At 51.9% G+C, this 230,686-nt stretch carries 187 protein-coding genes, 3 tRNA genes and 1 riboswitch (2 of these 191 only partly in view); of the genes, 145 read left to right on the top strand and 45 right to left on the bottom strand.

Features of this window, described 5'->3' with window-relative positions; translation table 11 throughout:
• Nucleotides 1-5,266, top strand: partial view of a pullulanase gene (locus MHI42_RS10330; RefSeq protein ID WP_342423702.1) — the 3' portion only. It extends 2,417 nt beyond the left edge of the window; the window shows 5,266 of its 7,683 coding nt (coding positions 2,418-7,683); its start codon lies off the left edge, out of view; it ends in the stop codon at nt 5,264-5,266.
• Between the two features lie 125 nt (nt 5,267-5,391).
• Here the strand turns inward: MHI42_RS10330 and MHI42_RS10325 are convergent, their stop codons facing one another.
• Nucleotides 5,392-7,140, bottom strand: coding sequence for an alpha-glycosidase (locus MHI42_RS10325; protein WP_342423701.1), 1,749 nt, complete (start codon nt 7,138-7,140; stop codon nt 5,392-5,394).
• A 737-nt stretch (nt 7,141-7,877) separates the two neighbouring features.
• Between MHI42_RS10325 and MHI42_RS10320 the strand changes: the two genes are divergently transcribed.
• The 7 genes from MHI42_RS10320 to MHI42_RS10290 all read left to right on the top strand — a co-directional run bounded on the left by MHI42_RS10320 (nt 7,878) and on the right by MHI42_RS10290 (nt 17,543).
• Complete coding sequence (locus MHI42_RS10320; RefSeq protein WP_171717990.1) at nt 7,878-9,212, top strand: maltose ABC transporter substrate-binding protein; 1,335 nt, start codon at nt 7,878-7,880, stop codon at nt 9,210-9,212.
• Between the two features lie 142 nt (nt 9,213-9,354).
• Entirely contained in the window at nt 9,355-10,668 is a 1,314-nt protein-coding gene (locus tag MHI42_RS10315) for a sugar ABC transporter permease (protein WP_171717989.1), read from the top strand.
• Complete coding sequence (locus MHI42_RS10310) at nt 10,665-11,513, top strand: sugar ABC transporter permease (protein WP_171717988.1); 849 nt, start codon at nt 10,665-10,667, stop codon at nt 11,511-11,513. The genes MHI42_RS10315 and MHI42_RS10310 overlap by 4 nt, the downstream gene beginning before the upstream one ends.
• Before the next feature lie 122 nt (nt 11,514-11,635).
• Nucleotides 11,636-13,690, top strand: coding sequence for a methyl-accepting chemotaxis protein (locus MHI42_RS10305; protein ID WP_342423700.1), 2,055 nt, complete (start codon nt 11,636-11,638; stop codon nt 13,688-13,690).
• Nucleotides 13,691-13,777: 87 nt separating this feature from the next.
• Nucleotides 13,778-14,440 (top strand): Type 1 glutamine amidotransferase-like domain-containing protein, encoded by a 663-nt coding sequence (locus tag MHI42_RS10300; protein ID WP_342423699.1) that lies wholly within the window; start codon nt 13,778-13,780, stop codon nt 14,438-14,440.
• A 567-nt stretch (nt 14,441-15,007) separates the two neighbouring features.
• Nucleotides 15,008-15,904 (top strand): AraC family transcriptional regulator, encoded by an 897-nt coding sequence (locus MHI42_RS10295; RefSeq protein ID WP_342424714.1) that lies wholly within the window; start codon nt 15,008-15,010, stop codon nt 15,902-15,904.
• 133 nt (nt 15,905-16,037) lie between these two features.
• Nucleotides 16,038-17,543 (top strand): alpha-glucosidase/alpha-galactosidase, encoded by a 1,506-nt coding sequence (locus MHI42_RS10290; RefSeq protein WP_342423698.1) that lies wholly within the window; start codon nt 16,038-16,040, stop codon nt 17,541-17,543.
• Nucleotides 17,544-18,068: 525 nt separating this feature from the next.
• Here MHI42_RS10290 and MHI42_RS10285 read toward each other — a convergent pair.
• Nucleotides 18,069-18,650 carry a DUF2812 domain-containing protein gene (locus MHI42_RS10285; RefSeq protein WP_342423697.1) on the bottom strand — a complete coding sequence of 194 codons (582 nt, stop codon included), beginning with the start codon at nt 18,648-18,650 and terminating at the stop codon, nt 18,069-18,071.
• On the bottom strand, nt 18,647-18,976 hold the full coding sequence (locus MHI42_RS10280) for a PadR family transcriptional regulator (protein WP_039307488.1): 330 nt from the start codon (nt 18,974-18,976) through the stop codon (nt 18,647-18,649). The genes MHI42_RS10285 and MHI42_RS10280 overlap by 4 nt, the downstream gene beginning before the upstream one ends.
• Before the next feature lie 100 nt (nt 18,977-19,076).
• Between MHI42_RS10280 and MHI42_RS10275 the strand changes: the two genes are divergently transcribed.
• The gene (locus MHI42_RS10275; RefSeq protein WP_342423696.1) at nt 19,077-19,250 is read left to right on the top strand and encodes a hypothetical protein; all 174 of its coding nucleotides are present in this window, start codon (nt 19,077-19,079) and stop codon (nt 19,248-19,250) included.
• Nucleotides 19,251-19,308: 58 nt separating this feature from the next.
• Here MHI42_RS10275 and yhbH read toward each other — a convergent pair whose 3' ends face one another.
• The 4 genes from yhbH to MHI42_RS10255 all read right to left on the bottom strand — a co-directional run bounded on the left by yhbH (nt 19,309) and on the right by MHI42_RS10255 (nt 29,695).
• Nucleotides 19,309-20,469 carry a sporulation protein YhbH gene (gene yhbH, locus MHI42_RS10270; protein WP_042135257.1) on the bottom strand — a complete coding sequence of 387 codons (1,161 nt, stop codon included), beginning with the start codon at nt 20,467-20,469 and terminating at the stop codon, nt 19,309-19,311.
• Nucleotides 20,470-20,579: 110 nt separating this feature from the next.
• On the bottom strand, nt 20,580-22,265 hold the full coding sequence (locus tag MHI42_RS10265) for a DUF11 domain-containing protein (RefSeq protein ID WP_342423695.1): 1,686 nt from the start codon (nt 22,263-22,265) through the stop codon (nt 20,580-20,582).
• Nucleotides 22,262-28,909, bottom strand: a complete 6,648-nt coding sequence (locus MHI42_RS10260) for a hypothetical protein (protein WP_342423694.1) — start codon at nt 28,907-28,909, stop codon at nt 22,262-22,264. Before MHI42_RS10260 ends, MHI42_RS10265 begins: the two co-directional genes overlap by 4 nt.
• 222 nt (nt 28,910-29,131) lie before the next feature.
• Complete coding sequence (locus tag MHI42_RS10255) at nt 29,132-29,695, bottom strand: hypothetical protein (protein ID WP_340988209.1); 564 nt, start codon at nt 29,693-29,695, stop codon at nt 29,132-29,134.
• A gap of 259 nt (nt 29,696-29,954) precedes the next feature.
• Here MHI42_RS10255 and MHI42_RS10250 point away from each other — a divergent pair, with 259 nt between their 5' ends.
• Together MHI42_RS10250 and MHI42_RS10245 are read left to right on the top strand one after the other, a co-directional pair.
• Nucleotides 29,955-30,866, top strand: coding sequence for a hypothetical protein (locus tag MHI42_RS10250; protein WP_342423693.1), 912 nt, complete (start codon nt 29,955-29,957; stop codon nt 30,864-30,866).
• Nucleotides 30,867-31,123: 257 nt separating this feature from the next.
• A complete protein-coding gene (locus MHI42_RS10245; RefSeq protein WP_342423692.1) occupies nt 31,124-33,781 on the top strand; it encodes a copper amine oxidase N-terminal domain-containing protein in 2,658 nt (885 codons plus the stop codon).
• Between the two features lie 100 nt (nt 33,782-33,881).
• Here MHI42_RS10245 and MHI42_RS10240 read toward each other — a convergent pair whose 3' ends face one another.
• Nucleotides 33,882-34,343, bottom strand: coding sequence for a hypothetical protein (locus tag MHI42_RS10240; protein WP_342423691.1), 462 nt, complete (start codon nt 34,341-34,343; stop codon nt 33,882-33,884).
• Nucleotides 34,344-34,507: 164 nt separating this feature from the next.
• Here MHI42_RS10240 and MHI42_RS10235 point away from each other — a divergent pair, with 164 nt between their 5' ends.
• Nucleotides 34,508-34,885, top strand: a complete 378-nt coding sequence (locus tag MHI42_RS10235) for a DUF423 domain-containing protein (RefSeq protein WP_039307497.1) — start codon at nt 34,508-34,510, stop codon at nt 34,883-34,885.
• A 51-nt stretch (nt 34,886-34,936) separates the two neighbouring features.
• On the opposite strand, the gene MHI42_RS10230 is transcribed toward MHI42_RS10235, so the two are convergent.
• Nucleotides 34,937-35,461, bottom strand: coding sequence for a hypothetical protein (locus MHI42_RS10230; protein WP_342423690.1), 525 nt, complete (start codon nt 35,459-35,461; stop codon nt 34,937-34,939).
• A 215-nt stretch (nt 35,462-35,676) separates the two neighbouring features.
• Here MHI42_RS10230 and MHI42_RS10225 point away from each other — a divergent pair, with 215 nt between their 5' ends.
• From MHI42_RS10225 to MHI42_RS10215, 3 genes are all read left to right on the top strand, one after another.
• A complete protein-coding gene (locus MHI42_RS10225) occupies nt 35,677-35,979 on the top strand; it encodes a DUF1805 domain-containing protein (protein ID WP_039307501.1) in 303 nt (100 codons plus the stop codon).
• Between the two features lie 296 nt (nt 35,980-36,275).
• Nucleotides 36,276-36,737, top strand: coding sequence for a Dps family protein (locus tag MHI42_RS10220; protein ID WP_039307503.1), 462 nt, complete (start codon nt 36,276-36,278; stop codon nt 36,735-36,737).
• 91 nt (nt 36,738-36,828) lie between these two features.
• Entirely contained in the window at nt 36,829-37,026 is a 198-nt protein-coding gene (locus MHI42_RS10215) for a hypothetical protein (protein WP_171717974.1), read from the top strand.
• Between the two features lie 235 nt (nt 37,027-37,261).
• Here MHI42_RS10215 and MHI42_RS10210 read toward each other — a convergent pair whose 3' ends face one another.
• On the bottom strand, nt 37,262-37,765 hold the full coding sequence (locus MHI42_RS10210) for a MarR family transcriptional regulator (protein WP_171717973.1): 504 nt from the start codon (nt 37,763-37,765) through the stop codon (nt 37,262-37,264).
• 210 nt (nt 37,766-37,975) lie between these two features.
• On the opposite strand from MHI42_RS10210, the gene MHI42_RS10205 reads away from it, so the two are divergent.
• The 9 genes from MHI42_RS10205 (at nt 37,976) to MHI42_RS10165 (ending at nt 49,435) form a co-directional block, all read left to right on the top strand.
• Entirely contained in the window at nt 37,976-39,016 is a 1,041-nt protein-coding gene (locus tag MHI42_RS10205) for a nitroreductase family protein (protein ID WP_342423689.1), read from the top strand.
• Nucleotides 39,017-39,244: 228 nt separating this feature from the next.
• On the top strand, nt 39,245-40,027 hold the full coding sequence (sufC, locus tag MHI42_RS10200; protein ID WP_171717972.1) for a Fe-S cluster assembly ATPase SufC: 783 nt from the start codon (nt 39,245-39,247) through the stop codon (nt 40,025-40,027).
• 25 nt (nt 40,028-40,052) lie between these two features.
• Nucleotides 40,053-41,354, top strand: a complete 1,302-nt coding sequence (gene sufD, locus MHI42_RS10195; protein ID WP_342423688.1) for a Fe-S cluster assembly protein SufD — start codon at nt 40,053-40,055, stop codon at nt 41,352-41,354.
• A complete protein-coding gene (locus MHI42_RS10190) occupies nt 41,351-42,577 on the top strand; it encodes a cysteine desulfurase (RefSeq protein WP_342423687.1) in 1,227 nt (408 codons plus the stop codon). The genes sufD and MHI42_RS10190 overlap by 4 nt, the downstream gene beginning before the upstream one ends.
• Complete coding sequence (sufU, locus tag MHI42_RS10185) at nt 42,564-43,001, top strand: Fe-S cluster assembly sulfur transfer protein SufU (RefSeq protein ID WP_042135279.1); 438 nt, start codon at nt 42,564-42,566, stop codon at nt 42,999-43,001. Before MHI42_RS10190 ends, sufU begins: the two co-directional genes overlap by 14 nt.
• Before the next feature lie 19 nt (nt 43,002-43,020).
• Entirely contained in the window at nt 43,021-44,418 is a 1,398-nt protein-coding gene (sufB, locus tag MHI42_RS10180; RefSeq protein ID WP_342423686.1) for a Fe-S cluster assembly protein SufB, read from the top strand.
• Nucleotides 44,419-44,595: 177 nt separating this feature from the next.
• Nucleotides 44,596-45,144, top strand: a complete 549-nt coding sequence (locus MHI42_RS10175) for a dihydrofolate reductase family protein (RefSeq protein WP_342423685.1) — start codon at nt 44,596-44,598, stop codon at nt 45,142-45,144.
• A gap of 656 nt (nt 45,145-45,800) precedes the next feature.
• A complete protein-coding gene (locus MHI42_RS10170) occupies nt 45,801-47,570 on the top strand; it encodes an ABC transporter ATP-binding protein (RefSeq protein WP_039300219.1) in 1,770 nt (589 codons plus the stop codon).
• On the top strand, nt 47,567-49,435 hold the full coding sequence (locus MHI42_RS10165) for an ABC transporter ATP-binding protein (protein ID WP_081969908.1): 1,869 nt from the start codon (nt 47,567-47,569) through the stop codon (nt 49,433-49,435). The genes MHI42_RS10170 and MHI42_RS10165 overlap by 4 nt, the downstream gene beginning before the upstream one ends.
• 73 nt (nt 49,436-49,508) lie before the next feature.
• Here MHI42_RS10165 and MHI42_RS10160 read toward each other — a convergent pair whose 3' ends face one another.
• Nucleotides 49,509-49,757: a hypothetical protein gene (locus MHI42_RS10160; protein ID WP_039300213.1), complete on the bottom strand. Its 249-nt coding sequence runs from the start codon at nt 49,755-49,757 to the stop codon at nt 49,509-49,511.
• Between the two features lie 236 nt (nt 49,758-49,993).
• Here MHI42_RS10160 and MHI42_RS10155 point away from each other — a divergent pair, with 236 nt between their 5' ends.
• The 3 genes from MHI42_RS10155 (at nt 49,994) to MHI42_RS10145 (ending at nt 54,439) form a co-directional block, all read left to right on the top strand.
• Nucleotides 49,994-50,842 carry a PRD domain-containing protein gene (locus MHI42_RS10155; protein WP_171717967.1) on the top strand — a complete coding sequence of 283 codons (849 nt, stop codon included), beginning with the start codon at nt 49,994-49,996 and terminating at the stop codon, nt 50,840-50,842.
• A 225-nt stretch (nt 50,843-51,067) separates the two neighbouring features.
• Nucleotides 51,068-52,930: a beta-glucoside-specific PTS transporter subunit IIABC gene (locus MHI42_RS10150; RefSeq protein WP_342423684.1), complete on the top strand. Its 1,863-nt coding sequence runs from the start codon at nt 51,068-51,070 to the stop codon at nt 52,928-52,930.
• Nucleotides 52,931-52,981: 51 nt separating this feature from the next.
• The gene (locus tag MHI42_RS10145) at nt 52,982-54,439 is read left to right on the top strand and encodes a 6-phospho-beta-glucosidase (RefSeq protein ID WP_342423683.1); all 1,458 of its coding nucleotides are present in this window, start codon (nt 52,982-52,984) and stop codon (nt 54,437-54,439) included.
• A gap of 83 nt (nt 54,440-54,522) precedes the next feature.
• Here the strand turns inward: MHI42_RS10145 and MHI42_RS10140 are convergent, their stop codons facing one another.
• Together MHI42_RS10140 and MHI42_RS10135 are read right to left on the bottom strand one after the other, a co-directional pair.
• Nucleotides 54,523-55,563 (bottom strand): HD-GYP domain-containing protein, encoded by a 1,041-nt coding sequence (locus MHI42_RS10140; RefSeq protein ID WP_039300202.1) that lies wholly within the window; start codon nt 55,561-55,563, stop codon nt 54,523-54,525.
• A 66-nt stretch (nt 55,564-55,629) separates the two neighbouring features.
• Nucleotides 55,630-56,355, bottom strand: a complete 726-nt coding sequence (locus tag MHI42_RS10135; RefSeq protein ID WP_342423682.1) for a molybdenum cofactor biosynthesis protein MoaE — start codon at nt 56,353-56,355, stop codon at nt 55,630-55,632.
• A 152-nt stretch (nt 56,356-56,507) separates the two neighbouring features.
• On the opposite strand from MHI42_RS10135, the gene MHI42_RS10130 reads away from it, so the two are divergent.
• The 9 genes from MHI42_RS10130 to MHI42_RS10090 all read left to right on the top strand — a co-directional run bounded on the left by MHI42_RS10130 (nt 56,508) and on the right by MHI42_RS10090 (nt 65,341).
• Nucleotides 56,508-57,947: a bifunctional UDP-sugar hydrolase/5'-nucleotidase gene (locus MHI42_RS10130; RefSeq protein WP_342423681.1), complete on the top strand. Its 1,440-nt coding sequence runs from the start codon at nt 56,508-56,510 to the stop codon at nt 57,945-57,947.
• 74 nt (nt 57,948-58,021) lie between these two features.
• Complete coding sequence (locus tag MHI42_RS10125; RefSeq protein ID WP_042211663.1) at nt 58,022-58,849, top strand: undecaprenyl-diphosphate phosphatase; 828 nt, start codon at nt 58,022-58,024, stop codon at nt 58,847-58,849.
• A 151-nt stretch (nt 58,850-59,000) separates the two neighbouring features.
• Nucleotides 59,001-60,104, top strand: coding sequence for an HD domain-containing phosphohydrolase (locus MHI42_RS10120; RefSeq protein ID WP_171717962.1), 1,104 nt, complete (start codon nt 59,001-59,003; stop codon nt 60,102-60,104).
• 208 nt (nt 60,105-60,312) lie between these two features.
• Nucleotides 60,313-61,455 carry a radical SAM/CxCxxxxC motif protein YfkAB gene (gene yfkAB, locus MHI42_RS10115; RefSeq protein ID WP_342423680.1) on the top strand — a complete coding sequence of 381 codons (1,143 nt, stop codon included), beginning with the start codon at nt 60,313-60,315 and terminating at the stop codon, nt 61,453-61,455.
• 12 nt (nt 61,456-61,467) lie between these two features.
• Nucleotides 61,468-62,832, top strand: a complete 1,365-nt coding sequence (locus tag MHI42_RS10110; protein WP_171717994.1) for a CNNM domain-containing protein — start codon at nt 61,468-61,470, stop codon at nt 62,830-62,832.
• Nucleotides 62,833-63,029: 197 nt separating this feature from the next.
• On the top strand, nt 63,030-63,245 hold the full coding sequence (locus MHI42_RS10105; RefSeq protein WP_042135306.1) for a spore coat associated protein CotJA: 216 nt from the start codon (nt 63,030-63,032) through the stop codon (nt 63,243-63,245).
• Between the two features lie 3 nt (nt 63,246-63,248).
• Nucleotides 63,249-63,515: a spore coat protein CotJB gene (locus MHI42_RS10100; RefSeq protein WP_042135308.1), complete on the top strand. Its 267-nt coding sequence runs from the start codon at nt 63,249-63,251 to the stop codon at nt 63,513-63,515.
• Nucleotides 63,516-63,561: 46 nt separating this feature from the next.
• Nucleotides 63,562-64,131 carry a manganese catalase family protein gene (locus MHI42_RS10095; protein ID WP_171717959.1) on the top strand — a complete coding sequence of 190 codons (570 nt, stop codon included), beginning with the start codon at nt 63,562-63,564 and terminating at the stop codon, nt 64,129-64,131.
• A gap of 379 nt (nt 64,132-64,510) precedes the next feature.
• Nucleotides 64,511-65,341 (top strand): protein kinase family protein, encoded by an 831-nt coding sequence (locus MHI42_RS10090; RefSeq protein WP_342423679.1) that lies wholly within the window; start codon nt 64,511-64,513, stop codon nt 65,339-65,341.
• A gap of 78 nt (nt 65,342-65,419) precedes the next feature.
• On the opposite strand, the gene MHI42_RS10085 is transcribed toward MHI42_RS10090, so the two are convergent.
• The 3 genes from MHI42_RS10085 to MHI42_RS10075 form a co-directional block, all read right to left on the bottom strand.
• A complete protein-coding gene (locus MHI42_RS10085) occupies nt 65,420-65,632 on the bottom strand; it encodes a hypothetical protein (protein ID WP_042211670.1) in 213 nt (70 codons plus the stop codon).
• A 164-nt stretch (nt 65,633-65,796) separates the two neighbouring features.
• Complete coding sequence (locus MHI42_RS10080; RefSeq protein WP_171717957.1) at nt 65,797-66,558, bottom strand: SDR family NAD(P)-dependent oxidoreductase; 762 nt, start codon at nt 66,556-66,558, stop codon at nt 65,797-65,799.
• Nucleotides 66,559-66,575: 17 nt separating this feature from the next.
• On the bottom strand, nt 66,576-66,941 hold the full coding sequence (locus MHI42_RS10075) for a MerR family transcriptional regulator (protein ID WP_171717956.1): 366 nt from the start codon (nt 66,939-66,941) through the stop codon (nt 66,576-66,578).
• 187 nt (nt 66,942-67,128) lie between these two features.
• Here MHI42_RS10075 and MHI42_RS10070 point away from each other — a divergent pair, with 187 nt between their 5' ends.
• Nucleotides 67,129-67,734 carry a DUF1349 domain-containing protein gene (locus MHI42_RS10070; protein WP_342423678.1) on the top strand — a complete coding sequence of 202 codons (606 nt, stop codon included), beginning with the start codon at nt 67,129-67,131 and terminating at the stop codon, nt 67,732-67,734.
• Nucleotides 67,735-67,771: 37 nt separating this feature from the next.
• Here MHI42_RS10070 and MHI42_RS10065 read toward each other — a convergent pair whose 3' ends face one another.
• A complete protein-coding gene (locus tag MHI42_RS10065; RefSeq protein WP_171715635.1) occupies nt 67,772-68,320 on the bottom strand; it encodes a hypothetical protein in 549 nt (182 codons plus the stop codon).
• 118 nt (nt 68,321-68,438) lie between these two features.
• Here MHI42_RS10065 and MHI42_RS10060 point away from each other — a divergent pair, with 118 nt between their 5' ends.
• The 4 genes from MHI42_RS10060 to MHI42_RS10045 all read left to right on the top strand — a co-directional run bounded on the left by MHI42_RS10060 (nt 68,439) and on the right by MHI42_RS10045 (nt 72,652).
• Complete coding sequence (locus tag MHI42_RS10060) at nt 68,439-69,038, top strand: TetR family transcriptional regulator C-terminal domain-containing protein (RefSeq protein ID WP_342423677.1); 600 nt, start codon at nt 68,439-68,441, stop codon at nt 69,036-69,038.
• Nucleotides 69,039-69,207: 169 nt separating this feature from the next.
• Nucleotides 69,208-69,483: an HPr family phosphocarrier protein gene (locus tag MHI42_RS10055; protein ID WP_039307843.1), complete on the top strand. Its 276-nt coding sequence runs from the start codon at nt 69,208-69,210 to the stop codon at nt 69,481-69,483.
• Nucleotides 69,476-71,188, top strand: coding sequence for a phosphoenolpyruvate--protein phosphotransferase (ptsP, locus tag MHI42_RS10050; protein ID WP_342423676.1), 1,713 nt, complete (start codon nt 69,476-69,478; stop codon nt 71,186-71,188). The genes MHI42_RS10055 and ptsP overlap by 8 nt, the downstream gene beginning before the upstream one ends.
• Nucleotides 71,189-71,524: 336 nt before the next feature.
• Nucleotides 71,525-72,652 carry a response regulator gene (locus MHI42_RS10045; protein ID WP_342423675.1) on the top strand — a complete coding sequence of 376 codons (1,128 nt, stop codon included), beginning with the start codon at nt 71,525-71,527 and terminating at the stop codon, nt 72,650-72,652.
• Between the two features lie 13 nt (nt 72,653-72,665).
• On the opposite strand, the gene MHI42_RS10040 is transcribed toward MHI42_RS10045, so the two are convergent.
• On the bottom strand, nt 72,666-73,010 hold the full coding sequence (locus MHI42_RS10040) for a helix-turn-helix domain-containing protein (protein WP_342423674.1): 345 nt from the start codon (nt 73,008-73,010) through the stop codon (nt 72,666-72,668).
• 169 nt (nt 73,011-73,179) lie between these two features.
• Here MHI42_RS10040 and MHI42_RS10035 point away from each other — a divergent pair, with 169 nt between their 5' ends.
• The 12 genes from MHI42_RS10035 to MHI42_RS09980 all read left to right on the top strand — a co-directional run bounded on the left by MHI42_RS10035 (nt 73,180) and on the right by MHI42_RS09980 (nt 90,049).
• Nucleotides 73,180-74,118, top strand: a complete 939-nt coding sequence (locus tag MHI42_RS10035; RefSeq protein ID WP_342423673.1) for an aldo/keto reductase family protein — start codon at nt 73,180-73,182, stop codon at nt 74,116-74,118.
• Nucleotides 74,119-74,147: 29 nt separating this feature from the next.
• Nucleotides 74,148-75,170 carry an SDR family oxidoreductase gene (locus MHI42_RS10030; RefSeq protein ID WP_042135331.1) on the top strand — a complete coding sequence of 341 codons (1,023 nt, stop codon included), beginning with the start codon at nt 74,148-74,150 and terminating at the stop codon, nt 75,168-75,170.
• Between the two features lie 177 nt (nt 75,171-75,347).
• On the top strand, nt 75,348-76,007 hold the full coding sequence (locus tag MHI42_RS10025) for a class I SAM-dependent methyltransferase (protein ID WP_039307858.1): 660 nt from the start codon (nt 75,348-75,350) through the stop codon (nt 76,005-76,007).
• A 100-nt stretch (nt 76,008-76,107) separates the two neighbouring features.
• Nucleotides 76,108-76,575, top strand: a complete 468-nt coding sequence (locus MHI42_RS10020; protein ID WP_342423672.1) for a YfbM family protein — start codon at nt 76,108-76,110, stop codon at nt 76,573-76,575.
• 34 nt (nt 76,576-76,609) lie between these two features.
• Nucleotides 76,610-77,638 (top strand): CapA family protein, encoded by a 1,029-nt coding sequence (locus MHI42_RS10015; RefSeq protein ID WP_342423671.1) that lies wholly within the window; start codon nt 76,610-76,612, stop codon nt 77,636-77,638.
• Nucleotides 77,639-77,823: 185 nt separating this feature from the next.
• Complete coding sequence (gene galA / locus MHI42_RS10010) at nt 77,824-80,202, top strand: beta-galactosidase GalA (protein WP_342423670.1); 2,379 nt, start codon at nt 77,824-77,826, stop codon at nt 80,200-80,202.
• A 307-nt stretch (nt 80,203-80,509) separates the two neighbouring features.
• Complete coding sequence (locus MHI42_RS10005; protein ID WP_342423669.1) at nt 80,510-82,231, top strand: sensor histidine kinase; 1,722 nt, start codon at nt 80,510-80,512, stop codon at nt 82,229-82,231.
• A 64-nt stretch (nt 82,232-82,295) separates the two neighbouring features.
• Nucleotides 82,296-83,855 carry a response regulator gene (locus MHI42_RS10000; protein WP_042135340.1) on the top strand — a complete coding sequence of 520 codons (1,560 nt, stop codon included), beginning with the start codon at nt 82,296-82,298 and terminating at the stop codon, nt 83,853-83,855.
• Between the two features lie 187 nt (nt 83,856-84,042).
• Nucleotides 84,043-84,969: an ABC transporter permease subunit gene (locus tag MHI42_RS09995; RefSeq protein ID WP_171715626.1), complete on the top strand. Its 927-nt coding sequence runs from the start codon at nt 84,043-84,045 to the stop codon at nt 84,967-84,969.
• A 19-nt stretch (nt 84,970-84,988) separates the two neighbouring features.
• Nucleotides 84,989-85,918 carry a carbohydrate ABC transporter permease gene (locus MHI42_RS09990; protein WP_171715625.1) on the top strand — a complete coding sequence of 310 codons (930 nt, stop codon included), beginning with the start codon at nt 84,989-84,991 and terminating at the stop codon, nt 85,916-85,918.
• A 64-nt stretch (nt 85,919-85,982) separates the two neighbouring features.
• Nucleotides 85,983-87,566 (top strand): ABC transporter substrate-binding protein, encoded by a 1,584-nt coding sequence (locus MHI42_RS09985; RefSeq protein WP_305954182.1) that lies wholly within the window; start codon nt 85,983-85,985, stop codon nt 87,564-87,566.
• Between the two features lie 119 nt (nt 87,567-87,685).
• Nucleotides 87,686-90,049 (top strand): beta-galactosidase, encoded by a 2,364-nt coding sequence (locus MHI42_RS09980; RefSeq protein ID WP_342423668.1) that lies wholly within the window; start codon nt 87,686-87,688, stop codon nt 90,047-90,049.
• 1,496 nt (nt 90,050-91,545) lie between these two features.
• Here MHI42_RS09980 and MHI42_RS09975 read toward each other — a convergent pair.
• Entirely contained in the window at nt 91,546-92,382 is an 837-nt protein-coding gene (locus tag MHI42_RS09975) for a carbohydrate ABC transporter permease (protein WP_042135350.1), read from the bottom strand.
• Entirely contained in the window at nt 92,382-93,272 is an 891-nt protein-coding gene (locus MHI42_RS09970) for a sugar ABC transporter permease (protein WP_042135351.1), read from the bottom strand. The genes MHI42_RS09975 and MHI42_RS09970 overlap by 1 nt, the downstream gene beginning before the upstream one ends.
• A gap of 215 nt (nt 93,273-93,487) precedes the next feature.
• Here MHI42_RS09970 and MHI42_RS09965 point away from each other — a divergent pair, with 215 nt between their 5' ends.
• From MHI42_RS09965 to MHI42_RS09945, 5 genes are all read left to right on the top strand, one after another.
• Nucleotides 93,488-95,353, top strand: coding sequence for a sensor histidine kinase (locus tag MHI42_RS09965; protein WP_171715623.1), 1,866 nt, complete (start codon nt 93,488-93,490; stop codon nt 95,351-95,353).
• On the top strand, nt 95,346-97,001 hold the full coding sequence (locus tag MHI42_RS09960) for a response regulator (RefSeq protein WP_342423667.1): 1,656 nt from the start codon (nt 95,346-95,348) through the stop codon (nt 96,999-97,001). Before MHI42_RS09965 ends, MHI42_RS09960 begins: the two co-directional genes overlap by 8 nt.
• Nucleotides 97,002-97,124: 123 nt before the next feature.
• Entirely contained in the window at nt 97,125-98,450 is a 1,326-nt protein-coding gene (locus tag MHI42_RS09955) for an extracellular solute-binding protein (protein WP_171715621.1), read from the top strand.
• Nucleotides 98,451-98,818: 368 nt separating this feature from the next.
• Nucleotides 98,819-100,915 carry an alpha-galactosidase gene (locus MHI42_RS09950; protein ID WP_342423666.1) on the top strand — a complete coding sequence of 699 codons (2,097 nt, stop codon included), beginning with the start codon at nt 98,819-98,821 and terminating at the stop codon, nt 100,913-100,915.
• A 914-nt stretch (nt 100,916-101,829) separates the two neighbouring features.
• Nucleotides 101,830-102,087: an AbrB/MazE/SpoVT family DNA-binding domain-containing protein gene (locus MHI42_RS09945; RefSeq protein WP_025708535.1), complete on the top strand. Its 258-nt coding sequence runs from the start codon at nt 101,830-101,832 to the stop codon at nt 102,085-102,087.
• Between the two features lie 181 nt (nt 102,088-102,268).
• On the opposite strand, the gene MHI42_RS09940 is transcribed toward MHI42_RS09945, so the two are convergent.
• Nucleotides 102,269-102,781: a PadR family transcriptional regulator gene (locus MHI42_RS09940; protein ID WP_047014152.1), complete on the bottom strand. Its 513-nt coding sequence runs from the start codon at nt 102,779-102,781 to the stop codon at nt 102,269-102,271.
• 106 nt (nt 102,782-102,887) lie between these two features.
• Nucleotides 102,888-104,039 carry an ABC transporter permease gene (locus tag MHI42_RS09935; RefSeq protein WP_342423665.1) on the bottom strand — a complete coding sequence of 384 codons (1,152 nt, stop codon included), beginning with the start codon at nt 104,037-104,039 and terminating at the stop codon, nt 102,888-102,890.
• 194 nt (nt 104,040-104,233) lie between these two features.
• Between MHI42_RS09935 and MHI42_RS09930 the strand changes: the two genes are divergently transcribed.
• From MHI42_RS09930 to MHI42_RS09815, 24 genes are all read left to right on the top strand, one after another.
• Nucleotides 104,234-104,962: an HAD family hydrolase gene (locus MHI42_RS09930; protein ID WP_342423664.1), complete on the top strand. Its 729-nt coding sequence runs from the start codon at nt 104,234-104,236 to the stop codon at nt 104,960-104,962.
• 272 nt (nt 104,963-105,234) lie between these two features.
• On the top strand, nt 105,235-105,975 hold the full coding sequence (locus MHI42_RS09925; RefSeq protein ID WP_171716567.1) for a response regulator: 741 nt from the start codon (nt 105,235-105,237) through the stop codon (nt 105,973-105,975).
• 36 nt (nt 105,976-106,011) lie between these two features.
• Nucleotides 106,012-107,364, top strand: a complete 1,353-nt coding sequence (locus tag MHI42_RS09920) for an FAD-dependent oxidoreductase (RefSeq protein WP_342423663.1) — start codon at nt 106,012-106,014, stop codon at nt 107,362-107,364.
• A 491-nt stretch (nt 107,365-107,855) separates the two neighbouring features.
• The gene (locus MHI42_RS09915; RefSeq protein WP_245648246.1) at nt 107,856-109,139 is read left to right on the top strand and encodes a citrate transporter; all 1,284 of its coding nucleotides are present in this window, start codon (nt 107,856-107,858) and stop codon (nt 109,137-109,139) included.
• 70 nt (nt 109,140-109,209) lie between these two features.
• Nucleotides 109,210-111,354 carry a hydantoinase/oxoprolinase family protein gene (locus MHI42_RS09910; protein WP_342423662.1) on the top strand — a complete coding sequence of 715 codons (2,145 nt, stop codon included), beginning with the start codon at nt 109,210-109,212 and terminating at the stop codon, nt 111,352-111,354.
• A 12-nt stretch (nt 111,355-111,366) separates the two neighbouring features.
• Nucleotides 111,367-112,038 (top strand): hypothetical protein, encoded by a 672-nt coding sequence (locus MHI42_RS09905; protein WP_342423661.1) that lies wholly within the window; start codon nt 111,367-111,369, stop codon nt 112,036-112,038.
• Nucleotides 112,039-112,216: 178 nt separating this feature from the next.
• Nucleotides 112,217-114,016, top strand: a complete 1,800-nt coding sequence (locus MHI42_RS09900) for a histidine kinase (RefSeq protein WP_342423660.1) — start codon at nt 112,217-112,219, stop codon at nt 114,014-114,016.
• Entirely contained in the window at nt 114,016-115,338 is a 1,323-nt protein-coding gene (locus MHI42_RS09895; protein WP_342423659.1) for a sugar ABC transporter substrate-binding protein, read from the top strand. The genes MHI42_RS09900 and MHI42_RS09895 overlap by 1 nt, the downstream gene beginning before the upstream one ends.
• 509 nt (nt 115,339-115,847) lie before the next feature.
• Nucleotides 115,848-117,836: a Na+/H+ antiporter gene (locus tag MHI42_RS09890; RefSeq protein WP_342423658.1), complete on the top strand. Its 1,989-nt coding sequence runs from the start codon at nt 115,848-115,850 to the stop codon at nt 117,834-117,836.
• A gap of 37 nt (nt 117,837-117,873) precedes the next feature.
• Entirely contained in the window at nt 117,874-118,302 is a 429-nt protein-coding gene (locus MHI42_RS09885) for a hypothetical protein (protein ID WP_342423657.1), read from the top strand.
• Between the two features lie 35 nt (nt 118,303-118,337).
• Nucleotides 118,338-118,916 (top strand): CueP family metal-binding protein, encoded by a 579-nt coding sequence (locus MHI42_RS09880; protein ID WP_342423656.1) that lies wholly within the window; start codon nt 118,338-118,340, stop codon nt 118,914-118,916.
• 657 nt (nt 118,917-119,573) lie between these two features.
• Complete coding sequence (locus MHI42_RS09875; RefSeq protein WP_342423655.1) at nt 119,574-121,376, top strand: sensor histidine kinase; 1,803 nt, start codon at nt 119,574-119,576, stop codon at nt 121,374-121,376.
• Nucleotides 121,369-123,012: a response regulator gene (locus MHI42_RS09870; RefSeq protein WP_342423654.1), complete on the top strand. Its 1,644-nt coding sequence runs from the start codon at nt 121,369-121,371 to the stop codon at nt 123,010-123,012. Before MHI42_RS09875 ends, MHI42_RS09870 begins: the two co-directional genes overlap by 8 nt.
• Nucleotides 123,013-123,224: 212 nt before the next feature.
• Nucleotides 123,225-124,139 carry an ABC transporter permease subunit gene (locus MHI42_RS09865; RefSeq protein WP_171716558.1) on the top strand — a complete coding sequence of 305 codons (915 nt, stop codon included), beginning with the start codon at nt 123,225-123,227 and terminating at the stop codon, nt 124,137-124,139.
• A 13-nt stretch (nt 124,140-124,152) separates the two neighbouring features.
• Nucleotides 124,153-125,031 carry a carbohydrate ABC transporter permease gene (locus tag MHI42_RS09860; RefSeq protein WP_039308538.1) on the top strand — a complete coding sequence of 293 codons (879 nt, stop codon included), beginning with the start codon at nt 124,153-124,155 and terminating at the stop codon, nt 125,029-125,031.
• A gap of 62 nt (nt 125,032-125,093) precedes the next feature.
• Nucleotides 125,094-126,815 (top strand): extracellular solute-binding protein, encoded by a 1,722-nt coding sequence (locus MHI42_RS09855; RefSeq protein ID WP_171716557.1) that lies wholly within the window; start codon nt 125,094-125,096, stop codon nt 126,813-126,815.
• A 161-nt stretch (nt 126,816-126,976) separates the two neighbouring features.
• Nucleotides 126,977-127,282 carry a hypothetical protein gene (locus tag MHI42_RS09850; protein WP_342423653.1) on the top strand — a complete coding sequence of 102 codons (306 nt, stop codon included), beginning with the start codon at nt 126,977-126,979 and terminating at the stop codon, nt 127,280-127,282.
• A gap of 6 nt (nt 127,283-127,288) precedes the next feature.
• Nucleotides 127,289-127,747 (top strand): hypothetical protein, encoded by a 459-nt coding sequence (locus MHI42_RS09845; RefSeq protein ID WP_171716555.1) that lies wholly within the window; start codon nt 127,289-127,291, stop codon nt 127,745-127,747.
• An 88-nt stretch (nt 127,748-127,835) separates the two neighbouring features.
• Nucleotides 127,836-128,282, top strand: a complete 447-nt coding sequence (locus MHI42_RS09840) for a hypothetical protein (protein ID WP_342423652.1) — start codon at nt 127,836-127,838, stop codon at nt 128,280-128,282.
• Between the two features lie 37 nt (nt 128,283-128,319).
• On the top strand, nt 128,320-128,751 hold the full coding sequence (locus tag MHI42_RS09835) for a hypothetical protein (protein ID WP_342423651.1): 432 nt from the start codon (nt 128,320-128,322) through the stop codon (nt 128,749-128,751).
• A gap of 137 nt (nt 128,752-128,888) precedes the next feature.
• A complete protein-coding gene (locus tag MHI42_RS09830; RefSeq protein WP_342423650.1) occupies nt 128,889-129,554 on the top strand; it encodes a hypothetical protein in 666 nt (221 codons plus the stop codon).
• Nucleotides 129,555-130,249: 695 nt separating this feature from the next.
• On the top strand, nt 130,250-132,202 hold the full coding sequence (locus MHI42_RS09825; protein ID WP_342423649.1) for a serine hydrolase: 1,953 nt from the start codon (nt 130,250-130,252) through the stop codon (nt 132,200-132,202).
• Between the two features lie 22 nt (nt 132,203-132,224).
• Complete coding sequence (locus MHI42_RS09820; RefSeq protein WP_171718661.1) at nt 132,225-132,902, top strand: response regulator; 678 nt, start codon at nt 132,225-132,227, stop codon at nt 132,900-132,902.
• Complete coding sequence (locus MHI42_RS09815; RefSeq protein ID WP_342423648.1) at nt 132,899-134,257, top strand: HAMP domain-containing sensor histidine kinase; 1,359 nt, start codon at nt 132,899-132,901, stop codon at nt 134,255-134,257. Before MHI42_RS09820 ends, MHI42_RS09815 begins: the two co-directional genes overlap by 4 nt.
• Here the strand turns inward: MHI42_RS09815 and MHI42_RS09810 are convergent.
• Both MHI42_RS09810 and MHI42_RS09805 read right to left on the bottom strand, forming a co-directional pair.
• Nucleotides 134,232-134,849 (bottom strand): TetR/AcrR family transcriptional regulator, encoded by a 618-nt coding sequence (locus MHI42_RS09810; RefSeq protein ID WP_342423647.1) that lies wholly within the window; start codon nt 134,847-134,849, stop codon nt 134,232-134,234. The genes MHI42_RS09815 and MHI42_RS09810 overlap by 26 nt on opposite strands.
• A 45-nt stretch (nt 134,850-134,894) precedes the next feature.
• Nucleotides 134,895-136,085: a pectin acetylesterase-family hydrolase gene (locus tag MHI42_RS09805; protein WP_342423646.1), complete on the bottom strand. Its 1,191-nt coding sequence runs from the start codon at nt 136,083-136,085 to the stop codon at nt 134,895-134,897.
• A gap of 196 nt (nt 136,086-136,281) precedes the next feature.
• Here MHI42_RS09805 and MHI42_RS09800 point away from each other — a divergent pair, with 196 nt between their 5' ends.
• Nucleotides 136,282-136,740 (top strand): helix-turn-helix domain-containing protein, encoded by a 459-nt coding sequence (locus MHI42_RS09800; protein ID WP_342423645.1) that lies wholly within the window; start codon nt 136,282-136,284, stop codon nt 136,738-136,740.
• Nucleotides 136,727-137,056: a hypothetical protein gene (locus tag MHI42_RS09795; RefSeq protein WP_342423644.1), complete on the top strand. Its 330-nt coding sequence runs from the start codon at nt 136,727-136,729 to the stop codon at nt 137,054-137,056. The genes MHI42_RS09800 and MHI42_RS09795 overlap by 14 nt, the downstream gene beginning before the upstream one ends.
• Before the next feature lie 177 nt (nt 137,057-137,233).
• On the opposite strand, the gene MHI42_RS09790 is transcribed toward MHI42_RS09795, so the two are convergent.
• Genes MHI42_RS09790 through MHI42_RS09765 form a run of 6 tightly spaced genes read right to left on the bottom strand, consistent with a single transcriptional unit; the run spans nt 137,234 to nt 143,935 of the window.
• Entirely contained in the window at nt 137,234-138,364 is a 1,131-nt protein-coding gene (locus MHI42_RS09790) for a YheC/YheD family protein (RefSeq protein WP_342423643.1), read from the bottom strand.
• On the bottom strand, nt 138,346-138,864 hold the full coding sequence (locus MHI42_RS09785; RefSeq protein ID WP_171718654.1) for an N-acetyltransferase: 519 nt from the start codon (nt 138,862-138,864) through the stop codon (nt 138,346-138,348). The genes MHI42_RS09790 and MHI42_RS09785 overlap by 19 nt, the downstream gene beginning before the upstream one ends.
• A gap of 25 nt (nt 138,865-138,889) precedes the next feature.
• Complete coding sequence (locus MHI42_RS09780; protein ID WP_342423642.1) at nt 138,890-140,005, bottom strand: YheC/YheD family protein; 1,116 nt, start codon at nt 140,003-140,005, stop codon at nt 138,890-138,892.
• Complete coding sequence (locus tag MHI42_RS09775; RefSeq protein ID WP_042135395.1) at nt 140,002-141,375, bottom strand: YheC/YheD family protein; 1,374 nt, start codon at nt 141,373-141,375, stop codon at nt 140,002-140,004. The genes MHI42_RS09780 and MHI42_RS09775 overlap by 4 nt, the downstream gene beginning before the upstream one ends.
• Nucleotides 141,376-142,560, bottom strand: coding sequence for a YheC/YheD family protein (locus MHI42_RS09770; protein WP_342423641.1), 1,185 nt, complete (start codon nt 142,558-142,560; stop codon nt 141,376-141,378).
• A 10-nt stretch (nt 142,561-142,570) separates the two neighbouring features.
• A complete protein-coding gene (locus MHI42_RS09765; protein WP_171718651.1) occupies nt 142,571-143,935 on the bottom strand; it encodes a YheC/YheD family protein in 1,365 nt (454 codons plus the stop codon).
• Nucleotides 143,936-144,278: 343 nt separating this feature from the next.
• On the opposite strand from MHI42_RS09765, the gene MHI42_RS09760 reads away from it, so the two are divergent.
• Entirely contained in the window at nt 144,279-144,623 is a 345-nt protein-coding gene (locus MHI42_RS09760) for a YlbF family regulator (RefSeq protein WP_042135401.1), read from the top strand.
• A 99-nt stretch (nt 144,624-144,722) separates the two neighbouring features.
• Here the strand turns inward: MHI42_RS09760 and MHI42_RS09755 are convergent, their stop codons facing one another.
• Nucleotides 144,723-145,298: a hypothetical protein gene (locus MHI42_RS09755; protein WP_171718650.1), complete on the bottom strand. Its 576-nt coding sequence runs from the start codon at nt 145,296-145,298 to the stop codon at nt 144,723-144,725.
• 194 nt (nt 145,299-145,492) lie between these two features.
• Between MHI42_RS09755 and MHI42_RS09750 the strand changes: the two genes are divergently transcribed.
• Together MHI42_RS09750 and MHI42_RS09745 are read left to right on the top strand one after the other, a co-directional pair.
• Entirely contained in the window at nt 145,493-145,777 is a 285-nt protein-coding gene (locus MHI42_RS09750; RefSeq protein WP_171718649.1) for a hypothetical protein, read from the top strand.
• Nucleotides 145,778-146,118: 341 nt separating this feature from the next.
• Nucleotides 146,119-147,453 (top strand): DRTGG domain-containing protein, encoded by a 1,335-nt coding sequence (locus MHI42_RS09745; RefSeq protein WP_042135406.1) that lies wholly within the window; start codon nt 146,119-146,121, stop codon nt 147,451-147,453.
• Nucleotides 147,454-148,513: 1,060 nt separating this feature from the next.
• Here MHI42_RS09745 and MHI42_RS09740 read toward each other — a convergent pair.
• The 3 genes from MHI42_RS09740 to MHI42_RS09730 all read right to left on the bottom strand — a co-directional run bounded on the left by MHI42_RS09740 (nt 148,514) and on the right by MHI42_RS09730 (nt 149,887).
• Nucleotides 148,514-148,822, bottom strand: a complete 309-nt coding sequence (locus MHI42_RS09740) for a YtpI family protein (RefSeq protein WP_342423640.1) — start codon at nt 148,820-148,822, stop codon at nt 148,514-148,516.
• Nucleotides 148,823-148,915: 93 nt separating this feature from the next.
• Nucleotides 148,916-149,419, bottom strand: coding sequence for a hypothetical protein (locus MHI42_RS09735; protein WP_171718647.1), 504 nt, complete (start codon nt 149,417-149,419; stop codon nt 148,916-148,918).
• A 147-nt stretch (nt 149,420-149,566) separates the two neighbouring features.
• On the bottom strand, nt 149,567-149,887 hold the full coding sequence (locus MHI42_RS09730) for a YtrH family sporulation protein (protein WP_039309559.1): 321 nt from the start codon (nt 149,885-149,887) through the stop codon (nt 149,567-149,569).
• Between the two features lie 146 nt (nt 149,888-150,033).
• Between MHI42_RS09730 and MHI42_RS09725 the strand changes: the two genes are divergently transcribed.
• The 6 genes from MHI42_RS09725 to pyk all read left to right on the top strand — a co-directional run bounded on the left by MHI42_RS09725 (nt 150,034) and on the right by pyk (nt 158,920).
• A complete protein-coding gene (locus MHI42_RS09725) occupies nt 150,034-153,792 on the top strand; it encodes a DNA polymerase III subunit alpha (protein WP_342423639.1) in 3,759 nt (1,252 codons plus the stop codon).
• Nucleotides 153,793-154,336: 544 nt separating this feature from the next.
• Nucleotides 154,337-154,837: a phosphatidylglycerophosphatase A gene (locus MHI42_RS09720; RefSeq protein ID WP_039307658.1), complete on the top strand. Its 501-nt coding sequence runs from the start codon at nt 154,337-154,339 to the stop codon at nt 154,835-154,837.
• A gap of 148 nt (nt 154,838-154,985) precedes the next feature.
• On the top strand, nt 154,986-155,174 hold the full coding sequence (locus tag MHI42_RS09715; RefSeq protein WP_036700684.1) for a hypothetical protein: 189 nt from the start codon (nt 154,986-154,988) through the stop codon (nt 155,172-155,174).
• Between the two features lie 84 nt (nt 155,175-155,258).
• Nucleotides 155,259-156,152: an acetyl-CoA carboxylase, carboxyltransferase subunit beta gene (accD, locus tag MHI42_RS09710; RefSeq protein WP_342423638.1), complete on the top strand. Its 894-nt coding sequence runs from the start codon at nt 155,259-155,261 to the stop codon at nt 156,150-156,152.
• Nucleotide 156,153: 1 nt separating this feature from the next.
• Nucleotides 156,154-157,155, top strand: coding sequence for an acetyl-CoA carboxylase carboxyltransferase subunit alpha (locus tag MHI42_RS09705; protein WP_171718645.1), 1,002 nt, complete (start codon nt 156,154-156,156; stop codon nt 157,153-157,155).
• 340 nt (nt 157,156-157,495) lie between these two features.
• Complete coding sequence (gene pyk, locus MHI42_RS09700; protein ID WP_039307670.1) at nt 157,496-158,920, top strand: pyruvate kinase; 1,425 nt, start codon at nt 157,496-157,498, stop codon at nt 158,918-158,920.
• Between the two features lie 168 nt (nt 158,921-159,088).
• Here pyk and MHI42_RS09695 read toward each other — a convergent pair whose 3' ends face one another.
• On the bottom strand, nt 159,089-159,832 hold the full coding sequence (locus MHI42_RS09695) for a G1 family glutamic endopeptidase (protein WP_052421761.1): 744 nt from the start codon (nt 159,830-159,832) through the stop codon (nt 159,089-159,091).
• Nucleotides 159,833-159,934: 102 nt separating this feature from the next.
• Between MHI42_RS09695 and MHI42_RS09690 the strand changes: the two genes are divergently transcribed.
• Genes MHI42_RS09690 through MHI42_RS09680 form a run of 3 tightly spaced genes read left to right on the top strand, consistent with a single transcriptional unit; the run spans nt 159,935 to nt 162,085 of the window.
• On the top strand, nt 159,935-161,116 hold the full coding sequence (locus MHI42_RS09690) for an MFS transporter (protein WP_042135415.1): 1,182 nt from the start codon (nt 159,935-159,937) through the stop codon (nt 161,114-161,116).
• 34 nt (nt 161,117-161,150) lie between these two features.
• A complete protein-coding gene (locus tag MHI42_RS09685) occupies nt 161,151-161,690 on the top strand; it encodes a thioesterase family protein (protein ID WP_171718644.1) in 540 nt (179 codons plus the stop codon).
• Nucleotides 161,687-162,085 (top strand): FxsA family protein, encoded by a 399-nt coding sequence (locus MHI42_RS09680; protein ID WP_036695825.1) that lies wholly within the window; start codon nt 161,687-161,689, stop codon nt 162,083-162,085. The genes MHI42_RS09685 and MHI42_RS09680 overlap by 4 nt, the downstream gene beginning before the upstream one ends.
• Nucleotides 162,086-162,425: 340 nt before the next feature.
• Here the strand turns inward: MHI42_RS09680 and ytvI are convergent, their stop codons facing one another.
• Nucleotides 162,426-163,541, bottom strand: coding sequence for a sporulation integral membrane protein YtvI (gene ytvI / locus MHI42_RS09675; RefSeq protein ID WP_342424713.1), 1,116 nt, complete (start codon nt 163,539-163,541; stop codon nt 162,426-162,428).
• Nucleotides 163,542-163,930: 389 nt separating this feature from the next.
• Here ytvI and MHI42_RS09670 point away from each other — a divergent pair, with 389 nt between their 5' ends.
• The 5 genes from MHI42_RS09670 to MHI42_RS09650 all read left to right on the top strand — a co-directional run bounded on the left by MHI42_RS09670 (nt 163,931) and on the right by MHI42_RS09650 (nt 170,783).
• Nucleotides 163,931-165,043, top strand: coding sequence for a citrate/2-methylcitrate synthase (locus MHI42_RS09670; protein ID WP_171718643.1), 1,113 nt, complete (start codon nt 163,931-163,933; stop codon nt 165,041-165,043).
• A 115-nt stretch (nt 165,044-165,158) separates the two neighbouring features.
• Complete coding sequence (gene icd, locus MHI42_RS09665) at nt 165,159-166,454, top strand: NADP-dependent isocitrate dehydrogenase (RefSeq protein ID WP_171718642.1); 1,296 nt, start codon at nt 165,159-165,161, stop codon at nt 166,452-166,454.
• Between the two features lie 165 nt (nt 166,455-166,619).
• Nucleotides 166,620-167,561 carry a malate dehydrogenase gene (gene mdh, locus MHI42_RS09660; protein WP_039307689.1) on the top strand — a complete coding sequence of 314 codons (942 nt, stop codon included), beginning with the start codon at nt 166,620-166,622 and terminating at the stop codon, nt 167,559-167,561.
• Between the two features lie 96 nt (nt 167,562-167,657).
• Complete coding sequence (locus MHI42_RS09655; protein ID WP_342423637.1) at nt 167,658-168,083, top strand: hypothetical protein; 426 nt, start codon at nt 167,658-167,660, stop codon at nt 168,081-168,083.
• A gap of 369 nt (nt 168,084-168,452) precedes the next feature.
• Nucleotides 168,453-170,783, top strand: a complete 2,331-nt coding sequence (locus tag MHI42_RS09650) for an S-layer homology domain-containing protein (protein ID WP_342423636.1) — start codon at nt 168,453-168,455, stop codon at nt 170,781-170,783.
• Between the two features lie 92 nt (nt 170,784-170,875).
• On the opposite strand, the gene MHI42_RS09645 is transcribed toward MHI42_RS09650, so the two are convergent.
• Together MHI42_RS09645 and MHI42_RS09640 are read right to left on the bottom strand one after the other, a co-directional pair.
• Nucleotides 170,876-171,085 carry an amidohydrolase family protein gene (locus tag MHI42_RS09645; protein ID WP_342423635.1) on the bottom strand — a complete coding sequence of 70 codons (210 nt, stop codon included), beginning with the start codon at nt 171,083-171,085 and terminating at the stop codon, nt 170,876-170,878.
• 3 nt (nt 171,086-171,088) lie between these two features.
• Nucleotides 171,089-171,517, bottom strand: a complete 429-nt coding sequence (locus MHI42_RS09640) for an NUDIX domain-containing protein (RefSeq protein ID WP_342423634.1) — start codon at nt 171,515-171,517, stop codon at nt 171,089-171,091.
• A gap of 207 nt (nt 171,518-171,724) precedes the next feature.
• Here MHI42_RS09640 and MHI42_RS09635 point away from each other — a divergent pair, with 207 nt between their 5' ends.
• The 5 genes from MHI42_RS09635 to thiH all read left to right on the top strand — a co-directional run bounded on the left by MHI42_RS09635 (nt 171,725) and on the right by thiH (nt 175,875).
• The gene (locus MHI42_RS09635; RefSeq protein WP_171718638.1) at nt 171,725-172,597 is read left to right on the top strand and encodes an SDR family oxidoreductase; all 873 of its coding nucleotides are present in this window, start codon (nt 171,725-171,727) and stop codon (nt 172,595-172,597) included.
• A 194-nt stretch (nt 172,598-172,791) separates the two neighbouring features.
• Nucleotides 172,792-172,894, top strand: a riboswitch (TPP riboswitch).
• Nucleotides 172,895-173,007: 113 nt separating this feature from the next.
• Nucleotides 173,008-173,670 (top strand): thiamine phosphate synthase, encoded by a 663-nt coding sequence (locus tag MHI42_RS09630; RefSeq protein WP_342423633.1) that lies wholly within the window; start codon nt 173,008-173,010, stop codon nt 173,668-173,670.
• On the top strand, nt 173,667-173,870 hold the full coding sequence (thiS, locus tag MHI42_RS09625) for a sulfur carrier protein ThiS (RefSeq protein WP_076242751.1): 204 nt from the start codon (nt 173,667-173,669) through the stop codon (nt 173,868-173,870). Before MHI42_RS09630 ends, thiS begins: the two co-directional genes overlap by 4 nt.
• A gap of 87 nt (nt 173,871-173,957) precedes the next feature.
• Nucleotides 173,958-174,722 (top strand): thiazole synthase, encoded by a 765-nt coding sequence (locus MHI42_RS09620; protein ID WP_171718692.1) that lies wholly within the window; start codon nt 173,958-173,960, stop codon nt 174,720-174,722.
• Between the two features lie 31 nt (nt 174,723-174,753).
• Complete coding sequence (thiH, locus tag MHI42_RS09615; RefSeq protein ID WP_342423632.1) at nt 174,754-175,875, top strand: 2-iminoacetate synthase ThiH; 1,122 nt, start codon at nt 174,754-174,756, stop codon at nt 175,873-175,875.
• A 98-nt stretch (nt 175,876-175,973) separates the two neighbouring features.
• Here the strand turns inward: thiH and yfbR are convergent, their stop codons facing one another.
• Nucleotides 175,974-176,600 (bottom strand): 5'-deoxynucleotidase, encoded by a 627-nt coding sequence (gene yfbR, locus MHI42_RS09610; RefSeq protein ID WP_076242753.1) that lies wholly within the window; start codon nt 176,598-176,600, stop codon nt 175,974-175,976.
• A gap of 104 nt (nt 176,601-176,704) precedes the next feature.
• On the opposite strand from yfbR, the gene MHI42_RS09605 reads away from it, so the two are divergent.
• The 13 genes from MHI42_RS09605 to MHI42_RS09545 all read left to right on the top strand — a co-directional run bounded on the left by MHI42_RS09605 (nt 176,705) and on the right by MHI42_RS09545 (nt 198,472).
• Complete coding sequence (locus tag MHI42_RS09605; RefSeq protein ID WP_342423631.1) at nt 176,705-178,408, top strand: fumarate hydratase; 1,704 nt, start codon at nt 176,705-176,707, stop codon at nt 178,406-178,408.
• A 399-nt stretch (nt 178,409-178,807) separates the two neighbouring features.
• Nucleotides 178,808-181,825, top strand: a complete 3,018-nt coding sequence (locus tag MHI42_RS09600) for a carbohydrate binding domain-containing protein (RefSeq protein ID WP_342423630.1) — start codon at nt 178,808-178,810, stop codon at nt 181,823-181,825.
• An 84-nt stretch (nt 181,826-181,909) separates the two neighbouring features.
• Nucleotides 181,910-185,722: a carbohydrate binding domain-containing protein gene (locus MHI42_RS09595; RefSeq protein ID WP_342424712.1), complete on the top strand. Its 3,813-nt coding sequence runs from the start codon at nt 181,910-181,912 to the stop codon at nt 185,720-185,722.
• 413 nt (nt 185,723-186,135) lie between these two features.
• Nucleotides 186,136-187,278: an IS4 family transposase gene (locus tag MHI42_RS09590; protein WP_342422441.1), complete on the top strand. Its 1,143-nt coding sequence runs from the start codon at nt 186,136-186,138 to the stop codon at nt 187,276-187,278.
• Nucleotides 187,279-188,198: 920 nt separating this feature from the next.
• Nucleotides 188,199-189,992 (top strand): ATP-binding protein, encoded by a 1,794-nt coding sequence (locus tag MHI42_RS09585; protein ID WP_171718632.1) that lies wholly within the window; start codon nt 188,199-188,201, stop codon nt 189,990-189,992.
• 196 nt (nt 189,993-190,188) lie between these two features.
• Nucleotides 190,189-190,917 carry a response regulator transcription factor gene (locus tag MHI42_RS09580; protein ID WP_039304977.1) on the top strand — a complete coding sequence of 243 codons (729 nt, stop codon included), beginning with the start codon at nt 190,189-190,191 and terminating at the stop codon, nt 190,915-190,917.
• A 139-nt stretch (nt 190,918-191,056) separates the two neighbouring features.
• Nucleotides 191,057-191,812 carry a phosphate ABC transporter ATP-binding protein PstB gene (pstB, locus tag MHI42_RS09575; protein ID WP_039304980.1) on the top strand — a complete coding sequence of 252 codons (756 nt, stop codon included), beginning with the start codon at nt 191,057-191,059 and terminating at the stop codon, nt 191,810-191,812.
• 123 nt (nt 191,813-191,935) lie between these two features.
• Nucleotides 191,936-192,595, top strand: a complete 660-nt coding sequence (gene phoU / locus MHI42_RS09570; protein WP_039304983.1) for a phosphate signaling complex protein PhoU — start codon at nt 191,936-191,938, stop codon at nt 192,593-192,595.
• A gap of 227 nt (nt 192,596-192,822) precedes the next feature.
• Nucleotides 192,823-195,495 carry a DNA polymerase I gene (polA, locus tag MHI42_RS09565; RefSeq protein WP_342423629.1) on the top strand — a complete coding sequence of 891 codons (2,673 nt, stop codon included), beginning with the start codon at nt 192,823-192,825 and terminating at the stop codon, nt 195,493-195,495.
• A gap of 51 nt (nt 195,496-195,546) precedes the next feature.
• On the top strand, nt 195,547-196,389 hold the full coding sequence (gene mutM / locus MHI42_RS09560) for a DNA-formamidopyrimidine glycosylase (RefSeq protein ID WP_342423628.1): 843 nt from the start codon (nt 195,547-195,549) through the stop codon (nt 196,387-196,389).
• 185 nt (nt 196,390-196,574) lie between these two features.
• On the top strand, nt 196,575-197,303 hold the full coding sequence (locus MHI42_RS09555) for a manganese efflux pump (protein ID WP_342423627.1): 729 nt from the start codon (nt 196,575-196,577) through the stop codon (nt 197,301-197,303).
• A gap of 9 nt (nt 197,304-197,312) precedes the next feature.
• Complete coding sequence (coaE, locus tag MHI42_RS09550; RefSeq protein ID WP_342423626.1) at nt 197,313-197,909, top strand: dephospho-CoA kinase; 597 nt, start codon at nt 197,313-197,315, stop codon at nt 197,907-197,909.
• The gene (locus tag MHI42_RS09545) at nt 197,909-198,472 is read left to right on the top strand and encodes a lytic transglycosylase domain-containing protein (protein ID WP_171718691.1); all 564 of its coding nucleotides are present in this window, start codon (nt 197,909-197,911) and stop codon (nt 198,470-198,472) included. The genes coaE and MHI42_RS09545 overlap by 1 nt, the downstream gene beginning before the upstream one ends.
• A gap of 99 nt (nt 198,473-198,571) precedes the next feature.
• On the opposite strand, the gene MHI42_RS09540 is transcribed toward MHI42_RS09545, so the two are convergent.
• The gene (locus MHI42_RS09540) at nt 198,572-198,790 is read right to left on the bottom strand and encodes an alpha/beta-type small acid-soluble spore protein (protein ID WP_039305013.1); all 219 of its coding nucleotides are present in this window, start codon (nt 198,788-198,790) and stop codon (nt 198,572-198,574) included.
• A gap of 164 nt (nt 198,791-198,954) precedes the next feature.
• Between MHI42_RS09540 and nrdR the strand changes: the two genes are divergently transcribed.
• The 6 genes from nrdR (at nt 198,955) to MHI42_RS09510 (ending at nt 201,662) form a co-directional block, all read left to right on the top strand.
• Complete coding sequence (nrdR, locus tag MHI42_RS09535; RefSeq protein ID WP_039305242.1) at nt 198,955-199,431, top strand: transcriptional regulator NrdR; 477 nt, start codon at nt 198,955-198,957, stop codon at nt 199,429-199,431.
• Nucleotides 199,432-199,677: 246 nt separating this feature from the next.
• Nucleotides 199,678-199,753: transfer RNA gene (locus tag MHI42_RS09530), tRNA-Ala, on the top strand.
• Nucleotides 199,754-199,759: 6 nt separating this feature from the next.
• Nucleotides 199,760-199,832 (top strand) — tRNA-Lys (locus tag MHI42_RS09525).
• A gap of 56 nt (nt 199,833-199,888) precedes the next feature.
• On the top strand, nt 199,889-200,437 hold the full coding sequence (locus tag MHI42_RS09520; RefSeq protein WP_342423625.1) for a GNAT family N-acetyltransferase: 549 nt from the start codon (nt 199,889-199,891) through the stop codon (nt 200,435-200,437).
• 167 nt (nt 200,438-200,604) lie between these two features.
• The gene (locus MHI42_RS09515) at nt 200,605-201,198 is read left to right on the top strand and encodes a TetR/AcrR family transcriptional regulator (RefSeq protein ID WP_342423624.1); all 594 of its coding nucleotides are present in this window, start codon (nt 200,605-200,607) and stop codon (nt 201,196-201,198) included.
• A 20-nt stretch (nt 201,199-201,218) separates the two neighbouring features.
• Complete coding sequence (locus MHI42_RS09510; protein WP_342423623.1) at nt 201,219-201,662, top strand: DoxX family protein; 444 nt, start codon at nt 201,219-201,221, stop codon at nt 201,660-201,662.
• Between the two features lie 127 nt (nt 201,663-201,789).
• Here the strand turns inward: MHI42_RS09510 and MHI42_RS09505 are convergent, their stop codons facing one another.
• A complete protein-coding gene (locus MHI42_RS09505) occupies nt 201,790-202,572 on the bottom strand; it encodes an SDR family oxidoreductase (RefSeq protein ID WP_342423622.1) in 783 nt (260 codons plus the stop codon).
• 273 nt (nt 202,573-202,845) lie between these two features.
• On the opposite strand from MHI42_RS09505, the gene MHI42_RS09500 reads away from it, so the two are divergent.
• Nucleotides 202,846-203,511, top strand: a complete 666-nt coding sequence (locus MHI42_RS09500; RefSeq protein WP_342423621.1) for a TetR/AcrR family transcriptional regulator — start codon at nt 202,846-202,848, stop codon at nt 203,509-203,511.
• A gap of 105 nt (nt 203,512-203,616) precedes the next feature.
• Here the strand turns inward: MHI42_RS09500 and MHI42_RS09495 are convergent, their stop codons facing one another.
• The 3 genes from MHI42_RS09495 to MHI42_RS09485 form a co-directional block, all read right to left on the bottom strand.
• Nucleotides 203,617-204,945 (bottom strand): TerD family protein, encoded by a 1,329-nt coding sequence (locus tag MHI42_RS09495; RefSeq protein WP_342423620.1) that lies wholly within the window; start codon nt 204,943-204,945, stop codon nt 203,617-203,619.
• Between the two features lie 52 nt (nt 204,946-204,997).
• Nucleotides 204,998-205,561 (bottom strand): hypothetical protein, encoded by a 564-nt coding sequence (locus tag MHI42_RS09490; RefSeq protein WP_042135460.1) that lies wholly within the window; start codon nt 205,559-205,561, stop codon nt 204,998-205,000.
• 657 nt (nt 205,562-206,218) lie between these two features.
• Nucleotides 206,219-206,302, bottom strand: a complete 84-nt coding sequence (locus tag MHI42_RS09485; protein WP_281365902.1) for a putative holin-like toxin — start codon at nt 206,300-206,302, stop codon at nt 206,219-206,221.
• A 404-nt stretch (nt 206,303-206,706) separates the two neighbouring features.
• Between MHI42_RS09485 and MHI42_RS09480 the strand changes: the two genes are divergently transcribed.
• The 14 genes from MHI42_RS09480 to MHI42_RS09415 all read left to right on the top strand — a co-directional run bounded on the left by MHI42_RS09480 (nt 206,707) and on the right by MHI42_RS09415 (nt 224,129).
• On the top strand, nt 206,707-207,744 hold the full coding sequence (locus MHI42_RS09480) for an ABC transporter substrate-binding protein (protein ID WP_342423619.1): 1,038 nt from the start codon (nt 206,707-206,709) through the stop codon (nt 207,742-207,744).
• A 44-nt stretch (nt 207,745-207,788) separates the two neighbouring features.
• A complete protein-coding gene (locus MHI42_RS09475) occupies nt 207,789-208,895 on the top strand; it encodes an ABC transporter ATP-binding protein (protein ID WP_342423618.1) in 1,107 nt (368 codons plus the stop codon).
• Nucleotides 208,892-210,547: an iron ABC transporter permease gene (locus MHI42_RS09470; RefSeq protein WP_342423617.1), complete on the top strand. Its 1,656-nt coding sequence runs from the start codon at nt 208,892-208,894 to the stop codon at nt 210,545-210,547. The genes MHI42_RS09475 and MHI42_RS09470 overlap by 4 nt, the downstream gene beginning before the upstream one ends.
• Nucleotides 210,548-210,673: 126 nt before the next feature.
• Nucleotides 210,674-212,395, top strand: coding sequence for a sensor histidine kinase (locus MHI42_RS09465; protein ID WP_342423616.1), 1,722 nt, complete (start codon nt 210,674-210,676; stop codon nt 212,393-212,395).
• Complete coding sequence (locus MHI42_RS09460) at nt 212,367-213,197, top strand: response regulator (protein WP_342423615.1); 831 nt, start codon at nt 212,367-212,369, stop codon at nt 213,195-213,197. Before MHI42_RS09465 ends, MHI42_RS09460 begins: the two co-directional genes overlap by 29 nt.
• 376 nt (nt 213,198-213,573) lie before the next feature.
• Entirely contained in the window at nt 213,574-219,168 is a 5,595-nt protein-coding gene (locus MHI42_RS09455) for an Ig-like domain-containing protein (RefSeq protein ID WP_342423614.1), read from the top strand.
• A gap of 265 nt (nt 219,169-219,433) precedes the next feature.
• Nucleotides 219,434-219,853, top strand: a complete 420-nt coding sequence (locus tag MHI42_RS09450) for a DUF1801 domain-containing protein (protein WP_342423613.1) — start codon at nt 219,434-219,436, stop codon at nt 219,851-219,853.
• Between the two features lie 298 nt (nt 219,854-220,151).
• Nucleotides 220,152-221,021 carry a serine hydrolase gene (locus MHI42_RS09445; protein ID WP_342423612.1) on the top strand — a complete coding sequence of 290 codons (870 nt, stop codon included), beginning with the start codon at nt 220,152-220,154 and terminating at the stop codon, nt 221,019-221,021.
• A 9-nt stretch (nt 221,022-221,030) separates the two neighbouring features.
• Entirely contained in the window at nt 221,031-221,231 is a 201-nt protein-coding gene (locus tag MHI42_RS09440; protein ID WP_342423611.1) for a hypothetical protein, read from the top strand.
• 26 nt (nt 221,232-221,257) lie between these two features.
• Nucleotides 221,258-221,587, top strand: coding sequence for an S-layer homology domain-containing protein (locus tag MHI42_RS09435; RefSeq protein ID WP_342423610.1), 330 nt, complete (start codon nt 221,258-221,260; stop codon nt 221,585-221,587).
• Nucleotides 221,588-221,677: 90 nt separating this feature from the next.
• The gene (locus MHI42_RS09430) at nt 221,678-221,854 is read left to right on the top strand and encodes a hypothetical protein (RefSeq protein ID WP_342423609.1); all 177 of its coding nucleotides are present in this window, start codon (nt 221,678-221,680) and stop codon (nt 221,852-221,854) included.
• Nucleotides 221,855-221,986: 132 nt separating this feature from the next.
• Nucleotides 221,987-222,460: a GNAT family N-acetyltransferase gene (locus tag MHI42_RS09425; protein ID WP_342423608.1), complete on the top strand. Its 474-nt coding sequence runs from the start codon at nt 221,987-221,989 to the stop codon at nt 222,458-222,460.
• Between the two features lie 62 nt (nt 222,461-222,522).
• The gene (locus MHI42_RS09420) at nt 222,523-223,830 is read left to right on the top strand and encodes an amino acid permease (protein WP_342423607.1); all 1,308 of its coding nucleotides are present in this window, start codon (nt 222,523-222,525) and stop codon (nt 223,828-223,830) included.
• A 226-nt stretch (nt 223,831-224,056) separates the two neighbouring features.
• A tRNA-Lys gene (locus MHI42_RS09415) sits at nt 224,057-224,129 on the top strand.
• 458 nt (nt 224,130-224,587) lie between these two features.
• On the opposite strand, the gene MHI42_RS09410 is transcribed toward MHI42_RS09415, so the two are convergent.
• Entirely contained in the window at nt 224,588-224,953 is a 366-nt protein-coding gene (locus MHI42_RS09410) for a VOC family protein (RefSeq protein WP_342423606.1), read from the bottom strand.
• A 136-nt stretch (nt 224,954-225,089) separates the two neighbouring features.
• Here MHI42_RS09410 and MHI42_RS09405 point away from each other — a divergent pair, with 136 nt between their 5' ends.
• From MHI42_RS09405 to MHI42_RS09385, 5 genes are all read left to right on the top strand, one after another.
• Nucleotides 225,090-226,643, top strand: a complete 1,554-nt coding sequence (locus MHI42_RS09405; protein WP_342423605.1) for a S41 family peptidase — start codon at nt 225,090-225,092, stop codon at nt 226,641-226,643.
• A gap of 40 nt (nt 226,644-226,683) precedes the next feature.
• Nucleotides 226,684-227,049 carry a DUF4180 domain-containing protein gene (locus MHI42_RS09400; protein WP_342423604.1) on the top strand — a complete coding sequence of 122 codons (366 nt, stop codon included), beginning with the start codon at nt 226,684-226,686 and terminating at the stop codon, nt 227,047-227,049.
• A gap of 185 nt (nt 227,050-227,234) precedes the next feature.
• Entirely contained in the window at nt 227,235-229,121 is a 1,887-nt protein-coding gene (locus tag MHI42_RS09395; RefSeq protein WP_342423603.1) for a YncE family protein, read from the top strand.
• Between the two features lie 15 nt (nt 229,122-229,136).
• Nucleotides 229,137-230,261: a glycosyltransferase family 2 protein gene (locus MHI42_RS09390; protein WP_342423602.1), complete on the top strand. Its 1,125-nt coding sequence runs from the start codon at nt 229,137-229,139 to the stop codon at nt 230,259-230,261.
• Nucleotides 230,262-230,314: 53 nt separating this feature from the next.
• On the top strand, nt 230,315-230,686 hold the 5' portion of the coding sequence (locus MHI42_RS09385) for an extracellular solute-binding protein (RefSeq protein WP_171718607.1). The gene runs 1,056 nt beyond the window's last position; only the first 372 of its 1,428 coding nucleotides appear in the window; its start codon is at nt 230,315-230,317; its stop codon lies beyond the right edge, outside the window.

Genomic DNA, 230,686 nt, shown 5'->3' with positions numbered 1-230,686 from the left:
TCCACACAGCTATTTCTCTCCGGACGGGGCGTATTCCCGCAATCCGGCAGATCCGGAAGAGCGGATCAAAGAGCTGAAAGGCTTGATCGATGCGGTACACGAAGCCGGGATGGGCGTAATTCTTGATGTTGTATACACCCATATGGCCAAAAAAGAATTCCTGAACGATATCGTGCCTAATTATTATGCCTTCCAGGACCCGGCGGGCAACTTCATCGGCGGCTTCGGCAACAATCTGGCAACCAGCCATAAGATGGCCGAGAAGCTGATGGTCGATTCCGTAAAATACTGGTTCCAGGAGTACAAAATCGACGGGATGCGGTGGGACATGATGGGCGATGCCACAGCAGATGCGGTACAGGCTGCTTATGACGCAGCGGCTGCCATTAATCCCAAGGCCCTGTTCATCGGGGAGGGCTGGATTACCTTCGGGGGCGAGGCTTCGGATCCATCCCTCAAAGGCAAGGCTGCTGATCAGAAATGGATGGATAAGACGGACAGTGTCGGCGTATTCTCAGATGAATTCCGTAATGAGCTGAAATCCGGATACGGCTCCGAAGGAGATCCGCGGTTCATTACGGGCGGAGCGCGCCCCTTGACGACGATCTTGAACAATATCAAAGCGCAGCCTTCCAATATTCCGGCAGATGATCCGGGAGATATCGTGCAATACATTGAAGCGCATGATAATCTGACGCTCCATGATGTCATTGCCCTGGCCCTTCATAAGAATCCGCAGAACGCGGCAAATGAGCTGGAGATCCAGAAGCGGATCAGGCTCGGGAATATGCTGCTGCTGACTTCGCAGGGTACCGCATTCCTGCAGGCGGGTCAGGAGTACGGGCGTACCAAGCAATGGTTGGCTGCGGGGATTCCCGAACAGAAATATACTGAAGTCCTCGATGCGGCTGATCAATCGGTCAGTTATTTCATCAACGATTCCTACGATTCGTCGGATGCGGTCAATGCTTTCGACTGGGCCGCAGCAACGGATGAAGTGAACTTTCCGGTGCAGAATGCGACCAGAGAATACACGGCCGGGCTGATTAAGCTCAGAAAGTCTACCAACGCTTTCCGGCTGGGCGACATCAGTCTCGTGAATTCCAATGTCAAGCTTATCGAATCGCCTGAAATGCAGAAGGATGATCTGGTGATCGGTTATACAAGCAAGGCAACGGATGGAACCGGGATCTATTATGTCTTCATGAACGGTGACAGCAAGACAAGAACACTTTCTTTGCCGGAGAATTTGAGTGATGGTACTGTGCTTGCCGACAATGACGAAGCCGGCACTGAAGCTATTTCTGCCGCGGACCAGAGCGGATTCAGCCTGACTGCGGATTCGATCACCCTCGACCCGCTCACATCTGTAATTATCCGCAAGGATGCAGCCGCAGCAGTAGTGTCTCTGCTGGAGACTGACCAGGCCAGCTATTCGCTGAAGGAAGGGGCCGCGCATCAGACTGTGGTCACGGCCAAATATGCGGATGGCACTTCAAGCAAAGTGACCGCCAAAGCGCTGTATGTATCCGATAAACCGGAAGTAGCCACAGTGACAAGCAAAGGACTGGTGAAAGGGATTAAGGCTGGAACAGCGATCCTTACCATTACCTATGGCGGCGTGTCCGCGAATGTGACCGTAGAAGTAACCAGCCCGCCGGTGGAAACCAAACGGTATGTGCAGTTCACTTACACCCGGGAAGACAGGAATTATAAGGATTGGAGTGTATGGCTGTGGTATACCGGGGCAACAGACGGTGAGGTGAAGCTCCCCGAGCCCGCAGGAGATTCAGCAAGCTCGACGGTTCTGATTGAAGTAGGCAAAGACGCAACCCAGGTAGGCTTTGTGCTCATTAAAGGCCTGGATTGGTCTGACAACAAACAGGATATAGCGGATGACCGCTATATTGTTCTGACTCCCGGTGAGGCCTTTACCAAAGTCCGTGTAACCAGTATGGTCAAAGAGCTTGAAATCACCCCGGGCATCAGCGGTCCGCTGATGCAGGATGAAGCCATAACCTTCCTGTACCGTGATGACGAGCTGTTCCGCGGCGGCGATGTGTCTGCGATAACAGACATTAAAGTGAAGGTGAACGGTAAAGAATATCCGATGGAGTATGATCCGGCCAAGGAATGGTTCAGCTATAGGCTGAGCGGTCTCGAGGAAGGCATTTATAAGTATACCTTCATCGTAACCAAGGACGGAGCGACCCGCGAGTTCACCGACCCGCACAACACGGTGGGCGGAGAATCTTCCCTGTACTATCACAAACCGGAGGTTAACATTACGGCAACGGTGAATCCGACGGCTGTAACCTCCAATGAGAATGCTGTAGTAACGGTGAAGGCTGTCTCCACAGAGGAAGTGTCCTATAAGGACGCCTATCTGGATCTTACCGCTCTGGGAGGACCAGCCAAGGTCAAATTCGATACAGAGCTTATGCAGCAGACCATAGCAGTGAAGGATAACGTGCCGGCGGGTATCAAAAGCATTCCAATTGTCCTTGTAGACCAGTATGGCAATCTGCACAGACAGTCTGCTGAAATCGAGGTGAAAGCCAGAACCTACAGCGGTTCCAAGCTTGATTTCGACTGGGATGAGGCGCGGATCTATTTCGCACTGACGGACCGCTTCAAGGACGGTGACCCTGACAACAATGAGAATGTGGACAAGGCACATCTTGAAGCCTATCATGGCGGCGATTTCAGGGGGATGATCGGCAAGCTTGATTATCTGCAGGAGCTGGGCATCAACACGCTCTGGATCACGCCGGTTGTAGACAATATTGATTTCAACCAGGGGTTAAGCTTTGGCGGCAAACAATATGCTTATCACGGGTATTGGGCCAAGGATTTCACTAAGCTTGATGAGCATCTTGGGGACATGGAGACCTTCAAGGAGCTGATCGAGAAGGCGCATGACAAGGGCATCAAGATTATGGTCGATGTAGTGCTTAATCATACAGGCTACGGGTTGAAGGAGGATGACGTCAATCCGCAGGTGGCTGCAGAGGACAAAGCGCGTTTTGCGGGAATGCTGCGTACGGACGGCGTTCAAGCCGATACGGATGTCATCAAAGGCGAGCTCAGCGGATTGCCGGACTTCAAGACGGAAGATCCTGCGGTACGCGAACAGATCATTGCTTGGCAGACAGGCTGGCTGGATAATGCCCGGACAGAGCGGGGAGATACAATCGACTATTTCCGCGTTGATACGGTCAAACATGTGGAGAGCACAACCTGGAAAGCATTTAAAAATGCGCTGACGGCTATAGATCCGGGCTTCAAAATGGTCGGCGAATACTTCGGCGGAACCGCCGATAATGACGGCGGCATGCTGCAGAGCGGGCAAATGGACGGTTTGCTTGATTTTAGCTTTAATGATCAGGCCAAGCTGTTCGCAGACGGCACCATTAATGCTGTGGATGCTTATCTGCAGGAGCGCGAAGCGAAGATCAGCAATACCGGGGTGATGGCACAATTCCTCAGCAGCCATGATGAGGATGGTTTCCTCTCAGACTACGTTGACGGGGACAAGGGTAAGCTCAAGATCGCTGCCGCGCTGCAGATCACGGCCAAGGGCCAGCCGGTGATTTACTATGGGGAAGAGCTGGGCCGCTCCGGTAAAAATGCCGGGGATATGGCAAGTGGCGAGTTCAGCGAAAACCGGGGCGATATGCCTTGGGATCAGCTTACTGCAGAGCAGGGACTTCATGATCATTATCAGAAGCTGCTGAACATTAGGGCGGAATATTCGCAGCTATATGCCAAAGGTATCCGCACCAAGCTTGCGGGCTCCGATGATCTGGGATATCTGGCCTTCAAGAAGCAATACGGGAACGATAACGTGGTTACGGTAATCAACACGAAGAAGGAAGGTCTGAGTGCAGAAATTCCCGTGCCTTTTGCGGCCTTGTCTTCTGTAAGAGATGAGTACAGCGGCAAGCTGTATACGGTATCGGCTGACCGGAAGATTACGATTGATCTGCCGGGCAGAGATGACGGAGGTACCGTGATTCTGGCGGCGGAGACAGTTGTAGTACCGCCAACACCGACACCAACGCCAACACCAACACCAGCGGCAGAATCCGAAACTAGTTCCGTTGTAAAGCCAACGGTAAAGTCAACACCAACGCCAGGGCCAACGGCAGTTCCGGCAGGTACACAGATCATAAGTGAGCCGGATCTTCGAAATGGCAAGGATGGCAGAGTAGAGCTCAGTCTGGAACAGGGCAAGACTTCGGTGCTGCTGCCGGTCCAGGCAGCTAAGCTGCTGGGGAATAACGGGCTGGTTATTCACTCGGAGGGGCTGTCCGTTACAATCCCGAATGCTGTGCTGGCTGATATTCAGGCCATGGTTACTGGTGCGGATGCGGACAGTTCACATATCCTGCTGGAGCTGACTCCGCTTAGCGAAGCTGCAGCGCAGGATGCAGTCAAGAGATTCAGTAAGGAGAACACGGCTGCTACTGCTGTATCCGGGGTATACGACCTTAAACTGCAGATTATCAAAAAAGACGGGACCAGCCTGCCTGTTACAACGTTCAAGCAGCCGGTTACTTTGACGCTTAAGCTTCAGGGCAACCCGGTTAAGGATTGGACAGGTGTGTTCTATCTGGGAGATAACGGTGAGCTGAAGTATATTGGGGGCGCAGCGCAAGCGGATGGTTCACTTACTGCGGCAGTTACACATTTCAGCAAGTATACAGCACTTCAGATAAATACAGTGTTCAAGGATGTGCCTGATACCCACTGGGCTTCTGCTGCCATTAAATCACTTGCAGCCAAACAGGTGGCAACAGGAGTATCGGCTGCTGAATTTGAACCTGCAAGAAACGTGACGCGTGCGGAGTTTACAGCATTGCTGATGCGTGCACTCGGACTGTCAGGGGAAGGGAGAGCGTTATTCGCTGATGTCCAGGCTGATGCCTGGTACGCTTCTTATGTAGCCGCTGCCGTCCAATCAGGCATTGTTAACGGACGCAGCAGCACTGCCTTTGCCCCGGATGCTACAATCAGCCGTGAGGAAATGGCGGTGATGATTATCCGTGCTCTGGAGTTCAAACAGGGCAAGGTTCTGGCATCCTCAACAGGCCAGGTCTTATTCGCGGATGCCTCCAGTATCAGTGAATGGGCACATGCTTATGTGAATGCCGCCGTAGAGCTTAAACTTGTGCAAGGCAGAGACCATCATCTCTTTGCGCCGCAAGGACAGTTAACCCGTGCAGAGAGTGCGCAGGTGATTTACAAGCTGCTCGGCAAATAGCACGCGCAACGAATCAGATCAGAACGTAAACAGGGTATTCCGCAAGCCATAACGGCTGCGGAATACCCTGTTTGCTTTGCCTGGAATATAACTCAATCCAATGAATGGAGCACCTGAGACGGAGGCTAGGCCATATTAGCCTGCAGTACTGCATAACCGTAAGCCGGAAGTTTGAGCGACAGCTTGCCGCGTTCCGCGCGGAGCGGTTCGCCGGTGAACAGGTTCTCCCAGGAGCGTTCCTGTACGTCTACCCGGAAGGTCTGTGCGGTCTCCTCAGTATTGATCAGCACGTGAATAAGATCATCGCCCAGGCTGCGTTCATAAGCCAGCTTGGTGCCGCCGGGCCCGGCCTCCAGGAACATGAAGCTTCCTGTGCGCAGTGCCGGATGGCTGCTGCGGATCTCGATCAGCTTGCGGTAATAATTGAACAGGCTGCGGTCCTGCATCGCCGGATTCCACTCCATGCACTTGCGGCAGCCCGGGTCGCCTTCACCATCCATGCCGATCTCATCCCCGTAATAAATGCAGGGAGTGCCCATGAAGGTGAACTGGAACAGCGCAGCCAGCTTCAGCTTATTCTTGTCCCCGTCCGCGAGCGTCAGTAAACGCGGGGTGTCGTGGCTGTCCAGCAGGTTGAAGGCAACCTCGCTGGCCTGCAGCGGGTAGCGCGACAGCTGTTTGCCGATGGAGTTGGCGAAGCCCTCCGCATCGAGCTTGCCATACACGAAGAAGTCGAGCACCGCATCCGTGAACGGGTAGTTCATCACTGCATCGAACTTGTCTCCCTCCAGCCATGGCGCGGATTCATGCCAGATCTCACCGAGAATATAAGCCTCGGGATTCGCACGCTTCACCACCTTGCGGAAGTCGCGCCAGAATTCATGATCGACCTCGTTGGCCACATCCAGGCGCCAGCCGTCGATGCCGACCTCCCGGATCCAATACTCAGCGACTTTCAGCAAATATTCCTTAACCTCAGGATTCTCCGTATTCAGCTTCGGCATCAGCGGCTCAAAGGCAAAAGCGTCATAATTCGGAATGTTATCCACTACCTGAAGCGGGAACTCGCGGACATGGAACCAGTCTTTATAAGCGGAGGCTTCACCTTTCTCCAGCACATCCACGAACGGGGCGAAGGTACGTCCGGCATGATTGAATACAGCGTCAAGCAGCACACGGATACCGCGTTCATGGCAGGCGTCGACCAGCCTTTTCAGCGTCTTCACATCCCCGAAATGCGGATCCACCTGCATGTAGTCTTCCGTATCATATTTATGGTTGGTGGTAGCTGTGAAGATTGGTGTGAAATAGATGCCCGTGATACCCAGCTCAGTAAGATGATCCAGATGGTCAATGACCCCCTGCAGATCACCGCCGAAGAAGTTGTCTGGCTTAGGTGTGCCGCCCCATGGCTGTACATTGTCCGGATTCAGACTGGAATCGCCGTTCGCGAAACGTTCAGGGAAGATCTGATAGAAGACAGCATCCTTCACCCACGCCGGAGGAATGAAGACGTCACCGCGGTTGATATAAGGGAATTCGAACAGCCGGTTTGGATTGGCGGGACGTTCGGTTTGGAAATCGCTTTCGGTCATCCAGATGCGCTCATGGCCTTTTTGCAGCAGGAAGCCGTACTTCAACCGGCGGTAAAGGGGGACGGACTCGCACTCCCAGTAATCGAACATCGCATCCGAAGTGAAAAGAGTCATAGGAATCAACTCCTTGGTGTTGTCCCAGGCGTACTTGTCTCCGGCCCAGGCGAATACGTCGGTTAAATCCCCTTTCTTGGCACGCAGACGCAGGTGGATCGTTTCATGATCGTAGGCATAAGACCAATTGAGGCGCGGACGATGATACACAGCTTCTAACAACATACTAATTCCTCCTAAGGTTTAGTGAACCAAACACCCCTGAATGACACCTGGCAAACCAGCGCTGGCTCCGGAAGCAAGCTTTTTACAAACACAGTCCTATATCTGGCAAGTGCATGATTAGCACAGTAGCTGTGCCACAATCGCACTAATCATTCAGATTCTGCGCATACCAAACAGGCACAACCGGCGCCGGGCAGCTTGTCCGAGGTTGTACCCAATTGAAGTAACATTGCCTTTGAATTATGTGAAGAACAGGGGCGTTCTTAATGTTTTGGATTATAGCATGGAATAAATTGAGGTTCAATACGTTTGTACAAACATTTGCACAAATACTGATGGGCAGGAAACCGATTTCCAAAGCTTGGAAAATGAGATTATATGGAAATTAAATTACAAAATTCGCTAAAATACAGCAAAAAATGCGGATTATAAATTTTATCAATAAGATATATAGAGATATTTGAAGAAATCCTGTGAAATTAGAAGGAAATAACAAATAATGTACAGGAAATCATTGAATTTGCTTAAATACACTCTGTGCAAACGTTTTAACAATCTTGCCTGCTGATGTATTATGAATTCAGGAATGAAGCGCTTTCTAAAACTTGGCGGAGCACATAAGGAAGGGTCAATCTGCAAAACTTGAATTTTTTTTGAGTCTTCTGAAATCGTTTGCGCAAAGTCGGAGGCATCATGTTCAAATCAAGTGATATACAAATCGGGAGGGGTTAAAAGCAATGAATTTGAAAAAACTCATGGTTCTCACCGCATCGTTCTCTATGGCAATGTCGATTACGGCGTGCGGCTCAAACAACAATAACGGGGGAAATGCAGCAGCAACCAATGCTCCTGCGAATAATGCAGCAGCAACAGACAACGCTGGCACGAACGGCGGGAATGCTCCGGCAACAGATGAGATTGTACCTGAAGACGGCGCATCACTGGTGATCTGGGAGAGTAAAGAGGAAAGAGCATTTGCTGAAGAGATCGCCAAGCAGTTCACCGCGCAGTACAACGTTCCCATCAAAATTGAAGAGGTAGCACCGCCCGATCAGGTCGGCAAGCTGACACAAGATGGCCCGTCAGGTCTGGCTGCAGACGTTGTCCTCATTCCTCACGATAATCTGGGTAAGGCTGCAAGCGCCAGCCTGCTGCTTCCAAACGATATTTTCGGTGAGCAGACCAAAGCTGAGAACACAGAAGCATCCATCGTAGGCTCGTCCTATGAGGGTGAACTGTACGGTTATCCGAGAGCGGCAGAAACCTATGCGCTGTTCTACAACAAATCGCTGGTCAAGGAAGCACCTAAATCCTTCGATGACGTGATTGCCTTCAGCAAAACGTTCACTGATAAAGCCAAGAACAGATACGGAATTATGTGGGAAGTCGGCAACATGTACTTCAACTATCCGTTCATCGCTACAACCGGCGGTTACCTGTTCGGCAAAGACGGCACGGACAAAGACGATATCGGTCTGAACAATGAAGGCGCGATCAAAGGTCTGAGTGAATTTGTAAAGCTGAAAGAAATATTGCCGATTAAGAGCGGCGACATTAACCCGGACATCAAGCGCAGCTTGTTCAACACTGGCGATGTGGCCATGGATATCACTGGACCTTGGGAGCTTGCCGGTTATAAAGAAGCTCTGGGTGACAACCTCGGAATTGCTCCGATTCCTACCATTGACGGCAAAACAGCGATTACGTTCTCCGGAATCAAAATTTTCGCAGTCAACGCCTACACACAGTATCCGAATGCTGCTAAATTGTATGCCCGCTTTGCTTCCGGCAAAGATGCGCAGCTGACGCTCAACAAACTGATCGGTTCCGTGCCTACGAATAACGAAGCACTGCAGGATGCACAAATCACTAGCGATCCGTATGTATCCGCTTTTGCTGAACAAGCCAAGAACTCCCAGCCGATGCCTTCGATTCCTGAAATGGGTAACGTATGGAGCCCCGTAAATGCAGCGCTCCCGGCAATCTGGGATAACAACACTGATCCTAAGGCAGCTATGGACAAAGCAGTAGAACAAATCAAGGATTTGAATAACGGGGCATCGGCCCAGTAAAATCAGCTCTCCGGCAGTGTATTCATCAGCTGCCCTTGAGGCAACAAACAACCATCAGCACACAGTGGAATCAAATCGCCCGCCGCATAGCTCGCGGCGGGCAGTTTCCTGAATTCCGCGCGGAGAGGAGAACGGAAGGGAAATGCAGCGATACAAAGCTAGAGCCGCAGTACTGTCGGCCATTTTTATGGGATTGGGACAAATATATAACCGCCAATTCATCAAAGGGCTTATTTTCATAGCTGTAGAAGCAGCCGCACTATTCTATTTCATTACCAATTTGGGCAGGGCCTTCTGGGGCATCACCACACTCGGGGAATCTCCAAGCCGCCTTGAGAAGGTTAAGGGCATCGCCAAGATGGTTCCCGGTGACCATTCCATCGTTATTCTGATTGAAAGCCTGATTACCCTGCTGTTCTTTGTGTTATTCCTGATTGTCTGGTACATGAATATTAGGGATGCCCATAAAATCGGAGCAGAACGCGAAACCGGTCGTCCCTCGAATACATTCAAGCAATCCGTACGCTATATTCTGGATTACAAATTTGCCCAGAGCTTTTTGCTGCTTCCGGGTATCGGTATTTTGTTCTTCACCATCATGCCGATTGTTTTTATGATCATGCTGGCCTTCACCAACTATGCCGCACCGGACCACATTCCGCCGGCCAGACTGGTAGACTGGGTAGGCTTTGAAACCTTCCGCAATCTGCTGGTGCTGAAATCCTGGAGCCATACCTTCTATGGAGTACTTACCTGGACTATTATCTGGGCGGTTCTATCGACTATTACTACTTATTTCGGCGGGATGCTCGTTGCCCTGCTGATCAACCAAAAAGGGGTCCGCTTCAAAGGCATGTGGAGAATGATTCTGATCATCCCCTATGCCGTGCCGCAGATGATCTCCCTCCTGCTGATGCGCAACCTGTTCAACGGACAGTTTGGACCGATCAACCAGTATCTCGGCTACTTCGGACTTGGCGGACTGCCATGGCTGACAGATCCGTTCTGGGCAAAGGTCACGGTCATTATTGTCAACATGTGGGTTGGTATTCCGGTATCCATGCTGCTGATTATGGGTGTGCTGACTACGATACCGCGCGATATGTATGAAGCAGCCGAAGTGGACGGGGCTACGAATTATCAGAAGTTCCGGATTGTTACGCTGCCTATGATTCTGTTCTCTACCGCGCCTACACTGATTATGCAGTTTGCCGGCAATATCAATAACTTTAATGCAATCTATCTGCTAACCGCAGGCAACCCGGTCAACGGTAACTATCAGTACGCCGGGTCAACCGACCTGCTCGTAACGTGGCTGTATAAGCTGACGCTGGATCAGAACAAGAATAATATGGCTTCCGCGATAGGGATCATTCTCTTCATCATTGTTGCCGGGTTCTCCCTGTACAATTACCGCCGGACCAAGTCATTCCAAGAGGAGGATATGATTCAATGATCACCTCACGCAAGCTTGCGAGCTTTATTCGTTTGGGCCTCAGCTACATCATTCTGGTTATCCTGGCGATTGCTGCGATCTATCCGGCACTCTGGATTCTTCTGGCATCCTTCCGTCCGGGCAAATCCCTGTACAGCAAAACGCTGATTCCCGACCATTTTACACTGGCTCATTACAAAGAGTTGTTCACTTCACCGGTCTATATGTTCGGAACCTGGTACGCAAATACGCTCAAGATTGCCGTGTTCTCCATGCTGATCGGCGTGGTGCTGACGCTTTTGACCAGTTACGCCTTATCCCGGTTCCGGTTCAAAAGCCGCAAGACGACCATGTCAACCCTGCTGATCCTCGGGATGTTCCCGGGCTTCATGAGTATGATTGCAATCTATCTGCTGCTGAAGGAGTTCAATCTGCTGGATACCCATCTGGCATTGATTATCGTGTACGCTGCCGGAGCACCGCTCGGAGGGACCTTGATTGCCAAAGGCTTCCTGGATACGATTCCGCGTTCGCTGGATGAAGCCGCGCGGATTGACGGGGCGAGCAACTTCGGGATTTTCACACGGATTATCCTGCCGCTGTCCCGCCCGATGATCACTTATATGGCACTGACCCAGTTTGTCGGCCCATGGGTGGACTTCATCTTCGCCAAGCTGATTCTGCGGACCAAGGAGAACTGGACCGTCGCGGTCGGAATGTGGGATATGGTCAATACGATGCAGAATTCCAACTTCACGCTGTTCGCAGCGGGTGCAGTATTGATCTCTGTACCGATTATGATCCTGTTCGGCTTCCTGCAGCGCCTGCTTGTGGATGGTCTGACCGCAGGGGCGAGCAAGGGGTAAGCCTTTAAGGAATAAGGATAATAAGAAATGCTGATGTCATTATGAATAACAGGTGCGGCCTTTATGCAGTCAACGAAGGGCTGCACCTGTATTTTTTACCGAACAAATAAGGAGAGAGCGTAATGAAACGGCAGCGGAAATTAAACTTCAGATCGGTTGGCGTCAAATTATTTGTGATTCTGTTCTGTACAATTGTGCTATTGTCCTCTGTGCTGGGCTTAACCTCCTATTATGCTGCTAAAAGAATCATTACCAACGAGGTAGCAGCGGCATCCTCACAGTCTATTGTGCAGGCGGCGGACAAGCTGGACTTCCTGTTTGCTGAATATGAAGCGCTTTCAAGGCAATTCGCCGTAGACTCTGCACTAAAATCAGATATGGAGACCATCCATAATCCCGGTGCCGGAACGGTAGCCAAGGTAGCAGCTGAAGACCGGATCCGCCGTAAGCTGGATTCCGTCCGGGGCTCCGATGATCGCCTGCTGGGCGTCCGGCTGGTCGCAAGAAGCATGGTGGATGCTGAATCCTACAAATCAACAGGCATCAGCGGCGTGCGCAGTGATGAAGGCGTTCTTGCCCGCATGAAGGAGATCGATAACGGCAAAGGCAACCCCGTCTGGTTCCCCGCACGGGCCAAAGGCTTCTTCGACGCTTACAGTGAGTCCTCCATGACAATGGGCCGTCTGCTGCGGAATATCCAGAACCCGGCAGCGGAGTATTATATGCTGATTGAGGTGAAGGGTAAAGCTCTGACCGATGTATTATCCAATCTGCATATCGGACTTGCCGGGGAGATCCGCATCCTTGACAGGGCTGGCAATATTGTGTACGGGGCGGATAACGGGCTGCTCGGACAGCCTTCTTACATACAGGCAGCGGATACCGGGGTTGAAGGGCAGAAGCAATCCTTCACTGCGGCTGATGAGCAGGGCAGCTCACAGCTTGTGGTCTATCAGCCGCTGGTGACAGCTGACTGGACACTGCTGGGTTATGCTCCGGTGAGTGATTTCACTAAATCGGCAGACCGGCTGCTCTATATTACACTGCTGGTTGTGCTGGCTGCGGCTGTGATTGCGCTGGTGATTGGTTATGTGCTGGTGCGGCTGATCGGCCGCCCGCTCGGCAAGCTGGCCCGGCTGATGGAGGAAGGCGAACAGGGGAATCTGCAGGTGCGGACGAACTTCAAGGGCCAGGATGAGATCGGGCGGCTGGGACACAGCTTCAACCGGATGATGGAGCAGATCTCCCGGCTGGCCGGCCAGAGCAGCAGTTCGGCGGCGGCGGTACTGGCCACGTCCGAGCAGTTGGTGCTTGCTTCGGGGGCGACCCGTACTCATGCCAGGGAAGTGGCTGCCGCAACCGGCGAGATCGCCGGCGGGGCAGCCAGCCTGGCGGCAGAAGCGGAGAGCAGCAACCGCAAGGTGGAGCTGATGGGAGACAAGACGGACGAAGTGGCGGAGACGAATGCAGTCATGGCTGATTCCGCAGGAAAGGTCATGGCGGTAAGCGGCCAGGGAGCGGAGCTGATGAAGAAGCTGGTGGATCAAAGTGAATCTGCCCTGAAGATGATGAATCTGATTCAGGAGAACTCGGGCATGCTGCGTGACAGCACGGTGCTGATCCGCAGCATTCTCTCCCCGATGATTGCCATGAACAAGCAGACGAATATTCTGGCTCTTAATGCTTCTATTGAAGCTGTACGTGCGGGGGCTGCGGGGAGGGGCTTTAATGTTATTGCCGATGAGATCAGGGGACTGGCTAACCAATCCAGCCAGTCCATTGCGTCTGTCTCCAGAATTACGGAGGAGATCAGCGGCCATATCGAGAACACGGTTAAGGTAGTGAGTGAAGCAGCACCGCTGTTCAGCGGGCAGATAACCTCGGTCCGGGAATCTTCGCTTATCTTTGAAAGTGTGCGGGCGGAGATGGAAGTGTTCAGCGGTTATCTAAGCCAGTCTTCGGCGGCGGTTAAGGAGCTGACCGGTTACCGTCAGCAGCTGGGGCAATCCATGGCGAGCGTAATCTCGGTCGTGCAGCAGACCAGTGCCTCAACGGAGGAGGTGGCTTCGATGTCTTCACAGCAGTTCATAGTGAGCGAGGAGCTGGTGGCTCTGTCAGGCAAGCTGGAGGTGCTAGCTGAGAATCTGAAGCAGTCGATGGTTTCTTTTCAGGGATGAGCCGGTGTGTAGTTGATAAAGTGAAGTGCTATTGCCAGAACTTACACTTGTCGTTATAGTTGTCTGTAAAAAACCGAAGGTGATGTCATGGATAAGCACTTATTTCTGAATGGCGGGGGTCCGCCGTTTACGCAGGATCTGGCAAGGAAGTATAAAGATATAGCGGGTGAAGGCGCAGGTCCGGTTGTTGTATTATTCGTGGAGCGTGGGGAGAGCTGGGAAGATTACGTGCCGGTCTATACGCGTCCGCTGGCTGATGCAGGGTTAACAGAGTTCCGTTATCTGCCGCTGCCCGCTACGCCTGCGGATGTTGTTGTTCAGAGCATAGAGACCTGCTCGGGCATTATCATCGGAGGCGGGGATACGGACCTGTATGCCGATTATATTGTAGATACCGCGATTGGCGGCGCTATTAAACGGAGGTATGAGTCTGGCGTTCCGGTTGCGGGGTTCTCGGCGGGAGCTTTAATCAGCCCTGAGCTGTGTATTATTTCCGCTAAGGATAATGAGAGCAGGTTGTTTGATCACCGCAAGGGCTTGAATCTAATCCCTGAGCTGCTGCTGTCCGTACATTTTACCCAGTGGGAGGATGAAGATCATTTAAGAACCGCCGTCCGTACGTTCGGTGATCTTCCGAATTACGGGATCGATGAAGAAACAGGGATCTACCTGTTGAACGGAGCGCTGGAAATGGTGGAGGGCGGCGGAGTGTATAGCGTGGTGAATGATATTTTGACTAAAATTCATTAATCATGGCGAACAAGAGCAGAGAAAGACACTTAGATAGGATTATTGAAAACAAGAGTAGAGAAAGACACTTAGATAGGATCATTGAAAACAAGAGTAGAGCGCTTCGTGCCTTTGCTTTTGTTTTTTCTGCGTTCTTCTCTCTGCTGCACATAATAAATAAGCGAAAATCCTGCACGAAATACAACATTCCCCTCATCAAATTGGCCTGAATGGAAAAATATTGTATTAAATACAATATTTCATCTAATCCAGTCGGATTAATGAACCAATTCTTGTATTTCATACAACAATACTCTGGAAAACCCCCGGCTACATGAACTAAAGTTGCAATACTTACAACATTTACGCGGATAGAGAGATTACTGGAAAATTTTGATTATCTGCGAGGATGGAGCTCTGAATCTGTGTGATCCTCACCTGAAATTCTAATTTACATTCAAGAAATGATTAACTTATAAATCTATGTTATTCCAGTATTGGACTTCGGTCAGCTTCTTGTCCTGGGGGAGCTCAAGGGATACACTTGTGCTATGAATACTGGCGAAGGAGGCATGCGGGATGCCGGAGTTGAACGGAAGTCTTTTTCAGCAGGCTTTGCTTGACGGGGATTACAGCCCGCGATTCCTGGCCTACTATTACAAGCAGTGGAGCAACTACACGATGGCCTACCATCAGCATAATTCCACCGAAATCATGTATCTGATCTCAGGCAGCTGTGTGGTCGAGGTACGGGATGAATCGGGCGGCCATACCCCCTTCCGGCTGAAGCGGGGAGAAATGATTCTGCTGGATGCAGGCGTTCCCCACAGGCTGATCGTCGAAGACGGGTCCTCCTGCCGGATGCTGAATGTGGAATTCGCATTCACAGAGTACGGCGGTGTAGCTCCCTCGGTAAGCAGGCTGGTCCGGGAGGAAGAGGCGCTGGCAGATTTGCTGCAGAGTCCCTTCAATAGTCTGGTGCTGTCAGACCAGGAAGAGGTGTTTCATGTACTAAAGGCATTGGTGCTGGAGCTGGATCAGCAGGGGAAGCGCGGAAACAGCATGGCGCATCTGCTCTTCTCGGAATTGCTGCTGCGTCTGTCCAGACTGCGGCGGGAATCGCTGCCGGCAAGTGGGCAGCCTTCACAGCTCTATGTACGGCGCGCGGTAGAGTTCCTGCACCAGAACTATGACCGGATTATTCAAGTCAAGGAAGTCGCGCTCACTGTGAATGTCCACCCGGGCTATCTGCAGCGGATCTTCAGGACACATACCGGCCAGACCTTAACCGATTACCTGAACAGGCTGCGTATGGAGAAGGCCCGGATGCTGCTTGGGCAGAGTGAGATTCCGGTCGCTGAGATCGCTGATTATGTGGGCATTAGCAGCAGGCAGTATTTTCATCTCCTGTTCAAAAAGTATACCGGCTGTACTCCGATCGAATACCGCAACTCGCTGGACCGCCATTCCTGGAGTGAGGAATAGATGGGTTTCTGCTCTAAAGGTGAGAATTGTTGACACTATGACGGCAAAGTGGTCATGATATTGGTTACGCTTCCCGCAGCCTCCTTGCTACAATGGACAGGAATCTACAATTCTTTGCCGGAGGATGATAACAATGTCTTTTAAAGTAACCTTTATCGGGGCGGGCAGTATCGGATTTACACGCGGGCTGCTGCGCGACCTGCTGACAGTACCGGAATTCCGTAATATTGAAGTCTCATTCATGGATATAAACAGCCATAATCTGCAGATGGTCACCGAGCTGTGCCAGCGGGATATTAAGGAGAACGGCCTGGATATCGTGATCGCTCCCACCACGGACCGGAGAGAAGCGCTGAAGGATGCCAGGTACGTATTTTGCACTATACGCATGGGCGGCCTTGAGGCGTTCGCCACCGATGTGGACATTCCGCTGAAATACGGCGTGGACCAATGCGTAGGTGATACGCTGTGTGCGGGAGGGATCATGTACGGACAGCGCGGCATTGCCGAGATGCTGGAGATCTGCCGGGATATCCGGGAGACGGCTGCGCCGGATGTGCTGCTTCTGAATTACTCGAATCCCATGGCCATGCTCACCTGGGCCTGCAATAAATATGGCGGTGTGCGGACCATCGGACTCTGCCATGGCGTACAGCACGGACATCATCAGATCGCCGAAGTCTACGGGCTGGAGAAGTCGCAGGTGGATATTATCTGCGCCGGAATCAATCACCAGACCTGGTATATCTCTGCGAAGCATGAGGGCAAGGATCTGACGGTCGGACTGCTGGAGGCCTTCGAGCAGCATCCGGAATTCAGCCGGACCGAGAAGGTGCGGATCGATATGCTCCGCCGCTTCGGCTACTATAGCACGGAGTCGAATGGACATCTGAGCGAATATGTTGCCTGGTACCGCAAACGCAGCGGCGAGATTATGGACTGGATCGATCTGGGCAGCTGGATCAACGGCGAGACAGGCGGATACCTGCGGGTCTGCACAGAAGGCCGCAACTGGTTCGAAACGGACTTCCCGAACTGGATGAAGGAACCGGCTCTGGAGTATACCCGGGAGAACCGCGGCGAGGAGCATGGCTCCTATATAATAGAAGGACTTGAGACGGGCCGCGTATACAGAGGTCATTTCAATATGGTGAATAACGGGGTCATCTCCAATTTGCCGGACGATGCCATTATTGAAGCTCCGGGGTATGTAGACCGCAACGGTATCTCGATGCCGCTGGTCGGCGACCTGCCGCTGGGCCCGGCGGCTGTCTGCAATGTAAGCATCTCCGTGCAGCGGCTGGCCGTGGAAGCAGCCGTGCATGGCGATGACAAGCTGCTGCGCCAGGCCTTCATGATGGACCCGCTGGTCGGTGCGGTCTGTAATCCGAAGGAGATCTGGCAGATGGTGGATGAGATGCTGGTTGCCGGGGAGCCTTGGCTGCCGCAGTACGGCGCGGCTATCGCTGAAGCGAAGGAACGTCTAGCTTCCGGTAATCTGATCCCGACGAATGCCGGCAACGAAGGCGCTGCCCGGCTGAAGGTGAAGACCGTGGATGAAATGATGCAGGACCGTGAGGCCGCGAACAAAAACGCCGGGGAGTCCGATAAGGGCAAGGATAGAGAGAAGGTGCACTAAATAAGTTACTTCAGCCGGAAGCAGCGCGTTTGCGTCCGGCTTTTTGTTGATGTTCGGGGACGTGAAGGTCACACAAATTAGATTGAAACCGGAAATGAAAAAATTGGCGGATGTGGCGGGAGTTGACGGATGTGGCGCAAGTGGGGGAGTTACTGGTGCAGATGGCGTAGTCGGAATGAAGCGGACTGAGAAGACGCTATTTTGGCCAAAAGCCTCATATTGCCGCTGATTCGGACTGAGATTCCGTTATCTTGTTCAAATGAGCCACAAATGAAGCCTGATCGGTCAATTAACGGAATCTCAGTCCGCTTGGCCCGCGAATCTGCCTAATCTGACGGAATAGCGGAATCTCAGTCCTTTTCACAAGCTGAATGTAGCCGGAGTGGGGTGAACTCGCTGTTGGAACACTCCGCCGACACCTGGATCGTCACCGCAGAACGCTTCATCAACACCCGGATCATCACCGCAGAACGCCTCGCCAACACCCGAATCGTCACCGCAGAACGCCCCACGGAGTCCCAAGGCTCACTCCCGGACTAGCTTGTCATTTTGCAGCTTGGTAATCTTGCGGCGGATAGGCAAACTTAATGAAATGAAGAACAGGGCCAGAACGATGAGCAGCAGGCCCATAATAAGGTTGATTCTGTTGAGGGCGGTGGGATTGTTCACAAACATCAGGGATATATTAAAGACGCCAATGATCAGCTCCACCACCGCGAGCGAAATCCATAACCGGTATATTCTCTGATAATGCTTGATTTTGGAATCGGTATCCGAATAGATGGTGAAGGCACCCTCCGCTGCTTTTTTTCGAAAGATTACCCAGCGCGGGTTAACATTTACAGTCTTGCCCGATGGCCGTTTACCGGCAGGCACACGCTCGGCCCCTGTCTCCTCCATGAACTGCAGGTATTCGGCAGACTTGGCTTTCTTCGGATCTTCCTCCAGCAGCTCCAGCCGGTAGATGTATTCCCCCGGGGCACTCTCTTCAAATACATAACGGGCCCAGGAGTATTCAACAAGCGCAAGACCTTTGGCAGACATGTCATTCAGCCACTGCTCTTCCTTCTCAAAATCCGCGAAATATTTGCGTACCACATGACTCATTCCGGTTCGCCTCCTATTAGCTTTCTTCCATTAGACAACAGCTCATCGAGCCTGGTCATTTCGCTCAGCAGTGCAGATCTGCCTGATTCCGTAATCCGGTATTCCTTCTTGCGGGAATCCTGACCGCCCGCCAGCGGCTCAATCCAGCCCCGCTCGACCAGCGTGCCAAGCGCGCCATATAGCGTGCCGGCGCCAAGCTCCACGCGCCCGTTACTCAGCAGCTTCACATTCTGCATAATTCCGTAACCGTGCATCGGGGTGAAAAGTGACAGAAGAATATAATATACGCCTTCTGTCAGCGCCCCGTATTCATTGCTTCCTGACAACTGCCTCACCTGCCTTAGTCTTCTATTAACGGATCGTTGCATCAACTGACGTTATAGCAATTGCCGTTACATCGTCTGACGCTATATCGTCTACCGATATATGTATTATATCGGCAGCCGATATAGCAGTCAAGAGGATTTTGCGGAAAATACAAGCAAAAACAAAAAGCAAAAAGCAAAAAGCAAAAAGCATCCCCTTGCGATGGATGAAAAGCTCGCAAGGGGATGCTTTTTGGCCTGGATAGCGGACGAAGGGGGGACAATGCCGAAATAAGCATCCTGCATGAAGTTGACAACATCTTGTTGCTGTAAGCCCCGGGAAACATCTCAGCTTAAGCCCCGGTAGTTTTTTTACCGAAAAATGTCTTCAGCGCCTGATAGACTTCCTTCTTATCCTTAATGACATAATGCATGAACTGCTCCTGCTTCAGGTGGCGGTAGGCAGACATCAGTGTGCTGCTGCGGTTGTACTGGTTCACTTCACCATAGCCGAACATGTTGCTGCGCTTCAGCAGTTCACCGATCAGCTTGACGCAGCGTTCATTGTCTGAGGTCAGGTTGTCGCCATCCGAGAAATGGAAGGGATAAATATTGTATTTGGCCGGCGGATAGCGGCTGTCGATAATCTCCAGCGCCTTCTGGTAAGCCGAGGAGCAGATGGTGCCGCCGCTCTCGCCGCGCGTGAAGAAGTCATGCTCGCTGACCTCTTTGGCCTCGGTATGATGGGCCAGGAATACAATGTCCACCTTCTCATACTGTCGGCGCAGAAAGCGGGTCATCCAGAAGAAGAAGCTGCGTGCGCAGTATTTTTCAAAAGTGCCCATGGAGCCTGAGGTGTCCATCATCGCAATAATTACGGCATTGGAATGGGGGACGGTTATGTCATCCCATGTTTTGTAGCGCAGATCGTCCGGGCTGATGCTGTGGATTCCCGGATTCCCGCTGCTGGCGTTGCGCCGGAGATTCTCCATCAGTGTGCGTTTCTTGTCGATGTTGGACATCATGCCTTTTTTGCGGATATCGTTGAAGACAATGGATTTGACCTCGATTTCTTCCTTGTCCTTCGGCTTCAGGTGGGGTAGCTCCATATCCTGGAACAGAATATCCTCCAGATCCTCAATATCCACTTCGGCTTCGACGGTATCCTGCCCGGGCTGATCCCCCGCCTTATCACCTTTGCCCGGCTGGGCGGACTGCGAATCACGGCCGAGCACATCGCCTACCTGACTCTCCCCGTCCCCCTGGCCGACATGCTTCTGCTTGCGGAAATTATAGATAATCCGGTATTCATCCAGACTGCGGATCGGCACCTTCACTATCTGCTTGCCGCCCGACAAAATAATGTTCTCCTCAGTAACGAGATCCGGCAGATTGTCCTTAATGGCTTCTCTGACCTTTTGCTGGTGACGCTCCTGATCCTGATGGCCTTTGCGGTGAAGGGACCAGTCTTCTTTAGACACAACAAAGGCGTATGGACCGGTTGGCTGGGGCAAGGATGACCACCTCCCATGATTCTCTGAAATTGGTACAGGCTACGCTTGTGACGGGTGCGGCTGGTTGTAACTAAAGTATATTCATGGGGATGGGGGATATGTGAGCTGTATTATTCACTGATTTCCTCAATGAGCAGTTTATAGCTGTTCGAGCGGGCTTCGCCGGAGTATCTTCGTCCGTCTATGGTGAATAAATATAGGGCGGTCGAGGATCCCTGGAGCGATGTGCCCATATAATCAAGGTTGATTTTCACAAAATAAGTGAGGGTGACGGTCTGCCCGGGCTGTAGTGTTCCCAGAGCCACAGTTCCGCTGTACGGGGTTTCGGGTACAGTGATGGCGCTGATGGTAACGATATCCGGATCAATTACTGCTCCTTGCGGCACAATCCGGACCACAGAGACCTCTGCGGGATAATTCCCGCTGTTGGTGACAAGAATCCGGAATTCGGCAATGCTTCCAGGCTCGACAACCGGCGGCTCACCTTGTATTTGAATGGAGACGATTGGCGAGAACAGCAGCGTAGTCACAGCATTGGTCCGGGTGATCTGCCGGACATTGCGTCCATCCGGAAGGGTGAATGTGTATTGGACACTGCCCTGGTTCTGAATGGCCGGAGTCTGGCGGATATCGGTGGCGCCCGGAATGGATACGAGACAATCTACCCTTACCGCCGAGCCTGCTCTTACCGTTCCGAGCGGAATGCCATCCGCAGGCCGTATTCCCTTCTGGGGAACACCGTCAATATGGATGCTGTCCCAGATGAATAGAACACCTGCCGGAATGAAGTCGGTCAACAGAGCCTCTACAGCCAGATTTCCGTTGTTGCGCACGGTGAACTCATACCGCAGATTATCGCCGGGAGCGGCGCTGTAGAGATCTACCTTCAAGCTGGCGGATACTCCCGGCTGGACGATCGTTATGAGGACTGTATTGCTCTCAGCGGTATTCCTGCTGTCATTGACCTCATAGGTGACCACCGCCTTCGCCGGCAATACCGGGTCCGGAGGGATTGCGGCCACCCGCACACGGAAGGAAATCTCGGCAGCCGAGCCTGTACTCAAGGAACCCAGCCTGATGCCAAGGGCCGGATCGGCCTCGGGCTGGTAGACTCCGCCTGCAATGACGCTGCCGGGGATGAATATAGCACCTTCCGGAACCGGAATGGTGGCGATAATTGCGGCCAGCGGCCGGGTACCTTCATTTCTGAGCTGCAGTGTATACGTCACGGCATCGCCGACAAAGGTAGTGGGTGTGCTGGCAGAGAGAAGCGTGGACAACTGATAAGAGAGCAGGGAGACAGTCACCGGGTTGGAGCTGACTTCCCCGCGTACCGTTCGTCCTTCGGGTGTGGAGAAGGAATAGGTGCCGACTGCCCTGTTGTGCAAGGCCAGAGAAGGCGGGAGCGATACAACAATGACCTGGAAGGCGATCGTAACTCCGGAATGCGGAGAGAGAGTGCCTACCGGTATGCCGGAAGACGGAGTGACCCCCGGAAGGGGGACTCCGTCTCTAAGCACGCTGTTGGCAATAAAGGATACACCCGCAGGAAGGACATCAACGATGGTGACCAGTGCGGGCGTATTGCCGCTGTTCTTGGCGAATATGGTGTAGACGAGCGTCTCCCCGAGGGAGGCGCTCGTGTGATCCGTAAGCTTAAGCAGGGATAGAACAGGGCCCACGACGGGAGTATTGACGGTATTGGAATAGGTAATGGCGTTAATACCCTCTGCCGAGCTGAATAGGACCATAGACTGGTTGCTTACGACAGGTTGAAGCCGTGAGCCTTCTGTCATATTACAATGACCTGAACCTGGAAGGTTACTGTAGTGGACGCACCGGCGGCAATCGTGCCGATGATTATGCCGGCAGCCGGGTTCGCACCAGGGCGGAAGACTCCGTCTACGGCAACACTGCCAACGACAAATTGGCTGCCTGCCGGAATCGGGTCAACCAGTACAACATTGTTGACGGGAACGATACCGTTGTTGGTCACAACAATGGTATAGGTAATAATGTCGCCTACTACCGCATCGATTGCAGGAGTGCTCTTGACTGCTGTTACGTCCGGTGAAGAGACAGGGATAATCAGCGTATTCGACAGTGCAGAACCTGAGAGCAGACGGCCATCCGGCGGTGTGAAGGTGAAGGTGGCGGCGGCCTGGTTCACGAGCTGTTGCGGAGAAGGCAGGGAAGCTACTGTGACCTGCAGGGTGACTGTCACGAGGATTGTAGCTCCGGCTGCAACCGTGCCGAGATTAATGCCGGTAGTCGGGTCTGCACCCGGAACAGGCTGGCCGTTGACCAGTACGCTGTTCGGAATGAATACAGCTCCCGGCGGGATAGAGTCTGTCAAGGTTACGACAGCTGGCAGATTGCCTGAATTGGTAACGCTGAACGTATAGGTCACGGTATCTCCAACCGTCGCATTGGTCGTATCTGCAGCTTTTAGAATACCGATGATCGGCTGGAATACCGGAGTAATGAGATTGTTGGAATAGGATGCGCCAGAGAAAGCACCGGAAGTGAAGCTTACCGAAGCCTGGTTGTTCAGTATCGCCGGATTAGGCAAGGAGTTGACCAGAATATTGAATGTAATCAGGACTGTCGCACCCGGGGCCACCGTTCCCAGTGAAATCCCGTTAGCCGGATTCGCTCCCGGCAGCGGAGTACCGTCCACAACTACGCTTCCGGCAACAAAGGAAGAGCCGGCCGGAATCGGGTCGCTCAGTACAACATTATTGATCGGCGCTATGCCGCTGTTGGTAACGCTGATGCTGTATGGAACGGTATCTCCCGGAACTGCATCGGTTACAGTAGTGCTTTTGACAACGAGAACATTTGGCGATGATACCGAAATCTGATTGATGTTCGAGCTGGCTGACTGGTTGAAGGTCCGTCCGTCAGGAAGCGTATAGCTGAAGGCGATGATGGCCTGGTTGCTGAGCTGCTGGCTGGCCGGCAGTGTGGCAATGACGACAGAGAATGTTACCGCCAGCGATGCACCTGCAGCAACCGTACCCAGAGGGATTCCGGTGGCGGGATCTGCACCCGGTGCCGGGAAGCCGTTGATCAGCACGCTGTTAGGAACAAGCGTTGTACCTGCAGGAATCGTATCGGTCAGAGTGGCAGCAGCCGCATAGTTACCCGAATTGCTGACATTGACAGTATAAATAATGGTGTCTCCAACGGTTGCATTTACAGAGTTAGAGCTTTTGGCTGCCGCAATAATCGGCTGGAAGACTGGAGTGGTCACAATGTTCGAGAAGGCAACACTGGACAGTGCCCCGGAAGTGAAGCTGACCGATGACTGATTGTTAAGCACTCCCGAGACAGGGAGGGACGTTACAGTCACACTGAAAACTACAGTTACTGATGCGCCTGGCGCGACGCTGCCAATGGTTACCCCGGTAGAAGGTGAAGCAGCCGGACGAGGGACGCCGTCTACCGTTACACTGCCGGGAACGAAGGCCGTTCCTGCAGGTAAGGCATCTGTAAATACGACATTGTTAACGGTAGCGATCCCGTTATTGGTCAGACTGACCGAATACGTAATCGTATCGCCAACATTGGTAGCGGTGGTTGTGGTCGATTTGACGACCGCGAGATTCGGATTCGAGACAGGGATGGTCAGTGTGTTGGTGAGGACCGATCCGCCAAGGGTTCTTCCGTCAGGTAAGGTGAAGCTGTAGGCTACTGTCCCCTGATTCACCAGTGTTTGCGGTGTAGGCAGTGAAGTAATTACCACCGAGAATGAGACAGCAACGCTTGCGCCCGGAGCGACGCTTCCGGCGGCGATTCCGGTGGTGGGATTGGCCTGCGGCAGAGGCAGCCCGTTGATCAGAACACTGTTTTCCTCAAAAGTAGTCCCGGCTGGGATGTTGTCCGTTACTGTCAGGCTTGCTGCGTAGTTGCCTGTATTGCTGACAGTTATAGTGTAGGTTACTGTATCACCCACCGTTGCGTTCGCGGTGTTGGCAGATTTGACGGCAGCAATATTCGGCTGGAAGACGGGAACCGCCACGGGGTTCGAGAAGGTGGAGCCTGTAAAGATACCGGAGGTGTATGTTACAGTCGCCTGATTATCAATTGAAGTATCTGCCGGTACCGATGTTACCGTAACACTGTAGGAGACAATTGCGGAAGCACCGGATGCCAGTGTGCCAATGGGAATTCCTGTAGAAGGATGGGCATTTGGAAATGGCACGCCATTTACAGATACGCTGCCCGGCACGAAGGCTGCCCCATCTGGCGTTGGATCGCTGAGCACTACATTATTAACCGGGTCTATTCCGTTGTTCGTGATGCTTACGGAATAAGCGATAGTATCGCCCAGTGCCACCGAGGTTGAAGTCGTGCTCTTAACAACCGCCAGATTGGGTGCGGACACAGCGATCGTTACAGTGTTGGAGACGGCGCTTCCGTTCAGCAGCCGCCCGTCCGGCGGCGTGAAGGTGTAGGTGGCAGCCGCCTGATTCACTAGCTGCTGCGGCGATGGCAGGGAGACAATGAAGACGGTGAAGCTGACAGACACACTGGCGCCGGGAGCGACAACTCCGACAGCAATGCCTGTATCCGGTGCCGCGCCCGGCTGAGGGAAGCCGCCGACAATGACACTGTTGGGATCAAAGGCGGTGCCGGCCGGGATATTGTCCGTTAACGTTACATTGGCTGCAACGTTGCCGGTATTGCTGACAAGAATGGTATAGATGACCGTGTCGCCGACAGTGGCGTTCAGGTCATTGGCGCTTTTGACCAGAGAAATTTGCGGCTGCGTTACCGGTGTGGTAGTGACGTTGGAAGATGAAGAGCCGGAGAAGACCCCGGAGGTGAAGCTGACGGTTGACTGGTTATTGACCTGTGAAGGAATCGGCATTGTTATCCTCACCTCGAATGTTACGGCAACTGAAGCCCCAGGGCCCAGACTGCCGATTGGAATGCCGGCGGACGGAACTGCCAGCGGCTGGGAGACGCCGCCTACAATTACGGTTCCGGGAATGAAAGTCGCATTCTCAGGCAGAGGATCGCTGAGAATGATATTGCTGACAGATGTAATACTGTTGTTGGTCAGCACGGAGGTGAATGTAAGAATGTCGCCGGTTACGGCATCGATGGCATTCACGCTTTTGACAACACTGACATTGGGGGCAGAGACGGGAACAGTCAAAGCGTTCGATACGGTATTTCCGCCGAGCTGCCGTCCGTCCGGCAGCGTGAAGGTATAGGAGGCGGCCGCTGAATTGATCAGCTGCTGGTTCGGTGGCAGTGACGTAACGGTAACCAGAAAACTGACGGTGACGCTGTCTCCGGGAGCAAGCGGGCCTACCGGAATTCCGGTCAGCGGGCTGAAGCCGGGCAGCGGTGTTCCGCCTACGCTTACACTGTTGGTCTCGAAGACTGTTTGCGGCGGCAGAATGTCGGTCAGATTCAGGGTTGCGGCAATATTGCCGGTATTGCTGGCGAATATGGAGAAGGATAGCAGACTGCCCACCGAGGCTTGTGCAGGGCTGGAGCTTTTGACTAGCCCAATCACCGGGGTGAAGACTGGAGTAAGTATAGTGTTCGAAAGAGCTGTTCCACTGAATGCACCCGCTGTGAAAGAAGCGCTCGCCCGGTTGTTCAGCTGAGGCGGGCTTGGAACAGAAGTGGCGTTGACCTGGAAGACTACAATACTCGTTGCTCCGGCAGCAAGCGTACCCAGGGCGATCCCGGCATTCGGATTCGCAGACGGTACAGCAGCCCCGTTCACCGTGACGGTTCCCGCTACAAAGGCGCTCCCGGCAGGGGCGGGATCGGACAGAACGACATTGTTAACCGCCACACCGCTGGGGTTGGATACCGACACGGTGTAGGTGAGATATTCCCCTACTGCTATAGCGGTGACATTGGCGCTCTTGAGGAGTGTGATGTTAGGTGCAGATACCGGAATGGTAACCGTGTTCGACACACTTCCGCCGGACAGGGCACGTCCGCTGGGCAGCTGGTACGTATAGCTGCTGCTTCCCTGGTCGGTCAAGGTTGCCGGAGACGGCAGAGATTGAACCGACGTCAGAAAAGTCACCGTAAAGCTTGCCCCGGGTGCTACGGACCCCAGCGGGATTCCGCTAACGGGTGAGTCTGCCGGTCGGACAACGCCATTCACCGTAACACTTCCGGCAACGAAGACGGACCCGGCCGGAATCGTGTCGGTCAAGCTCGCCGTTGCGGCGATATTGCCTGTGTTCCTCACTACCAGCGTATACTGCACATTGCCCCCGACCGTCGCGCTGCCCGGACTCGCGCTTTTGACGATACCGATTACGGGTTGAAATACAGGGGTTAGGGTTGTATTCGATTGGGTGATTGCATTAAATGCTCCCGAGCTGTACGAAGCGGACGACTGGTTGGAGAGCTGGCTGCTTCCCGGCACGGAAGTGACATTCACCTGGAACGTAACGGTTACGCTGGCCCCCGGAGCGATGGTTCCGATGCTAATCCCGGAAGCCGGATCAGCAGTCGGACGTGCACTTCCGGCTACGGTGACACTTCCCGCCACAAAGGTGCTGCCGGCGGGTACCGGATCAGAAAGGACAACATTCGTGACTGCAACAATTCCGTTGTTGGTGACCACTGATGTATACAGCAGAGTGTCACCTACGGCCACATCCGGGAAGCTGGCGCTTTTGACGATGGCAACACTTGGCAGCCTGACCGGTATGGTTAGCGTGTTGGAGGCTGCCGTTCCGGGAACGGTCCGGCCGTCGGGAACGATAAAGGTATAGGCTGCTGTGGCCTGATCGACCAGCTGCGGAGGCGAGGGCAGACTGTTTACCAGCACACGGAATTGTACAGTTGAGGTTGACCCGGCAGCAATGGTGCCAATAGGGATGCCGGCGGCGGGATTACCTGCTACCGGAGTGCCGTTGACCGTAAAGCTTCCCGGAACATAGGTGCTGCCCGCAGGAATATTGTCAGTGAGTGTAGTTGTGGCACCGATATTACCGGTGTTTGCAATCTGGAGCGTATAGATAATCTGATCACCGACGGTAGCGTTGGTAGTATTTGCGCTTTTGACGATGCCAAGAACCGGAGAATAGACCGGCAGCGAGCTTGTATTGGAGGGAATAACTCCGCTCACAATCGGGCCGCCCGCTACGCTCTGGAACGTAAATGCGGCATTGGCTGTGTTGGCGACAATTTGTGTGCTTGGCAAGGATGTAACCCTGGCTTGATATGTAATCGTGATTGAAGTACCCAGGGCCAGAGATCCGAGAGGGATGCCGGATGTTATGTCAAAAGCCGGCCGGGAAACCCCGGCTACCACTACACTTCCGGCCACAAAGGTCAGACCAGGCGGCAGCGTATCCGACAGTACGACACTGGCTGCACTTGCTGTACCGGTATTGCTGACGGTCACGGTGTAAGTGACCAGATCACCAACGATCGTTCCGGCGACATTAGCGGTTTTGGTTAACGAAATCTTGGGGGCATTAATATCAATCTGCAGCCCGTTAGCATTAACCACGTAAGCATCGCCTGAGGTAGTCAGTGTCAGCAAAGCCGAGGACTGATTGTTAACCAGGCGCGCACCAACATCCACGTTCGTGATATCCCAGCCCTGCCGGCCGCCGACAATGTTGGAGCCTGGACTGCCGTTAGTCTGGTTGCGGTTTCCGAATGTACCGGTGGTATTCAGGTTGCCGGTATCATTATTGATCTGTGAAGCGAAGAAGTTGTTCGCAAAGTTGTTAGGTCCTGACAAAGCGACCTGGGTCGCAGAGGTAGGGCCGAAGAGCGCCTGATCCCCTGAGCGGTTGGCATCTCCTTCCTGGGCACTGAACATGATGCGGCCGCCGAGTGCTCCTGTAACGGGTGTGGCAAATCCGGTAATCGTTGTGACAACCGGGGCAGAGGTGGACTGGACAAGTACGGCCCCCGCCCGCAGAGACATGTTGCGGAAAGGGAGTGACGGGTTCTGGTAGATGACAGCGAGCGTCCACCCCGCATGGTTGGCAGTCGGATCACCGGGAATAACGATGGTACCGACTACACCGGCTGTGATATAGGTTCCGGCTCCCGAGGCTTGAATAATGCTGGTAACACTGGCGGAACGGACATAAGCGAGTGCTCCGCTTCCGAGATCTACGGAATTGGCGGTGGCTGCATCGGGAGATACGCTGACCGTGTTCCCAAGCGGTGTTGTGAAGGACACAGGATTGTTAATTGCCGCAGTCAGATTGACCGTGCCGTTAACATAAGTTCCGCCCCAGATCAGTTCTGCATACAGGACCGTGCTCCCCGCCGGAAGCACCAGGACCGCTGCTGAACTGTTGCTCTGGTACAGATTTGTAGTGCCAGCAGGATAAGTGCCGAATATGGAGGCTGTATTCACCGTGGAGAAGGCCCCGATACTATCCTGGGTACCCGGAACCCCAAGCGTATCGGACCGGCTTAACCCCAATGTATTGCCTGTAAAAGTAATGGCACCTGTTGCATTAACCGTAGACCGAACGACTAGAGGAATGATTTTCACCTCCTTTTGGGAGTGTTGAATTCAAATCGGAAGACAACGAAAAAAAGCAGACCGACTCCTGCTTGAGGTCGATGTGCCATCTTTCTTGTGTGGTATTAGCCTATGTGCGGTGCAGGGCATTATTGTATGTCCATTTGCGATTCTTTTTTACTAATTTTGTCTGTTCTGTGACCGGAGCCGGCGTTCGAACAGCGCTCGCGGTTCAGGATAGACTCTTCTGCTCATTGCTTCCAGCTCTTCCCGGCTGATCTCCTGCTTAATTACGGCAAAATGATACATGATTTCATGGACGACGTTGGATTGCAGCGTCTTGAGCACCTCCAGCTCCTCCGTCTCATAGAGCGAGTCGTCAAAAGGATATTGATAGAACAGCTCCATCCGCAGCAGTCTGAAATCGAACGGCGGCGCAGGAGCCGGATAGTCCGGAATCTCCGGGGAGATTGGGCTGAGAGAAGGCTGAAAAAAGCTGCCGGTCAGATAACGGGGTGTATATTCGTCAAACTTCTGTTTGAACATAGGGTTGGAGATATGCGGAAAACTATGGGCATAGGGCGAGAGAATGCAGATGACCGCTTTATGCGTGCTGATTCTGTGAATCTCGGACAATGCTGCAAACAAGTCGTTTACATAGGGCATTACCCGGCTGGCCATCACGAATTCGGCGGTATTATCAGGCAGGGGAATGCCCTCGCAAATATCGCAGACAATATCCACACCGGGGTATAACTTGCGGTCGATTCCCAGATAACCGGATTCTTTGCCGGGACCGCAGCCGATATCGATTCTCAGGGGAGATCACTCCTTCAAGTTGCTGAATAAGGCTCTCCATCATTGTATTAAATCTGCGGTTCTGTGCGTACGGCGGATGCCCAGCCCCGTCCGGCAAGTTTATGCCCCCCGGCCTTTGGGGTAATCGTTAATAAGGTAAGCAGCACACTCAGGGCTTACCGTGAGATATGGAGGAGGTAAGGCTATGAGATCACAACGTTCGCTGCCTGCTATCGCAGCAGTCGCTGTACTAATGCTGGCCTTAACCGCCTGCGGCGGGAATCATCCGGCTGAAGCGCCGGGGCTACCCTCAGCAGGCCCGTCATCTGCACCTGTAGAGAGCGCAGCTGCGCCGAGCCCCAGCCCTGCTCTCCCGCCAAGTCCTACCGGAACTGCAGAGGCACAGGTTATTCAGGGATCCGGCGTTTATATCGGACAGATTGATAATCATTCCGTAGAGATTGAGACTGAAGAAGGACCCACAGCCTTTGAGCTGGGTGCCGGCACGGAGGATGCGCCGGAGCTGCTCGAAATGGATGATGCCGTTGTTTTTGCGTATGTGGAAAAAGTGGTCGGAAGCGATGGGACCGCAGTTCAGCGTGTGTTGTCCAGCCTGTCCAAGGCAGAGGGCGGAGGGGCCGCACCGGCAGCCAGTGCGCTCCCGGATACTCAGACCTTCAGGCTGACACTGGAAGGGATGGAGGAAGAGAAGACGGCGGCACTTGCCGCCGGAGAAGGGTACTCCCTGTATGTATTCGATATCTTCAGCTTTGACGCGGCCAGCGGCAAGCTGGCGATGAAGGTAGACCCGGGGTATTACGCCGAAATTATCAAGCTTCCTGCCGATTTCGATCTGGATGCCATAGAGCAGGAGGGGAAGGCTGAGCTTGCGGCTACAGGCAAGGTTACAGCGCTTACCCGGGAAGAGCGGGACCGGCGGATGTCCGGCATCCGCTTGTATCTTACCGCAATGGGCTCTGGCCTGACCCGCCAGGTTGCCGTGAAGGAAGTTGATGGCCAAGGCTATCTGATCAAGCTGAACATCCCGCAGCGGGAAGCCTCGGAAGGCTTCGGGCCGCATGTGTATGCTTCACTGGATTCACTGGTTAATCAGTAAAGCGCAGAGCAGCGAAGCGGCACCGCCAGCTTAGAAGATAAGAAGGCATAGGCTTCGCCATCCATTATCCTAATCTTTACCGCGGAAACGGTAGTGTCCTTATTAAAGGGCGCTACCGTTTTCACTTGCCTGCGGCATGATTCAACCTCCAAAAGATTATTTTATTGTAACCGGTTTGCGAGAAACTTTTACCCGTGATCTTACGTCAAAGAGATAGAAATAGATGAGATTTTTTTCCTATCTGGGAGGATGAGTTTGTGAAGAAGTTATGGATTTCTATTGTAGTGGGGTTGCTGATAGTTCCGTTACTATTTCAAGCCCCGGCCAAGGCGGCAGTCACACCGATCCGCATCATTATTGACGGAGTCCAGTTGTCTACGGATCAGCCTCCGGTAATGGTGAACGGACGAACGATGGTGCCGCTGCGTGCAATCTTCGAAGCCTTCAATGCCGCTATCAAGTGGGATCAGAAGACGCAGACTGTAACGGCGGTGCAGGAGGATACAACGGTTATATTGAAGATCGGCTCCAAGACAGCTACGATTAATAATCGGTCTGTAAGCCTGGATGTGCCCGGTCAGAATTTGAAGGGCAGAACTATGGTTCCAACGCGGTTCGTAAGTGAAGCGCTTGGCCGGGAAGTGGGCTGGAATCAGACCACCAAGGTTGTGACGGTAACCACCCCGGTACCGGCCGGTGTTAATACTGCTCCGGTATCCGGCGTAACCACGCAGGATATCAGTGATTTCGGTGACGGACGCGACCTGCAGATCAGCTTCAACCGGGTGGCCGATGAGTCCCTGGTGGACCATTACCGCGTTCTGATCGTCAAAGCGGGGAATTCGCTTGATCTGTCGTCAGCACTGGCTATACCCGCATCTAATTACTCCTCAGTTATGGTAACAGGCGCCAATCCTGTGGTTAAACTGACGGCTGCTTCGAGAACGGCAGATGGAGAAGTACTTAAAAGCAGTCAAGGGTATATAGCTTATGTCCTTACGGTAGGCAAAGGAAGTAACATCAGCGCGCTTTCCGGCAGTTCCTCCACCATTACTCTGACCAATAATATTGCACCGGTAATAAGCAATGTACAAGTGACCGATAATGGCGATTACGGTGACGGGCGCGATCTGTCCGTCAGCTTCAACAAGCTGGCAGATGAGACCAAGATAAGCTCTTACCGGATATTTGTGGTTAAAGCGGCTAATTATTCAGCCTTTAATCTGGCCAAAGCCAATTCTGTCGTCAGTGCCTATTACACCCAAGTCACCAAGACAGGTGCTAATCTTACCCAGATTCTTTCCTCAGGAGCCAGGGATACAGACGGAGCACTGATTCAGACGGGGGTAAGCTACCGGGTATTCGCCATGGCAGTGGACAGCAGCAATACCGCCAATAATGTGTTATCCGCTGCTTCGTCTCCGGTTACCCTATCCAGCATCGGGATCTCGAGCCTGTATGTCACTGACGTTAACGACTATAATGACGGCCGTGACCTGAAGGTGTCCTTTACCCATGCCGCTGACGAAACGTATATCAGCCAGTACCGGATTCTGGTGGTGCCTACATCCTATTACAGCAGCTACAGCCTGTCTGAGGCGAATAATGTATCGGGAGCCAACTATACTGCTGTGAGCACTTCCGGTTCTTCTACCAGTCTAGTGCTGACCTCGTCCACCAGAGATGTGCGCGGGACGCTGCTGAAGAGCGGAATCAATTATAAAGTGTATATTTTATCAATCAGAAGCGGGGGTAATGCAGGGTCGAATATTCTTTCTCCTGCCTCTGCCGAAATTACGCTATGGAATGATTTCAGCATGAGTGCTGCGACTAACCTGAGTGTGACTGACGTTAACGATTATGGGGATGGCCGCGATCTGAGGGTGTCATTCACCCATGCCTCAGATGAGACTTATGTCAGCCAGTACCGGATTCTGGTGGTGCCTACATCCTATTACAGCAGCTTCAGCTTGTCTGACGCGAATAATGTATCAAGTGCAAATTATTCATCAGTAGGTACATCGGGCTCCACGACCAGCCAGGTATTAACCTCCTCCGCCAGAGATGTGCGCGGGAATCTGCTTAAGAATGAGATCAGTTACCGGGTGTATGTATTATCTAGTGGAAGCGGAAGTTACGCTGGGTCTGGTGTACTTTCGTCAGCTTCATCGGTAATTACGTTGTTGAATTCCTCAAGTGTGAGTGCAGTTTCCGGCCTCGCTGTCAGCGATGTTACGGATTTCGGTGACGGCCGTGATCTGAAGGTGTCCTTTACTCATGCTTCGGATGAAACCTACATCAGAGAGTACCGGATTCTGGTGGTGCCTACATCCTATTACAGCAGCTTCAGCTTGTCTGACGCGAATAATGTCTCCACGTACACTTCAGCAGGTACATCCGGCAATAGCACCAGCATAATTTTAGACGCCTCAGCCAGAGATGTGCGCGGTACTACAATCAAAGATGGAATTAGCTATAAAGTGTATGTGTTATCCGTCGGAATTGCGAATTATGCAGGCCCGAACGTTTTGTCGGGAGAATCATCAGTAATTACCCTGGCCGGCAAAACCCCGCTCACCTCTGTTACGAATGTAACTTATAGTGTGGACAAAGGTAACCTTCTGATCGGCTTCACCAAATCATCGAACGAGGCTAATATCCTGGAATACCGGGTATACGTAGTCCCTTCCAAGCAAGGGTTTGGTGCAGCGGATGCGCTCGGAGTGCCGGCTTCACAGTATAAGGCGGTGGCTCCAAACGGCTCGAATCCGACAGTTGCAGCTGCAGCCAGAGATGTGAACGGAAATGCAATTGCCAGCGGGATTAAATACAAGGTGTATGTTCTTGCCGTAGCCAATAATTATGGTGTGCAGAATGGCGGTCTTTCAGATTCAAGCGAGGAGTTTGAGCTATAACTGCCGGTTCTAAGCTGTGAAAAAAGCTGAAAAACACAAACACAGCACGTCTCCAGTAAATGGGGAGGTGCTGTATTTTTTTGTGATTCATTACGACTGCCTAGGCAGCGCCTGCATTCACCAGAACCAAGGAAATCAGCAGCATGAACACCAGCAGGATAACGGCGTTAATGATAGTCCCGAGGACTGCGAATACCTTACGGCGTCTGCGGAGCGTAAGCCCGACAATGCCGGTGACCGCTCCGATCACATTAACAGCAGCCAGGATCAGCACGGATAAGCCCAAATACATAATCGCTTCCGCTGAATCGGCAATCAGCTTATTATTCTCATTCATGATGGAGGAAGCCTGTGCACCAACATACACAAACGCAATTGCATAACCGACCAGAGTAACCAGAGCGATGACAAAAGAAGCGATGCCGGGGCCTGAGTGCTTGAAGTCGCGTTTGTTCTCCTGATACACGTATGCTGGATCAGCAGGTATTGGCTGTTCTGATGAGCCCCATTCTGCGGGCCGGGATGGTGCGGTTTCCGGTTTGGGTGGAGGATTATGGTCCATGGGCTGCACTCCTTGGGATAAAAGATTGATAGTATCACTTTTCCATAAGATGGCTCTAAAAGCAAGTATTGCGGCAGAATTATCCGTAAATCCTGCTGCTGGAAATCAGCCATGCGGATACGTTAAGATAGGAGGAGTTCAAGAGACAAAGGAGCTGTATATCCATGCAACGAAGATTGGTAGCCTGGGGAGCTGTGCTGGCTATGCTGTCCGTGGGAATCGGAGCGTTCGGCGCACATATGCTGAAGGCTGTGATCAGTGAAGAGTACCTGAAAGTGTACGAGACCGGTGTCCAGTATCATATGGTTCATGCACTGGCTCTGATTCTTATCGGCCTGGCAGCAGGCCAGTGGGGAGAGAGTGCCCGGCTTGCCTGGGCGGGCCGGCTGATTGGGGCGGGAATTATTCTGTTCTCCGGCAGCCTGTATATCCTCAGCACCTCCGGGATCAAAATTCTTGGAGCCATTACACCCATCGGCGGCGTATGCTTCCTTGCCGGCTGGATATGCTTTGCCGTGGAGGCTTTCTCGCGTAAAGACTAACAAACAAGCACCCGTTCCCGGAATCCCGGGCGGGTGCTTGTTTGGGCTTGCTTACAAGAATTCGTCGATTTCATTGAGATTGAACGTGTACACCTGCTTCTCGTCAACATGGTACACGCTTAGCGAGTTAGCGCCTTCATCAAAGTTCAGAATACGGCAGGGCATCGATACCTGCTTCCCGTGCCGGTTCGCTCTCAGCCGGACCAGCTGGTTATTCTGAATATACAGCCTGATCTTGCCGAACACGTCTGCCGGCGTTTCCGCCGGTGTCACAACAGGCGGTTTCTTGACGGGAGATCTTTCGGCTGGCTTGTCCGCTGGCTTCTGTGGCAATTTCACTGAAACCGGAGCTGGAGTAAAGGAATCGTTCTTTAGAGCCAACTTTGCAGACCGCAGCAGAGTGTCTATAGTTCTTCCAAGCTCCAGACCGGAGTTAATGTTGAAATCTGTGATTTTATCGCTGTTGTTCAACATTTCAAGTAAGTATTGCAGAGCAAGCGGGTTAGTACGGGCATTAATCAGGATGTCGACATTGAAGAGATAGTTGCCGTCGGTGTGTTGTAGTTTCTTGTCCATTAATCCCCCAGCTTTATCGTTTAACACGATTCATTAAGTATTTATAAAGTATATAAACTATACCATTAAACAAGCAAAATTTATATACCCTCCGGCAGAGAATTAAGGACTTATGACCCCTCTAATTTATAAAGGAACTAGGACCATCGTCCACACGCCGTTGTAGCAGGACGCATAACTTAGATCGTGGAACGTGATAATAGGAGGTGCTGTAAATGGTAACATTGGAGCCTGTACAGGTGGGCGATTATGTCCTGGTCGGGGTTGAAGTGAAGCTGCCCAAAACTACGCTGCTCAGCATCAGCACAAGCCGGGGATATATCATGTGCGGGGCGCTGGATATAGGACTGCTCAATAATACGCTGAGTGACCGGCAGATTATTGCTGCACGGGCAGTAGGGGTGCGCACATTGCCGCAGCTGCTGGCTGCCCCGCTGGAATCCGTTACAATAGAGGCGGAGAAGCTTGGCATCGTTCCGGGAATGACTGGGGCGGAAGCCCTGCTTCTGATGGTGTAGGACAGCAGACTGGATGAGTGTCAACAGGGGGGGCCATCGGCCCTCCTTTTGTCTGAGTAGGAGAATAATAATAATTCCTGTTGTTTCACATGTCCCGGAGCATAAGGCAAGGACTCTTGGCTCATCCTACGGGGTAGGACCGGAAGCTGCAGGACGCGGCGGGGAAAAAGCTGCTTGTCCCGTGTCCTCCTTTGTTTCGCCCTGCGGGCAGAAGGGTAAATGGAGAATAGACTACTGCATAGCCGGATGATGGACAAGCAGCCGGCAAAATATATGGATAAGGAAGGGATCAACTCATGGCTAAAGCATCAAACAAAGTAAATACCGCTTCATTGGAACAAGTACTTAACCGTCAGGTAGCTAACCTCAACGTTCTATATGTGAAAGTGCATAACTATCACTGGTATGTGAAAGGTGAGCAGTTCTTTGCCCTGCATGTGAAGTTTGAAGAATTGTACGATGATATCACGCTCAAAATGGACGAGGTTGCCGAGCGCCTTCTGAGTATCAAAGGCAGTCCTGCAGCGACGATGAAAGAATATTTGGAAATTGCCACTATTCAGGAAGCAACCGGCAAGGAAGATGCACGGGGTATGGTGCAGGCACTCATCGAGGATTTCGCTACAGTAGCGGAAGAATTGACTGAAGGCATCGAACTGGCGGAAGAAGTCAGCGATCAGCCGACTGCCGACCTGTTCATCAAGATCCGCACTGATCTTGAGAAGAACCAATGGATGCTGCGCTCTTTCCTGGGCTGAGTGATAGCTGGTTAATCCTTGCTGTGTAAGTTTGAGACAAAAGTATAAACAAAGCCTCCCCTGGGATAATACCATGCGGGAGGCTTTGTTTATGCTACGAACTAAAGAAGAAAGTTCATTTAATATTGCAGCAATGAATGTATTCAGTTCAGTTCCAAGTGGAAATTCAGTAATAGTTGTATATTGTGCAGTTAAAAACAGCGAAAAGGGCTGCCCGCATCTTATAACTGTATTCTGTACAACTAAATCTGCCCGAATGGGTGAGAACCAAGGTCCAAAGGCAGTTTAATTGTACGAAATACAACTAAACGGATAATCGGCTGGAAATCAGACGTTTTAGTTGTACAAAGTACAACTAAGCATACGCATATACCGGAATAGGGTCACTGTAAGCAAACCATCAGCAAGCGATTTACAAAATTAGCTATCACTAGTTTAAATCAGACGCTGTTTAAGGAGCTCCAAATGTTCACCGCAGTGACGGCTAAGCTTCAAGTTCAAATCTTAAGTAAGCCTTATACAGACTAGGAGCTCTCGTCATTTTTAATCATAGTGTCACTATGACTAATCACCGTTTGAATAAATTTCAGTGAAGCCTGCAGTTCCGCCTCCGAGAAGGTGTTCAAACCCTGAATAAAGCTCTGCTCAAGGCTTTCATGCATCTCGGCGTGAACGATGAAGAGCTGCCTGCCTTTGGGCGTAAGGCTGAAATAAACTTCTTTCTTGTTGTCATTCATCCGGCTGCGCTTAATGCAGCCTTCCTGTAGAAGCTTGCCGCTGATTTTTGTAATGCTCGCCTTGGACAATTTCATTTTTTCCGCAATCGAGGTGCTGTTAATGGGCTCGTGGCTGCCGATGCAATCAATGACATGAATGCTCGTCAAAGAGTTTGAAGTGAAAGTCAGCCCGTACTGGCGGGTAAGATCAGCGAAAGCGTCGAGCTCGGATGCAAAAAGCTGTTCGTTAAGATGCGTTAAGTGGAGTAATCGGCCATACAGCAGCCGCTTAAGTCCTTCGGATGAGTTCATAAGGCTGGGCATCTCCCTGCTATGTAAAATTATCTTTATCCTACCCCGAAATTATTCACTTGTAAACTAACGTGTGATTTCGCTGTTTAGCTATTAAAGCTCAGTCTATTTTCTAATAATTAGATTGACAGCTATGTTATTGCGAAATATAGTTTACTGGTAAACAATTTAAAATTGTTGAATGTTAACAATTTTCCGGGGAGGATAAGGATGATGAATGTGTCTCAAGCGATAAGAGAACGGCGGACCATTCGGAAATTCAGCGCAAAGCCGGTCGAACAAGAAGTGATCGTTGCTTTGCTGAATGAGGCGGCAAGCCTGTACGAAGCTGAGGGGACGCCGCATTGGCGCTGTCTTTATTTCGGCACACCGGAGTCACGTGAAGAGCTGGCTGAGAGCATGATTGCCAAGGTGAAGGATAGTCATCTGGGAAAACTCCTTCCTGCCAGGATGACCGGATTTCTAAAAAAACAAATCACTGCTACTCCCGCCCACATCATTTTCATCGCTGAATCCGCCGAAACGCAGCGGCAGTGCGACGAAAATTACGCCGCCGTCTGCAGCATTATGCAGAATGTTCAACTGCTGGGCTGGGAACAAGGGCTAGGAATGCTGTGGTACACGGATTCCATGTTTTGCAGCGGGTCATTTTTTGAGAAAATGGGCTTGAAAGAAGGAGAACGGTTCGCCGGGATGCTGGAAATCGGATACTTTGAGAAGACGCCGAGGGCCCGGAAAAGAACGCCGGCAGAGGAGAGTTGGAGTATAATAGGTGAGGACGACAGATTCCATCCGGATCTCAACCCTGTTTCTCCGCAAAGCGTCCTGAAACTGCTCAACGAGGCTGTATGGGCGCCTAATGACGGAATGAGAGAACCCTGGCGTTTTATCTATGTAACGGGTGGTCAAGCTGCCCGGAAACTGCGATCCTCTGGAGAAGAAGCTTCAACACCGTTCCTTATGGTCGTAGCCACGGAGGAATCGGATCTTCACCGGCAGGAAGAGGATTATGCGGCGGTGTGCTGTCTAATCCAGAACTTTCAACTGCTGGCCAAGTCCGAGCCATGGAACCTGCGCCGCCTGATTCCGGAATGGATTTATGACACGGAGCAGTGCAGTCCGTTTGGAATTCGCCCCCGGGAACGGATCGTTGCTGTGCTTGAACTGGGGGGAGACAAGAGAGTCTCTAATGCCGTGTCTGCTCCAGTGGTTGTCGAACAGTACAGCAGGAGGAGCGGTCCCGGGCAATAATCACTATTATTAGCTGTAGATACAGGCGACAGAGTAATAAAATTATAAGTCGGTATTTGTAAAAATCGGACCTTTGTAATAAAATTAGTGAGAATCATTGATAATCAACCTGATTCAATTTATAATAATTACAATGTGATATAAAATCTAATTGCTTGTAATCAGGGAAATCCTGTGACAATACAACTTTCTGATTTCGCAAATCGATCAATGGAGGGAATAATAATTATGGCAGCAGATTTTGTCATTGAGGGACTGAAAGCGACGATTGAAGGAAAAGAAATTCTGAAGGGGATCAACCTTCAAATGAAAGGCGGAGAAATTCACGCCATCATGGGACCGAACGGTACTGGTAAAAGTACTTTGGCCTCAGCCCTGATGGGTCATCCGAAGTATGTGGTTACAGAAGGCACAGCCGTGCTTGAAGGTGAAGATCTGCTGGAGATGGCGGTTGATGAACGCGCCCGTGCCGGCCTGTTCCTGGCTATGCAGTATCCGAGCGAGATCAGCGGGGTAACCAATTCCGACTTCCTGCGCAGTGCAATTAATTCCCGTCGTGAAGAGGGCAGTGAGATTTCCCTGATCCGTTTCATCCGGCTGATGGAAGCTAAGATGAAGGAACTGGATATGAATCCTGAATTCCTGCACCGCTACCTGAACGAAGGCTTCTCCGGCGGTGAGAAGAAACGTAATGAAATTCTCCAAATGATGATGCTGGACCCTAAGATCGTCATTCTTGACGAAATCGACTCCGGCCTTGATATTGATGCACTCAAAATTGTTGCCGATGGTGTGAACTCCATGCGCAGTCCGGAACGCGGATTCCTGGTTATCACTCACTATCAGCGTTTGCTTAACTACATCAAGCCTGATTATGTACATGTCATGATGCAGGGACGGATTGTGAAATCCGGCGGCCCTGAGCTTGCACAACGCCTGGAAGCAGAAGGTTATGAATGGGTTAAGGAAGAACTCGGCATAGAAGACGAAACTGTAGGACAAGAAGCTTAGAAACGCTGGAAGGAGGAAACCACTTATGACGACGCAAACCATTCTTCCCGTGGATGCCCAGAAGCTCGGCGAATTATCGCAGAGCAGCGGCGAACCGGGCTGGCTGAAGGACAGCCGCTTGAAGGCACTTACGCTTGCCGCTGAGCTTGCCCTGCCGAAGCTGGAGAAGACACGGATTGACCGCTGGAACATTAACAACTACGGAGAGTACAAGGCAAGCCAGACTTTCACATCCCTTAGCGAAGCACCTGCTTCAATTGCCGCTCTGATCAAGGATCAGGAGGAAGGCAGCCTGATCATTCAGCGTAATTCGGGAGCCGTATATGCCCGTCTGGCTCCTGAGCTGGCTGCGCAAGGCGTGATATTCACCGATCTGCAGACAGCAGTCAGAGAGCATGGAGATCTGGTGCAGCGTTATCTGCATAAGGCAGTATTGCCTGAAGAGCATTCCATCGCCGCACTGCATGCAGCGCTGTGGAACGGCGGGGTATTCCTCTATGTTCCGAAGAATGTCATCCTCGAGACTCCGCTGCAGGCGGTGCTGTTAACGGATGATGCCGAGGCTGCATTTGTCCCACATATTCTGATTGTTGCCGATACTAATAGTTCATTAACCTACGTGGATAATTATGTATCAGATAAGTCCGAAGCGGGTCTGCATAACGGGGCTGTTGAGGTATTTGTAGGCGCAGGTGCCACAGTACGCTATGCCACGGTGCATCAGCTTGGGCAAGACACCACGGATGTTACTTACCGCCGTGCGGTAGTGGAGAATGACGGAACGATCGAATGGATCATCGGTGAGATGAACTATGGCGATACCGCCAGCGACACCAAGTCTGTGCTGAAGGGTAACGGCTCAAGCTCGGATGCCAAGGTAATTGCTGTAGGTACCGGTTCGCAGAAGCTGAGCTACACTACGCAGGCCCAGCATTTTGGCAGAAACACTCCGAGTGACATGATTACCCGCGCAGTGATGCGGGATTCGGCCACTTCGATTATTAACGGAATTACGAAGATCGAGAAAGGTGCGACAAGAGCGGACGGACAGCAGACAGAGAAGGTTCTGATGCTGAGTCCCAAAGCACGCGGCGACGCCAACCCGATTCTTCTTATAGATGAAGATGATGTAACTGCAGGCCATGCCGCTTCCGTAGGACAGGTCAATTACGAGCAAGTCTATTACCTGATGTCCCGGGGAATTACGCGGCATGACGCAGAAACACTGATCATATACGGCTTCCTGGCTCCTGTTGTGTCGCAAATTCCACTGGAGGGACTGCGCAATCAGCTCCAATCTCTTGTGGAAAGGAAGTTAGGCCAATGATTAGCAGCTCGATCCGGGAGCAATTTCCCATCTTGAATCAGAATATTAACGGCCACCCGCTGGTGTATCTGGACAGCGCGGCAACTTCCCAGAAGCCGCGCCAGGTCATTGAGGCGGTCAAGTCTTATTATGAATGGGATAACGCCAACGTCCACCGCGGAGTGCATACGCTGGGCAGCCGGGCAACGGATGCTTATGAAGGCGCCCGCGAGAAGCTGGCTAAGTTCATTAATGCCCGCAGCACGAAGGAGATTATCTTCACACGCGGTACTACAAGTGCACTTAACATTGTAGCTTCCTCTTACGGACCTTCTGTCCTGCAGGAGGGTGATGAGATCGTGATTACCCAGATGGAGCATCACAGTAACTTCATTCCCTGGCAGCAGCTGGCCAAGAAGACAGGGGCAACCCTGAAATTCATTCCTCTGCAGAAGGATGGTACGGTGACGCTCGAGGATGCAGAGAAGACGATTTCGGCTCAGACCAAGATCGTAGCTATCGCTTATGTATCCAATGTTATGGGTGTCACCCATCCTATCAAAGAGCTTGCAGCAATTGCTCACCGCAACGGCGCCGTAATCGTGGTGGACGGAGCACAGAGCACACCGCATATGAAGGTGGATGTGCAGGATCTGGACTGTGACTTCTATGCACTGTCCGGTCACAAGATGCTTGCCCCTACGGGAATCGGCGCTTTGTACGGTAAGAAGGCACTGCTGGAGGCCATGGAGCCTGTCGAGTTCGGCGGCGAGATGATCGATGATGTAGGCCTGTACGAATCGACCTGGAAAGAGCTGCCCTGGAAGTTCGAAGGCGGGACACCGATTATTGCGGGTGCCGTTGGACTGGGAGCAGCGATTGATTTCCTGCAGGAGGTGGGCCTTGACAATATCCACCGTCATGAGATGCAGCTTGCCGCTTATGCGGAGGAGCGGCTGTCAGAGATCAGTGATCTGACGATCTACGGCCCCCGGAACCGTCAGGTTGGAGTAGTAACCTTCAACCTTGGTGATGTTCATCCGCATGACGTAGCTACCGTGCTGGATGCGGAAGGGGTTGCTGTCCGTGCCGGACATCACTGCTGCCAGCCGCTGATGCGCTGGCTGGAGGTTAGCTCTACAGCCCGGGCCAGCTTCTACCTGTACAATACGGAACAGGATGTAGATTCGCTGGTTCAAGCCTTAATTAAGGCAAAGGAGTATTTCGCCTATGAACTTGGATGACTTATATAGACGCGTAATTATGGATCATTACAAAAATCCCCGGAACCGTGGTTCATTCGAAGATGATGCACTCAAGATTGAGCTGAACAACCCTACCTGCGGCGACCGCATTACGCTTCAGCTTAAGGTAGAGGACGGCGTCGTCAAGGACGCCCGTTATAGCGGCGAAGGCTGTTCGATCAGCATGTCGTCGGCTTCGATGATGACGGAAGCGGTCAAAGGCCAGACTGTAGCGCATGCGCTTGAGCTGGCTGACAGCTTCTCCTCTCTGATGAAGGGTGAAGAAGCAGATTTCGGAGACTACGAAGATATTGAAGCCCTGTCCGGTGTTAATAAATTTCCGGCGCGGATCAAATGTGCCACACTGGCCTGGAACGCGCTTCGCAAAGGCATAGATACGGAAGAGAATCACCCACAACATTAGAAACAAGGAGGCTGACACCATGGCTAAGAAAGCGCCTGATATGGAAGAGTACCAGTATGGATTCCGTGACGAGCACAAGTCGATATTCCAGTCTGGTAAAGGGCTCACGGAAGAAATTGTCCGGGAAATCTCCGCAATCAAAAACGAGCCGGAATGGATGCTTAATTTCCGTCTGAAATCCCTGGAGCAGTTCCGCAAGATGCCAATGCCTAAATGGGGAGGCAATCTGGACGATCTGGATTTCGAGGATATTCAATATTATGTAAGACCTTCGGAGAAGCAGGGTAAGACCTGGGAAGAAGTGCCTTCCGAGATCAAGGAAACCTTCGATAAGCTGGGTATTCCCGAAGCGGAACAGAAATTCCTTGCCGGTGTCTCGGCACAGTATGAATCTGAGGTTGTATACCACAGCATGCAGAAGAACCTTGAGGATCAGGGCGTAATCTTCACCGATACGGATTCTGCACTGCGTGATCACCCTGAGCTGTTCAAGAAGTTCTTCGGTACCATCATTCCTCCGGCAGATAACAAGTTCGCGGCACTTAACAGTGCAGTATGGTCCGGCGGCAGCTTCATCTATGTTCCGAAGGGTGTGAAATGTGAAGTGCCTTTGCAGGCCTACTTCCGTATCAACTCCGAGAACATGGGGCAGTTCGAGCGTACGCTGATTCTTGCGGATGAGGACAGCTTCGTGCATTATGTTGAAGGCTGTACCGCACCAATCTATAGCACCAACTCCCTGCACAGTGCAGTCGTTGAAATCCTGTGCATGAAGAATGCGCGTGTGCGTTACACAACCATTCAGAACTGGGCACCGAATATCTACAACCTGGTAACCAAACGTGCAGTGGCTGAAGAGAATGCGACGATGGAATGGGTTGACGGCAACATCGGCTCCAAGCTGACGATGAAATATCCGGCAGTTGTGCTTAAGGGCCGTGGAGCCAAAGGTTCGGTATTGTCCATTGCGGTTGCCGGTAAGAACCAGCACCAGGATGCAGGCGCCAAAATGATTCATCTGGCACCGGACACCACCTCCACGATCGTCTCCAAGTCGATCAGCAAGCACGGCGGCAAGGTGACTTACCGCGGACTCGCTTCCTTCGGCCGTCAGGCAGAAGGCGCGAAATCCAATATCAAATGTGATACGCTTATTATGGATAACGAGTCCACCTCGGACACGATTCCTTACAATGAGATCATGAACGATAACATCGTGCTTGAGCATGAAGCTACCGTGTCCAAGGTCTCTGAAGAGCAGCTGTTCTATCTCCAGAGCCGCGGCCTGACGGAAGCTGAGGCTACGCAGATGATCGTTATGGGCTTCATCGAACCGTTCACTAAAGAGCTGCCGATGGAATATGCGGTAGAAATGAACAGATTGATTAAGTTCGAGATGGAAGGCTCCATCGGTTAAACAGGAGCTTCGAGTATAACCAAGTAATATCCAGTACGTGCCCACAGATTCTTGACGCAATATTGTCTAAGAACTGTGGGCATTTTTATGGGGTATGGGAAATTGTACAACGTGAAATAATGTAGTGGACACAGGAGAAACTGCATAAATTATCTTTCCGGTCCCAAGGAGGCCCCGATGAGAAAATTGGTCGTATCAGAGTTTTTGACGCTCGATGGAGTAATGGAGAATCCGCAGTGGACTTTCGCCTATGGAAGTGAAGAACAGGAGAAATACAAGTTCGGTGAATTGAAGGATGCCGATGCTCTGCTACTGGGGCGTGTGACGTATGAGGCATTTGCCGCTGCCTGGCCCAATATGCTGGAGCAGACCGGGGAATACGGCGAGATGATGAACGGTTATGCCAAACATGTCGTCTCCACAACACTCTCCGAAGTCACCTGGAACAATTCAAGCCTCATTAAGGACAACCTGGCGGAGGAGATAACTAAGCTCAAACAGCAGCCGGGCCGGGATATTCTGGTATTCGGCAGCTGTACGCTGGTACAGAGCCTGATCAGCCTGGGTCTTGTGGATGAATTCCGCCTGATGGTATTCCCGGTGCTGCTTGGCAGCGGCAAACGGCTATTCGGTGAAGGACTTAAGGAGCAGGGACTTCATCTTACAGATACCCGGAAATTCTCCCCGGGCGTGGTTGTGGCCAGCTACGTACCGGTTAAGGATTAATGAATAAGCTTAATGAACTTGCTTAATGAACAAGTGCAAGCACCGGAGCAAAGCTGTTATGCTCTGCTGCTTGTGCTTTTTTTGTGTGTAGTCACGATGAAGTGGACTGAGAAGCGCTTATTTCTTCAAAAAGACCCATATTGTCGCTGAAACGGACTGAGATTCCGTTATATTGTATTTTCGCGCCTGAAAGGAGGGCGGGTGATCAAATAAAGGAATTTGAGTCCGGGTGACAGGCAAATTCTCCTGATTTGTCCGATTAGCGGATTTTCAGTCCGCCTCAGGCAGGAAGGGGGCCGTTAAAGGCTTGCAGCGACGCTTTTGTAATATTAATACATAATATTCCTTTTAACGGACGGCCAAAAAGCAGTTTAGCAGGGTTGAATCTTGCTATATCTTAATTGAGCAGTATTTACGAGGAAATAGGAGGAATTAAAGCTATGGGAGGGCTTTACTACATGCTTAAGCCTAGTTTTTTCCGAAAAAACAAGGAAAATGCTCATTTCTCCCCTTTGCCGCATTAAATCATGGGTGATAAACTGCTTAAAGTCCCTAAATTGAAAGCGCATAAAAAGGTTGCTTAAGATGTGAGGTTTGGGGACTAAGACCATGCTTACGAAGTAGCTTTACTTCGTAAAGCTTTAAGGAGGAGAGATATGGATGTTCTCAGGCAACTGCGGGGCTTTTATCGGGAGAAACTGCACTATTTGATTCTGTCGATTATATGTTTGGCGGCCGCAACTGCAGTGGGGCTTATTACCCCCAATTTGTTAAGGAGATTGATTGATGATGTTATTGTTCCCCTAAAGTTTACTGAGGTGCCCGTACTCGCTCTTAGTGTGCTTGCTGTAATTATTGTTAAGGCCTGCCTGCAATTTGCCCATGGCTTCTTCGGTGGACGGCTGGGGAATTTTCTGGCCTACCGGCTGCGCAATGCCTGCTATGAGAAGCTGCAATTCCTGTCCTTCCGTTACTATGATACGGCGAAGACAGGTGACCTGATGTCCCGGCTGACCGGGGATTTGGAAGCGATCCGGATGTTCATCGGCTTCGGATTTGCCCAATTGCTGAATGTATTTTTCATGGTTTTGTTCGGTTCCATCATGATGTTCACAATCAACTGGCAGCTTACGCTGGTTACTCTGATCACTATGCCGTTCCTGGCTGTAGTTGCACTCAGATTCGAATCCAAGATTCACCCGGCCTTTCAGGAGATGCGTCTGGCGTTAAGCTCCCTGACAACGGCTGTACAGGAGAATGTCACCGGGGTGAGAACAGTCAAATCGTTTGCCAGAGAGGCCTACGAGGTTGAGAAGTTCTCACACCGTAATGAACGTTATAAGGATAATCAGATTTTTGCCGCCGAACTATGGAGTAAATTCTTCCCTGTGATGGAGCTGCTCGCTTCGGTCAGTGTAGCGATATTGCTGGGGGTTGGCGGTACACTGGTCATTAACAAGCATATGTCGCTCGGAGAACTCGTCGCTTTCTTCAGCCTGATCTGGTATATTATCGGACCGGTATGGGGCCTTGGCTTCCAAATCAACAACTATACCCAGTCCAAGGCATCGGGAGAACGCGTGCTTCAAGTCCTTAATCAGCAGATTGATGTGAAGGATAAAGAGAATGCAAGTGAGCTTGTACCGTCCGAAGTGAAAGGCGAAGTGGATTTCGATCATGTTACTTTTGCTTACGGGAATAAGATGCCGGCTGTCAAGGATATTCACTTCCATGCTGAGCCAGGTGCGGTCATCGGATTTTTGGGAGGAACCGGCTCCGGGAAATCCACCATTACCCAATTGATGATGCGTGCTTATGATGTGAATCAAGGAAGTATCAAGCTCGATGGGGTGGATATCCGTGAATTCCAGGTCCGCAGTCTGCGGGCACAGATCTCGACAGTGTTCCAGGAGACGTTCCTGTTCTCCTCCTCCATCCGCAATAATATCTCCTATGGACTCAAAAATGTCAGCATGGATGAAATCATCCGTGCCGCCGAGCTGGCGAAGGCGCATGAGTTCATTATGGAGATGCCGGAGGGCTATGATACCGTGGTAGGTGAACGCGGGATGGGCCTCTCCGGCGGACAAAAGCAGCGGATTGCCATTGCCCGCGCGCTGCTGAAGAACCCGCGGATTCTTATTCTGGATGATGCGACCAGTGCGGTCGACATGGAGACGGAGCATGAGATTCAGGCAGGATTCCAGGAGGTTATGCGCGGACGTACAACCTTGATCATTGCCCACCGGATCTCATCTCTGCGCCATGCTGACCAGATTATAGTTATGAATGAAGGGAAGATGGTGCAGCAAGGTACGCATAAGGAACTGATTGAGGTTCCGGGACCGTACCAGGATGTATACCGGATTCAATATGCCGATTATTTGGCCAGGGATAATGAACTAGGGGCAGGTGATCCGGCATGAATCTTGAGACATCCAAGCAGACCGCAAGTGCGGCATTAGAGAAGGATAACAGCAAGGCAGAGGAACAGACTTTGGAGGAGCGTTTCGTCTACAAGGATGATGACGTGATTGACAAGGCTTTTGACTGGAAGCAGTTCACCCGCCTGTTCGGCTATATGAAGCCGTATGCCAGGCAGATGCTGCCGCTCGTCGCGGTAATGATGATTCTCGGTACAGTGACGAAGCTGACGGTTCCGTTCCTGACAAGTATGGCGATTGATAAGGCAATTGCTCCCGAGGACGGCAACTCAAGTCTTACGCTGCTATACACGCTGACGGCCAGTGTTATTGTGCTATATCTGATCCAATGGATCGCCGGTGTGTACCGGATTAAGTATACGAATGTGATCGGGCAACGGGTCATTTATGATCTGCGTTCGGATCTGTTCCGCCATATTCAGAAGCTCTCCTTCAACTTCTTCGATAAAAGACCGGCCGGATCGGTACTGGTGCGGGTGACGAATGATATCAACTCGCTGCAGGATTTGTTCACGAACGGGGTCGTCAACCTGATGATCGACTGTGTGCAGCTGGTCGGCATTATGGTCATTCTGCTGCTGATCAACTGGAAGCTGGGACTTGCGGTAATGATTACTGTACCGGTTATGTTCCTGATCTCCACCAAGCTGCGGCAGCGGATCCGGATCGCCTGGCAGGATGTGCGGATGAAGAATTCCCGGATCAACTCCCATCTGAATGAGTCGATTCAGGGGATTCGCGTGACCCAGGCCTACACCCAGGAAGAAGAAAATATGCATTATTTTGATGCCATGAACATGGACAGCCGGAAATCCTGGAACAAGGCTTCGGCAATGAACCAGGCGTTCGGTCCGATTATTGAAGTCACCGGCGGCTTCGGAACGATGATCCTCTTCTGGTTCGGGGCTTATCTGATCCAGTCCGGTGAGCTTACCGTTGGTTTCCTGGTGGCCTTCAGTACGTATGTCAGTAACTTCTGGGACCCGATTAACCGTCTCGGCCAGATGTACAATCAGCTGCTGGTGGCCATGGCTTCCTCGGAGCGGATCTTCGAGTATCTCGATGAGCAGCCTGCGGTTCAGGATAAGCCGGGCGCAACGCCGCTGTCCAAGATTCAGGGAGACATTCACTTTAACAAGGTCGTATTTGAATATGAAAAAGGCCGCGCCGCGCTCAAAGGCATTGATCTCGATGTGAAAGCCGGCCAATCGATTGCCCTCGTCGGCCATACCGGCTCCGGTAAAAGCACGATCATCAACCTCATCGGCCGTTTCTATGATATCAAGAGCGGCGACATCACGATCGACGGCAGAGATATCCGTGATGTAACCCTGCAGAGTCTGCGGGAACAGATCGGGATCGTGCTACAGGATACCTTCATCTTCTCAGGAACGATCCGGGACAATATCCGGTTTGGACGGCTGGATGCTACAAATGAGGAGATTGAAGAAGTTGCCAAGGCAGTGGACGCGCATGACTTCATTATGAAGCTGCCGGGCGGCTATGAGACCGAAGTTGAAGAGCGCGGCAGCGCACTGTCCATGGGCCAGCGCCAGCTGCTGTCCTTCGCCCGGGCGCTGCTCGCCGATCCGCGGATTCTGATTCTGGATGAAGCGACAGCCAGTATCGATACGGAGACGGAGATCAAGATCCAGGAAGCGCTGAAGCTGCTGCTTCAGGGCCGGACCTCCTTCATCGTAGCCCACCGGCTCTCCACCATCCGCCATGCGGATAAGATTGTGGTGCTGGATCATGGCGAGATCAAGGAAGAAGGCAATCACGCCGAGCTTACCGAGCGTGACGGCATATATAACGGTTTAATTGAAGCGCAGTTCCGCTTCTTATAGCTGAATGACAGACAGCAGCCCTCCCCGGCACACTTTAATTAGCAGGGAGGGCTGCTGTTATTTTTATAGAAATTCACCCCTGCCGCTTGGCGGCTCTGCCGGTTACCCGGACCTCCAGCATCTGTGCACTGATCTCCTGCTGCCACTGAGAGTCTTTCGTATGTGCCGCCAGCATGGCTTCATTATTCAGCCGGGCCATTTCCCAGCAGTACACCGTGTTGACATGAAGGCAGTGCTGCTGCTCGTCACGTTCCGCTGCGGCCAGCGGCCGCTTCAGACTAAGGGTATACAGCTCGGCAAGGCGCTGATGAACTGCAAGCATAGGTTATCTCCTCCAAATGATCGTTTGCTATCAGCCTAGCCTTGGAGGCCGGGATTCAAACCGGGGAAAATAAAGTTCTTGAAATCGCTTTTTTTTATGCTACAATAACAGTAATACAGGATTGTGACCGGTAACGCGGGCAATGCCTAAGCTGATGCGAGTATCATTTTCTTAATGATATTGGGATCAACTTAGGCTTTTTTTGTACAAACTATATGGCGGGAGGTGAGATAGAGATGATTATCGAGAAGGTGCTGAACAACAATGTACTTCTGACCAAGAACCAGAAAGGCAAGGAAGTCATTGTCATGGGCAGAGGGATTTCCTTCAACAAGGTGGCAGGGGATTATGTGGATCCGGCTAAGGTGGACAAGATTTTCCTGCTTAATGAGAACGAATTCACGGCAAGGCTGACGGAGCTGCTGAATGATATTCCAGTGGTGCATCTGGAGCTGGCCAATGAGATCGTGATGTATGCGAACGGGGTGCTGGGCACAGAGCTGAGTGATAACCTGTATCTGACGCTGACGGACCACATTCATTTTGCGCTGCAGCGTTTCGAAAAGGGAATCATGCTGAAGAACGCGATGCTGTTCGAAATCAAACGCTTTTACAAGAAGGAATATGAGATCGGGCTGGATGCCCTTAAGATTATCGAGCAGGCAACGGGCCTAGCGCTTGGTGAAGATGAAGCCGGTTTTATTGCCCTGCATCTGGTGAATGCCAGGATGGATGGCGGCAATGAGATGAGATCAACCGTCAAGATGACGGAAATCGTGCAGAATATTCTGAATATTGTTACCTATCACTACAAGCTGGTGCTTGATGAGACTTCGCTCAATTATTCGCGGTTCCTGACGCATCTGCAGTATTTCTCCATGCGGATCCTGAAGAAGGAGACCAATAACAGCGGCGAGGAGTTTCTGTATAACCAGGTGAGGCAGACTTATGTCAAGGCCTTCGAATGTGCAAGCAAGATCAATGAGTATCTGGAGAAATCCCATGGCCAGAGCTTAAGCAAGGATGAATATGTCTATCTGACCATTCACATCCAGCGGGTGACGGACCGTAACAGTCTGGAATAACACATTCCCTAAGCGAACCCTCTAACTTCATATTTTCCATCCTTCAGGGTGTAACTGGTAATGCAGGCAAAACCTGAACTGATGGCAAAACTAGCGTTTTTTGACGCCCTTTTGCCCTGAGTTCAGGTTTTTCTTGTTTGCAGGGGGGGATAATAGAACTTGCTGGCACAACCCGCCTCTGCAGCGATGTTTAATCAATCGAGAAATATAAAGGAGCATACCCAAGTGAGCAATAAAGACTTATCCAAACAGATTATTACACTCGTTGGCGGAGAAGGTAATGTGAATTCCGTATTCCATTGTGCAACGCGCCTGAGATTCAAATTGAAGGATAACAGCAAGGCTAATAAAGCAGCGCTTGAAAAGACGCCGGGAGTCATTACCGTGGTGGAGAACAGCGGCCAGTTCCAGGTCGTCATCGGCAACAATGTCAGCCAGGTGTTTGAGCAGATTATGAAGGAAACCTCTTTGCAGGATGCAGAGAAAAGCGGTAATGACGAAAGCTCCGAAAGTACCGGTGTACTCGGCAAAGCGGTCGATATTATTTCAAGCATCTTCTCTCCGATTCTCGGGGCGCTCGCCGGTGCAGGGATTCTCAAGGGCCTGCTGGCTTTGATTCTCTCGCTGGAATGGATCAGCGGCACCAGCGGTACGTATCTGATTCTCAATGCAGCGTCGGACAGTGTGTTCTACTTCCTGCCTGTGTTCCTGGCAGTTACAGCGGCGCGTAAATTCAAAGCCAATCAATTTGTCTCCATAGCAGTAGCCGGGGCGCTGATATACCCTTCGGTCATTGCTGCTGTGGGTTCGCCGGACCCGCTGAACTTCCTGGGGATCAAGATTGTGCTGATTAACTATTCCTCCAGTGTAATTCCGATCATTCTGGCGGTATGGGTACAATCCTATGTGGAGAAATGGTTCCGTTCGTTCATTCATGAATCGGTCCGAAATATTCTGGTTCCCATGTTCGCGCTCTTAATTGTAATTCCGCTTACGTTCCTGGCCTTCGGACCTGTAGGCTCACTGATCAGTGACGGTTTGGCTTCCGGTTATACCTGGTTGTACAATCTTAGTCCTTTGGTTGCCGGAGCTATTGCCGGGGCATTCTGGCAGGTATTCGTGATCTTCGGCGTGCATTGGGGCTTTGTGCCGATCATGCTCAGCAACATTGCTACGCTGGGGTATGATACGATGCTGCCAATACTCTGTGCAGCAGTTCTGTCTCAGGCCGGTGCAGTATTCGGCGTATTCCTGAAATCCAGAAACCCGCAGCTCAAAGCTCTGGCCGGTTCTTCCACACTGGCAGCCATCTTCGGGATTACTGAACCGACAATCTACGGGGTTACCCTGAAGCTCAAGAAACCGTTCATCTATGCCTGTATCTCCGGTGCGATCGGTGGGGCGATTATTGCACAAGGCGGCGCAAGAGCACTGTCCTTCTCCTTGCCGGGACTGCTGGCCTTGCCGACTTATTTCGGAACCGGATTCATCTGGGTAATCATCGGCATACTTGTAGCCTTCGTACTCGCTGCTATTCTGGTATTTGTGCTTGGGTTTGATGACCCGGCAGCCGATACAGCAGCTTCTGTTAACTCAAGCGGACCGGCTAACCCGGCTACACCCACGATGATTGACAAAGAAATGGTGGTAAGTCCTCTGGCAGGAGCACTGCAGCCGCTCGAAAGTCTGCCCGATGAAGCTTTTGCTTCCGGCGCAATGGGTAAAGGCATTGTCATCGAGCCGTCCTCCGGGATGCTGACTTCTCCGGTGAACGGAACGGTAACCACGGTATTCCCGACAGGGCATGCGATTGGCATTACTTCGGATGGCGGCGCAGAGCTGTTGATCCATGTAGGAGTCAACACGGTGAAGCTGAAAGGGAAACATTTTGACAAAAAGGTACAAGAGGGAGATAAGGTCGTGCAGGGTCAGCTATTACTGGAATTTGACCTGGAAGCTATCCGTGCGGCAGGCTTTGTAACAGCGACTCCGGTCATTGTCACCAACTCGGCAGAATATCTCGATGTTCTGAAGAATACCGGAAGCGAAGTAACAAACGGCGAAGCTTTGCTAACCCTAATACACTAGAACCCGTGCTCCAATGAGCAGGTACTTACGACTTCTAAAAAGGAGATACACATGACTAATTTCAAACAGAAATTTCCGGATAACTTCCTGTGGGGAGGGGCTACGGCCGCGAACCAACTGGAAGGCGCTTACGATCAGGGCGGCAAAGGCCTGTCCAGTGCGGATATGGTAGCCTACGTGCCCAAAGCAGAGCGCAGCAATGATCATGCCATCGAAATCAGCTCCGAGCGGATCGCGCAAATTCTGTCCGGCGAATTCAACGCACGTTTCCCGAAACGTGAAGGGGTCGACTTCTACCACCGCTACAAAGAGGACATCGCTTTATTTGCGGAAATGGGCTTCAAGGTGTTCCGTCTGTCGATCAACTGGGCCCGGATCTATCCGAATGGCGATGATGCCCAGCCGAATGAGGCCGGTCTGAAGTTCTACGACGATGTATTCGATGAGCTGCATAAATATGGAATAGAGCCGCTGGTTACCCTGGCGCATTACGAAACTCCGCTCGGTCTGACGCAGAAATACAACGGCTGGGCCTCCCGCGAACTTGTGGACTGCTTCACCCGCTATGCCGAAACGGTGTTCCGGCGTTATAAGGATAAAGTGAAATACTGGATCACCTTCAATGAGATCAATATGATGACCCTTAGCCCGTTCACCGGCGGCGGTGTTGTCATTGACCGTGCAGGGAATAAGCTGCAGACGATATACCAGGCCCTGCATCACCAGTTCATTGCGAGCTCGCTGGCTACCAAGCTGGTGCATGAGATTATCCCCGGTTCCCGGATGGGCTGTATGCTGGCGCGGATGGAGAGCTATGCGGCTACCTGTAATCCCGAGGATGTGCGGCTGAACCAGCATGAGAATCAGCTGAACCTGTACTTTACCGATGTCCATGCACGCGGCGAATATCCGAAATATATGGACCGTTATTTTGCAGAGCACAATATTGAACTTCACAAAGAGCCGGGCGATGATGAGCTTCTGAAGCAGTACACGGTGGATTATGTGGCATTCAGCTACTACATGACCCTCACGCTGTCAGTTAGTCCTGAAGGCGAGCGGGCGCAGGGTAATCTGTTCGGCGGGATAAGAAATCCTTATCTCAAGGCCTCGGAATGGGGCTGGCAGATCGACCCGACCGGGCTGCGGATTATGCTGAACACGATGTATGACCGTTACCAGAAACCGCTGTTCATCGTTGAAAATGGGCTTGGGGCGTATGACAAGGTTGAGCCGGACGGCTCCATCCATGACAGCTACCGCATCGATTATCTAAGACAGCATATTGCCCAGATGAAGGAAGCCATTATGGACGGTGTGGAACTGATCGGCTATACAAGCTGGGGACCGATTGACCTGGTGAGTATGTCTACTTCGGAAATGTCGAAGCGCTACGGCTTCATCTACGTGGATCTGGACGATGACGGTAACGGGACGTTGGACCGTTCGAAGAAAGACTCTTTCTATTGGTACAAAAAGGTCATCGCCAGCAATGGTGAAGAGCTATAGCCTGCGTTAAAAGAAAAGGAGATTCGCTGACCCGTATCCGGGTTCAGGAATCTCCTTTTTGCATGAATGTATATGTAGCCGGCCTATTCCATATAGATTTCTACGACCGCAATTTTGCGTTCGCGCGACAGATCAAGGAATTTGCCTTCGCTCTGCACGAGCGGCCGGAAGACATCCAGCGGGTTGTTCATAATGATTACACCCATATCTCCGGTGCTGAGCAATACGCGTTTGCCGATAAAATTAGGCATCAGATGCTGAATGAAGGCTTGTACCGGTTTGCCGTTCAGCTTGCCGAAGCTGAGCGAGTTGATCTCGCGCAGTACGGAAATCAGCTCCTGCTTGGACTGGTAGACCCGGTGGGAGGTCATGGCGCTGTATATATCGGCGACCGCTGCAATCTGGGCATAAGGATGAATATCGTTCTTGGTAAGCTGGTGCGGATAGCCGGAGCCGTCTTCACGTTCATGATGCTGCAAGGCGACTAAAGCTGTGAAAGGATCATTCATGGAATTCTGAATGATTTCGTGCCCGTAAACCGTATGTAGTTTGATTTCGTCGAATTCGGCAGCGGTCAGCTTGCCGGGTTTGTTCAGAATATCAGGGGAGATCCGGCATTTGCCGATATCGATCAGGTATCCTGCACGGCCGATCTCATAACACTCCGCCTTGGAATATCCCAGCCAGGAGGCAATATAATAAGATAGCATCCCAACCTGCAGGGAATGGTTGTAGGTATAATTGTCTTCCCGGTCAAGCAGCAGAAGGAGTGAGACGACATCTTTGTGTTTGTCGAGCGTGGATAACGTCGGCTGGAGAATATCGTCTACAACGGACTGATTGAAGCTTCCCTTAGTGAGTGCTTCCATATATAGAGATTCAAAACCATCGATCATGATGTCGAAGCTGCCGGAAGCAGCCTGGATGATTGAGGATCTGCTTGAGGGTGCGGGTTCTTCCTGCACCGTTTCAATATCTACATAATCTACGCCATGCTGTATCAGCTTGGCGATCTCCTCCAACTGGAGCCGTGATCCTTTGGGGAGTACATGCAGCCCGCGTGAGCTGAAGGTATCCATCCGCAGATGATCACCCGGTTTTAGATCCATGACGTGTACTCTCAATGAATATGCCACCTTACTATAGCGATTTTTTCCAGCATAGCAACAAAGTCGGGAATATTCAATGGTTTAGGAGTACTGTTTATAGCTGGAGGATTCTTCAGCCTGGGGATCTTTCCCGAGCCACTGTGAGCCTGAATCCCGGATGTCCTTTTTCCATACGGGGACTGAGACTTTAAGCGCCTCAATGGCGTAACGGCTGGCCTCATAACAGGTATCGCGATGCGGTGCGGACACGGCAATGACAACACTGGCTTCTTTGATTCCTACGAGTCCGATCCGGTGTGCAATTGCGCAGTGAGCCTGCCAGCGTTCTTGAATCTCGAGGCCTATCTCCTGCAGCTTCTTCAGTGCCATGGGCACGTAAGCTTCATAATGAAGGGCGGTTGTCTGTTGATCTCCAGTCATCTCCCTGGTCGTGCCGACAAAGAGGAGTGAGGCTCCGTGGTTAACATCCTGCACCTTCTCCAGGAGCAGCTCAGCCATTAAGGGCTGATCCGTAATGCTGAACAGGCCGTCTGCTGTCTCGCCAGCGGCAGCTTCAGGTTCTCCGCCGGACACGGGCGGGATCAATGCCACCTCGGAGCTTTCGGCAATCTCTGTATCATCCGGGGCATATTCCCGGTCAACGGCAACCAGGGATACTTTGATCTGCGGAGCAGCATCGGGATACGAAGCGGAGAGCAGTTCTTTCAGTTTGCCGGCTGTCAAAGGCGACTCATGGGCATGAAATGTCAGAGTAGAGGAGCCGATGACTTCGGCCAGACCCGCAAACAGTCGAATGGACACATGCATGATTTAATCACCTCGTAATTACATAAGTTAGGACAGCTTATAATGATTACAATATACCATAATGAGCCTGAAAATGTTATGCTAACTCTAGAAGAGCACAAGCCTGCCGCTTACACTATAAACGGCTGTACAAGTGGGAGGGAAGCAAGCTTATGAAGCCTGAGCCGCAAAGATTAACCATTCTTCATACCAATGACATACATAGCCATTTTGAAATGATGAGTCCTGTCGCGGCAGAGATTTCTGCAATGAAGGCTGCTGCAGGCGAAGGTCCGGTGCTGCTGCTGGATATCGGCGACCATATGGACAGGGCTGCCGTAGAGACGGAAGGCACGATGGGGCAGGCTAACATCGATATTATGAATCTGACCGGATATGATGCCGTAACTATCGGCAACAACGAAGGCCTTACCTTCTCACAGGAGATGCTCTCGGCTATATTTACCGGCATCCAGTGTCCTGTGGTGTGCTGCAACTTCCTGGAGTCTGCAACCGGAGAGCCTCCGCACTGGATGCAGCGCCATGCCATCCTGGAGAAGGACGGGATCAAGATCGGGCTGACCGGTGCCACGGCAGCGTTCACTTCCTTCTACTCCCTGCTGGGCTGGGATGTGCTGGACCCTGAAGAAGCGCTGCGCGAGCAATGTGAACTGCTGGCACCGCAAGTGGATATCCTGATCATTCTGTCTCATCTGGGGCTGCCCGCAGACCAGAAGCTGGCAGAGAATCTGGAAGGTGTACATGCCATTCTGGGCGGACATACCCACCACATGCTGGAGAAGCCGCAGATGATAAGCGGCACGGCCGTATGCGGCGCCGGCAAATTCGGCCGGTATCTCGGACGGCTGGTATTCGAGCGGGAGCAGCCGGACGGAGTCTTCCGGCTGGCTGAAGGGGGATGTACCGCAGTCAATGGCGCGCTGACTGAAGAGATCATCGCTCCGGCGGCAGCAATTCACCTGCAGCGCGGCCGTGAGGTGCTGCAGGAGACCGTTGCCATCAGCGACCGCGGGCTGCCGCTCGACCTGCAGGGCGAATCACCGTTTGGCAACCTGCTCGCACAGGCTGTCCGCCGCTTCACGGGCAGCTCCTTCTCGCTTGTCAATTCCGGGCAGCTGCTCGGCTCCCTGCTGGAGGGCAATATTACGGCAGGCATGCTGCATGCCCTATGCCCTTCCCCGATTAATCCGTGCATTGTACAGCTCACCGGCAAGGATATCCGCACTGCGCTGGAACAGAGTCTAATGGAGGAATACCGCAACAAGGTAATCTACGGCTACGGATTCCGGGGGAATATGCTGGGCAGTCTGGCTGTCGACGGATTAAAAATCTTGTACGATCCAAGGGTCATGCCGTATGATAACGGTATTGCGATTTTTGTCGGCGGAGAGAAGCTGGAAGACGGACGGGAGTATAGCGTCGGCACGCTGGATATGTTTACATTCCGCACCGGGTATGAGAGTATAGCGAATGGCCGGGAGCCTGTCTATTTGCTGCCCCATTTTCTGCGCGATCTGCTGCGGATGGAGCTCCAGCGCCCGGGGAGTCTCGATGAGAGCGAAGTTGCCCGCTGGGTGAGCCTGGCCACCTGATACATCCCGCAATTCATTCAAACATTAGAAGTCATAGCTGCACCAGGTTTCATTGACTAGATCAGGAGGATTATATGGATACAATTACAGCAATAATTCTGGCAATTGTAGAAGGAATAACCGAGTTTATCCCGGTATCATCAACGGGACACATGATTCTTACCACGAAGCTGCTGGGGTTTGACGAGCAGGATTCCATTATGAAGACGTATGAGATTGTCATTCAGCTTGGGGCCATTCTGGCCATTGCCATTGTCTACCGCCAGCGGATTCTGAATCTGCTGGGGATCGGCCGCAGCGGAAGAAGCAGAGGCGGAGTCATGCCGGCATCACGCCTGAACCTGATTCATGTGCTGCTGGGTATAGTGCCTGCGCTCGCCGTAGCTTTTTTTGCCCGTGATTTCATCAAAGGCCTGTTCGGCGCATCTACGGTTCTCTGGGCACTGGTGGCCGGCGGGATTCTGATGATCGTCGCGGAATGGGTCAACAAACGCAAGATTCGCGTGACCGCGCATGAGCTGGATGATCTGTCCTACGGGCAGGCGCTGGCGATCGGACTCTATCAGATCATTTCCGTACTCTGGCCAGGGTTCTCCCGTTCCGGTTCGACCATCTCCGGGGGGATGCTCAGCGGGGTCAGCTACAAGGCTTCGGCGGATTTCTCCTTCCTCATCGCGATTCCGATTATGTGTGCGGCCTCGGGCTATGAACTGCTGGATTCCTACCGCAATTTCACGAATGATACGATCTGGTATTTCGCCATTGGCTTCGTGATTTCTTTCGTGGTGGCCTATGTGGTAGTTGTTCTGTTCATGAGGATGATCCAGAAGATCAGACCGACCCATTTCGCGATTTACCGGTTCATACTTGCGGCTGTCTTCTGGCTGTTCATTATGCGTTAAGCTCACCCGGCTTAGCATCACCGGGCAGGAGATGCAGACTTACATACATGCGCTTGTCCGGTCGCTCAAGGTAACGGTATAGGCACAGCGTTTGACCCAAGGATTCCGAAGCAGAATAGCAATTTACCGTTAAAGGCAGGAGTGAGCCAAGGTGCGTTTAGTATCCGTGAATCGGCTTCAGGCGGGAATGAAGCTGGGTAAAAAAATTTATAATGATGAAGGACTGGTTCTGCTCGCTGATGGAGTAGAGCTTACTGATGCCCTGATCAAGCGGCTCGCTAAGATCGATATCGGCTATATCTATATAGAGGATTCCGTCACGGAAGATGTCGTGATTCCCGGAATGCTGCAGGATGAGACGCGAAATCAGGCGCTCAAGGTAATCAGAAATCAATTTCAGCAAATGTCCGGCGCTTCGGGAATTACCAAAGGCTTCTACCACCTGGATAAGAAGTTCTCCAAAGTGATGGATTCTATACTGGATGATATGTCGTCACAGGAAGATCCGATGATTATGCTGCTGGATATGCACACCGCAGACAACTATCTGTATGTGCATTCCCTGAACGTATGCCTCTACACACTGGTGCTTGGCATTGCCCATGGCTACAGCAAGGAAGAACTGCGGGTCATCGGACTCGGTTCGCTGCTGCATGACATCGGCAAGACACAGATTCCGGTCAAAATTGTTCAGAAGCCCGGGATGCTTAGTGAAGATGAATTCAAGCATATGCAGGCGCATACCGAGATCGGTTACCGCATTCTTAAGGAAGAGCCGAATATCCCGCTGCTCGCGGCCCATTGTGCACTGCAGCATCATGAGCGGATCGACGGTTCCGGCTATCCGCGCGGTCTGACTGGCCCGCAGATTCATGAATATGCGAAGTGGCTGGGTGTGGCGGATTCCTATGATGCGATGACCTCCAACCGGATCTACAAAAAAGCCATGCTGCCGCATCAGGCGGTCGAGGCGCTGTACGTCGGCTCCGGCACGCTGTATGAGCAGAAGCAGCTGGAGATTTTCAGAGACCGTGTGGCGATCTATCCTCTGGGGCTTACCGTCAAGCTTAGCACCGGCGAGAGCGGTGTTGTGGTCAAGATTGATCCCAGCATACCGCACAGACCTGTTGTACGTGTGCTTAACGGCCCGGAAGGGGAACCGGTCACCCCTTATGAGCATGACCTGGGCAAAGCCCTCTCTGTAGTCATTGTAGATGTGACTGATGGCGGAGAAATTATAGTGAAGAGCACTTGATTAGCGTTGTTAGCAGCGAGGAAAGAATACAGGTGTCCGCTTGGGTGCGGAGCTGTATTCTCGCCTTGCTGTTTTTTTGAAATTACAGCAAATAAGCGGCAGATGCGCAGTTTTTCGCTTGTCGTGGTATGATATAGCGTAAGTTATCGTTCTTTTTCAATTGTTTTGGGTTAATAATAAGGAATAAGCATTAAAGGAGCATTAAGAAATGAGTATATTAGAGCCATCATCATCGTCAATACCTGTACAAGAGCTGTCGCCGGAGTACGATCCCTGGGATCCGATTACCTCTCTTCGCCAGCACGGGCGGCATGTGCTGACCAGCGTAGAGATGACGGTGACCAATCTGTGCAACATGCGCTGTGAGCACTGCGCAGTTGGAGACAGCCTGACTATGAAAGAAGGGGAGCTGCTGCCGCTCACCAATATGCTGCGCCGTCTGGAAGAGGTAGAGCATCTGCAGACCATCAGCATCACCGGCGGGGAGCCGATGTTCCGTGCCGGAACGGTGGAGAACACCATCGTGCCGCTGCTGAAATATGCACGTGAGCGGGGGATCCGTTCTCAGATCAACTCGAATCTTACCATGCCGTATTCCCGTTATGAGCAGCTGCTTCCATACCTGGATGTCATGCATATCTCTTTCAACTATGTTAACGGGGATGACTTCCACGAGGTGGGCTTCGCGAACAGCGGGCATCCGGTCTCGAAGGAAGCCGCCTACCGGCTGTATGACACCATGCTGGAGAATTCCCGCCGGCTTAGCGAGGACGGTATGCTGATCTCGGCGGAGTCGATGATTAATTACCGTACGCATACGAAGCTCCCTGAGATTCACAAGCTGATCGGGGAGATGGGGGCAAGACGCCATGAGGTGCATCCGATGTATGCCTCCAGCTTTGCTTCCAAGCTGCCCGTATTGTCACTCCAAGAGATGAATGCAGCCATTCATTCCCTGCTGGATGCCCGGGACCCTGAGATGTGGATGCTGTTCGGCACGCTGCCGTTCTTCGCCTGCAGCTTCCTGGAGGAAGACCAGCAGCTGCTGCGCAGACTGCGCAGTGAGAAGAATGTTACTCTGCGCAATGACCCGGACGGGAGAAACCGGGTGAACGTAAATTTATTTACGGGCGATGTATTCGTAACAGATTTCGCCGATATTTCTGCATTTGGCAATATCAGCAGCACCAGGCTGGATGACATTTTCACCGAGTGGCAGACTAAGCATCCGCTGAATCAGAAAGTGAATTGCTACTGCGATGCCGCCGGCTGCTGCGGGCCCAACCTTCTGGTAGCCGATATGTATTATCCTGAGGTTGATTTCAAGACAAGAAAAGCGATCACTCTGTAGAAATGGGGCGTTATTATAGTGCATACGGAATTTGACATAGGAAGCTTAGTGCTTAATCTTTTGCTCGTTCTGGTGCTCGTATTATTGAATGGGATCTTCGTTGCGGCGGAGTTCTCGCTGGTAAAGGTCAGACAGTCACGTCTGACCCAGCTGGTCAGCGAAGGCAACAAAATGGCCGGGTATGCGCTGAAGGTCAATAAAAGACTGGATTCGTATCTGTCTGCCACCCAGTTCGGGATTACGCTCGCCTCACTGGGACTCGGCTGGGTCGGAGAACCGGCGATCTCTGAGCTGCTGGTGGAACCGCTGATGTATCAGCTTGGCGTATCGGATCAGACCCTGATCTCTACGGTATCTGTGATTATCGGGTTCTCGATTATTACCTTCTTACATATTGTGCTGGGTGAGCTTGCACCGAAGTCCCTGGCGATTCAAAAAACTGAAGGCTCAGCGCTGCTGCTGTCCGCTCCGCTGATGTTCTTCTATAATGTGTTCCTGCCCTTCATCTGGGTGCTGAATGCGTCGGCTAATGCGCTGCTGAGGCTGGTTGGTGTTGAACCGGCCAGTGAAGCCGAAGCTGCCCACTCGGAAGAGGAGATCCGTATCCTGATGAATCAGAGTGCGAAGAGCGGGGTTATCGACAAGGACGAGATGAAGCTGATGGACAACATCTTCGAATTCTCCGATCTGCTGGCCCGTGAAGTGATGCTCCCGCGTACGGATATGGATGTACTGTACAGCAATCTCCCGCTGGAGGAGAATATGCGGATCATTACAGAAACGAAGCATTCCCGGTATCCGGTAGCCTTCGAGGATAAGGACCGGATTATCGGCTTCATCCATATTACAGATCTTCTCTTCGCACCGCTGGAGCAGCAGAATGACCTGGCTTCACTGGTCCGGCCGATTCTGAATGTGCCGGAATCGATGGAGATCAGCCATGCGCTCCGTCTGATGCAGAAGAACAAAGCCCAGCTGACCCTGGTCGTAGACGAATATGGCGGGACTGCGGGGCTGCTGACCGCCGAAGAGATTCTGGAAGAGATCGTCGGCGATCTGCATGACGAATTCGAGGATGAACGCCCGAGTGTGGAGCACAACGGAGAATATATTTCCGTTGAAGGCCGCATGTTGATCGAAGACGTGAATGATCTTACTGGCGTCATCATCGAGGATGAAGAAGTGGATTCGATTGGCGGCTGGCTGTTCAAGGAGCTGGAGGGGAATCCGTCCAAAGGCAAACAGGTGGTGGTCGGCGACGTCACCTTTGAGGTAGAGGAGTCCACCCGGCTGCGGATTACCCGGATTAATATCCACCGGGCGAATCCGCCGGAGTCCGCAGAGGATGCAGAAGATACGGAAGAAGATAAAGATTAAGCAGGGCAATTGCTGAAATGAAGCAGTTAAATTGTAACAGGGTACATTGGCAGCCGCTAAAGGCTGCTGGTGTGCCCTGTTTTTTTGCAATTGCGTTCTGATATCCCTTAGAGCTGTCATAAATTAGTTACGAAGGTATCTATCAGATAATACATTCATGGAACGATGCTCATCAAACTTTGAGGAGGAATGAAACTTTGAACTCCCAGGAACGTGTATGGACACCGTATAGGGGACCGTTTGATCCCTGTCCGCCGGTGCCGTTCAAGACGTATGTAGTACCGCCGAACCAATTCATTAATTTTCAGCCCCCGAATCTGCCGCAGTTCTCCCTGCCGGAAGCGCTGAAGTACGGAACGCTGTGGCCCGCGCTGTTCAGCCCGTATGAGTCCAAGTCCAAAGGAGGGAAGTAGGCGATGGAAGCTAATCCTTGCGAACCCCGCTATTACGAAATGCTGGAGCAGCTGCAGGTGCTCGATTTCGCACTGGTGGAGCTGAATCTGTACCTGGATACCCATCCTGAGGATCTGAAGGCCATTGAGCAATTCAATCAGCTGACCTTCGAACGCACGAAGCTGGCCAACCAGTTCCAGGAGCTATACGGCCCGCTGCAGAACTTCGGACGTGCGTATTCCAAATGTCCGTGGGAATGGAGTCAGAGTCCCTGGCCTTGGCAAGTCTAGCGGCCCGGTCAGGAATGAATAAGCCTAAGGAGGGGGAAGTGCACGAATGTGGATTTATGAGAAAAAGCTGCAATACCCGGTACGTGTCGGCAAATGCGATGTGCGTATGGCACGTTATCTGATGGAGCAATACGGCGGGGCGGATGGAGAACTGGCGGCGGCTCTGCGGTATATGAATCAGCGGTATGCGATTCCCGATAAAGTAATCGGCGTATTAACGGATATTTCGACTGAAGAATTTGCTCATTTGGAAATGATTGCCACGATGATCTACAAGCTGACCAAGGATGCGTCTGTGCAGGAGCTGGAGGCTGCTGGTTTAGGTCCGAACTATGCCCAGCGCGATCATGCGCTGTTCTACCAGAACTCGGCAGGAGTACCGTGGACAGCTGCCTACATCCAGGCCAAGGGTGACCCGCTCGCAGATCTCTACGAGGACATCGCGGCCGAGGAGAAGGCCAGAGCTACATACCAGTGGCTGATCGACATGACGGATGATGTGGATCTGCAGGACAGCCTCAAGTTCCTGCGGGAGCGGGAGATCGTGCATGCGCTAAGATTTAAGGAATCTGTGCAGATTCTGATTGAGGAACGGGATAAGAAGAAGGTGTTCTGAGGAGCTTAATCCTGCCCAAAATACAACATTTCGCTCATGAATTCGAGCCTAACCGGAAATTGTTGTACAAAAGGCAGGATTTCTGCTTGTCTACGCGGCTATGCGGGATAATTGTTGTATTTCATACAGGAATCCTCGCGAACAGCCTGGTATTTTGGGATCAAAGCTGCAGAACATACAACATTTAGGATACATACCTAAGGGGCTGTTCCAAAAGCCATGAAATGGCTGGTTGGATAGCCTCTTTTTTTCTGTAGCTAACTCCCTGCCTTTGTGCTGACCTGCCGTGCGTCCGGTGCCAGATAAGAACATCTGTGAGATAATACAGCTACTGATGTTCAATCTGGCGCAGGAAGCGGAAAGCGGAAGGGGGAGCATAATGGTTATGGCATTTGAACGGTGGCGCGGATTCATCCGGGCCTGGCAGGATTATCCCTTCCCGGAAGGGGCTGTGATTGGCGGACGTTATACAATAGAGGCTTTGCTGGGAGAAGGCAGCTACGGGCTGACGTACCTTACCCGGAATCCTGAAGACGGGACGCCTCTAGCACTCAAACAGTCCAGACCCAGTAAGAAAGCGGTTGGCCGGGCGATGCTGGCCAGGGAGAGTGCTATTCTACGGGTAATAGAGCATCCTAACATTCCGGCTTGCCGTGATTATTTTGAATATAAAGGCTCGAATTGGCTGGTTACCGATTATATTGCGGGGAAGACGCTGGAGGATCTGATCTTTGATGAACAGATCGTCTACGGTGAGCGGGAATGTCTGGCCACGACGCTGAAGCTGATGGAGCGGGTTGCCCATGTCCATTCGCGCGGATACGTTCACCTGGATCTGCGGATTCCCAATGTGATTCTCCAGAATGAAGACCTGTACTTAATTGATTTCGGATTGGCAGCAAAGATTGGAGAGGCGGATACGGCACAGCAGCCGCAGAAGGGGAAAAGGAAAGGGAAGGATATGCCGGAACGCAGGCCGCCGGTGATCGCCTCGGATTTGTACGATGTAGGACAACTGATGCTGTTCATTTTGTATTCCGGTTATAAGCCTGTACGGGGAGGGGCGGAGCGGAGCTGGCGGGAAGAGCTGGAGTTGTCACCTGGAATGCTGCAGATGCTGTCCCGTCTGCTTGGAGAGCAGGAGGCCTATACGGACACAGCTGTATTTATACGTGAAGCCCGAGAATTGTATAAGAGTCTGCTGCGTTAATATCTGTTCAAAAAAAGGCGCCCTCAGCCAAATGCTGACAGGCGCCTTATGAATGTGTAGGAAGTAATCAAGCTGACATCAGCTTGAACTGCCGTAACGGTTCTTATAGTATTTATGTCCGGTTCCTCCGCGGCGGGCATCTGAAGAGGAATGCCGTTTGTATCCGTGGCTGCTGCTTGAATGCCTTCTGGAGACTGGCCTCCCTTTATTACTGCTCGAATGTCTGCGGTGTCCGCCATGTTTGGACTGCTCTACGGAGTGCAGGACTTTACCAAGAATTTTCTTAAACATCTTGTTTCCTCCTCTTAGGTTGTAGTAGCCATTGCAGTGCGGCTTTAATCGTTAGTTACCCTTAACTACGGCCTCCGTACCCGGCAGGTTTCAATAAAAAATAAACCCCGTCCATTTGCGGCGGGGTTGTTTGTATACCAAGCGTAATGAGTGCAATGATAATGTTATTCAATATAACTCTTCATTGCCTGATACATACTGACCGCGTATTCATCGATCTTATCGCGTGACATCCGCAGCCGGTCCACTGAAGTGCCATAGCCGATTTCCTGCAGTCCCTCCGCTAATCCCTGGAAGATTCCATCCGTGAACGCATCTAACGGTTCGCCGTGCACATGCAGCCCGCTTCCGCCGAGATCCGTGTTCACTGCCGGAGGCGCAATTTCGATGACTTCTACAGATGTATCAGAGAGCTGGAGTCTCAGACTCATGGTGAATGAATGAAGCGCCGCCTTCGTCGCTGAATAGATCGGGCCAATGGCAAACGGTGTGAAGGCCAGGCCGGAGGTGACGTTGAGGATAGCCGCCGCTTCCCGTGCTTCGAATAATGGAGCGAATAGCATAGCCAGATGAAGAGGGGCTTCAAGGTTAGTTGTGATTTCTTGATTGAAATAAGCCCAGTTGTTTCTCGCATCTGCTTTGAGTACATTGAAGCGCTGCTGGGTCCCCGCATTGTTCACTAACACATTCACTTCCGGATAGTTGGCGGTTACCCAGTCGAACAAGGCGATACGCTCGGATTCGATGTTCAAATCACTTACACGGGTAATCAGGCCGGGGAACTTGTCCTTGGCATCCTGCAGGACCTGTTCACGCCGTCCGGTAATGATGACTGTATTTCCGCCGCTGATGAAGCGTTCGGCAAAAGCGAGACCGATTCCCGAGCCTCCGCCAGTAATAAGGATTGTGTTTCCTGTAAGTTTCATTTTAGAACCTCTTCTCATTATTTTGATAAATAATTTGTATAACGTGCGATTTTCTTGTCGATGCCCTGCAAGGATTCTGTCATGAGTGCAATTTCCTCCAGCACAGCCTGCTTGTGCTCTTGAAACATTCTAAGCCGGAGTTCAGTCGTGCTGTCCCCTTCTAACATCCAGTCTACATATTGCCTGATACTGCTGATGGGCATATGCGTATTTTTCAGATAAATAATGATCTTGAGGAATGCAATACGATCCTCCGAAAATATCCGCCTCCCGGCTTCATCACGCTCCATCTGTGGCAATAAACCCTTTTTCTCATAATAACGGATCGTTGATTCCGGAATCCCTAACTGGGCTGCAGCTTCGCTAATGGAAACATATTTCATCTGGAGACCTCCATGGGAGTTGGTTAGTTGTCGACAGGAATAGGATACGACTTAAACCATGGTTTAAGTCAACACAATTATTTTCATACTGCCGAAATATAGTTTTGAGATGAATTACCATTTTTGCTATAGTAAAAGAATGCGTTTGCAATAAATAAGAATTATCCAAAAATGGGAGGATTATTGAATGACAAAGACAGATTTCGCGGCGTACAGGTGGATGAATGAGGGGAACATCAGGTTTGAGGATGATGCTATTATATTAGAAGCCACTGCTAACAGCGACTTTTTCTGCAACAACGGTGCTATAGCCGAAGAAGGACTTACCCCTGAGAGTCTGACCAATGCGCCTTTCTTCTATACAGAAGTGTCCGGTGATTTCGTGCTGCGGGTGAAGGTTAGTCATGACTTCCGGGATACCTACGATTCCTCTTCCATTATGGTGATGCAGGACCTGACGGTCTGGGCCAAAGCCTGCTTTGAGCTGACAGATTTCGATACCCACGCTGTAGTCAGTGTAGTGACGAACCAGACCTCGGATGATGCGAATGGCTGTAATATCAATGGCAATGAGGTATGGCTGCAGGCCGCCAGATCCGGGAATGCCTTCGCCTTTCATTATTCGACAGATGGTGTAAGGTTTGATATGATGCGCTTCTTTAACCTACCGGTGGGAGAAACGATCAAGGTTGGACTATTGGCACAAGCCCCTACAGGCGAAGGCGGAGAGCGAATCTACCGGAATTTCACAATGGAGAACCGGACGGTCAAAAATATAAGAGCGGGTGAATAAACCGTGAATAGGCTGTAACGAAGGTCTGGAAAATGTTTTAGCGTGCACTGCCCTTTATCTGTCTGGGCCAGATGAAATAGGTAACGGTGATGATCAGATCAATGCCGACTACAACCGACCATACCGTAAGGATGCTTAACAGCGCTTCCGTGCGGGCGGGATCGTCAATCCAGACGATGAGTCCATATAGAATGCCTGCGGCGAGCGCAAAAGAGAGCAGATGCTTCACCCAGCCCTTGAAATAATGCCGGGCGTGCTCCATACCGTACCGTTTGACCGGCTGCGCCCCTTGCTTGGTGACATAGTAGCGGAAGCGTTCGTCGGCCCAGGCGATCATGCTTTTGCCGAACACGATGGATACTGAGATATACACAGCCGCAAGCGCATGCGCTGTCGTAGCGGAAGCTCCCCCGGCCAGATCAACACCAGAGATGACTAACAGAATAATATCCAGCACCGGAGTCAGCGCCAGGAGTATCAGGCCCAGCGTATTGCGCTTGAAAATATATCGTGCCGTGAAACCGGCAAGAATGACCACCCAGAATAACACTTCGCACGTAACAATTGCCCACGCTACCAGATTCATAAAGCACCTCTTGTCAGGATTATTTGTGGTAATAACGGAAGTATAGCAGCGAAATTTAAACAATACAACCGTATTATTTAAATTGTGTTTCGTATTCTGCTTATGCTACAATATGGGCATGCCAAAAATAGTAGATCATTCAGAGCGGAAATCGAATATTGCAGAAGCGACCTGGCGTGTCATTATTCATCAGGGAATCAAAGGGGCAACTGTGCGTAATATTGCTGCTGAGGCGGGTGTGTCTCTGGGAGCGCTGCGCCATTACTTCTCCACCCACCATGAATTGCTGGTGTTTGCCATGAATCTGGTGAAGGAACGGGTCACTGCACGGATCGTGGACATCATGCAGACAGACCTTCCACCCAGGGAACAGGTTGCCAGTGTGCTGCTGGAGCTGCTTCCTACGGATGACGGCAGCATGGCGGAAATGGAGGTATGGTTTGCGTTTATCTTCCATCTCAAGTCTGCCGGGGAACATAACGATGAGCATCATGATGCCATCTATCCCCTTATCATCCAGCTGATCGATTATCTGGACCAGCATGAGCTGCTTCGGCAGGAGCTGGATAAGGACAGTGAAGCTGAGCGGCTGTATGCCGTGGTCGACGGACTGGCCCTGCACGCCATGCTGGAGCCTGAACGGCTGAATTCACAGCGGATGATCCGGGTGCTGAACGTTCATCTGGATTCAATCTGCAGCAGCGCGCAGCCTCAGTAATTTGCTATATTGCTAGAGTTATGTTATAAAAAGTAGTGTATATTTTTTCGGGTTGTTACTGTTAAATCAGGCAAAACCGCTACCTTATCAAAGGTGTGGTTTTGCCTTTTCTTGTTTATTCTGCAGTAATAGCTGAAACCAAAAACTATAAAGAGAGTTGGAGAGAAGCATGCAAACAACATTCAGAATTATCGACGAAGACGGAATTCACGCTCGTCCGGCCACGGCGCTGGTCAATACAGCTACCAAGTTTAAGGACACTGAAGCCTTTGCTGAAGCAAAGGGTAAGAAAGTTACTTTGAAATCCATTCTCGGTGTATTGTCACTCGGACTGGAAAGCGGCGATACTCTGACCCTGATCACTGAAGGCGGCCAGGAAGCAGAAGCCCTTGGCGCACTTCAGGATGTAATGATCAAAGAGGGCTTGGGCGAGCTCAATGATTAAGATTTCAGGCATCGCGGCTTCCGCAGGTATTGCTGTTGCTAAAGCGTTTATCCTGAAGCATCCGGACTACACCATCACGAAGACCGCCGTAAGCGATGTAGAGCTTGAGATTGTCAAGCTGGAGAGCGCCCTGGAGATTTCCAAGGGTGAACTGGCGCGGATTAAGGCGCGTACACTGGCAGAGCTGGGAGAGAAGAAAGCAGAGATTTTCGAATCCCATCTGCTGATTCTGGAAGATCCGGAGCTGATCAGCCCGGTGATGGACAAAATCCGTGAGGAAGCTGTAAACGCGGATTATGCGCTGCAGGAGGTCGCTAACCAGTTCATCGAAATGTTCGAGAATATGAAAAGCACCTATCTGCAGGAACGTGCTGCCGACATGCGTGATGTAACCAAACGTGTGCTGAATCATCTGCTGGGAATTTCCTATGTCAGCCCGGCAGAAATCAGCGAAGAGGTTATTGTAATAGCTGAGGATCTGACGCCTTCAGATACAGCACAGCTTAACCGTAAATATGTAAAAGGCTTCACTACCAATATCGGCGGACGTACCTCACACTCGGCAATTATGGCCCGTTCCCTGGAAATACCGGCAGTCGTCGGCACCAAGCATGTAATGTCTGAGGTGAAAGCCGGAGACCTTATCATTGTAGACGGGTTAAGCGGGGACGTGCTGGTGAATCCCGGCGAAGCTGAAGTAGCCTTGTACATAGCCAAGCAGAAGGAGTACGACCTGCAGATCGCTGAATGGAAAAAGCTGCGCGAAGAGCCAACGGTATCCGCAGACGGCAAGCATGTAGAGCTGGCAGCCAATATCGGTACGCCGAATGATGTTGCAGGCGTCATTGACAATGGTGGCGAAGGTGTAGGCCTGTACCGCACAGAGTTCCTATACATGGGCCGCGACAAGCTGCCCTCCGAGGAAATTCAGTATAATGCCTACCGTACCGTGCTTGAGAATATGCAGGGCAAGCCGGTTGTCGTCCGTACACTGGATATCGGCGGCGACAAGGAGCTGCCATACCTGGAGCTTCCGAAGGAAATGAATCCATTCCTCGGGTTCCGCGCGATCCGGCTCTGTCTGGACCGCCAGGATATCTTCCGTACCCAGCTGCGTGCTTTGCTGAGAGCCAGTGTGCATGGCGATCTGCGCATCATGTTCCCGATGATTGCCACCCTGGGTGAATTCCGTGCAGCCCGTGATCTGCTGCTGGAAGAGAAGGCTAAGCTGCGTGAAGAAGGCAAGGCAGTATCGGATCAGATTCAGCTGGGTATCATGGTTGAGATTCCTTCTACTGCGGTACTCGCCGACCAGTTCGCGAAGGAAGTGGATTTCTTCAGTATTGGTACGAACGATCTGATTCAATATACTATGGCTGCTGACCGGATGAATGAACGGGTATCCTACCTGTATCAGCCTTATAATCCGGCCATCCTGCGTCTGATCAAGAATGTAATTGATGCTGCTCATGCAGAAGGCAAATGGACGGGCATGTGCGGCGAAATGGCCGGAGATGCCACAGCTATTCCGCTGCTGCTGGGTCTGGGCCTCGATGAATTCAGTATGAGTGCAACCTCCATCCTGCCGGCACGCAGCCAGATTGCCAAGCTGTCCGCGGCGGAGATGAAGGAGCTGGCTGCCAAGGCGCTGCAGCTGGGCACTGCTGAAGAAGTCGCTGCACTGGTGCAGGCTATTAAGTATTAAGTATTTCCCCTGCTGATGCTGTTCGTTTTGAATCCACTTTTTCCAGTTCATTGTTGCCGGTATTCTCTTAGTAGAGTGCCGGTTTTTTTCTGTTCAGACAGGAGATGAAATCAATGATTTACAGCCTTATTTGCGCATGATAAAATGTTTTTAAATCACGAAATATTTAAATTTGCAATGAAATACATCACATAGATTGGCTGTTCATTAACCGGGTGTCCTCTAAGTGCCGTTTGCTGAGGGCACCCTTTTTCTAGGATTTCTTAGCTGTCTGCCAGACATCGCAGCTCATTTCATTGGGCTATCCGCATTCGTGAAGCACACTGGAGGATTAGGATGATAAGAGCGGTAATTATCGATGATGAAAAACCGGCACTGGATGTGCTCCGTTACCTGCTGCAAAAGGATGGTCGGGTAGAGGTTGTCGGGGCATTTCAAAGGCCTAAGGAGGCACTGGAGCAAATACGGGGGCTGCAGCCGGATATTGTGTTCCTGGATATGGAGATGCCGCTGATGAACGGTGTGGATCTCGCAGGAATACTACTGGAGAGCTTCAGGGATCTGGAGGTTGTTTTTGTGACTGCACATGATTCGTATGCCGTGGAAGCCTTCCGGATCGAAGCCCTGGATTATTTGCTTAAGCCTCCGACACCTGTGCAGCTTGACCGGGCAGTAACACGCTATCAGAAGAAACGGCGGCTGTACGGAGAACAGATGATGCCGCTTAATCAGGCAAGGATTGTCAGCTTCGGGGGGTTCGATGTGCTGAATGCGGGCAGCCGGGAGGATACGGTCAAATGGAGAACCTATAAGTCCAAGGAACTGATGTCCTTCCTGTTTCTGAAAGGGCCGGCTTACGTTCCCAAAGGCCAGATTATTCAGGCGCTATGGCCGGAGTGCAGTGACGTGCAGGCTCACTCCAATCTGCATACCACAATCTACAAAATGAAGACTGCACTCAAAAAAGCGGGAATTCATGTGGAAATTCATTTCAAGGGCGGGAGCTACCGGATGGAGATTGCCGGTGCTGCCGGGGATTTATGGGAATTTGAGGATTTTGCCAGGTCGAATCCACCCTTGACCCCGCTTAGGGTGCCCAGATATGAATATATTCTGGAGCTGTATCAAGGTGAGCTGTTTGCGGATGACGATTATTTATGGAGCAGCTCGAAGAGAGCGGAGATGCTCGGATTCTACGTGATGCTGTCGAAGAGGCTGTGCAGTTACTTTATCGCGGAGGGCCGGCTGGAGGAGGCTACGAACCGGGTTCATCTCCTGCTGGATAAATCACCGCTTGATGAAGAGGCGCATGAGCTGCTGATGGGGATTTATTTCCGCCAAAAAGACCGGATCAGCCTGATCCGGCATTATCATGCGATGAAGGAACTGCTAAACTATGAGCTGGGGCTTGAGCCGAAAGAATCGGTAAGGCAGCTGTACAGTGAAATGCTCTATAGACAGTGAATGCAGGCCGGACTCAGGTCCATTTGGCGGACCATAGCTTCATTTCGTGGAGAATCTGATGCAGATCTGCACCTTTGGGGGTCAGTGTATATTCCACAGTAACCGGAACGGTCGGGTAGACGCAGCGTTCCAGTACACCATGATCTTCAAGATGTCTCAGGGTGCTGGTCAGCGCGCGCGGGCTGATGCCTTCGATATTTCGCTGCAGCTCACCGAAGCGTTTCGTGCCGCCCTGCAGCTCTCTCAGTACCAGGAAAGCCCATTTTCCGGCTAGTACCTCCAGCGTTTTTTCTATGTTGCATTCAATAGATATGGGGTTCTTAGGAATATAATTACTGGCAGAATTGGCTGCTTTCAAGGGATTTCCTCCTGTTCCATGGCACTATACCAGAGTATAGCAACTATACTGGATGACATATAATAAACTATTTTTCACTTCTTTCTATTATATACAATCTGTTCTAGAATGAACATGTGTATGGAGCAACCGGTTAACAGGGCCGGATTCAGAGAGGAGCAAGGGATTCATGAAATACCGCAGATTAGGTGGAACCGGACTTAAAGTCAGTGAGATCAGCCTGGGAAGCTGGTTGACCTACGGAGGATATGTAGAACAGGACAATGCCGTTAGAGCCATTGAAACCGCTTACTCCCAAGGCGTTAATTTTTTTGATACGGCTAATGTGTATGAAAAAGGAGCAGCGGAAAAAGTGCTGGGTGCTACCTTGAGCAGCTATCCGCGCGAATCCTATGTGCTGGCGACCAAAGTATACGGCGTAATGGGTGACGGTCCCAATGACCGCGGCCTGTCCCGTAAGCATATTACCGAGCAATGTCATGCCAGCCTGAAACGGCTGGGTGCTGAATATGTGGATCTGCTGTATTGCCACCGGTATGATCCGGAAACGCCCATTGAAGAGACGCTGCGGGCGCTGGATGATCTGGTCCGGCAGGGCAAGGTGCTCTATGTAGGCGTAAGTGAATGGACGGCGGCGCAGATGGCCGAGGCCCTTGCGGTTGCCGACCGGTATCTGCTGGATCATATCGTGGTCAACCAGCCGATCTACAATATGTTCGAACGTTATATCGAGAAAGAGATTATTCCGCTTGGCCTGCGCAAAGGGATCGGACAAGTCGTATTCTCGCCGCTGGCCCAGGGGCTGCTGACCGGCAAATACAGCTCGGTCTCCGATATTCCAGAGGATAGCCGGGCCGCTAAGCTCGACTGGATGCGTAAAGGAATCACGGAGGAAAGAATCGCCAAGGTTCAGGAGCTGGGCACGATTGCCGCTGAGCTGGATATTTCTGTAGGTAATCTGGCGCTGGCCTGGATTCTGCGTCAGCCTAATGTAGCCAGTGCCCTGGTTGGCGCCAGCCGTCCGGAGCAGGTGGAAGAGAATGTGAAGGCTTCGGGTATTGAGCTCACCGGGGATGTATTAACACGGATTGAAGAAATTATCGGCTAAATTACCGGCTAAGAGAGGAAGGATGTAGGATGAAGGTTCTATTTATCGGAGGTACAGGACTCATCAGCCAGGCCGTATCCCGGCTGGCAGTGGAACGGGGAATAGAACTTTATCTGTTCAACCGTGGAGAGCGGAGCAGCTTCGTGCCGCAAGGTGCGCAGGTGATCCAGGGGGATATCCGCGATAAGGAGAAGTCTGCCGAGGCGCTGAAGGATTACGAATTCGATGTGGTGGTGGACTGGATTGCCTTCACACCGGAGCATGTACAGACGGATATTGCCTTATTTACCGGAAAAACAAAGCAGTACATCTATATCAGCTCCGCCTCCGCTTATCAGAAGCCGCAGCGTAATTATCTCATTACTGAGGAAACGCCGCTGGTGAATCCGTACTGGCAGTACTCCAGGGATAAGATTGCCTCTGAACAGCTGCTGCTGGAGGCGTATCAGAACAGCGGCTTCCCGGTTACGATTGTCCGTCCATCCCATACGTATGGAGATACGGCCATTCCGGCGGCACTGACCAGCTGGAGTAATCCATGGTCGCTGGTGGAACGCATCCGCAAAGGCCAGCCGCTTGTTATTCACGGGGACGGCACCTCCCTATGGACGCTGACGCATAATTCCGATTTTGCCAAAGGGTTCGTCGGGCTGCTGGGTCACCCGGAGGCGATCGGGGAAGCGATTCATATTACCTCTGACGAAGTGCTGAACTGGAATCAGATCTATGCTGCTATCGGCGAGGCCGCAGGCAGAGAACCGAAGGTTGTGCATATCTCTACCGACTTCATCGCCGCGAACACACCGCCGGGGACGGCGGACGGGCTGATTGGGGATCAGGCAGTGAGCAGCGTGTTCGACAACAGCAAGATCAAACGCCTTGTTCCTGATTTCGAAGCAACGGTCCCCTTCGCCGGAGGGGTGAAGCGCTCGGTCGCCTGGTTCGAAGCTCATCCTGAATGTTGCACGGTGGATCAGGATTGGTCCAAGATGCTGGACGGACTGATTGCTAGGCATGGAGTGGATGCGAAGCTGATCACGTATTACGTTTAATGAGGGAAGAATAGTATCAGCTATGATTTAATAGTAGAAACAGGTGCCGTCCTTAAAGGGAGGGTACCTGTTTTTTTGTGCAGGAGCGGCGGGTCCGTTATTCCGGGTATAGCATGAAATACGGATTCGTGAATATACTCTCACTACCGAAATCCCCTCATAAAAGGAGTCCTGGTCATGCCGACACATCCATATGTCTCCCGTTTTTTTGTGAATACCGATGCACGCCGTGAGAAGCTGATTTATGATTTGCCGGAATCCTGGTGGAGCCGTCCCTATGAATACGAATGGTGCACCAACTTTATTTCACCGCATGATGTGGTGCTGGATGCCGCCTGCGGAATATCCCACCCGCTTAAATTCTACCTTGCCGGCTATAGCGCAGAGGTCTTCGCCTGTGATATTGATGCCCGGATTCTGTCACGGGAAGCGATTATGCAGGATATTGCCGATGATATCGGAGAATTGGCAGCCCAGCAGGTGCAGGCCAGAAGAACGAACCGGCTGCATCTGACCCAGGCGGATCTGACCGCACTGCCGTATGAGGATGAGAGCTTCGATACGATTTTTTGCATCTCGGTACTGGAGCATCTGTCCGTGCAGGATTCGGTGCTTGCGGTGCGGGAATTTCACAGGACTCTTAATGGAGAAGGTCTGCTCGTGCTGACCTTTGATTATCCGACCGTGAACCTGCCGCGGATGAATGAGATTCTGCTCCAAGCCGGATTTCAGTATTGGGGCGAGACAGATTTCAATCTTCCGGCAGATGCGGTGCATACCGATCAGTGGGGCGGCCTGAACTGCTTCCGGGCGGTGCTCAAGAAGGCGCAGGGTTAGTCCCAGCATAGAACGGTAGAGGTATAATCCCCATCATTTGGTTGTTTCCTTCCGGTATAGTAGAATAGGCTCAAGACGGAAGAGAGAAGGAGACAACTTCATGGGGATGATTGGTAACTACATCACTGTAACTGCGGAACTGCTTCAGGCCATCCGGGATGAAGAGATCAGTCTGCACGGAATCGAACCGAAGCTGGATATCGATAAGGCCTGGCAGGCGCTGCATTATACACTAAGCGGCGGGGGCACGGAGGAAGGTTCAGCCCTTGGGGCGGTTGTGCCAATGAATGGCCAGCATTATGCCGGCCACTATTCCGATGCCGAGGTATTTGTGCTGGAGCCGGAACAGGTGAAAGAAACCGCTGCTGCCCTGGAGGGAATAGAAGAGGCGTATTTGCGGGAACGATATCAATTCCGGCAGATGCTGGACGAAGGGGTTTATCCGCTGGTGGATGATGATGAACCGGAAGAGTTTTTTGACTATATGTATACGTATTTCACGGCTATGAAGGAGTTCTACCGGACCGCAAGCGCGGATCAAGCGTATGTAGTATTCTATATCTCATAACCCAATTGAATTTGTGGAAAAGGAGCCAGACAACTTGCGCAGATACGCCATTATAATTATGATTCTGCTCCTATTAGTACCAGCTGCGGGTCTCAGTGCCGAAGGGGCTGCTCCGCAGGACAAGATTCAGCTTGCTTTTGCCGGAGATATTCTGCTGGACGGTTTTGTCGGCGAGCAGATTGCCAAATACGGGGTCAATTTCCCGTTCGTCAAAGTGGCGCCAGTGCTGAAGAAGGCCGACCTGGCTTTTGCCAATCTGGAGACACCGGTCTCGGTACGGGGAGACGCCGCAGAGAAAATGTTTGCCTTCCGCTCCAAGCCGGCTGCATTGGCCGGACTGAGCTACGCCGGAATTGACGGAGTATCGCTGGCGAATAATCATATTCTGGATTATGGACAAACCGCCATGCTCGACACGCTGATCCATCTGGACAGAAATAAGATCGGACACACAGGGGCAGGCGCGAATATACAAGAGGCTTTTAAACCTTACACCAAGACGGTCAAAGGCAAGCGGATCGCCATGCTGGGCGTAAGCCGGGTATTGTCTGACCCTTCCTGGTATGCAGGCAAGAACAGTCCGGGTGCGGCTTCCGCCTATACAGCGGAGCCTCTGCTGAGTGCGATTAAGCAATCAGCCAAGGACAACGATTATACCATTGTCTATATTCACTGGAATCAGGAGTTCAAGGACTACCCTGAACAGTATGCCCGGACTCTGGCGAAACAGATGATCGACAGCGGGGCCGATATTATCCTCGGAGCGCACAGCCATTGTCTGATGGGGATCGAATATTACAAGCATAAGCCGATCTACTATTCGCTGGGCAATTTCGTGTTCAACCGCTCTACACGGGGCGGGGACAAGACGCTGCATTCGATGCTGGTCAACTTCACGATCAGCAATTCCGGGGTGACGAGCAGTATTACTCCGGTCAAAATCATTGGCGGGCAGCCCAATTTCATGGGTGAAGCCTATAACAAAGAGACCTACAAACTGCTGAATGAGCTCTCCTTCAATGCGAAGATCACAGCGGGCGGAGCGGTCAGCGAGAAGCTCTGAAGCAACAGGGAGTGCTGAAGATGTACTGAATAGCCCGGAGAAGCAGACTCTTCTTCTCCGGGCTATTTGCATTGGAGCCAAGTCATATTCATTTTGTGCTATTCATTATTAGCATTGTACTAACGGCGTAAAGCTAATCTACTCTACAATATGAATATTAGTTCATCAAGGAGGTTTTTGCAGAAGTGAGAACGGGAACCGTTAGAAGCAAAGTCAAGTTTGATGAGAGCTGGGTTTTTTATAAAGGGGAGCTCCAGATTCCTTATGCAGTCAAGGGTGGAATGACAGGCGGTATTACAGATACGGGTGCTCTCCGGGAGGGGGAGTGGCTGGATATCGCTTTTAATGATAAAGGAATGGGTGAGCAGCAGCTGGAATGGACCGCACTCAGCCTGCCGCATGACTGGTGTGTGGAGCAGCAGTATGTTCCGGATGAGATGCTTGGTGCAAGGGATGGCAGCCATGGTTATCTGCCGGGCGGTACAGGCTTCTACCGCAAAACCTTCGAGCTTCCGGCAGACGCTGCAGGCAGAAAATGGACGGTACGCTTTGACGGAGTATCGGGCACCAGCACAGTATGGGTTAACGGGCATCTGATCGGCTCGCATCATGGCGGATATATAGGGTTCAGTTACGATCTGTCGGATGTTCTCCGCTATGGCGGGGAAGGCAGTAATGTCATTCTGGTCAAAGTAGATGCTACCGAATGTGAAGGCTGGTGGTATGAGGGCTGCGGCATTTACCGTCATGTCTGGCTGGAGAATACGGACCGCCTGCATGTAGCCGAGTACGGAACCTATATAACGACACCGGAAGTGGCCCAAGAGCAGGCCGTAGTCAACATCCGCACACGCCTCCGCAATGATTATACGGAGGGCCTGCCGGTATCCCTGCGCACGGTAATTTATGATGCTGCTGGAATGCAGATCTGCGCGCACTCGGCGGATGCCTTTGCGGACTGGCATGCTGAGACGGAGATTGAGCAGAGCTTTGAGGTGAAGCAGCCCATGCTCTGGGGCACGGAATCGCCGTATTTATATAAGGCGGAATCGGCTGTTATATATGAAGGGAAAGAGCTCGACCGGTATGAGACCGTGTTCGGCATCCGCAGCATCCGCTTCGATGCGGAGGAAGGTTTCTTCCTGAACGGAGAACCGCTGCTCATCAAAGGAACATGCAACCATCAGGATTTCGCCGGGGTCGGCGTAGCGCTGCCGGACAGCCTGATCGAATACAAGCTTAGACTGCTGCAGGAGATGGGCTCCAACGCCTACCGCAGTGCCCACCATCCTCCAACCCCCGAGCTGCTGGATATCTGCGACCGGATCGGCATGCTGGTGATGGATGAGAACCGCAAGCTCGACAGCAGCCCGGATGGACTGAGCCAGCTGGAGCGGATGCTCCTCAGGGACAGGAATCATCCCTCAGTAATCATCTGGAACCTGGAGAATGAGGAGGTACTTGAAGGTACCGTGACAGGTGCCCGGATACTGAAGACACTCGCGGATTGGACCCGCCGGATCGATCCGACCCGCCCAACCTCTGCGGCGATGAACCATGGCTGGAACGAGAATGGCTATAACGATGTGGTAGAGATTACAGGCTATAATTACGGACACCGGGACACCCATAATATCGACATCCGTGACCACGGGCTATATCCGGAGCGGCTGATGATCGGCAGTGAATGTGCCAGTTATACGGCAACCCGGGGAATCTACGAAGATGATCCGGTCAAGGGCTACTGTTCCGAATACGGCACGAACATTCCTTCCTGGGGCTGCACTCCGCAGCAGGCGTGGAGCGATCTGGTGAATCACCGTTTTCTGACCGGCGTCTTCATGTGGACCGGATTCGATTACCGGGGTGAGCCGACCCCTTATCTGTGGCCGTGCATCAATTCGCATTTCGGGCTGATGGACACCTGCGGGTTCCCCAAAGACAGCTATTACTATATGCAGGCGGTGTGGAAGGAAGAGCCGATGATTCATGTGCTGCCGCACTGGAATTGGCCGGGCTCGGAGGGGAAGCCGGTTGAGGTGCGCGTATTCTCCAACACCGAGACGGTGGAGCTGAGTCTGAACGGCAGAAGTCTGGGCGAACAGCAGGCAGACAGAACCGGGTATTTATCGTGGGAGGTCATCTATGAGCCGGGTGAGTTAAAAGCTATCGGCAAACGAGGCGGCCTTGCCATTGCCGAGAAGGCTGTAGTCACAGCAGGCCAGCCGTACCAGATCGCGTTGTTCCCTGACCGGCTGGAGGGCCGGGCGGATGGCTGTGATACGATCCCGGTCCGCGTGGCTGTCCTGGACAAGCAGGGGTATGTCGTTCCTGCGGCCGACAACGAGATCCGGTTTGAAGTGTCGGGAGCCGGAGGGCTGCTCGGCGTCGGCAACGGCAATCCAAGCAGCCATGAGCCGGACAAGTCTCCGCTGCGGCGTGCTTTTAACGGCTGGTGCCTGGCCTTGATTCAGGCTTCAGCGGAAGCCGGCTCCATTCAGGTGCGGGCGGTGTCCATGGGACTGGCCTCTGCGGAAGTGGTGCTGCAGGTGACTGCGGAATAATCATAAGGCGCGGAGTGAACTTGTGGAGCGGCTATTTATTTCCGGCGGGTGGAACGATAATATATAAGATGAACCAATGAAGATAACAAAGCGAGAAGGAACGAAGGGGAATTTTGGAACTGTAGGAGCGGTAGCGACCGCCTTTGTCACCGGATTTCCACCGCGAACAGCGGTATAATTTGAGAAATCTGGAGACAACAGCGGCCGGAAGTCCAAATATTCACCGCAGTGACGACTGAGCCTTACGTAATTTCTTAGGTGCATTTTATATATAAATAACGAATTCCATGCAGAGGATGTCCCGCGAATGATGCCTAAACTGAAGAAATACATGCCCTTCACTTATAAAATGATGATTCCCTACCTGCTGCTGGTCCTGCTGACCGATGTGTTCATCGGCTACATTTCTTATTCCATGCTGACTGATTCGAGAACAGAAATGGCCGAGTCCAACATCAAGACGGGAATGGAGCAGGCAAGGAACAATATCCGCTATCAGATGGATGAAATTCAGCGGATGTCGGACAACCTGTTCGGCAGCCAGCCGTTTCAGCGTGCGCTTGAGCAGAAGGGGACACCGTTTGAGATCTATTTGACTATGATCGATGAGATTGTTCCCCAGATCACCGCACCGCTGCAGCTGTTCGGGAACAAGATCCGCTTCATGCTCTATACCCCGAACAGTGATCTTAATATTGTATCGGGCGATAATCTGGATGAGCCGATCTATGACAGCGACTATTATATTCTGCCGTTTGAGGATATCACTGACAGTGAATGGTACCTGTCGCTGAAGGATTCGAAGCGCGATAATTTGTGGCTGCAGATTGATACCGACCAGAAGCTGGGGAATCTCTCCCATGTCCGCAGGCTGGTCAACTTTAGTGATTACAAAACGGTGATCGGCTATATACGCATTACGGTCTCCCTGGAGGATCTGTTCGGCGGCTTCGATACCTTCCCTGTGGAAGAGGGGATTACCCTGCGGCTGGTCGAACAGACGACAGGTTCGATTCTGTTCCAGCGCGGAACCGCCAATTATGACGATGGCCGGCAGAACTTCCTCAGTCTGCATGAGCAGATCCCGGGCAGTAATTTCGTTATTGAGGCGCTCGTCCCGCAAAAGTATCTGACCCAGGATGCCGGCCGTCTGCGCAAAGTCATTATTGCAGCCTGCTCGCTCAGCTTCCTGGTCATGACCCTGATCGGGTACGTGGTGGCGCGTATTTCCGGGCGCAAGATGAGCAGGATCGTAGGGTTGGTCCGTTCCTTCCAGGAAGGGAACTTCCAGAAGCGGATCCGATTCTCCGGCAATGATGAATTTGTGCAGATCGCAGACTCCTTCAATGATATGGCCGCCAATATTCAGGGGCTGATCAACAGTGTATATGTGCAGGGGATTCAGAAGAAGCAGGCGGAGCTGGAGGCGTTGCAGGCGCAGATTAATCCGCATTTTCTCTATAATACACTCTCGACGATAAGCAGTCTGGCCAATCTGGGCGAAATCGGCAAGGTCACGGAGATGGTCCAGGGCCTGTCACGTTTCTACCGGCTGACGCTGAACCAGGGCAATGTGTACATTGAACTGGAGAAGGAGCTGGAGCAGGTGGCGACTTATCTGGAAATCCAGCGGGTCAAATATGCGGATGCCTTCACTCTGTATGTTGATGTGGACGAGGAGATTATGCAGATGCAGGTCATTAAGCTGCTGCTGCAGCCTTTTGTAGAGAATATATTCAAGCATGCCTGGTTTGGCGAGTCCATTGCCATCCGTCTGACAGGCCGGAGGGTCGGTAATAGTATTGAGCTGAAGATTATCGACAATGGAATCGGCATGCGTCCGGAGGTCGTTAAGAAAATGATGCAGGGCAAGGGACAGTCCGGCGGTTACGGGGTGAAGAACGTCAATGAGCGGATCAAGCTCAGATACGGTGACGCCTACGGTGTGACGATTGCCAGCTTCTACGGAGGAGGGACAACTGTCCAGTTGCTTCTCCCTGCCGGGGTTCAGGATCACGAGGACCTGTGAGGAATTTCGCTGACCGGTTACGTGCCAGAGCACCCTTGTACAAACACAGGAGGAAATGATTGCGATGAGTATCAATGTATTGCTGGTAGACGATGAAGCTGTCGATCTGGAGTGGCTACGGCGCAGGGTGCTGGCAAGCCCGCTCGATATTGCAGTAGTAGGAACGGCGAACAGCGGCTTTAATGCGCTTAAGATCATGGAGCAGGAACGGGTCGATATTATCCTGTCAGACATACGGATGCCCATTATGACCGGAACGGAATTTGCACGCAGGGCTAAGGTCATCCATCCCAAGGTCAAAATCGTCTTCATCAGCGGCCATGAGGATTTCAGCTATGCGAAGGAAGCTATTGAGATCAATGCCTCCGGCTACTTGCTGAAGCCTGTTGAAGATAAGGATTTGTACGAAATGCTGGACTCCTTGTGCGCAGCTATGGAGCAGGAGAGGGAGCAGAACCGTTCCTTCAGCGAAGCCTTGTCCCTTGTGAACAAGGAGCTTATCCTGCGCTGGTTCGAAGAACCTTCGCCTGAACCCGCTGAGCCGCATCTGCGCAGTGCCCTTACCCCGCTTTTGGTGAAAGGGGCGGCGGCTGCATTTGTCGAGATCGATGATCTGGAATGGAAAATGCGTGATCTGTCCGAGGAGGATGCACGCGTGAAGACGCGGCAAATGGCCGGGTTGATCAAATCCTTCGTGGAGGACGGGAAGCTTGGCACGCTGATTCCTGTTCATCATCACCGGTTTGTCATTCTCTGCAGCCTCCCGCAGGACAGCTTCATGAACCTGCTGGACGAGCTAATCCGCAAGATGGCAGAGTCTTCACCCTGTACGCTAACCGTTGGTGTCGGACGTTATGCCCAGGACGAAGCGGGACTCCACGAATCCTACCAGCAGGCACAGGCCGCCCTCAGCGCGAAGTGGCTGCTCGGGAAGAACCGGCTGATCCGTGATAACATGGAATCTTCGCCGCGCGGGACGCCGGGAGCCCGGATGGAACAGACTGTGGTGAAGCTGCTGGAGGCAATCATTCAATATGATCTGGTGGCCATCGACGACCAGCTGCTGGAGCTGTTCACGAGTGCAGGCAAGAAGGATGTCTATGAGCTGATTATCCGCATCACCTCCAAGCTGCATGCGGATCTGCAGCAGCAGAACGAGAATCTGTATGAGCTGCTGCAGTGGGAGTCGCATCAGCCGGATATTCTGTTCCAGTTCGAGACGATTCACGATATCCTGTCCTGGATGCGGCGCAGATTCTTCGAGCTGTCGGAGCTGCTGTATGTGAAGCGGCAGCGGCAGAAGCGTAAGCTGATCGATGAGATTATGAACTATGTGGAGGAGAATCTGGAGAAGAAGATTACCCTGAAGGAGGTAGCCGCCCATTTCGACTTCACACCGAACTATCTGGGTTATCTGTTCAAGGAAGAGTACGGGCTTCCTTTCAGTGAATTCGTGAATGAGCGCAAGACGGGCCGGGTCTTCGAGCTGCTGGGCGATCCGACACTCAAAATCTATGAGATTGCCGAGCGTATGGGCTACAAGAACATTATCTATTTCAACCGGCAGTTTAAGCAGATCACAGGCATGACGCCGGGAGAGTACCGCAAGAAACAGAAAATATAGCCTGCCAAACGTTGCCAGTCCGGTTTTCACAACCGGGGGCAACGTTTTTTTGTTTTTGGGGAATGGTATATATTAACCGATCGTTGAAAAAGTATTACTTTTAGTTGCTAGGCCTAATCCACACCAGGAAAGCGCTTCTTTATAATAAAGCTATAGAGAAAAGGGATTGATGGAAAGGGGATTCAAGATGAAACAGAAACAACATGGATTCTGGGATGATGTGAAGAAGTACAGATCCTTGCTCCTCATGCTTGTACCGGCGGTATTGTTCTTCCTGCTCTTTGCTTATATACCCATGTCAGGCATTATACTGGCGTTTAAGCAATACGACTACACCGGCGGGGTCTTCGGCAGCCCATGGAACGGATGGGATAACTTCAAATTCTTCTTCAATTCCGGTGACGCCTGGCGCGTAACACGAAACACGGCGCTGTACAATATTGCTTTTATCGTTGTGAATAACGTGGTTCAGATCTTTGCAGCTATCCTGCTGTTCGAGGTTGCCGGCAAATGGTTCCGGAAAATTACCCAAACGGTATTGTTCCTGCCTTACTTCATTTCCTGGGTTGTGGTTGGTGCCATTGCCTACAACCTGTTCAACTTCGATGTTGGTACCATTAACGTATTGCTCAAAGGACTCGGCATGCAGCCGGTGGACATCTATAATACCGCTTCCTACTGGCCGGTAATCCTGGTGGTCGTATCCGCGTGGAAGACGCTGGGCTATGGTACAATCATGTATCTGGCGGCGATCACCAGCATTGATACCGAGATGTATGAAGCGGCTGAGATTGACGGGGCGAATATTTTCCAGCGGATTATGAAGATTACGGTTCCGAACCTGATGCCTACTGTGATCATTCTGGTGCTGCTGGCGATCGGTAACGTCTTCCGCGGGGATTTCGGGATGTTCTACAATATGGTCGGCAACAACGGCCTGCTGTTCTCGTCAACCGACGTCATCGACACCTTCGTGTTCCGCTCACTGACCACTTCCAATGAGATCGGAATGTCCGCTGCGGCCGGCTTCTATCAGTCCCTGCTTGGTTTCGTAACCATCATGCTGGCTAACTATGCCGTACGTAAATACGATAAGGATCGTGCTCTATTCTAGGAAAAGGAGGTCAACCGAAATGAGTTCAACTACTGCAAACATGAAAACTCCGGAGGTTATCCGGAAGCGCGGCAATAAAGACAAGATGATACTGGCCATTATCGGCTACGTGACGCTTACTGTGCTCGCTATATTCTGTATCTTCCCCTTCATTCTGGTCGTGTCCTCCTCTTTGAGTGAGGAGAGCACGATTATCGAAAAAGGGTTCCAGATCTTCCCGTCCGCGTTCTCGACAGAGGCCTACAGCCTGCTGTTCAAGTATCCGGAGGAAATGCTCAGAGCTTACGGCATAACCATATCCGTAACCGCCATTGGTACATTGTTCGGCTTGTTCCTGACTTCGATGACGGCCTATGTGCTGTCCCGGAGAGATTTCAAATGGCGCGGCCGCTTCTCCTTCTTCTTCTTCTTCACTACACTGTTCAGCGGCGGTCTGGTCCCTTGGTACCTGATGATTGTCAACTATCTGCATCTTAAAGATACCTTGCTGGTGCTGATCCTTCCTTTGCTGATGAACGTGTTCTACATTATCGTCATGAAATCGTTCATGAGCAGCATCCCGGATGCCATTACAGAATCCGCCAAGATTGACGGCGCAGGAGATTTCCGGATTTTCATGCAGCTGATTGTGCCTTTGTCCAAGCCTGCCCTGGCTACCATCGGCCTGTTCATTGCTCTGGCTTACTGGAATGACTGGTACAACGCACTCTTGTTCATCTCCAAATCAGAGCTGATGCCGCTGCAGTATTATCTCTACAAAATGCTCGGCAATATGGATGGCATGCGCAAGGCGATGATGGCCTCCGGCGCAGTTGTGAATACGGATCTGCCTACGGAGAGTCTGAAGATGGCCATGACCATTGTGGCTACAGGACCGATCCTGCTTGCTTATCCGTTCATCCAGAAATATTTTGTAACCGGACTTACGATTGGTGCAGTCAAAGGATGAACACAGGGCAACCTGGTTATCAATATAAACCCAATACTATTTTGAATTAGGGGGAACATCGGTCATGATGAAAAATAAGACAAAGAAACTTACAGTTACGCTTGCAACAATGATGGCACTGGGTACCATTCTCAGTGCATGCGGCGGCAATAACAACGCCAATACAGGTGCAGAGGCTACGAAGGCTCCGGCAACGGCTACAGAAGGGGCAGCTGCGAATCCCGGCGCTCCGGACACTTCCAAAGAAGTGAAGCTGAAGATGCTGCTGATCGGCGGCCAGCCGGGGGACTATGACAAGGTGTTCGGAGAGCTGAACACGAAATTGAAAGAAAAAATCAATGCCACCGTGGAGACAGAATTCCTCGACTGGTCGGATTGGACACAGAAGTACCCGTTGAAATTTGCGGCTAATGAAGATTTTGACCTTGTGTATACTGCCAACTGGGCACTCTATAACGATCAGGCGCTCAAAGGCGGTTTCCTGGAGCTGACGGATGATCTGCTGTCGACTTACATGCCGCAGACTTGGGAAGCGATGCCTAAAGTGAACTGGGAGCAAGCCAAAGTGGACGGCAAGCTCTTCATGGTTCCGAACAACAACGTTGAGGTTACCGATAAAGTGGTTCTGTACCGTGAGGATCTGCGCAAGAAATACAATCTTCCTGAAATCAACAGCCTTGAATCCTATGCCACTTACTTGAAAACGGTTGCCAAAGAAGAAACTGGAATTACTGCATACGGTGCCAAACCTGCCGACGGCTGGAAATGGCATGAGCTTGACCAGGCTACGCTGGAGCAGAACAATGACTGGAACCTTGTAGATGCTAACCTGCTGCCGCTGGCTTACAAGCTGGATGATGCAACCGGCAAAATTTTCAACATCTATGACACACCTGAATTCAGAGAACTGCTTACCTACTACAAGGATCTTGCAGACAACGGCGTATGGTCCAAAAACGTAGTCAGCAACAAAAATGACGTATGGCAGGATATCAAAGCTGAGAAAGTTTCCTCCTACGCTCAGAACCTGGGTACTGTAGCAGCGAACGTATCTGAAATGCGCCGTGACAAACCGGATGTGGAGCTGGCGATTGCCGACCTTACACCGGGCAAGAAGAAAATTGCAGCAATTTCGACTCAGAACGGTATGGCGATCCATGCTACTTCCAAAAACGTGGAACGCTCTCTGATGCTGATCGACCTGCTGCAGAATGACAAGGAAATTCATGACTTGACGATGTACGGCATTGCCGGAACCAACTATATTCCTGATGGCGACAAGAAATACAGTGCAGGACCCGCAGCTGCCAACTACACGGGCTTCTCGAACTGGGGCTGGAACTCCCCGCTGAACCGTCAAGATTCGGCGTATCCGGTAGAAGCAGACAACATGTTCAACAGCTGGCAGTCCAGCATCTATCACTTCCCGCTTGAAACCTTCGTCTTCGACTCCACACCGGTGAAGAACGAAGTAGCCAACATCGGTAACGTGATGCTGCGTTATGCCATTCCGCTGGAATACGGCTTGATTGATGATCTGGATAAAGGTCAGGCAGATCTGATCAAACAGCTGAAATCCGCTGGTATTGACAAGGTGCAGACAGAGCTGCAGAGCCAGATTGACGCTTTCCTGGCAGCGCAGAAATAATAGCTTAATAAGGTGAAGCTAATGTAACGGCTTCCTGGCCACTCCAGAGCATAGCTTTGGGGTGGTTTTTTTATAGACATTAACGAAGAAAACAAGCTAATTGCAGAGGAGCCGATCACATGAAGCATACGATACAAGCCCATATTGCCCCGAAGGAAATCTATCCGTCGACCCTGCGACTCGGGGGAAGCAACCCGGAGGGTGACCAGATCAGCTTCACCAATTACTACATGGAGCTTAACGGCAAGCCTTATTTCGCTATCTGCGGGGAGTTCCACTATTCACGATATCCGGAAGCGGACTGGGAGACGGAACTCCGGCAGATGAAGATGTCAGGAATCAATGTGATCGCCACCTATATCTTCTGGAATCATCATGAAGAAATAGAAGGGGAATTCGATTGGAGCGGCAACCGCAATCTCCGGAAGTTTGTGGAGCTGTGCCACGATAACGGGCTCTATGTTATCCTGCGTGTCGGTCCGTTCTGTCATGGCGAGGTCCGTAACGGGGGACTCCCGGACTGGCTGTTCGGGCGGGAATTCGATGTCCGCTCCAATGATGAAGGGTATCTGAGTTATGTAAGACGATTGTTTGCAGAGATTGGCCGGGAGGCTGATGCGCTGATGTATAAGGATGGCGGGCCGGTGATCGGGATTCAGCTGGAGAATGAATTCAATGCTGCCGCTGCGCTCTGGGAACAGACGGCGAAGCAGGGGGACGAATATCTTAGCGGAGGAATAGGCGGCGAGGAAGGTGCAGCACATATGCGCCTGCTCAAGGAGTATGCGGTGGATTCCGGCCTGATTGCGCCGATCTATACCAGCACCGGCTGGGGGGAGGCGCCGTTCCTGGAAGATGAAGTCCTGCCGCTGTATGGCGGATATGCTTATACCCCGTGGAGCATCAGTGACCCGGGTCAAACCCAGACACCGACACCTGAATATGTATTTGTGAATTTCCATGATGATCAGGCGCCGGGGGGAGAGTTCAATCCGCCGTATCCCCGGACAAAATATCCGTTTGCCTGCTGCGAGATGGGCGGCGGCATGCAGACCTGGTATCTGTCCCGGTTCCAGGTAGAACCGGAAAGTGTACTGGCCATGACCCTGATGAAGCTTGCCGGCGGCTGCAACTTCATCGGTTATTATATGTTCCATGGCGGCACGAATCCTGTGGGCAGAACAGGTTACCTGAACGAGAGCACAACGCCTAAGCTGACGTACGATTTTCAGGCACCGATTGGCGAGTTCGGACAGATCCGTGAATCTAACGGCTTGCTGCGCCCGCTGCATTATTTCCTCCGCCAATTCGCAGACCGGCTTGCTCCTATGGCAACCGTGCTTCCGGAAGGTGCAGAGGCGGTTACTCCTGATGATGCGCATACGCTGCGTTATGCTGTCCGTACGGATGGCAGGTCCGGGTTCTTATTCGTCAATAATTATCAGGATCATGTTGAGATGGATGGGCATGAAGAGGTTGTATTTGAAGTTAAGCTTGGGGAGGAGATGATCAGCTTCCCGCAGCGGAGTTCGCTGACCGTCAAGCCCAAGGCTGCATTCCTGCTGCCGTTCAACTTTGCTCTGGATGGGCTGAATCTTAAGTATGCAACGGCCCAGCCGGTCACCTCTGTGGAATCTGCTGAAGCCGTCACTTATTTCTTCGCGATGCCGGAGGGTGTGGATGGTGAGTTCCTGCTGGATGCGCAGGACGGTATTCTTAGTGTATCAACAGATGTCGGAACGATTGAAGGAAGCGGGAGCAGCTACAACGTACTCATTCCGCATCAGGTGTCGTCTATGATCGTAATCAAGCGTGACGGAGCCAGAGAAGTACGGATTTACGCGATGAGTGCCAAGGATGCTGCAAAGCTGTGGGAGCTGGAGGACGGCGGTCAGAGCCGGATTGTGTTCTCGGAGGTTCCGCTTGTTCAGACCCCCGAGGGCATTGAATTCCTTAGCAGCGGGCAGAATGCCTTCACGTTCCGTGAATATGCCGGTGGAGCAGTGGTGCCAGCCGCGCAGTGGAGCACGCTGCAGGCTGAAGCAGCTATCAGCGGACGGACGGAGGGCTGGTTCCGGATCTATGATGTGCAGGTTCCTCTGAAGGAGATCGCGCTTACCACGCGGCGGCTTCATGACCATAAGCTTGCGCTCGGGCTGCCGGAGGATGTTCTTCAAGGAACCGGGGAAGTGCTGCTGAGCATTGATTATACGGGGAATGTGGGCTATGCCTTTGCTGGCGGGCAATTATTCCATGATCATTTCTACAACGGCCTGCCTTGGGAGATCGGCTTGTCCCGGTTCCGCGATGTCCTCCGCAGAGGCGAGATCATCCTGGAAACCACACCGCGCCGCACGGGTGCTGTAACCTTGGCTGCTGATGCCGCTATGGCGGTGGAGAAGGTATTCGAGGGCGAAGCCATTGCTGTGTTCCACAGTGTTACGGCTACACCGGTGTACCGGGTTGCGATGAAGCTGCAGTAGTCGGCAGACGGGAGAACTAAGGGGCAAGGCCAAGACCGATAGACTATATAGAGAAAATGTGGATAAGAGCAGGACAGAGAAGTGAACGGTGTAGTGTTATGCAACAGAGAGAGAATACTGGGACGAGTAAGGACGGTAGAGGAGTAGAGAGTAGAAAAGCGGTTGGTTGTAGACTGTATATGAGGTGGATTAGCAAAGGCATATAAAGTAGCAGGAATATCCGGCTGATTGTCTGGAGTGGACGAAGCATGTGGACGGCGGTAAAAGATTTATAAGTAACATACGAACTATGGCTTCTATTGGGAAGCAACGATGGGGCACACCATTCTTTTATACGTCCTTACTTGGAAGGCAAACGTTGGGAGTGCTTGAAAGGGTGGGAGTGGCGGAGGTCGTGCGGACTGTAGGGACGTTATTATACTCGAAAAGCTGCATTATCCGCCCATGCGGACAGAGAGCCGTTAAGCTCCTGATTCCCGCCGTTTCGGACCCGAAACAGCAGGATGAGTGCATCTGAGCCGCAACGAGAAAAAGAGGCCAATATTGGCGAAATAAAGTAAAGTCATCTGAGCGACTAGAATAGAGTCCGTTACGCCTTGCCGGCGGGCGGGCTTTTTTTCTGTATAGGGAATTATGAACTTCGTCTGTTGTGGATAAGTTTCTTTGGAATTTGGAGCAGCTCCGTTGGAAGGACGAGTGTGTGCTTGCTCAGGCACAGAAGTCGGCAGGATGGGGAAATCAAAGGGATAAATCCCTCTATTTCCGCCGAAAGTAGGCGGAATGTGAAAATTAAAGGGATAAATCCCTCTAATTCCGCCGAAAGTGGGCGGAATGGAGAAATCAAAGGGATAAATCCCTCTAATTCCGCCGAAAGTACGCGGAATGGGGAAATCAAAGGGATAAATCCCTCTAATTTCCCTGAATACGGGCCAAAGGAGCAAATGAGGGGCATTAGTGCCCTTGAATTCCCCAAATGAGAGCCAAAGGAGCAAATGAGGGGCATTAGTGCCCTTGAATTCCCAGAATGAGAGCCAAAGGAGCAAATGAGGGGCATTAGTGCCCTTGAATTCCCCAAATGAGAGCCAAAGAAGCAAATGAGGGGCACTAGTGCCCTTAAATTTACATAAGCTGCACAGGCTCCATAAGCCGCATAAGCCCAGCTAGTTTCTCCCGTCAGGGTGACTTTTTTGTTGAGGTTTGTAGATGTTTTCCAGCTTGAACAGCGGAGAGGACGGAACGATTGTGTACCAGCGGTAGCGACCGTCTGAAAGCTTTCCGCAGGAAAGCTCACTTCGGAAGCATAAGCAGTCTCCAGATTTTCACCACTAAGAAGAATAAATATAATTTGGACACAAGAGCGATGGGGACAACGGTCCGTTCACACAGCATCCTCACAACACAAACGTAGATCCTGCACAACAGCAAAAGGCACGGCCAAGCGAAATCCGCTTAGCCGTGCCTTATTTGCGGCGCGGGGTGAGGAGCAGGGTCAGGGATCAGCCCTTAACAGCCCCGGCAACTACACCTTTGACGATGTACTTTTGCAGGAAGATGAAGACAACGATGGATGGCAATACGGCCATTACCATGGCGGTCATGGCATACTGCCAGTCCGAGGTATATTGACCGACGAAGGTGTAAGCGGCCAGTGTCAATGTCTTTGTATCCGGCGAGCCGTTAACCATCAGCAGCGGGAGCAGGAAGTCATTCCAGATCCACATCACGTCGATGATGACGATGGTGGTGGTTACCGATTTCAGTAGCGGGAAGATCACGCTGAAGAACAGGCGGAAGCCGGATGCGCCGTCGATGGTCGCACTTTCATCGATCTCAGTCGGGATTCCCTTCACGAAGCCGTGGTAGATGAATACCGCCAGCGGTGCGCCGAAGCCCCAGTATAAGAGGCCCAGTCCCCAGGTGCTCTCGGACAGATGCAGGTTCTTGGCCGTCTGCAGCACAGTCAGCATGATCGACTGGAACGGGATCAGCATCGGCATAATGCACAGGAAGTAGATCACACCGCTCCATCTGGTTTTGGTCCGTGCCAGCTTATAGGCGGCGATGGAGGAGATGAAGACGATGCCGAGCAGGCCGACGCCGGTAATCACGAAGTTGTTCAGGAACAGCCGCGGATAGTTGATGAATTTCCAGACATAGGAATAGTTGCTGAAGGTCAGGTGCTTCGGCAGCGCGATAACGTCGGTCATGACCTCGCTGAAGCTTTTCAGGGAGTTAATAATCGTCAGGAACAGCGGATACAAGAACAGCAGAGACAATATGACCAAAACAACTTCCAGTATGATCTTGCCTGCCTTGTTGTTGTTTGTTTTCATTATGCCTCAACCTCTCTCCGTTTGAAGACTGTCAGCTGGATGATCGTCACGACAAGTACTGCCAGGAACAGGATAAGCGCTTTCGCCGTACCGTAGCCGTACAGATTGTTCTGGAACGTATCCCGGTAAATATCATAAGCGATGCTGTAGGTGGTTCCGCCAGGGCCGCCGCCTGTCAGCGACAGAATGACGTCGAATACCTTGATCGAGTTGGTCAGCGCCATGAAGACGGATATCGTAATCGATGGGGCAAGCAGCGGCAGCGTAATGCTGAAGAATCTTCTCATCGGACCTGCGCCGTCTACGGTAGCAGCCTCCTTAAGATCTTCCGGCACAGACTGCAGACCGGCGATGTAGATGACCAGATAGAAACCGATCGACTGCCAGATAGATACGCCTAAGATGGAGATGAACGCCAGTCCCGGTGTCCCGAGCCAGCTTAAGTCGAAGATGGCCCAGCCGGTGCTCTCACCGAGTGAGTTGAAGCCCTGCATGAAGATGAACTTCCAGATGAAGCCGACAATGACAAGACTGAGGATATAAGGGATAAAGAATGCCGCTCTCAGCCAGGAGGTGCTCTTCAGCTTCATGTCCAGCAGCACGGCCAGCAGAATCGCCAGCACGTTGACGATCACAATGTAAAGGATTGCATATTTAATCGTGAACCAGGCCGCATCGGAGAAGTTCGTATCCCCCGAGAAGATCTGTTTGAAGTTGTCCAGTCCGACGAATTTGGGATGCTTGGAAATCCCGTTCCACTTCGTCATCGAATAACGGATGGTCATGGCAAAGGGAATGTAGAATGCAACTGCGATACAGATCAGAACCGGGAGTGTGAAGATTCCGAATTCGAATTTCTCGCGCCATCTTTTGCCGAGTGTTTTTAACATGGATGCACCTCTTCTTGAGTTATAGGGTGGGAGTATTGTGCCTGGCTTGCCACACATAACCATTCCGGTTAGTCTATATTGTGTATTATAGATCAGACCCCTATACTCAAAAATGGATTTAAGAGTACAGTTAGGGGTAAAAAGGTGAACTGAGTCCGGATGACAAAAATGAGTCCGGGACTGAGGCCTGATACACCAGCGGGGAGACGGAGAACATGATTAGACGAACGCTGTACAAGCTGTTTGAGCCTTTACTGGAGCGCATTTCCCGCAGGCTGGCCAACAAACTGATTCTTTTGTTCACTATAATCATCATTCTGGTGGTAAGCTCATTGACGTACATTTCCTATGGAATGCTGCGCAAGGAATCGGTGAACAACAGTATTGCGAGCACGAGCAATAATCTGCTGCTGGTCGGACGCAATCTGGAGAGTTACCTGAGCGGAATTGAACAATTGTCCCTGCCACAGATCTCATATGATGAGTTCGCCTATGCCATCCTCCATGAATCAGAGGACTACGGCTCCAAGATGTATGTGGAGGATTATCTGAAGAATCTGTATTTCTCCCGCAATGACCTGGAGGCGGTATACCTGTACGTGATCAAGGAGCACAAGTATTATTATGTCACCAAGGAGAACTATAATATTACGGTCCGGGTGACCGAACATCCGCCGATCGACAATCTGTCCTGGTATAAGCGGGCACTGGCGAGTCCGTTCAACCGCTCCTATCAGTCTTTTGTGGAAGAAGCCCCGGCTGCGGAGAGCAGTGTGGATTATCCCGTTAACAAGGACAAGGTCTTCATGGGCTATCACCGGCTGCTGCGTTCCATTGTGTCGAGGGAGCCGCAGGCCGTACTGTCCCTATACCTTAACTCGTCGGTGACCGATGAGATTATGAAGGATATTCCGTTCAGCACCGGCCAGCATCTGATGTATATCAGCCCGGATAATGAGCCTTTTACAGTGGACGATAAGGAATTCTATCAGGGGAGCAGAGAGGCTGGGCTGCTGGACCAATTGACACCGGAGAAGAACGGGCGTGTGACGTGGTCGGATGAAGAACAGAAGTACCTGGTGATCTACGACATCAGTCAAAAAGAAGGCTGGAAGCTCGTCAAGCCGATTCCGTATACAGAAATCTATGCCGCGGCGACAACGACCCGTAAGCTGAATGTATTCATCGGCCTGCTGTTCCTGGTATTGTCCGTGGTGCTGGTCAGCGTCACTTCGAATAGAATTACGCACCCGCTGAAGAATCTGTCGCTGCAGATGAAGCGCTTCAGTACGGGGAGCTTCGATGCCGAGGCAACGGTGGAGGGTAAGGATGAGATCGCTTATCTGTCACGCCACTTCAATAAGATGGTCGAGAAGACCAATGAACTGATTAATGAACGCTATAAAATGAAAATCGTGGAAAAAAATGCGGTCCTCAAAGCGCTGGAGGCCGAGATTAATCCTCATTTCCTGTATAATGCGCTGCAGGCCATCTCCACCAAGGCGCTCAAGAACAACAATGATGATATCGTCGAGATGGTCGACAATCTGGCCATGACGCTGAGATACTGCATCAGCGGGCGGGATGTTGTGCAGGCCCGGGAAGAGCTGCGGCATATTGAGCGTTATCTGGCGCTGCAGAAGGCGCGGTTTGGCAGCCGGATGCAGGTCGTGTACGACTGGGATGAAAGCCTGATGGAGCTGAGGATTCCCAAGCTGTCGATTCAGACGCTGGTGGAGAACTGCATCAAGCATGCGCTGGAAAAGGTATCCACTACGGTTACCATCCGTATTGAGGCACATGTTACCGCTACCCACAGCGTAATTTCTGTACGGGATGACGGGCCGGGAATCAATGAGGAGCGGCTGGAGCAGGTGATGAGCTCTCTGCAGATTCAGTGGGAGGACCGCGATTCGGAGGCGGAGGAAGAGGACGGCAATGAGAGCATTGGCCTGAAGAACCTTAACACCCGGCTTAAGCTCTTATATGGAGAAGAGGCGGGTTTGGCCATTCACAGCAGTGAACACGGGACACAAATGGATATGCGGCTGCCGCGGGGAGGAGTAGGACAACATGTATAAAGTGCTGATTATAGACGATGAGGAGCCTTTGCGCGAAGCGATCAATATTCTGGGGGACTGGAAGGGGCTGGGTGTCGGACAGGTTCTGGAGGCGACCAATGGCCAGGCGGGGCTGGAGATGCTGCGCCGGGAGAAATTCGATCTGGTGCTGGTGGATATGAAAATGCCGGAGCTGAGCGGTGCCCAGCTACTGCAGATCGCCGAGGAGGAGTTCCCGGATCTGCTGCTGATTGTGATCAGCGGCTACAATGATTTTGAATATACGCGCCAGGCGATCCGCTCCAAGGTGGTGGATTATCTTTTGAAGCCGGTCAACCGGACCGATCTTAACCATGCACTGCGCAAGGCGGTGGACATACTCGAAGCGAAGCGGAAGCGGGAGAGCGAGTTCATCAACCGCAATATTACACTGAATATGTCTTTGCCGAAGCTGAAGGAGAAGATGTATTTGTCCATTATAGACCGCAGCTTCAAAACCCAGTCCAATGAAGCCTTCCTGCCGCTGATCGGTGCGGACGGGGCGGCCAGCCATTTCGCTGTAGGTATTCTGCGGATGCTTAATCTGGAGCAGGTGCGTAAAGAAAGATTTCATGAGGACCGGGATCTGCTGCATTTTGCCGTAACTAATGTAATGAATGAGAACAGTGACGGACAGTTTGAGTCGTTCAGCTTTGCCAGTCCCAAGGGGGAGCGGGAGTTTATCGCTATCTTTACGATGAAAGGCGGATATGGGGCGGACGCTGCCTTTCTGTCTCTGCATCATATGAAGAAGGCCGCAGCTACGCTGAAGGAGCTGTTCGGCATCGTCTGTGCCGGCGGAATAGGTGATCCGTACAGCGATCTCCTGAGTATTGCCGGTTCTTATGAGCAGGCCAAAGAGGCACTGGACCGGATTGACCTGCTGAGCATGAAGGACAGCATGATCCTGCAGAGCGGCGGCAGCATGATGGAGAAGCCGGCGTCCAGGGACAATCCCTCACTGACCGGGCGGATGCCGCAGATCCGCAGCAGCCTGGAGAGCGGGAACGTGAACCATGCGCGCAACATTTTCAGCGAGTTTGTCTCCAAGTGGAAGAGTGCGGAGCATTTCACGCTGGGTGAAGCGGACAGAACACTACAGGAATTCATTATTCTCCTCAATGAGATTGCTGCACAGTTGGATGCAGTGCCGCCGCAGATCCGCAGCAGCAAGGATAAGGGGCTGAATGCCCTGGGCATCCGCAGCGATTTTGCCTCCTTTGAACAGTTTGAGCGTGTACTTAACCAAATATTCGACGTTTATTCCGGAGAGATCAGCCGGACGTTATCCGGAGACCGCAGCAGCGTGCTGGAAAATATTAAAGCATACATTGATAACCATTATTTTGAGGATATTAAGATATCGATGTTCACGGATAAATATTTCCTGAGCAGAGAATACTTGATGAAGCTGTTCAAGGGGCAGTACGGATACGGCATTCATGAGTATGTGCAAAAGGTGAGAATGGACAAAGCCAAAGCACTGCTGTCCGATCCCGGCCTCAAAATTCAGGATATTTCCGAAATGCTGGGGTACAAGGATAAGAACTATTTCAGCAAGGCGTTCCGCAATTACTACGATTGTTCACCTTCTGAATTCCGGCTGCAGCTGCCTGGGGTAGAAAAGTGAAACGGTTACATGAACACACTTTTTTACCCTCATAAGTTCACTTATGTACATTCTTATCCTTTTTCTTTTTATTTAGAATGATGAGCAAGACCACAAGATGCATAAGGAAAAGGGGGCAACATCATGTTAAAACGATTTATGGCACTATCTGCGAGTCTGCTGCTCGTCGGCGGACTGCTGGCCGGTTGCGGCGGGAACAACAACAATAATGCCGCTAACAACACGGCTGGAACAAATGGAGCAGAGAATACAGCTACAGATTCTTCCAAGCCCGTCACGATTAATATGTTTACCGCATCTCCCGAGTACACAGACGCTTTCAACGCCTACATCGCTGAATACAAGAAGGTTAAGCCAAATGTAACGATCAATCTGGAAATTATGCAGGCTGACTACAATACGGTGTTAAAATCCAAAATTGCCGCAGGCAGCACGCCTGACGTGTTCCAGACTACCGCTGGCGGCGATATCGATACTTTCGCTGAATACAGTGCTGACCTCACCAATGAACCGCTGGCAGCAGCGATGACAGATGCTGTCCGCTCCAACATGAGCTCCACAGACGGCAAAGTACTGGGACTTCCGGTCAAAGGCAACCTGTTCGTCCTGATGTACAACAAGAAGCTGCTGGCAGATGCCGGCATCACTGAAGTTCCTAAGACTACCGCTGAAATGGATGACGCCATCACCAAGCTCGAAGCTAAGGGCATCACGCCATTCGCCAACGCCTACAAAGAGTGGTGGGTATGGAAGCATATCTTCCAACACTTCGTTGACGCTGCAGCAACTGATGCAGGTACTGACGCTAAGACACTCGTAGCTGATTTCATCGCCGGCAAAACGACCTTCGCGGATCATCCGGTGCTGAAGGACAACTTCTTCACTTTCATTGATACGACTGTAAAACACGGAACGGACAAGCCGCTGGAACGCGACAGCAATGCTGAAGTCAGTGACTTTGCCCTTGGCAAAACAGCATTCATGACCGGTAAAGGCGCATGGGATGAAGAAGCGATTAAGAAAATCACCCCTGACTTTGATCTCGGCATCGCCGGCTACCCTGTCAGCGACAAAGCTGAGCAGTCCCAGATCATCACCGGTGCCGACCAGGCGCTGCGCATCAACAAGGATTCTGCTGTAGCAGCTGAAACAATTGAATTCTTCAACTGGCTGTACACTTCCGAATACGGTAAGAGCTGGTTCTCCACAGTAGCTAAGGTTATTCCTCCAATCAAGGATGCACCGATGCCTGACCTGCAAATGCCTAAGGAAATGGAAGAAATCCTCAAAACCGAGAAATCCGGCGACCTGTCGGTGAACTACTCACTGGATACGTTCCACCAGAAATTCGGTGAATTGATGCAGGCTTATATCGGCGGCAGCAAGACTAAGGATCAAGCGATTGATGAAATTCAAAAGGCCTGGATTCAATTCGGGTCCGCTCAATAAAAGCTTTAGTACCGGGAGGGCCTCCGAAGTAGAATTATTACTGAGGGGGCCTTCTTTCTATGCAACACCGATTTCAGAGCGGTGGGCGGCAAGTGGCTGGACGTAACTGCGGTGAATGTTCGGGCTTCCGGCCGCTGTTATGTTTGGATTTCTTGATTTAAACTGCTGTTCGCAGTGGAAATCCAAACATAAAGGCGGACGCTATCGCTCCTCCAACCCAAACTTCACCTCCGTTACTGCGCCACTTATGCAGCAACGCAGAAATCAGAAGTTACGAATACAAGAGAAGACCTTATAATCAGGGGAGACCGAGAAACAGGGAAACCAAGGAGATCAATATTAACATTTGTCAGGAGGCCAAATTAGACATGAGCAGCAAGCTGATCGATATTACCGAGAACGGACTTTATCTTACAATTGAAATAACGGAAGAACAGGATGTGCGGCTGCTGCATTTCGGGGCGGCGCCGCTTGAAGCGGGAAGGATCGAAGAGAAGAGCAAGGTGGGCTTTCGGCTGCTGGAGCTTCAGCTGTCCGGGGAAGACCGGGCGGAGTATCACGGGCGGACGCACCGTGCATCGTATCCGGGGCTGCGTATGGTGTATGGCGGGCACAACGATACGATGAATCCTCTGGGACGTAAGCTGGAGATTACACTCGTTGATCCGTTGACAGGAGTGAAGGCGGTACAGCATTATCAGTTCTATACAGGCGTGCAGATTGTGCGCTCCTGGACAGTACTGCGCAATGAAGGGGATGCGGCTGCTGCGGTCGAGTACATTTCTTCGTTTGCGCTTACTGGAGTGGACAAAGAGGGCAGCAAGGACCGCAATGAGAAAATCGAAGTGAGCCTTGCTCACAGCGGCTGGCAGAGTGAGCTGCAGTGGAAGAGCTACAGCCTGCCGGAGCTGGGCATGTCCCATCTGGCCGACCGCGGCTCGAAGCGGATTGCCGCCAGCAATACCGGCTCCTGGTCGGCGGCTGAGCTGCTGCCGATGGCGGTACTGCAGAACAAGGAGAGCGGGACAAGCCTGTTCTGGCAGATTGAGCACAACGGCTCCTGGCACTGGGAGCTGACGGACCAGTACGACCAGCTCACGCTGCTGGTCAGCGGGCCTACGGAGCATGACAATCATTGGTGGCTGAAGCTGGCCCCGGGCGAAGAATTCACCTCTGTGCCGGTTGCCGCAGGCGCTGTGCAGGGCGGCTTCCAGGGCGCGGCAGAGCAGCTGACCGCGTACCGGCGGATCATCCGCAGACCGAATGAGGACAATGAGCTGCTGCGGATTATTTTTAACGACTACATGAACTGTCTGTGGGGAAGTCCGACGACGGAGAAGCTGCTGCCGCTGATTGATGCCGCCGCCGATGTCGGCTGTGAATACTTCTGTATCGACGCCGGCTGGTATGCCCCGGGTGAATGGTGGGACGGCGTGGGCCAGTGGGAGCCGTCGACCGAGCGGTTCCCGGAAGGCATCAAATATGTGCTGGACTATATCCGCAGCAAAGGGATGATTCCCGGACTTTGGCTGGAGCTGGAGGTTATGGGCATCAACAGTCCGAAGCTGGCTGAGACTGATGACAGCTGGTTCTTCATGCGCCACGGCAAGCGGGTGAAGGACCGCAGCCGGTATCAGCTGGATTACCGCAGCCCTAAGGTTATAGAGCATGCCGATGGCGTCATTGCCCGGCTGGTGGAAGAATACGGCGTCGGTTATATCAAGATGGATTACAACATCAACGCAGGGATCGGCACAGAGACGGATGCGGACAGCTTCGGGGATGGTCTCCTGCAGCATAACCGGGCCTATCTGGCCTGGCTGGACAGTATCTTCGTCCGTTACCCGCAGCTGGTGATCGAGAACTGCTCCAGCGGCGGCATGCGGATGGACTATGCCATGCTCAGCCGCCACAGCATCCAGTCGACCAGCGACCAGGAGGATTATGTGCAGTATGCGGCTATTGCCGCAGGCTCCCCGGCAGCGCTGACGCCGGAGCAATCGGCCGTCTGGTCGTACCCGCTGCGCGAAGGCGATGATGAAGAGGTCATCTTCAACATGGTCAATGCGCTGCTGCTCCGTGTCCACCAGAGCGGGCATCTGGCCGAGCTTGCACCGCAGCGCAGGGCCCTGGTGAAGGAGGCGCTGGATTATTACAAATCCATCCGCGCCCATATCCCGCAGGCGTTCGCCTTCTGGCCGCTCGGTCTGCCGGACAGCAGCGGAGAGTGGGTCAGCTTCGGTCTGCGCCACGGAGATATCCGCTATATTGCCGTATGGCGGATTGCCGGAGATGCAGCCGGGATTACGCTGCCCGTCCCTGAGCTGAAGGGACAGGCCGCAGAGGCCCGCTGCGCCTATCCGCAGGCGCATGGCTCCGAATGGAGCTGGAACCCGGCGGAAGGCAGCCTGAGCGTCTCACTGCCGCCGGGCAAGACTGCGAGGCTCTTCGAGCTTCGGTCTTAGGATTAACCCTCAATAAGAAACGCCCCCTCAAGGGCTGGAGGATAGTACTCCAGCTATATGAGGGGGTATTTTTATTGATAGGGAAATCAACCGTCTGAATTAACGGTCTGATTCCGCCGAACCCGTTGTTCGATTCACTTCCCGCGATTTTGTGTATAGACGAAGCAGACGTTGTAACGGTCCGGTAAATATAGGAAGTGGAAAAAGGTATCTTATTTTGCCCGTTTACAGAGTTTTGGATCTATTAAGTGGAAAAAGATCATTTAATTACCGCCCATATTACAAACCGAGTAAATTAGGCGTGATTTAAGTGTCATTTTTCCAACTCTTGTTCCGGCAGAGGGACTTGAGCCAGTATTAAGTGCCTTTTATCCAACTGTTCTCGAAGCGGATCATGGACAACAATAAAAGGTGGGGGCAGAAGAGCAGAAGAGCAGAAGAGTAGAAGAGTAGAAAGGCAGAAGAGCAGAAGAGCAGAAGAGTAGAAGAGTAGAAAGGCAGAAGGGCAGAAGGGCAGAAGGGCAGAAGGGCAGATGGGAAACGGGAACGGGAGCGGGAACAATTATGAACATGTTCATGAACATGAACAGACATAGGAACGGAGTCGCAGCGGGTAGGCTAACCTGAAGCTCAAAACTACTAAAATCAAGGTTTTTTCTAAAATTTAAATAAAAAACTGTCAATCCGAGAGGATATTGGATAAAATATGATTTAGGCTATTATTTTGTCGAATATACTCTAAACTTTGTCGAATAATTTGTCGATATATATCAAAAGATGTAGAAATAAAATTGACAGGAAAGAAATAGCACTTTACAATGCAGATATAGCATAATCATTTCTACTATTTAGAAGCTTTGATAGCTTTTAACACTGAATGATGAATCAAGCGTTATTTCAAGGGAGGATGCATAATGATGAAAGCAACAGGTATTGTAAGAAAAGTAGATGAACTGGGACGTATCGTGATTCCGATTGAACTACGCAGAACGATGGGAATTGACATAAAAGACCCGCTCGAAATTTTTGTGGACGGCGAAAAGATCATTCTCAGAAAATATGAACCTACTTGTATCTTCTCCGGAAGTGCCGAGAACCTGATCAACTTCAAAGGCAAAATGGTCAGCAAAGACGTTCTCGACGAACTGATTGCTAGCTTCGACCACGTATAAGTTTTGTTCTGAACCGCACCATAAATAATGACAGCAGGGACCGCAGCGCAGGCACTTTAACAGTGTTTGCACTCCGGTCCCTTTTAAATAGCATAAATAAAGACGGCAGCTCCCGGGCTTAGGCTTAGGAGGACTGCCGTCTTGTGTTGTTTGCGGATCTATGCGCGGCTATGCTGATAGTTCAGCTCTCCAGCGCACTCTGCACTCTTCGGATAAAAGCATCGTATTGCACCAGCCCCAGCTCAATACAGAGCTTCTGGGAGGGCGTCAGCTTGCCGATCTTGTCCAGCTCCTGCAGCTTATGCTCCAGATCCTCGTACATCTCCTGTTTGGCCCGGAGGGCTTCGCGGAGCAGGGTGTGCATCGTCTCTTCATCCGCCATGTCCCCGAAATACAGATGCATCAGGAAGTCGGAACGGAGCACCTCCTTCTCCGCAGGCTGACGTAAATACTTCTGGAAATGCTGTTCACCGTCGGGGGTAATTGTAAACAAGTTCTTATCCGGTTTGCCTTCCTGGCGTACCGCTTCCCTGGAGATCAGCCCCAGCTTCTCCATCTTGCTTAAGGTGGGGTAGATCGTGCCGAAGCTTGCATCGAAGAAGAAGGAGAAATACTCCTCGAAATGCCGCTTAATATCATAGCCCGAATGGGGCTTCTCACTCAGAATCCCGAGTATTACATCTTGAATGTTCATGAACATCTGCCGCTCCTCTCTCTCCTTCCTACCATATCACATCTGTGCTGCCGGACTCAATTTGAACTGGCGGAAGGTGTCTGGACCATAGATGCTTCGCAGGTACTCAGGCATTGGCTGCCGCTTCGGCCCGGATTGCACCTTTCTCCCGGCGGAGCAGGGTAAGCAGCACACTGCCTGCTGTTGCAACAGCGGCAATATAGAGCAGCGCCGTCACGTCGTGCATTATACCCTCACCGCCTATGACGAGATCCAGCATGCCGTCCACAGCATAGTAAGCAGGGAAGAACTGGCCGACCGACTGGTAAAAGGGGGACAGTATGTCCCGGGGAATCGTTGCCCCGGAGCTCAGCATCTGCATGGACAGCAGCGCAATGTTCAGCCACGCTCCGGCATCGCCGAGCAGCACAAGACTGAGATTGGCGACCGTCATGCAGGAGAGGATGACAACAAATTCGAACATCCACAGGCTGAGGAAGCCTTGCGAGGAGTGGATACCGAGAGTGTTCAGCAGTGAAGTGCTGATGAGTGAGCCGGCAAGTGCAGTGCCGGCCATCAGCACATACCGGGCGCTAAGCCGCTGCCATTTGCCGGCAGCAGCGGCCAGACTGGCGGAGGCCTTGCTCAGGTTCATGGCCAGCAGCATGCCGCCGGTGAAGGAAGCCGTAACGACCATTAGCGGAACCATGGTTTCAGCGAAGTTGGTAGCCGGATTCACAATCTGGATATCGGAGCTGATCCGGCTTGCTGCGCTGCTTCGAATCATTGCGGCTTCTGCCTCCGGCAGCTTCAAAGCTGTGAGCACGCCGCCAAGTCCCGCAGCACTGCTCTTTGCATCCAGGGCAGCAGTGACTTTGGCCGCTACGCCCTGCATGACATTCGAGACCATTTGCGGATTGGATTCGTTCAGATAATAGCGGATCTTGGCCCCGGACGAAGGCTCGCTTAGTGAAGCGGTGAAGCCCTGGGGAAGCTCAATAATCATCCGGAGGGAACGATGCCCGAGCCGGTCCTGCGCCTCTGCCAGAGAGAGGCCCTTCACCTGCTCGAAGTTAAGGGACGCCGATATATTGTCGGCGATGGACTGGGCAGCGCTGCCGTCTCCGTTAACAATGGCGATCGGCAGCTGATCTACCCGGTCGGTGACATGATCGTAGCCGGTGATCCAGATGAGGCTGAAAAAGACCTGGAACAGCAGCGCAGTAATAATCCCGACGATGGTTACGGGTTGTTTGAGAAACTGAATAATTAATTTCATTGTGTAAACACTCCTTATATCAATGTGATATATAACAATATGAAATATATCATCATGAAATAATAAAATCAATACGTATTCTTGGGTTCGTAGACAATACGTGCTGCTTTCCTATATCATTAAAGCGTGTTATGGAAGCTCCAGATAAACTAGAGAGTCAGAGGCAGAACAATTTGGAAGGGATGGGTCACCTTATGAGTTATGAAGAACAGACACAGGCAGAGCACGGGCAGCTGCCGAAATTGAAAAAACCGGAAGCTATCGTATTTGATATGGATGGTACGCTGTTCCAGACGGAAAGCCTGCTATTGCCGGCCTATCATAAAATGTTTGATATCCTGCGCGAGGAAGGGCTGTATTCCGGGCCTACTCCGCCGGAGGAGCGCATTCTGGGCAGCCTTGGCATGCTGCTGGCGCAAATCTGGAAGAATGTAATGCCTGAAGCGGACGCGGCGGTGCACCGCCGGGCGGATGAGCTGCTGCTGCAGCTGGAGATTGAAGGACTGGAAGCCGGAGGGACCCTTCTGTATCCTAAGGTAGTGGAAACGCTGCGTGCGCTTCATGCGCGCGGAGTGAAATTGTTCGTCGCCAGCAACGGGCTGGAGGATTATATTCACAGCATCGTAGTGGTGCATGAGCTGAAGGAGCTGTTCGAGGGCTTATACAGTGCAGGCGGACAAGGAACGGCAACCAAGACTGAGCTGCTTGGACTTCTGCTGGACAACCACAATATCAGCAGTGCCTGGATGGTGGGCGACCGTTCCTCTGACGTGGAAGCGGGCAAGGGCAACGGGCAGACGGTAATTGGCTGCGGCTACGCCGGATTCGGACGGCAGGATGAGCTGAAGGGCTCCGACGTTATTATTTCTTCCTTCGATGAATTAATCGGGCTGTACGACAACAGCACAGCGCAAGACCTGTAAGGAAGCAGATCCCGGAATAGTTTGTACAAAAGCAAGTACACACGGATGTCTTTACTGCCGGTTCACCGGCGTTAAGGACATCCGTTTTGGCATCAGCGGGGACGGGTACGGATAAATCTCGAAATTTCATACCTTTTCTCGAATGTGGACCGTTTCTTTGGAGGTATGCAAAATTTATACTGATAGTGTAAGCGTTTCACCAGAAGTGAACCTCTGGAGCCCGGCGAAAGCAGGCGCGGCGGACCGGACATTGTGGATTGGGAGGGATAGGCTTGCACAAGCTGTTTCTGGTTGAAGACGAAGCTCTGATCCGTTCGGGCCTCAAGCATTTGATTGAGGAGGTTATCGGCGGCTTTCAGGTGGTGGGTGAGGCAGAGAACGGAAGACTTGCGCTGGAGGCGCTCAAGAGTGTGAAGCCCGATGTTCTGATTACGGATATACGGATGAATGAAATGAACGGTCTGGAGATGATCAGGCGGGTCCGTGACCAGTACCCTGACCTGTACATTCTAATTCTAAGCGGGTATGCCGACTTTGAATATGCGAAGCAGGCGATCAAATACGGCATCAGTGATTATCTGCTGAAGCCGGTTGACCGCACGGAGCTGGCCCAGGCTCTGGGGGATTTCAGGCGCAAGCACGCAAGCCGGAGCGGCCCGGCGGACCAGCCGGAAGAGGGCGGAGCAGACCTGAAGGGCAGGCAATTGATCCGTAAAGTGAAAGAGCTGGTTGCGCAGCGGCTGGATCAGGAAATTTCACTGCAATATATGGCGGAGCAGGTGCATCTGAATCACCAGTACCTGTCGGTACTGTTCAAATCAGAAACGGGGCAGAACTTTACGGATTATGTCTCGCAGTGCCGGATGAACCGGGCCAAGCAGCTGCTGAAGGAAACGAATCTCAAAATCTATGAGGTAGCCAAATTATCAGGCTATCTAAGCTCCAAGCATTTCATGGCGGTATTCAAGGACTATACCGGCAGCACTCCCACGCAGTACAGGGAACAGCAGTAATGTAACCGTTAACTTAAAAGGGGAAAAGGAGGAGCAATGATGCGGAAATATGAAGTTGTTGTAGCAGGCGGCGGGGTTTCCGGCTCGATCGCGGCCATCGCGGCAGCAAGAGCAGGCGCCGCAACACTGATCATAGAGGCAGGAGGTTTCCTCGGCGGAACTCTAACCGCTGCGGGTGTCGGGCCAATGATGACTTTTCATGCCGGGCATAAGCAGGCTATCCAGGGGATCACTGATGAGCTGATCCAGCGGCTTCAGGCGCTCGGCAAATCACCGGGGCATATCCAAGACGCGACGAACTACACTTATTCGGTGACACCGTTCGATGCCGAAGCGATGAAATACGAGCTGGATCTGATGCTGCAGGAGAGCGGAGGCGAGGTGCTGTATCATACGATGCTGGCCGGCGCTGAAGTGTCCGGCAGACGCATTGAGTCGCTTACCCTGTGCAACAAGGCGGGGCTCAGCCGGATTACGGCGGATGTGTTCATTGATGCTACCGGAGACGGGGACTTGGCTGCCTGGTCCGGAGTGCCGTTCACCAAAGGGCGTGAATCCGATGAGCAGTCGCAGCCGATGACCCTGAAGATGAAGATGAGGGGGGTGGACACGGAGAAGATCAAGGCGTACATCCGGGAGCACCGCGAGGACTTCCCGCGCATGAACCTTGATATCACCGTGATGGACTCGGCGGCCAGATTATCTGTCGCCGGCTTCGACAAGCAGTTCCGGGAAGCCAAGTCGCGCGGCGAGATCAGTATTCCGAGAGAAGATGTGCTGTTCTTCGAGACGAGCAATCCCGGCGAGATTATCATGAATACGACACGGATTCTGGGCAAGGACAGCACAGATCCGTGGAGCCTCAGCGAAGCGGAGATTGAAGGGCGCAGGCAGTGCCGGGAGCTGGAACTCTTTTTGAAAAAGTATATTCCCGGCTTTGAAGAGTCCGTGGTAGTCTCCACAGGCCCGTCCATCGGTGTCCGCGGCTCCCGCCAGATTAAGGGCGTGTACACACTGACCGCGCAGGATATTCTTTCGGTGAAGCCCTTTGAGGACGTGATCGCCCACTCCGGCTATCCGATTGATATTCACAGCCCGGACGGTGAGGGAACCGCAACGGATCATCTGGAATGGGGGGCGATGTACGGCATCCCTTACCGCTGCCTGATCACGAACGAAATCGACAATCTGATTGTCGTCGGCAGATGCCTCTCAGCTACTTTTGAAGCCCAGGCGGCGGTGCGGACTACTCCTACAGTAGGGGCAATTGGTCAGGCGGGCGGTACTGCGGCGGCATTGGCCGTGAAAGAAGGAGTCCCCGTGCAGCAGGTGGACTATAAGGAACTGCAGCAGACACTCGTGGCGCATGGCGCTTATCTGGAGGTGTAACGGACGGAGCATGGTGCGCAAAAATAATGTCATGTACACCTTGAACTGTTAATCTTTCGGATTAGCATGCCGTGCTCCTTGCTAGAGCCGCAGGCTGGTGGCTGTGACGGGACCCGGCCTAAGCTCTAACTGTATTTTGTGCAACTAAAGCGAGCGTTTATGGCGCTGCGAAGGTTTTAATTGCATTTGATACAGTTATAATCCCCATATTCCGCAAAAGGGGACTTACCGTTATTTTTAGTTGTACAGAATACAATTATTCCGGTAAAACCGGCTTTTCGCCGACTTTTAGTTGTATGAAATACAATTAAATGCTGTTGCTCTCAAAGACCGGGAAGCGCGGCGATGATACGGAAGGTTGTCATTTTCAAGATTAATCTATACCGTTGATTTGATTCCAAGCTTGCTTGGTTTCCGATGGTAATTAAGCACAATAATTCTTATAACAACGTATATTTTACAAAACATTAGGAGGAATTGGTTTGGAAACTGTGCAGATTATCGGCATTTTACTTGTATTTATTGTGTTTGTGGGCCTGATGATGACCCGCAAGCTGACCACGCTGCTCGCCCTGCCGATGATGGCGATACTGCTGGCGGCGATCGCGGGAATCCCGCTGCTGTCCGATAACCCGGATACCTTCACCATCACCAAGGGTGTGCTCGCAGGCGGGGCCATGAAGCTGTCCACGGCCATCGCCGGACTGATCTTCGGCGCCTGGTTCGGCCAGATTCTCAGCAAGGTCGGCATCACGAAGACCATTATCCGCAAGGCTGCGGAGCTGGCCGGTGACAAGCCGCTGGCGATCGCTATTATCTTTTTCCTCGCTGCGTCTGTAATCTTCTCGGCTGCCAACGGGCTGGGCATGGTCATTCTCGTCGGAACGATTGCTATTCCCATTATGCTCACCGCCGGTCTTAAGCCGTTCGTCAGCGGCCTTGTTGTCCTGCTGGCCAATGCGGTCGGCGTGGTCTTCAACGTCTCCACCTGGGCCATTTATACGGATGTGCTAAAGGTGCCGACGAACACGATTGCTTCGTATTCACTGATCTGCGCTGTTCCGCTGATTGTCATTGCCTTGATAATGATCGTCTACTATACCCGCAAAGACGGCAAGGTCCGCCGCGCCTGGGCCATGCCGCTCAAGCCGGAATTCCAGGCTCAGGATACCAAGAACGTAAGAGCCATTGCGCTCATCAGCCCGCTTGTTCCGGTGCTGCTGGTATTTTTCCTGAAGGTTGATATTGTGTCTGCAGTCTTCATGGGGGCGGTTGTCACATTGCTGCTCGCCACACCTAAACGTCCTATCCATGTGCTGTCGAGTGCGCTGGTGGAAGGGATTCAGGATGTGGCCGGTGCCCTCGGGCTGATGATCGGGATCGGGATGCTGCTCAGCGCGGTAACTGCACCTCCGGTGGCGTTGCTGATTCAGCCGCTGATCGAAGGCATTATTCCAACCAGTCCGCTGATGTACATTCTCGTCTTCACTTTGCTGTCTCCGCTTGCGATTTACCGTGGACCGCTTAACGTCTGGGGACTCGGCAGCGGAATCGCGGCACTGATTGTTGCCGGAGGCATGGCACCAGTTGCGGCTATGCTGGCACTGCGTATCGTGAGCAATCTGCAGGCTGTCAGCGATCCGACCAACTCCCACAATGTCTGGATCGCCGACTACACCAAGACGGATATTATTGAAACGCTGCGCAAAACCCTGCCATGGATGTTCGCGGCTGTGATGATCTCGATGATTATCGCGGGTCTGACCGTTTTCTAGATTAAGCTCTGGTTAGGCGAATACAGATTGCAGATTAGAGACATAAGCTTCATGGAGAGGAGAACCTGCTATGAACAATAAACAAATCAGGATCGGCATCGATGTCGGAGGAACCTTCACGGATGCCGTTGCGATAGACAATGAGACTTTTGAGGTGCTGTCCAAGGTCAAAATGCCCACAACACATCACGATGAACGCGGAGTCGCCAGCGGGATTGTCCAGATCATTCAGCGGATTATGAGCGAGAACGGCATTCTTCCCGGTGATATCAAGTTCATCGCCCACGGGACGACGCAGGCCACCAACGCTCTGCTCGAAGGAGACGTTGCCCGTGTCGGCATCGTGGGGATGGGCACGGGCCTCGATGCCCGCAGTGCCCGCTCCGAGACTAATGTGGCGAATATCGAGCTGGCTGCCGGTAAATATCTTACCACCTATCACAAGTTCATTGATTCCAAGGAACTGACGCCGGAAACCATCGATGCGGCGATTGATCAGCTGCTCGCCCAGGGTGCAGAGGTTATTGTGGCCTCGGAAGCCTATAGTGTCGATGATCCGGCCAACGAGCTGAGAGTGATGGAAGCGGCGCGCAGCCGGGGAGTGTACGCTACTGGAGGACATGAAATCTCCCAGCTGTACGGGCTGAAGACGCGGACCCGCACAGCGGTCGTCAATGCGAGCCTGATTCCGAAGATGATGGAGACCGCCAACATGACTGAGCAGGCCGTCAAAGAAGCGGGGATTACCTCCCAGCTGATGATCATGCGCTGCGATGGCGGTGTCATGAGCATCGACGAGGTGCGCAAGCGTCCGATTCTGACTATGCTGTCAGGGCTGGCGGCCGGTGTGGCCGGCGCCCTGATGTATGAGAAGATATCGGACGGTATTTTCTTCGAAGTCGGCGGAACCAGCGTAGATATCTCCGTGATCAAGAACGGCAAGGTGATGATTGAGAATGCCCAGGTAGGCGGACATAAGACGTATCTGCGTTCGCTGGATGTACGGACGCTCGCCGTTGCCGGGGGCAGCATGATTCAGATCGGCGGAGGCAAAATCACGGATGTCGGACCGCGCAGTGCGCATATCGCCGGTCTGGAATACGAATGCTTCACCGGTAAGGAGAATCTGGAGCAGCCTGTCATCGGACTCGTCAGTCCGCGCCCGGGAGATCCGGATTACGTCACCGTACGCGGGGCAGGAGGACATGAATATGCGCTGACCCTGGCAGGTGCGGCGAATCTGCTCAATCATGTGCCGGAGACGGACTATGCCCGCGGGAATATGGAGAGCACAAGAATAGCCTGGCAGGCGCTGGGTTCCCGGCTCGGCATGTCTGCGGAAGACGCAGCAAGGGCGGCAATGGATATTGCCATCCGTAAGGTGATGGCGGTTGTGAACCAGATGATCAGCGATTATGAGCTGGACACCGGGTTTGTTACGCTGGTGGGCGGCGGCGGAAGCGGAGCAGTGCTCGTTCCGGCAATGGCGGCGAGCGAAGGCTTCAAGCACCAGATCGCCAATAATGCGCCGTATATCTCCACGATCGGCGTTGGGATGGCGATGGTCCGCGAGCAGATCGAGAAGACTGTGGTCGGTGCGACAGAGCGGGATATCAAGCTGATCCGGGCGGAGATTATGGAGAAAATCGTCCAGTCCGGAGCGAATGAAGCTACGGTTGACGTGACGATCGAGATCGATTCGCAGCGCAATATTCTGCGGGCGATCGCCACCGGCTCGACCGAGCTGCGCTCGAAGGATCTGGCCAGCCGCGAGGTGCCCGTGAATGAGCTGATGCTGACGGCGGCGGAAGCGCTGGGCCAGCCAGCCGGCCAGACGGAGCTGAAGGCGGCCTCCGGCAGATGGTTCCTGTTCGAGTCGAGCGAGATCAAGAAGTCCATGTTCGGGCTGGTGAAGAAGAAGCTCAGCCATGTCGGCGTGCTGGACCGCGAGGGCGTGGTGCGATTTAAGAAGACGAATGCGTATCATCTGGCTTTTTTGAAGAAGAATATGGCCGACAGGTTTGCCTCGTTCCTGGAGGAGAATACAATCTATTCGGATGCTAATGCGACGATCCCGAAGACCTTTATCTTCTATAAGGAAAAAATGCTCGATCTGACCGGGATGCAGACCAAGGAGCAGCTGTTCTCCATTCTCGAAGTGGAAACCCAGCTGCTTGAGGACAACAGCGAAATGCTCGCTGTCGTCTATCAGTAGGAGGTGTACAGGATGATGAAGACAGCTGAACGGACGCTGCCAAGCGACAATGTGCTGGGATATGCCGAACTCACAAATGATCTGCTGTTTCACAGAATACCGCACAGCAAACGGCGTTATTATGTAGAGCGCCCGCTGGCGATCGGCAGGGAGCATGCCCTGGAATTCAAGGCCCGCTTCGGCACGGATGTCGGAGCCATCTGCCGGAGCCGAGGAATCAGCGTCAATCTCAATGAACGGCAGGGCACCATCGGACAGATCCGCTTCCGCGCCCAGATTGAGCTGTCAGCCAAGGAGCGCGCCATTACGCTGTATAAATCGTCCATGGAAGAACTGCGGCAGTGTGCCGGGGTGCTGCTTCCCGGCCGTTCCTTCACGCTGAAGGAAATCACAGACATCCATCTCGCGCATGAGCTGTTTCACGATCTGGAGTTCACAGAGCTGGGGTACACCAACAAGCGGCTTGATGATATTAGCAGCCTCTCTCTGGGGCCGCTGCGCATCCGGGCCAGCGTGACCAAGACCTCGGAGATCGCCGCGCACGCGTTCAGCCGTTATCTGCTGGATCTGCCCTGCCTGCCGAATCTGCTGGACTACGCTTATATGATTCACAGCGGTACGCTGACTGCTGCTGAATTCTGGAGGCAGACGGAGGTTTGGTCCGGAGAGCTTGAGAATAGCTGAGCGGACTTCTTCAGACAGCAGCCTTGTGCACGTAAGCAGACAGCAACCTTAAGGGGTGTGCTGTCTGCTGTATTTTTGTAGAGGAAGCTATTGCGCCAGCCAGGGAGAACGTCTCTGACTTCGGACTCGAATTATGCTATGTTGGAGTGGGTAACCAGAGTTTGGGGAGGCTGTCCGCATGCCATTCAGAAAAGGTTCAAACCAATCTATATATGTACCGCTGCGCACCAAGTTTATCGTATTGTTCTGCCTGCTGATTACGGTTCCGTTTCTCGTGATCGGCACCATCAGCTATAAGAAATATACTGCCGGTGTGGAGCGCAGCACTGTGGAGCTATCCAATCAGGTTGTGAGCCAGATTAATATCAACCTGGAGCATTACATTAAGGAACTGGACCGGCTTACACTTACGCCGCTGTACGATGAGGATATGATGCAGATTCTCCGCAAGCACAGCGGCAGCGGCTCTGCGAACACTTATTTAACTACGGATGAGACGCTGAAGATGAATCTGTTTATTTCTTCGCTGGCTTTTGACCGGGGTGAGATTGAGAGCATTCTGGTGTTCACTAATGACGGAGGAATCTTCAGTAATCTGGACCAGAGCGTCAGGAAGCGGTGGAACCGCAGCATGGCAGACTGGATGGAGGCGGTTGAGCAGGAAGACGGTGGTCTTGCCATCCTTCCGCCGCATGCTGCGGCCTACTATACAGAGGCGAAGCAGGGGATTATCTCGGTGGCCCGGGTTATCCGTGAGCCCTATACGAATGACATGCTGGGGATCGTCAAGGTGGATCTGACGGCGCGGGGGTTCGGTTCGATTGTATCCACGGTGCGTTCGAGCGGGAGCGGTCTGCTGCAGATTACCGGCAAGAATCAGGTTATGCTGTACTCAGGGCCAGACGGGCTTCCCGATTCAAGCGAATCCTATATTACAGCCTCTGCGCATTCTTCTTATACGGGACTTAAGGTGACCTCACTAATTCCGCGTACGCAGCTCCGGGAAGACGCACGTGAACTAACGAATTCTACCTTGATTGTCTCCATCGTAGCCCTGATGGCAGCTTATGCGGCGGCGATCCTGCTGTCGAACCGCCTGATTAAACCGATTGCCCATCTGCAGTCGAAGATGAGGCAGGTGAAGCGGGGGCTGTTCCTGGAGCGGGCGACGGTCACTACAAGCGATGAAATCGGGCAGCTGACCGAAGGCTTCAATACGATGATCGGCGAGATCGACCGTCTGGTCAAAGAGGTCTATGAGACCCGGCTGAAGGAGCGGGAGGCCGAGCTGCTTGCGCTGCAGAGCCAGATTCATCCGCATTTTCTCTACAATACCCTGGAAATGGTGAACATGCTGGCCCTTCAGGGCAATACCCGGGAACTCTCGGGTGTGGTGACCAGTCTCGGGAAGCTGCTGCGCTACACGGTCGGCCATCAGGAGCAGATGGTGTACGTTCTGGATGAGGTAAGATTCGTAGAAGCGTATCTGCGAATCCAGGGTATGCGTCTTGGAGACAAGCTGCAGGCTGTAATCCATATTGACTCTTCCTTCGATTACTGCGTGGTACCGAAGCTGATTCTGCAGCCGCTGATTGAGAATGTTATTGAGCATGCCATGGGCCAGGACACGCTGCAGCTTGCCCTGACGGCTTCGGTGGAAGAGGAAGACTTGGTGCTGTCCGTCAAGGATGATGGTCTTGGCATAACCGGTGAACGGATGCAGGAGCTTGAAGAACAGCTGTATCAGAATAAATCCCGGCCCGGTACAGAGACGGAGCAGGGCGGCTTCGGCCGGATTCAAAAGGGTTTTGCGCTGCGCAATGTCCATCAGCGGCTCCGGCTGCTCTATGGAGAGCCTTACGGATTAACTCTTGATCATACGGCAGAGCGCGGGGTAACGGTCTCACTGCGGCTGCCGATGAACTGGGAAGCGATGAATAATGCCGGACCCGCCGGGGACAGGCAGGAGGAGACATAATGATGTGGACAAGGCTGCTAAGCCTTATGGTAGTGGTGTTTATGGCTGCGGGCTGCTCTTCAGGGGCAGGAAGCGGGGCGTCTGACGGGAAAGCCGGGGACGGTGAAGAAGCAGGAGGAAGTGAGGCGGCTGCTGTGCAGGAGCCTGTGAAGCTGAAGTTCAGCATCTGGGGCAACGATGCGCAGAAGGCAATGGTTGAGGGCCTGGTGGATAAATATGAACAGCTCCATCCCGGGATTGAGGTAGAGATCATGACGATTCCGTTTGCGGATTATCAGCAGAAGCTGTCGATCATGCTGGCCTCCCGTACCGCGCCTGATGCCGGATGGCTGGCGGAGCGGATGATTCCCCAGCTGCTGGAATCCGGCCAGCTGGTGGACATTGCAGCAGAGGTCAAAGAAGATCCCGGATATAACTACGCGGATATTTATCCGTCTACACTTGACATCTTCAAGCGGGAGGATCGACTGTACGGAATCCCATTCTCTACGCCTCCGGTGCTGATCTACTACAATAAGGACCTGTTTCTTGAGAAGGGTCTGAAGACGCCAACGGAGCTGTATAAGGAAGGGAACTGGAACTACGAACAGTTTCTCAAGGCCGCACGCAGCATCACTGATCCTCAGCAAGGCATTTACGGTGTGAAGCTGGTCCGCGACTGGAACAACTGGTCGGATGCCTTGCTGCCGCTGTTCTGGTCGCATGGCGCGGAGCTGTTTGACAGCAGTGCCACGGCTTTTGCGCTGAATTCTCCGGCAGGGAGAGAGGCGCTGCAGCTCTACAGTGATATGATGTTCAAGGACAAGGTGCATCCGCTTCCGGGCGATGAACTCACCTTCGACAGCGGCCGGATCGGGATGTATACGGACCGTTACAGCTATACCTCGAAGGCCCGTGCGGTTACTGATTTTGATTGGGATATCGCTCCAATGCCGGCAGGTGTGAAGGGTACAGGAACTTCACTCGGCTATGCGGGAGTCTCTGTATTCGAGACCAGGCATCCGGCGGAAGCCGCGGAATTCCTGAAGTTCATCACCAGCGCAGAAGCCATGAGCGTTACCGCGCAATACTTCGTCCCGTCCCGGAAATCCGTGCTTGAATCGGATGTCTTCCTGAGAGCGGCTTCCAAGCCTTCGCCGGAGAGCATCCAGCTGGCCGTACTCGACCAGATCGCGGATGCCCGGATCGCGCCGGGCCATAAGAACTGGCAGCAGATTGATACGAAGATTCAGAGGCTACTGGACGGGCTCTACACGCAAAGCTCTACCGTGGACGGGCTGCTCGGACAAATGGAGCTTGAAGTTAATCCGCTTATGAAATAAGAGGAGGAATTCGTACACGTTAAAGACCGCCTTCGGCACCGCTTTTATGCGGAAGAGGGCGGTTTTTTTAAAATCCTGCACGAAATACAACAATTCTCCCGGTAAATCGGCTATAATCCAAAATTGTTGTAAAAAAGGCAGGAATATCTCCTCCGCCGAGCCGATATATGAAATATTCCTGTATTTCATACAACAATCCTTCCGGGCACCCGGTTTATCCAGGAGCAAAGCTGCATTACATACAACAATTTGTAGCTGCCCGCACACTGTGAGCTGAGCTTTTGGCAGCCCGCTTTACTGCCGGAGAGATTTCTGAGGAACAGCGTAATGCGTAATCACAACCCCAGACCCCCTAATTTACAACAATCCGGCTTGTGAACTAAGCTGCCTTACTTGCATGCCCGGATAGTGCGGGGCGGATATTTGCCCGAAGATCGTTTATACTGAGTTTACATAGGAATTTTATTTTATAGCAGCGCTAGAGAGTGCAGACATGGAGGTTTGATCGCTTGGAATTATTTGAGTATATTTTACTGATGCTGGCAGCGGTCTCGTTGTCCAATCTGGTGAACCGGTTTATCCCTTCGGTTTCCGTGCCCATCATTCAAATTGTGCTGGGGATGGCTTTGACCTGGCTGCCTTTGCATTTTGAACTGACGTTGAATCCGGAGCTGTTTCTGCTGCTCTTCATTGCCCCCTTATTGTTTAATGACGGCAGGCTTGCGGATAAAGTGGCGTTATGGAAGCTGAAGAAGCCCATATTGCTGCTCGCACTTGGACTGGTCTTCCTGACGGTAGGCGTCCTGGGTTACTTCCTGCATTGGCTGCTGCCTATTCTACCGTTAGCTGCGGCGTTTGCTCTGGCGGCGGCACTTGCCCCTACGGATGCCATCGCTGTAGGCGCGTTGGAGCAGAAGGTCAAAATCCCGCATCAGACGATGCAGATTCTCGAAGGGGAATCTTTGATCAACGACGCTTCAGGTCTGGTCTCGTTTCAGTTTGCCGTGGCCGCCATGGTTACCGGGGCATTCTCCCTCAGAACAGCCAGCCTGAGCTTCATTACCATTTCAATCGGCGGTGTCGTGCTGGGGCTGCTGCTCACGCTGATTAAATACGGGATGGTCAGATGGCTGCGCAGACTCGGGATGGAGAACGTTACGTTACATATGCTGATTGAGATTCTGACTCCATTTGCGATTTTTATGGCGGCAGAGGAGCTGGGGGTTAATGGAATCCTGGCCGTTGTCAGCGCAGGTATTGCCCATTCCTTCGGATATAAGCAGATGAATCCCGAGGTGGCTAAGCTGAGCATCGTGTCCAAAAGCACCTGGTCCGTCATTATCTTCGTCTTGAACGGCCTGGTCTTCCTGCTGCTGGGCACACAGCTGCCGGAGATCATACAGACTGTCTGGAACAACCCGGATATCGGGAATTTCCAGGTAATCCTGTACACGTTATTATTAACAGCGGCCGTGCTTGGCCTGCGTCTGATCTGGATGCTGATTATGGACATTCCCGAAGGGGAGGAGCCGCGGGGACACTGGAAGCTGGAGTTCAAGAAAGCCCTCATTCTCACGCTGTCAGGAGTCCGGGGAACGATCACACTCGCGAGTACGATGTCACTGCCGTTTTTCCTGGATGACGGTACCCGGTTTCCGGCCAGGGATTTGATTATTTTCCTTGCGGCGGGTGTGATTCTCTGGACCCTGCTGGCCTCCAACTATCTGCTGCCGCTGCTGCTCGGCAAAGAAAATGAAGCAGAGCATAATGCCGAAGAGGTCGAGGCCAAAATCGAAATTCTGCGCAACGTAGTTTCCGGTCTAAACGATCAGGCTACGGATCATTCGCGAATGGCCCTGAGCCACTTGATCAGCACCTACACCTCAAGAATCCGCATGCTGAAGAAAAATGAAGCTGCAGAGGAAATGGAGCGGATGCTGGGTGTTACTTCGCTCAAGTGGCAAAGAGAGTACACCCTGACTGCGATGAAGCAGCGGGAGGTGAATCCGTACACGGCCTACCGTTATCTGAACCGGCTGAACAAGCAGCTATTCATGCACACCCGTGATCCGGAGTACAGGAATGACCTGGTTCCAATCAAAAGCTGGGAAGAGATTGTAGGAGTGATCCAGCAGGTGCGTCTAAGCGGCCAGGAACGGCGTGAGGAATGGAACCGGCTGCAGTCTGCCAATTTTGCCTACGTCTTGAAGAAGCTGAGAGAGCTGCAAAGTAAAGGGGAGACCGAACCTGAAGCGGTCAGCGCCCTAATCATGCGCTATGAGCGGGGGCAGATGAGACTGACCCGTACGGAGTCACTCTCCTCCACCAAACGGGAGTTTGAAGAGGCTCTGCAGGAGCTGTCCAGAGCAGGGATTCAGCTGGAGCGTGACAACATTCAGCTGATGTTCGAGAGCGGACGGATTTCCAGAGCTAGCATGAAGGAAATGAAACGTGATATCCTGTTTATGGAACATGAATTGAGGGAAGAAATGGGCTAGGCAGCGGGAATGAATAAATTTCCGGAAGGATGCGGAGATGAAGAATCCGGCGGTTCTAATTACAAAGGCATTGATAAGTACAGCCATCCTTATTTCACTGCATTTGCTGCTGATTTATGTACTGGGTATTCGGATCGAGGGCTGGAATCATGCCGTTTTATCAGACTTGGAGCAAGTTTACGCCATTCCAGTCATTCTTGTATGCATCAATTATATTATTTTTTTTCGGGTTAATATTCTGAAATACAAACTCATTTGGTGGCTTGCCAACCTGGTGCCTGGATTTATTTTTTTAAGTGTATCTAGAGTAACCTATGATGCAAGTAAAGCTGAGGAGGATTTTTTGGGTCTGTTGGGTTACGATTTTCAATTGATTGCACTTCTTCCCTTCATTTACTTTGTTCTCCAGCTCTTCCTGCTGTATGTTTGGAAAGTGGAGCGGAGAAATGATCAAGACAAGTATTAAGGCTGAAATTCCACAAGGAGATGAACATATAGAGTATGCGAAAACAAATCGTGGCGGGTACATGTGCAGTTGTTGCGGCAATCGGAATCTTTATTTATGCCGGAAGCGGGGAACGAAACACGGCTGACGTCGAAGAGGCGCAGGCACAGGGCAGCAGCCAGCCGGTTAGTCAGGCGGCCACTCAGGATATTAAGCAAATGGTGTCTGATTACAGCTCGCGCGCGCTGACGTCTCAGTCCGCCTCCATCACCTCCACCCAGCTCATCGTGGACAGCGGCGGGCCAAACGAAGTCACCTATGCTTTGCCGGAGAACGACTTCTTCCTGTCCGTTGCCCCTTATGTGCAGAAGACGCATCCATGTGCTACACACAGCCTGACCGGTTGCCAGGGGGAAATGGCGGGCCAGGACTTCGACATATACATTGAAGATGCCGAAGGCAAAGAAGTGATGAAGCAGACAGTGAAATCCCAGCCTAACGGGTTCATCGACCTATGGCTCCCGCGTGACCAGAAGCTTCAGATCACCGTCACGCATGACGGGAAACAAGCCAAGACCGAAGTATCCACCTTCAAGAGCGATGACACCTGTCTTACCACTATGCAGTTAAGTTAATCTATTTCTATTAGGGTTACGTTCTAAGCCGTCTTCCGGTACCGCTATTCAGCGGCAGGGAGGCGGCTGTTTGCTGTGATCATTTACTTTTTTCACCATGCGAATCACTAGCCTCCGGCTTAGTAACACAACGCAGGAATCCTCCGGTTTGATCCAGAGGCACCTTTATGAAATCCTGCACAAAATACAACATTTTCCTCGTGAGATCAATCGAAATCGAAAATTGTTGTACTTTTTGCAGCATTTCCACGTCTTCCAGCCAATCAAAGAGACTATTCTTGTATTTCGTACAACAATTCGCCTAAACACAGGGGTAACTGGCGACCAGAGTTGTACTCCGTACAACAATTATGCCTAATCAGCCCGGCGGGCTTAAGAAATCGGCTTCGCTGCGGCTACAACTCCCGGAGGGAGTAACGGATAATCAGCTAAAGCTTATCCATACGTCTATCTTTCCCTCTCAATCCATCCATCTCTCTATCTAACCCTCTACCCACCCACCCACCCACATATCCCCCCTACCTCTGCTCACGCCTCCCCCGGCCAGTCAATCGCCTAAGGTCTTCTCCGCTCTTGAATATAAAACCTAATTTACTATTCCAGAACCCGGTGTTACGATGGTGTGGAGTTGAGGCAAATAGGGGGCTAACAGGTTTCATGAAGCGGATCACCCGGGTTTTTCACAATTGGAGTGTGACCTCGAAGTTTGTTGGGATCTTTGTTCTGATTCTAACGGTCTCGTCCATCATCACAGGGGTCATCATTTATGTGCAGGCGTACAATTCAGCCATCTCCCAGGCGCGGAGCGTGATGGAACAGAATCTGCTGCAGACCAAAACCACGATCGATGAAAAGGTGGACATGATCGAGAACATTTCGGAGATCATCGCCTTTGATTCCAGGATTCAGACGCTGCTGGACAGCGCTTTTATTAATGAGAGCTTTCAGCTTCAGGACTACCGATACAACGTTGCCCCGATTGTAGATAACATTATGCGGCAGAATACGTACATCCACTCCATACATGTCTATATGAACAATCCGACGATCCCTGAGATCTTCGAGCTTTACGACGGCTTCTATAGTATGGACCGGATTCGCGGGGACGGGGAGTATGTACGGTTTATGAAGGATGTCCAGAACTCCACGGACTGGCGGGGACTGCATCTGGAGAATCTGCTGACAACGAGGCCTGATGTGAAGGCCAAAGCGGATGTTTTCTCGTATAACCGGAAGATTCTCTCCGGACGCAATAACGAGGTGAACGGTCTGGTCGAGATTGAGGTGATACAAAGCGTGCTGTTCCAGCCGCTGGAGGATGCCAACACGGAGGTTGGAAGCGTTCTCGTCCTCGACAATAATCACAAGGTTGCCTCCAATAACAACACTCCTCTGTCCGATGCGATGATCAAAGAGCTCACCGGGGTGATGCCCGGGGATAACAGCAGGCTGAATATGCTGGCAACGGTAGGCGGGGTCAGGTCCATAGTGATCTCGGTCCCGCTTACAGGCCCGGATCTTCGCCTTGTGGGTGTTTTTCCGGTCAGCAACTTTGTGGATAAAGTGAACCAGTCGATCCGGACCAGCTTCATGGTGCTGATTGCCGCGCTCATTATACTGAGCCTGCTGGTGTATTATCTGACAGTGAAGCTGCTGTCCCGCATGAAGGTGCTGCTTAAGGCGATGAAGCAGGTGCGGGAAGGCTCCATTGACGTATCGGTGCCGGTTGTCTGGAATGACGAGTTCACCCAGATGGCACTGAGCTTCAACCATATGACTACCCGGATCCATGATCTGGTCGAAACCGTATACAAATCCGAGCTGCTGGAAAAAGATGCCGAACTTAAAGCGCTGGAGTCCCAGATCAATCCGCATTTTCTGTACAACACGCTTGCGACGATCTCCTGGGTGGCCCGCAAGGCCAAAGCGCCGGATATCGTGAAGCTGTCAGATTCCATGGCCAAGTTCTACCGGCTGGTACTGAATAAGGGGAATTCGGAGACATTGGTGGCGAATGAGCTTGATATGGTGGGGGCTTATCTGGCGATTCAGAAGTTCCGGTTCGAGGACCGGTTTGACGCGGTTTTTGAAGTGGAGGAGCGGGTCAGGAACTGTTATACGCTGAAGAATATTTTGCAGCCGCTGGTTGAGAATGCACTGATCCACGGGATTGAGCCTAAGCGTTCACATGGTACCATTATCATCAAAGCAGCACTCGAAGACGATCAGGTGGTCATCCGCATCATCGACGATGGGGTAGGTATGCCGCGGGATATGATCGAGGATGTAATTGCAGGCAAAGTTCTCAATACACGGGGCAGCGGGTTTGCCATTGCCAATATAACCAAACGTCTTCAGGCTTTTTATGGGAAATCCCAGCATATTGAACTTTACAGCAGACAGGGGATTGGAACGGTAATTACCTTGTCTTTTGCAGCCAGGGGGATGAACAATGTTTAAAATGCTTATTGTCGAAGATGAACGCTGGGAGAGAGAAGGGTTAATCGAGTTTCTGGACTGGGCGTCGATGGGCATCTCTGTGATCGAGACGGCATCGGACGGCATCGAGGGATTGGACAAAGCGCTGGAGATCAGGCCGGATATCATCATCACGGATATACAAATGCCCGGCAGGAACGGAATCGAGATGGCCAAGCTTGTTCTGGAGCAGCTTCCCGGGGTGCGGATCGTTGTGCTGACCGGGTATGATGATTTCGAATTTGCCCGTGAAGCCTTGCGGTTCGGCGCGGTGGATTATGTGCTCAAGCCGGTGGGGGAAGAAGAAATGCTCAGCACGATGCTCAAGGTCGTCCAAGGCTGTGAGGATCAGCTGCTGAAGCGGAGTGAAGAGGAGCGCATGTGGCTGGAAAAAGATGCGGTGCATCACCTCTCGCTGCGCCAGCAGGTAATGGATTGGCTGCTGGGCCGGGGCGGTGCGGAGGCGCAGCAGCAGACGATTAGTGAACTCCGGGACAATGGCTACCTGGAAGCGGGCGCCTTCTCTGTGTGGCTGTGTTCCCGGCCGGGCCTGCCGCCGAAGCCCGATACAATGGAGATGGAGCGGACCGCCGGAACTGTACTCGGGCGGCAAGTGCTTGTGCTTTCGGCCGGGGCGGGGGTAGGGCAGGGAGAACTAGCGGCCTTCGTCCTGCTCATCGCCCTGCAGCAGGATGAGCTCAGCGGCCAGGCACAGCTTGCAGAGAAGCTGCTGCAGGCGCTTAATCTGCGGCCAGAGGGCATAGAGGATACAGCCCGGGAACAGATTGGTCCAGCAGGGTGGATCATCGGTATAAGCTCACCGCGGGAAGATATCGGACTCATCCGCGAATCGTTCCGGGAATCGCAAAGTGCATTTAACTTCGCGGTGTTTAATGGCCTGAGCGGCGTTGTTGCAGCAGACGGGGAGCAGCTCGCCAGGAAGCAATTCACTAAGGACTCCGAGGGGTTCACCCGGCAGTTCCGGGAGCTGGCCAAACGTCTGAGGTATGATCTCGGGAGCGGGAGCTCAACCGGACCGGTCATGGACGAACTGTTCACCTTGCTTGCCGCGCATCCCGGGGCAGGAAAATCCTATATCGCTTCCTTGCTCGGCGGTGTGATCGAGAGCTGTTCCTCGCTTGCGATGCCCGCTGCCCAAGCTACCACAGCAGTTGCGGCCAATCATATGGAGGCGCTGCTGGCCAGCAGCCGTCTCCCGGACATGAGAGCTTATACAGCAGGCGTTATCGGTGAAATGTCGCAGTTGCTGGAAGAGAAGCGGAACCGTAAGGATGACTATCTGATTAACCGGGTCATCGTTCTGATTGAGGAGCAGTACGGGAACCAGGATCTGAGCCTGGCATATTTAGCCGGCGAGGTATTCGTCTCCCCCAACCACCTGGGGATGATCTTCAAGAAGAAGACAGGCAAGACACCGAGTGAATATATCCAGGAGTACAGGCTCGCACGTGCGGAGGAGATGCTGCGCACAACCAAGCAGCGCATAGCTGTAGTGGCCGAGCAGATCGGCATTCCGAATCCATCGTATTTCGGGCTGCTGTATAAGCAGGTTTACGGAATGACACCCGGAGAGTACAGGGAATTCGTACAGCGTTAAGGGTCAGATCCTTCCCGGACGATAATAAGTCAGCCTCAATCGCAGATGATGCGTTTGGGGCTCTTTTATTTAGATAGCGCTTACAAACATCGTGGGATTCTGATACCCGCGTTCATTTTTGATATATAACCCTGGCAGGCGGCATTTTATAATTAACCCATAGGAAGATGAGAAGTCGAACGCAATCGAATGCAGAAGAAAGGATGTAGCTTATGAGCAGTTTGCCCTCCAAGCGGTTCTGGCAGCAGCGGTATCTGATGTTGCTGACCCTGCCGGCAGTACTATGGATGATCATTTTTAACTATATCCCGATGTATGGTGTGATCATTTCCTTCAAGGAATATACACCTTTTCAGGGGTTTCTCCACAGTCCCTGGACTGGGCTGGCGAATTTCCGGGAATTATTCAATGATCCGACGTTTACAGAATCACTGGCTAACACATTCAAGATCAGTATTGCCAAGCTGGTATTTGGTTTCCCGGCACCGATCATCCTGTCGATCCTGCTGAATGAGGTAGTATTCAAAAGGTTCAAGCGGATTGTTCAATCACTGACGTATTTGCCGTATTTCGTATCCTGGGTGCTGGTAGTCGGCTTAATGTACACCCTGCTGGACCCGGAGACTGGTGTAATCAGCAAAATGCTGGTCAGTACCGGGATTATTGGAAGCGATACCATGATGATGGGCAGCCCGCATACGTTCCTGACCCTGGTTGTATTTACGGAGATCTGGAAGAATATCGGCTGGAACTCCATCATCTATCTGGCAGCCATTGCCGGCATTGATCCCCAGCTGTATGAAGCGGCCATTGTGGATGGTGCGGGCCGGTTCCGGCGGATCTGGCATATTACACTGCCTTCGCTGAAGCCGACGATCATTATCCTGCTGATTCTCTCGGTGGGCGGGCTCATTAACTCGAACTTTGATCAGATGTACCTGATGCAGAATTCGATGACCCAGGATGCAGCCAATGTGCTGTCTGTGTATTCGTACAAAACGGGTCTCGTAACAGGCAGATTCTCCTACGGTACTGCGATTGGCCTGTTCCAATCCATCGTTGCTTTTGTGCTGATGTACATTGCCAATTATTCTTCACGCAAAATCACTAAAGAGAGCTTGTTCTAGGAGGCGGGACATCATGTTAACGTATTCGAAAAGGTGGCCGGAACGAGCCTTTGACATCCTGAATGTGCTGGTGCTGCTGGCGCTCTGTATTATGACCCTGTATCCGTTCTATAATATCGTAATTACTTCCCTTAACGATCCGACGGATGCCGCCCGTGGGGGGATCGCCTTCTGGCCGCGCGTGTTCTCCATGGAGAATTACAAAGTCGTGTTTCAGGATGAACGTATGGGGCATGCCTTTTTCATCACCATCGCCCGGACTCTTGCCGGAACAGCAACTGCGGTATTGTTCACAGCAGCCTTTGCTTATGGTGTATCCAAAACCGAGCTGATGGGACGTAGGATTTTCCTCATGATGGCTATTGTCACCATGTATTTCAGCGGCGGTATTATTCCTTATTACCTCGTTGTAGCCAAGTATCTGCATCTAAAAGGGAGCTTCCTGGTCTACATTATCCCGAATCTGTTCAATGTGTTTAATGCCATCATTATGCTGACCTTCTTCAGGGGACTGCCCAAGGAAATTGAGGAATCGGCAAAAATTGACGGTGCCAACGATCTGCGGATTTTCTGGCAGCTGGTCCTGCCGGTCTCCAAGCCCGTGCTGGCGACGATTGCACTTTACAATGCGGTGTTCCACTGGAACGCCTGGTATGATGCCATGTTATTCGGTAATGATAACCTGCTGACACTCCAGCAGATTCTGATGCAAATTATCAGCTCGAACAGCAATGTCAGCCTGATGGCCAGCAATCTGGGGCTGGGTTCAGTCTCTGCGCAATCGCTTAAGCTGGCTACGATGGTCATTACCACATTGCCGATTGTCTTTACCTACCCGTTCGTACAGAAATATTTTGTGCAGGGCGTGATGATCGGTTCGGTCAAAGGTTAATAACGGCTTTAACGGCTCCGGCCGTTTAAGTATATAGATTTCATTTTATGGGAGGTCAATGTATGAGAAAGAAAGGCGCACAAGGAATGGCCGCTGCTTTACTCGCCGTCACTCTGCTGGCAGGCTGCAGTTCTAATAATACCGGCAATAATGCAAATGGAGCGGCTGAGGGTAATGCGCCAGCTACTCCGGCAGCGAATGCTTCGGCAGAACCTGCTAATGCAGGCACAGACACCGGAAGCACGGAATCCTGGAAGCAAGACACCTCACCTTTTAAATTCACCCAATATTTCTACGGGAACTGGGCATCTGCATATCTGTGGAAGGATCAGTATGCGATGAAGCTGGCAACAGAAAAAACAGGTGTGACGATAGACCGCAAGCTGGCAACAGGGAACGATGACGATTACCTGAACACCATGATTGCTTCCGGGGATCTGCCGGATACCATCATGCTGGACTGGAACAATCCTGCGGTAAGCAAGCTGATCAATAATGGTATGGTCTACTCCATGGATGAGCTGATGGACAAATATGCACCGGAGCTGAAGTCCATGCTCGACCCGGATATGGTGAAATATCATTCGGTTAACGGGAAGCTCTGGTACTTGCCGAACCTGTTTGAAACCGCTGACAGACTGACCAGCGGGGTTCCGATTACGCCGATTCGTCCTTGGTTCTTCCGCGAAGATATTTACAAGGCCATTGGCAGTCCGGAGCTGAAGACGACAGATGATCTGATGAACGCCCTCAAGCTGGCAAAGGAGAAATTCCCTGAGATCAGTCCGGTCGGTGTGGAGAACTTCGATGTGGCCAAAAACAGCTTCGGCGGCAGCTTGTCAATGAACTTCCTGATCAGCTCCTTCTCGCCGAATCTGCTGGAGGAACGCATCAAGGATGATCAGCAGATCGTAGAATACCCGATGCGGAACAAAGGCTTCATCGATTCCTTCCGTTACATGAACCAGCTGTACCGCAATGGACTATTCGATTCACAGCTGCTGATCTATAAGCAGGAGCAGTATGAAGAGAAGCTGTATGGGGCGCAATATGCCGCAGCTTCGCAGTACATGTCCAATATGTACACCCAATACAATCCGAAAATTGAAAGTACGCTGGGGGCCGATCATAAATACACGATTATCGGCGGACTTCAGGCGAATGGCCAGGACCCAAGATATGCCGCTTCCCGTCTGATGGGCTGGCAGGGCTTCTTCATCACCAAGAATGCGAAGAATCCGGAACGGATTATCCGCTTTGCTGAATATGCCTGGTCCGATGAAGGACAGCTTGATGCACGCTACGGTACTGAAGGCGAGACTTATGACATGGTTGACGGCCTGCCGAAATTCAAGCAGGAAATTATGGACTTGAAGCTTAAGGACAACAACGCTTATAACGCCCAGTACGGCTTCGATGATTCGACCCTCCTGATGCGGGCAGGTAAACTGTGGGATGATGCGTCCGCCCGTGACTTCCAGGAGCAGCAGCCGGAGCAATTCGCCGGAGCGAAGCTGCTGGAGAAATACAACTTCGACAGCTACTCCCTGGGCATGGACAATCTGGAGCCGGACGGCTCTTCACCTGAAGGTGTGATCAACGGCAAAGTGAAGGATCTCTGGAACAAAACCATTCCGAAGCTGATCCTGTCCGAAACCGATGCTGATTTCGACAACGCCTACAATGATTTCATCAGCCAGATGGACAAAGTCGGTGCAGAGAAGGCCGAGAAAGTGATGTATCAGCGCCACCTGGAGGATATGCAGAAGAAGGGCGTTCAATAAAGGATAGTGGGTTAGAGGGATTCGAGGGGGACCGTGTTTATCACGGTTCCTTTTTTTGTCGTTCTATTGATCTACACAAATCATGGGGAGAATCCGATAACTTGGGATAAAGGGAATATATTCAATAGATTCCTGATATTATATCTGGCTGATGAGGAACAGTGACCAAGTCAAAGGAGCGTAATATGATTATCAGTTTGATTTTCGTTGCTTTAAGCGGATTAATGGGAGTAGGGATGTACTTTCTAGTCATCGGCATAGTCTTTTCTGCTGGCGGAGGCGGTTTATTATGGACAGCAACCGACTATAATCAACTGTCGTTTTATATTGTTCTCTTGGTAGTGTGCCTGGTAATCTGTTTTTTCTTTGCAAAACACTTGTTAGAGAAGAGCCTGCATCTTTTGCTCCTGATCTGTTTTAGTACGACAGTGCTCTTTTTCTTCCTTGCGCCTTGGCTGGTGAGGTGAAGAGAAATGCATAAGAAGATGATTCTTACAATAAAAGGAGTAATGCAGGTTTTAGTGGTTATCGTCATCCATTTGGGGATGATTTACTTTTTAGAGATGAAGACGGAAGAGTGGGAGGGAGTGGGGAAGCAGGAGATATTCATCACATATTGCTGTCCGCTAATTCTCTTGAGTGTAACCTGTGCGATGGCTTTAAAGACGAAGAAAATCATGTGCAATCTGATTTGGTTAGCGGTTAGCCTTATTCCTAGTATTGCCCTCCTCTTGAAATTAAAAGAAGAAGCAGTGGCGGCGGAGCAGACCGAACCTGTATTTATTGAGATTCACTTTTCTCAGGGTTATGTTGAACTGATGATGTTATTCCCGTTTCTCTATTCGGTTATACAAATACTCTTTTTGATGGCTATGCTGATAATGATAGTGAGCGTGAGTAAAGAGAACACAGGGGATGCGGAGGATACATAGAATCATAAAGTTATATTTATTGGATATAACCGCTTTGTTCATGAGCACTGGTTTTGGTTGGTGATTTAAAGAGGCAAGGGGGAGGAAAGTGGAGAAATTAATCAATACAATGTTCCGAGCCATCCTTTATGTGCTACTGGCAGTTGGACTGCATTTGATCTTAATCTATTTTCTTGGGATAAGGATGGAGTTACGGGAGCCGGGCGTAATTCAAACTCTATTCAAGATGTATTTATTGCCCCTGTTATTGGGTTTTGTTAATTGTTTCTTATTGATTAGGACCGGCGGGATCAAACACCAAGTTATCTGGTTTTTAGGGATGATGCTCTCCAGCTTCCTGCTTCTGTTCTTTTTTAAAGTAATTCAAACTAGTGGAGATAGTGAGTATGGGGCTATAGTTTCTTTTGAACTTTTGCCGAAATATGATCTTGAAATGCTCCTGCTTTTTCCCAGAGGCGTTTTAGTAGTGCAAAGTGTTTTGACATTCTACTATTTGATTAAAAGAAAAGAGATTTTGAATCGGGTACTGGTTTAAATTAAGGGAGATAAATGGAATCTGGGGGCTGCGGAAGATGAAACCAAAAAAGACAGTACTCCGAACTATTTCACATATACTGGCAGCAATTGTAATACATTTGATATTAATTTATTTTCTCGGGATAAGAATTGAGGGAGGAGGGGGAACAGAGTTAATCATTTTACTGTGTAAAACGTACATTCTGCCCCTCGCCATGTGCTTTATCAACGGTTTATTGTTTAGTAGGGCGAAGAGAGTCAGGGACCGTATCACCTGGTTCGTATTTACTGTCATCCCAAGCAGCTTACTTCTGTTTCTTTTCGTGGTAATGCAAAGTGATGGAGGCAGTGAGGATGAGCTTGTATTTATTACAATGCCGAAGTATTCGGTTGAAATGATCTATCTGCTTCCAATAGTTATTATAATCATCCAATTAATTATGACGTTATATTATCTTATTAGTGTAAGAGTATGGAACGAAAAATAATGTAATAACTATCGAAGGAAATGATTGCCGCACCTGTTGTGCTGGCTTATAATTAACTCAGACGAAGAACGTCCCAAGCTGCTGCTGGCAGAGGGGCGTTCTTTTTTTGCGTAAATGAGAGAGAGGAAGGAACTGATATGGAGTTTGAAAAAGCACATCAGCTGCTATTAGACCAGCATTTATCGGTTAGAACAGGGGAGCGCAGAGGCCGGTTGGCACGGGGGCATCAATATGCCGAGAAGCTATTCCTGCAAAATGTCTGGTGGCCGCTGTTCGGCAATCTGGACCATCTGCATCCTGAATATGAGGTGTATGACTGGAACCGCAAGTCGCAATTTCTTGATTTTGCTTTTCTTCCGCCGTACGGGAAATTCGGTCTGGAATGCGATGGGTATCAGAGCCATGTGAAGGATATGGACCGGGAGAGGTTCAGCTATTCGCTTAACCGGGATACTTTTTTGAATGGACTGGGCTGGAGGATTATCCATTTCTCCTTCGACGATGTGCAGAACCGCCCGGAGATCTGCCGCATGCTGCTGCAAATGGTCATCGCCCCTTCATTGATCCGGGTTCCGTCCGGGCAATCTCTCTCCCCGCAGGACAAGGAAATCGTTAAACTGGCTTGGAGCCTGGACAAGGGACTACGTCCTAAAGATGTGATGCTGCAATACAATCTGAACTTTCGGACGGCGCGTAAGCAGCTGCAGGAGCTGGTGCGTAAAGGGCTGCTCCGTCCGGTGATGCAGAATTCATACATTTGTTATTACGAGCCGGTGCAGGGCGTACCTGATATGTTCGTGTAACTGTTTCTGTAGCTGTTTATGTACGTACGGATGTAAGAGCTGATGTAAGAGCGGATGTTAGAGCTGATGAATTGTCCGGGAAAATATGCTCTGAGCTTTCAAGCAAGGTTTGTAAGTTAGGCAAACTGCTTAGAATGTGCTGTTGTCTCAGAGCTCCGGCTTATAGCAGCAATGGGATTCTTAAGTTGGCGTAGAGGGAAATGTTGTATGAAATACAACTCGGTTACATGCATACCCGGCTGTTTTGGAGGATTGTTGTACGAAATACAACAATTATTCCAATAATCGGCTTGGAGGAGGAGAATTGCTGCATTTTATACAACATTTTTCAATTTTTACCCTTTTAAGGAGGGGAATGTTGTATTTAGTGCAGGAATTTGAGTAATAGTGACCTTACTTCGCTCCATTTGCTCCATACGCACCCTACGCACCATGAGGAGGCGCACGGACCCAGGCAGGATTACTCTATAGACATTAAGAAGTTTATCGACCTGAAGAAGTTAACCGACCTGTTCGCCCACGGATTTGCGCAGATGAACCAGCTCATAGATTCGTGTAATGAACCTGCTCATGGACAGCCTATAGTCTTGTTAACGTTCTATTCACAATACTCTGTTAGTCTCTATAAGTGTCAGGCGGATGATCATCCGGCCTACAATATATAAGATGATGCGGAGGATAATATGGTAATAACTATGCAAAAAAGGCTGACCGCTGGTCTGACGATATTAGCTGTAATCGGGTTAAGCGTGAGCCTTATATTTCCCGGGAAACATGCCATGGCCGAGACGGCTCAAACCAAGCCGGCGGTACCTCAGACTGAAGCACCTGCCGCCAATCTGGAGGATATCGCGGGTCTGACTGCTTTCGTTGACGGAATCATGGAAGAGGATATGAACCGGCTGCAAATTCCGGGAGCGGTGATCTCCATCGTTAAGGATGGCAAGATCATTTTGGGCAAAGGGTATGGCAGCTCCAATCTGGAGCAAGCGGCTCCGGTTGACCCTGTAACCAGCATGTTCCGAATCGCTTCAACAACCAAGCTTTTTACCTGGACTGCCGTAATGCAGCTCGTTGAACAAGGTAAGATTGATCTGGATACCGATATTAACACCTACCTGAAATCCGTGAAGATTCCTGCCACTTATCCTGAACCCGTCACCATGCGTCATTTGATGACCCATACAGCAGGGTTTGAAGAGGGCGGAGTCGGTTATCAGATCGTCACTGATCCTGCCGGATTGCCCGGTTCCATCTCGGAGACACTCCATAAACATATGCTGGCCCGGATCAGACCACCCGGTGAGATGAGTGCCTATTCTAACTATGGAGCCACGCTTGCAGGTATGATTGTGGAGGACGTCAGCGGTATTCCTTATAATGATTATATTCAGAAGTATATCTTCGATCCGCTGGACATGAAACATTCGACCGTCGTGGAGCCATTGCCGGAGTCATTCATCCCTTACCAGGTGGTAGGGTATAATAGCGAGAACGGCAGCTTTATTCCAGGCACGCCTACATTCGAGGGAGGATTTCGTCCTGCCGGCTCGGGCACTGTAGCTGCATTAGACATGGCACATTTCATGATCGCGCATCTGCAGAACGGGAAATATGGCGACGGGCAGATTTTGAAGCCTGAGACTGCTGCATTCATGCATTCAACAGCGTTCCAGCTCGATAAGCGCCTGCCGGGAGTAGCTCTCGGATTCGCAGAGAAGCGGGTGAACGGAGTAACATTAATCTCTCATGGCGGCTCCGATCCCATGTTTAATACGGAATTGTATCTCGCACCTGCCAAGCAACTGGGGATTTTCTTATCCTACAATGGCGGTCAAGGCAGTGAATCGGCAGCAAATCTGGTCCAGGCCTTGTTCAACCGGTATTATCCCGCTCCCGAAGTGAAGCAGCCGGAGTTCTCGGCTTCTGCGGAATCCGTGCAGAAATATGCCGGCTCCTATCAATTTACACGCCGCAACATTAGTGATATTGACAAGTTCTTTAACTTTTTTGCCCAGCTGAATGTTACGATTGCGGACAATAAGCTATCCTTGGGAAGCGGCAGTGAACAACAGCTGTACAGAGCCATCGGTCCTAACCTGTTCCAGCTTGAAGGAGGGACCGATCAGATCGGCTTCCTTACGGATGAGTCCGGCAAAGTAACACATATGCTCCTGGACATGGCTCCGGAAATGCCGCTGGAGCGTACGCCACTTTTGGATCAGAGTAAGTTTTGGCTTATCCTTCTTGGTGCCGCAGGATTCATTTTCATCACAGCTTTGCCCGGCCCCCTCTTCTTCAGACGCAGGTTCAAGGCGATGACGCCCCCGGAAAAGCGGGCCATCCGATTATCTGCGGGAACTGCCGGCTGGGCGCTGTTATCTTTTATTACTCTGTTTATGGTTATTATGTCCATGGACATTATGCAGAAGCTCAGCGGTATCAGTCCTTTGCTGTCTGTCAGCTTGGTTATGCCAATCATTATGGCGGGCTTGACCTTAGCAATGTTGGTCTCGGCTATATTGGTTTGGAAAAATAAGTACTGGACCGCCTTAAAGCGGGTGCATTACACGTTAGTGACGCTTTCGGCTGTCGTACTGATGATCTTCTTCTACTATTGGAATCTGCTCGGCTGGCAGTTTGGATAACGCTTAAGAGAGAAGGATGATCGTGGCTACTATACTTATCGCGGATGATGATGACAATATCCGGAAGCTGATGTCTCTATATCTGCGCAAAGAAGGGTTCGACCTCGAAGAAGCCGGGGACGGCACCAAGGCCTTGTCCATCATAGAGGACTCACAGATCGATCTTGTCATTCTGGATATTATGATGCCGGGACTGAATGGCTGGGAGCTGTGCAGGGAAATCAGGCGTTCGGATGCCAACCTCCCCCTCCTCATGGTGACGGCCAAAGCGGAATCTGCCCACAAAGTGAAAGGATTTCAGCTCGGAACGGATGATTACCTGACCAAGCCGTTTGATCCGGTGGAACTGGTGATGCGGGTAAAAGCGCTGCTCAAACGCTCACTGGTAGTTACTTCCCAGTCCGTGCAGCTCGGCAATGTGGTGCTCAACCGCCGGACCTTTCAGGTTACACGCAGTGGGGCACCGGTCACGCTTCCCTTGAAGGAATTTGATCTTCTGTTTCTGCTGGTCAGCCATCCCGGGCAGATCTTCACCAGAGGACAACTGATTCAGCAAGTCTGGGGACTCCATTATGAAGGGGACGGGCGGACTGTAGATGTGCATATCAGCCGGCTGAGGGAGAAGTTCAGCGGCAATGGCGAGGGTTTTCAAATCGAAACTGCCCGCGGCCTGGGTTACCGGCTGATCCCTGAGCCATGATCAAGACACTGTATGTTCGGGTCATTCTCACGTTCCTCAGCATCATCATCTTCAGCCTGATCTGTTCCTTTTTCATTGGCTTGTATGTTTTTCAACAGCAAATAAGCTATAAGGGACAAAGCGAAATGCTCGCAGTGGGCCAGGAGATCATTCACCGCTATGATGACGCCAAGCCTACAGATACGGACGAGTTCCTGAATAGTATGGTTAAAATATCGGCACATCCCATTAACCTGTACGATCCATCCGGAGAACATACTTTTTACGGGCTCATAGATAGCCCTGCTGTACCCATCACCCCGGAAGCTGTCCGGCAAGTGCTGCAGGGAAAGGTCTATCGTTCCTCCAAGGAAGATAAGGATACGTTCATCGGAATGCCCTTTATGCTCAAGGGGGAGTGGCATGCAATGTTCCTGCAGTACTCTGCCGGGAACGAGGCTATCGTCAACCGGATGGTACTCTTTGTGCTGCTGCTGGTGCTTGTGCTGGGAAGTGTATGTATCGTTGTTGCTGCCAGATATCTGGTGGAGCCGATCAAGGCTTTGACGAATGCAACCAAAAGACTGGCCAAAGGTGACTTCGAGGTGGAGCTTAAAAGGAACCGTGTGGACGAGATCGGGGAGTTGACGCAAAGCTATGTGGAGATGGCCGGAGAATTGAAGCAGCTGGAGCAGATGAGGCAGGACTTCGTATCGAGTGTTTCGCATGAAATTCAGACACCGCTTACGTCTATTTCCGGCTTTGCCAAGGCGCTGCAGAATAATGACCTAATTGCGGAGGAGGAACGCAAGGACTATCTGGATATCATTATTGCGGAGAGTGGGCGTCTGTCGAGGCTAAGTGATAATTTGCTGAAGCTTGCTTCCCTGGATTCCGAGCATCATCCCTTCATAACAGGCTCCTTCCGGCTTGACGAGCAGATTAGAACCATCGTTGTAACCTGTGAGCCGCAATGGTCAGCCCGAAGCATCGTTATTGATCTGGAGCTGCCGGAAGCTGTCCATATCATTGGGGATGAGGATCAGCTGAAGCAGGTATGGATGAATCTGCTCAGCAACAGCATTAAGTTCACGCCTGAAGGCGGAAAGATCCGCATCTCTTTAGACAGCAGTGCAGTAGAAGTATCCGTCACCATCAGCGATAATGGCATCGGGATTTCCCCGGAAGAGGCTGGTGCCATCTTTCAAAGATTCTATAAAGCTGACAAGTCGCGCAGCGGAAACAACAACGGGAACGGTCTGGGGCTTGCGATTGTCAAAAAAATCGTCTCCCTGCATCAGGGGAGCATTGAGGTGGACGGAGCGCCTGGAGTGGGGACGACGATGATTGTCAGGTTGCCCGTACGCCAGACATGATGAAATCCCTAAATTGCCGGTCCGCTGCCTGGTCTTCCTCCGTAACCAAACCGCCCCGCTGATGAGTAAGAATCACGGCTTTTTGCAGGTACATGAAATACAGGTGGGTGGACTTCTGGAGAATGTCCAGCCACTTATTCTTTTCCTCCGGAGTCACAGATGCTGTGTCAAGGCGTATCAGCCGTGAATACCAGCCTTCCATGGCCTTCCTGAAATCAGGCAGCTCCGCAGGATTCTTGGAAAGGGTGCTGTAGTAGACTCCAAAAATGGCATCATAATAGATCAGTGACTCCTGATGATCCTTTAGCGCGAGATATTGATCCAGAATCTTTTCCAGTGATTGTACAGGCTGTGCAAAATCAAAATCAAACAGCAGCTGTCCAAACATCTGCTCGAGGTTCAGGACGTAGATTTGAGCGGCCAGTTCTTCCTTGTCCTTATAATGATGATACAAGGTGCGCCGGGAGACACCGGCTTTCTCCGCAATTTGAGCCATATCCGTGCGCTCAATACCTTGAGCACAGAACAAGCCCAGCGCAGTATCCTTAATAATCTCCTTCGTCAACTGCATCTGCTTTTCACGCAAATTCAATGAATTTCTCTCCTGTCTTATGCTAATGTTCCGAAGCTTCCAGAATTATCTCTGCGCCGGCTCCGGCGTCGTGAGGAACTTGCTGCCCACTGAATAGGGGTTCCGATCGTTGACCACATCACCCAGCCACTTCAGAAGCTTCACGCCATCCTGCTCAGCCTGATAGAAGTCCCCTCTCGTGGCAAAAGTGTGCGGGGTTGTCCCCTTCGCAGCCTTCAGCCCGTAGTCGGTCAGATAGTAATAATAATCAGGTACAGCGGCAGCCAAAGCAGCTACAGATTGCCGCATTTCCTCTGACCACTCCTTTATAATACGCTGATCTCTTGGCCCCGTGTAATCGTTGATGTTGTTCTGAAAGTGGATCAGAATCTCGTCATATACCGAGTAGGATTGCAAGAGTACCGTACCTGCAGGCATCAAATGACCGTTCGCTTTAAAAGCGGCCCCGATGATATCGGCTTCGGGGGCATATCCGAAATTATTGACGAAGTCTGCATGCCATTCCTGATTCATCACAGTAGGCCATTTGTCCGATTTCAGAAAGGAACTGTCCGAGTATTGGAAGATCTCCGAGTCTTTGTAATGAGCAGCGATCTCAGGCGCCCAGAAGGCGGACCCGAATCCGCCAGCGCTTTCGCCGGCAATCAGCAGCTTATCGGGCTTAGCCGCGTTGGCATAGATCCAATCGAGGCTGCTTTGCACATTATTTCTCCCGTTATAACGCATGGTGAAGGGGCTGCCGTCCTCTTTTTTATATTCTACTGTGCGGTTGCCGATATGGAAATCTCCGGTCGAGTAGGGAAGATAGACTACATTCCAGCCATGAAAGGGGTTGGCCGGGTTATCCGTATCCATCATGCCTCCCAGCAAGGTCAGCATATAAAAGGGGATGTCCGGGAAATAGTTGCCTGTATCTCCACCTTTAATGAAGTTAATGAGCTTAATGGGGTGTGCGGCACTTTGCGCATCCCAACTGACCCCGCCCCCGGAGAAGAAGATGATCCAGTTATTCGTTTCACCTGTTTTATTCCAGATGAAATACTCTGATCCATCACTTGATAGGGCATTCCCGCCCAGCTTGACTTTATTCCACTCGTAAGGCTTCACTTCCTCGATTACAGGGGTAGTTGTCACCGGTCTTTGAATTACCCAAGCGTTGACCGCCACTAGGGCAATCAATATAAGGCTCAATAATCCAATACCTGTGAATATGATGATGTTCCTCATTTTTCTCATGTCATCGCCCCCTTACTCGGAGTATACGACAAGAATACTCATTGCACAAGGTGCATACTTAAATGCGGAAACAGTGCTGTCTCAACTGTGGATTATCCATGAAACATTCAGTTTTCATAAAACATAGTTTTATCGGGTTGAATTATGGTTGAATTATTTTTGTGTGTGATATACTAAAGTAAAGGAGGTGTCCTTTATGTCAAAGGTTAAATATGATTTGCTTCAGTTTCTTGAGAAGGTTGAATCGGGGAATGTCACTGCACAAGATATTCACAATGCACAGTCGATGGTGAAGTCCGCTGTTATTATTCCGTCAGGAAGTATCCTGCGTAAAGGAAGACCGGAGTTTCGTTCAAAGCACCGTGTTACGATTTCCGTATTAAGAGATGTGCCGCAATCTCATGAGTATTACACAGTGCAAGAGGTTGCTGAGCGTTTCAATGTAACCGATAAAGCAGTTTATAAATGGATAAAACATAATAAAATTGAATCGGAACGAACCAGCCCGCATAGCAGGGATATCAGAATCCCTAAACATCAATTTAAAAATCCTCCTGCTGAAGACAAGACATCCATACTGGAACAATCTATTTTCAATGATGCTCTCGAAATGGAACTCGTTAACCGTAAGGACCTATATCATGATGAAGACTAAGATTGTTATTTGGGACGGATGCATACTCGCAGACCGGTTTATTTACCGCAACCAAAAAGTTCGCAAGGAGTTCGATCGGCTGTACGATTTACACTTAAACAGCTTTATAGAATTCTGCCTGCCCAAGGCGGTTCAGGCAGAATTCTATGGATTGCTGCGCTCAGGAGGTATAGCAATACGGAAGGTAAAAGATGGGCCAATGATGCCGGTTGCTTTTGAGCATGACAAACTCATGTCGCTTTTTAAGTTATTTGATGGGATTTTTAATGTAGAATTTCTGGATTCATTAGCACATATTGATTGCTATAATACATAATGCTGATATTATTGTTACTTATAATCTAAAGGATTTCATTGATCCGTTCGGCAGAATTCGTGTCATGAATTTGGATATGTTTTTATCTCAGCCAATTCAGGATTCTCTGTTTTAAATAACGCAAGAAGCGCCCTTCAGATTCATGGAGGGCGCTTTTTTTACAGTTAAATATGTTCTTCATTCCTCAATCGTCTTCGCCGAGCTCGGCGTATTCTTGTTCTTATACACCCACATCGCATACTCCAGCGGGCGCACCAGCGCTTTGCGGTAGGTGCTATTGTCGCCGGAGCGGGCGAAGACCTCGCGGGCCGGCTTGGGGTTGACCTCCAGCACGTAGATCTTGCCCTCGCGGTCGATCGCGAGGTCGAGCGCCAGCTCGCAGAGCGCGCCGAAGCTGTCTTCGAGATAAGCGGCAGCTTCGAGCCCCAGCTTCTCTGCGTTCCGCATGGCCTTGTCGGCCCGCTCTTCGCTGCCGAGCCACTGCTTCAGCAGGGCCTCGGCCCGCATCGCATGCCCGCCGCCATGGAGGTTCGAGGTGACGCTGCGGGCAGCGCCTACCCGGCCGGCCATGCCGGTGAATTCCCAGAGGCCCTGGCCGTTCTTCTGCACGAGCATCCGGTAGTCATGGAACCGTCCGCTGGGCAGACGCAGCGGAATGCCCTGCTGGACGAGGAACCGTCCGCCGAGGCACCACTGGCGCACAATCGACTCCAGGCGGTTCAGCGACACCTTGCGGGGCGCGATGATCTGGCGGCTCTGGCGGCGTCCCTGGATATCGTAGAGGTGCTTGCCTTCCCGCTGCCGTTCAATCCGCAGGATGCCGCGTCCGCCGGTGCCGTTAACCGGCTTGACGTAGACGACCGGACTGAACTTCAGCATCCGGTGGAGATCGGCGGAAGACTGATATAGAAGAGTCTCCGGCATATGCTGCCGGAAACGGCTTTTCTGTGAAAAGGTCTGGTGAACCGTCCACTTATTACGCAGCGGGCGGTTCAGGAAGGTCAGGTGGTCATACCGCGCGCGGAAGCGCAGCAGCTGCTGGAACCGCTGGCTGCGCTGAATCCGGCAGCGGTCATAGATCATATTGGGGAAGGAGCGCCACCTGCGCGACCATGTTCCGCTTTTAACATCATAGACAAGCGCATGGATCTGTTCCTTGCTTACATGCACATCTGCGGGGGTAAAGACAAAGACATCCAGGCCAATCCTGCTGCCTTCAATAATCATCCTCCGGTACACGCTCTTCTCCTCAAGCTGTTTGGCGTCATTCAGATATAGCGTGAGGATGCCTAAGACGGGCTCTGGCACAGGAGTTCACCTTCTTGTGGGAGAATAGTAGGTCCGGCTGCAGTCCGGGGAGACCGCAGCAGCAGCGTGGGTTTGCCCGTAGGGCCGGTAACCAGGTCTACGGCGGCAAGCCCGCTGTTGAAGCACATTTTCAGGCTGGCCGGGTTATCGCAGGCCACATGGCATTCCAGCTGCCCAAGACGTTCCAGCTGCGCGGTAAGCAGGGCTGTGCCGGTATGCCTCTTGCGGTACAGGGGATGAACGGCTACTACACAGGCCTCCTTGCCGTAGCCGGAGACGAAGCTGACACCTGCGAGCTGACGGCCGTTCTGACCCCGTACAGTGGCAACGAGCAGCGAAACTCCCGGCAAGGCAAGCTGCTCCGGCGTCAGCCGGGCCAGCTGCCTGCAGCCGCGAAGCGTAATCCGCTGCTCCCCATACTCCCTCAGGAATTCAAGCAGTCCGGATAGTCTGGAATTCCACTGCACCGGGTTGCTGTCGTAGAGTGAGGATATCTGCATGGTGTCACTTCCTTTACGGGTTTAATTAAGGCTTGGTCTGGCGGGACAGATGCTGGCCATAATGAAAAATGCGTTCCAGCGACAGCTTACGGATCGCCGGCTCATCGAATTTCATCGGCCGGGAATTGGCCTCGAAGAACCACAGCCCGCCTTCTTCATCGACGCCGAGGTCCATTGACATCTCGCCCAGCATGGTGGCCGAAGCCCGCTCAATCTGCCGGGCAATCAGCAGCGCCGTAGTGGGGACATTCTTCAGGATGGCCGCCGCCTGCTCTGCTCCGAAGGTTCCCTCCAGCATGCTGGAGGGCTCTTCAATGCTGCCGCCGCGCGGCACATGGGTAGTGATGCTGCGGGCTCCGGCCAGCCGTGCGCCAATGCCGGTGACCGCCCAGGCGCCCCGGCCGTTCTTCTGCAGCAGCACGCGCAGATCGAAGGGACGCCCGTGGTGCGCAGCAAGCACAATGGCCTGCTGCACGATATAGCGGGATACCCCTTTTTCCCTGACGATTCTGGCCCACAGGCGTTCGATGGACGCGGCTTTGTAGGTTGTGTTCTTCTTGCCGCTCTGGATCTGCAGCCGGTAAGGCAGCATAGCATCCATCCGGTATCTCAGCCGCATAATCCCTTTGCCGGCTTTGCCGTTCTCCGGTTTGAGGTAGAGACTGTCGTGATTCTTCAGCATGGCCGTCAGGGTAGCTGCACTGCGCAGGCGGCGGGTCTTGGGCACATGCTTTGAGGTTGCTTTGGATTCCTTGAGCCACTCGAAGAGATTCCATTTATTGAAAAAGCTCGGATTGTACAGCTGGATCTCAGGATGCTCCAGACACTCCGCTATTTTACGGGCGACCGGTGCTTTCTCCTCTTCAACGCGGTTCGGAATCCGGTTATAAATCACCTGCGGCAGCGGGACAGGAATGGAGTACCAGAGCTTGCCGCTGGCAGAGGGGACGAAGCCGTTCACCATCCGCTCCTCCAGCTTCAGATCGCGGACGGTTACAACATATACCAGATAACCCATTTCTTTGCCGGTGCGGATAATATCGCGGAAGTTATTGCGGTTGCCGCGAAACTGCTTCAGCCGGTCACTGGTCGTCAGGATGGCGATAACAGGCTTGCCGGGGTCTGGGATACGGCTGTTCACAAGTCATCCCTCCTGCGGAATTTGCTGAGATACAGACAATGCTCCAGGATGTGCTCAATGGAAGCTTTGCCCTCAGCGCGCAGGGAGGGGTGGCGGAAGATAGAGCGTCCCGGTTTGGCATTGGCCTCGAACATCCAGATATCCTCATCCTGGTCAATCCCGAGATCAAATCCAATCTCACCGAGCAGATGCCGGTGCTGGATTTCCAGGGATTCAGCCAGCTTGACGGCTGTTGTTTTGGCGCGCTGCAGCACTTCATCCGATCTTGCACCGAAGACACGCCCCAGTGCCTGCTGCGGTGTAAGCAGGGCGCCGCCGTTCTTCAGGTGGGTGGTGACACTGCCCCGGCCGGCTTTCTTGGCCCCGATGCCGACAACTACCCATTGGTTGCTGCCGTTCTTGTGCATATGGAAGCGGAAATCAATCGGGCAGCCGTCAATCTCAATCAGCCGGATACCCTGCTGAACCACATAGTTCTGCAGGCTCTGTCCGTGACGGCCGCGCAGCATGCGCATCAGGCTGTCGAAGCTGGTGAAGCGCAGCAGCACATTCTTGCCGCTCTTACGGTAACGGGCGAAGTACCCCTTCTTCGGCAGGTAAGTCAGGCGGTAGATGCCGTGTCCAAGACTGCCTGCGGAAGGTTTGTAATAGACAAAGTGGTGGCGGTCCAGCATATCCCTCATCTGTTCTGTACTGGGGTTGCTGTGTGTTTCAGGCACGAAGCGGTTGGCGGCACCGTCATTCTCCAGCAGACGGTATACATCCGATTTATTGAAGAAGCTCCAGTTGAAATAAGGAATCTTCTTGCGTCCGAAACGCTCGCGCAGCTGGTTGATGTATGGGGAAGTCTCTGCTCTGCGGCTGGGCAGACGGTTGTAGACGACATCCGGAAGCGGCACTATTTTACGCTCGAATTTGCCGCTTGCACTCAGGAAATAGCCGTTGACCTGCTCCTGCTGCCAGTCGATGTCACGCGGCATGAAGGCGAAGATATAGCATTTGTTGCTGCCTTCGCGCAGCAGCTGCTTGATGAAGCCGGTACGGGAGCCGAAAGGCTGTGCCGCGGAGGCGGGCCCGTCGGAGAGTACGCCGACCAGCGGTCCGAGCTGGACCTCATCATTCTGCAGGTTGCGCAAATAAATGCCGCCTGATTTCGGAATCTTGATTGCGCTCTTCACTCCCGAGGCCAGGAAGAGATGCTTGCCGGCGCGTTTGATCGGCTTGATCATCGCCGGTATGGCATCCTTCCCAAGGCGCAGGCGGATGTTTTTCTTGCCGGATAATTTCAGGCTTTTCATCAGTTCACCCGAGACATAGACCACTCGTTGGGGCTGCTTGGTGAAATGCACATTGCAAAAAGTGAGACCCATTTATGAATCCTCCTTAGGAACCATTGATATCATTCTCCCGTTGAACGGAACTGCCTTTGAAGCAGCTTGTGGTTTGCTGCCAGGGTGCAAGCAGCAGATGAGATGACGCGCATAGCGCAGCGGATTCTCAGCGGCGAGCCTAGCAGCCCGGCGGTCGCCCGTCAGCCGGAACACCGTGCGCCCTGGTTTGGAATTAGCTTCAAGCAGATACAGTCTTCCTCCGGCATCGATGCCGAAGTCTAGACCGAGCTCTCCCAGTCTCCCGCAGGATTCTTCCAGCAGGGGAGGCAGGAGCGCGGCGGCTGAGATCAGCTCCTGATACAGGTCCCGGCCTGCTGCGCCGTATTCGGCTAGCAGGAAGGGCAAAGCGGGAACCGCGGTTCCCCCGCCGTGCAGATTCGAGGTAAGAGATCCCCGGCTGCCCAGACGAACGGCCATGCCGGTCAGGGTCCATGCGCCGGTGCCGTTCTTTTGCATCAGCACACGCACATCGAACGGCTGTCCCCCGCTGCCGGTGAGATGCAGATAAGGCTGTATGATATAGCGGTGCTGGCCGATGAAGCGGTGGATCCAGTTCAGACCTTCGTCCAGCGTACCGAAAACATATTGAAAAGGTTCATTCATCCGGTCTCTTCCCCGCACACTCACTCCGCCGCCTTCGCGTTTGCCTAGGAGTACTGCATGCAGGGTGCGTTTGCCGTGGGAGCCGGTTTTGGGTTTCAGGAACACACCGTATTCCCTTTCGGCCAGCAGGTTGCCGAGCGCCTTCCGTCCGCTGTAGACCAGCGTTTCAGGCAGCAGGGCAGCGGCTGCGTGGCTGCGCCGCAGAATCTCGTATACCCCCCATTTATCCGGCAGTCCGCGTGACCAGGGAAGCGACCGGGATAATACAGCCAAGGCGGCAGCTGCAGATTGCTTCTCCTCCGGAGTCCGGTAGAAGCAGCGGTTATACAGGATGTCAGGCGGAGGCGCCTGGGCAGGCACCCATTGTCCGCCTTGCCAGAGATATCCGCTGACTGAAGCGCCATCCTTCGCAACACCCTCCGGATGAAAAACAAGGACCTTCAGATCATACAGCGGGGCCGCCCGGCATAGATGACTGCAGAACTCCGGCTCTGCGATGGGAGGATTCCCGTGGCGGCGGTCTGTCATTATGCCAAGGAACCCCATTGCTGTTTCTGTCATGATGTCCTCCTTATAACCCGGCCAGATAGCGGCAGTATAGAATCATTTGTTTGACGGAGGGTCTGATCTTCTGGTCGTTCAGCGGCGTGTTGTCATTCTTGGAGGGCTTGGAGTTGACCTCCAGCAGCCAGATTCTGCCGGACTGGTCCAGCGCAAGGTCGATGCCCAGCTCCCCGAAATGCGCAGGGATATAAGTCTCTACGCCTCTGGCGATTGCCAGTGCTGCCCGGGGAAGCTGAACCTGGGAGCTTTCCTTCGCCCCGGGCGGGAGATTGCTTTTGCCGATGGCTTCCCGGACCGTACTGAGCGTCCCGCCCCGGGCGAGATTAGAGACAAAGTGATTACTTCCAGCGGTCCGGGCCACAATGGAGGTGACGCCCCATTTGCCGGTGCCGTTCTTCTGTACGAGTGCCCGGAAGTCCACCGGCCGCCGTCCAAGCTCCATCAGGGGCAATCCCTGCTGAATCTGGTAGCGGGTCGTTTTCATCTTCGGGGCAATGGACCCAAAAAGCTTAGTCAGACTGGGATAGCTCTGCTTGCGTGTACCCAGCGGTGTTGTTGACAGCAGCCGGTAGCCGCCGTCTTCCTTGGAGATGCGCAGAATGCCTTTGCCAAGGCTGCCGCGTACAGGTTTCAGGAACACACTGGGATAATTGCTGCACATTTTCTTCAATATGGCGAAGCCGTTCAGGGCATGCGACTCCGGCAAATACCGCTGCAGGGCGGGATCTTGCGCCAGCGCTTCGAATACCTCTGTCTTGTCAAGGAACTTTTCATTGAAAAAATGAGTTCCGTAGCGGGATTTTACATCCGCCAAAAAATGCTGTACGCTAGGTTTATTCTCTACCTTTCGCGTCGTCAGCCGATTGTTGATCACATCGGCCACAGGAAGACTCAGCTTCCGCCAGCCCTCATCGTATACCCAGCCCTGGATGGTAGTACTGCGCGTTTCCAGCGCTTCCGGGGTAAAGAAATATACATAGGCGCCCTGTGCATGGCAGGCATTGGTCAGTTCCCGGCAGAACATCGTGATCTGGCCGAACACTCTGTCGGGATGCTCGGGATGGTCCCGGCTCACCAGAACTCCAATCAGCGGCCCCAGCCGCAGATTGCGGCTGCCTGAACTATAGGAAGCGTTAAGCGTGAGGCGCTGCCTTAAGCCCAGCCGCCGCGCCAGCCCTTCACTTACGCGCAGGCTGTCGGATTTGGGAACCGGAATAACGGTAACCTCCTGCCGGAAAGAGCCGAAGGTAAGCTGGATTGTTCCGTGCGCCGGTATTTTGAGCCTCTTCATGGATTTTTCGCCTAGCATTACAGCGTTTTCCTGCAGGATGCCCGAGTGGACCGTTTGGACCGGGATCTTGAGTTGGGACATCGTGGATCTCCTTCCGGTAGGCAGCATGATGCCGGCAATATGAATCTTAAGGGTTACATATCATTCATCATATGGAGACATCTGACCCTTGGTGATTGACCTATTCTTTAAAAAGCCGTGCCGGGCGGATTAAATGTCCGGCGGCGGTGAAACCATTCAGCGGGTGGAGTACAGGTGCAGGCTACAGGTGCAGGCGCACAGACTGAAGTCTGGCCGCCGGAGGGGAAATAACGTGACCGCAAAATTTGGGCGGAAACACAAAACTTAAGCGTATGCTTCCGAAGCGAGTTTAGCGAAGAAACTCAGGGAGCCTACGCTAACTAAACATTCAGGAGGATTTCTAATGAACGTAATTGACAAAGCACATGAACTGGCGAGAGCCATCAAAGACAGCACCGAGGTATCGGATATTACCAGCGCAATGAAAGTGATCGAAGCAGATCCGGAGAGCAAGCTGATGCTCGACAACTTCCGTCAGAGCCAGATCGAGCTGCAGCAGCGGATGATGAGCGGAGAGATGCCTCCACAGGAGGAGATGGAGAAGATGGAGAAGCTGTTCGAGGTGCTTAACCTGAATCTCGGCATCCGCCGCCTGTTCGACGCAGAGCGCCGCCTTAGCGTGGTCATCGAGGATGTGAACAAAATCATCACCGACAGCCTGTCCCAAATGTACGGCGGACAACAATAAGCGCGATAGAAGGGGATTTCTCCTGATAACAGCAAGAGGGTGATTCCAGGGCCATTTGGCTCCGGAATCACCCTCTTTTTGATGCTAGGCTGGTTATTTCTAATCCTGTTTACCTTCAATGGCACAGAGCAGAATCGCGGCAGCTACGCCAATACGTCTGTCGAGCACACCTTTGCGGTCCTCGGAGAAGTCGGCGATGATTTTGGTGACAAAAGGGTTGAAGTTCTGCCGGAAGGCCGGGATGACCATATCGCCGATCTCCACATTATATTTTTGCGGAATTAGAGTAATGACACGCCGCAGCAGCGCCATGAACACACTGTCCTCTTTAATGAATCCGATCTCGTTATCGCCGGTGTCCAGAATTACCCATTCATCTTTGAAGATGGACTTCAGGCCTTTGCGGCGGAGTGCGCCCAGAGATTCCCCGGTCTCCGAATCATAGACATCATAGGTGGCGCTGAGATCTATCATTTTGCGGGCTTTAATGCGCAGCAGCTCTCTCTCCATGCTCTCGTCCGTGTACAGGGCTATATCCTCTTTCAATTTGAACGCTTTCATTTGCGAAAAGAGCACCAGCTCCTCCGAGCTGTTGTAAATATGCAGCTTCGCCCCCATGACGGAGAATACCTTTTTGCGGATTATGTACTCGGACTGGCCCCAAATGTTATTCAATGTAAATTCCTCCTCTTCGTGGCTCCATCATCTCACACCCCCGGCATTCAGGCTAGACTAAACCCGGAGGCAGCGAAATCAGCGGGATGAAAAATTAGCAACTTGTCTCATAATCCGGACCTGAAGTTCATAGAGTAGAGATATAGATTCAGATTCAGCCTGACAACCCTTTAGAACGAAGGAGCGGTTCGATAATGAAAAAAAGAAACAAATTCAAGCATTCCGTGTATCTGCTGGCGGCTCTGGCGATGCTGCTGTACGCGCTGCCGAAGCTGTCTTTTCAGAATGGCCCCGGCTGGGTACTGGGCTTCGGTATTGTCTGGTGTGCGTTTGCCTTCCTGGTGATTGCCTCGCACCTGCACTTTATCATCGGAGTGGATGAAGAGAAGCAGAAACGCCTGGAGGCGGTCCGCAAGGTTAAGCTGGAGCAATGGCAGGGCCAGTGGAACGAAGAAACCCGGGTGTCCCAGAGATTATAGAATTTGGCCGGGGTCTATAGGCAAGGTGCAGCGGCTCACCCCCTGTTTCGCGAAAGCTGCGGACTGGGGGTTTGCTGTGTTTGCAGTAATGTGGATGTGCGGATATACAGTGTATTTATGCTTTGTAAAATGATGTGTTATAGCTATATTCAAGGCTGTACTCATGCATACATTATATGTGTGTGGGCATAAGTGAGGCTGTCCCTTAATTGCCGCTGGTATCGCTTGTCATACAGCTGACATATCTCTTGAAAGAAGCATACCCGTTCTGTTGTACTCCGCTGTAACCAGCGTTATAATGGGTACAGAATAGTACAGATCGGGGTATGGGGGTGTAACAGTTGGAAGGTCAAGGCGATAACATTACAAAGCATGAACAACTGCTGCAGCATATTGAAAGTCTGAAGGTTGGAACGAAGATCTCCGTCCGCAAGCTGGCCAAGGAAATGGGCGTCAGTGAAGGTACAGCTTACCGTGCGGTGAAGGAAGCGGAGAATCTGGGAATCGTCATTACCAAGGAGCGGATCGGTACGGTCCGGGTAGAAAAAAAGCCGCGCAATATTTCTGATCAGCTTACGTTTGGGGATGTAGTTGACATTGTCGAGGGACATGTCCTCGGCGGAGCGGAGGGTCTGAACAAACATCTTCATAAATATGTGATCGGCGCGATGAAAGTGGATGCCATGATCCGTTATATCGATGCCGACAGCCTGCTGATCGTGGGTAACCGTGATGATGTGCATTCACTTGCCCTGGAGCAGGGGGCAGGGGTGCTCGTAACCGGGGGCTTCGGTACCAGCCGCGAGGTGAAGGCGCTGGCGGATGAACTGGACCTGCCGGTGATATCATCCCGGCATGATACGTTTACAGTAGCTTCGATGATTAACCGGGCGATTTTTGACCGGCTGATTAAGAAGAAGATTATGCTGGTGGAAGATATTGTGGAGGGCAAGCCGCGCCTGAATACGCTCAAAATCTCCAGCACAGTCGGCGAATTACGCGAATTGTCCCTGGCGAGCGGCGAGCAGCGCTTCCCGGTGACCGATGAGTGGAACCGGGTCATCGGCATCGTGGGCCGCCGCGATGTGGAGGATCTCGCAGAAGGGCAGAGCATCGAGAAGGCCATGATCCGCAGCCCGGTGACCGCCGCACTGCAGACCTCGCTGGCTTCGGCGGCGCAGATTATGATGTGGGAAGGGATCGACTTCCTGCCGATCGTAGACCGCAACCGCAAGCTGGTCGGGTCGCTGACCCGCAGGGAAGTGCTGCAGAGTCTGCGTGATGCCAGCAACCAGCCGCAGCTCGGGGAGACCTTCGATCATCTGATCTGGAACGGTTTTGCCGATGAGCGCGATGAAGAGGGCAAGCTGTTCTTCCACGGCTTCATCACACCGCAGATGGCGACGGATCTGGGGACGATCTCGGAAGGGATATTGTCCACGCTGATGACCCTTTCCGCATTTAAGGCGGCCAAGGACATCACCGGCAATGACTATGTGCTGGATAACATGTCCACCTACTTCATCCGCCCGGTGCAAATCGAGCATTCCATTATCGTCATGCCGAAGCTGCTGGAGATCAGCCGCCGTACCTGCAAGCTGGAGATTGAGATCAGCCATATGGAGACCATTGTGGCCAAGGCCGTCCTGATGCTGCAGTCGATTGACCACGGCTAAACCGCTCAAGTATATACATTCAGCAATAGTGTAGGCATACATGCAGTCTTCGCACAGAAAATGAATACAGAACGAATACAGACGAGTCAGAAACTAGTCAGAATCAATATAAACGAATTCAGATGAGTCGGAATCGAATAAAACGAATGCAGACGAGTCAGTACCGAATAAACGAATACAGACTAAATAGACCAGACTATCCTGTAATTACCGGGAGAGTACTCTGGTCTATTTGGCATTCGAGACTAATCGGGGTTATTCGGCAAGCCATGGAACAACTGGTTGGATTATGGCTGCGAGGCTAAGAAGCTGAACAGTTGAACAGCTGGACACTGAGTGGGAGACGGACTGGACATCTGGTCACATGGACATTGAGTGAGCGGATGACTGGATATCTGGACACATGGACATTGAATGGTCAACGGACTGTGACTATACGACGGACTGGACATCTGGTTACATGGACACTGAGTGGGCGACAGACTGGACATCTGGTTACATGGACATTGAGTGAGCGGATGACTGGACATCTGGTTACATGGATACTGAGTGAGCGACGGACTGGACATCTGGTTACATGGACACTGAGTGGGCGGATGACTGGATATCTGGTTACATGGACACTGAGTGAGCGGATGACTGGACATCTAGTTACATGGAGACTGAGTGGATAGGTATCTCTTATGAGCAGCGGGAGGCAAGTGGAAAAAGGGCATCTAATTGGCCCAAACTCCCCGATTTTGGGACATTAAGTGGAAAAAGGACAACTAATCCGCCGGAATCTGCACTAGAGGAGGAAAACGGACGAAATAAGTGCCTTTTTTCCAACTGCTCCCCTGAAAGGTACAGCATGGCTAGAAATAAGTGTACAATTTCCACTTCGCATAGATTCTACTGGAGAGCCGGTTGGGGAGATGCAGCGAATTAGCTAGCGATTCAAAGATAAATACCGATTCAAATAGCAATGCAAAGATTCAAATAGCGATTGAAATACCGATTAATAGCCGGATTCAGATACCCATTCAAATTCCCATTCAGATGGCTCAGATACCGTATACACTCAGCTCCCGCTCTCGCTGCGGAGCCGGCTGTAGTACCCGTGGCTGCGCAGCCCCGAGAAGATGTTGAAGATACCCAGCAGCAGAAAAGCTGCTTCAATGACAACATTAAGCGTCGAGCCGCGGAAGATGAACATCGACATCAATGAGAGCGTTACCAGCATTGCGCCGAGCAGCATGTTCATAATCGATCGCTTAAGCCCTTTGATGAGCGGGTCTGCGGCCCTCCTGGAGGAGTAACTATACATCGCGGCGCTGATCATAAAGACGACCAGGAGAACAAACAGCAGATACTTGATGAGCATAATCATGGACAGACAGCTCCTTAGTGGAAGGTGGGAAACGGTGCTTCGGCCTATCTCTACCATTCTATGATTTGCCCACTATTGTACCATGATTATGACTCAGGTGCGCTTATAAGGACCGATCTCCACCCAGATTTGCAGCACACCCTCCATAACGAGCATAGTGCGGATTCTGACGGTGTATTCCTTCTCGCGTACAATGTAGATTTTGCCGTCCAGCAGCAGGCGTGCCAGCTTCCCGTCCGAATCGATTTCAAACATGCTGCGCCCGCGCATCGGCTCCAGATCGCTGACCAGCTTCCTGAGGATTTCCTTAACAGTTACTGTATCCAGCACAGCGGTGCCTTCCTTAACCTTGCTGTCCTCGGTGCGGACCTTAATCTCCCGGATTACGGTGGAGGTATTGTTGTATTTTTTGAGCGTGTCAATGTCATCGCGGTACTCCTCGATCTGTATCCGGAGTTCCTGATTGCTTAGCCAGAGCACGTTGTACCCCATATGATAAATGGCGTTATATACCACGGCGCCCACAATCATTCCCAGCACAAAAACGGCAGCAATCTGCGAGAAACGCCGGTAGCGGTGAAACGGCGGCAGGCGCATGGATTCATCACCCCTTTAAATATATGAATGTATCTGCTCAGCGCTATCCATTATCCTTCTATTTCTCGCTGAAACGGAACCTGAAAGCGATACATAGTATCGCTGCTTCGGAAGCATTGGCTTGATTTAAGGACGGTTTACCCGTTTCTACTTGCCGCACACCCATTTGACTAGCTCACTGCCCATATGAGCGCCCAGAAAGGCGAAGACCAGATAGAGAATCTGCTTGATGGCGGGGGAGAGGTTGCCTCCCAGCATGTTGCTCTCAATGACCCGCATCGGGTCGATCGTTCCGCCGACGGCGGCGGCCAGCGCCCAGATTTTGATCCGGTCGGCGATATCCAGCATGGTGTGCGTAGGCGGCTGCAGGGAGACCACGGCTCCTATCCCGCCCAGCAGGGAACCGCCCAATACAATGCCGAAGGCGATGAAGAAGTCGAGGACGGCTTTGCTCAGGAAAATATTCATCATAAGGCTCCTTCCCGGTCCAGGCAATTGCTAATCCGCTGCCTGTCCTTATGCTCTTAATCCATTCTATGGGCGGTTCCCCCTCTAATATGATAAAATAGTTTCATCTTATGTTTTGATTTTGGAACTGAAGGGAAGTGGGGATAATGAGCCCTTTCGTGCATTTGCATGTGCACAGCGAATACAGTTTACTGGACGGGGCGGCGCGCATTACGGATCTGGTGCGCCGGGCCGGCGAATACGGCATGAAATCGCTGGCGCTAACGGATCATGGAGTGATGTACGGGGCTATCCCTTTCTATAAAGCTTGCCAGGAGAACGGCATCAAGCCGATTATCGGCTGTGAAGCTTATTTGACCGCAGGCTCGCGCCGTGAGCGGGGCAGCCGCAAGGATCAGCCGATCTATCACCTGATTCTGCTGGTGAAGAACGAGATCGGCTACCGGAACCTGATGAAGCTGATCTCCATCGGCCATCTGGAGGGCCAGCACTACAAGCCGCGGATTGATATGGAAGCACTGGCGGCGCATGCCGAGGGCATCATCTGCCTCAGCGCCTGTCTTGGCGGAGAGGTGCCGCAGCATCTGCTGCATGGGCGTGAGGAGGAAGCGCGTAAGGCGGCGCTGCGTTACAAGGAGATTTTTGGCGCGGACTTCTACCTGGAGCTGCAGGATCATGGGATGCCTGAACAGAAGCGGGTGAATCCGAAGCTGATTCAGCTTGCTGCCGAGCTGGATATTCCCCTGGTGGCTACGAATGACGTGCATTATATGGACAAAGAAGATGCCGAGGTTCAGGATGTGCTGATCTGTATCGGCACAGGCAAATCTGTGGATGATGAGGACCGCCTGAAGATCGGCACGGATCAGCTGTTCTTCAAGAGCGGCGAGCAGATGGCCTCGCTGTTCCCGCATGTGCCGCAGGCGCTGGAGAACACGCAGCGGATTGCAGAAGCCTGCAATCTGAAGCTGACGTTCGGCAATCATATTCTGCCGGAGTATTCCCCTCTGCCGGAAGGGCTGGATGCCGCCGCTTATTTGCGTGAGCTGTGCCGCAGCGGGCTGGAGGAGCGCTATGCGGATACGCCGCTGTGGGCATCTCCGGAGCAGAAGGAAACGGCCGAGAAACGGCTGGCCTATGAACTGGGCGTCATTGAGAGCATGGGATTCAGTGATTATTTCCTGATTGTCTGGGATTTCATCGCTTTTTGCCACCGGAATGGTATTGTTACCGGCCCGGGCCGTGGTTCCTCGGCAGGCAGTCTTACAGCATATACGCTGAAGATTACGGATGTAGATCCGCTGAAATACAATCTGCTCTTCGAGCGTTTCCTGAATCCGGAGCGGATTACGATGCCCGATATTGATATTGACTTCAGTGACGAACGCCGTGATGAGGTTATTGCCTATGTGGTGGACAAATACGGCAAGGAGCATGTGGCGCAGATCATCACCTTCGGAACGATGGCGGCAAGAGCAGCTGTACGGGATGTAGGCCGTGCGCTGAATCTGCCGTATAACGAGGTGGACAAGGCGGCGAAGCTGATTCCGGGCCAGCTCGGCATCAGCATCACCCGGGCGCTGGAGAGCACGCCAGAGCTGAAGGCTCTGTATGATACCAATCCGAAGACCCGAGGGCTGCTCGACATGGCGATGAAGGTTGAAGGCATGCCGCGTCATGCATCAACGCATGCTGCCGGAGTGATCATCTCCAAGGGGCCGCTGACCGATGCCGTTCCGCTCCAGGCGGGCAGTGAGACTACAGCGCTGACCCAGTACTCCATGGAGCATCTGGAGAGTGTAGGCCTGCTGAAGATGGACTTCCTGGGGCTGCGGACCCTGTCGATTATTGAACGCTGCATGAACTGGGTGAAGGAAATGACCGGCAGCGTCCCTGATTTCCGCTTCATCCCGGATCATGATCCGCTGACTTACGAGATGCTCGGAGCAGGCGAGACCACCGGCGTGTTCCAGCTGGAATCTGCGGGTGTACGGCGGGTGCTGAAGGATCTGAAGCCCAGCGGTTTTGAAGATATTGTCTCCGTGGTGGCTCTGTACCGTCCGGGTCCGATGGAATTTATTCCGAAATTCATCGGGGGCAAGCACGGGGAGTTCGAGGTTGTATATCCTCATGCTGATCTGAAGCCGATTCTGGCTGATACCTATGGGATCATCGTCTACCAGGAGCAGATCATGCAGATTGCCTCCCTGATGGCGGGGTTCTCGCTCGGCGAAGCGGATCTGCTGCGCCGGGCGGTGTCCAAGAAGAAGCGGGAGACGCTGGACAAGGAACGCAGCCACTTTGTGGAGGGCAGTCTGAAGCAGGGCTATCAGGAGGCAGATGCCAATGAGGTGTATGACATGATCGTGCGGTTTGCCAACTACGGCTTCCCGCGTGCCCATGCTGCCGCCTATGGCGTGCTGGCGTTCCAGACTGCGTATCTCAAGGCGCATTATCCTGTGCAGTTCATGGCAGCAATGCTGACCGCGGTTATGGGAACCCACCGCAAGGTGGCAGAGTATGTATTGGAATGCCGTCGCAGCGGGGTCGGCGTGCTGCCGCCCGATGTTAACGAGAGCGGCGTGCTGTTCACCCCTGTACCCGGCGAAGGCAGCGGGCATATCCGCTTCGGACTGGCAGCGGTCAAGAATGTCGGGACGCTGGCGGTGGAGAATATTATGGCGGTCCGCAAGGAGCGTCCGTTCGATAGCCTGCTTGATTTCTGCCGCCGTGTCGATCTGCGCGTCTGCAACAAGCGTGTGATTGAATCACTGCTGCAGACAGGCGCCTTCGACCGTCTTCCCGGCCACCGGGCCCAGCTGCTGGCTATGCTGGATGAGACAGTCGATGCGGCAGCGAAGTGGCGCAAGGAGCGCGATGAGCTGCAGATCCAGCTGTTCGATGATCTGATTGAGACGCCGAACTGGGAAATCCGTTATCCGGATATCCCGAAATTCTCCGTGACCCAGCAGCTGGAGCTGGAGCGTGAGCTGCTGGGCCTGTACCTGTCCGGCCATCCGCTGGACGACAATGCGGCCCTGCTGGAGGAGCCGGGGATGCAGAAGCTGATGGATCTTGGCGAAATGGCAGACGAGAGCATGACGGTGACAGCCGGCATGGTCGTGTCGCTCAAGGAAATTACGACAAAGTCCGGCAAGGCGATGGCCTTTGTCGAATGGGAAGACCAGATCGAGCGCTGCGAGGTCGTACTCTTCCCCGAGGTGTGGAAACGCAGCCGCGGCCTGATCGAGAAGGGCGCGCTGCTGGCCCTGCGCGCCAAGGTGCAGCAGGAGGACGAGGGCTTCAAGCTGCTGGCCGAGGAGGTGGCACCGCTCACCGCGGACAGCGTGCGCGGCCTGCTGCAGCGCCGCAGCGCCGCAGGCGCCCGGCCCGCCTATGCGGGCCGGAACGCCCCCGCAGGAGCGCCTGCGGCAGCTCCTGCAGCCCGTACGGGCGCCGGAAGCCCCGGCGCCCGCAGCGGCAGTGCAGCTGGCGCAGCCGCTGCACCGGGCACGCGCACACCGGCGGCACAGCCGCCCGGTGCGCGCGCTAACGCGGCCGCTGCGCAGGCCGCGCCCCAATCCCCGGCCGCGTCAGCTACGCGGCCGGGAAGCCCTGCCCCGCTGCGCACGGGGCAGCCCGCTCCTGCTGAGCGCTCCGCAAGCTCAGAGCAGAGCACCCAGCGTGTCTTCATCAAGATCACGCCGGGCGCTGAGCTCAAAGGTCTGCTGCCGCGCCTCCAGGCGCTGCTGCAGACCCACCCGGGACCAGCCGCGACGCTGCTGTTCTACGAGCGCAACCAGAAGGTGCTGGCGCTCAGCGACAGCTACCGGATCGAGCCCTCGGAGGAGCTGTTTGCGGCAATAGAGAGCATGCTGGGAGCCGGAACCGTCAGGATCAGGTAGTAACGGCTTGCCGTCCTCTAAGGAGGTTTGTGCTTAGGAAGCAGCGATACAACGTCCCCCTTTCAGGTATCCGCTTCAAAGGTATGTGGTTCAACCCAATAAGTAACGGATCAATCGCCGTGGGGTTAGAGGAATACGTTCATTGCTTACACTAGATTCGCTGCCGGCAGTATAGAGACTTCCAGGTAAGCACTGCAGACAAGAATGTTGTACGTTTTGCAGCTTTGATTCATAATTAGCCGGGTATACGGGAGAATTGTTGTATCAAATACAGGAATTCTCCCGCCAAGCCGCCTGGACAAGAGGAATTGCTGCCTTTTATACAACAATTTTGGATTTGAACCGGTTAAATGAGGAAAATGTTGCACGTTGTGCAGGATTCTGCAAAGTAATCCGGTCTCTGCCGCAAAAAGCGGATGAACCGGGGAATTTCCATAAAGCTTAAACATATTTTCTTATATTTAAAATAAGCACATTTCCGCCCTTTTCCGCATACATTAGGGAACCACAGGGCATTGTCCCGTGCGGAAAGGGGAATCACATCATGTCCTATCAATTGGCAGCAGACCTGCTGGAGCGCCGGGGAGTTTCGCTTGATTCTATCGCTGAGATCGTATATATTCTGCAATCGGCCTATTATCCCGATTTGACTGAGGAAGAGTGCCTCGTAAGCGTCAAGGCGGTGCTGGGCAAAAGAGAAGTACAGTACACGCTGATGACAGGTGTCGCGCTGGATGAGCTGGCGGAGAAGAAGCTGCTGCCGCAGCCGCTTCAGGCAGTGCTGGAGGCGGATGAATCGCTCTACGGGGCGGACGAGACTCTGGCGCTAGGCATCACGGGTGTATACGGAATGATCGGGCTGACAGGTTTCGGTTATCTGGACAAAATAAAGCTTGGAATTATCGGCAAATTGAATGATGATAAGGGTAGCATTCATGTATTTCTTGATGATCTGGTAGCCGGGATTGCAGCTGCGGCATCGGCCAGAATTGCCCACCGCCACGAAGGGGCGAAGGTCTATTCTCCTGCCTCCGGAGAGGCATAATTGCAGCTCCTGCATTTGTTGGAAGCGGCCTCCCGGTCAAGCAGCCATCCTGCCGAGCCTGTTGCGGGAAAAAAGAAAACTGTGTTATCATGATTCCATTATATACAGGATACGGCTGGGATTTGAGATTAGGGAGGCCTTGCAGGGCATGTGGACGGTAATCTATATAGCGCCGACCGCCAAAGTGGCGGAGATGATTCAGAGGAAGCTTACGGAAGAAGGATTTCTGATAAAATGCCGTCCGATTAATATGTCCAAGCAGCAGTTTGAGATTCTGGTTCCTTCAGGAGAGCTTGAAGAAGTGCAGGAGGTCCTGAATCTGATTCTGCATCCTTGAGATTTACAACTTAGAGATACATGAGCGGTCATGACAGCGGCAAGCTGCTATCTACGCAAATAAACGGCTGAAGAGGTGCGACCCTTGTTCAAAGATTTATTTCAGAAAAAACGGAAGTACGCGATCATTCCTTCAGAGCGTCTGGAGCGAAGTGGCGGACCGGCGGAAGGCGAGCGCCCCAAACGTGAGATTCCCGAGGGACTCATGAACAAATGCAACAAATGCGGAACGATCCAGTACAGCAAGGAACTGGAGAAGAATTTGAAAATATGCCCATCCTGCGGCTATCATATGCGCCTGAACGCTTCGGAACGGATTGCGATGACGCTGGACCCTGAAGGGTTCATTGAGTTTGACAGCGAAATGGCATCCGTTGATCCGCTGCAGTTCCCCGGCTATGCCTCTAAGCTGGAACAACAGCAGTCCAAAACAGGACAGGTTGAAGCTGTAATCACCGGCCAGGGTACTATTGGCGGCCATCCGGTGATTGTAGCGGTGATGAACTTTGAGTTCTTCTCCGGGAGCATGGGGTCCGTAGTCGGCGAGAAGATTACCAGAGCGGTTGAAGAAGCAACAGAGCGGAGACTTCCGATGCTGATCTTCTCTACTTCGGGCGGAGCGAGAATGCAGGAGAGCATACTCAGTCTCATGCAGATGGCGAAGACAAGTAGCGCACTGGCCCGGTTCAGTGAAGCCGGAGGCCTGTATATTTCTATAATTACTGATCCGACCACAGGCGGGGTGTCGGCGAGTTTCGCCAGCCTGGGTGATATTATTATTGCCGAGCCCGGTGCGGTATTCGGTTTTGCCGGCCGGATTGTGATTGAACAGACGATCCGCCAGAAGCTGCCGGAAGATTTCCAGACAGCAGAATTCAATCTGCAGCACGGCCAGCTGGATATGGTTGTGCACCGCAAGGAAATGCGCTCCACGTTAACCAAGCTGCTGGAGCTGCATGATGTGAAAGGGGGATTTTAGGTTGGCAGGAGAGTTGCCTTTTGAAATGCCTCTGGTAGAAATGCGCAAGAAAATTGCTGAACTGAAGCAGTTTGGCGAAGAGAAGGGTATTGATTTCAAAGATGAGGTAGCCCGTCTTGAGGAGCGTTACCACATCCTTGAGAATGAAGTATATTCGGATATCTCCCCGGCCCAGAAGATGCATCTGGCCCGGCATCACGGCCGTCCGACCTCACTGGATCTGATCGGACTTATCTTCACCGATTTCATGGAGCTGCATGGCGACCGCCTGTATGGTGATGATCTTGCCGTAGTCGGCGGAATCGCCAAGCTGAACGGCCGTCCGGTCACCGTAATCGGACAGCAGCGCGGCAAGGATACGAAGGAGAACATTCTGCGTTTCTTCGGCAGCGCGCATCCGGAAGGCTTCCGCAAGTCACTGCGTCTGATGAAGCAGGCAGAGAAATTCGGCCGTCCGATTATCACCATTGTCGATACCAAAGGGGCTTATCCCGGCAATACGGCAGAGGAACGCGGACAGTCCGAAGCGATCGCCCGGAATTTGTACGAGATGTCTCAGCTGGCCGTACCGGTCATCTGCGTCGTTATCGGCGAAGGCGGCAGCGGCGGTGCCTTGGCTTTGGCCGTGGGCAACCGGGTCCTGATGCTGGAGCATGCCATCTATTCGGCGATCTCCCCCAACGGGGCGGCGTCCATTCTGTGGAAGGATGCCACCAAAGCGGAGCAGGCAGCTGAAGCAATGAAGATTACGGCGTCTGACCTGCTGGAGATGGAAGTGATCGAGGAGATCATTCCTGAACCCAAAGGCGGGGCACACCGTGACTACGAGGCAACGGCAGCGGCAATCAAGGATGCGGTATGGCGTCATTTGCAGGAATTATCCGTGATGGATTCGGCAGAACTTAAGGAAGACCGTTACCTTAAATTCCGCAAAATCGGCGAGTTCTCGGAGTCCCTCCAGGAACAGGATGCGCCTCAGGAGGAAGTGCAGAGTGTAGAGTAATCTGCACTTATCATTTGCACTTTCTGACATATTCCAGTGTATTCCTGTCCGTAAGCCGGTCGGAATACTTTAACCATTTATTCCCACCCCGATCATCCCGCCGACTTTGCGGGGTGATTTTTATTTTGACGGCATTCTTATAAAATTCGACTTTAATTTACAGCAAAAACAGGCACTAACATTGATTTTGTCTTCAACTTGCAGTAATATTCATAAGGGCGCAATAAAAGGTACATGTGACTACATGTGATAAAGTTCCTATACAGAGAGCAAGCCTTATAGTAGATTTTGTAGTTGGAAAAAGTGAGACAGAGAGAACGAAAAAACGGAGGAAAACCTAATGCGGAAAAGTAAAATTGTATGTACGATCGGACCTGCAAGTGAATCGTTGGAGAATATCAAAAAATTGATTTTGGCTGGTATGAATGTGGCCCGTCTGAACTTCTCCCACGGCGATTTTGAAGAGCACGGTGCCCGGATCAACACGATCCGTCAAGCTTCCAAAGAACTTGGCAAGACTGTTGCCATTCTGCTCGACACCAAAGGACCTGAGATTCGTACTGGTAAGCTGGAAGTAGAACCGATTGAACTGGTTCAGGACGAATACCTGACATTGACTACGGAAGAAATCCTGGGCGACCAGAACCGTATCTCCATCACGTATAACAACCTTCCTAACGATGTTCAAGTTGGATCGACTATCCTGATCGACGACGGCCTTATCGGTCTTACTGTTGTCGACATTCAAGGCACCGAAATCAAGACCCGTATTGTTAACGGCGGTACAATCAAGAGCAAGAAGGGCGTTAACGTACCAGGAGTATCCATCTCCCTGCCGGGTATTACGGAAAAAGACACCAATGATATCGTTTTTGGGATCGGACAGGACATCGATTTTATCGCCGCTTCCTTCGTTCGCAAAGCCAGCGACGTTCAGGAAATCCGTGCATTGCTTGAGAAGCACGACGCTTCCCACATCCAAATCATCTCCAAAATCGAGAACCAAGAAGGTGTCGATAACCTTGATGAAATTTTGGCAGCTTCCGACGGCCTCATGGTTGCCCGCGGCGACCTTGGCGTAGAAATTCCTGCTGAAGATGTGCCTCTGGCTCAGAAGCTGATGATTCAGAAATGTAACATCGCCGGCAAACCGGTAATCACAGCTACCCAAATGCTGGATTCCATGCAGCGCAACCCGCGTCCTACCCGCGCTGAAGCGAGTGACGTAGCGAACGCTATCTTCGACGGAACAGATGCAATCATGCTGTCCGGTGAAACTGCTGCCGGGAAATATCCGGTAGAATCCGTACTCACAATGTCCCGCATTGCTGAGAAGGCAGAATCTGCCCTGAACCACCGTGAAATCTTCATGAAGCAGCAAATTGCTCAAGAAACTACGGTAACTGAAGCGATCAGCCAATCTGTAGCGATTTCCGCTCTGGATCTGAACGCTAAAGCTATCATTTCTTCGACTGTAACTGGCCACACTGCACGCGTGGTTTCCAAATACCGTCCTAAATCACAAATCATTGCTGTAACTACCCAGGAAAGAACTATGCGTCAGCTGGCGCTGGTTTGGGGCGTAACTCCAGTATTCGGCAAAGAAGCTACTTCGACTGACGAATTGCTGGAAACTGCACTTCAAGGCGGTAAAGCTTCCGGTCTGGTAAAAGCCGGAGATCTTGTAGTCATTACTGCAGGTATCCCGCTGGGCCGTTCCGGTTCCACTAACCTGGTGAAGGTAGACACGATTCCAGCCGACTAGGATTTGGAAGAGGTTCTGCAGCATTAACAGAATACACCTATTAGAGCAGTGGCGTTCTTAGCCGCTGCTCTTTTTATTGTGCAGGAAAGCATAGCCGTTTCCACTTGCGGGTTGATATAAATGGTGCAAATGTATATATTGAATTGAGAGTTTTGAGAAACCGGGCAATCAGGTTCTTGTAAATATAGGGTTTCTGGAGTACACAGCAGGATGGCTTTTGCGGTAGATCCGCCGGACCGAGAAGGAATCGCCGCGGGGACCCGGCAGAGTCGGCACGGCCAGCAGCGTTTTGTTCTGGACCATAATTCCGCCGTCTTGAGCCTTGAGCTTGGGACTGCATCCGTTAACCCGGCAGCAGGTGAATCTTACCAGTGATACCTTGGACAACGGTGCGATATTCTGTCCCACCTGGGGAGCTTCCATGATCCATTCGGCAGAGGTTTGCGGCCCCTGATAGCGCTGGACTGTACGAAAAACCCAGTTTTTGCTGAGATTGCGCAGAGTGATACACCATTTACCCGGACTGAGCTTGACGATAGAAGCGCGCATATGGTCTCCGGGAGATACAGGCAAGGGGATAACGGTCTCGGCAGCGGGCAGAATTTCCCACCAGGCATAGTACCGGACGGTTCCGTTTACCGATTCATGGCCGGTTCCGGTCTGAATCAGGCTGCTGTTCCGGAAGCCGTCGATGCCGATCCAGGCCGAAGAATACGTGGCTTTGACCGTAGGTTTTACATAAGGGACGATCCAGTCGGCCGATATCCGCCGGTAAGTGCCTTTTTTGCCCGAGATGGCATAACCGCTCCAGTTGCTGGATGTCCAGCCGAAGCCTGAGCTGACGGCTCTGCCTGTGTTGAGTTTATCTTTCAGACAGGGTTTGCTGCTTAGCAATCTATTGACTTGGCCCACTTGTCCACCGCCTCATAATATGTTCTGCTCTATTTAATGCGGTAAGAGGCTCTTAAGGTTGGGTATTCTGTTAAAAAGGAAGAGAGAGGACTTATAACTCCAATGGAAAAAATATCGAAGCTGCGCGGGTTTTATCTGTTTCTGGGACTCGCCGGGGGCTCCTTCGGCTCTTATCTGTCACTGCTGCTCAAATCGAACGGACTTAACGTCAGCCAGATCGGCATGCTGATGGCTACGGGCACACTGATCGCGATCTGTGTCCAGCCCCTATGGGGAGTGATCTCCGACAGATATAACCAGGCGCGGCTGGTGCTTCTTCTGAGTGTGGCGGTTCCGGCGCTGCTTGCGGTGCTGTACCGGTCGGAGTATTTCATTGTGCTGATGCTGGTGTACACGGTATCCACGATCTTCTCCTCCACACAGGCTCCTATTGCCGACTCTTACGCCATAGCAGCGGCGAACAGAGCCGGATCGACTTACGGCAGCATCCGGATGATGATGAGCATAGGAGCCGCTGTAGGAGCCATAGCCGGGGGGCAATATGTATCTAAATTCTCGGTATCCACGATCTGGCTGCCGTTTCTGCTGCTGAATGCCGTTGCAGTGGCGATTGCCTTCACCCTGCCGAAGCAGGCGGAAGAGAATCACATGATGAGCCAGTCCTTCTCCCAGGGCGTCAAAAAGCTGCTCGGCAACCGTATATTCCTGGCCTTTCTCGGGGGAAGCTTCCTGGTGAACCAGACGATGACGGCGTTCGGTACTTATTTCGTCCTTGCCTTCCAGTCGGTCGGCGGTTCGACCAGCTATGCCGGGATCGCCCTGTTTCTGGCGTCGATTACTAACGTTCCCTCCATGTTCTTCGCCTCCAAGGTTATCCGCAGGCTGGGCATGGAGCGGACGCTGCTGCTGGGTGCACTGATCTATGTGCTGCGCTGGGGGATTCAGGTAGCCTTCCCGTATCCATCGGTCATGATTGGGGTACAGGTGCTGCACGGCCTATCCTTCGGCTTCTTTTATATTGCTGCAGTTGAATATGTATCGAAGATTACCTCTGCGGAGATGCAGGCGACGGGACAAAGCGTATTTAACATCGTATTCTCCGGCTTTGCCGGTATTCTGGGCAATCTGCTGAACGGAATGCTGCTGAATCAGGGCGGGGTCGGCCTTATGAATCTGTCCTGTATGCTGAGTGCGGCGGCCGGCGCGGCTCTGTTGTTCTATGTCGCCCGGAGCTCACGCAGCAAGCTGCCGCTGAAGGCCTCTTCCGGCGGAGTCAGCGCTTAGCTGCCCGCCTGCCATTACAGAAAGGAGCATGAATATGAATTCACACAAACCGGGGTGGTCCAGCCGCTGGCATGAGACTTCATTTCGTGTGCGTTATCAGGAAACCGATCAGATGGGTGTGGTTTATCATGCCAATTATTTGACCTGGTTTGAAAGCGGGCGTACGGAGATGTTCCGGGGACTGGGCTTTGCCTACCGCACACTTGAGAGCCTGGGGCTGTTATTGCCAGTGACCTCTGCAGATTTGCAATTTAAAAGCCCGGCGCGATATGATGATCTTATTGCCGTGTATGCACGGTTAACAACCTTCTCGGCGCTAAGGGTTGTCTATGAATATGAAATCCGCCGGGTGGCGGAAGAGCACAGAGAAGGCGGAGCGTCAGGTGCTTCCGGGACCCGTATGGCGCGTCCGGCGGACAGTGAACCTCTTCCCGGCGAACTGCTGGTCAGCGGCACGACGAGCCATGTCTGGCTGAACAAGGAATGGAAGCCTGTGCGTATCGACAGGGCGCAGCCTGAGCTGTTCCGCGCTATCACTACGGCGCTTAAGGAAGAAGAAGGAGGAGCAGTATGATCAGGAACAAATGGCTGTGGGCTGCATTATTCGCCGTCCCGGCCGTGGAATTATTCGGTTTCATCTATGTCTCAAGTTTTCTTGGAGCGCCCAAGACCCTGCTGATCATGCTGGCCACTTCGGTCATCGGTCTGCTCATGATGCGGTTTGAAGGCAAAAAAGTGCTGCAGGACAGCAGAACACATATGCAGGAAGGACGGGTGCCCGGACGGACCATGCTGGACGGCTTATGTATCTTTTTTGGCGGTCTGCTGCTGATTCTGCCGGGCTTCGTCACGGATCTGATCGGCTTTACACTGGTATTTCCGCTGACCCGGCCGCTATACCGGGTTTTTCTGCTGAAATGGATCGAGAAGAAGATGAAAAACGGCACCTTCACCTTCTACCGCAGGTAGAGCCGGGGGCGCCGCGAATTTTGTAAAAAGCGTTCGGCTGCGGGGTGATGCGGCTGAGCGCTTTTCTACTTGCAGCCGAGCCGGATGTAGCGAAATGCTGCAGATTATGCAGGAGTATGCGGTGGGAAATGCGATGAACGAGGAGCGGGCCCGATGTATGCGAAAAACCGAATACAATGTGTGCCGGATATCGCAAACGGACCTAATGTATGTGGAAAACCGAATACAATGTGCGGCGGATAGAGTAAATGGGCCTGATGTATGGGGACGGAGGTCCAGACCGTACCGGCTATTTGCTCTACTGGCATTTAAGGAGCTTGTGAGGTGTTGGCGTATAAAGCTAATGCAGCCGGCCGCTGAGGATGTAGCTGCGCAGTGCGCGGAACACGCCGGCGCGGCCGAACGCGTCTAGAATGACGAGCAGCACCGGGCCGAGGATCAGGCCCAGCATGCCGAACAGCTGAAGTCCGGCGAACATGCCGATCAGCATGGCGAGCGGGTCCAGTCCGATGCTGCTGGCCAGCACCTTCGGCTCAAGCACCTGCCGGGTGATCAGAATGATGCCATACAGCACCAGAAGGCCGACCGCCAGAGCCAGGTTCCCGGTCATGTAGGAATACAGCGCCCAGGGGAGGATCACGATGCCAACCCCGAGATAAGGCACCAGATCGACGATGCCGATGGTCAGGCCAATGGCGAAGGCAGAGTCTACGCCCAGCAGCAGCAGGCCGATGATTACGATCACCGCAGTTACGGAGATCAGCACGAGCTGGGCACGGAGGTAGCCGAACAGCGCCTTGCGCAGATCCTTCCAGATCTCCGATACCGGCCGCAGCAGCGGAGCGGGGAGGAGTGAGAGCAGCTTGGCGTTATGCCGTTCCCAGCCGGTGCTGAGGAAGAAGGCGGCCAGTACGATCACGATCAGAATCGTGCCTAGGCTCGGCAGCGAGGAGATCAGCCCCAGAATCATGTTGAAGAATCCGGTAATCAGCTGTGTCATGGCGTGGCCTACAGTTTCCGTGGTTCTGCTGATATTACTGTCAATCGTGGCATGGTAACCCGGATTGTCGTGGTAAAACTGGTTGATCTGGTTAATAATATTCTGAATGCTGGCATTGCGGCTAACCCTCAGCAGCAGCTCGCGCCATTGGTCAGTATGGAGGTCGAAGGTCTGGAGCAGCACAATGAGCTCCTTCACCAGCCGGGTAATCAGCGCGGTCAGTACGAGGCCCGTACCTCCAATATAAAAAAGCAGCGAGAGGGCCACCGCCAGCCAGCCAGGGAGCTTCAGCCCCCGCAGAATCAGCACCAGCGGATGTATAAGGTAAGCCAGCAGCCAGGCCAGCAGCAGGGGATAGAGGAGCGGCAGCAGTACATAAACCGCCAGCAGAATCACGGCGGCGGCAAGCACGACCCACAGGCCGCGCAGCACTCTTTTGAGTACAAGTGTATCGATATCCGGTCCCTCCTACTCTAACGGGTGTATAAGGAATAACTGCTCGTCTTATGTATATTCATAGAGCATGCGAAAAGACTAGCTGGGACGGAAAATGGCAGAATGGAGAAGCTTACTAACCTGAAAGCGTAATCATGAAACAGGTTTTTCGTTAGTTTTTTTCTATCTCTCCGATAAAATCATTTGATCCGCTGCAAAGCTCCCACGTTGTTCACATAACCGTCAAAATCCGGTATGATTATTACAGGTTAAACAGCAGAAATATAGTTGCAATCTTCAGCCCCTGTCCTGACGCCTTTTGCGGAGAATTGAAATACTTAAAAATGTAAATGTTTTCATGAGGTTAGAACCAGCATTATATACCCTTGTTGGCAAAGGAGAGAGATACTATGACAGCTACTAAAGGACTTGAAGGCATCGTTGCAACGACCTCATCGATCAGCTCCATTGTGGATGGAGTGCTCACTTACCGCGGTTATGATATTGATGATCTGGCGGATAATGCCACCTTTGAGGAGACCGCTTATTTGCTGTGGTTCGGCAATCTGCCGACAGTACCGGAGCTTGAAGCGCTGCGCCGCGACCTGAGCGCTTCAGCCCAGATCCCGGATCAGGTGCTTGCCCAGATGAAGCTGTATCCGAAGGAAGCCAACACGATGGCGGCCCTGCGCTCCGCCGTATCCGCCCTGGCACTGTACGACGAGGCTGCGGATGATATGAGCCGTGAAGCGAATCAGATCAAAGCTGTGAAGCTTCAGGCGCAGATTCCGACTGTGGTTGCCGCACTGGCGCGCATCCGTAAGGGACTTGAGCCGGTAGCGCCCAAAGAAGGCCTGACCATCGCCGAGAACTTCCTCTACATGCTGTGGGGAGAGCAGCCGGATATCGTATCCGTCAAGGCGCTGGATACAGCCCTCGTGCTGCATGCGGACCATGAGCTGAATGCTTCCACTTTTGCCGGACGGGTAACTGTGGCTACACTTTCTGACATCTATTCCGGAGTTACTTCGGCTATTGGCGCGCTTAAAGGGCCGCTGCATGGCGGTGCGAATGAAGCCGTGATGAAGATGCTGGAGGAAATCGGCACGCTTGATGCCGTTGAGCCGTATGTCCAAGGCAAGCTGGAACGCCGTGAGAAGATCATGGGCTTCGGACACCGTGTATACAAGAACGGCGATCCGCGGGCCAAACATCTGATGAAGATGTCCTATGAGCTGGGCACGATGAAGAACGACACTACGCTCTATGACATGTCAGTCAAGGTTGAAGAGCTGATTACGGGGCAAAAAGGACTCAAACCGAATGTCGACTTCTATTCGGCATCCGTCTATACACAGCTGGGTATTGAACGTGAGCTGTTCACTCCGATCTTCGCGATCAGCCGGACCTCGGGCTGGACTGCGCATATTCTCGAGCAGTATGAAGACAACCGGATTATCCGGCCGCGTGCGGAATATACCGGCATGTCCGACATGAAATACGTCCCTGTAGACGAACGATAACAGGGCGGCCCCTTGCGGGCCGCTCCACCCCTTTAGTACAATGAACTATAATATATGCAGCAACTGCTTATTGATTATTGCTTGTACATCATACTTTTAGGAGGAATTCCCACTAATGTTGAAACTGGAAAAGTACGATCTGCCCACAGAAGGCGAACAAATTACAATCGAAGACGGCAAGCTGCTGGTTCCGGATCAGCCGATTATCCCTTTTATCGAGGGTGACGGTACAGGCCGTGACATTTGGAAAGCCTCCAAGCGTGTGCTGGATGCGGCCGTGGAGAAAGCTTACGGCGGCGCGAAGCAGATTGCCTGGTACGAAGTTTTTGCCGGCGAGAAAGCCTTCAATACATATGGTGAATGGCTGCCGAATGACACTCTGGAAGCAATCCGCGAGTATATTGTAGCCATCAAAGGCCCGCTGACAACTCCGATCGGAGGCGGTATCCGCTCTCTGAACGTGGCGCTGCGCCAGGAGCTGGACCTGTATGTATGTCTGCGTCCGGTACGATATTTCGATGGTGTTCCTTCACCGGTGAAGCATCCGGAGCTGGTGGATATGGTTATTTTCCGTGAGAATACTGAAGATATCTATGCCGGGATTGAATATCAGGAAGGTTCCGCTGAAGTGAAGAAGGTTATCGAGTTCCTGCAGAAGGAAATGGGCGTGAACAAGATCCGCTTCCCGGAAACTTCCGGTATCGGCATTAAGCCTGTCTCTGAGGAAGGTTCGAAGCGCCTGGTGCGTTCTGCGGTTGAGTATGCCATCAAGCACGGACGCAAGAGTGTGACGCTGGTACACAAAGGCAATATCATGAAATTCACCGAAGGTGCATTCAAGAACTGGGGCTACGAAGTGGCTGAACAGGAGTTCGGCGACAAGGTCTTCACCTGGAACCAATATGATGTCATCAAGGAACGTGATGGTGAAGCTGCAGCGAATGCTGCCCAGAAGGAAGCCGAAGCAGCCGGCAAAGTTATTGTCAAGGACGCTATCGCCGACATCGCTCTGCAGCAGGTATTGACCCGTCCGACCGATTTCGATGTCATTGCGACGCTGAACCTGAACGGGGATTACCTCTCCGACGCACTGGCTGCCCAGATCGGCGGCATCGGTATCGCTCCGGGAGCGAACATTAACTATCTTACGGGACATGCTATTTTTGAAGCTACTCATGGTACAGCGCCTAAATATGCGGATAAGGACGTTGTAAATCCGGGTTCGGTTATTCTCTCCGGCGTTATGCTGCTTGAGCATCTGGGCTGGCAGGAAGCGGCTGACCTGATCTACAAGGGAATGAGCACCGCGATTAACAATAAGACGGTTACTTATGACTTTGCCCGCCAGATGGAAGGCGCTACAGAGCTGAAATGCTCCGCCTTTGCTGACGAGATTATCAGCAATCTATAAGCAGGCTAACCGGTATATAACAAGTATAAGCTGCACACACGTGCAGCTTATACTTATGCTTGTGCACCTGCCTGCCCATTCAACATCATGGGTTCATGCTCCGGGGCAGTCTTGCGAAGTGAAATGAACGAAGTGTATGCTATCCAACCCTTAGGAGGTCTTCCCGTGGCCATCAAACGTTATAAAATCACTGTCGTAGGTGCCGGATTCACCGGTGCGACTACGGCGCTTATGCTTGCCCAGAAGGAGCTTGGCAATGTAGTGCTGCTCGATATTCCCCAGCTGGAGAATCCAACCAAGGGTAAAGCGCTTGACATGCTGGAAGCCGGACCTGTGCAGAAATTCGATGCCCAGATCACCGGAACCTCCAGCTACGAAGATGCAGCCGATTCCGATATCGTCATTATTACGGCAGGGATTGCACGCAAGCCCGGCATGAGCCGTGATGATCTGGTCAACACCAATGCGGGTATCGTAAAGTCGGTGTGTGAGAATGTGAAGCGCGTGGCTCCCGAGTCCATTGTGATCATTCTGAGCAATCCGGTCGATGCCATGACGTATGTAGCATACAATGCGCTCGGCTTTCCGAAGAATCGCGTAATCGGACAATCCGGCGTACTCGATACAGCGCGTTACTGTACATTCATCGCCCAGGAGCTTAATGTTTCGGTTGAAGATGTACGCGGTTTCGTACTGGGCGGTCATGGGGATGATATGGTTCCGCTTGTGCGTTATTCCAGTGTGGGCGGTATTCCGATCGACACGCTCATCCCTGCGGAACGCATTGCTGAGATTGTGCAGCGTACCCGTGTCGGCGGCGGTGAAATCGTCAGCCTGCTGGGTAACGGCAGCGCTTATTATGCACCCGCCGCGTCACTGGTTCAGATGACGGAAGCAATCCTCAAGGACAAGAAACGGATTATCCCTGTAATTGCCCTGCTTGAAGGTGAATACGGATACGATAATTTGTTCATGGGTATTCCGGCACTCCTGGGTGCAGATGGCATCGAGAAGATCTTCGAGCTGGAGCTTACGGCAGAAGAGAAGGCGGCTCTGGATAAATCAGCCGATTCTGTGCGTGCGGTCACTTCAGCAGTAACTGTGTAAGTAACGTTAGCGGAGCAGCTGCTGAAGCCCCTTTTTGCAGGCAGAGATTGGGCTTTGCTGCTATTTAATCCTACAATGTAATCGGAGGAGATTGATATGGACCGTATTTTCTTTTTCCTGCATATGATCGGCACACTGGCGCTTGGCTTCTATCTGGTATTGCCGTTTATTCTGAGCGGGACGGCGAAGCTGTCTTCCCCGGCAAAGGAAGGTACCTTGAGCGCCATCGGCGGCTTCAACCGCTTTGCCCAGTATGGACTGGTTATCCAGCTGTTGACCGGAGGCTATATGATGACCAAGGGTGACTATTCTGTCGCCTGGATGATCGTTGTTGTTGTGCTGCTCCTGGCGATGTTTGCGCTTGGCGGCATCATGAGCAGACCCCTGCGCCTGGCTGCGGCCGGAATGCGGGAGAACCGTGATGTCTCTGCCGAAACCGCGAAGATCCGGACCATGAGCCTGCTGCTGATGGTCGTACTGGTTATCATGATCTTTTTCATGGTGTACCGGCGCCTTATTTAAACCTGGCTCTGATTTATAGGGAGGAACGCGAGTATCAAAGGCTCTGGCAGCTTAGGCTGCCAGGGCTTTTTGTTGTGTAAGACACTGAAGCAGATCCGTCTGAAGGACGATATGTTCTCATCTCAGGAACTCCGCTGAACCCCCCTCCGAGAAGGTGATCGAGCCAAATGTATGCGGAAAATCGAATACAATGCGCTTCTCCGGGAAGCACCTTAGTAACCAGCGAAGATAAAGCCCCAATTTGCCGGTTTATTTTACGTGAGAAATATATTTATGGAATCTATTCCCACCGGTCATTCGTTCGGCTAAACTGATAATGGTTAACTAGAAAAATTTAGAAATACATAGATCCCGGGGAGCGTGTATGGAATGAATTTCAGAAGTATTGTAACCGTCGGTCTGAGTCTTTGTCTGGTGCTTGGATCGTCCGGCAACAGCTATGCAGCCGCAGACGGAACTGCCGGCACAGATTATGAAGGGCACTGGGCACAGAAACAGATTAACAGATGGCTTGAACAAGGATGGCTGACAGGATTTGCAGACGGGTCAGTGAAGCCGGATCAGGAGATCAGCAGAGCAGAATTCGTAACGCTTATCAATCGTTGCTTCGAGATTACAGACGGGAGAAAAGCCGCGGTCTTCAGCGACCTGCCGAAGACAAGCTGGGCATACGGCGAGTTCTCCAAAGCGATAGGAGCCGGTTACATTGAAGGCTATGAAGGTGCGGTTCGTCCTAATGCGCCTGTTACGCGCCAGGAAGCGGCAATGATTATATTCAGGCTGATGAAGTTTGAGACCCCTGCTCAGGAGGCTTTGTCCCAGTTCAGTGACAGTGATCAAATTGCAAGCTGGAGCAGATCCGAAGTTACGGCAGCGGTAAATGCCGGAGCAATGAAAGGTTATCCTGACGGAAGATTCGCTCCAGCCAAGGCTTTGACCAGGGCTGAGGCCGTTTCACTGCTCGACAATTTCACGATTCCGGTTGGTGGCGGCATGCCGGATGCAACGGTGACTACTCCAGCCGTATTGGGAGCTTCTGATCCGACTGCTATAAGGGATTATAAGAATGTCACGATATCCACCTACGGCGTTACTCTACAGAACCTGTTGATCCACGGCGACCTGCTGCTGGATGAAGCGATTGGCGGAGGGGAGGTTACTCTGACCAATGTGGAGGTCAAAGGTAAGGTCATTGTCCACGGGGCTGACTCGGTGCATCTCAAAGACTCGGCCCTGAAACAGATAATTGTGCAGAAAAAGAATGGAACCGCCCGTCTTGTAGCCGAAGGCTCAACTCTTGTGACATCGGTCTCTGCACAGTCCGGTGTTGAGCTGGAGGAGGGCGGCGGAGCCGGAGCGGGCTTTACCGAGATTAACCTGCCGGCAGGTCTTCCAGCGGGGATTGCGGTGACGCTTAGCGGCATTTTTGGAGCGGGGAACATTGAAGCCAAAGGGTCAGTCCTGCACCTGAAAAAAGGCTCGGTAAGCACACTTAATGTGGCTGCAGCAGCGGCCGGACTCAAGGTGGAGCTGGATCAAGGCACAACGGTTACGCGGGCTATTCTGAATGCGGCAACGAACGTTACGGGGGCGGGACGGGTTCTGGCTGCTACTGTGAACGAGGGGGCGAAGGGGTCTTCCTTTGCCAATAAACCGGCAAGTCTGGACGGCAGCCAGAAGGATTCCATCACCATCTCCGCAGCGTTACCGGCGGTGGCATCAAGTGGCGGCAGTAACGGCAGTAATGGTGATAGTGGCAGTACTGGCGGCAATACAACAACTCCGGCAGCACTTCCGCTTATAAGCGGGATTACGGTAACCCAGGGACCCGAAAATATGTACACCAATTCAGCCGCTGTACTGTTGAATTTTGAAGGGCTGTCCCCTGATATTCGGGCGGCTGCAGATCATCCGGGTTATTATTTTACAGCGGCCGCAGAAGCTGTCCCTAATCCGGTCAATGTGTATACCCGTCATCTGCCGGATATGTCGGTAAGATTCTCGTTCCCGGTCAGTCCCGAGCATCTTAAAGATTATATGACGATTATTCTGTATGATCGTAGTAATAAAGCTATCGGATACAACGTGGTTAAACTGGACCTGAGCGCGAAGTATGCAGTGCTTAACGAGCAGGCGATACGCTTCACCAGCGGAGTGGGGATTACGAGAGACGTGAGGGATGGACTTATACGTGACCGGATCGCCGTGGACGGTGAGTGGATTGCGCAACATCCTGAAGCGAAATTTTATTCATATATAGCTAATACTCAGCTTCCGTACATTACAAATGCCGCAAGGGATTTCAATATCAAGCATGTCTCTTCACAGATTCTGTATCTGGAACAAGTTACAAATGATGTATATGGCATATCCATTGAGAGCTTTGCTGACTATGCAGCGCCATTCTACACCGTACCTGATTTCCAGGAACAGTATATGATAGTGTTCTATGACGATAAGATGAATGTGGCTGGATATTACCAGGGGGCAAGTGTGCTGACCGATCAGCAGGCTGCGGATACTGTAGCTTACAAGATCAATCAACTGCCCGCAGCTGCGGCCTTAACCTTGGCGGACAAGGAAGCTGTGAACTGGACTTACGGTAGATACACGGGCTTGACGGATGCGCAGAAAGTGCTGCTGGAGGTAACGGCGGCGAACAAAATTATTGCATTGAAGGCAGCGGCGGATCAGCTATAGACAGAATTACAGAGAACCATACTGGGCATATTAAAATGAAAAAAAGGCCGTTTTCCTCGTGGAAAGCGGCCTTTAATCAAACTATATAACCTCTATTTCGATACGATCCTGCCCTCCATCATCACAAATCTGACTTTCCGGAGATTGTCTATATCCGTAAGCTGGTTGCCCTCAATTACAAACAGATCCGCCTTCTTGCCCGGTTCAATCGTTCCAATCTCAGGTGCCAGATTGCAGATCTTCGCACCGGTTGAAGTGGCGGCTGTGATAATCTGCATCGGGGTGAGCCAGAAACCGTTCATTACTTACCGCAACAACCCTTCCAGCTCAAAAATGCCGTGCTCCTGAAAGTCAGCGATAATCTGCGGCGGCAGCAGGGCATTCATTTCGCTCACGGTGCACCAGCGGTAATCGGTATGCTCTTCCGAGAGCTGGATTTCGCCACGGGCTGCGCGGCATAAATAGGTGATAATCACTACCTGTCTAGCAGGGTCAGTGAGCAGGGTCACCGCATAAAGGATACGTTCTGTCGTAACCGCCAGTCCGGTTTCCTCAAGAATTTCTCTTTCCAGTGCAGCCTCCAGGCTTTCACCGAATTCGATTTTGCCTCCGGCACATTCCCAGCTTCCGGCACCTGCAGAATCGACGGCAGCCCGCTTGACGATGAGGATTCTGCCCTGATACAGGATGACACCTTTGACGGCAACGATGATGCTTTTTGATTTTTTGGACATGAGAATAACTCTCCTTCTACAGGCTCTATAATGGAGCGGGAACGCGTTGGACTGAAGATTTTTTGTTTGGCCGGCTTCCCTATGTGGTAAGTAAAATAACGTAAAGCGATTTTTGCTAGGCAAGTATGATGCATAAACACCAGACTTTTAGCCAACCTAACATGATTAGTAAAACAGTATAACGGTACAGCGAAAGGAGAATGGATTATGCCAGACACCAGCAAACAACCCGTCAAAACCCTGCCTCCGCAGGTACAGGACCAGCAGCCCGGAATTGAAAGCGAGATGAACCCGCTTCCGGAGTTTGAAACCTCGGCTTACAAGGCAGCAGGCAAGCTGCTGGGCAAGGCCGCGCTTATTACCGGAGGGGACAGCGGAATCGGGCGTGCGGTTGCCGTTCATTTTGCCAAAGAAGGCGCAGATGTGGTGATATCCTATCTGAATGAGCATGAAGATGCGGAAGAAACCAAACGCCAGGTGGAGCAGGAGGGTCGAAAGTGTATTCTGATCTCCGGTGATATCGGGGTCGAGGCCTTCTGTCAGGATCTGATTAATAAAACCATTGAGGGACTCGGCAAGCTGGACATCCTGATCAACAATGCGGCAGAGCAGCATCCGCAGGATAAGATTGAGGACATTACCGCCGAGCAGCTGGAGCGGACGTTCCGGACGAATATATTCTCCATGTTCTATCTGACCAAGGCAGCGATGCCCCATCTCAAAAAAGGCTCCACGATCATCAACACTACGTCTATCACGGCGTACCGCGGCAGCCCGCAGCTGCTGGACTATTCGTCCACCAAAGGAGCAATTCTCAGCTTCACCCGCTCCCTGTCGATGAATCTCGCAGACCAAGGCATCCGCGTGAATGCGGTAGCACCGGGCCCGATCTGGACGCCGCTGATTCCGTCTACGTTTGACGCGAAGAAGGTCAGTGAATTCGGCGGCACCCAGCCGATGAAGCGTCCGGGACAGCCCGAGGAGCTGGCACCGGCTTATGTATATCTGGCCTCCGATGATTCCTCTTATGTGAGCGGACAGGTCATGCATGTGAACGGCGGCGAGATCGTTAACGGCTGACCATTGGCACTGCTTTGTAAGCCGGATAAGTTTATACTGGTTTAAAGAATCAAACGTTCAACAGATGAAAAGTCAGCCGGAAGGCTGGCTTTTTTGCCGCTTCATCCGCTTGGAGCAAATGATTGAATCTATTAAAGAATAGCTCTTACAGGAATAATATGCTAATATACAAACTGCAAGAACAATAGAATATGAACGGTCACTAGGGGTGCCGCAAGGCTGAGACGAACATATCTGTTCGGACCCTTTGAACCTGATCTGGTTTATACCAGCGTAGGGAAGTGGAGAATGAATAATGCAGCAGGGGTAACGGTTTACCCGGTATTCCTGCTTATATTCCGGACTGCTTCCTGATACAGGGGGCGGTCTTTTTGTATTTTCCGGAATGCCGTATAGAGGGGAAGGTGAAGGTGCTGAAAAAAATCCATTTGATCTCGGACGGGAGGCTGAATCCGGAGCAGTTTGCGGGGCTGGCTGCTGCAGTACATACCATGGTGGATTATATCCATCTCCGGGAAAAAGCCCTGTCCGCACGGGAGCTTCTGGCTGCCGCAGAGCGGTTGCTGCAAGCGGGGGTTCCGCCCTCAAAGCTGGTTATTAATGACCGGATTGATGTGGCTCTGGCAGCAGGGGCAGCCGGCGTCCAATTGGCCTGGCACAGCCTGCCGCCTGCCAAGGCGCGCGGCATTGCCCCGGGCCTGCGGCTGGGCAGGTCGGTGCATTCCCCGGAGGAAGCGGCACGCGCCGGACAGCAGGGAGCGGACTTTTGTCTGTATGGACATGTATTCCCCACGGCCTGCAAGCCCGGACAGCGGGAACGGGGCCTGGCGCAGCTGGAATTGGCCGTCCGCTCCAGCAGTATACCGCTGATTGCTATCGGAAACATCACACCGGGCAATACCGGAATCGTTCTGTCGAAGGGGGCTGCCGGAATAGCCGTAATGTCCGGGATATGCGGAGCGACGGATCCTGCTGGCGCCGCTCAGGCTTACAGATCATCCGTTCAGGCCGCAGCATATGCTGAAGTCCTGAATGAAGCTCCCTTACCGGGCAAAGGAGGTGAACTGGAATGAATTTGACCGTTAACGGACGCAGAGGAAGGTATGAAGAGAGCTGCCGGACGCTGGCTGATCTTCTGGCCCGGCCTGAGTGGACCGGGAAGCTGGTTATTGTGGAGCTGAATGGTGAGCTTGCCGGCAGAGAGGTTTATGAAGATACATTGCTGAATGAAGGTGACCGAGTTGAGCTGGTTCATTTTGTCGGCGGAGGCTAGGTAACTGGTAACTGTGTGTGCGGTAGACGCAAGAATGCCAATACGCAATTAAGATAAAGGCAACGACTTATCACAGGAGGCGATATGATGCAGGATCCTTTGATTATTGGAGGAGTTACTTTAACGAGCAGACTGTTCATCGGGACCGGAAAATACAGCCGCAACACTCTTATTCCCGAAGTGATCGCCCGCTCGGGTTCACAGGTCATTACGGTTGCCCTGCGCCGGGTAGATCCGGAGAGCAAGGACAATATTATTAGCCATATTCCTTCCCACATGACGCTGCTGCCCAATACCTCCGGTGCGCGCACCGCAGAGGAAGCGGTACGCATTGCCCGGCTGGCAAGGTCAGCGGGGCTGGGAGACTGGGTGAAGATTGAGGTTATCAATGATCAGAAATATCTGCTGCCGGATAATACCGAGACGATCCGAGCCACGGAAATCTTAGCTGCGGAGGGTTTCATTGTTCTGCCCTACATGAGTCCTGATCTGTCAGCCGCACTCCGGCTGAAGGCGGCCGGAGCTGCAGCCGTCATGCCGCTGGGAGCGCCGATCGGCTCTAACCGCGGGCTGCAGACCAAGGAGCTGATCCGGATTCTGATATCAGAAACGGGTCTGCCCATCATCGTGGATGCCGGTATTGGCAGACCCTCCGAGGCTGCTGAGGCGATGGAAATGGGCGCAGCCGCTGTGCTGCTGAATACGGCAATTGCCACCGCCCGGGACCCGCAGCTGATGGCGGAGGCCTTCCGCGAAGCGGTGTCGGCGGGGCGGAAGGCCTATCTGGCCGGGCTGGGGCCGGTGGAAGAGACAGCCGCAGCTTCTTCGCCGCTGACCGGATTTCTGGCCTGACTGATGCTGTTTATGAAGAGGGAGGAAGGACATGAGCTTTTATGATAGGCTGACCCGGCTGGACAAGCTTCCCTACGAGGGGGTATGGAAGCAGTATACTGCGCTTGATGTGAAGCGGGCGCTTCGTCTGGAGCAGCTGGACGAGGACGGGCTGATGGCTTTGCTGTCACCGGCAGCGGAGCCTTACCTCGAAGAGATGGCGCAGAAGGCCCATAGATTGACACGTACGCAATTCGGTCATGTGATGCAGCTGTTTACACCGATGTATCTGGCTGATTTCTGCGTCAACCATTGTACCTACTGCAGCTTTAGCTCTATCTATGATTTTCCGCGCAAAAAACTGACACTGGAGGAGGTCCGGCGGGAAGCGGAGACGATCGCAGCCACAGGGCTGCGCCACATTCTGATTCTGACCGGAGAATCCCGGAATGAAAGTCCGGTCAGTTATCTGAAAGACTGCGTGGAGGTGCTCCGCGGCTATTTCTCTTCAGTCAGCATTGAAGTGAATCCGCTCACTACCGAAGAATACGCTGATCTCAGACAGGCAGGAGTAGACGGTCTGACGCTGTATCAGGAGGTCTATCATCAGGAGACTTACCGCCAGCTGCATGTGAAGGGTCCCAAGCGGGTGTACCGCAACCGTCTGGATGCGCCCGAGCGCGGCTGCCTGGCCGGATTCCGCTCGGTAAATATCGGAGCCCTGCTGGGAATGTACGAATGGCGTCAGGAGGCCCTCGCGACTGCACTGCACGCCAGGTACTTACAGGACAAGTATCCGGAGTGCGAAATCGGTTTGTCCATTCCCCGTTTTCGGCCGTACCTGGGGGAATTTAATCCTGCGAGTGATGTAACCGACCGTGCGCTGGTGCAGATTATCCTGGCCTACCGCCTGTTTCTGCCGCGTTCCGGTATTTCACTGTCCACGCGGGAGCCGGCAGCCCTGCGCGATCATCTGGTCCATCTCGGCATCACCAGGATGTCTGCAGGGGTATCCACTGAAGTAGGCGGACATTCTCTGGAAGGCGGCACCCCGCAGTTTGAAATCTCAGACAACCGCAGCGTGCAGGAGATTAAGGAGATGCTCGAGGAAAAAGGGCTGCAGCCGGTGTTCAAGGACTGGGACAGCCTGGATGAGCCGTTAGCCATGCCTTAACTTGATACAAATAACCCGCCGTGAGGCGGGTTATTTGTATTGCAGGGACAAACGGACGGTGCGATGCTGCATTCTTCAAGAGGCCGCACGGTTTCCGGCTAGTCGGCTGGCTTCTCCGGACTCATGCTTGAAGACAGCTCGTCCAGCGACAGCTCGAAGCCCGGAGCCATATGGGTAAGGAAATACTCCATCTCCGGCAGGGCGAGCCCGTGCAGCTTCGCGGCCGTCTGCTCCCGGGCGGCCGCGAATTCGCGGTTGCCTGCGGCGGTTTCCCAGACGCATTTCAGATAGGCGTCGAGCACATCCGCTGCCTTGACGTAGCGGAGCAGTCCGGCATCCTCGGAGCCGGGCGGGCTGTCCTGCGGCTGCAGGAGCGGCGCATAGACTGCGCTCAGCTCCGGCGGGATCATCGCCGCGAGGCGCTCAGCGGCGACCCGCTCCATCTCGCGGAAGCTGGACAGCAGAAGCGGGTTGTTATGCTTCACCGGCGTGGCGATGTCGCCGGTGAATACCTCGGTGGCGTCGTGGAACAACGCCATTGTGGATGCGCGGTCGGCGTTCAGCGACCGGCCGAAGTGGACATTGCCGATGGTGCACAGCATGTGCGCCAGCAGGGCCACCTGGAACGAATGCTGCGCCACGTTCTCAGGGGCGGTGCTGCGCATGAGGCTCCAGCGCTGGATATATTGCAGCCGGTAGAGATAGGCAGAGAAATGGTAGTTCAATTTTTAAGTAACCCCTTTCATGAGCGGCTTAATATGATATGATAATAACTAATTGTAACAGAGTTAGGGCAGCTTGAAACAGATGGAGAGGAGACTGAATGAAGATGCAGCATTTTGAAGACAGCATTTATAATCTGATCGTAGAAACCTCCACGAATTTGCCGGGTGATGTCCGCCGGGCGGTTGCTAAAGGGCGTGCGCTGGAAGACAAGGCGACCCGCTCCGGACTGGCGCTGACCACGATTGCCCAGAATATCGGCATGGCCGAGCTCCAGGTATCGCCGATCTGCCAGGATACAGGGATGCCGACTTTTATAATTCATACGCCGGTAGGCGTGAATCAGATAGAGATGAAGAAGGATATTCATAGCGCGATAATCCGGGCGACGAAGAACGGCAAGCTGCGGCCCAATTCCGTAGATTCCCTTACAGGCGAGAACAGCGGGGACAATCTGGGTGCAGGCACGCCGGTGATTCATTTCGAGCAGTGGGAAGAGGAAGGCATTGATGTAAGGCTCATTCTGAAGGGCGGCGGCTGCGAGAATAAGAATATTCAGTACAGTCTCCCGGCAGAGCTGGAGGGTCTGGGCAAAGCCGGACGTGATCTTGACGGCATCCGCAAATGTATTCTTCATTCGGTCTATCAGGCGCAGGGTCAGGGGTGCAGTGCAGGCTTCATTGGCGTAGGCATCGGCGGTGACCGTACAACGGGCTATGAGCTGGCCAAGAAGCAGCTGTTCCGCAAGGTCGAGGATGTGAATCCCACCCAAGATCTGGGCAAGCTGGAAGATTACATTATGGAGAATGCCAACAAGCTCGGCATCGGCACGATGGGCTTCGGCGGTGAAGTTACGCTGCTGGGCTGCAAAATCGGGGTGATGAACCGGCTGCCGGCGAGCTTTTTTGTCTCGGTAGCTTATAACTGCTGGGCCTTCCGCCGTCAGGGAATACTGGTAAATCCGGCAACCGGGGACATTAAGGAATGGCTCTATGAGAGTGGCACAGGCATTTCTGTAGAAGGGGAAGAAGCCTTAGTGCAAGTAACTGAACCGGTAGCGGTCTCTGCTGCTGACGGCATTTCGCAGGGCATGATTCCAGAGGATGCAACGATTCCTGCGGCTCCGGCCATCTTGTCAGGAACTGGGGAAGCTGCTTCTGATACTGCTATCCCGGGTAACGGCCAGGTAATCGAACCTGCTGCCGCAGGCTCCGCCATATCGGGTGGTTCGCGCGAAATCCGCCTGACCACGCCGATCAGCGAGGAGGATATCCGCAGCCTGCGCGTTGGTGATGTAGTTATTCTCTCCGGCGAGATGCACACCGGCCGCGATGCCCTGCACAAATATCTGATGGATCACGACGCTCCCGTGGACTTGAACGGTGCGGTCATCTATCACTGTGGTCCGGTCATGCTGAAGGATGATGAGGGCTGGCATGTGAAGGCTGCCGGTCCAACCACCAGCATCCGCGAGGAGCCTTATCAAGGCGATATCATTAAGAAATTCGGCATCCGTGCCGTAATCGGCAAAGGCGGGATGGGCCCGAAAACGTTGAAGGCATTAGGCGAACACGGCGGCGTCTATCTCAACGCCATTGGCGGTGCAGCCCAGTACTATGCAGAATGCATCAAGAAGGTTAACGCGGTTGATTTCATGGAGTTCGGAATTCCGGAGGCCATGTGGCATCTGCAGGTAGACGGATTCGCCGCTATCGTCACTATGGATGCGCATGGCAACAGCCTGCATGCCGATGTGGAGAAGGATTCCGCGGCCAAGCTGGCCCAGTTCCGGGAGCCGGTATTTAAATAAACTGCTTAGCAATGCTCCCTGTGACAGTGATTTATTGGATGATATGAATCAAATAGTATATTTATTCAGTGATAGTAAGACCTCTTTCTGTTTGATGAAAGGGGTCTTTTTGCGGTGCGGCTCTGAATGAAATCGAAACCGGTGCCTGTCCGCGGAGGAGCATGCTGCCGGCTGATGCTAAACGGGGGATTCTCTGCGTATTGCAGAGTCGTTATCCTATATGGGATACGGGTTCTGAGGAAGAACAATTTATATGTCTTGACAGCGCATACAAGTCCATGTTAATTTTTAGTGGGGAAACCGGTTTCCCTAAAATGAGTAAGATGAGGCTCTAGACGGTAGCTTGTTCTTTTTGGCAGAAAGTGTTGTGCATACGAATTTATGAGAGGGAGATGAAGAATGAAACGTAAACATTGGCTTATCCCCGTCCTTATCACATCTATGGTTCTTTCGATCACGATTAATTTATTTGTTCTGCCTCCAGTTAAGGCTGAAGCGGCCAGTATCGGCACGGTTACAGAGAATGACACGATTTATCAGATTATGGTTGACCGTTTCAATGACGGAGACTCCTCCAATAATGCAACAGGAGCCGCCATCCGCTATGGAGAGACCTCTGAAGAAGATTTTCGTTATATGAAGGGTGGAGACTGGCAGGGGGTTATCAATAAGCTCCCCTATATTCATAATATGGGCTATACGGCGATCTGGATCTCTCCGGTTGCCGAACCGCAGATGACCAACCGGGAGAATAACGGGACAGGGAAGAACACAGCCTACCACGGCTACAATGTCAAAGATCCCAATGCGGCCAATCCTTATTTCGGTACAAAAGAGAAGCTGAAGGAGCTGGTAGATTCAGCGCATGCGCTCGGAATCAAGGTCATCATCGACGTCGTTCCGAACCATATCGGCGACTATATGCTGGGTACCCAGGCTTATTATGATATACCTGCCTTGCAGCCGGTCGCCCCTTTCAATAATCCGGCCTGGTATCACCATAACGGGGATATCAACTGGTCGCTGGCAGACGGAAGATATGATCAGTGGGCCCAGGATTATTTGGAGAATCACGATCTGGGCGGACTGGATGATATCGACTTCGATGTTCCTGCCGCCAAGCAGGCCATCTTCAGCTCGATTAAAGGCTGGTTTGATTATACAGGTGCGGATGGTGCCCGCGTTGACGCGGCCAAGCTGATGAAGCCGACGGATATCGGGGAGCTGCAGACGCTGCTGGGCGTGAACACCTTCGGAGAGAATTTTGACGGCAATGCCGAATTTGTCTCCCGCTGGGTCGGCAGCAGCAAGGAATGGGGCATGCTTGATTTCCCGCTGTTCTTCTCCGTGCTGAATAGCTTTGCTTACGGCCAATCCTTCGATTCCAATATTAAGAGTACACTGGCTCTTGATTCCTATTACAACGGCAATGCGAATCATATGGTTACCTTCATTGATAATCATGACCGCAACCGCTTCCTGACAGAGGCCGGAGGCAGTGTAGAGAAGCTGCAGAATGCCTTGTCCTTCATCTTCACTGTGCGCGGAACCCCGGTGGTGTTCCAGGGTACGGAACAGAATAAGGGCAACGGGAACGGCCAGATTATGACTGGCGGCATTGCCGATACGTGGAACCGCTGGTCCATGGTGAAGCGTGATGCAAGCGGCAACGTGGTGGAGAATTATTTCAATGAGAACGCCAGCACCTACAAGCATGTAGCCAAGCTTAATGAAATCCGCAAAAACAACCCGGCTCTGCGCACCGGCACCCAGCGTGAAATGTGGTCTGCCCAGAACCTGTACGCGTTCTCCCGCCGGATTGACAGCGGGACCAATGTGGGACAGGAAGTCATCTCCGCATTCAGTAATGCTTCGGGCGGATCGCAGACCGTTACGATTCCGCTGCGCGCCGAAAGTACTCTGACTGTGGGAACAGTACTGATTAACCAGTTGAACACCTCAGACACGGTAACCGTACAATCCGGCGGGGCAACCGGGAAGCAAATTACAGTCACACTCAGTGCGAACTCCGCCAAAATCTACTCCAAGACGCAGCCAATAGTTGATACCCAGGCGCCGTCTGTTCCGGCGAATGTAACAGCCACTGTGCAGAATGCCTCCAGTGCGCTTGTGACCTGGACGGCTTCCACCGATAATGTCGGGGTTACAGGTTACGAGATTTACCGCAATGGGGTCAAGATTGGGACCTCGGCAACTACCTCTTACACAGACAACGGCTTATCTGGCAGTACGAACTACTCGTATACGATAAAAGCGTATGACGCCGCCGCCAACCTCTCGGCATTCAGCGCGGCTGCACTGATCGTCACGCCTGCCGGAAATAGTGTGACGATCTATTACAAGCAGGGCTACACCACACCTTACATCCACTACCGCCCGGCTGCGGGAACCTGGACGACATCGCCAGGCGTAGCAATTCCTGCGGCTGAAGTGGCAGGTTACAACAAAATCACGATCAACATCGGTGCAGCCACCCAGCTGGAAGCCTGCTTCAATAACGGCAGCGGCACCTGGGACAGCAACGGCGGCAGCAATTATCTATTCGGTACCGGTACCTGGACGTATATTCCGACAGGAACGATCCAGGCAGGAGGGCCGGCTGTTCCGACCGCATCACCGACTGCGACACCAACGGTGACGCCAACGCCAACGCCGACCGCGACACCAACGGTGACGCCAACGCCAACGCCGACCGCAACACCGACAGTGGCACCTACCGCTACGCCAACAGCCACACCGACCGCGACACCAACGGTTACGCCGACAGCAACTCCGGTGCCAACCGCCACTCCGGTAGGGAATACAGCGACGATCTACTACAAGAATACGGCCTATACCAACTCCTATATCCATTACAAGCTGGATGGGGCAAGCACTTGGACGACCTCGCCGGGCGTGCAGATGCAGGCATCCACATTCAGCGGCTACAAAGCGATTACCATCGAGCTCGGAACCGCGACCGGACTTACTGCAGCGTTCAATAACGGCAGCGGAACCTGGGATAGCAACGGCGGCAGCAATTATCACTTTGGCGCAGGCAGCTCAAGCCTTGTGGGGGGAAGCCTTACCACCGGAGAGCCTCAGGCGGACAGCGTGAACTTCCGGGTCACTGTTCCGGCCACCACTCCAGCGAGCGGGCCTGTCTATCTGACCGGGTCGTTCAACAGCTGGAATGCGGCTGACCCCGCATATCTGCTGACCAAGGGCAGTGACGGTGTCTATTCCATCACCCTGAGCCTTCCGGCAGGAACAGCAGTGACGTATAAGCTGACGCGCGGCAGCTGGGCATCGGTAGAGACCGCATCCGGCGGAGCAGATATTGCGAACCGTACGCTCACGCCGGCGGGCGGCGCACAGACCGTCACGCTGACCGTGCAGCGCTGGAAGGATCAATAAGGATTTACAGGGGGCGAAGGAGGGATTCCGGCGCCCCCGTTCTTTTGAGTAAGCTGATGTGGTTGAAGAGAGAGGAGCTGGTTGCTGATGAAGAAATCCAGGTATTGGCGCAAAATCACAGCCCTGCTGCTGGGCATGCTTCTGATTGTTCCGGCAACAGTCACCAATGTCTCGGCAGATATTGCCGCTACGCATGTATACCACAACCATATGCCGAATTTCTGGGCGTACTATGACTTGAATTCCTATAATTCCGCTTCTGTGGGCAGCCCGATCCGCTATACGTATGATGGTGAAGTCATCCAGTTGAAGCAGAACCCTCCTGCGGGATATACCTATTATTTGCCGAACGGTTCCCCGATGCCGCATGATGATCTGGTCTCCTATTATTCACATCACGCCAAGACAGGGGCGTACTTAACCTGGCCCTGGAGCGTGGCTAACACGCTGCACAGCAATTATCCCCAGGCGCAGATGCATGTTACAATGTCCGGCTCTGTTGTAAATAACGTGAACAGCATTATTCAACAAGGTAATGTAAGCGGATACAATAATCCGGCTTGGGGTACTCCCTGGAAGACCGCCGTCGATCAGCTCAAAACAACAAACGGCAGCAACATGCTCGATCTGATCCATTTCTCCGGGCATCACTCTATGGGTCCGCTGGTCGGCAACGACTATTTGCTCAAGGATATGATCTATCATGGAGCCACATTGGCCCAGCCTTATTTTCTCGGAAGCAGCTACAAGTCTTCTAAGGGGTTCTTCCCGACAGAGCTGGGTTTCTCTGAACGGATAATCCCCGTCCTGCAAAAGCTCGGCATTCAGTGGTCCGTAATCGGCAACAACCATTTCTCCCGTACGCTTAAGGACTATCCGCTGCTGAACAGTCCCGGCACGGATACGATGGTCTCACCGCCCAACCGCAGTGATCTGCAGAATGTCAGCACCGTAGGCTCCTGGGTGAATGAGCCGATGTTCAACGAACAGCAGGTTGTTTACAACAAGTATCCTTTTGCCTCCACTGCCCATTGGGTCCGTTATGTGGACCCGGCAACCGGGGCAGAATCCAAAGTGGTCGGCGTTCCGGTTGCACAGGCGCAGTCATGGGAAGAAGGATATCTGGGCCAGGTAAAAGCAGATGTGCTTAAGCCGTATGAGAACCTGGTCGCGCAGAAGCAGATTTTTGTGGTCGCGCATGACGGGGATAATTCTTCGGGCCGTGCAGGTTCCGAGGAGACCTGGCGCAATGCCGGGAATGTGACCTATGCCAGCAGCGGTGTTACCGGTATGGGAATTGACGAGTATCTGCGCAATAATACACCAGCCGCCTCCGATGTAGTCCATGTTCAGGACGGCTCATGGATTGATACCCGGGATTCCTCCTCCGATCCGACCTGGTACCACTGGCATCTGCCGTTCGGCATCTGGAAAAGCCAGTTTGCCAGCTTCAATCAGGTGAACGGCACCTCTTATGCGCCGAAGAAGAATCTGTCCGGTGTCGAAGAAGGCATGACTGTATCCTTCGAGAAGGGGTACCACTATCTGGAGCGTAACTTTGCCCTGCTGCAGGCTTCCCTGAATTATGCCAAGACAGCCGAGCAGATCTGGCTGGATGAGCATCCGAATTACTGGAAGCCGGTCAATCCGATTGACCGCGAGGTGACTTATGAGGGCAATCAGCTCAACCCTTGGATGATCTCTTATCCGGTCAAAGGGAACACCTCAAGCGATTATGCCGGCGGCGCCAATCCGGCTGAATTGGCCTGGTATTTCCTGCTCCCGGCGATGGACTCCGGTTTCGGTTATTACGACGAGAATGTGGATGACAGCGTGAAGCCTGCTCTGTCCTTCAACCAATCGCTGTATTTCTCCAAGCCTTATGTTACGCAAAAGCTGGCCAAAGACAAAACAGGCCCCTCCGTATGGTGGCCGCAGCGTTACCCGTACAATCCGGGCAGCGCGAATGTCAGCAAGGCGGAAGGCTGGACGCTGCAGCATTTCAATAATGTGTTCTCCATTTATACCTATGCCTTCGACACCAGCGGAATCAGCGATATCAAGGTGAAGGTCCGGGCACACCGCGACAAGACGGCAGATGCTGCGGACAATACTTTTAAGGTCTATGACCCAGCGGGTCTGGCAGCAGCAGGAATATCCAATATTGACCCTGCCAAGGTCGGTGCCTGGACGGAGTACCCGATGACGGTCCGCGACCTCAGCACCGATATCAACGGGGTCGACTGGCAGCCAAGCAGCAAGGCCATCATGCAGAAGGTTCCGGCTACGGACATCGGCAATCTGTATTTCAGTTATATCTCCGATTACCGTGACCAGCTGGTGGATTACTATATTGAAGCCAAAGACGCTAAGGGTAATGTAACGAAAAGCGATATCCAGCAGGTCTATGTCGGAGCCGGCAAATACACATTGGCAAACGGAAAATATACCGAGAGCATGCAGGGAACCGTTGAGGGAACGCATCCGTTTATTACCGATGTGCCTGCAGTTCCGGACACGGAAGCCCCGACTGTGCCGGCTAATCTTCAGGCAGCTGTGGTCAATGCCTCCTCGGCCTTGCTGACATGGAATGCAGCTACTGATAATATCCGTGTGACAGGTTATGAGATCTACCGCGATGGCATCAAGATCGGCACATCACCGTCTGCTTCGTATACAGACAGCGGCTTGTCCTCCTCTACGACTTATGAATACAAGGTCAAAGCGTATGACGCTTCGGGCAATCTGTCCGGACTTAGTGCAGCAGCAGTGGCCACAACACCAGCGGGGAATAATGTGACGATCTATTACAAGAAGGGCTACACCACACCGTACATTCACTACCGTCCGGCTGCGGGCACCTGGACGACAGCGCCGGGTGTAGCGATTCCTGCGGCTGAAGTGGCAGGCTATAACAAAATCACGATCAATATCGGCTCCGCCACCCAGCTGGAAGCCTGCTTCAATAACGGCAGCGGCACCTGGGACAGCAACGGCGGCAGCAATTATCTGTTCGGCACCGGCACCTGGACCTATACCCCTACCGGGCAAATCCAGGCGGGCGCTCCGGCTGTTCCGACGGCCACGCCTACAGCGACGCCGACAGTGGTGCCAACGGCTACGCCGACAGTGGCGCCAACGGCTACGCCGACAGTGGCGCCAACGGCTACGCCGACAGTTGCGCCAACGGCTACGCCGACAGTTGCGCCAACGGCTACGCCTACAGTGGCGCCAACGACTACGCCGACAGTTGCGCCAACGGCTACGCCGACAGTGGCGCCGACGGCTACGCCGGTGGGCAATACGGCCACGATCTATTACAAGAATTCGGCCTACAGCAATTCCTATATTCATTATAAGCTGGATGGTGCAACAGTCTGGACGTCCTCGCCGGGCGTGCAGATGCAGGCATCCGCATTTAGCGGTTACAAGGCGATTACCATCCAGCTCGGAACCGCAACAGGCCTTACTGCAGCTTTTAATAACGGCAGCGGAACCTGGGATAATAACGGCGGCAGCAATTATCACTTTAATGTTGGCAGCACGAGTCTGACCGGCGTAAGTCTTATCACCGGAGAGCCGCAGGCAGACAGCGTAACCTTCAGGGTGACCGTTCCGGGTTCTACACCAGCATCCGGGCCAGTCTATCTAACGGGTTCTTTCAACAGCTGGAATGCAGCAGATCCGGCGTACTTGCTGACTAAAGGCAGCGATGGTGTATACTCCATCACCGTGAGCCTTCCGGCAGGAACAGCAGTGACGTATAAGCTGACGCGCGGTAGCTGGGCTTCGGTGGAGACCGCATCCGGCGGGGCGGATATTGCGAACAGGTCGCTAACTCCGGCGGGGGGAGCACAGACCGTCACGCTGAACGTGCAGCGCTGGAAGGATCAGTAATTGGGACTACATTCCGTGCACAAAAAGTTGGTTCATCTAATTAGAAGCTGAAAGAAATGATCTCTCTTAACTGCACTTTAGTTAACAACCTCACAAGTTGCCAGTAATCGCTGGTGGGACTAGCGCAATATTTCATTTCTTTCTTCACATCTGATTAGCTACCGGCAGAATTGAGACTCTGAAGAAGCTCTGCAGGCATAATTGTTGTACGTTTTACAACTTTGTAGCCTAGATATCTGGATGTGCGGAAGGATTGTTGTATGAAATACAACAATTCTCCCGCTAAACCTCTTGTAGAAGAGAAAATGTTGCATTTGGTACAGGCGTGTTGATTTACCAAAAAAAGGACAAAAAAGGCCGCCATTTCGGGTAATGGTAAGTACCACCAAACCAAACCGAAATGAGGCGACCTCATGAACAAGAATAACCCATTCTTAGCTGTATTTAAACAAGTTTTAACCCAAGAAGAAGTAGCCGAACTAACCGGGCAAGAGAAAGACTATACGGACACTGCAACTAAATTCACGGTGTATACCATGCTGCACTATCTCGCCCAAGCCAGTTATCTGAAATGGGACGGTTTTCGTGAGTGTGCAAGGCTAGCTCCAACCCATGATTTAGTTCCTGTTCACTACTCAACCCTCTCGAAAAAAGCCGGCGAGGTTCCCTATGAGATCTTTAAACGAGTCTTTCGACTCCTGGTGAAAAAATGTAATCGCGAAACCCGGCGTCACCTGAATCTTCCCAAAGATTTATTACTAATCGACTCTACGACGATCACGGCATCCAACCATCAACTGTCCTTTGCGAAATACAAAAAGCACAGAGGGGGCCTCAAAATGCACACGGCCTTCTCCTATGCTCAGCAGTCTCCCCTTCAGGTGGAAGAAACGATCGCCAGACGCCACGACGCTCCGTTAGGCGAAGTATTGGCAAATCCAGACTATATTATAGTACAGGACCGGGCCTATGGGAAAATCGGGAGATTGGATCATTATGTGTCCATAGGCCAGTCCTTTGTGATTCGGCTTAAAGACAATCTACACTTAGTCGAACCGGAAATACACACCTACCAACTCCAAGGAGATCCCAAGATTGTACGAGATATCATCTGCAATATCGGCCAAGGAAAGTGCCGTTCTGCGGAGCGTCAACGTGTGGTTGAATTCAAAAATGACCGTAACCAAGTGGTCCGAGTGGTCACCGATTTAAGAGAAGAGTCCCCAGAAGTCATTGCCGAAATCTACAAAGCCCGTTGGCAAATTGAAGTCTTTTTCCGCTGGATCAAGCAGCATCTCAATGTACCTAAATTGTTTGGAAAAACAAAGAATTCGGTCTACAATCAGTTGTTTGCGGCGTTCATGGTCTATGTTCTTTTAAAGTGGTTGTTTGACGTAATGAAAGACAAAGTCCCTTGCTTCGTAAAGCTTACTTTCTTGGAATTTATGCAGTTCCTGCAGAACCAGAATCTTCCGGTCGAGTGGCAGGTTCAGTTTGATTTGCTCCGGAGAAATACTGGAGATTTCTGTGAATTAATCAATCCAGTATCTGGGTAATCAACACGCCTGCATTTGGTACAACAATTTTGAATTTGGGCCAATATAATGAAGAAAATGTTGTATTTTATGCAGGATTTTATTAAAACCTATTTGATCTGAGCTACAATAAGCGGTTGCATCGGTATTTGTTGCTGATTAATACCAGTTAAAGGAAGAATATTGATCTAAAGACTATAATGTGTGTTAAAAGAATCGCTCCTTTTAAATGGTGTGTGGGCCAGCCATTTAAAAGGGGCGATTTCTTGTTTTCTATTATTTTATGGGGGGATTAAGGATTGGAGGGTTGATGGTTGATGGTTGAGGGTTGATGGTTGAGGGTTGGAGGGTTGGAGGGTTAAGGGTGGAGTGTTGAGTGTTGAGTGTTGAGTGTTGAGTGTTGAGGGGTTGAAGGCTTCAAGGGTCTACAGGTTTCCCGTAACTCCCCCTCTTAAACAGCGGAGCGGACGGACTGATTGTGGAGAAGCGATAGCGTTCGCCTTTGTTCACGGATTTTCACCGCTAAGGAGAATAAATAAAATCCGGGAACAACAGCGATCGGAACAACGGTCCGTTTGCGTAGCGTTCACAGCAAGTTCAAACGTCCCTCGTACTCCGATCGGAACAACGGTCCGTTTGCGTAGCGTTCACAGCAAGTTCAAACGTCCCTCGTACTCCGATCAGAACAACGGTTCGTTTGCATAGCGTTCACAGCAAGTTCAAACGTCCCTCATACTCCGATCGGAACAACGGTCCGTTTGCGTAGCGTTCACAGCAAGTTCAAACGTTGCTCCTACTCCTAAGCGAAACACACTATGATCTTCAACAGCACAGCCCCCATTTTACACTCCGTTGATAATCGCCGCCGGAACTGGTATTTTGCCGAAAATGGAGGTAGGATGTTCTCAAGGACACAATGATAAGGAAGAGGACTACTACTGATGAAACCGTTCCGCGTTCGGCTTACATTCATACTCATGGCCCTGATCGGGATATCCATGACCGGGGCTGGCATTACAATGGCCCAACTGTTTAAGGACTCACATATTTCCGTACTGGAAGAAAACATGTCCCGGGAAATAAATCTGCTCTCCGGCACGTTTACGTTCAAGGATATGCACAGTCCGGACGCCATGGATTATTATACAGACCAGGCAAGGACGATATCCACACTGACAGGATCGCGCATCACCTTCATTACGAAGGAAGGCCGGGTGATTGGCGATTCGGAGCGCAATCCGCTGGAAATGGACAACCACTCCACCCGGGAAGAGGAGCTGCTCGCTGCGAAAGAAGGGATTGGCCGGGCAATCCGCTACAGTGATACGCTGGACCGCGAAATGCTCTATGTAGCTGGTGCGGTAGTCTCGGACCAGGGCTTCGACGGATATATCCGGCTCTCCATGGGACTGGACGCAGTGACGGAAGGACTGAACCGGGCGTGGATGATTATGGCCGGGGGACTCGTGCTGCTGTTTATTGCGGCCACTTTTGTGAGCTATAAGGTAGCCTCCAGCATGACCTCACCGCTAGAGCAGATTACCAGAGTCGCGCGGCGTATCACCGATCTGGATTACGATGCCCGTGTGCCGATGAAGCGCAAGGATGAGATCGGCCAGCTGGCGACAGCGATCAACGCCATGGCGGACAGTCTGCAGGCCCAATTGAAGACTATCCGCGACAACGAGGATCTGCTGCAAAGCGTACTCGATAACATGACCGGCGGGATCGTGATGATTAACGCTGAAGGGGAGATTGCCCTGCTCAACCGTGCGGCAGAGCGGCTGCTTGATGTGAAGAACAGCGAGATGACCGGGCATTCCTACAAAGAGATCAAACATCATTATGAGCTGACCCGGCTGATTGAAGAAGGCGTATCCCGTAATGAACCGGTCCATGAAGAGCGTATTATCTATAATCCGGTGGAGCGGATTGTACGCCTGGACGGAGTGCCGATGATTCAGGACGGCTCCACCCGGGGAATGCTGTTCCTGCTGCAGGAGGTTACGGAAATCCGCCGTCTGGAGAAAATGCGCAGCGAATTCGTCGCGAATGTCTCCCATGAGCTGAAGACACCGGTAGCTGCGGTAAAAGGCTTCGCCGAAACCCTGCTCGGCGGAGGCGTTACGGATGAGAAGACGGCACGTTCGTTCCTGCAGATTATTTATGATGAGAATGAACGGCTCAACCGTCTGATCGGAGATATTCTGGAATTATCCAAAATCGAATCCAAACGCGTCCAGCTGGACTGCTCGCCGGTTCATTTGATCGAGTTCTTCGATTCTGTGCTGGAAACACTCAGCAAGGTGGCGGAGAAAAAGAAGATCACCTTGAGCTCGGATGTACCTGCGGAGCTGTTTATCGAGGGGGATGAAGACAAGCTGCGCCAGATCTTCATGAATCTGCTCTCGAATGCGATTAACTACACTCAGGACGGAGGAAATGTAAGGGTCACCGTAGTCAACGTTCAAAAGGCAGACGGAACGGAGAGTGTGCGCTTTACCGTGAGCGATACGGGCATGGGGATTCCGCGCAAGGATCTGCCGCGGATCTTCGAGCGCTTCTACCGGGTGGACAAAGCCCGCTCCAGAAGCTCCGGCGGAACCGGCCTGGGCTTGTCCATCGTGAAGCATCTGGTAGAGCTGCACAGAGGATCAATTACGGTAGAGAGCGATCTGGGCATCGGCAGCTCTTTTATCCTGGAATTACCGCTGCTGCAGGAAGAGAACGAGTAACCTGCAAGCAACGATTCAATTCTGGCAGGACATCCGTCTTTAGCCTGTGGATAGGGCGTATGTCCTGATTTGATTGTATGCCGGCAAAGGGGTAATATTAAATTCGTAATTTTACACCAAGTTAACATTGTGGTGCTATGATGTGCATGTGTGCAGTTTTGTAAATTTAATAACCTATGAAAAGACGGGGGAACCTATGGCACAACGATTGCTTGTCATTGAAGACGAACCGACACTGGCCCGGCTGCTGTCTTATAATTTGACACAAGAAGGCTATGAAGTGACGGTGGAGGATCATGGAACGGCAGGATATGACCGTGCGACTAGAGAACCTTTTGATTTAATCGTACTGGATCTTATGCTGCCCGGCATGAACGGCATTGACATTCTGGATAAATTGCGTGGACAGGGCATACGTACACCGGTCATAGTACTGACGGCCAAGAATGCCGAAGAAGATGTAGTCCGGGGCCTGAAATCGGGGGCCGATGATTACATAACTAAGCCGTTTGGCGTCTCCGAATTACTGGCCCGCGTCAGTGCGGTCCTGCGCCGGATATCCGGCCTTGCCGAGGAGGCCCCGCCGGAAACGGCAGTATCCGCTTCGACCATTATCCTGGGACAGCTGGAAATCTACCCGGAACGTTATGAAGTTTCGCTGGGCGGACAGAGTATTAATCTGCGTCCCAAGGAGTTTGAAGTCCTGCTGTATCTGGCCCGGAAGCCGGGTGTGGTTCTGACGCGTGATGATCTGATGAATGCGGTCTGGGGTTTCGATTATATCGGCGGCCAGCGTACTGTAGACGTTCATGTCAGCTCGCTGCGCAAGAAGCTTGAGCTTGATCCTGAATCTGTTCATATTGATTCCATCCGCGGCGTGGGCTATAAGCTGGTCGTGAACAAGAAGAGAACACCAGTCATTTGATATGGCGGTGTTCTTTTTCTGATACATCTGTCCTGCTGAATTTTGATTTTACACAGCGTTAACAATTCTCTGGAGCTCTATTTACACTGAAAGCTTATCATGGGGAACGAAGATGATGAGAAGGAGACAACAGAAACTAATGAAATCCATCATTGACATAGAGAAACTTGATCTCTACTATGAGTCATTTCACGCGCTGAAGAATGTGGATCTGCAAATTCCGGAGAAACAGGTTACCGCTTTTATCGGTCCTTCCGGCTGCGGAAAGTCCACGCTGCTGCGTACCCTAAACCGAATGAACGACATGATTCCCGGCACGCGTATTGAAGGAACAGTAAACATCGGCGGTAAAAATATTTACAGCGACGAGATTGAAGTGGAAAGTCTGCGTAAGCAGGTAGGGATGGTGTTCCAGCAGCCCAATCCTTTTCCCAAGTCGATTTATGACAATGTAGCTTATGGTCCGCGCCTCCATGGGGTGAAGGGCAAAGCCGAGCTTGATGTCATTGTGGAGCAAAGCCTGCGCCAATCCGCACTCTGGGAGGAAGTGAAGGATTTCCTCAAGAAGTCTGCCCTCAGCTTGTCCGGTGGCCAGCAGCAGCGTCTCTGCATCGCCAGAGCCCTTGCCGTACAGCCGGATATTCTGCTGATGGACGAGGCCACCTCCGCACTTGATCCGGTGTCCACGCTGAAGATTGAGGAGCTGGTACAGGAGCTGCGGGATAAGTATACGATTGTAATGGTCACGCATAATATGCATCAGGCCGCCCGGGTGTCGGGGCGCACCGTATTTTTCCTGAACGGCGTTATCGTGGAGGCTCAGGATACGGAACTGCTGTTCTCGAATCCCAAAGACTCCCGCACAGAAGATTATATATCCGGACGCTTCGGTTAAGCGGCAGAGGAATCCGTTCCCGGAAGGAAATCAGCGGTATAAGCTGAACTTAAGAATGCTTTACGGCGTATTCTTAAGTTCACTCTATATGACCATATGTTTTTGAGGAGGATCGTTTTCAATATGATTCGCAGAAAAGAATTCGATAAAGATCTGGAAGAGCTGCGCAATCTGCTGGAGCAGATGGGCGAGCATGTTACGGATGCGCTGGAAGGTGCAGTACTCGCTTTGCAGAATCTGGACACCGTACGGGCACAGGAAATTGTTAAGAACGATTTGCGGCTGAATGCGATGGAAGACCGGATTATGGAGATCGGCTCACGGCTGATCATCACCCAGCAGCCGGTAGCCAAGGATCTGCGCCGCATCATTGTAGCCTTCAAAATCTCCAGTGACCTCGAACGTATGGGCGATCTGGCACTGGATGTGGCTAAGGTAACGATGCGGATCCAGGGGCAGCAGCTGATTAAACCGCTTGTGGATATTCCGCGGATGGCCGAGATTGTTACGGTAATGATCTCAGAGGCAATTCAGTCCTATCTGGATGAGAATACGGATCTGGCCTACAAAATGGCGCAGGACGACGATCAGGTCGACGGGCTGTACAGTGCAATGATTAATGAACTGTACACTTATATGGTTCAGAAGCCCGAGTCGGTTAATCAAGCGATGCTGCTTACGCTGGTTGGCCGTTATATTGAGCGTATCGCAGATCATGCGACCAACATTGGCGAGAGCGTAGTTTATCTTGTAACGGGCAAACGTCCGGATCTGAATCAATAAAAGCATAAGGCACGACAGCAAGCCTTCATCCCGGAGGCTTGCCTTTTTTGTTTTAAAGCGCTGTCTGATTGGAAATCCTGCTTAGGATGCCATAAGCTGCAGACCCGTGTGAATCCGGCGGGCTTCATGAATAGGCTTCACTAAAATCAATCATCCTTATGTTTCAACTTGGTGCGGGGCATATGGTACTATATAAGAAGTAAGCAAGATAAAGGCGAGGTGCTATAGTGGACAAGCTGATACTGATTGATGGAAATAATATCATTTACCGGGCGTTTTTCGCGATGCCGCCGCTGACGAATACAGCAGGACAGCAGACGAATGCGGTGTACGGTTTCACGACGATGCTTCTGCGATTGATTGAAGAGCATAAGCCGAGTCATATGATTGTAGCCTTTGACGCCGGGAAGATTACCTTCCGGCATGAAGGGTATGAAGATTATAAGGGCGGACGCCAAAAAACTCCGCCGGAATTGTCCGAACAGTTCCCGCTGCTGAAGGAATTGCTGCAGGGATTAGGGGTGCCGCAGTTTGAGATCGGCGGCTATGAAGCCGACGATATTATCGGCACCATCTCCCGCGAGGCGGATGCCGCAGGGCGGCAGGTGATGATTGTGTCCGGGGATAAGGACATGCTGCAGCTGGCGTCCGAGCATACAACCGTCGCGCTGGTCCGTAAGGGCGTTACGGAAGTAGAGCTGTACGGGCCGCAGCAGATCCGGGACAAATATGATCTTACCCCGGAGCAGATCATCGATCTGAAAGGGCTGATGGGCGATGCCAGTGACAATATTCCCGGTGTGCCGGGAGTAGGGGAGAAGACAGCGCTTAAGCTGCTTCAGCAGTTCGGATCGGTAGAAGGGGTACTGGCCGGAACCGGTGAGCTGAAGGGCAAAATGAAGGAAAAGCTGGAGGAGCATGCTGACAGCGCCATCATGAGCAAGAAGCTGGCGACGATCTACCGCGAAGTTCCGCTGGCGCATGCCTGGGAGGATATGGTCTTCAGCGGGATCAATACGGATACGGCCGGTCCTGCACTCGCTAAGCTCGAATTCAAATCCCTGCTCGAACGCCTGTCGCTGAGCGCCTATTCCCATACGGCCGATGGCAGCAGTTCAGATCCAGCAGCGGTGGAAGCGGCAGCGCTTAATATCACTATTGTAGATGAAGCCGGACTGGCTGACCTGATTGCTGCGCTGCCGGGCATTTCGGCGCTGCATGTGGAATCGAATGGTGAGAATCCTCACCGTGCAGAGGTCATTGGCCTCGGGCTGTCTTCGCCGGAGCAGCATTACTTTGTGCCGTTTGCCCTGCTGAAGAGCGCGGCAGCGGCGCCGCTGCGGCACTGGCTCGGCGATGACAAAGCGCCGAAGAGCGGGTATGACCTGCACCGTGCCGATCTGGCGCTGCATTGGCAGGGGATTGCTTTTGCCGGAGCTGCTAATGATGTCCAGCTTGCCGCATATCTGCTCGACCCGACGGAAGCGAACCAGAATCTGAATGACCTCACGAGCAAATACGGACTGCCCCGCTTATCGCCTGATGAAGATGTATTCGGCAAAGGGGCCAAATATAGAATACCGGAGCTTGAGATTCTCGGAAACCACGTAGCCCGCAAGAGCGCAACCGTGCTCGGCATCGTGCAGAAGCAGCAGGAGGAGCTGGAAGAGACCGCGATGACCGGACTGTTTCAGGATCTGGAAATGCCGCTCTCGCGGATTCTTGCCGATATGGAGAAGCAGGGTATTGCGGTTAACAAAGATGACCTCATAGAGCTCGGCAAAGAATTCGAAGCACAGATCTCCAGGCTGGTTGGAGAAATCTATTCGATCTGCGGAACAGAATTCAATCTCAATTCACCGAAGCAGCTGGGGGAAATCCTGTTCGTGAAGCTCGGCCTGCCTGTCGTCAAGAAGACGAAGACCGGGTATTCCACCGATGCCGAGGTACTGGAGAAGCTGGCTCCTTACCATGACGCTGTGCGCCTGATCCTGCAATACCGTTCGATTGCCAAGCTGCAATCCACCTATGTGGAAGGCCTGCTGAAGGAAATCTCGCCGGAGACCGGCAAGGTCCATACCTTCTACCGGCAGACGATTGCCGCAACGGGACGTCTCAGCAGCCAGTTCCCGAACCTGCAGAATATTCCGATCCGGCTGGAAGAAGGCCGCAAGATCCGTAAGGTGTTCGTGCCTTCCGAACCCGGCTGGTCGATTCTGGCGGCGGATTACTCGCAGATTGAGCTGCGGGTGCTGGCACATATCTCCGGCGATGAGCGGATGAAGGAAGCTTTTGTAGAAGACATGGATATTCACACGAAGACCGCGATGGACGTATTCGGCGTTACAGCCGATATGGTGGACAGCAATATGCGCCGTTCCGCCAAGGCGGTTAACTTCGGGATTGTGTATGGCATCAGCGATTACGGCCTGTCACAGAACCTGAACATTCCGCGCAAGGAAGCGGCCCAGTTCATTGAGCAGTATTTCGAAGTATTCAAGGGTGTCCGCCGCTATATGGATGATATCGTGGTCGAGGCACGCAAGCAGGGGTATGTGACCACTTTGCTGGAGCGCCGCCGCTACTTGCCGGAGATCAATGCGAAGAACTTCAATCTGCGTTCTTTCGCCGAACGTACCGCCATGAATACACCGATCCAGGGAACGGCTGCCGATATTATCAAGCTGGCAATGGTTCACATGGACAAGGCCCTGTACGAGCGCGGCCTGAAGAGCCGCATGCTGCTGCAGGTGCACGATGAGCTTGTGTTCGAGGTGCCGGAAGATGAACTGGAGCAGATGAAGCAGTTGCTGCCGGAGGTTATGGCCGGAGCGCTGAAGCTGTCCGTTCCATTGAAGGCAGAGGTAAGTTTTGGCAGTAACTGGTATGAAGCGAAATAGGCTCCCCGCATCCGCTGGATATCCGGTATAATGGAGTGGAGGTGAGCCATTATGCCGGAACTGCCGGAAGTCGAAACAGTCAGAAGAACACTTAATGATTTAATTACAGGCAAGCAGATAGAGCATGTCACCGTCCGGCTGCCGCGGATTATTCAGCGGCCGGATGATATTCAGGCTTTTGCCCATATGCTGGCAGGCCATAGCGTAGTAACGGTTGAGCGCAGAGGCAAGTTCCTGCGGTTTGTCTTCGATGGACTTGTGATGGTCTCCCATCTGCGGATGGAAGGCCGTTACGGTGTTTACCGGGAGGGCGAGCCGCTGGACAAGCATACTCATGTGATTTTCCATTTCACCGATGGTACGGAGCTGCGTTATACCGATGTGCGCCAGTTCGGAACGATGCATCTGTTCCAGCCGGGTGAGGATCTGCTGCTGAAGCCGCTGAATAAGCTGGGACAGGAACCGCTGGATGCAGATTTCACCCTGGAGCGTTTCAAACAGATTGTCTCGCGGAGAAGCACCAAAATTAAGCCGTTGCTGCTGAATCAGGAATATATCGTCGGTATCGGCAATATTTATGTGGATGAATCTCTGCACCGTGCCGGTATTCATCCGGAAGAAACCGCAAACTCTCTCTCGGAGGACCATCTGGCCAGGCTGCATCATGCGATCGTTGCAACCTTGACAGAGGCAGTGAATGCGGGAGGCTCCTCAGTGAAATCGTATGTCAACGGCCAGGGGGAGAGCGGGAACTATCAGGATCAGCACCGCATATACGGACGCAAGGATCAGCCTTGCGCTACCTGCGGAACGTTGATTGAGAAAAGTGTTGTCGGCGGCCGGGGCACGCATTATTGTCCGAGCTGCCAGCCTGTACCGGTGCAGATAAGGTAAGCATTCAGCCGGGCTTATGAAGTGGATTTATAAGGAAATTCTAAGCGGTGTTGTCCATGCTCCATCAAAAGGCAGGCACTCACTACCCGTCCCGCCCATATAATGTGTGAAGATTGCTGATTAAGGCGAACGGAACCCGGCTAACAAGGCCGCCAGGTTCCGGTTCTTCACGGGAGGGATTGCGGGTGCTGAGCCCATTGTTGTCATTGCTGCTGCTTGCGTTTGCTCTAAGTTTGGACGGATTTGGTGTAGGCATTACATATGGACTGCGTAAAATGAAAATTCCTTTGCTCTCAATTATGATTATCTCGCTCTGTTCGGGGGTAGTCATTTGTGTGTCTATGCAGGTCGGCGTGCTGCTGGCCAAGGTGGTCTCACCGCATGCCGCTTCCAGTATCGGAGCGGTTATTCTCGTCTTGATGGGCTGCTGGTCGCTGTTCCAGATGCTGACACAGAAAGAGAAGGAGCAGGGGGAAGCAGAGCTGGGCGCCGGAGACGGGCTCCCAGACCGGCAAGCCTTGCTGGAGACGGCTGCTGCCGCTGCGATTGGGGAAGAGGATGAACCGCTGAAGCCGGCTGTATTCTCTCTGGAGCTCCGGCATCTGGGAGTAGTCATTCAGATCCTCCGCACCCCGTCTTCCGCCGATATGGATGCTTCCGGGAGTATTTCCTCCATGGAAGCCATGGTCCTGGGCATTGCGTTGTCGCTGGATGCCTTCGGTGCCGGTCTCGGCGCTGCGCTGCTCGGGTTCAGCCCGGTGTCAACCTCGCTGATGATCGCAGTGTTCAGCGGAACATTTCTGCTGCTGGGGATGAAGACAGGACTAAGATTGTCAGGCAGCTACTGGATGAAGCATGCGGCTGTTCTGCCGGCGTTATTATTAATTGCAATGGGTATAATGAAGCTATTATGAGGTGAGTACATGATTATGGGCTTAACCGGAGGGATTGCCTCCGGAAAAAGCACCGTGTCCGCACTGTTTGTCGCCAAGGGAGCTGCTCTGGTGGATGCCGACGTTATCGCCAGAGAGGTTATGCTCCCCGGACATCCGGTGCTGGCCGCTGCTGCACAGGCTTTTGGAGAGACGATTCTGCAGCCGGACGGAACACTGGACCGGGCGAGGCTGGGGGAGATGGTTTTCCGGGATCCGGAAGCACTTCAGACCTTGAACAATCTGACACATCCGGCGATCCGCACAGAAATTAAGGACCGTATGTATGCGTTAGATCAGGAAGATCCGCAGCGGCTGGTTATTGTGGATATTCCGCTGCTCTATGAATCACAGCTGGACAATTTATTCGATCAGATTATTGTGGTCTATGTGCCCCGCAGAGTCCAATTGGCCCGGCTCATGGCGCGGAGCGGAATGACGCTGGAACAAGCCGAGAACCGGCTGAAATCGCAGATGGACATCGAACTGAAGCGCAGGAAAGCCGACTATGTGATCGACAACAGCGGTGATCCCGTAGCTACGGAGCGGCAGGTTGCCGGCCTGTGGGACAGGCTGGGCCTCTCATGATGAAGTGGCTGCGCAAAAAAAGAGTACTGCTGGTGCTGTTTATCGGCTTTACAGCGATCCTGTTCCTGGGCACCAATTGGATGTCGTGGTTTTATCCGATACATTATAAAGATGAGATCCGCAAACACAGCCTTACTTATGAGATGGATCCGTTCCTGGTGGCGTCGATTATCCGCGTTGAGACCAATTTCAAGACCGGACGCGAATCCAAAAAAGGTGCGATCGGACTGATGCAGCTGATGCCGGATACCGCCAAGTGGGCGCTGGAAAAGGCCAAGCTTCCCGATGTGTCGCTGGAGCGGCTAAAAGAAGAGCCATCCTCCAATATCGAACTGGGCACCTGGTATTTGTCTACGCTTTCGCGGCAGTTTGACGGCAACCGGACAGCGGTTATAGCCGCTTATAATGCCGGCCCCGGCAAAGTACAGAGCTGGCTGGATGAAGGCCGGTGGGACGGAACAGAAGCGTCTGTGAAGGATATCCCGTTCGGCGAGACCCGTCATTATGTACAGCGCGTCATTTATTATTATGACCAATACACGGAGCTCTACAGTGAATTCTGAGGCTCTGCTTTAAATATTGCGTTTGTGCCGACATAAAAAGAAGCATCAAACGGCCCGGAGGCCGTTCAATACTTCTTTAGGCAAGCTTATGGAGACAGGTTATTTGTATTGACCTGCCAATTGCTGTTCAGCCAGGGTTACAAGACGTTTAGTGATGTAACCACCGATCGAACCGTTTTCGTAAGATGTTTTATTGCCTTGGTATCCATCTGGGGAGAGGGTGATACCTAGTTCTTGGGCAACTTCGAATTTCAGTTGTTCCAAGGCACCGCGTGAATTTGGAGCTACCAGGTTATTGGAGCTGTTGTTTTGGCTCATTGCTGTTCACCTCCTATCGGTTGGTAACTGTATTATGTGCCGGACTTGCCATATTCATAACAACAAATAAACGGTGATTTCTGGAAATTAACATAAGCCCCGTAGAGCCTGGTTTTTCAGGAGCGGGGCATACCCATTCTTATTATGAGGAAGTGATGAAGCTTATGAAATGCCCTTACTGTGATCACACCAACACCAAAGTGCTTGACTCCCGTCCAGCCAATGAGAATAAGTCAATCCGCCGCAGGCGCGAATGCGAACTGTGCAGCCGCCGTTTCACCACCTTCGAAATGATTGAAGAGACCCCGCTGATCGTCATCAAAAAAGATGGCAGCCGCGAAGAATTCAGTCGTGACAAAATCCTCCGTGGCCTCATCCGTGCCTGCGAGAAGCGTCCCGTTTCCGTAGAGCGTCTGGAAGTCATCGTATCCGAGGTTGAGAAAAGCCTGCGCGGCATCGCCCTGGCCGAGATCGAGAGCCGCCAGATCGGCGAGCTGGTCATGGAGCAGCTCTATCCTGTAGATGAGGTAGCTTACGTCCGCTTCGCGTCCGTGTACCGCCAGTTCAAGGACATCAACATGTTTATGAAGGAACTGAAGGGACTGCTCTCTAAGGGTACTGAGGAGCTGGACGGGCTGTAGGAGGCTTTGTGAAGAGGTAATGTGCCATTCCTGGCATAAAGGGGCTAGCCTTGATATTGTGAGGCTGGCCTCTGTGTGAAGCGCCTCTGCATAGAAATTAATTAATTTTGTAAAAGTGTTGACACTGATGCTGAATTTCTGTATTATATAGAAGTCGCCTACGAAACATAACAACTTGAAAGCGACTTGAGCGGACCGCTCAAAATGGATTTCAGAATACATAATGTGATTCGAAATCAAGCGTATGGGGAATTAGCTCAGCTGGGAGAGCGCATCGCTGGCAGCGATGAGGTCAGGGGTTCGAGCCCCCTATTCTCCACCATACTACGGACTCTTAGCTCAGTTGGTAGAGCAGTAGACTCTTAATCTATTTGTCCAGGGTTCGAGCCCCTGAGAGTCCATCACAGAAGAAACGGCAGAGATGCCGTTTTTTTGTTGTCTGGAGGGGGATATTTCCATGATCATTAATAATCAGGAATACCAGGTGAAAGGTCTGAATTACACGATCCGCTCAGCAGTTAAGGCAGACGCGAAGTCTCTGTCTGGGGTAAGGCTTCAGGTTGACGGGGAGACCGAGCATATGGACCGGGTGCCGGGAGAAGCTTTTATTGATGAAGCCGGATTTGAAACAATTATCGAAAGGGATACGAACCATCCGCGGAATATATGTCTGGTTGCGGAAGCGGACGGCAGAATCATTGGTTATTCCCGGTGTGAAGGACATGATCTTCAGCGGTTTAAGCACAAGGTGGAATTTGGGGTAGGAGTCTTGAAACAATATTGGGGCTTCGGAGTAGGTAAAAACCTTCTGCAGGCGTCCATTTCCTGGGCTGACGCAAACGGAATAACCAAGATCATTCTAAGCGGCGTTCTGGAAACCAATGAGAAGGCGATCCGCTTGTACCAAAGCCTTGGTTTTGAAGTTGAAGGGATACTGAAGAAGGACCGTATCCTGTCAGACGGCAAATATTACAGTACATATATGATGGCGAGATATACAGATTAGGCCTGGGAGTAGAAAGGCTTGATTGTCCCCAAGAACGGCAGAGCTGCTGTTCTTTTTTATTTGTCTCGGGTATCTGAGCCTTTGTTTCTATTTACAAACCGATGGTCGGTATGTATAATCATGATAAATAAAGTCAAAGCAAAGCAGGACGAAGGAGGAGAATCGCCATGAAGAACTCAGACCGCCGGAAGCAGACCATCCGGCAACTACTGGATGCAACCAAGGAATTGTTGCGGGTCAAAAGCTGCCATGCGATCACCTTAAAGGATATCATGGAGCAATCGCAATTATCGAAGGGTGCAATATTCCATTATGTAAAGAGCAAGGATGAGATTTTTGCCTGGGTGCTGGAGGAGAGGCTTGAAGCTGTGAATGAACGTTTTGAGGAAGAAGTGGCAGGCAGCCTTAACAAAACGTTCGACGGGCCGATGCTGGCCATCTCCAGGAGCCTTGCAGGATTGGAAGACAGCCATGAAGCGACCAATAAGGTTCTTCTATACTTGCTGGGCAAGGAGAATGAACCGGCGGTAGCGGAAGTGCTTGAGCATTTTCATGAGCGGTCGGTATCAGTCTCCAGGCAGTGGATTACAACGGGTCAAAGGCACGGGGTGATTAAAGAAAACGTGAACCCTGATGAGACGGCGGAGTTGTTCGTCCTGCTGTCACTGGGTCTGCGTGTGCGGGCATCCCTGCGCCCATCATCTAAGTCAGTTGCAGCGAAAGAGGTATCGGACTTTATGGCTGGAATTCTGAAAAAATAAAGTTAAGGGAGGATTATAAAATGGTTCCTTTTATAGCGCTCATCTTATCCTTTTTGCTGTTTCGGGTGGTTGGTCTCCTGGGCGTGACTTATTGGAATGACTGGCATACCTCCATTCAATGGGCAGTATCCATAATGCTGCTAATGGGTGCTTCTGCTCACTGGGGGCGGCGGCGGTCTGATTTGGTAAGAATGATGCCGCCTGCTTTTCCGCAGAAAGAATGGATTGTGACGGTTACCGGGATCTTGGAAATTGCCGGAGCTATCGGTATCCTTCTGCCAGCTTTCTCACCAGCGGCTTCTGTGTGCCTCGTTTTGCTTCTTATCGCAATGCTTCCCGCCAATATCTTTGCCGCCCGCAACAAGTTGACAATCGGCGGCAAGCCTGTGCCGAAATTGCCGGCCCGTATAGGAATTCAGATCATATTTATCACTGCAGTACTACTTGCCTCCCCGCACATATAACTGCTGATCTACACGAGCTGGGGCTATATTGGTCAGATTTCAGCTTGCACGACTGATCTTGCTAAGAACTCCAGAGCTTCCATTCCTTCCGTTGTCCGGGGACAGGGAATACTGTTAAAGGAACCGGCTATGAACGGGGCCGGAGCATGTTTCCGACTATCCGCAGACTCTGCTTACGGGTAACGAATCTGGACAGCTGGGCTCCAAGGTAATTTTGCGATCCTGGAACTGTGTATATCTTCTTGTTGGCGAGCGAGCGCAGCGCAGTTTCCACTACTTGTTGCGGAGTTGCTTTTTTCCCGATGGAAGCTTCCTCCGTTCCCACAACAGCGAAGAAGTCTGTATCTGTAGAACCGGGGCAAAGTGCAAAGAACTGGACTCCGCGGTCACGGTTCTCCCACCATAACGCCTCTGTAAAGGATAGGACAAATGCTTTGGTTGCCCCATACACAGCCATATAGGGGAGAGGCTGGAATCCTGCAGTGGAAGATACATTGATGACAGTGCCTGAGCTTCTGCGCAGCATATCCGGTAAGAATAGATGAGTCATATTTACAACCGCAGCAACATTCAACATGATCTCTTCATGCTGCCGCTGGCCTGAGATTTGTTCGAACAATCCATGGGTCGCAAATCCGGCATTATTGATCAGCAGTTCAATCTCCAGCTGCAACCGCTGGCATTGCTGGAACAAATCGCGGGGGGCGTCTGCTTCCGCAAGGTCCATAGCTATCACTTCGACCTTGATGTTGTATTTTCTTCCGAGTTCTGCTGCGAGCGTATCCAGTTTGCTCTTAGTTCTAGCCACCAGCACCAAATGACTTCCTTGCTTAGCCAGTTGCCTTGCAAACTGTTCGCCGATACCGGAAGAAGCTCCCGTGATTAGCGACCATTTCCCTTGAATATTCATAATGTATTCCTCCTAATAATTTGAATGTAATCATCAGAAACGTAGGTACCGAGTGTGCGTCTTAGGGAACTAAGATTTTATATGGTAACACTGTTACCCGATGAAATCATAGTATCTTGTTATCTGGAGAAAGTCAAACCTTCTTTTAATTATATGTAGGACCAGTGTGGTTGGAGGATTGACTTTGAGGAACCAACTGTATAAAATGCGTGGTATATGAATGGGAAACTGTGTTTCCGGGGAACAACATCATAACCAAAGAAGGCGATTACGTTGAATGAACAAGGAAATCGTGCTGAAGCAGCTCCTAAAAAGGTGACAACCTATCAGGAGGCCCGCTTGCAGAACACTGCAAATCTTCGTCAGCTTGTAGTAGATGCAGCAGCTATAATCCTTCAGGAAGAAGGTCCGGAAGCTGTAACCGTGCGAAAAGTGGCGCAGAGGATGGATTGCTCAACCAAGATCATTTACAGTCTGTTTGCGAATAAAGAGGGATTAGCGCAGCAATTATATCTGGATGGCTGCAAGATACTCTCCAATGAATTTGAAAGCACTTCGCAGTCAGAAGATCTGCAGCAGTATTTACTGAATCTGGCAGAGGTGTATTGGGAATTCGGCCAACGCCACACAAGCTATTATAAATTGATGTTTGGAGGAGCATTTGCGGATTTCAAACCGGATGAGCAGGGGATGAAAGGCACTGTTACCGCTATGCGGCGGTTGTTATCCGTAATTGTCAGCGCCCAAGAGAAGGGGCTTATTGCTGGTGATTCCACTCCGGAATTAATTGTGGGTACAATTTGGTCCTCTCTTCACGGAGTCATTCACCTGTTCATTGGAGGACATCTGGGGAGTGTAGCAGCGGCGCATGCAGTATATGAGCAAACGGTATTTCAGCTTGCAAGCTCGTTGTTCGCACCCGCAGCCGGTTCAGTCTAGAGAAAAGAGCCAATATGGCAGGGATGCGTTCAGGGGCTCGTACCCCTTGAAATGTCCATCACAGAAGAACGGCAGAAATGCCGTTCTTTTGCTGTTAAGAACGCTCTATTTGCTCCCGGCTTCCCATCTCAGATTCCAGTTATAGTGCTGATCTAATTCCTCGTGTCCGGCGAAATATTCTACGAGCCGCTCCACGCTGAAGGTCTCATCCTGCTGATTACGAATCATGGCGATGGCACACATTCCCTTATTATTGTTGTGCTCATCCAGCCGGACCTCGATTTCAGGCCCGTTCTGCTGCCTGATAGTCACACGGGCGTCAGCCTGCGACCAGTTCGTGATTCCCTCATAGATAAAGGCAAAGACAACAATCCGGCTGATCTCCGAAAGATAATGGCCGTTAATCCGCAGATTCTCACCTGTGGCGATCGATCCGGTGCGGTCATCCCCGTCCAGGGAAATGTAGGGCGGCCTGTTCAAGCTGCCGAAGGACTCACCGAGTGCCTGGACAGAGCCCTTAAGCCCGTTTTTTAATTCAAACAGACAACCGAGATCAAGATCGATACCTTTGCTGCCGAACCAGCCGGATGATTGGGTCTGCACCCAGTTCAGGTTAATCAGGATCTCGCCTAGTGATCCTGCCCCTTTCTGCAGATTGATCCGCTCCCCGCGTTTCTTGAGCAGGAGGGTACCCGGATTTAATGGAGGGGCTGGCGGTGCTGCTGGCGATGCTGGAGGTGAAGCTGGTGAAGAAGGAGGCAAATTACCCGCCGGTTTCGGCCGTGACCTCAGCTCCGGGAGAATAAGGGGAGACTGCTGCGGCTGAACGACCCGGCTGGCGGGCTGAACAGACGGCAGAATGTCATTGACCCGAATCCCATAACTTTGGCATAGGGCAGCTAAACCGCCTGCATATCCGGAACCCACTGCGCTGAATTTCCATTCATTCTGGTATCTGTAGATTTCTCCGGCGACAATCGCGGTCTCTACAGTGAACGCTTTACCCAGCCTGTAGCGGAGAAGCTCAGTTCCATCAGCAGCATTGATGATCCGTAAATATGCATCGTCCAGCAGCGAGAAGCTGTGCTGCCGCTTCTCAGCCTCATAAATCGTTAGTGCAAATGCAATCCGCTCGTATTCTGCGGGAATCTGACTTAGACTGACAGCGATTTGTGTGTTATCGGTTAACCCTGCGTAGGCTTTTTTATCAGACTGCAATACACATACAGATTGGTCCGGAGTAGAAGGGTTGCCATAAAAAATAAGGTCCTCATCTTTTGAGACGCTCTGGGATGGCGTAAGCAAAAAGGCGGAAAAATCAACCTCAACCGCAGAGCCCGTATTGTGCCAGCCCATTCCGACGATGATACGGGTAAGGAGAGGCGTATCTTTTGTTAAGTTGCATTTTTGTCCCTTTATCAGCTGAGCGGTCATTGGAACCAGCCTTTCATAAGATTAGTAGAATTGAATGAATACGTGAAGGAGCTTAGAATCTGCCGCGTCTTCCGGCATCGAGGTTCGGACCATTCAGACTGGATAGCTTATCTAAAGAATGTTCGTAGATACGTACAATATCCTGCACCTTTTGGAACTCCGGATCCGAGGGGCCCAGATTGTCCATGAACATCCGCTGCAGGATTTCTCTATAAAAGGAGATGCGGTTCTCGACGAGACTACATTCGTAATCAATGACCTCTTCCACCGAGTGCTGCTGAACAAATTCCATCAGGTCATCAGCCGGGTTATCGTAGGACTCCCGCTCATTGCGCGCGGCAACCGGAGTGTTCACATTATCGAGGTTAACAGTGGAACGTATATCGGTGAAAAGAATTCCCTCTTTTGCCAGCATGACCTGAAAAGGCTTGTGCTTGAACAGCTCTTGGGCGACAAGAGAGCACATTGCCGGATTCCTCAGCAGAATGCCGTCAAAGGGGTGAAGCACCCAGCCTCTGTCATCCCGGTACAGGCTGAACGTGAAGTACTCGCCTCCATACTCATATTTCAGATTAATTGTAGTCTCTGAAGTAAGCTCATATTGAAATGCATCCATTCAAGTTCGTGCCTCCTGCTTCTTATTGGGATTTCTATTAGCATAGCAGAAGATGGGGAATCTTGGGAGAGCACGGTTGATTATTTACAATGAATTGATCTGGATCACGCCTTTGGTTTCTATGATAATATCAAAAACTGGACACGCTCTGAAGAAGGTTACGAGCTGTTTGCCGATATCGGTGAGAAGACGAAGTTCCCCGGCGTGAACAGGGCAAAAATCAATAAAGTATTCCATACTCCTAAACAAAAGATGTTACTCTTATTCGACTACGGCGATGAATAGCATTTTATTGTTCAGTATCTGGGAACTATAGAGGTGAGTCCGGGTCAGAAATTACCGATGATTATGGAGAGTAACGGAGAGGTGCCTAATCAATATGGAGGTTTCGGAGACGAAGAAGAATATGAGGACGAAGATGAATAACTTGGCGGCATGTAGTCCGCGAAATCCTCATTGTAGGTTTTGTACTGAAAACGATACATGAGCGCTTGACTTTATATTTAGTTTCAATCATGGTATAGTTTGGGTAGTAAATACGTACAATGCAAAGGGAGCCGTGCGTCAACACGACTCTCTGAGCAATAGCCGCTTTTAAGGTGGAGGCTATTAGGTGCTACGGGCAGAAATAGACCGCATCCTTTGGACTAGGGCGGTCTATTTCTTTTTGAGGTAGTTGAGCAATGCAATAATGAACATGCCGAACATGATCATCAGAGACAACGCTTGATGAACCTCCATTGGCCTCACCTCCCTTCATGGGAGATTAGCCGACCGCCCTTGCAAGCCTTCTATTGTTCAATCAGTATAGCATATTATGGTAAATGGGTAAGTACAAATGTTCCCTGAAATTTTCATCTTCGGACTACACAAATCAAATAAATTTACAATCAGCCCTGGGAATACTTCCAGGGTTTTTTTTGATTGGAATGAAATGAAGTGCGAGTCCCTTGTCTAAGGATATTAACTGCGGGAAAAATGTTAAAGGCAGCCGAAAATCCAATTTATGTATTTTAATGTTAAGTTATATAACATATTAGCTCGTTTTAGTTGTGCATTTTAGATGATTTTGTCGAATAATAGGATTTTAATGAAATTTCAAGCTGATAGAATAGACCTATATCCAGACAAGGGGTGAAGAGGAAATGAAAAAGTGGTTAACGGTGTCACTTATTATGACAATGATGGTGGTTGTGCTCTCGGCATGTGGAGGAAACCAAGCAGATGACAGCGCATCGGGCGGTAGTTCGGACAAGCTGGTTGTCTATACCCCGAATAGTGAAGCGATGATTAATGCACTTATCCCGGCATTCGAGAAGCAGACTGGCGTTACAGTGGAGCTGGTATCGGCAGGCAGCGGCGAGCTGATCAAGCGGATTCAGTCAGAGAAAACCAACCCGTACGCTGACGTCATGTTCGGCGGAGCTTATGCCTTGTTCAATGATAATGCCGAGCTATTCGAGGAATATGTCTCCCCTAATGATAAGGATCTGCTGGAAGGCCACACGAATACGACTGGCATCATGACCTCTTACGTGTCGGACGGAAGTGTTCTGCTGGTGAATACGAACCTTGCAGGTGATATTGAAATTAACGGTTACGAGGATCTGCTCAATCCGGAGCTGAAGGGTAAGATCGCGATGGCGGACCCTGCCAATTCCAGCTCGGCGTTCGCCCAATTGACGAATATGCTTAGAGCTATGGGCGGGGATTATACTTCCGATGCAGGCTGGGATTACGTAGGCAAGCTGCTGGAGAATCTGGACGGTAAAATTGCGGGCGGCTCCAGTAAAGCGCACAAGAGTGTTGCTGACGGCGAATATGTAGTGGCGTTAACCTACGAGGATCCGGCAGTCAGCTACGTAAAAGACGGTGCGCCGGTAAAGGTTGTATATCCGGAAGAGGGAACGGTGTTTCTCGATGCGGTAGCCGGAGTTGTTAAAGGTTCTCCCAATCAGGAAAATGCCCGGAAGTTCATCGACTTTCTGATCTCCAAAGAAGGTCAGGATGCGCTAGGACAAGAAACGACGAACCGTCCGCTGCGCACCGATGCTGCAATCGGAGACTTTATGACACCGATGGACCAAATCAAGGTGATTGATGAGGACGTAGCCTACGTTGCAGAGAATAAGGCAGCTATTGTGGAGCGTTATACCGAGCTGTTTACTAATATTGCTGAATAATTCAAGACCGGAACAGCAAATCAGAGAGAAGGCGGGTGAATAACATGAGCGTTGCGATATCCTTCAAGGACATTGTCAAAAAATATGGCGACACCACCGTTATCCCCGAGCTGTCCCTGGACATTCAAAAGGGTGAGTTCTTCACCCTTTTGGGTCCTTCAGGCTGCGGGAAAACAACACTGCTGCGGATGGTGGCCGGCTTTAACAGTATTGAAGGCGGGAATCTCGGCTTCAATAATAAAGTAATGAACAACGTCCCTCCGGGCAAACGGAATATCGGAATGGTATTTCAGAATTATGCGATCTTTCCGCATTTAAGCGTATCTGAGAATGTTGCGTTCGGGCTGCAGAACCGTAAAGTGGCTAAGGGGGAGCTGCAGCGCAGAGTAGAGGAGATTCTGGATACGGTGCAGATTGAGGTGTACAAAGACAGAATGCCCAAGAATCTGTCGGGCGGCCAGCAGCAGCGTGTCGCCCTGGCCCGGGCCATCGTTATTAATCCTGACGTACTGCTGATGGATGAACCCCTGTCCAATCTGGATGCCCAGCTTCGTGTAGATATGCGTAATGCCATTAAGCGGATTCAGCGTGAGGTCGGGATTACCACGGTCTACGTGACGCATGATCAGGAAGAGGCAATGGCGGTATCTGACCGGATCGCGGTTATGAAGTCCGGGATCATCCAGCAGGTGGGAACACCACGGGATATCTATCAGCGCCCGGGCAATCTGTTCGTTGCTACCTTCATCGGGCGGACCAATGTCATTGAGGCGAAGCTGGAGAGCGGGGCTGAAGGTGAAGCGGTTCTGCATATTGGCAGCAGCTACTCGCTGGCGGTGCCGGGGCTACAAGCGGAACTCAAGTCTTCCGGAACGGCAGCGGTTAAAATTTCAGTCCGGCCGGAGGAATTCGTGCTGGCGGAGGAAGGGGCGGGCCTTACGGGAACGGTTGTAAATAACGTTTTCCTGGGACTGAGCACACATCTGGTTGTAGCGCTTGAGAACGGCCAGGAAGTTGAAATCATCCAGCAGTCGGCGACTACTGAAGTGGTGGACATTGGCCGGAAGGTGACTCTCGCCATTCTCACGGGAACGGTTAATGTCTACGATGCAGCCGGGGAGCGCAATCTGAACCGGGGGCTAGACCTATGAGCGGCCGCATGAAGCGCTGGGATATCTGGTCGCTGATTACCTTCATTATTTTTGCCGGATATCTGGTATTTCTGGCCTTGCCTTTATTCATGCTGCTGATCAAAAGCTTCTTTGACGGGACAACCGGCGAGTTCTCACTTGCCTACTTCCATAAATTTTTCAGCAAGGCCTACTATATGAACGCTGTGTGGAACAGCATTAAGGTGACTGTAAGTGTCACGCTGTTGTCCATCCTGGTCGCCGGACCGCTGGCTTACATCATGACGATTGCCAAGATTAAAGGGAGCGCTACGGTGCGCATTCTGATCCTGATCTCCTCCATGTCGGCGCCGTTCATCGGTGCTTATGCCTGGATACTGCTGCTGGGACGCAGCGGGGTGATCACGAAGTTCATGTCCGGTGTATTCAGCTTCAGCATGCCAGACATTTATGGCTTCTCCGGTATTCTGCTGGTGCTGACGCTTCAGCTGTCTCCGCTGATCTTCATGTACGTATCAGGGGCGCTGAAGAATGTCGACAACTCCCTGATGGAAGCTGCGGAGAGTATGAACTGCACGGGTCTGCGTAAAATGTGGAAAATACTCGTGCCGCTGATTATGCCGACACTTCTCGCCGGAGGGTTGCTTGTCTTCATGCGGGCGTTCGCGGATTTCGGCACACCAATGCTGATCGGCGAGGGGTACCGGACCGTGCCGGTGCTGATCTTCAATGAATTTATCAGTGAGGTCGGGGGAGATGACGGCTTTGCTGCAGCGATCAGTGTAATTGTAGTTGTGTTCGCGGTTACCGTCTTTCTGCTGCAGAAGTACGTTGCGAACCGGAAATCCTACAGTATGAGTGCTTTGAACCCGATTGAACCCAAAAAGCTGAAGGGCATTGCCAATCTGGCGGCTCATGCCTATGTCTATTTGTTCACGTTATTGGCGCTCATGCCTCAGGCCTATGTAGCTTATACATCCTTCCTGAAGACCTCGGGCAAAATATTTGTTGACGGCTACTCCCTGGACAGCTACCGCGCGGCTTTCTCCAAAGTAGGAGATTCCATTTACAATACCTTCATGATGGCCAGTATAACGATTATCATCATTACGCTGGCTGCTGTACTAATTGCATATGTAACGGTGAAGCGTAAAGGTGCGGTTGCGAATGTTCTGGATACCTTCACCATGCTGCCTTACATCGTACCGGGCTCCATTCTGGGGATTGCCCTGCTGGTTACCTTCAATAAGGAACCGCTGGTGCTGAGCGGCACGTCCGTGATTCTGATTGCTGCCTTTGTGATCCGGCGTCTGCCGTATACGATCCGCTCCAGTGCTGCCGTGCTTCATCAGGTGAATGACAGCATTGAAGAGGCGGCGATCAGTCTGGGAGCCTCTACTATGCGGACCTTCTTCAAGATTACGGTGCCGATGATGATCTCCGGTGTATTCGCCGGGGCGATTATCAGCTGGATTAGCATTATCACGGAGCTTAGTACCTCTATTATTCTGTATACAGGGAATACCCGGACGATGACGGTTGCTGTCTACACAGAGGTTGTCCGCGGCAATTATGGGGTTGCGGCTGCATTATCAACACTGCTGACGGCAATCACTGTGGTTTCACTGCTGCTGTTCTTCAAGCTCTCCGGTAAAAAAGAAGTAACCATGTGACTCTAGACCGGTCCCGCGTAAGCGGGTACCGGCTTTTGTCTATCAGGCTTTTGCCGATATTTTGCAAGGTATCCCGATTCCGGCTGCCCGTGTATGATAGTAGGACTAATGAGAGGGGGAAGCAGTATGGCAATGGCAAAAAGGAGCTTCAAGGATTCGCTGCGCAGGCTGTTTCTGCTGCATACCCTTGTGCCGATTTCCATTCTATTTGTGCTGTTCCTGATATTCATGATGATCAATTCGCGGTTTCTGCTAATCAACCAGACGACGGATGCGGGTAAAAAAATCAAATCGGCGATGGAAGAAGTCTACAGCTCTTACGTTAAGGAAATGAATGAAGCAGCAACGCTGGATTCTGTTGTTGCTTTTACCGGATCACGGGCTCAAGGCCCGGAGGTATTTGAGCGGTTCTATGACTTCAATAACCGCCAGCGGGTGAAGAGCATCATGTATATCATAAGTGCGGACGGAAATATCATGGCGTCGTCTGCCAACTATACCTCCGAATCCTCTGACCTTGCACTGCAGGCGATTGCCCGGCGGATGCACAATCAGGGCTTGGCGGAATTGGCCGAGACCAACCATATCCGCTTCTCGCATGACCGCTACACCGCCTATACGTTTGCCAGAGAAATCCGTGACGGCGGGGCTGTGCTTGGTTATCTGATCTATCAGCTGTACGAGCTGGATCTGCAGAAGCTGCTCTTCGTGCAGAATAACGAAATCGCTGTGGTCACCGACCCTTACCGGACCATCATTGCCACTACAAATAATCTGACCCAGGGGCTGATGAATAAATACAGCCTGGCCAGTGATTCCAAGGGGTACGTGTGGATTGATAAAGGGAAGTATTATAGTAAAGAAACATACATACCGCTGTTGCAATGGCGGATTTATACCTTAAGTGCCGCTGAAGGAAACCGCAGCGCTTACTGGTCTCTGGCAGTATTTTTTGCGATGGCCAGTCTGCTGCTCTGGATTGTCATTCAATATTCTGCCCGCATTATTTCCACCCGCCAGTCAAGGGCGATAGACAAGCTGATCTACGCTGTCCGGGAACTCCAGTCCGGCAATATGGATTCCTACGTTTACATAGGAACCGGTGACGAGTTCGAGACGCTAGCGAATCAGTACAATCAGATGCTGCAGCGTCTGAATGAACTGGTCGCACAGAACATAGAGCTTTCTGATCTGCGCAGAGTAATTGAAGTGAAGCATCTGCAGTCGCAGTTTCATCCGCATTTCATATTCAATGTGCTGGAGACGCTCCGTTATGCCATAGTAGTGGACAACAAGCTTGCCCAGGATATGGTGCTTACACTTTCCCGGCACCTGCGTTACAGTATAGGCAATGAGCGGGACCATGTGGTGCTCGGGGAGGATCTGGAATATATTGCAGGCTATATGAAGCTGCAGCAGATCCGTTTCAAGGACAGGCTCCATTACCGGGAAGAGGTAGATCAAGAGGCCCAAGCTGCGCTTGTTCCCAGACTGATGCTGCAGCCGGTGATCGAGAACACGATCAAATACGGCTATCGTCAGCGCCAATCCGTATCGTTAACTGTAGTAGGCCGGGTAGAAGGCGCGGATCTTATCATCGAGGTGAAGGATGATGCCGGGGGAATGAGCCGGGAGCGGCTGGAGGAAGTAAGGGCTATTATGGGATCGCAGAATAACCGCGCTCCGCATATCGGGCTGCATAATCTGCACCGGCGGCTTGTGCTGATGTATGGGGACCGTTACGGTATTGAGATTGTCAGCATTCAGGGAGAAGGCACTGCCGTTACATTTAGATTGCCATACCGGAAGGAGGAGACAAATGTTCAAGGTGCTGCTGGTAGAGGATGAAGAGATGATCCGCAAAGGGCTGCGCTTTACATTTGATTGGATGGGAGCCGGCTGCGTGGTTGTGGGTGAAGCAGAGAACGGGGAGGAAGGGCTCCGCCAGATTGCGGATCTCTGCCCCGATATTGTGATCGTTGATGTCAATATGCCGCTGATGGACGGGATTGCCATGATTGAGCATAGCGTGGAGGAAGCGGATTGCAGTTATATCATCCTCTCGGGCTATGATGAATTCAGGCTGGCCAAGGACGCCATCCGGCTGGGGGTTACCGAGTATCTGCTGAAGCCGCTGGAACAGGAACAGTTATTCGCAGCCCTGGAGCGGGCCAAAAGCCAGCTGGAGATGAAGCGGCAATATACAGCAATGCTTACCTCTGGAGCCGGAAACGGGGAAGCTCTCCAGGCATCCGTCATTAAGCTGCCGGGGAAGTCTTCCCGTTATGTGTCCAGGATGATCCAGTATGTTCAGGACCATTATGCGGAGAAGATCGGGATCAAGGATCTGGTGGAGAGCCTGGGCGTTAGTGCTACCTATTTGAATCAGAAGTTCAAAAGCGAAACGACCTATACCTTCAATGATTTCCTGAACCGTTACCGCATCCAGAAAGCGATGGATCTGCTGCGCAGCGGTGAGGATAAGGTATATGCCATTGCAGCAGATGTAGGCTATAAGGATTATAAATATTTTATTGCAATCTTCAAGAAATACGCCGGATGTACACCCAGCTATTATCAGGAACGGTACGGACGCGGAGAAGAGAATACGGATGCAGCCAGTGGTGAGGACATGAAAAACCGGAGCTAATTGCAGCCTTACGTTAGTAGGGATATATGATATACGATAAAAATTGCGCATGTGAGCGAAAGCTCCTTGCGTTTTTTTGTTTTAGACATTTTTTTTCGGGGGGAATAGATTTTTTTCGCTTTTTCGAGAGATTTCCCCCATGTAGGACCTGGTGAGGTGGTTTTTGTCGAGAATTGTTAAGAGTTTGTTTAGAGCTGTCTGATAGAATGGACCGCAGATATGAAAATTTCTAGTTAGATTTAATTGTTTTTTGTCCGCGGATAAGCAAGATGAAGGGAGAATGCGGGAGCTAAGGGAGCGTATACAAACTGCAGCAAAGCTTGCTATACAGCGGACGGGAAATGATGAATGAATAAGGGGGAGCGATACATTGTTAATGAGCAGGGGATTGAAGAAGTATTTCTCGTTGTTACTCGTAATCAGTTTATTTGTGACAGGAGCATTGCCCGCGTCTGCAGGTACGGAGAATACAGCTCCGGTAAGCTGGGAGAACCTAAGCCCGCTGCCAAGCGGCAACAAAGTAATGGGAGTAACTATAGGCGCAAATACAGTCGTTGTGGTAGGTGAAGGAGGAAGCGTGGGTACGTTCAGCAACTACACGACCTGGGCGATCCGTAATTCAGGGGTAGTTAATGACTTGAACGATATTATTAATATAGGCTCAGGGGCTAACGCCAAATTTGTTGCTGTAGGCGACAAGGGAACCGTCATAACGTCAACAGATGGTGCTTCCTGGACCACTCAGACTACAGGCATATCTGAAAATATATCTGAAAACTTGAATGCAGTTGTTTACAGCGGCAGCAGTTTAGTCGCAGTCGGCGATTCAGGCAAAATAATTACGTCTAGCGATGGCGGCGTCACTTGGGCTGCTTCAACCTCAGGCGTTAGTGTGAATCTGAACGCTATTGCTTATGGTGACAGCAAGTTTGTAGCTGTTGGCGATGGCGGGAAAATTATTAACTCTTCGGATGGGCTGGCCTGGACGCCGCAGACTTCCGGTTCTACTAATGATTTGAACGGCATCAGCTATGGCGGCAATGTATTTGTTGCGGCCGGAGCTGCAGGTGAGATCCTAAGCGCCCCGAACGCTTTGGGCACATGGACAAAGGGAACGAATAGTATTAAGTCGGATTTCAATAGTGTATCTTATAGAAATAACAGATTTTTCATTGCCGGCGATGCAGGCAAACTGATATATTCAGCCACCGGAACGAACGGTTGGAGCAGTTCAGTTTCAGTAGCTGGAGCTACGGATAATCTGATGAAAATCAAGGCTACCGATTTTGGTTATTTTATCGTTGGCTCAGAGGGTACTGTATTTTTCGCGACAGCAAGTACTGGCGGAACGAGCAGCTGGGAAAAATTCAGCTCCCCCACCTCCAGTGCACTGAAGACGGTAACCTACGCCAATAATACCTATATTACCGTTGGTACGGATGGATTGATCGGTACTTCCACCGACGGTAAGGTCTGGTCGAAGGTTGCTAGCGGCACTACTAATGCTATTAACGGCATTGCTTATGGCAACAGCAAGTTCGTAACGGTCGGCTCGAACGGCCAAATCCTGACCTCCAGCAACAACGGTACTAGTTGGACAGCTGGAACCTCGGTGGACGCTATTACACTTAATAGTATTGTTTACGGCAGCGGTCTTTTTGTTGCAGTAGGCAATAGCGGGAAAATTGTAGTGTCTTCAGACGGAGTCAACTGGGCGAGGATCTCCGACAGTAAGACCGTGAATCACTTAAATGCTGTTACCTATGGAAACGGCAAATATGTGGCTGTAGGTGCCGGCGGTACCATCGTAACTTCTTCCAATGGAGCGGAGTGGAAATCGGAAGATTCCAAAACAAACGGTAAATTGTTGAACGGCATCAGCTACGGCAGCGGTTTATTCGTGGCGGTCGGCGCGTCCGGAACGGTCGTAATCTCTGCGGATAGCTCAAGATGGTCGGCCAGAACCATTGACGGCCAAGTGAATCTGAATGGAGTTGCATCCGGAAGCGGAGTATTTATGGCAGCGGGAGACAGCGGGAATGTCTACTACACCGCTGATCCAAGCCAGACTTGGCACCCTGAGACTACAGGCACAACTAAAAAACTTAACGGCATCGGGTTTATTGCCGGGCAAGATCGTTTTATCGCAGTCGGTGACCCCGGCGTGATGATTGTGTCCTATCCGGTTCTCAACATTCCGCGGGTTATAAGTCAGTCTCCAGAGAATGCTGAGAAAGATATAGCAACCGATGCTGAGCTGGTTCTGACATTCAATCAGAAGGTGACAGCAGCCAGTGGAAATATTAACATTTACAAAGCTTCGGATCTGTCAGCTCCGGTTGAAACCATCCCGGTGGACGACAGCATCAGGGTAACCGTGCAGAATAACACTGTAACGGTTAATCCGGAAAAGGATTTGGATAAAGGGACTAAATATGCAGTCACAATTGACAGCGATACGTTCTACAACGAGAGTGAAATTGGGAATGTAGCGATTGAAGGTGATGACTGGAGCTTTACGACAGTAGCCGAGCTGGATGAAACAGCTCCAATTGTAACTGCTTATTCTCCTGATAAGGGGGAAACGGGAGTAGCCATTGACGCGGATCTGACGCTTACATTCAGCGAGGATGTAACGAAGGAGAGCGGCAACATTGAGATTTACGAAAGCGTGGATGACGTTGTTCCGGTAGTGGTGATTCCAGTTCAATCGGATAATGTTACGATCCTTAATGACGTGGTTACAATTCATCCGACGGTTAAGCTGGTATACAATACAAGCTACTTTGTGAATATCGGAGCTGGTTCATTCATTGATCCCGCAGGCAACTATTATGCCGGAATCACGGACAGCGAGACCTGGCAGTTTACAACAGAAGAGGCGCCGGATACTACACCACCGGTGGTGAGCTCTTATTCGCCTGAGGATAGAGCAACGGAGGTTGCCACTGGCGCGAACCTGGTCCTTACCTTCAGTGAGAATGTAACCAAGGCAGAAGGCAGCATTGAGATGTATAACAGTGCGAATAGCAATACCCCGGCTGTGACCATTCCTGTCACTTCCGAAAATGTAACGGTTCAAGGCAACGTGGTAACGATCAATCCGGAGGATAAGCTGGACTACAGCACAAGCTACTTTGTGAAGATCGGGTCCGGGGCATTCAAAGATACGGCCGGCAACAATTATGCCGGCATCGCGAACAGCACAACCTGGCGGTTTACAACAACCGGTGAACCGGATACGGCTGCACCAACCGTAAGCGCGTTTTTACCTGCTAACGGTGCAACAGGTGTAGGGGTAGAGACCAATCTTGTGCTTACTTTCAGCGAGAATGTATCGGCGGGTGAAGGCAGCATTGTGATCTACAACAGTGCGTCTGACAAGTCGGTAGCTACGATTTCTGCCAGTGACCTGACCATCCTGAATGATGTAGTGACGGTTAATCCGGCTGACAATCTGGAGTATGGTACAAGTTACTTTGTTCAGATCACGGACGATGCATTCACAGATACAGCGGGCAACTACTTTGTAGGCATCTCTGACAGCACAACCTGGCAGTTTACAACAGCTGCTGCACCAGATACGACAGCGCCAACCGTAACCGCGTTTTCACCTGAGCCTGGGGCAACGGAAGCGGGGGTTGATGCCAATCTTACTCTTACCTTCAGCGAGAATGTAACGGCGGGGGAAGGCAACATCGTGATCTACAATAGTGCGAATAATGCGCCGGTAGCTACAATTCCCGCTGCTTCCGGAAATGTAACCACCCAGAATGATGTAGTGACGATTAATCCGGCTGACGATCTGAAGTATAGTACAAGTTACTATGTACGGATTGGAACCGGGGCGTTCAAAGATACTTCAGGCAACAGCTATGCTGGCATCAACGACAGCGGAGTATGGAACTTTACAACAACCGGTGTACCAGATAGAACCTCACCAACGGTGAGCACGTATTCACCGGAGCCTTGGGCAACGGAAGTAGCACTTGGCGCTAATCTGGTTCTTACCTTCAGCGAGAATGTAAAGAAAGCGGAAGGCAGCATTGAGATTTTCAAAAGCACAGATGAGATTCATCCGATAGTGACGATTCCCGTCACATCAGACATCGTAACGATTCAGAATAATGTTGTAACTATTAATCCGGCTGACAATCTGGAGCATGGTACAAGCTACTTTGTCCGGATTACAGAAGGCGCATTTAGAGATAATGCAGGCAACAGCTTTGCCGGTATTGCAGGCATCACAGCCTGGCGGTTTGTGACAGCCAGCGGGCCTGATACAGCAGCACCGCTGGTGACAGCTTATAGTCCGGCAGACAATGCAACCCAAGTATCCACATCCGCTGCGCTCTCATTGACCTTTAACGAGAATGTATTAGCCGGGGATGCCAATATTGATATTGTGAATGCGGCGGATGATATGATCGTAACGACGATTAAAGCGGGTAATCAGGCGCTTGTCTCCGTTACGAATGCTACCGTCAGTATTAATACTGGCGGTCTATTGAAGCAGGGCGGCAGCTATTATGTATTGATTCACCCGGGTGCATTTACTGATGAGTCAGGGAACAGCTTTGCGGGGATTGCGGATAAAACCGTCTGGAACTTCTCAACCGTTCCTGTACCCGTCACGCCAACAGATCCACCCGCATCGGGATCTGGAGGTTCCGGAGGAGCGGCACCTGTAGCAACACCAAGCACGCAGACCGAAACCATTAATCTAAACGTTGAAAATGGCTCAACCCAAGGCTCCAATGTATCCTCCGTTGTCGTTAGCCGTACGAAGGATGCAAATGGTGTGAAAAGTGATGTTATTACGTTCGCATTGGATCAAGCGCTCAGAGCGATTAATGAGCTTAAGTCGGCTGGCTCCAATATTGCCAGAATCATTGTTCCTGATGTCAATGATGAGGTTGCGGAAACTAGACTGACGATTCCAGCCGCTTCCAGCAAGGCATTTGCCGATAATCAAATCAGTCTGGACATCTTCACGGTTAATGCGGAAGTGAAGGTGCCGGGAAGCTCTCTGGTAGGGTTTGGTACAGATATTTATTTCAACCTGGTACCCTTAAAAACGCAGCAGCAGAGTGCAGATGCTGAAGCGCGTGCAAAAGCACAGGTTCAAAGTCTATCCGGCGGTGGGGCGGTGACGCTGGTAGGCCGTCCGGTAACGATTGATACCAATCTGCAGAGCCGTCCGGTGACGCTGGTGCTGCCGATTAACAACACTTCGTTAACTGCAGAACAGCTGAAGGCACTGGCGGTCTTCATTGAGCATAGCGACGGTACCAAAGAACTGGTTAAGGGCGAAATTGTACCCTTCGGTCAAACCGGCAAGTCCGGAATTCAATTTAATGTCAATAAATTCAGTACATTTACAGTTGTTCTTGCCCAAGGTCCTGCGGTACAAGTGAAGGCTTATATGACGGGTTACGCTGACGGCACCTTCCAGCCGGGCAAGAGCATTACCCGTGCAGAAATTGCCAGCATCATTGCCCGTACCTTCAACCCGTCAGCCAGTACTTCCGGCGTTGCATACACAGATATTGCTGCCGGCCACTGGGCAACAAACGCAATTAATCTGGTGAGCAGCAGCGGTATTATGAAAGGTTACGCTGACGGCAGCTTCAAACCAAACCAAACGATCACCAGAGCCGAAATGGCAACCATTCTGTCCCGGCTGGTTACTAACGGTCAGGGGAATGCAGTCAGCTTCAGCGATATTGCCGGCCACTGGGCACAGGCAGCCGTTGAAGTGACGGCCAAAGCGGGCATGATCACCGGTTACGAAGATGGAACCTTCCGTCCGAACCAAACGTTAACCCGTGCGGAGGCCGTAACCATCGTCAACCGTGCCCTGGGCATCACGCCGCTGACAAGCGCAGCACCGCGATGGTCCGACGTCCCTGCGCAGTATTGGGCATTTAGCAATATCCAAGCGGCATCGGTGGATCACACAGCAGAATAATCACTACAAAAACAGCCCTTCCTTCCGTCTTCTGACGGGGGAAGGGCTGTTTACTATTCGCAATATACATAAGCTATGTGTTCACCAACAAAATTCGATATTCTAAGAAGCCGCGCTTTTGTAAATGTAATACTAGTCACTGATAGAAATCCGTGCTGCTGTTATGGAATAACAAGAATGTGATATAGTGGGTGGAAATTAACAGGGAGAGACAGGATGGCGGGGAATGTTCGTGTTGAACATATATTAAAGGAGTGAATCACCTATGTACGAGCAGAAAACGAAAGAAACTGAGCAGAGCGTCACCCGGTTTATTGAACAAATAGAGAGTCCAGGGAAACGTGAGGATGCTTATAAATTATTAGATATTTTCAGCGAAACTACGGGGTATCCGGCGAAAATGTGGGGCCCGAGCATTATTGGTTTCGGAACGTACCACTACAAGTATGCAACAGGGCATGAAGGGGATGCACCGCTGGTAGGCTTCTCGCCGAGAAAAGCGAAGATCAGCCTATACTTTGCAACGGGTGATGCCCAGCGGGAAGAGCTGCTGCAGAGGCTGGGGAAGCACACGGCGGGCAAAGCCTGCGTATACGTTAATAAGCTGGACGATATACACACCGGTGTCCTGAAGGAGTTAATTCAGCAGTCTGTGGAGTTCTTAAGAGAGACTTACGGAGCTTAAAGCCTGCAAGTGAAGTGACAGCAATGTCACATGAGACCTCTTAATTAGCAGGTGAATCGCACGACAGTGCTTACCCGAACCCCTACAATGAAGGAGTTGGCTGGAACGGACACTTCACTCCGCCCTTTGGAACTCCAAATTTAAGGACATTAGGGAGAGGCTGCAGTTGAAACGAGGGTATATCAAAAGGAATAACAAAAGGGGTAATACCCGTATCAAGTCCGGCATTCTAAGCGCTCTGCTTATACTGGGTTGTGTTAATGCAGGAAGTGCCTATGCTCAGCTGCCGGAATCTTCAGTGAGTCCAGCCTCTATCGAACTGCATGCCGAACTCAGCCGCGCATCCGCTGCAGATGTACGAAATGGCCCTCATGATGCGAAGGAAGTCGAGGCGTTTCTGGATGGTTTTTTTGCCAGATCGGATGTTAAGGCGAAAGCCGGAGCTGCTGCGGTCTCAGTCGTTCAGGACGGGGAGACCCTTATCTCTAAGGGGTATGGGGTAACCGGCAAATCAGCGAAGTCAGGGGTAGATGCAAGCAGGGATACGTTCCGGATCGGCTCCGTGTCCAAGGTGTTCACTGCAGCTGCCATTATGCAGCTGGTCGATCAAGGGAAGATCTCACTTCAGGACAATATTGAAAAATACCTGGACGGCTATACGCTAACGAATCCTTATGATACTCCGGTGACGGTGGAACATCTGTTGACGCATACGACAGGTTTTGAAGTACGCGAACCTGCCGACGCCAGCTATCTGTACGACACTTCCCGTAAGCCGGTTTCTTTAAAGGAAAGTATCTATGATGTCTTTCCTCCTGTGGTCCGCGAGCCGGGAGCCTCTTACATGTACGATAATTTCGCTTCCAGACTACAGGGATATATCGTGCAGCAGGTAAGCGGAGAATCCTTCGGGAGCTATGTGGAGAACCATCTGTTTAAGCCGCTTGGCATGAATTCAAGCAGCTTCAGTGTAACTCCTGAATTGGCAGACCGGCTCGTACCTTCCTATGACGGGGAGGGAGGCGCTATACCGCTATACGGCTTCTCTCCGGCGGAGTGGCCTGAAGGCAGCATGTTATCAACCGCATCTGATATGGCGCTATTCATGGAAGCTTTTCTGAATGGCGGCAAGGCTGCTGACGGTACGGTAATCCTGTCCGGGGAATAGGTTAAGGCGATGTCTTCCTACCGGATGGTTATCCATCCCGATCTGCCGGATACGACCTATGGCTTTGAATCGCCTGTAATCCCGGCCCAGACGAAAGGGGAGAAGGTGATCTCCAAAGGCGGAGACATTCTAGGTTACAGCTCTCTTCTGTGGATTCTGCCTGACCGGCGTACTGGAGTGTTCGTATCATACAATACCAATCAGGATTAGCGGATAATGAAGGTCATATCCTCTATATGAAATACTCCAATCTATATAGCTATGCGTCCGAACTCCCGGAGAATCCAGCCGGATTTCCGGATGTGCCGGCCAATCATCCGTATGCCGGCTATATTCTGAGCCTGCGGTCACTGGGCTTCTTGACAGAGGAGCTTTCGGAGCCGTTTGAGCCTGAGCAAAAAGTTACCCGTGGAGCGTTCATCCATACGTTTAATACGATATGGAGCATCCCGGAGTCATCGAATCCGTCCTTATTCAAGGACACCGGTAATTCACTGTACGGGCAGGATATTCAAGCTGCTGTCGAGGCTGGCATGCTGAATGGAACCGGGAACGGGTTGTTCTAGCCGGACCGTCCGATTCTGCGCGAAGAAGCGGCAGCAATCGTCTACCGCCTGCTTACAGCAACAGGGATCAGGGTACTGGGTTCTACAGCCGTGCTTGCACCGGGTACGTCGGAGTGGGCTGCCGATGCTGTCCGTTCAATTGTTAGCTGGAAGCTGCATGGACCGGAGGTTACAGAGCCTTACGGCATGTCCGACTACGGTTCACAACGGGCGCTCTACAAACAGGAGATGGCGGCTCTTCTGTTCCGCATGCTGCTGCCGCAATAAGAACATACAGGGAGAAGGGGCGATTCATCCGCTCCTTTTTTTGTGCTGCAGGTAATTTTCACATGGCCTGTTAACTTTGTAATGGTATTTCTTATAATTCCATGCGACAATGCCATTCTGGAGGGATGAAGCATGAATGATGAATACACGGTTCAGTTAGCGGAATTATCAGATCTCGATTCCTGGATGCACATGATTGATATCGTCCGCGATAACTTTCCGGGGATAGATACGGATGAATTACTGGCAGGCTACAGGCAGACGGTAATTAAGAATATGAACAGGCGTACTGCGGTGTGTGCCAAGCTTGCCCATGAGGTAGTTGGACTTCTGTTATTTTCATATAATGCCAAGTGCCTCTCCTGTATGGCTGTCCATCCTGAACACCGGAGACAAGGTATTGCTGAAGCTATGATTCAGCGGATGCTGCCGTTATTTCCGGAGGATGCGGATATCTCTGTAATAACCTTTAGGGAGAATGACAGCAAGGGGATTGCCCCGCGTTCATTGTATAGAAAAATCGGCTTTACCGAAGCGGAGCTGGTGGAAGAATTCAATTACCCTCATCAGAAATTTGTCCTGCGGAATAGGGGAGTGCAGAGTTGAATTTAGCCTGGAGGACGTTTGATAAATAAAAACCTGAGAATGAAAGGACAATGAATCACATTATGAATTCGAAGCCGTTAACCAAAAGTATCACCTTCATGCAAGCCCTGGCCCTTGTGGTAGGGATGATTATCGGATCGGGGATCTTTCTGAAGCCCGGGATTGTGCTGAATAACGCGGGAACTCCATGGATGAGTATCCTGGCCTGGGGTGTCGGGGGGATTATTACACTGGCTTCGGCGCTGAGCGTGGCGGAAATTGCTGCCGCGATTCCGAAGTCAGGAGGTTTGTATACATATTTAAGTGAATTGTATGGCGGGGTATTCGGCTACCTGCTCGGCTGGGTGCAGGCTGTGATCTCCTATCCGGCTTCTGTTGCCGCGCTGGCGATTGCTTTTGCCACATACTCCGGCTACTTCCTGCCGCTGAATCACTGGCAGCAGAAGCTGCTGGCCGTGGGTATTCTGGCTTTCATTCTGCTGATGAATGTCATCGCCACAAGGTTCGGCGGAATCATCCAGACTGTGGCAACTGTGGGCAAGCTGATTCCGGTAGCGGGCATCGTGGGCGTAGGCTTATTCTCGGATCTGGCTCCCGGCTTTGGAGGAATCAGTGCATCAGCGGCAGGCGCGGGCTTCGGGGCGGCGGTTCTGGGCACACTCTGGGCGTATGACGGCTGGATCAGCGTGACCAATATGGCGGGTGAAATTAACAATCCGGCCAAAACACTGCCAAAAGTCATTTCGATCGGCGTTATATTTGTAATTGCTGTATATGTATTGTTCAACATCGCTGTGTTCAAAGCGCTGCCTTACGATCAGATTATTTCCTCCCAGACTCCGGGTGCAGATGCGGCAGAAGCACTGTTCGGCAGCGGCGGCGGAGCTTTTATTACAGCAGGCATCATTGTCTCCGTATTAGGAGCACTGAACGGGTATCTGATGACCGCTGCGCGGGTGCCGCAGGCGATGGGGGAGAAGCGGCAGATTCCATTTTCCCGGGTGCTCAGCAGTATTCATCCGAAGTTCCAGACTCCGGCGAATGCGCTTATTTTTCAGAGTGTGCTGGCGGTGATCTACATCTTCTCCGGTACCTTCAATACACTGACAGACCTGTTGGTGTTTGTCCTGTGGATTTTCTTTACGATGGGTGTGTTCGGCGTGTTCATCCTGCGCAAGAAAATGCCGCATGAACAAGGCCGCTACCGCGTGCCGCTCTATCCGTTCACCCCGATACTTGGCGTGGCAGGCGGAATCTATATTCTGGCCAGCACAATCATCAGTGATCCGCTGCGTTCGCTGGTGGGGATCGGCATTACGCTGGCCGGACTCCCGGTCTATTATGTGATGATCCGGAAAAACCGTGTATAGAGTAAGTTCACAGATTGGCCTCAGGGTAAGCTGGATATGAAATAAACTGCGCAGTACAAGGTGCTTCAGGGCTTTGTACTGCAGCAGTTAACAGCTGAGCAAGAGGAAATATAATTATTTGTTGACAGGGGCAGTTATATTAAGTATACTATGAAAGTATCTTTTGAGCGGGCGTTCACAGCTTAGAGATTATCGTCTTGTAGATCAGAATACATAGACAACATACGGACTCTTAGCTCAGTTGGTAGAGCAGTAGACTCTTAATCTATTTGTCCAGGGTTCGAGCCCCTGAGAGTCCATCACACAAGAAACGGCAGAGATGCCGTTTTTTTTTTGTCGTTTAAGGCGTGAATAATAAAGTTGGAATATCGCTGAAGAGGCAGCTAAGGCATCCGGGAGTAGCATTGGTGAGGGTTAGGCTATATGAGCGCCGGGAATAGTTGGATTTTCTCCACTTGCTGATGAATGGAGGGGCCCTGAGCGGACAGCAGTTGGATAAACAGCACTTAATTTGCGGTAAATGCCATAAAGTAGAGTGGATGTGAGAAATTAAGTGACGTTTCTCCAACTAAAATCCTGAAATTAGTCAAAAGAGCGAAATTAAGATACGTTTTTCCATTTAATACTCTATATACTGGTTAAACTACGGCGGCAATCTCTAAGCACGACTCATTTATTAGCATTAGCCTATACTCAATTCACCGTAGTTTGCTGATTCGCTTGAAATTAAACTTGATCATGCTTGTCAGAACAGGAGCTAGCAATGCTCCGCAATCTGTACTTCGAAGCCGTCCGGGTCCAGAATGTAAAAGAACCGCAGATGCGGATTCGGCGAGACGGGTCCGCGTGCTACCGGAATTCCCTCGTTGCTAAGCTCCTTCATAGCCTCGTCCAGTGAACCTGCCTCGAAACCTACTGAAACACCGCACTCCGGCTTTAGCGCCTGATCACTTCCCTGAATAAGCTCGATCTTCGGTTGTCCTTCTGCACCCAGCATGACAATTTGCCTGCCTCTGCTCTCAAATCTGCGCTCAATGGGAAGGCCCAGAATCCTGTGATAGAAATCAAGGGAAGCCTCCAGATCGCGCACTCTGAGTGTAATCCAGTTCATACTCAGGTTCATGCGTTTCAGATCCTTTGCTGTGAATTTTGGTAGTGTCTATTATACGCTATGTGTACGGCTTTTTTAACATACACAGTCTGCCGGTAACGTTATAATCTATCTGGAATGATTCTGTTATATTGCCGGAGGCCGGAAGATGAGGAAGTATGTGCTGCTATTGATATTCCTAGTACTTATGGGACTGCTGGCCTTCATAGGAACGATATGGCGCGAGGGTCCGCAACAAGATGTGCCTGAATTAACAGCGGCCCAGAAGCGGGAGGATTTTGAATATCTGGCCAAGCTCGTGAAGGGGGTTTACCCGCTGGATAAGGCGCTTGAGCAGGATAAAGGTCTTGAGAATATGGACGTAATCAGTCAGGCATTCATAACCCGGGCCGGGGAATCTGCCGACAATGCTGAATTTCTCCGGCTGTTCTATGAATACATGACATTCCTGGGGCAAGCCGGCCATGCACAGGTGGTCTTTGATGAACCGTACAATCCTATGCTTGCTTTCTTCTATAACATTGATAAACAAGCCTACCGCTCCAGAGACTACTGGCTTAACATGGCGTCCGGTGTGGAGATGTATGTGCACAGCAAAGCAGACATCCACTATGAGCAGGGTAAATATGTGCTGGCGCAGGATTATCAGGCGAGAGAGACTCTTTTTCCACAAGGTTCAATAATTGAGCGAATTAACGGGCTGGCCGTTGAGGATTATGTTAAGTCTTTGCAGACACGGCTTCATCTAGTTTGGGATGCTGCGCTTCATCGGGTATACCTGCAGACGCTACTTAGTGCTGATCCGGGGAACGGTGCTTGGATGATTGAAGCGGTCCGCCCGGATGGCACGATGGCCAAGGGGGATTTCTTGGTGTACAAGGGATATGCGGCGCCATACCGGAATGAACAGCCTGACAGCAATGTTATCCCCGTTGAGCTGGATGACCAGACCGGATATATAAGGATTTTTAGCTTTGCAGATATGTATAAGGAGCAGGACCGACTGGTTATTCAGGATTTCATGAAGAAGTCGGGATGGAAATACAGTAAGCTGATTATTGATCTAAGGAGGAACGGCGGCGGTGATGATGATTATTGGGCGGATAATCTGCTGAAGCCTTTGTTAAAAGTGCCCGTGGATTACGAGCAATCCGCAAGCGTGAAGAAATCATTCGGTGAACGTTTTGGGCTGCGGTTTCGCCTGTACAAACAATTCGTCAGCTCTACTCTGACCAATAAGGACAGATATGACGTAACAGAGGTTAAGAAAGAGCAGCTCCCGGGAGTAGACTCTGCGGACTGGGACACTTATACGGTGACCAAGCACTGGCAGCCGGAAGATTCTTTTCCCTTTGACGGAAAGGTATATGTGCTTGCAGACGGTGACAGCTTCTCGGCAGCAGACAACTTCACAGCCGCTGTCAGCAAACTGGGCCTGGGAACGGTGGCCGGAACGAATACGGCGGGTGGAGCCTGTGTCTATATGGAGCCTTACAGGTACGCTCTGCCGAACAGCGGGATTATATTTAAACTCGAAACGGACCTGAACAGCAACGCCGAAGGCCGGATTAATGAAATCTACGGGACTGCGCCGGATGTGCTGATGGACGAATCCCGCTATCCAACGGCCTATCCGGAGAGTTATGAACCTGAGGTTTTGAAGAATGAGGAGTGGATCCGCAAGGTTATGCTGAGTCTATAATGGATTGTGAGTTCTAAGTACATATTAGGAGGATTTGGTAATGAATATAACACCAGTAATAAACGGCGGAAAAACGATAGCCGTAGTGAGCGGCAGCGAGACCTTAGTCAGTGATGTTCAGGATGCGCTGGATCTAATGGCAACGGTACGGTATGAAGTCGATTGTGACCGGATTGTCCTTCATAAAGCTCTGCTCAGCGAAAGCTTTTTTGATTTGAAGACCCGGCTGACCGGCGAGATTTTGCAGAAGTTCATCAATTATCAGCTGAAGGTGGCGGTAGTAGGAGATTTCAGTGGATACACGAGCCGGAGTCTGCGTGACTTCATTTATGAATGCAATAACGGGAAGGATGTTTTTTTCCTGGCGGATGAGCAGCAGGCGGTTGAGCAGTTAAGTAAGGTGTAGGTTCACATAATAAGGAATAATACAAACTCCGATCCGGCTGGATCGGTTTTTTTGTATTTTCCAGTGAGGCAGGAGAACAATATGCGCTAAAAAGACATTACGCCTATACCGTCACTATTAAATTTGAATACTACTATATTGAAAAATAGTTTTATATCAATCTGAGTGAAAGGGGAGTGGTGACGATGAGCTTATTATCTACGGGACCGATTGAGAACAATGTCTCAGCCTCAACCGGAGTAAGACCTACGCAGCAGGTGACAGTCAAAGTCGATAACAGAAGCAGTGTCTCCAGTTCGACGGTTGTGGTCGAAGGCTATTTTTTGGATGGGACAAGAACGTTGTATGTGAGTGAGATTCTGAACCTGGTCCCGAATCAAGTGATAACCAGAACTTATTACGCGAATTTGGATGCCTTTGAATTTCTTTTCACCACATCTGCTTCCGTGAACGATGAGATCCAGATCTCTATATGGGGAAAAGATGCTACGGGTAATTTGGTGACGGCGCACAGGCTGGTTTCCGCTGAATTATTAGGAGCAGTGACGGGGGTGACGGGAGCCACGGGAGCCACGGGAGCCACGGGGGCCACGGGGGCCACGGGAGTGACTGGAGTGACTGGAGTGGCGGGAGTGACTGGGGTGACGGGAGTAGCTGGAGTGACGGGAGCCACGGGAGCCACGGGAGCCACGGGAGCCACGGGAGCCACGGGAGCTACGGGAGTAGCTGGAGTGACTGGGGCGACGGGAGCCACGGGAGTAGCGGGTGCGACAGGAGCCACGGGAGTAGCGGGAGCGACTGGAGGTACGGGAGTGACTGGAGCTACGGGAGTGACAGGAGTGACTGGAGTGACTGGGGCGACTGGAGCCACGGGTGCAACGGGAGTGGCTGGTGCAACGGGTGCGACTGGAGCTATGGGAGTGACTGGAGCCACGGGAGTAGCGGGAGCGACTGGAGTTACGGGAGTTACAGGAGAGACAGGAGTGACTGGAGCTACGGGAGTGACTGGGGCGACTGGAGATACAGGAGTGACAGGAGTGACGGGAGCCACGGGAGCCACGGGAGTGGCTGGTGCAACGGGTGCGACTGGAGCTACGGGAGTGACTGGGGCGACTGGAGTGGCGGGTGCGACAGGAGCAACGGGGAGTGCCGGTTCAACCGGAGCTACAGGATCGGCGGAGCCCGCCTCGGTTAATCTGATGTACGTGACCAACAACGGCGGCGACAATATTTCTGTGATAGACGGGAATACGAATACTGTTGTAGCTACGATTGCAGTAGGTGCAGGGCCGTTTGGTGTAGAGGTGAACTCTGTAACCAACCGGATTTATGTAGCCAATGAGGATAGCGGGAATGTCTCGGTGATAGATGGAAGCACCAATACGGTTATAGCTACTGTTACTGTGGGGACTACACCAAACGGGGTGAGGGTAAATTCCAATACCAACCGGATTTATGTTACGAATTCAGGGAGTGATAATGTCTCAGTGATTGACGGGGGCAGCAATGAAGTGATTGCCAGTGTGGCCGTAGGAGCCGGGCCATTCGGTGCATGGGTGAACCCGATCACCAACCGGATCTATGTAGCAAATACAGGCAGCAATAATGTCTCTGTCATCAGCGGAATATCCAATGCCGTTATTGCTACGGTTGCTGTTGGGGCTGTTCCTGTAGGAGTAACGGTGAATACCCGTACCAACCGGATTTATGTGACAAATTCAAACAGCAGCAATGTTTCGGTGATCAGCGGTTTGTCAAATACCATTATCGCTACGGTTCCGGCAGGTATAGTACCAAGCGGCATCGGATTGAATCCTAACACTAATCTGATTTACTCCGCCAATCAGGGCAGTAACAATGTGTCCGTCATTAACGGAAGTACCAATACCGTTGCCGCCACCATTACAGTGGGGATCAGTCCGCTCGGTGTAGCGGTAAATCCTCTGACCAATGGTGCATATGTGGCGAATGCCGGGAGCAATACGATCTCCGTTATCGACGGGAACAGAAATACTGTCACTTCCAGCATAACAGTAGGTACCACCCCTTTAGGAGTAGGGATCAATCCTTAACAAGAGGTGAGCGCGATGATTACGATTAGTCTGTGCATGATAGTGAGGAACGAGCAAGCTACACTGGAACGATGTATACAGTCTGTACAGGAGGCGGTGGATGAAATCATCATTGTAGATACCGGATCAACGGACAGCACCAAAGAAATAGCCGGGCGATGGACGCCTCATGTCCGGGATTATAACTGGAAGCATCATTTCGCCGATGCCCGGAACTATTCATTTGCGCAAGCGGCAATGGATTATATCTTGTGGCTTGATGCAGATGATGTGTTGCTGCCTGCGGAGCTGCAGAAGCTGTTGGAGCTCAAACATTCTCTGTCTCCTGACATTGATCGGGTGTCTATGCCCTATCATTGCGACTTTGATGAATACGGGAACGCCACATTAAAGGTCCGGCGCGTAAGGCTGGTCAGACGCTCCCGGAATTACGAGTGGACCGGGGCGGTGCATGAGGATTTGTCGATAGAAGAAGGCGGCTGTCTGGACAGTGATATTGTAATCACTCATCGGAAGAATCATAGCCGTTCAGATACTAAGCGGAACCTGAGAATTTATGAACTGCTATTGTCCTCCGGGGTGGAATTTACAGCACGGGATACGTTGCATTATGCCATGGAGCTGCATCAGCATCGCTTCTATGAACAGGCAGTTCTCTATTACCAGCAATTCATAGACTCTAATCAACGTACAATAGAAGATATAATTCATGTCTGTTCGAAATTGGCAGATTGTTATTACCACATGGGCAACCGGGATAAGGAGCAGGAGTGGATATTCAAATCGTTCACCTATGATATTCCCCGTCCGGAATTCTGCTGCCGGCTGGCTTATTTCTTTCTGGAAAAGGAGCAATTTCAACAGGCGGTGTACTGGTATAAGCTGGCTATCGAATTGCCGCCGCCTGTTAATCCTTGGGCTATCTCAAATGATGTGGCCAGAACCTGGCTGCCCCACATGCAGCTGGGGTTGTGCTACTACCATCTTAATGAGTATGAGCTATCCTATCATCATAACAAGATAGCCTCCGGATACCTCCCGGATGATCAGAGGATTCTCAACAATCTTATTCTGTTGGAGAATGAGATTCTAAAGGTTAAGGAGCAGCCCGATTTGCGTTTGACAACCTTTCCATGTTGAAGCACAATAAAAAGGTGATGATGTAAATTTAAGTGGTGCAGGGAGAATAATACATGAATAATAAATCAGGTCGTCAGTCCTTCCGGGAAAGATTGGATTATATGGTAAGCAAGCTCCGCACAGATATTCTTAGCGGTATTCTGCAGCCGGGAGCGTATCTTCCTGCCGAGAGCCTGCTGGCCAAACAGTTTGAGCTCAGTAACAAATCCGTCCGCAGAGGACTGGATGTCCTTGTACAAGAAGGTCTGATTCTGAAGATTGACCGTGTAGGCAGCGTGGTAATGGAGTCGGTCAGGGAGCGGATCCGCATCCATTTCGGCTGCAGCTCTTCCCTGACCAAGGACTTCAAGCTGGACGATCTCATAGCAGAATTCCACCGACTGCATCCCGGTATTCATGTTCTGCCGCTCGCCTTGAATGACTTC

The organism is Paenibacillus sp. FSL E2-0178 (genome assembly GCF_038593005.1).
In the GTDB taxonomy this organism is placed as follows: Bacteria; Bacillota; Bacilli; order Paenibacillales; family Paenibacillaceae; genus Paenibacillus_AQ; species Paenibacillus_AQ phytohabitans.
The sequence above is the reverse complement of the archived record's forward strand: the minus strand, read 5'-3'. Positions and strand labels throughout refer to the sequence as shown.

Bases quoted from the DNA above. Each gene is read 5' to 3' on its own strand.
- MHI42_RS10325 (WP_342423701.1), bottom strand. From the start codon at position 7,140: ATGTTGTTAGAAGCTGTGTATCATCGTCCGCGCCTCAATTGGTCTTAT.
- MHI42_RS10320 (WP_171717990.1), top strand. From the start codon at position 7,878: ATGAATTTGAAAAAACTCATGGTTCTCACCGCATCGTTCTCTATGGCA.
- MHI42_RS10315 (WP_171717989.1), top strand. From the start codon at position 9,355: ATGCAGCGATACAAAGCTAGAGCCGCAGTACTGTCGGCCATTTTTATG.
- MHI42_RS10310 (WP_171717988.1), top strand. From the start codon at position 10,665: ATGATCACCTCACGCAAGCTTGCGAGCTTTATTCGTTTGGGCCTCAGC.
- MHI42_RS10305 (WP_342423700.1), top strand. From the start codon at position 11,636: ATGAAACGGCAGCGGAAATTAAACTTCAGATCGGTTGGCGTCAAATTA.
- MHI42_RS10300 (WP_342423699.1), top strand. From the start codon at position 13,778: ATGGATAAGCACTTATTTCTGAATGGCGGGGGTCCGCCGTTTACGCAG.
- MHI42_RS10290 (WP_342423698.1), top strand. From the start codon at position 16,038: ATGTCTTTTAAAGTAACCTTTATCGGGGCGGGCAGTATCGGATTTACA.
- MHI42_RS10285 (WP_342423697.1), bottom strand. From the start codon at position 18,650: ATGAGTCATGTGGTACGCAAATATTTCGCGGATTTTGAGAAGGAAGAG.
- MHI42_RS10275 (WP_342423696.1), top strand. From the start codon at position 19,077: ATGTATTATATCGGCAGCCGATATAGCAGTCAAGAGGATTTTGCGGAA.
- MHI42_RS10265 (WP_342423695.1), bottom strand. From the start codon at position 22,265: ATGACAGAAGGCTCACGGCTTCAACCTGTCGTAAGCAACCAGTCTATG.
- MHI42_RS10250 (WP_342423693.1), top strand. From the start codon at position 29,955: ATGAGATCACAACGTTCGCTGCCTGCTATCGCAGCAGTCGCTGTACTA.
- MHI42_RS10240 (WP_342423691.1), bottom strand. From the start codon at position 34,343: ATGGACCATAATCCTCCACCCAAACCGGAAACCGCACCATCCCGGCCC.
- MHI42_RS10235 (WP_039307497.1), top strand. From the start codon at position 34,508: ATGCAACGAAGATTGGTAGCCTGGGGAGCTGTGCTGGCTATGCTGTCC.
- MHI42_RS10230 (WP_342423690.1), bottom strand. From the start codon at position 35,461: ATGGACAAGAAACTACAACACACCGACGGCAACTATCTCTTCAATGTC.
- MHI42_RS10225 (WP_039307501.1), top strand. From the start codon at position 35,677: ATGGTAACATTGGAGCCTGTACAGGTGGGCGATTATGTCCTGGTCGGG.
- MHI42_RS10220 (WP_039307503.1), top strand. From the start codon at position 36,276: ATGGCTAAAGCATCAAACAAAGTAAATACCGCTTCATTGGAACAAGTA.
- MHI42_RS10215 (WP_171717974.1), top strand. From the start codon at position 36,829: ATGCTACGAACTAAAGAAGAAAGTTCATTTAATATTGCAGCAATGAAT.
- MHI42_RS10210 (WP_171717973.1), bottom strand. From the start codon at position 37,765: ATGAACTCATCCGAAGGACTTAAGCGGCTGCTGTATGGCCGATTACTC.
- MHI42_RS10205 (WP_342423689.1), top strand. From the start codon at position 37,976: ATGATGAATGTGTCTCAAGCGATAAGAGAACGGCGGACCATTCGGAAA.
- sufC (WP_171717972.1), top strand. From the start codon at position 39,245: ATGGCAGCAGATTTTGTCATTGAGGGACTGAAAGCGACGATTGAAGGA.
- sufD (WP_342423688.1), top strand. From the start codon at position 40,053: ATGACGACGCAAACCATTCTTCCCGTGGATGCCCAGAAGCTCGGCGAA.
- MHI42_RS10190 (WP_342423687.1), top strand. From the start codon at position 41,351: ATGATTAGCAGCTCGATCCGGGAGCAATTTCCCATCTTGAATCAGAAT.
- sufU (WP_042135279.1), top strand. From the start codon at position 42,564: ATGAACTTGGATGACTTATATAGACGCGTAATTATGGATCATTACAAA.
- sufB (WP_342423686.1), top strand. From the start codon at position 43,021: ATGGCTAAGAAAGCGCCTGATATGGAAGAGTACCAGTATGGATTCCGT.
- MHI42_RS10175 (WP_342423685.1), top strand. From the start codon at position 44,596: ATGAGAAAATTGGTCGTATCAGAGTTTTTGACGCTCGATGGAGTAATG.
- MHI42_RS10170 (WP_039300219.1), top strand. From the start codon at position 45,801: ATGGATGTTCTCAGGCAACTGCGGGGCTTTTATCGGGAGAAACTGCAC.
- MHI42_RS10165 (WP_081969908.1), top strand. From the start codon at position 47,567: ATGAATCTTGAGACATCCAAGCAGACCGCAAGTGCGGCATTAGAGAAG.
- MHI42_RS10160 (WP_039300213.1), bottom strand. From the start codon at position 49,757: ATGCTTGCAGTTCATCAGCGCCTTGCCGAGCTGTATACCCTTAGTCTG.
- MHI42_RS10155 (WP_171717967.1), top strand. From the start codon at position 49,994: ATGATTATCGAGAAGGTGCTGAACAACAATGTACTTCTGACCAAGAAC.
- MHI42_RS10145 (WP_342423683.1), top strand. From the start codon at position 52,982: ATGACTAATTTCAAACAGAAATTTCCGGATAACTTCCTGTGGGGAGGG.
- MHI42_RS10135 (WP_342423682.1), bottom strand. From the start codon at position 56,355: ATGCATGTGTCCATTCGACTGTTTGCGGGTCTGGCCGAAGTCATCGGC.
- MHI42_RS10130 (WP_342423681.1), top strand. From the start codon at position 56,508: ATGAAGCCTGAGCCGCAAAGATTAACCATTCTTCATACCAATGACATA.
- MHI42_RS10125 (WP_042211663.1), top strand. From the start codon at position 58,022: ATGGATACAATTACAGCAATAATTCTGGCAATTGTAGAAGGAATAACC.
- yfkAB (WP_342423680.1), top strand. From the start codon at position 60,313: ATGAGTATATTAGAGCCATCATCATCGTCAATACCTGTACAAGAGCTG.
- MHI42_RS10100 (WP_042135308.1), top strand. From the start codon at position 63,249: ATGGAAGCTAATCCTTGCGAACCCCGCTATTACGAAATGCTGGAGCAG.
- MHI42_RS10095 (WP_171717959.1), top strand. From the start codon at position 63,562: ATGTGGATTTATGAGAAAAAGCTGCAATACCCGGTACGTGTCGGCAAA.
- MHI42_RS10090 (WP_342423679.1), top strand. From the start codon at position 64,511: ATGGTTATGGCATTTGAACGGTGGCGCGGATTCATCCGGGCCTGGCAG.
- MHI42_RS10085 (WP_042211670.1), bottom strand. From the start codon at position 65,632: ATGTTTAAGAAAATTCTTGGTAAAGTCCTGCACTCCGTAGAGCAGTCC.
- MHI42_RS10080 (WP_171717957.1), bottom strand. From the start codon at position 66,558: ATGAAACTTACAGGAAACACAATCCTTATTACTGGCGGAGGCTCGGGA.
- MHI42_RS10075 (WP_171717956.1), bottom strand. From the start codon at position 66,941: ATGAAATATGTTTCCATTAGCGAAGCTGCAGCCCAGTTAGGGATTCCG.
- MHI42_RS10070 (WP_342423678.1), top strand. From the start codon at position 67,129: ATGACAAAGACAGATTTCGCGGCGTACAGGTGGATGAATGAGGGGAAC.
- MHI42_RS10065 (WP_171715635.1), bottom strand. From the start codon at position 68,320: ATGAATCTGGTAGCGTGGGCAATTGTTACGTGCGAAGTGTTATTCTGG.
- MHI42_RS10060 (WP_342423677.1), top strand. From the start codon at position 68,439: ATGCCAAAAATAGTAGATCATTCAGAGCGGAAATCGAATATTGCAGAA.
- MHI42_RS10055 (WP_039307843.1), top strand. From the start codon at position 69,208: ATGCAAACAACATTCAGAATTATCGACGAAGACGGAATTCACGCTCGT.
- ptsP (WP_342423676.1), top strand. From the start codon at position 69,476: ATGATTAAGATTTCAGGCATCGCGGCTTCCGCAGGTATTGCTGTTGCT.
- MHI42_RS10045 (WP_342423675.1), top strand. From the start codon at position 71,525: ATGATAAGAGCGGTAATTATCGATGATGAAAAACCGGCACTGGATGTG.
- MHI42_RS10035 (WP_342423673.1), top strand. From the start codon at position 73,180: ATGAAATACCGCAGATTAGGTGGAACCGGACTTAAAGTCAGTGAGATC.
- MHI42_RS10030 (WP_042135331.1), top strand. From the start codon at position 74,148: ATGAAGGTTCTATTTATCGGAGGTACAGGACTCATCAGCCAGGCCGTA.
- MHI42_RS10025 (WP_039307858.1), top strand. From the start codon at position 75,348: ATGCCGACACATCCATATGTCTCCCGTTTTTTTGTGAATACCGATGCA.
- MHI42_RS10020 (WP_342423672.1), top strand. From the start codon at position 76,108: ATGGGGATGATTGGTAACTACATCACTGTAACTGCGGAACTGCTTCAG.
- MHI42_RS10005 (WP_342423669.1), top strand. From the start codon at position 80,510: ATGATGCCTAAACTGAAGAAATACATGCCCTTCACTTATAAAATGATG.
- MHI42_RS10000 (WP_042135340.1), top strand. From the start codon at position 82,296: ATGAGTATCAATGTATTGCTGGTAGACGATGAAGCTGTCGATCTGGAG.
- MHI42_RS09995 (WP_171715626.1), top strand. From the start codon at position 84,043: ATGAAACAGAAACAACATGGATTCTGGGATGATGTGAAGAAGTACAGA.
- MHI42_RS09990 (WP_171715625.1), top strand. From the start codon at position 84,989: ATGAGTTCAACTACTGCAAACATGAAAACTCCGGAGGTTATCCGGAAG.
- MHI42_RS09985 (WP_305954182.1), top strand. From the start codon at position 85,983: ATGATGAAAAATAAGACAAAGAAACTTACAGTTACGCTTGCAACAATG.
- MHI42_RS09980 (WP_342423668.1), top strand. From the start codon at position 87,686: ATGAAGCATACGATACAAGCCCATATTGCCCCGAAGGAAATCTATCCG.
- MHI42_RS09975 (WP_042135350.1), bottom strand. From the start codon at position 92,382: ATGAAAACAAACAACAACAAGGCAGGCAAGATCATACTGGAAGTTGTT.
- MHI42_RS09970 (WP_042135351.1), bottom strand. From the start codon at position 93,272: ATGTTAAAAACACTCGGCAAAAGATGGCGCGAGAAATTCGAATTCGGA.
- MHI42_RS09965 (WP_171715623.1), top strand. From the start codon at position 93,488: ATGATTAGACGAACGCTGTACAAGCTGTTTGAGCCTTTACTGGAGCGC.
- MHI42_RS09960 (WP_342423667.1), top strand. From the start codon at position 95,346: ATGTATAAAGTGCTGATTATAGACGATGAGGAGCCTTTGCGCGAAGCG.
- MHI42_RS09955 (WP_171715621.1), top strand. From the start codon at position 97,125: ATGTTAAAACGATTTATGGCACTATCTGCGAGTCTGCTGCTCGTCGGC.
- MHI42_RS09950 (WP_342423666.1), top strand. From the start codon at position 98,819: ATGAGCAGCAAGCTGATCGATATTACCGAGAACGGACTTTATCTTACA.
- MHI42_RS09945 (WP_025708535.1), top strand. From the start codon at position 101,830: ATGATGAAAGCAACAGGTATTGTAAGAAAAGTAGATGAACTGGGACGT.
- MHI42_RS09940 (WP_047014152.1), bottom strand. From the start codon at position 102,781: ATGAACATTCAAGATGTAATACTCGGGATTCTGAGTGAGAAGCCCCAT.
- MHI42_RS09935 (WP_342423665.1), bottom strand. From the start codon at position 104,039: ATGAAATTAATTATTCAGTTTCTCAAACAACCCGTAACCATCGTCGGG.
- MHI42_RS09930 (WP_342423664.1), top strand. From the start codon at position 104,234: ATGAGTTATGAAGAACAGACACAGGCAGAGCACGGGCAGCTGCCGAAA.
- MHI42_RS09920 (WP_342423663.1), top strand. From the start codon at position 106,012: ATGATGCGGAAATATGAAGTTGTTGTAGCAGGCGGCGGGGTTTCCGGC.
- MHI42_RS09910 (WP_342423662.1), top strand. From the start codon at position 109,210: ATGAACAATAAACAAATCAGGATCGGCATCGATGTCGGAGGAACCTTC.
- MHI42_RS09905 (WP_342423661.1), top strand. From the start codon at position 111,367: ATGATGAAGACAGCTGAACGGACGCTGCCAAGCGACAATGTGCTGGGA.
- MHI42_RS09900 (WP_342423660.1), top strand. From the start codon at position 112,217: ATGCCATTCAGAAAAGGTTCAAACCAATCTATATATGTACCGCTGCGC.
- MHI42_RS09895 (WP_342423659.1), top strand. From the start codon at position 114,016: ATGATGTGGACAAGGCTGCTAAGCCTTATGGTAGTGGTGTTTATGGCT.
- MHI42_RS09885 (WP_342423657.1), top strand. From the start codon at position 117,874: ATGAAGAATCCGGCGGTTCTAATTACAAAGGCATTGATAAGTACAGCC.
- MHI42_RS09880 (WP_342423656.1), top strand. From the start codon at position 118,338: ATGCGAAAACAAATCGTGGCGGGTACATGTGCAGTTGTTGCGGCAATC.
- MHI42_RS09875 (WP_342423655.1), top strand. From the start codon at position 119,574: ATGAAGCGGATCACCCGGGTTTTTCACAATTGGAGTGTGACCTCGAAG.
- MHI42_RS09870 (WP_342423654.1), top strand. From the start codon at position 121,369: ATGTTTAAAATGCTTATTGTCGAAGATGAACGCTGGGAGAGAGAAGGG.
- MHI42_RS09865 (WP_171716558.1), top strand. From the start codon at position 123,225: ATGAGCAGTTTGCCCTCCAAGCGGTTCTGGCAGCAGCGGTATCTGATG.
- MHI42_RS09860 (WP_039308538.1), top strand. From the start codon at position 124,153: ATGTTAACGTATTCGAAAAGGTGGCCGGAACGAGCCTTTGACATCCTG.
- MHI42_RS09855 (WP_171716557.1), top strand. From the start codon at position 125,094: ATGAGAAAGAAAGGCGCACAAGGAATGGCCGCTGCTTTACTCGCCGTC.
- MHI42_RS09845 (WP_171716555.1), top strand. From the start codon at position 127,289: ATGCATAAGAAGATGATTCTTACAATAAAAGGAGTAATGCAGGTTTTA.
- MHI42_RS09835 (WP_342423651.1), top strand. From the start codon at position 128,320: ATGAAACCAAAAAAGACAGTACTCCGAACTATTTCACATATACTGGCA.
- MHI42_RS09830 (WP_342423650.1), top strand. From the start codon at position 128,889: ATGGAGTTTGAAAAAGCACATCAGCTGCTATTAGACCAGCATTTATCG.
- MHI42_RS09825 (WP_342423649.1), top strand. From the start codon at position 130,250: ATGCAAAAAAGGCTGACCGCTGGTCTGACGATATTAGCTGTAATCGGG.
- MHI42_RS09815 (WP_342423648.1), top strand. From the start codon at position 132,899: ATGATCAAGACACTGTATGTTCGGGTCATTCTCACGTTCCTCAGCATC.
- MHI42_RS09805 (WP_342423646.1), bottom strand. From the start codon at position 136,085: ATGAGAAAAATGAGGAACATCATCATATTCACAGGTATTGGATTATTG.
- MHI42_RS09800 (WP_342423645.1), top strand. From the start codon at position 136,282: ATGTCAAAGGTTAAATATGATTTGCTTCAGTTTCTTGAGAAGGTTGAA.
- MHI42_RS09795 (WP_342423644.1), top strand. From the start codon at position 136,727: ATGATGAAGACTAAGATTGTTATTTGGGACGGATGCATACTCGCAGAC.
- MHI42_RS09785 (WP_171718654.1), bottom strand. From the start codon at position 138,864: ATGCAGATATCCTCACTCTACGACAGCAACCCGGTGCAGTGGAATTCC.
- MHI42_RS09775 (WP_042135395.1), bottom strand. From the start codon at position 141,375: ATGGGTCTCACTTTTTGCAATGTGCATTTCACCAAGCAGCCCCAACGA.
- MHI42_RS09770 (WP_342423641.1), bottom strand. From the start codon at position 142,560: ATGACAGAAACAGCAATGGGGTTCCTTGGCATAATGACAGACCGCCGC.
- MHI42_RS09765 (WP_171718651.1), bottom strand. From the start codon at position 143,935: ATGTCCCAACTCAAGATCCCGGTCCAAACGGTCCACTCGGGCATCCTG.
- MHI42_RS09760 (WP_042135401.1), top strand. From the start codon at position 144,279: ATGAACGTAATTGACAAAGCACATGAACTGGCGAGAGCCATCAAAGAC.
- MHI42_RS09750 (WP_171718649.1), top strand. From the start codon at position 145,493: ATGAAAAAAAGAAACAAATTCAAGCATTCCGTGTATCTGCTGGCGGCT.
- MHI42_RS09740 (WP_342423640.1), bottom strand. From the start codon at position 148,822: ATGATTATGCTCATCAAGTATCTGCTGTTTGTTCTCCTGGTCGTCTTT.
- MHI42_RS09735 (WP_171718647.1), bottom strand. From the start codon at position 149,419: ATGCGCCTGCCGCCGTTTCACCGCTACCGGCGTTTCTCGCAGATTGCT.
- MHI42_RS09730 (WP_039309559.1), bottom strand. From the start codon at position 149,887: ATGAATATTTTCCTGAGCAAAGCCGTCCTCGACTTCTTCATCGCCTTC.
- MHI42_RS09725 (WP_342423639.1), top strand. From the start codon at position 150,034: ATGAGCCCTTTCGTGCATTTGCATGTGCACAGCGAATACAGTTTACTG.
- MHI42_RS09720 (WP_039307658.1), top strand. From the start codon at position 154,337: ATGTCCTATCAATTGGCAGCAGACCTGCTGGAGCGCCGGGGAGTTTCG.
- MHI42_RS09715 (WP_036700684.1), top strand. From the start codon at position 154,986: ATGTGGACGGTAATCTATATAGCGCCGACCGCCAAAGTGGCGGAGATG.
- pyk (WP_039307670.1), top strand. From the start codon at position 157,496: ATGCGGAAAAGTAAAATTGTATGTACGATCGGACCTGCAAGTGAATCG.
- MHI42_RS09690 (WP_042135415.1), top strand. From the start codon at position 159,935: ATGGAAAAAATATCGAAGCTGCGCGGGTTTTATCTGTTTCTGGGACTC.
- MHI42_RS09685 (WP_171718644.1), top strand. From the start codon at position 161,151: ATGAATTCACACAAACCGGGGTGGTCCAGCCGCTGGCATGAGACTTCA.
- MHI42_RS09680 (WP_036695825.1), top strand. From the start codon at position 161,687: ATGATCAGGAACAAATGGCTGTGGGCTGCATTATTCGCCGTCCCGGCC.
- MHI42_RS09670 (WP_171718643.1), top strand. From the start codon at position 163,931: ATGACAGCTACTAAAGGACTTGAAGGCATCGTTGCAACGACCTCATCG.
- icd (WP_171718642.1), top strand. From the start codon at position 165,159: ATGTTGAAACTGGAAAAGTACGATCTGCCCACAGAAGGCGAACAAATT.
- MHI42_RS09655 (WP_342423637.1), top strand. From the start codon at position 167,658: ATGGACCGTATTTTCTTTTTCCTGCATATGATCGGCACACTGGCGCTT.
- MHI42_RS09650 (WP_342423636.1), top strand. From the start codon at position 168,453: ATGAATTTCAGAAGTATTGTAACCGTCGGTCTGAGTCTTTGTCTGGTG.
- MHI42_RS09645 (WP_342423635.1), bottom strand. From the start codon at position 171,085: ATGAACGGTTTCTGGCTCACCCCGATGCAGATTATCACAGCCGCCACT.
- MHI42_RS09640 (WP_342423634.1), bottom strand. From the start codon at position 171,517: ATGTCCAAAAAATCAAAAAGCATCATCGTTGCCGTCAAAGGTGTCATC.
- MHI42_RS09635 (WP_171718638.1), top strand. From the start codon at position 171,725: ATGCCAGACACCAGCAAACAACCCGTCAAAACCCTGCCTCCGCAGGTA.
- thiS (WP_076242751.1), top strand. From the start codon at position 173,667: ATGAATTTGACCGTTAACGGACGCAGAGGAAGGTATGAAGAGAGCTGC.
- MHI42_RS09620 (WP_171718692.1), top strand. From the start codon at position 173,958: ATGCAGGATCCTTTGATTATTGGAGGAGTTACTTTAACGAGCAGACTG.
- thiH (WP_342423632.1), top strand. From the start codon at position 174,754: ATGAGCTTTTATGATAGGCTGACCCGGCTGGACAAGCTTCCCTACGAG.
- MHI42_RS09605 (WP_342423631.1), top strand. From the start codon at position 176,705: ATGCAGCATTTTGAAGACAGCATTTATAATCTGATCGTAGAAACCTCC.
- MHI42_RS09600 (WP_342423630.1), top strand. From the start codon at position 178,808: ATGAAACGTAAACATTGGCTTATCCCCGTCCTTATCACATCTATGGTT.
- MHI42_RS09590 (WP_342422441.1), top strand. From the start codon at position 186,136: ATGAACAAGAATAACCCATTCTTAGCTGTATTTAAACAAGTTTTAACC.
- MHI42_RS09585 (WP_171718632.1), top strand. From the start codon at position 188,199: ATGAAACCGTTCCGCGTTCGGCTTACATTCATACTCATGGCCCTGATC.
- MHI42_RS09580 (WP_039304977.1), top strand. From the start codon at position 190,189: ATGGCACAACGATTGCTTGTCATTGAAGACGAACCGACACTGGCCCGG.
- pstB (WP_039304980.1), top strand. From the start codon at position 191,057: ATGAAATCCATCATTGACATAGAGAAACTTGATCTCTACTATGAGTCA.
- phoU (WP_039304983.1), top strand. From the start codon at position 191,936: ATGATTCGCAGAAAAGAATTCGATAAAGATCTGGAAGAGCTGCGCAAT.
- mutM (WP_342423628.1), top strand. From the start codon at position 195,547: ATGCCGGAACTGCCGGAAGTCGAAACAGTCAGAAGAACACTTAATGAT.
- coaE (WP_342423626.1), top strand. From the start codon at position 197,313: ATGATTATGGGCTTAACCGGAGGGATTGCCTCCGGAAAAAGCACCGTG.
- MHI42_RS09545 (WP_171718691.1), top strand. From the start codon at position 197,909: ATGAAGTGGCTGCGCAAAAAAAGAGTACTGCTGGTGCTGTTTATCGGC.
- MHI42_RS09540 (WP_039305013.1), bottom strand. From the start codon at position 198,790: ATGAGCCAAAACAACAGCTCCAATAACCTGGTAGCTCCAAATTCACGC.
- nrdR (WP_039305242.1), top strand. From the start codon at position 198,955: ATGAAATGCCCTTACTGTGATCACACCAACACCAAAGTGCTTGACTCC.
- MHI42_RS09520 (WP_342423625.1), top strand. From the start codon at position 199,889: ATGATCATTAATAATCAGGAATACCAGGTGAAAGGTCTGAATTACACG.
- MHI42_RS09515 (WP_342423624.1), top strand. From the start codon at position 200,605: ATGAAGAACTCAGACCGCCGGAAGCAGACCATCCGGCAACTACTGGAT.
- MHI42_RS09510 (WP_342423623.1), top strand. From the start codon at position 201,219: ATGGTTCCTTTTATAGCGCTCATCTTATCCTTTTTGCTGTTTCGGGTG.
- MHI42_RS09505 (WP_342423622.1), bottom strand. From the start codon at position 202,572: ATGAATATTCAAGGGAAATGGTCGCTAATCACGGGAGCTTCTTCCGGT.
- MHI42_RS09495 (WP_342423620.1), bottom strand. From the start codon at position 204,945: ATGACCGCTCAGCTGATAAAGGGACAAAAATGCAACTTAACAAAAGAT.
- MHI42_RS09490 (WP_042135460.1), bottom strand. From the start codon at position 205,561: ATGGATGCATTTCAATATGAGCTTACTTCAGAGACTACAATTAATCTG.
- MHI42_RS09485 (WP_281365902.1), bottom strand. From the start codon at position 206,302: ATGGAGGTTCATCAAGCGTTGTCTCTGATGATCATGTTCGGCATGTTC.
- MHI42_RS09480 (WP_342423619.1), top strand. From the start codon at position 206,707: ATGAAAAAGTGGTTAACGGTGTCACTTATTATGACAATGATGGTGGTT.
- MHI42_RS09475 (WP_342423618.1), top strand. From the start codon at position 207,789: ATGAGCGTTGCGATATCCTTCAAGGACATTGTCAAAAAATATGGCGAC.
- MHI42_RS09470 (WP_342423617.1), top strand. From the start codon at position 208,892: ATGAGCGGCCGCATGAAGCGCTGGGATATCTGGTCGCTGATTACCTTC.
- MHI42_RS09465 (WP_342423616.1), top strand. From the start codon at position 210,674: ATGGCAATGGCAAAAAGGAGCTTCAAGGATTCGCTGCGCAGGCTGTTT.
- MHI42_RS09460 (WP_342423615.1), top strand. From the start codon at position 212,367: ATGTTCAAGGTGCTGCTGGTAGAGGATGAAGAGATGATCCGCAAAGGG.
- MHI42_RS09455 (WP_342423614.1), top strand. From the start codon at position 213,574: ATGAGCAGGGGATTGAAGAAGTATTTCTCGTTGTTACTCGTAATCAGT.
- MHI42_RS09450 (WP_342423613.1), top strand. From the start codon at position 219,434: ATGTACGAGCAGAAAACGAAAGAAACTGAGCAGAGCGTCACCCGGTTT.
- MHI42_RS09440 (WP_342423611.1), top strand. From the start codon at position 221,031: ATGTCTTCCTACCGGATGGTTATCCATCCCGATCTGCCGGATACGACC.
- MHI42_RS09435 (WP_342423610.1), top strand. From the start codon at position 221,258: ATGAAATACTCCAATCTATATAGCTATGCGTCCGAACTCCCGGAGAAT.
- MHI42_RS09425 (WP_342423608.1), top strand. From the start codon at position 221,987: ATGAATGATGAATACACGGTTCAGTTAGCGGAATTATCAGATCTCGAT.
- MHI42_RS09420 (WP_342423607.1), top strand. From the start codon at position 222,523: ATGAATTCGAAGCCGTTAACCAAAAGTATCACCTTCATGCAAGCCCTG.
- MHI42_RS09410 (WP_342423606.1), bottom strand. From the start codon at position 224,953: ATGAACCTGAGTATGAACTGGATTACACTCAGAGTGCGCGATCTGGAG.
- MHI42_RS09405 (WP_342423605.1), top strand. From the start codon at position 225,090: ATGAGGAAGTATGTGCTGCTATTGATATTCCTAGTACTTATGGGACTG.
- MHI42_RS09400 (WP_342423604.1), top strand. From the start codon at position 226,684: ATGAATATAACACCAGTAATAAACGGCGGAAAAACGATAGCCGTAGTG.
- MHI42_RS09395 (WP_342423603.1), top strand. From the start codon at position 227,235: ATGAGCTTATTATCTACGGGACCGATTGAGAACAATGTCTCAGCCTCA.
- MHI42_RS09390 (WP_342423602.1), top strand. From the start codon at position 229,137: ATGATTACGATTAGTCTGTGCATGATAGTGAGGAACGAGCAAGCTACA.